General features: G+C 62.0%; 198 protein-coding genes and 5 pseudogenes (2 of these 203 only partly in view). 88 read left to right on the top strand and 115 right to left on the bottom strand.

Annotation, left to right across the window (positions count from 1 at the left end; genetic code table 11):
* A protein-coding gene (locus CIT37_RS24615; protein ID WP_240536299.1) for a hypothetical protein crosses the window boundary here: on the top strand, window positions 1–4 show its end. Its footprint begins 326 nt before the window's first position; 4 of the gene's 330 nt are visible here — the last part of the coding sequence; its start codon lies off the left edge, out of view; the stop codon is at window positions 2–4.
* Between the two features lie 36 nt (window positions 5–40).
* On the top strand, window positions 41–190 hold the full coding sequence (locus tag CIT37_RS24620) for a hypothetical protein (RefSeq protein ID WP_154694136.1): 150 nt from the start codon (window positions 41–43) through the stop codon (window positions 188–190).
* A 20-nt stretch (window positions 191–210) separates the two neighbouring features.
* On the opposite strand, the gene gor is transcribed toward CIT37_RS24620, so the two are convergent.
* The 3 genes from gor to rpiA are packed head-to-tail and all read right to left on the bottom strand — an operon-like array spanning window position 211 to window position 2,916.
* Window positions 211–1,599 (bottom strand): glutathione-disulfide reductase, encoded by a 1,389-nt coding sequence (gene gor, locus CIT37_RS24625; protein WP_095425860.1) that lies wholly within the window; start codon window positions 1,597–1,599, stop codon window positions 211–213.
* 46 nt (window positions 1,600–1,645) lie between these two features.
* On the bottom strand, window positions 1,646–2,188 hold the full coding sequence (locus CIT37_RS24630) for a DUF2059 domain-containing protein (protein WP_028145297.1): 543 nt from the start codon (window positions 2,186–2,188) through the stop codon (window positions 1,646–1,648).
* Between the two features lie 2 nt (window positions 2,189–2,190).
* Entirely contained in the window at window positions 2,191–2,916 is a 726-nt protein-coding gene (gene rpiA / locus CIT37_RS24635; protein WP_038946268.1) for a ribose-5-phosphate isomerase RpiA, read from the bottom strand.
* 169 nt (window positions 2,917–3,085) lie between these two features.
* Here rpiA and CIT37_RS24640 point away from each other — a divergent pair, with 169 nt between their 5' ends.
* From CIT37_RS24640 to CIT37_RS24665, 6 genes are all read left to right on the top strand, one after another.
* Window positions 3,086–3,757, top strand: coding sequence for an HAD family hydrolase (locus tag CIT37_RS24640; protein WP_095425859.1), 672 nt, complete (start codon window positions 3,086–3,088; stop codon window positions 3,755–3,757).
* Window positions 3,758–3,913: 156 nt separating this feature from the next.
* Window positions 3,914–4,408, top strand: coding sequence for a hypothetical protein (locus CIT37_RS24645; protein WP_095425858.1), 495 nt, complete (start codon window positions 3,914–3,916; stop codon window positions 4,406–4,408).
* Window positions 4,409–4,516: 108 nt separating this feature from the next.
* The gene (gene moaA, locus CIT37_RS24650; protein WP_018319985.1) at window positions 4,517–5,536 is read left to right on the top strand and encodes a GTP 3',8-cyclase MoaA; all 1,020 of its coding nucleotides are present in this window, start codon (window positions 4,517–4,519) and stop codon (window positions 5,534–5,536) included.
* Window positions 5,537–5,701: 165 nt separating this feature from the next.
* Window positions 5,702–6,283, top strand: coding sequence for a TRAP transporter small permease subunit (locus CIT37_RS24655; protein ID WP_028145301.1), 582 nt, complete (start codon window positions 5,702–5,704; stop codon window positions 6,281–6,283).
* A 26-nt stretch (window positions 6,284–6,309) separates the two neighbouring features.
* Window positions 6,310–7,965, top strand: a complete 1,656-nt coding sequence (locus tag CIT37_RS24660) for a TRAP transporter large permease (protein ID WP_028145302.1) — start codon at window positions 6,310–6,312, stop codon at window positions 7,963–7,965.
* A 119-nt stretch (window positions 7,966–8,084) separates the two neighbouring features.
* Entirely contained in the window at window positions 8,085–9,374 is a 1,290-nt protein-coding gene (locus CIT37_RS24665) for a M20/M25/M40 family metallo-hydrolase (RefSeq protein ID WP_038970998.1), read from the top strand.
* A gap of 358 nt (window positions 9,375–9,732) precedes the next feature.
* Here CIT37_RS24665 and CIT37_RS24670 read toward each other — a convergent pair whose 3' ends face one another.
* The 8 genes from CIT37_RS24670 to CIT37_RS24705 form a co-directional block, all read right to left on the bottom strand.
* Window positions 9,733–11,151 (bottom strand): sensor histidine kinase, encoded by a 1,419-nt coding sequence (locus tag CIT37_RS24670; RefSeq protein WP_095425857.1) that lies wholly within the window; start codon window positions 11,149–11,151, stop codon window positions 9,733–9,735.
* A gap of 1 nt (window position 11,152) precedes the next feature.
* Entirely contained in the window at window positions 11,153–11,827 is a 675-nt protein-coding gene (locus CIT37_RS24675) for a response regulator (protein ID WP_038946264.1), read from the bottom strand.
* Window positions 11,828–12,103: 276 nt separating this feature from the next.
* The gene (locus CIT37_RS24680) at window positions 12,104–12,667 is read right to left on the bottom strand and encodes a MarR family winged helix-turn-helix transcriptional regulator (RefSeq protein WP_038946263.1); all 564 of its coding nucleotides are present in this window, start codon (window positions 12,665–12,667) and stop codon (window positions 12,104–12,106) included.
* Between the two features lie 490 nt (window positions 12,668–13,157).
* Entirely contained in the window at window positions 13,158–13,508 is a 351-nt protein-coding gene (locus tag CIT37_RS24685) for a YunG family protein (protein ID WP_095425856.1), read from the bottom strand.
* Between the two features lie 163 nt (window positions 13,509–13,671).
* A complete protein-coding gene (locus CIT37_RS24690) occupies window positions 13,672–14,760 on the bottom strand; it encodes a TRAP transporter substrate-binding protein (RefSeq protein WP_028145308.1) in 1,089 nt (362 codons plus the stop codon).
* A gap of 169 nt (window positions 14,761–14,929) precedes the next feature.
* Window positions 14,930–16,018, bottom strand: coding sequence for a TRAP transporter substrate-binding protein (locus CIT37_RS24695; protein ID WP_028145309.1), 1,089 nt, complete (start codon window positions 16,016–16,018; stop codon window positions 14,930–14,932).
* Between the two features lie 220 nt (window positions 16,019–16,238).
* Entirely contained in the window at window positions 16,239–17,375 is a 1,137-nt protein-coding gene (locus CIT37_RS24700) for an Mrp/NBP35 family ATP-binding protein (protein WP_028145310.1), read from the bottom strand.
* Between the two features lie 129 nt (window positions 17,376–17,504).
* Complete coding sequence (locus CIT37_RS24705; protein ID WP_028145311.1) at window positions 17,505–17,942, bottom strand: VOC family protein; 438 nt, start codon at window positions 17,940–17,942, stop codon at window positions 17,505–17,507.
* Between the two features lie 197 nt (window positions 17,943–18,139).
* Here CIT37_RS24705 and CIT37_RS24710 point away from each other — a divergent pair, with 197 nt between their 5' ends.
* The 5 genes from CIT37_RS24710 to CIT37_RS24730 all read left to right on the top strand — a co-directional run bounded on the left by CIT37_RS24710 (window position 18,140) and on the right by CIT37_RS24730 (window position 22,975).
* Window positions 18,140–19,012, top strand: coding sequence for an NAD(P)-dependent oxidoreductase (locus tag CIT37_RS24710; protein ID WP_028145312.1), 873 nt, complete (start codon window positions 18,140–18,142; stop codon window positions 19,010–19,012).
* Between the two features lie 118 nt (window positions 19,013–19,130).
* Window positions 19,131–20,411 carry a sodium:proton antiporter NhaD gene (gene nhaD, locus CIT37_RS24715; RefSeq protein ID WP_028145313.1) on the top strand — a complete coding sequence of 427 codons (1,281 nt, stop codon included), beginning with the start codon at window positions 19,131–19,133 and terminating at the stop codon, window positions 20,409–20,411.
* A gap of 137 nt (window positions 20,412–20,548) precedes the next feature.
* Window positions 20,549–22,144: a sensor histidine kinase gene (locus CIT37_RS24720; RefSeq protein WP_028145314.1), complete on the top strand. Its 1,596-nt coding sequence runs from the start codon at window positions 20,549–20,551 to the stop codon at window positions 22,142–22,144.
* Between the two features lie 44 nt (window positions 22,145–22,188).
* Window positions 22,189–22,392, top strand: a complete 204-nt coding sequence (locus CIT37_RS24725) for a DUF1289 domain-containing protein (RefSeq protein ID WP_026202286.1) — start codon at window positions 22,189–22,191, stop codon at window positions 22,390–22,392.
* A gap of 28 nt (window positions 22,393–22,420) precedes the next feature.
* The gene (locus CIT37_RS24730; protein ID WP_028145315.1) at window positions 22,421–22,975 is read left to right on the top strand and encodes a TIGR02281 family clan AA aspartic protease; all 555 of its coding nucleotides are present in this window, start codon (window positions 22,421–22,423) and stop codon (window positions 22,973–22,975) included.
* 5 nt (window positions 22,976–22,980) lie between these two features.
* On the opposite strand, the gene dusA is transcribed toward CIT37_RS24730, so the two are convergent.
* Window positions 22,981–23,937, bottom strand: coding sequence for a tRNA dihydrouridine(20/20a) synthase DusA (dusA, locus tag CIT37_RS24735; protein ID WP_244611403.1), 957 nt, complete (start codon window positions 23,935–23,937; stop codon window positions 22,981–22,983).
* 169 nt (window positions 23,938–24,106) lie between these two features.
* Here dusA and CIT37_RS24740 point away from each other — a divergent pair, with 169 nt between their 5' ends.
* A complete protein-coding gene (locus tag CIT37_RS24740) occupies window positions 24,107–25,195 on the top strand; it encodes a site-specific integrase (protein ID WP_095425854.1) in 1,089 nt (362 codons plus the stop codon).
* A 161-nt stretch (window positions 25,196–25,356) separates the two neighbouring features.
* Here CIT37_RS24740 and CIT37_RS24745 read toward each other — a convergent pair whose 3' ends face one another.
* Window positions 25,357–25,824, bottom strand: a complete 468-nt coding sequence (locus CIT37_RS24745) for a recombinase family protein (protein WP_161966473.1) — start codon at window positions 25,822–25,824, stop codon at window positions 25,357–25,359.
* A 334-nt stretch (window positions 25,825–26,158) separates the two neighbouring features.
* Between CIT37_RS24745 and CIT37_RS24750 the strand changes: the two genes are divergently transcribed.
* Window positions 26,159–26,524: a helix-turn-helix domain-containing protein gene (locus CIT37_RS24750; protein WP_244611271.1), complete on the top strand. Its 366-nt coding sequence runs from the start codon at window positions 26,159–26,161 to the stop codon at window positions 26,522–26,524.
* A gap of 96 nt (window positions 26,525–26,620) precedes the next feature.
* Here CIT37_RS24750 and CIT37_RS24755 read toward each other — a convergent pair whose 3' ends face one another.
* From CIT37_RS24755 to CIT37_RS24765, 3 genes are all read right to left on the bottom strand, one after another.
* Complete coding sequence (locus tag CIT37_RS24755) at window positions 26,621–28,708, bottom strand: hypothetical protein (RefSeq protein WP_152036349.1); 2,088 nt, start codon at window positions 28,706–28,708, stop codon at window positions 26,621–26,623.
* Window positions 28,698–30,290, bottom strand: coding sequence for a VPA1262 family N-terminal domain-containing protein (locus tag CIT37_RS24760; RefSeq protein WP_152036350.1), 1,593 nt, complete (start codon window positions 30,288–30,290; stop codon window positions 28,698–28,700). Before CIT37_RS24760 ends, CIT37_RS24755 begins: the two co-directional genes overlap by 11 nt.
* Before the next feature lie 103 nt (window positions 30,291–30,393).
* Entirely contained in the window at window positions 30,394–30,762 is a 369-nt protein-coding gene (locus CIT37_RS24765; protein WP_152036351.1) for a hypothetical protein, read from the bottom strand.
* 522 nt (window positions 30,763–31,284) lie between these two features.
* Here CIT37_RS24765 and CIT37_RS24770 point away from each other — a divergent pair.
* The 12 genes and pseudogenes from CIT37_RS24770 to CIT37_RS24815 all read left to right on the top strand — a co-directional run bounded on the left by CIT37_RS24770 (window position 31,285) and on the right by CIT37_RS24815 (window position 38,043).
* Entirely contained in the window at window positions 31,285–31,548 is a 264-nt protein-coding gene (locus tag CIT37_RS24770) for a hypothetical protein (protein ID WP_152036352.1), read from the top strand.
* A gap of 81 nt (window positions 31,549–31,629) precedes the next feature.
* Window positions 31,630–32,211 (top strand): hypothetical protein, encoded by a 582-nt coding sequence (locus tag CIT37_RS24775; protein ID WP_095425849.1) that lies wholly within the window; start codon window positions 31,630–31,632, stop codon window positions 32,209–32,211.
* A 647-nt stretch (window positions 32,212–32,858) separates the two neighbouring features.
* The gene (locus CIT37_RS24780; protein ID WP_152036353.1) at window positions 32,859–33,212 is read left to right on the top strand and encodes a hypothetical protein; all 354 of its coding nucleotides are present in this window, start codon (window positions 32,859–32,861) and stop codon (window positions 33,210–33,212) included.
* A 5-nt stretch (window positions 33,213–33,217) separates the two neighbouring features.
* Window positions 33,218–33,400 (top strand): hypothetical protein, encoded by a 183-nt coding sequence (locus CIT37_RS24785; RefSeq protein WP_095425847.1) that lies wholly within the window; start codon window positions 33,218–33,220, stop codon window positions 33,398–33,400.
* A gap of 113 nt (window positions 33,401–33,513) precedes the next feature.
* The gene (locus tag CIT37_RS24790; RefSeq protein ID WP_095425846.1) at window positions 33,514–33,957 is read left to right on the top strand and encodes a hypothetical protein; all 444 of its coding nucleotides are present in this window, start codon (window positions 33,514–33,516) and stop codon (window positions 33,955–33,957) included.
* Window positions 33,954–35,867, top strand: a complete 1,914-nt coding sequence (locus tag CIT37_RS24795) for an LA2681 family HEPN domain-containing protein (protein WP_095425845.1) — start codon at window positions 33,954–33,956, stop codon at window positions 35,865–35,867. Before CIT37_RS24790 ends, CIT37_RS24795 begins: the two co-directional genes overlap by 4 nt.
* Window positions 35,864–36,649 (top strand): enoyl-CoA hydratase/isomerase family protein, encoded by a 786-nt coding sequence (locus CIT37_RS24800; RefSeq protein WP_095425844.1) that lies wholly within the window; start codon window positions 35,864–35,866, stop codon window positions 36,647–36,649. The genes CIT37_RS24795 and CIT37_RS24800 overlap by 4 nt, the downstream gene beginning before the upstream one ends.
* Window positions 36,650–36,653: 4 nt before the next feature.
* Window positions 36,654–36,863 carry a hypothetical protein gene (locus tag CIT37_RS24805; protein WP_095425843.1) on the top strand — a complete coding sequence of 70 codons (210 nt, stop codon included), beginning with the start codon at window positions 36,654–36,656 and terminating at the stop codon, window positions 36,861–36,863.
* 10 nt (window positions 36,864–36,873) lie between these two features.
* A pseudogene (locus tag CIT37_RS40210) lies at window positions 36,874–36,978 on the top strand (hypothetical protein); the annotation flags it as partial.
* A 149-nt stretch (window positions 36,979–37,127) separates the two neighbouring features.
* Window positions 37,128–37,292, top strand: a complete 165-nt coding sequence (locus CIT37_RS40215; protein ID WP_414645290.1) for an acyl-CoA dehydrogenase middle domain-containing protein — start codon at window positions 37,128–37,130, stop codon at window positions 37,290–37,292.
* A 305-nt stretch (window positions 37,293–37,597) separates the two neighbouring features.
* Entirely contained in the window at window positions 37,598–37,756 is a 159-nt protein-coding gene (locus CIT37_RS24810; RefSeq protein WP_210210275.1) for an acyl-CoA dehydrogenase family protein, read from the top strand.
* Window positions 37,732–38,043, top strand: a complete 312-nt coding sequence (locus CIT37_RS24815) for an acyl-CoA dehydrogenase family protein (protein ID WP_095425841.1) — start codon at window positions 37,732–37,734, stop codon at window positions 38,041–38,043. The genes CIT37_RS24810 and CIT37_RS24815 overlap by 25 nt, the downstream gene beginning before the upstream one ends.
* Before the next feature lie 39 nt (window positions 38,044–38,082).
* On the opposite strand, the gene CIT37_RS24820 is transcribed toward CIT37_RS24815, so the two are convergent.
* Window positions 38,083–38,982: a LysR substrate-binding domain-containing protein gene (locus CIT37_RS24820; protein WP_095425840.1), complete on the bottom strand. Its 900-nt coding sequence runs from the start codon at window positions 38,980–38,982 to the stop codon at window positions 38,083–38,085.
* Window positions 38,983–39,075: 93 nt separating this feature from the next.
* On the opposite strand from CIT37_RS24820, the gene CIT37_RS24825 reads away from it, so the two are divergent.
* The 5 genes from CIT37_RS24825 to CIT37_RS24845 all read left to right on the top strand — a co-directional run bounded on the left by CIT37_RS24825 (window position 39,076) and on the right by CIT37_RS24845 (window position 44,341).
* The gene (locus CIT37_RS24825) at window positions 39,076–39,792 is read left to right on the top strand and encodes an HD domain-containing protein (RefSeq protein ID WP_095425839.1); all 717 of its coding nucleotides are present in this window, start codon (window positions 39,076–39,078) and stop codon (window positions 39,790–39,792) included.
* A complete protein-coding gene (locus CIT37_RS24830; RefSeq protein WP_095425838.1) occupies window positions 39,758–40,741 on the top strand; it encodes a Bug family tripartite tricarboxylate transporter substrate binding protein in 984 nt (327 codons plus the stop codon). Before CIT37_RS24825 ends, CIT37_RS24830 begins: the two co-directional genes overlap by 35 nt.
* 151 nt (window positions 40,742–40,892) lie before the next feature.
* Entirely contained in the window at window positions 40,893–42,170 is a 1,278-nt protein-coding gene (locus tag CIT37_RS24835) for a lipase family protein (protein WP_095425837.1), read from the top strand.
* 3 nt (window positions 42,171–42,173) lie between these two features.
* Window positions 42,174–43,163: a Bug family tripartite tricarboxylate transporter substrate binding protein gene (locus CIT37_RS24840; protein WP_095425836.1), complete on the top strand. Its 990-nt coding sequence runs from the start codon at window positions 42,174–42,176 to the stop codon at window positions 43,161–43,163.
* A 32-nt stretch (window positions 43,164–43,195) separates the two neighbouring features.
* A complete protein-coding gene (locus tag CIT37_RS24845) occupies window positions 43,196–44,341 on the top strand; it encodes a mandelate racemase/muconate lactonizing enzyme family protein (protein WP_095425835.1) in 1,146 nt (381 codons plus the stop codon).
* Window positions 44,342–45,014: 673 nt separating this feature from the next.
* Here the strand turns inward: CIT37_RS24845 and CIT37_RS24850 are convergent.
* Complete coding sequence (locus tag CIT37_RS24850) at window positions 45,015–45,509, bottom strand: winged helix-turn-helix transcriptional regulator (protein ID WP_095425834.1); 495 nt, start codon at window positions 45,507–45,509, stop codon at window positions 45,015–45,017.
* 248 nt (window positions 45,510–45,757) lie between these two features.
* Here CIT37_RS24850 and CIT37_RS24855 point away from each other — a divergent pair, with 248 nt between their 5' ends.
* Window positions 45,758–46,732 carry a zinc-dependent alcohol dehydrogenase family protein gene (locus tag CIT37_RS24855; protein WP_095425833.1) on the top strand — a complete coding sequence of 325 codons (975 nt, stop codon included), beginning with the start codon at window positions 45,758–45,760 and terminating at the stop codon, window positions 46,730–46,732.
* Window positions 46,733–46,839: 107 nt separating this feature from the next.
* Window positions 46,840–47,559, top strand: a complete 720-nt coding sequence (locus CIT37_RS24860; RefSeq protein ID WP_095425832.1) for a hypothetical protein — start codon at window positions 46,840–46,842, stop codon at window positions 47,557–47,559.
* Between the two features lie 108 nt (window positions 47,560–47,667).
* On the opposite strand, the gene CIT37_RS24865 is transcribed toward CIT37_RS24860, so the two are convergent.
* A complete protein-coding gene (locus CIT37_RS24865; protein WP_152036355.1) occupies window positions 47,668–47,985 on the bottom strand; it encodes a hypothetical protein in 318 nt (105 codons plus the stop codon).
* Window positions 47,986–48,206: 221 nt separating this feature from the next.
* Here CIT37_RS24865 and CIT37_RS24870 point away from each other — a divergent pair, with 221 nt between their 5' ends.
* The 4 genes from CIT37_RS24870 (at window position 48,207) to CIT37_RS24885 (ending at window position 52,675) form a co-directional block, all read left to right on the top strand.
* On the top strand, window positions 48,207–48,923 hold the full coding sequence (locus CIT37_RS24870) for a hypothetical protein (RefSeq protein WP_095425951.1): 717 nt from the start codon (window positions 48,207–48,209) through the stop codon (window positions 48,921–48,923).
* Window positions 48,924–48,963: 40 nt separating this feature from the next.
* The gene (locus CIT37_RS24875) at window positions 48,964–49,455 is read left to right on the top strand and encodes a (2Fe-2S)-binding protein (protein WP_095425831.1); all 492 of its coding nucleotides are present in this window, start codon (window positions 48,964–48,966) and stop codon (window positions 49,453–49,455) included.
* 107 nt (window positions 49,456–49,562) lie between these two features.
* On the top strand, window positions 49,563–51,824 hold the full coding sequence (locus tag CIT37_RS24880) for a xanthine dehydrogenase family protein molybdopterin-binding subunit (protein WP_244611404.1): 2,262 nt from the start codon (window positions 49,563–49,565) through the stop codon (window positions 51,822–51,824).
* A complete protein-coding gene (locus tag CIT37_RS24885; protein WP_095425829.1) occupies window positions 51,821–52,675 on the top strand; it encodes an FAD binding domain-containing protein in 855 nt (284 codons plus the stop codon). The genes CIT37_RS24880 and CIT37_RS24885 overlap by 4 nt, the downstream gene beginning before the upstream one ends.
* Here CIT37_RS24885 and CIT37_RS24890 read toward each other — a convergent pair.
* The 13 genes and pseudogenes from CIT37_RS24890 to CIT37_RS24950 all read right to left on the bottom strand — a co-directional run bounded on the left by CIT37_RS24890 (window position 52,655) and on the right by CIT37_RS24950 (window position 65,880).
* Window positions 52,655–53,155, bottom strand: a complete 501-nt coding sequence (locus CIT37_RS24890) for a winged helix-turn-helix transcriptional regulator (RefSeq protein WP_095425828.1) — start codon at window positions 53,153–53,155, stop codon at window positions 52,655–52,657. The two genes, CIT37_RS24885 and CIT37_RS24890, sit on opposite strands and share 21 nt — an antisense overlap.
* Window positions 53,156–53,280: 125 nt before the next feature.
* The gene (locus CIT37_RS24895) at window positions 53,281–54,534 is read right to left on the bottom strand and encodes a CaiB/BaiF CoA transferase family protein (RefSeq protein WP_244611272.1); all 1,254 of its coding nucleotides are present in this window, start codon (window positions 54,532–54,534) and stop codon (window positions 53,281–53,283) included.
* 14 nt (window positions 54,535–54,548) lie between these two features.
* On the bottom strand, window positions 54,549–55,346 hold the full coding sequence (locus CIT37_RS24900) for an enoyl-CoA hydratase/isomerase family protein (RefSeq protein ID WP_244611273.1): 798 nt from the start codon (window positions 55,344–55,346) through the stop codon (window positions 54,549–54,551).
* A gap of 163 nt (window positions 55,347–55,509) precedes the next feature.
* A complete protein-coding gene (locus CIT37_RS24905; RefSeq protein ID WP_095425825.1) occupies window positions 55,510–56,124 on the bottom strand; it encodes a TetR/AcrR family transcriptional regulator in 615 nt (204 codons plus the stop codon).
* 116 nt (window positions 56,125–56,240) lie between these two features.
* Window positions 56,241–57,032 (bottom strand): SDR family oxidoreductase, encoded by a 792-nt coding sequence (locus CIT37_RS24910; RefSeq protein WP_095425824.1) that lies wholly within the window; start codon window positions 57,030–57,032, stop codon window positions 56,241–56,243.
* Between the two features lie 63 nt (window positions 57,033–57,095).
* On the bottom strand, window positions 57,096–57,887 hold the full coding sequence (locus tag CIT37_RS24915) for a crotonase/enoyl-CoA hydratase family protein (RefSeq protein ID WP_095425823.1): 792 nt from the start codon (window positions 57,885–57,887) through the stop codon (window positions 57,096–57,098).
* A 171-nt stretch (window positions 57,888–58,058) separates the two neighbouring features.
* Window positions 58,059–59,157 (bottom strand): annotated as a pseudogene (locus tag CIT37_RS24920) (NADH:flavin oxidoreductase).
* A gap of 70 nt (window positions 59,158–59,227) precedes the next feature.
* Window positions 59,228–60,427, bottom strand: coding sequence for an ABC transporter substrate-binding protein (locus tag CIT37_RS24925; RefSeq protein ID WP_167456574.1), 1,200 nt, complete (start codon window positions 60,425–60,427; stop codon window positions 59,228–59,230).
* A 96-nt stretch (window positions 60,428–60,523) separates the two neighbouring features.
* Window positions 60,524–62,116, bottom strand: coding sequence for a class I adenylate-forming enzyme family protein (locus tag CIT37_RS24930; protein WP_095425949.1), 1,593 nt, complete (start codon window positions 62,114–62,116; stop codon window positions 60,524–60,526).
* A gap of 497 nt (window positions 62,117–62,613) precedes the next feature.
* Complete coding sequence (locus CIT37_RS24935) at window positions 62,614–63,390, bottom strand: SDR family oxidoreductase (protein ID WP_095425822.1); 777 nt, start codon at window positions 63,388–63,390, stop codon at window positions 62,614–62,616.
* A 60-nt stretch (window positions 63,391–63,450) separates the two neighbouring features.
* Window positions 63,451–64,271: pseudogene (locus CIT37_RS24940) on the bottom strand (enoyl-CoA hydratase-related protein).
* An 89-nt stretch (window positions 64,272–64,360) separates the two neighbouring features.
* Window positions 64,361–65,065, bottom strand: a complete 705-nt coding sequence (locus CIT37_RS24945; protein WP_095425821.1) for an SDR family NAD(P)-dependent oxidoreductase — start codon at window positions 65,063–65,065, stop codon at window positions 64,361–64,363.
* A 191-nt stretch (window positions 65,066–65,256) separates the two neighbouring features.
* Entirely contained in the window at window positions 65,257–65,880 is a 624-nt protein-coding gene (locus CIT37_RS24950) for a TetR/AcrR family transcriptional regulator (RefSeq protein WP_095425948.1), read from the bottom strand.
* A gap of 168 nt (window positions 65,881–66,048) precedes the next feature.
* On the opposite strand from CIT37_RS24950, the gene CIT37_RS24955 reads away from it, so the two are divergent.
* Together CIT37_RS24955 and CIT37_RS24960 are read left to right on the top strand one after the other, a co-directional pair.
* Entirely contained in the window at window positions 66,049–67,248 is a 1,200-nt protein-coding gene (locus CIT37_RS24955) for an acetyl-CoA C-acyltransferase (protein WP_095425820.1), read from the top strand.
* A gap of 95 nt (window positions 67,249–67,343) precedes the next feature.
* The gene (locus tag CIT37_RS24960; RefSeq protein WP_095425819.1) at window positions 67,344–68,546 is read left to right on the top strand and encodes a multidrug effflux MFS transporter; all 1,203 of its coding nucleotides are present in this window, start codon (window positions 67,344–67,346) and stop codon (window positions 68,544–68,546) included.
* A 16-nt stretch (window positions 68,547–68,562) separates the two neighbouring features.
* Here CIT37_RS24960 and CIT37_RS24965 read toward each other — a convergent pair whose 3' ends face one another.
* The 7 genes from CIT37_RS24965 to CIT37_RS24995 all read right to left on the bottom strand — a co-directional run bounded on the left by CIT37_RS24965 (window position 68,563) and on the right by CIT37_RS24995 (window position 76,283).
* Entirely contained in the window at window positions 68,563–69,216 is a 654-nt protein-coding gene (locus CIT37_RS24965; RefSeq protein WP_095425947.1) for a flavin reductase family protein, read from the bottom strand.
* A 115-nt stretch (window positions 69,217–69,331) separates the two neighbouring features.
* Complete coding sequence (locus tag CIT37_RS24970; RefSeq protein WP_095425946.1) at window positions 69,332–70,345, bottom strand: NAD(P)H-dependent flavin oxidoreductase; 1,014 nt, start codon at window positions 70,343–70,345, stop codon at window positions 69,332–69,334.
* Between the two features lie 21 nt (window positions 70,346–70,366).
* On the bottom strand, window positions 70,367–71,554 hold the full coding sequence (locus CIT37_RS24975) for an acetyl-CoA C-acyltransferase (protein ID WP_095425818.1): 1,188 nt from the start codon (window positions 71,552–71,554) through the stop codon (window positions 70,367–70,369).
* A 15-nt stretch (window positions 71,555–71,569) separates the two neighbouring features.
* The gene (locus CIT37_RS24980; RefSeq protein ID WP_095425817.1) at window positions 71,570–72,700 is read right to left on the bottom strand and encodes an acyl-CoA dehydrogenase family protein; all 1,131 of its coding nucleotides are present in this window, start codon (window positions 72,698–72,700) and stop codon (window positions 71,570–71,572) included.
* 23 nt (window positions 72,701–72,723) lie between these two features.
* A complete protein-coding gene (locus CIT37_RS24985; protein ID WP_095425816.1) occupies window positions 72,724–73,905 on the bottom strand; it encodes an acyl-CoA dehydrogenase family protein in 1,182 nt (393 codons plus the stop codon).
* 12 nt (window positions 73,906–73,917) lie between these two features.
* Window positions 73,918–74,655, bottom strand: a complete 738-nt coding sequence (locus CIT37_RS24990) for an SDR family oxidoreductase (RefSeq protein ID WP_095425815.1) — start codon at window positions 74,653–74,655, stop codon at window positions 73,918–73,920.
* Window positions 74,656–74,669: 14 nt separating this feature from the next.
* Window positions 74,670–76,283: a class I adenylate-forming enzyme family protein gene (locus tag CIT37_RS24995; RefSeq protein ID WP_095425945.1), complete on the bottom strand. Its 1,614-nt coding sequence runs from the start codon at window positions 76,281–76,283 to the stop codon at window positions 74,670–74,672.
* A gap of 233 nt (window positions 76,284–76,516) precedes the next feature.
* Between CIT37_RS24995 and CIT37_RS25000 the strand changes: the two genes are divergently transcribed.
* Complete coding sequence (locus CIT37_RS25000; RefSeq protein ID WP_095425814.1) at window positions 76,517–77,254, top strand: SDR family NAD(P)-dependent oxidoreductase; 738 nt, start codon at window positions 76,517–76,519, stop codon at window positions 77,252–77,254.
* A 1-nt stretch (window position 77,255) separates the two neighbouring features.
* Window positions 77,256–77,933 carry a glutathione S-transferase family protein gene (locus CIT37_RS25005; protein ID WP_095425813.1) on the top strand — a complete coding sequence of 226 codons (678 nt, stop codon included), beginning with the start codon at window positions 77,256–77,258 and terminating at the stop codon, window positions 77,931–77,933.
* A 31-nt stretch (window positions 77,934–77,964) separates the two neighbouring features.
* Here the strand turns inward: CIT37_RS25005 and CIT37_RS25010 are convergent, their stop codons facing one another.
* On the bottom strand, window positions 77,965–79,164 hold the full coding sequence (locus CIT37_RS25010; protein ID WP_095425812.1) for a CaiB/BaiF CoA transferase family protein: 1,200 nt from the start codon (window positions 79,162–79,164) through the stop codon (window positions 77,965–77,967).
* A 98-nt stretch (window positions 79,165–79,262) separates the two neighbouring features.
* Complete coding sequence (locus tag CIT37_RS25015; RefSeq protein WP_095425811.1) at window positions 79,263–79,895, bottom strand: 2-hydroxychromene-2-carboxylate isomerase; 633 nt, start codon at window positions 79,893–79,895, stop codon at window positions 79,263–79,265.
* Between the two features lie 241 nt (window positions 79,896–80,136).
* On the opposite strand from CIT37_RS25015, the gene CIT37_RS25020 reads away from it, so the two are divergent.
* The gene (locus CIT37_RS25020) at window positions 80,137–80,649 is read left to right on the top strand and encodes a winged helix-turn-helix transcriptional regulator (protein ID WP_095425810.1); all 513 of its coding nucleotides are present in this window, start codon (window positions 80,137–80,139) and stop codon (window positions 80,647–80,649) included.
* Window positions 80,650–80,769: 120 nt separating this feature from the next.
* On the opposite strand, the gene CIT37_RS25025 is transcribed toward CIT37_RS25020, so the two are convergent.
* Together CIT37_RS25025 and CIT37_RS25030 are read right to left on the bottom strand one after the other, a co-directional pair.
* The gene (locus tag CIT37_RS25025; protein WP_095425809.1) at window positions 80,770–82,572 is read right to left on the bottom strand and encodes an AMP-binding protein; all 1,803 of its coding nucleotides are present in this window, start codon (window positions 82,570–82,572) and stop codon (window positions 80,770–80,772) included.
* A 146-nt stretch (window positions 82,573–82,718) separates the two neighbouring features.
* Complete coding sequence (locus CIT37_RS25030) at window positions 82,719–83,918, bottom strand: ABC transporter substrate-binding protein (protein WP_095425808.1); 1,200 nt, start codon at window positions 83,916–83,918, stop codon at window positions 82,719–82,721.
* Between the two features lie 335 nt (window positions 83,919–84,253).
* Between CIT37_RS25030 and CIT37_RS25035 the strand changes: the two genes are divergently transcribed.
* On the top strand, window positions 84,254–85,414 hold the full coding sequence (locus tag CIT37_RS25035; protein WP_095425807.1) for an iron-containing alcohol dehydrogenase: 1,161 nt from the start codon (window positions 84,254–84,256) through the stop codon (window positions 85,412–85,414).
* Between the two features lie 44 nt (window positions 85,415–85,458).
* A complete protein-coding gene (gene fabF / locus CIT37_RS25040) occupies window positions 85,459–86,721 on the top strand; it encodes a beta-ketoacyl-ACP synthase II (RefSeq protein ID WP_095425806.1) in 1,263 nt (420 codons plus the stop codon).
* A gap of 259 nt (window positions 86,722–86,980) precedes the next feature.
* Here fabF and CIT37_RS25045 read toward each other — a convergent pair whose 3' ends face one another.
* From CIT37_RS25045 to CIT37_RS25055, 3 genes and pseudogenes are all read right to left on the bottom strand, one after another.
* Window positions 86,981–87,754 carry an SDR family NAD(P)-dependent oxidoreductase gene (locus CIT37_RS25045; protein WP_095425805.1) on the bottom strand — a complete coding sequence of 258 codons (774 nt, stop codon included), beginning with the start codon at window positions 87,752–87,754 and terminating at the stop codon, window positions 86,981–86,983.
* Window positions 87,755–87,833: 79 nt separating this feature from the next.
* Window positions 87,834–88,130 carry a YciI family protein gene (locus CIT37_RS25050; protein ID WP_095425804.1) on the bottom strand — a complete coding sequence of 99 codons (297 nt, stop codon included), beginning with the start codon at window positions 88,128–88,130 and terminating at the stop codon, window positions 87,834–87,836.
* 60 nt (window positions 88,131–88,190) lie between these two features.
* Window positions 88,191–89,002 (bottom strand): annotated as a pseudogene (locus CIT37_RS25055) (oxidoreductase).
* 111 nt (window positions 89,003–89,113) lie between these two features.
* On the opposite strand from CIT37_RS25055, the gene CIT37_RS25060 reads away from it, so the two are divergent.
* Together CIT37_RS25060 and CIT37_RS25065 are read left to right on the top strand one after the other, a co-directional pair.
* On the top strand, window positions 89,114–89,764 hold the full coding sequence (locus CIT37_RS25060; protein WP_202975896.1) for a TetR/AcrR family transcriptional regulator: 651 nt from the start codon (window positions 89,114–89,116) through the stop codon (window positions 89,762–89,764).
* Between the two features lie 532 nt (window positions 89,765–90,296).
* On the top strand, window positions 90,297–91,937 hold the full coding sequence (locus CIT37_RS25065; RefSeq protein WP_095425803.1) for an AMP-binding protein: 1,641 nt from the start codon (window positions 90,297–90,299) through the stop codon (window positions 91,935–91,937).
* Here CIT37_RS25065 and CIT37_RS25070 read toward each other — a convergent pair.
* From CIT37_RS25070 to CIT37_RS25115, 10 genes are all read right to left on the bottom strand, one after another.
* Window positions 91,900–92,691: an aspartate/glutamate racemase family protein gene (locus tag CIT37_RS25070; RefSeq protein WP_161966474.1), complete on the bottom strand. Its 792-nt coding sequence runs from the start codon at window positions 92,689–92,691 to the stop codon at window positions 91,900–91,902. The two genes, CIT37_RS25065 and CIT37_RS25070, sit on opposite strands and share 38 nt — an antisense overlap.
* Window positions 92,692–92,706: 15 nt before the next feature.
* The gene (locus CIT37_RS25075; protein ID WP_095425801.1) at window positions 92,707–93,984 is read right to left on the bottom strand and encodes an NAD(P)/FAD-dependent oxidoreductase; all 1,278 of its coding nucleotides are present in this window, start codon (window positions 93,982–93,984) and stop codon (window positions 92,707–92,709) included.
* A 27-nt stretch (window positions 93,985–94,011) separates the two neighbouring features.
* Window positions 94,012–94,803, bottom strand: a complete 792-nt coding sequence (locus CIT37_RS25080; protein ID WP_095425943.1) for an amino acid ABC transporter ATP-binding protein — start codon at window positions 94,801–94,803, stop codon at window positions 94,012–94,014.
* A gap of 26 nt (window positions 94,804–94,829) precedes the next feature.
* Entirely contained in the window at window positions 94,830–95,489 is a 660-nt protein-coding gene (locus CIT37_RS25085) for an amino acid ABC transporter permease (RefSeq protein ID WP_095425800.1), read from the bottom strand.
* A 5-nt stretch (window positions 95,490–95,494) separates the two neighbouring features.
* Window positions 95,495–96,208 (bottom strand): aspartate/glutamate racemase family protein, encoded by a 714-nt coding sequence (locus CIT37_RS25090; protein WP_095425799.1) that lies wholly within the window; start codon window positions 96,206–96,208, stop codon window positions 95,495–95,497.
* Between the two features lie 83 nt (window positions 96,209–96,291).
* Window positions 96,292–97,146 carry a transporter substrate-binding domain-containing protein gene (locus CIT37_RS25095; RefSeq protein ID WP_095425798.1) on the bottom strand — a complete coding sequence of 285 codons (855 nt, stop codon included), beginning with the start codon at window positions 97,144–97,146 and terminating at the stop codon, window positions 96,292–96,294.
* 78 nt (window positions 97,147–97,224) lie between these two features.
* Window positions 97,225–98,355, bottom strand: a complete 1,131-nt coding sequence (locus CIT37_RS25100; RefSeq protein WP_095425797.1) for a saccharopine dehydrogenase family protein — start codon at window positions 98,353–98,355, stop codon at window positions 97,225–97,227.
* A gap of 11 nt (window positions 98,356–98,366) precedes the next feature.
* On the bottom strand, window positions 98,367–100,148 hold the full coding sequence (locus CIT37_RS25105; protein WP_095425796.1) for a thiamine pyrophosphate-binding protein: 1,782 nt from the start codon (window positions 100,146–100,148) through the stop codon (window positions 98,367–98,369).
* 190 nt (window positions 100,149–100,338) lie between these two features.
* Window positions 100,339–100,779 carry an Lrp/AsnC family transcriptional regulator gene (locus CIT37_RS25110; RefSeq protein WP_095425795.1) on the bottom strand — a complete coding sequence of 147 codons (441 nt, stop codon included), beginning with the start codon at window positions 100,777–100,779 and terminating at the stop codon, window positions 100,339–100,341.
* 77 nt (window positions 100,780–100,856) lie between these two features.
* Entirely contained in the window at window positions 100,857–101,765 is a 909-nt protein-coding gene (locus tag CIT37_RS25115; protein WP_095425794.1) for a LysR family transcriptional regulator, read from the bottom strand.
* Window positions 101,766–101,906: 141 nt separating this feature from the next.
* Here CIT37_RS25115 and hglS point away from each other — a divergent pair, with 141 nt between their 5' ends.
* From hglS to CIT37_RS25130, 3 genes are read left to right on the top strand one after another with little or no spacing between them, the layout of a single operon-like run.
* Window positions 101,907–103,304: a 2-oxoadipate dioxygenase/decarboxylase HglS gene (gene hglS, locus CIT37_RS25120; RefSeq protein ID WP_095425942.1), complete on the top strand. Its 1,398-nt coding sequence runs from the start codon at window positions 101,907–101,909 to the stop codon at window positions 103,302–103,304.
* A 36-nt stretch (window positions 103,305–103,340) separates the two neighbouring features.
* Window positions 103,341–104,903, top strand: coding sequence for an L-piperidine-6-carboxylate dehydrogenase (amaB, locus tag CIT37_RS25125; RefSeq protein WP_095425793.1), 1,563 nt, complete (start codon window positions 103,341–103,343; stop codon window positions 104,901–104,903).
* Window positions 104,904–104,914: 11 nt separating this feature from the next.
* Window positions 104,915–106,144 carry a pyridoxal phosphate-dependent aminotransferase gene (locus tag CIT37_RS25130; RefSeq protein WP_095425792.1) on the top strand — a complete coding sequence of 410 codons (1,230 nt, stop codon included), beginning with the start codon at window positions 104,915–104,917 and terminating at the stop codon, window positions 106,142–106,144.
* Window positions 106,145–106,215: 71 nt separating this feature from the next.
* On the opposite strand, the gene CIT37_RS25135 is transcribed toward CIT37_RS25130, so the two are convergent.
* The gene (locus CIT37_RS25135) at window positions 106,216–106,899 is read right to left on the bottom strand and encodes a GntR family transcriptional regulator (RefSeq protein ID WP_095425791.1); all 684 of its coding nucleotides are present in this window, start codon (window positions 106,897–106,899) and stop codon (window positions 106,216–106,218) included.
* Window positions 106,900–107,127: 228 nt separating this feature from the next.
* On the opposite strand from CIT37_RS25135, the gene CIT37_RS25140 reads away from it, so the two are divergent.
* Window positions 107,128–110,496, top strand: coding sequence for a molybdopterin-dependent oxidoreductase (locus CIT37_RS25140; protein ID WP_244611274.1), 3,369 nt, complete (start codon window positions 107,128–107,130; stop codon window positions 110,494–110,496).
* Between the two features lie 31 nt (window positions 110,497–110,527).
* Window positions 110,528–111,982: a short-chain fatty acid transporter gene (locus CIT37_RS25145; RefSeq protein WP_095425789.1), complete on the top strand. Its 1,455-nt coding sequence runs from the start codon at window positions 110,528–110,530 to the stop codon at window positions 111,980–111,982.
* 554 nt (window positions 111,983–112,536) lie between these two features.
* On the opposite strand, the gene CIT37_RS25150 is transcribed toward CIT37_RS25145, so the two are convergent.
* Window positions 112,537–112,716 carry a PepSY domain-containing protein gene (locus CIT37_RS25150; protein ID WP_161966475.1) on the bottom strand — a complete coding sequence of 60 codons (180 nt, stop codon included), beginning with the start codon at window positions 112,714–112,716 and terminating at the stop codon, window positions 112,537–112,539.
* Between the two features lie 95 nt (window positions 112,717–112,811).
* Between CIT37_RS25150 and CIT37_RS25155 the strand changes: the two genes are divergently transcribed.
* Together CIT37_RS25155 and CIT37_RS25160 are read left to right on the top strand one after the other, a co-directional pair.
* Complete coding sequence (locus CIT37_RS25155; RefSeq protein WP_275937767.1) at window positions 112,812–112,934, top strand: hypothetical protein; 123 nt, start codon at window positions 112,812–112,814, stop codon at window positions 112,932–112,934.
* 5 nt (window positions 112,935–112,939) lie between these two features.
* Window positions 112,940–113,185 carry a hypothetical protein gene (locus tag CIT37_RS25160; protein ID WP_095425787.1) on the top strand — a complete coding sequence of 82 codons (246 nt, stop codon included), beginning with the start codon at window positions 112,940–112,942 and terminating at the stop codon, window positions 113,183–113,185.
* Between the two features lie 275 nt (window positions 113,186–113,460).
* Here the strand turns inward: CIT37_RS25160 and CIT37_RS25165 are convergent, their stop codons facing one another.
* From CIT37_RS25165 to CIT37_RS25205, 9 genes are all read right to left on the bottom strand, one after another.
* Complete coding sequence (locus tag CIT37_RS25165; protein WP_095425786.1) at window positions 113,461–113,667, bottom strand: hypothetical protein; 207 nt, start codon at window positions 113,665–113,667, stop codon at window positions 113,461–113,463.
* 1,368 nt (window positions 113,668–115,035) lie between these two features.
* A complete protein-coding gene (locus tag CIT37_RS25170; RefSeq protein WP_095425783.1) occupies window positions 115,036–116,436 on the bottom strand; it encodes an FAD-binding oxidoreductase in 1,401 nt (466 codons plus the stop codon).
* Window positions 116,437–116,487: 51 nt separating this feature from the next.
* Window positions 116,488–117,093 (bottom strand): dihydroxyacetone kinase subunit L, encoded by a 606-nt coding sequence (locus tag CIT37_RS25175; RefSeq protein WP_095425782.1) that lies wholly within the window; start codon window positions 117,091–117,093, stop codon window positions 116,488–116,490.
* 1 nt (window position 117,094) lies between these two features.
* Window positions 117,095–118,081 carry a dihydroxyacetone kinase subunit DhaK gene (locus CIT37_RS25180; RefSeq protein WP_095425781.1) on the bottom strand — a complete coding sequence of 329 codons (987 nt, stop codon included), beginning with the start codon at window positions 118,079–118,081 and terminating at the stop codon, window positions 117,095–117,097.
* An 88-nt stretch (window positions 118,082–118,169) separates the two neighbouring features.
* The gene (locus CIT37_RS25185) at window positions 118,170–119,666 is read right to left on the bottom strand and encodes an ATP-binding cassette domain-containing protein (protein ID WP_095425780.1); all 1,497 of its coding nucleotides are present in this window, start codon (window positions 119,664–119,666) and stop codon (window positions 118,170–118,172) included.
* Window positions 119,650–120,648, bottom strand: a complete 999-nt coding sequence (locus CIT37_RS25190; protein ID WP_095425779.1) for a branched-chain amino acid ABC transporter permease — start codon at window positions 120,646–120,648, stop codon at window positions 119,650–119,652. Before CIT37_RS25190 ends, CIT37_RS25185 begins: the two co-directional genes overlap by 17 nt.
* The gene (locus tag CIT37_RS25195) at window positions 120,648–121,529 is read right to left on the bottom strand and encodes a branched-chain amino acid ABC transporter permease (RefSeq protein ID WP_161966476.1); all 882 of its coding nucleotides are present in this window, start codon (window positions 121,527–121,529) and stop codon (window positions 120,648–120,650) included. The genes CIT37_RS25190 and CIT37_RS25195 overlap by 1 nt, the downstream gene beginning before the upstream one ends.
* A 56-nt stretch (window positions 121,530–121,585) precedes the next feature.
* On the bottom strand, window positions 121,586–122,734 hold the full coding sequence (locus CIT37_RS25200) for an ABC transporter substrate-binding protein (protein WP_095425777.1): 1,149 nt from the start codon (window positions 122,732–122,734) through the stop codon (window positions 121,586–121,588).
* 70 nt (window positions 122,735–122,804) lie between these two features.
* The gene (locus CIT37_RS25205; protein WP_244611275.1) at window positions 122,805–124,145 is read right to left on the bottom strand and encodes an MFS transporter; all 1,341 of its coding nucleotides are present in this window, start codon (window positions 124,143–124,145) and stop codon (window positions 122,805–122,807) included.
* Window positions 124,146–124,377: 232 nt separating this feature from the next.
* Between CIT37_RS25205 and CIT37_RS25210 the strand changes: the two genes are divergently transcribed.
* The 3 genes from CIT37_RS25210 to CIT37_RS25220 all read left to right on the top strand — a co-directional run bounded on the left by CIT37_RS25210 (window position 124,378) and on the right by CIT37_RS25220 (window position 126,453).
* A complete protein-coding gene (locus CIT37_RS25210; RefSeq protein WP_095425776.1) occupies window positions 124,378–125,292 on the top strand; it encodes a dihydrodipicolinate synthase family protein in 915 nt (304 codons plus the stop codon).
* 109 nt (window positions 125,293–125,401) lie between these two features.
* A complete protein-coding gene (locus CIT37_RS25215) occupies window positions 125,402–126,289 on the top strand; it encodes an IclR family transcriptional regulator (protein WP_095425775.1) in 888 nt (295 codons plus the stop codon).
* A gap of 17 nt (window positions 126,290–126,306) precedes the next feature.
* Window positions 126,307–126,453 (top strand): hypothetical protein, encoded by a 147-nt coding sequence (locus CIT37_RS25220; RefSeq protein WP_174719463.1) that lies wholly within the window; start codon window positions 126,307–126,309, stop codon window positions 126,451–126,453.
* 641 nt (window positions 126,454–127,094) lie between these two features.
* Here the strand turns inward: CIT37_RS25220 and CIT37_RS25225 are convergent.
* Window positions 127,095–127,853 carry a GntR family transcriptional regulator gene (locus CIT37_RS25225; protein WP_095425940.1) on the bottom strand — a complete coding sequence of 253 codons (759 nt, stop codon included), beginning with the start codon at window positions 127,851–127,853 and terminating at the stop codon, window positions 127,095–127,097.
* Between the two features lie 77 nt (window positions 127,854–127,930).
* On the opposite strand from CIT37_RS25225, the gene CIT37_RS25230 reads away from it, so the two are divergent.
* The 8 genes from CIT37_RS25230 to CIT37_RS25265 all read left to right on the top strand — a co-directional run bounded on the left by CIT37_RS25230 (window position 127,931) and on the right by CIT37_RS25265 (window position 137,569).
* Window positions 127,931–129,247: a M20 family metallopeptidase gene (locus CIT37_RS25230; RefSeq protein ID WP_095425774.1), complete on the top strand. Its 1,317-nt coding sequence runs from the start codon at window positions 127,931–127,933 to the stop codon at window positions 129,245–129,247.
* 18 nt (window positions 129,248–129,265) lie between these two features.
* Window positions 129,266–130,813, top strand: a complete 1,548-nt coding sequence (locus tag CIT37_RS25235) for an ABC transporter substrate-binding protein (RefSeq protein ID WP_095425773.1) — start codon at window positions 129,266–129,268, stop codon at window positions 130,811–130,813.
* Between the two features lie 14 nt (window positions 130,814–130,827).
* Window positions 130,828–131,775: an ABC transporter permease gene (locus CIT37_RS25240; protein WP_095425772.1), complete on the top strand. Its 948-nt coding sequence runs from the start codon at window positions 130,828–130,830 to the stop codon at window positions 131,773–131,775.
* Entirely contained in the window at window positions 131,768–132,598 is an 831-nt protein-coding gene (locus CIT37_RS25245; RefSeq protein ID WP_095425771.1) for an ABC transporter permease, read from the top strand. Before CIT37_RS25240 ends, CIT37_RS25245 begins: the two co-directional genes overlap by 8 nt.
* Window positions 132,595–134,169, top strand: a complete 1,575-nt coding sequence (gene nikE / locus CIT37_RS25250) for a nickel ABC transporter ATP-binding protein NikE (protein WP_095425770.1) — start codon at window positions 132,595–132,597, stop codon at window positions 134,167–134,169. Before CIT37_RS25245 ends, nikE begins: the two co-directional genes overlap by 4 nt.
* A gap of 17 nt (window positions 134,170–134,186) precedes the next feature.
* Window positions 134,187–135,401: a M20 family metallopeptidase gene (locus CIT37_RS25255; protein WP_095425769.1), complete on the top strand. Its 1,215-nt coding sequence runs from the start codon at window positions 134,187–134,189 to the stop codon at window positions 135,399–135,401.
* Window positions 135,402–136,201: 800 nt separating this feature from the next.
* Window positions 136,202–136,624: a hypothetical protein gene (locus CIT37_RS25260; RefSeq protein WP_028145317.1), complete on the top strand. Its 423-nt coding sequence runs from the start codon at window positions 136,202–136,204 to the stop codon at window positions 136,622–136,624.
* A 21-nt stretch (window positions 136,625–136,645) separates the two neighbouring features.
* Window positions 136,646–137,569 (top strand): catalase, encoded by a 924-nt coding sequence (locus CIT37_RS25265; protein WP_028145318.1) that lies wholly within the window; start codon window positions 136,646–136,648, stop codon window positions 137,567–137,569.
* Window positions 137,570–137,577: 8 nt separating this feature from the next.
* Here the strand turns inward: CIT37_RS25265 and CIT37_RS25270 are convergent, their stop codons facing one another.
* Together CIT37_RS25270 and CIT37_RS25275 are read right to left on the bottom strand one after the other, a co-directional pair.
* A complete protein-coding gene (locus tag CIT37_RS25270; RefSeq protein WP_028145319.1) occupies window positions 137,578–138,507 on the bottom strand; it encodes a helix-turn-helix domain-containing protein in 930 nt (309 codons plus the stop codon).
* Between the two features lie 106 nt (window positions 138,508–138,613).
* Window positions 138,614–139,540, bottom strand: coding sequence for a helix-turn-helix domain-containing protein (locus tag CIT37_RS25275; RefSeq protein WP_028145320.1), 927 nt, complete (start codon window positions 139,538–139,540; stop codon window positions 138,614–138,616).
* Between the two features lie 442 nt (window positions 139,541–139,982).
* Between CIT37_RS25275 and CIT37_RS25280 the strand changes: the two genes are divergently transcribed.
* The 10 genes from CIT37_RS25280 to CIT37_RS25325 all read left to right on the top strand — a co-directional run bounded on the left by CIT37_RS25280 (window position 139,983) and on the right by CIT37_RS25325 (window position 151,235).
* Window positions 139,983–140,936, top strand: coding sequence for a helix-turn-helix transcriptional regulator (locus CIT37_RS25280; protein ID WP_028145321.1), 954 nt, complete (start codon window positions 139,983–139,985; stop codon window positions 140,934–140,936).
* Between the two features lie 18 nt (window positions 140,937–140,954).
* Window positions 140,955–141,905, top strand: coding sequence for a helix-turn-helix domain-containing protein (locus tag CIT37_RS25285; protein ID WP_095425768.1), 951 nt, complete (start codon window positions 140,955–140,957; stop codon window positions 141,903–141,905).
* 528 nt (window positions 141,906–142,433) lie between these two features.
* Window positions 142,434–143,651: an NAD(P)/FAD-dependent oxidoreductase gene (locus CIT37_RS25290; RefSeq protein ID WP_095425767.1), complete on the top strand. Its 1,218-nt coding sequence runs from the start codon at window positions 142,434–142,436 to the stop codon at window positions 143,649–143,651.
* A gap of 92 nt (window positions 143,652–143,743) precedes the next feature.
* Complete coding sequence (locus CIT37_RS25295; protein WP_095425766.1) at window positions 143,744–144,655, top strand: MBL fold metallo-hydrolase; 912 nt, start codon at window positions 143,744–143,746, stop codon at window positions 144,653–144,655.
* A 115-nt stretch (window positions 144,656–144,770) separates the two neighbouring features.
* Window positions 144,771–145,571, top strand: coding sequence for an acetoacetate decarboxylase (locus CIT37_RS25300; RefSeq protein ID WP_028145325.1), 801 nt, complete (start codon window positions 144,771–144,773; stop codon window positions 145,569–145,571).
* 32 nt (window positions 145,572–145,603) lie between these two features.
* Complete coding sequence (locus tag CIT37_RS25305) at window positions 145,604–146,779, top strand: DUF3734 domain-containing protein (RefSeq protein WP_038946253.1); 1,176 nt, start codon at window positions 145,604–145,606, stop codon at window positions 146,777–146,779.
* Window positions 146,780–146,814: 35 nt separating this feature from the next.
* Entirely contained in the window at window positions 146,815–147,963 is a 1,149-nt protein-coding gene (locus CIT37_RS25310; RefSeq protein WP_028145327.1) for an HlyD family secretion protein, read from the top strand.
* 42 nt (window positions 147,964–148,005) lie between these two features.
* Window positions 148,006–149,625 carry an MDR family MFS transporter gene (locus CIT37_RS25315; protein ID WP_038971010.1) on the top strand — a complete coding sequence of 540 codons (1,620 nt, stop codon included), beginning with the start codon at window positions 148,006–148,008 and terminating at the stop codon, window positions 149,623–149,625.
* A gap of 80 nt (window positions 149,626–149,705) precedes the next feature.
* A complete protein-coding gene (locus CIT37_RS25320; RefSeq protein ID WP_028145329.1) occupies window positions 149,706–150,488 on the top strand; it encodes a 3-hydroxybutyrate dehydrogenase in 783 nt (260 codons plus the stop codon).
* 15 nt (window positions 150,489–150,503) lie between these two features.
* Entirely contained in the window at window positions 150,504–151,235 is a 732-nt protein-coding gene (locus tag CIT37_RS25325) for a YoaK family protein (protein ID WP_028145330.1), read from the top strand.
* Between the two features lie 633 nt (window positions 151,236–151,868).
* Here CIT37_RS25325 and CIT37_RS25330 read toward each other — a convergent pair.
* The 14 genes from CIT37_RS25330 to aceE form a co-directional block, all read right to left on the bottom strand.
* Complete coding sequence (locus CIT37_RS25330; RefSeq protein ID WP_095425765.1) at window positions 151,869–153,584, bottom strand: PHA/PHB synthase family protein; 1,716 nt, start codon at window positions 153,582–153,584, stop codon at window positions 151,869–151,871.
* A gap of 117 nt (window positions 153,585–153,701) precedes the next feature.
* The gene (locus CIT37_RS25335) at window positions 153,702–155,078 is read right to left on the bottom strand and encodes a sigma-54-dependent transcriptional regulator (protein ID WP_038946247.1); all 1,377 of its coding nucleotides are present in this window, start codon (window positions 155,076–155,078) and stop codon (window positions 153,702–153,704) included.
* A complete protein-coding gene (locus tag CIT37_RS25340) occupies window positions 155,051–155,401 on the bottom strand; it encodes an ATP-binding protein (protein WP_244611276.1) in 351 nt (116 codons plus the stop codon). Before CIT37_RS25340 ends, CIT37_RS25335 begins: the two co-directional genes overlap by 28 nt.
* A complete protein-coding gene (locus CIT37_RS25345; RefSeq protein WP_244611277.1) occupies window positions 155,401–156,966 on the bottom strand; it encodes a sensor histidine kinase in 1,566 nt (521 codons plus the stop codon). The genes CIT37_RS25340 and CIT37_RS25345 overlap by 1 nt, the downstream gene beginning before the upstream one ends.
* Window positions 156,959–157,963 carry a cytochrome d ubiquinol oxidase subunit II gene (locus CIT37_RS25350; RefSeq protein WP_085967607.1) on the bottom strand — a complete coding sequence of 335 codons (1,005 nt, stop codon included), beginning with the start codon at window positions 157,961–157,963 and terminating at the stop codon, window positions 156,959–156,961. The genes CIT37_RS25345 and CIT37_RS25350 overlap by 8 nt, the downstream gene beginning before the upstream one ends.
* Entirely contained in the window at window positions 157,960–159,351 is a 1,392-nt protein-coding gene (locus CIT37_RS25355; RefSeq protein ID WP_244429063.1) for a cytochrome ubiquinol oxidase subunit I, read from the bottom strand. Before CIT37_RS25355 ends, CIT37_RS25350 begins: the two co-directional genes overlap by 4 nt.
* 76 nt (window positions 159,352–159,427) lie before the next feature.
* Window positions 159,428–160,750: an NAD(P)/FAD-dependent oxidoreductase gene (locus CIT37_RS25360; RefSeq protein ID WP_095425764.1), complete on the bottom strand. Its 1,323-nt coding sequence runs from the start codon at window positions 160,748–160,750 to the stop codon at window positions 159,428–159,430.
* A 50-nt stretch (window positions 160,751–160,800) separates the two neighbouring features.
* Window positions 160,801–163,077 (bottom strand): NADP-dependent malic enzyme, encoded by a 2,277-nt coding sequence (locus tag CIT37_RS25365; protein ID WP_028145336.1) that lies wholly within the window; start codon window positions 163,075–163,077, stop codon window positions 160,801–160,803.
* A gap of 42 nt (window positions 163,078–163,119) precedes the next feature.
* A complete protein-coding gene (phbB, locus tag CIT37_RS25370) occupies window positions 163,120–163,845 on the bottom strand; it encodes an acetoacetyl-CoA reductase (protein ID WP_028145337.1) in 726 nt (241 codons plus the stop codon).
* 122 nt (window positions 163,846–163,967) lie between these two features.
* A complete protein-coding gene (locus CIT37_RS25375; protein WP_085971591.1) occupies window positions 163,968–165,140 on the bottom strand; it encodes an acetyl-CoA C-acetyltransferase in 1,173 nt (390 codons plus the stop codon).
* Between the two features lie 46 nt (window positions 165,141–165,186).
* Window positions 165,187–166,530: a dicarboxylate/amino acid:cation symporter gene (locus CIT37_RS25380; RefSeq protein ID WP_028145339.1), complete on the bottom strand. Its 1,344-nt coding sequence runs from the start codon at window positions 166,528–166,530 to the stop codon at window positions 165,187–165,189.
* A 42-nt stretch (window positions 166,531–166,572) separates the two neighbouring features.
* Window positions 166,573–168,306 carry a dihydrolipoyl dehydrogenase gene (gene lpdA / locus CIT37_RS25385; RefSeq protein WP_095425763.1) on the bottom strand — a complete coding sequence of 578 codons (1,734 nt, stop codon included), beginning with the start codon at window positions 168,304–168,306 and terminating at the stop codon, window positions 166,573–166,575.
* A gap of 18 nt (window positions 168,307–168,324) precedes the next feature.
* Window positions 168,325–169,893 (bottom strand): dihydrolipoyllysine-residue acetyltransferase, encoded by a 1,569-nt coding sequence (locus CIT37_RS25390; RefSeq protein WP_095425762.1) that lies wholly within the window; start codon window positions 169,891–169,893, stop codon window positions 168,325–168,327.
* Between the two features lie 23 nt (window positions 169,894–169,916).
* Window positions 169,917–172,604, bottom strand: coding sequence for a pyruvate dehydrogenase (acetyl-transferring), homodimeric type (aceE, locus tag CIT37_RS25395; protein WP_095425939.1), 2,688 nt, complete (start codon window positions 172,602–172,604; stop codon window positions 169,917–169,919).
* Between the two features lie 632 nt (window positions 172,605–173,236).
* Between aceE and lipA the strand changes: the two genes are divergently transcribed.
* From lipA to CIT37_RS25430, 7 genes are all read left to right on the top strand, one after another.
* Window positions 173,237–174,205: a lipoyl synthase gene (gene lipA / locus CIT37_RS25400; RefSeq protein WP_028145343.1), complete on the top strand. Its 969-nt coding sequence runs from the start codon at window positions 173,237–173,239 to the stop codon at window positions 174,203–174,205.
* 873 nt (window positions 174,206–175,078) lie between these two features.
* Complete coding sequence (locus CIT37_RS25405) at window positions 175,079–175,903, top strand: metallophosphoesterase family protein (protein ID WP_028145344.1); 825 nt, start codon at window positions 175,079–175,081, stop codon at window positions 175,901–175,903.
* Between the two features lie 6 nt (window positions 175,904–175,909).
* A complete protein-coding gene (locus tag CIT37_RS25410) occupies window positions 175,910–177,076 on the top strand; it encodes an ABC transporter ATP-binding protein (protein WP_028145345.1) in 1,167 nt (388 codons plus the stop codon).
* The gene (locus tag CIT37_RS25415; RefSeq protein WP_028145346.1) at window positions 177,073–178,002 is read left to right on the top strand and encodes a carbohydrate ABC transporter permease; all 930 of its coding nucleotides are present in this window, start codon (window positions 177,073–177,075) and stop codon (window positions 178,000–178,002) included. The genes CIT37_RS25410 and CIT37_RS25415 overlap by 4 nt, the downstream gene beginning before the upstream one ends.
* Window positions 178,003–178,052: 50 nt before the next feature.
* Window positions 178,053–178,877: a carbohydrate ABC transporter permease gene (locus tag CIT37_RS25420; protein ID WP_028145347.1), complete on the top strand. Its 825-nt coding sequence runs from the start codon at window positions 178,053–178,055 to the stop codon at window positions 178,875–178,877.
* Window positions 178,878–178,905: 28 nt separating this feature from the next.
* Window positions 178,906–180,210 (top strand): ABC transporter substrate-binding protein, encoded by a 1,305-nt coding sequence (locus CIT37_RS25425; RefSeq protein WP_095425760.1) that lies wholly within the window; start codon window positions 178,906–178,908, stop codon window positions 180,208–180,210.
* A gap of 70 nt (window positions 180,211–180,280) precedes the next feature.
* Window positions 180,281–181,900, top strand: a complete 1,620-nt coding sequence (locus CIT37_RS25430; RefSeq protein ID WP_095425759.1) for an inositol monophosphatase family protein — start codon at window positions 180,281–180,283, stop codon at window positions 181,898–181,900.
* A 7-nt stretch (window positions 181,901–181,907) separates the two neighbouring features.
* On the opposite strand, the gene CIT37_RS25435 is transcribed toward CIT37_RS25430, so the two are convergent.
* From CIT37_RS25435 to CIT37_RS25505, 15 genes are all read right to left on the bottom strand, one after another.
* Complete coding sequence (locus CIT37_RS25435; RefSeq protein WP_038946233.1) at window positions 181,908–182,285, bottom strand: NUDIX hydrolase; 378 nt, start codon at window positions 182,283–182,285, stop codon at window positions 181,908–181,910.
* Window positions 182,286–182,326: 41 nt separating this feature from the next.
* Window positions 182,327–183,346: a zinc-dependent alcohol dehydrogenase gene (locus CIT37_RS25440; RefSeq protein WP_028145350.1), complete on the bottom strand. Its 1,020-nt coding sequence runs from the start codon at window positions 183,344–183,346 to the stop codon at window positions 182,327–182,329.
* Between the two features lie 149 nt (window positions 183,347–183,495).
* Window positions 183,496–184,443 carry a sugar-binding transcriptional regulator gene (locus CIT37_RS25445; RefSeq protein WP_197742265.1) on the bottom strand — a complete coding sequence of 316 codons (948 nt, stop codon included), beginning with the start codon at window positions 184,441–184,443 and terminating at the stop codon, window positions 183,496–183,498.
* Window positions 184,444–184,540: 97 nt separating this feature from the next.
* Entirely contained in the window at window positions 184,541–186,022 is a 1,482-nt protein-coding gene (locus tag CIT37_RS25450; RefSeq protein WP_202975897.1) for an alkaline phosphatase D family protein, read from the bottom strand.
* Window positions 186,023–186,066: 44 nt separating this feature from the next.
* Window positions 186,067–186,828, bottom strand: coding sequence for a glycerophosphodiester phosphodiesterase family protein (locus CIT37_RS25455; protein ID WP_095425758.1), 762 nt, complete (start codon window positions 186,826–186,828; stop codon window positions 186,067–186,069).
* 9 nt (window positions 186,829–186,837) lie between these two features.
* The gene (locus tag CIT37_RS25460) at window positions 186,838–187,758 is read right to left on the bottom strand and encodes an ABC transporter permease subunit (RefSeq protein WP_028145354.1); all 921 of its coding nucleotides are present in this window, start codon (window positions 187,756–187,758) and stop codon (window positions 186,838–186,840) included.
* 4 nt (window positions 187,759–187,762) lie between these two features.
* Window positions 187,763–188,716 carry an ABC transporter permease subunit gene (locus tag CIT37_RS25465; RefSeq protein ID WP_028145355.1) on the bottom strand — a complete coding sequence of 318 codons (954 nt, stop codon included), beginning with the start codon at window positions 188,714–188,716 and terminating at the stop codon, window positions 187,763–187,765.
* A gap of 80 nt (window positions 188,717–188,796) precedes the next feature.
* Entirely contained in the window at window positions 188,797–190,128 is a 1,332-nt protein-coding gene (locus tag CIT37_RS25470; RefSeq protein WP_063615352.1) for an extracellular solute-binding protein, read from the bottom strand.
* A 168-nt stretch (window positions 190,129–190,296) separates the two neighbouring features.
* Window positions 190,297–191,922 (bottom strand): FGGY-family carbohydrate kinase, encoded by a 1,626-nt coding sequence (locus tag CIT37_RS25475; RefSeq protein WP_095425938.1) that lies wholly within the window; start codon window positions 191,920–191,922, stop codon window positions 190,297–190,299.
* Between the two features lie 22 nt (window positions 191,923–191,944).
* On the bottom strand, window positions 191,945–192,673 hold the full coding sequence (locus CIT37_RS25480) for an SDR family oxidoreductase (protein WP_038946228.1): 729 nt from the start codon (window positions 192,671–192,673) through the stop codon (window positions 191,945–191,947).
* Window positions 192,674–192,700: 27 nt separating this feature from the next.
* Entirely contained in the window at window positions 192,701–193,957 is a 1,257-nt protein-coding gene (locus CIT37_RS25485) for a sugar ABC transporter permease (RefSeq protein ID WP_095425757.1), read from the bottom strand.
* A complete protein-coding gene (locus tag CIT37_RS25490; protein WP_038946225.1) occupies window positions 193,954–194,778 on the bottom strand; it encodes an ATP-binding cassette domain-containing protein in 825 nt (274 codons plus the stop codon). The genes CIT37_RS25485 and CIT37_RS25490 overlap by 4 nt, the downstream gene beginning before the upstream one ends.
* Before the next feature lie 60 nt (window positions 194,779–194,838).
* On the bottom strand, window positions 194,839–195,912 hold the full coding sequence (locus CIT37_RS25495) for an ABC transporter substrate-binding protein (RefSeq protein ID WP_028145361.1): 1,074 nt from the start codon (window positions 195,910–195,912) through the stop codon (window positions 194,839–194,841).
* 200 nt (window positions 195,913–196,112) lie between these two features.
* On the bottom strand, window positions 196,113–196,997 hold the full coding sequence (locus tag CIT37_RS25500) for an AraC family transcriptional regulator (protein WP_038946224.1): 885 nt from the start codon (window positions 196,995–196,997) through the stop codon (window positions 196,113–196,115).
* A gap of 969 nt (window positions 196,998–197,966) precedes the next feature.
* Window positions 197,967–202,424 carry a LuxR C-terminal-related transcriptional regulator gene (locus CIT37_RS25505; RefSeq protein ID WP_109866626.1) on the bottom strand — a complete coding sequence of 1,486 codons (4,458 nt, stop codon included), beginning with the start codon at window positions 202,422–202,424 and terminating at the stop codon, window positions 197,967–197,969.
* Window positions 202,425–203,250: 826 nt separating this feature from the next.
* On the opposite strand from CIT37_RS25505, the gene CIT37_RS25510 reads away from it, so the two are divergent.
* Window positions 203,251–204,042, top strand: a complete 792-nt coding sequence (locus CIT37_RS25510) for a Crp/Fnr family transcriptional regulator (RefSeq protein ID WP_038971042.1) — start codon at window positions 203,251–203,253, stop codon at window positions 204,040–204,042.
* Window positions 204,043–204,626: 584 nt separating this feature from the next.
* On the opposite strand, the pseudogene CIT37_RS25515 reads toward CIT37_RS25510, so the two are convergent.
* Together CIT37_RS25515 and CIT37_RS25520 are read right to left on the bottom strand one after the other, a co-directional pair.
* Window positions 204,627–204,911: pseudogene (locus tag CIT37_RS25515) on the bottom strand (hypothetical protein); the annotation flags it as partial.
* A 637-nt stretch (window positions 204,912–205,548) separates the two neighbouring features.
* Window positions 205,549–206,238: a LuxR C-terminal-related transcriptional regulator gene (locus CIT37_RS25520; RefSeq protein WP_049801681.1), complete on the bottom strand. Its 690-nt coding sequence runs from the start codon at window positions 206,236–206,238 to the stop codon at window positions 205,549–205,551.
* Window positions 206,239–207,195: 957 nt separating this feature from the next.
* Here CIT37_RS25520 and CIT37_RS25525 point away from each other — a divergent pair.
* Window positions 207,196–207,540: an H-NS histone family protein gene (locus CIT37_RS25525; RefSeq protein ID WP_095425754.1), complete on the top strand. Its 345-nt coding sequence runs from the start codon at window positions 207,196–207,198 to the stop codon at window positions 207,538–207,540.
* Between the two features lie 38 nt (window positions 207,541–207,578).
* Here CIT37_RS25525 and CIT37_RS25530 read toward each other — a convergent pair whose 3' ends face one another.
* Window positions 207,579–207,800 carry a hypothetical protein gene (locus CIT37_RS25530; RefSeq protein WP_028145369.1) on the bottom strand — a complete coding sequence of 74 codons (222 nt, stop codon included), beginning with the start codon at window positions 207,798–207,800 and terminating at the stop codon, window positions 207,579–207,581.
* 278 nt (window positions 207,801–208,078) lie between these two features.
* Between CIT37_RS25530 and CIT37_RS25535 the strand changes: the two genes are divergently transcribed.
* The 3 genes from CIT37_RS25535 (at window position 208,079) to CIT37_RS25545 (ending at window position 211,021) form a co-directional block, all read left to right on the top strand.
* Window positions 208,079–208,918, top strand: coding sequence for a 2OG-Fe(II) oxygenase (locus tag CIT37_RS25535; RefSeq protein ID WP_080670318.1), 840 nt, complete (start codon window positions 208,079–208,081; stop codon window positions 208,916–208,918).
* Between the two features lie 136 nt (window positions 208,919–209,054).
* Window positions 209,055–210,023 carry a hypothetical protein gene (locus CIT37_RS25540; RefSeq protein ID WP_049801686.1) on the top strand — a complete coding sequence of 323 codons (969 nt, stop codon included), beginning with the start codon at window positions 209,055–209,057 and terminating at the stop codon, window positions 210,021–210,023.
* Window positions 210,020–211,021 (top strand): methionyl-tRNA formyltransferase, encoded by a 1,002-nt coding sequence (locus CIT37_RS25545; protein WP_095425753.1) that lies wholly within the window; start codon window positions 210,020–210,022, stop codon window positions 211,019–211,021. The genes CIT37_RS25540 and CIT37_RS25545 overlap by 4 nt, the downstream gene beginning before the upstream one ends.
* A 48-nt stretch (window positions 211,022–211,069) precedes the next feature.
* Here CIT37_RS25545 and CIT37_RS25550 read toward each other — a convergent pair whose 3' ends face one another.
* From CIT37_RS25550 to CIT37_RS25595, 10 genes are all read right to left on the bottom strand, one after another.
* Window positions 211,070–211,645 carry a transglutaminase-like cysteine peptidase gene (locus CIT37_RS25550; RefSeq protein ID WP_167456576.1) on the bottom strand — a complete coding sequence of 192 codons (576 nt, stop codon included), beginning with the start codon at window positions 211,643–211,645 and terminating at the stop codon, window positions 211,070–211,072.
* Window positions 211,646–212,337: 692 nt separating this feature from the next.
* Window positions 212,338–213,654: an HlyD family type I secretion periplasmic adaptor subunit gene (locus CIT37_RS25555; RefSeq protein WP_028145374.1), complete on the bottom strand. Its 1,317-nt coding sequence runs from the start codon at window positions 213,652–213,654 to the stop codon at window positions 212,338–212,340.
* On the bottom strand, window positions 213,651–215,354 hold the full coding sequence (locus CIT37_RS25560; RefSeq protein WP_244611405.1) for a type I secretion system permease/ATPase: 1,704 nt from the start codon (window positions 215,352–215,354) through the stop codon (window positions 213,651–213,653). Before CIT37_RS25560 ends, CIT37_RS25555 begins: the two co-directional genes overlap by 4 nt.
* Window positions 215,355–215,679: 325 nt before the next feature.
* The gene (locus tag CIT37_RS25565) at window positions 215,680–218,184 is read right to left on the bottom strand and encodes an Ig-like domain-containing protein (protein WP_049801683.1); all 2,505 of its coding nucleotides are present in this window, start codon (window positions 218,182–218,184) and stop codon (window positions 215,680–215,682) included.
* A gap of 703 nt (window positions 218,185–218,887) precedes the next feature.
* On the bottom strand, window positions 218,888–219,655 hold the full coding sequence (locus CIT37_RS25570; RefSeq protein WP_095426586.1) for a class I SAM-dependent methyltransferase: 768 nt from the start codon (window positions 219,653–219,655) through the stop codon (window positions 218,888–218,890).
* Entirely contained in the window at window positions 219,642–220,937 is a 1,296-nt protein-coding gene (locus CIT37_RS25575; protein ID WP_095426585.1) for an O-antigen ligase family protein, read from the bottom strand. Before CIT37_RS25575 ends, CIT37_RS25570 begins: the two co-directional genes overlap by 14 nt.
* 79 nt (window positions 220,938–221,016) lie before the next feature.
* Window positions 221,017–221,997: a right-handed parallel beta-helix repeat-containing protein gene (locus CIT37_RS25580; protein ID WP_168772739.1), complete on the bottom strand. Its 981-nt coding sequence runs from the start codon at window positions 221,995–221,997 to the stop codon at window positions 221,017–221,019.
* 10 nt (window positions 221,998–222,007) lie between these two features.
* The gene (locus tag CIT37_RS25585) at window positions 222,008–223,012 is read right to left on the bottom strand and encodes a glycosyltransferase family 2 protein (protein WP_050995553.1); all 1,005 of its coding nucleotides are present in this window, start codon (window positions 223,010–223,012) and stop codon (window positions 222,008–222,010) included.
* Between the two features lie 83 nt (window positions 223,013–223,095).
* On the bottom strand, window positions 223,096–224,265 hold the full coding sequence (locus CIT37_RS25590) for an acyltransferase family protein (protein ID WP_095426584.1): 1,170 nt from the start codon (window positions 224,263–224,265) through the stop codon (window positions 223,096–223,098).
* An 85-nt stretch (window positions 224,266–224,350) separates the two neighbouring features.
* Window positions 224,351–225,895, bottom strand: a complete 1,545-nt coding sequence (locus CIT37_RS25595; protein WP_095426583.1) for a class I SAM-dependent methyltransferase — start codon at window positions 225,893–225,895, stop codon at window positions 224,351–224,353.
* Between the two features lie 185 nt (window positions 225,896–226,080).
* Between CIT37_RS25595 and CIT37_RS25600 the strand changes: the two genes are divergently transcribed.
* On the top strand, window positions 226,081–227,400 hold the full coding sequence (locus tag CIT37_RS25600) for a glycosyltransferase family 4 protein (protein ID WP_095426608.1): 1,320 nt from the start codon (window positions 226,081–226,083) through the stop codon (window positions 227,398–227,400).
* Here CIT37_RS25600 and CIT37_RS25605 read toward each other — a convergent pair.
* The 3 genes in view from CIT37_RS25605 to CIT37_RS25615 are tightly spaced (each overlapping or abutting the next) and all read right to left on the bottom strand, a layout consistent with a single transcriptional unit that may run on beyond the window.
* Complete coding sequence (locus tag CIT37_RS25605; RefSeq protein ID WP_095426582.1) at window positions 227,370–228,620, bottom strand: DegT/DnrJ/EryC1/StrS family aminotransferase; 1,251 nt, start codon at window positions 228,618–228,620, stop codon at window positions 227,370–227,372. The genes CIT37_RS25600 and CIT37_RS25605 overlap by 31 nt on opposite strands.
* Window positions 228,560–229,561 (bottom strand): NAD-dependent epimerase/dehydratase family protein, encoded by a 1,002-nt coding sequence (locus CIT37_RS25610; protein WP_028143648.1) that lies wholly within the window; start codon window positions 229,559–229,561, stop codon window positions 228,560–228,562. The genes CIT37_RS25605 and CIT37_RS25610 overlap by 61 nt, the downstream gene beginning before the upstream one ends.
* On the bottom strand, window positions 229,558–230,686 hold the 3' portion of the coding sequence (locus CIT37_RS25615; RefSeq protein ID WP_028143647.1) for a DegT/DnrJ/EryC1/StrS family aminotransferase. 50 nt of this gene lie beyond the right edge of the window; 1,129 of the gene's 1,179 nt are visible here — the last part of the coding sequence; its start codon lies beyond the right edge, outside the window — the gene reads right to left on this strand; the stop codon is at window positions 229,558–229,560. Before CIT37_RS25615 ends, CIT37_RS25610 begins: the two co-directional genes overlap by 4 nt.

A 230,686-nucleotide genomic window follows, 5' to 3' on the forward strand; every position in this document is an offset into this window, starting at 1 on the left:
TTGATCTGAGAATGTATGAAGCTGTCGGAAAGGAACGACCATGGCCCCGAAAATCAAAGAGCGGACCTGCCCGGCGTGCAGCGGAACGGGCTTTCCTCTGTCCATCAAGGCGGCTTCGCCGGGCCGCAAAGTCTACCCGGTCAAATGCGAGGCCTGCGAAGGCAAGGGAAAGATCACCGAAACCGAGTGAAGTGACTTCGTGAGTAAGGCCTACTCCGCGGCCTGGCGCACGTGGCGCGCGGTCGGGGTGCGCATGGTGACGAGCTCTTCGGCCGCCGTCGGATGCAGCGCGATCGTCGCGTCGAAATCGGCCTTGGTCGCCTTCATCTTCACCGCGATCGCGACGGCTTGCGTGATCTCGGCGGCCGCATCGCCGACGATGTGGCAGCCGAGCACGCGATCGGTCGAGCCGTCGACCACGAGCTTCATCAGCACGCGGGTGTCGCGGCCGGACATCGTCGCCTTGATCGGGCGGAACGAGGTCTTGTAGATGTCGACGTGACTGAACTGCGCGCGCGCTTCAGTCTCGGTGAGACCGACGGTGCCGACCTCCGGCTGCGAGAACACCGCGGTCGGGATGTTGGCGTGGTCGACCTTCACCTCGCGCTTGCCGAACACGGTGTCGGCGAAGGCGTGGCCCTCGCGGATCGCGACCGGCGTCAGGTTGAAGCGATGGGTGACGTCGCCGATCGCGTAGATGCTGTCGACCGAGCTCCTGGAGAAATGATCGACCGCGATGCCGCCATTGTTCGGGTTGATGGCGACGCCGGCATTCTCGAGGCCGAGATTGGCCACCGCCGGATGGCGGCCGATCGCGAACATCACCTGCTCCGAGGCGATGCTCGATCCGTTCGACAAATGCGTGGTGAACTCCTCGCCGTGGCGATCGACCTTGCTCACCGTGCAGCCGGTGAGAATGGTGATGCCCTGCTTCTCCATCTCGGCACGAACGTGGGTGCGAACATCCTCGTCAAACCCGCGAAGGATGTTGTCGCCGCGATAGATCACGGTGACGTCGGAGCCGAATCCGGCGAAGATGCCGGCGAATTCCAGCGCGATGTAGCCGCCGCCCTGGATCACGATCCGCTTCGGCAGCTTCTTCAGGTGGAACGCTTCGTTGGAGGAGATCACGTGCTCGATGCCGGGAATCGACGCGCCGTGGTTGGGCGCGCCGCCGGTGGCGATCAGGATGTATCTTGCGGTGATCTTGCGGTCGTTTTCGAGCAGGCGGACGGTGTGCTTGTCCTCGATCACCGCCCGGCTCTTGACGATCTGCGCGCCCGACTTCTCGACATTGGCGGTGTAGGCCGCCTCCAGCCGCGCGATCTCCTTGTCCTTGTTGGCGATCAGCGTCGGCCAGTCGAAGCTGGCGGGCGGAACGGTCCAGCCGAAACCTGCGGCGTCCTCGAGCTCTTGGCGAAAATGCGAGCCGATCACGAACAGCTTCTTCGGCACGCAGCCGCGGATCACGCAGGTCCCGCCCATGCGGTACTCCTCCGCGATCGTCACGCGGGCGCCGTAACCGGCCGCGATGCGGGCGGCACGCACGCCGCCCGAGCCGCCACCGATGACGAAGAGGTCGACGTCGAATTCAGCCATTGTCCACTCCGACCCCTGTCAGGAAGTCCTGATCAGATAGTGTCTGTCAGATCTCCTTGCCACGCTTGCGCATCTCGGCGCGGAAGGCTCCCATCACGGTCTCGGAGAAGTTCTGGGCCCAGGAGTTCATGAAGGCCATGGACAGGCCGATGGCGCGCGGCTCGGCGTCGATCAGCTTCTTGCCCAGCGGCGACTTGTAGAAGGTGACGAGATCCTTCAGCTCCTGCTCGGTGAACTCGCTGGCATAGATCTGCGCCATGCCGTCGCCAATCTCGTTCTGGCGGCCGTTGAGCTGCTGGGCGACGACGCCGGCAACCTCGTTGAGATCCTTCTGGTAGTTGAGATTCTGCTGGATCAGCGCGATCTTGGTCTTCTCGACCAGGCCCGGCACCGCGCCTTGATACATCGCGGTGGCATTCTTGATCTGCAGAATTTCCCTGGCCGCCGCGACCGCCGCCGGCGTGGCCTTCGGCTGGGCGGGTGCGGCGCCAGCCTTCGGCGCCGCCTGCTGCGCGGCGGCCGGGACGACCGAGAGGGCCAGTCCCACAGCGAGGGTCGCAGCCGGCAAAATCTTCAAAACGCTCTTCATTCCTAGTCTCCTTTCGGCTTACGCCGTTCAATCACGCGAATTCCCTCGCCGCCCGCCAGAACAGCCGAGCTGGCCAAGCCGATGAACAACCCATGCTCGACCACGCCGGGGATCGCGCTCAACGCGCTGGCGAGGCCGGCAGGATCCCCGATCTGTCCGAGCTGGGCATCGACGATCCAGTGGCCGCCGTCGGTGACGAAAACGTGGCCATCCTTGTCCCCGCCCTTGGCCTTGCGGACCGCCATTTGCCCGGAAACGCCGCACTCGGCAAATGCCTTCTCGATCGCACGGCGTGTTGCGCCAAGGCCGAACGGAATGACCTCGATCGGCAGCGGAAATTTGCCGAGCGTCGGCACCCATTTGGTGTCATCTGCAATCACGATCATGCGATCCGAGGCCGCTGCCACGATCTTCTCGCGCAGCAGCGCGCCGCCGCCGCCCTTGATCAGGTTGAGCGCGGGATCGATTTCGTCGGCGCCGTCGATGGTGATGTCGAGATGGTCGATCTCGTCGAGCGTGGTCAGCGGCACGCCGCACCGCGTCGCATCGAGGCGAGTCGCCTCGGAGGTCGGCACGCCGATCACCTTGAGCCCGGCGGCGACGCGCTCGCCGAGCAGCTCGACGAAATGCTTGGCGGTCGAGCCGGTGCCGAGCCCGAGCTGCATGCCGTCCCGCACCTCCTCGAGCGCGCGCGCCGCGGCCTGTCGCTTCAACTGGTCCATATTCACGTTTGCGCCTGCCTCTGAAGTCTCGAACGTGCCGCCGATCCCGGCCGCTTTCGGCGGCCTATGTAGCCTCGTTTTCCGCCGGAGAACAGTGTCTGGGGAACCAGGCTATAAGCTGATCTTATGGCGCCGCCCCTTGCACTGACCTTGCCGGGCCGGTAGCGCTTGGACCATGACCTCCCCTCACACCATCGTCTTCGATCTCGACGGCACGCTTGTGGATACGGCGCCCGACCTGATCACCGCGCTGAATCACGTGCTCGACCGCGAAGGGCTGCCGCCCGTGCCGATGGCCTCGGCCCGCAACATGATCGGCGCCGGCGCCCGCAAGCTGATCGAGCGGGGGCTGGAGGCCGAGGGCCGCACGGTCACCCCCGCCGACATGGACCGGATGACCGCGGATTTCATCGCCTATTACGCCGATCATATCGCGGTCGAATCCCGCCCCTTCGAGGGGCTCGAGGCCGCGCTTGACCATTTTTCAGCGCAGGGCCATCGCCTCGCCGTCTGCACCAACAAGCTGGAATGGCTGTCGAAGCGGTTGCTGGACCAGCTCGACCTCAGTCGCCGCTTCGCGGCGATCTGCGGCGCGGACACCTTTGGCGTCCAGAAGCCCGACCCGACCATCTTTCGTGAAACGGTGGCGCGCGCCGGCGGAGCGGTCAAAGCCAGCATCATGGTCGGCGATGCCGGAACCGATGTCGGGGTGGCCCGCCGGGCCGGAGTGCCGGTGATCGGGGTCAGTTTTGGCTACACCGTGCCGATCGCCGACCTGAAGCCGGACCGGCTGATCCATCACATGCGTGACCTGCCAGCCGCCGCCAGCAGCCTGATGACGGCATAGCTCTACCAAGCTATTGATATAGCGTCGTTATTCCGCGAAACACCCCTTAACCATTCATTATTTATGCGCAGCCCGCCGGTTGCCCTGCCCCAGACGACGCTCCTAAAGTCCGCGCGGGGTTATGTGGCGGTTCGTCGCAGTTGAAGTGGATGGGTCATGCGTCGTGTCATCGCGGTTGCGTTAGCCGGAGCGAGTCTATTGGGAGCGGCAAGTCTTGGGGGCTGCTCCTCGATGTCCTGGGACATGTTCAAATCGGCCCCGCCGACCGTCCAGGTCCGAATCGAATCCAACCCGCCAGGTGCCGACGCCACCACCTCGCTCGGGCCGGGCTGCAAGACACCCTGCTCCGTCTCGGTTCCCGCACCCGAGGCCCCGTTTACGGTCGCTTTCGCGCTGCCCAAGTACCAGCCGGCGAGCGTCCCGGTGAACGTGATCAAGAATCCCGGGGATTTCACCACCCCGGCCTCGGTGGTCACCGACCCGAATCCGGTGGTTGCGGAACTCCAGCCGGCCACCCCGCCGAAACCGATCCGCAAGCCGCACCGGCCCAGGAAGCCCAAACCGGCCGCCGCGGCGCCTGCTGCGGCACCGGCTGAGGCCGCAACGGCCACGGGCTCACCGTTCCCCGATCCGAACGCCGGCAGGCGCTGATCTACGTATACCACCCGATTGTCCTCGTCGCGTCCGATGCTTAGATTGGGTGCCGAGCACCGCCGAAGCCAAGGTGCGCCCGTCGCCGTCAGTGACAAGGCCTCTCGCATGAACGGATCCGCCGCGCTGTCCACCCCGATGACCGATCCGTTCGGGCGGACCATCAGCTATTTGCGCGTTTCGGTCACCGACCGCTGCGACCTCCGCTGCTTCTACTGCATGTCGGAAGACATGACGTTCCTGCCCAAGGCGAACCTGTTGACGCTGGAGGAGCTCGACCGGCTCTGCTCGGCCTTCATCGCCAAGGGCGTCAAGAAGCTGCGGCTCACCGGTGGCGAGCCGCTGGTCCGGCGCAACGTGATGACGCTGGTCCGTTCGCTGTCGCGGCATCTGTCGAGCGGCGCCCTGAACGAGCTGACGCTGACCACCAACGGCACCCAGCTTGCGAAACACGCAAGCGAGCTCGCCGATTGTGGCGTGCGCCGCATCAACGTCTCGCTCGATACGCTCGATCCCAAGAAGTTTCGCGAGATCACCCGCTGGGGCGAGATCGACAAGGTGCTGGAAGGCATCGAGGCCGCGCGCGCCGCAGGACTTGCCGTGAAGATCAACGCGGTGGCACTGAAGAACCTCAACGAGGACGAGCTTCCCGACCTGATGCGCTGGGCCCACGGCAAGGGCATGGGCCTGACGCTGATCGAGGTCATGCCGATGGGCGAGATCGGCTCGGGCCGCATCGACCAGTATCTGCCGCTCTCGCTGGTGCGCGCGCGCCTCGCCCAGCAATTCACGCTGACGGATTTGGCGGAGAGCACCGGAGGTCCGGCCCGCTATGTCAGCGTCACCGAGACCGGCGGCAAGCTCGGCTTCATCACGCCGATGACGCATAATTTCTGTGAATCCTGCAACCGGGTTCGCATTACCTGTACGGGAACGCTGCACACCTGCCTCGGCCACGAGGATGCCTCCGATTTGCGCAAACCTCTGCGTGCATCCGATGACGACATGCTGCTTGCGGATGCGATCGACCGCGCCATCGGCTTGAAACCCAAGGGCCACGATTTCATCATCGACCGCCGCCACGACCGTCCCAGCGTCTCCAGGCACATGAGCGTCACCGGCGGCTGACACCATCGGCTGCGGCCTTATTCCCCTTAACTCTCAACAAACTTCCAATTGACGGGCGGCATGGCCGCTGGTTTGGTGCGACAGCCTCATGCCTGCGCGGCGAGACAAGCCACGCGCCCGCTTCGGCAGTCAAGACGGCCGGGGCACGATCGGGAGGATCCGTCGTTGCAAGCGCTCCTGAAGCTGAGCCGAGGAATCGACGCGTTCACACGCTGGACGGGCAAACGCTTGGCGTGGCTGATCGTGGCCGCCGTCATCATCTCCGCGGTCAATGCGATCGTCCGCAAGACGTTCGACACGTCATCCAATTCATGGCTCGAGCTGCAATGGGTGCTGTTCAGCATCGTGTTCCTGCTGTGCTCGCCGTGGACGCTGCTCGACAACGAGCACATCCGCATCGACATCGTGAACAACGCGCTGCCGAAGCCGGTCCGCAACCTGATCGACGTGATCGGTCACCTGTTCTTCCTCATTCCGCTCTGCATCGTCATGATCATCACGGGCGTGCCGTTCTTCCAGCGCTCGTTCGAGATCAACGAGCAGTCCGGCAATGCCGGCGGTCTGCCGCAATGGCCCGCCAAATCCCTGATCATGATCGGATTCGCTTTCCTGCTCGTTCAAGGCATCTCCGAGCTGATCAAGCGCATCGCGGTCATGCGCGGGTTGATCCCGGACCCGCATGAATCCCAGGTGTCGGCGCTCGAGGCGGAAGTCGAGCATCTCGTCGGAGCGATCGAGAAGAAATAGCCGTTGGCGACGGTTTAGGGGAAGTCATGACCGCATTCATCATCGCCAATATGGCGCCCATCATGTTCGCGTCGCTGGTCGTCATGCTGCTGCTGGGCTATCCCGCGGCATTCTCGCTCGGCGCCGTCGGCCTGTTCTACGCCATCATCGGCGTCGAGCTCGGACAATTCCACCCGGACTTCCTCCAGGCCCTTCCCGAGCGCGTCTACGGGGTGATGAACAACGACACGCTGCTCGCCATCCCGTTCTTCACCTTCATGGGACTGGTGCTGGAGCGGTCAGGCATGGCCGAGGACCTGCTCGACACCATCGGCCAATTGTTCGGAACCATCCGCGGCGGCCTCGCCTACGCGGTGGTGTTCGTCGGCGCGCTGCTCGCCGCAACGACGGGCGTGGTCGCCGCTTCCGTGATCTCGATGGGACTGATTTCGCTGCCCATCATGCTGCGCTATGGCTACGACCGGCGCGTGGCGACGGGCATCATCGCCGCTTCGGGCACGCTCGCGCAGATCATTCCGCCCTCGCTCGTCCTGATCGTGATGGCAGACCAGCTCGGCAAGTCCGTCGGCGACATGTACGAGGGCGCCTTCATCCCGGGCCTCGTGCTCGCGGGCCTCTACGCCCTCTACGCCTTCCTCGTCAGCGTGATCTTCCCGAAGGCCGTCCCGGGCCTGCCAAAGGAGGCCATCGGCTTTCGCGAGGAGAGTGGCGATCGTGGCCTCCGCTCGCTCGGTGTGCTCTTCATCGCGAGCTGCGTGTTCGGCTGGTTCATGATGCGCCATTCGGAGACGCACGGCGCCGATTACGTCGTGCTCAGCATGTTCTACGGCATCATCTTCGCGTTCGCCGTCGCCGTGCTGAACTGGGTTATCGACAAGCTCACCGGCTTCCGTTTCCTGTCCAAGATGGCGCAGCAGACCACCTTCGTCATGGTGCCGCCGCTCTTCCTGATCTTCCTGGTGCTCGGCACGATCTTCATCGGCATCGCGACCCCGACCGAAGGCGGCGCGATGGGCGCCGCCGGCGCCCTCATCCTCGGTGCTGCGAAGCGGCGGCTGAGCTGGGACCTGATCCGGCAGGCCACGGAATCGACGGCCAAGCTGTCCGCTTTCGTCGTGTTCATCCTGGTCGGCGCCCGCGTCTTCTCGCTCACCTTCTACGGCGTCAACGGGCACGTCTGGGTCGAGCACCTGCTCACCTCGCTGCCCGGCGGCCAGGTCGGTTTCCTGATCTTCGTCAACGCGTTCGTGTTCGTGCTGGCCTTCTTCCTCGACTTCTTCGAACTGGCCTTCATCGTGATCCCGCTGCTCGGACCTGCCGCCGAGCATCTCGGCATCGACCTGATCTGGTTCGGCGTCATTCTCGGCGTCAACATGCAGACCTCGTTCATGCATCCGCCGTTCGGCTTCGCGCTGTTCTATCTCCGCTCGGTCGCCCCGAAGGACCGATACACCGACCGCGTCACCGGCAAGCGGATGGACCCTGTCACCACCGGCCAGATCTATTGGGGCGCGGTGCCATTCGTCGTCATCCAGATCATCATGGTCGCTCTGGTGATCGCGTTCCCGTCGATGGTGATGCACTACAAGGGCGTCCAGTCGACCATCGACCCCAGCACGATCAAGATCGAGGTGCCGCAGATCGAGTTGCCGCCGCTGGATCTCGGGCCGCCGCAAAAGTAGCGGGGACAACACGCGCCGTCGTGCTCCGCTCAAGCGGCGCACGACGCGCGACGGCGCGCGTGACAAGCACCGGAAACGGAGGCATACCGGGCCATCCTCAATCCCATGGATGGCCGCTCATGCCCCGATCGCACCCTGCCGCATCGCTCGTTGGCCCGTTGATCGCCTCACTCTGGCTGACATATGCCGCAACGTCGGTGCAGGCTGAGCCGATCGCCGATGTCCACATGCTGGCGCAAAAGGAGCAGCAGCCGCTGCTCGACACGCTGCGCGATCTCGTCGCCATCGAATCCGGCAGCAAGGACATCGAAGGCCTGAACCAGATCGCCGAGCGCGTCGCAGGCCAGCTCAAACAGCTCGGCGGCACGGTGGAGATCCTGCAACCCACCGACATCTATCGCCTCGACGACACGCCCGAGAAGATCGGACCGGCCGTGCACGCCACATTCAAGGGCACAGGCAGCAAGAAGATCATGCTGATCGCCCACATGGACACGGTGTACCTGAAGGGCATGCTGAAGGATCAACCGTTCCGCATCGACGGCGACAAGGCCTACGGCCTCGGCATCGCCGATGACAAGCAGGGCGTCGCACTCATTCTCCATACCGTGGCGTTGCTGCAGAAACTGAGCTTCAGGGATTACGGCACGCTCACGGTGCTCGCGAACGGCGACGAGGAGATCTCCTCCCCCGGCTGGCGCAGCACCATCACCAAATTTGCCTCTGATCAGGACGCGGTGTTCTCATTCGAAGGCGGCGGCACCGACGGCACGCTGCGCCTCGCCACCAGCGGCATCGGCTCGGCCTATCTCACCGTGCAGGGCAAGTCATCACATGCCGGCGCAAGGCCCGAGGGCGGCGTGAATGCGCTGTACGAGCTCTCGCACCAGGTGCTGCAGATGAAGGACCTGTCCAAGCCCGAGCAGGGCCTGAAGCTGAACTGGACGGTCTCCAAATCCGGCACCAACCGCAATGTGATCCCTGCCGACGCCACCGCCCAGGCCGATGCGCGCGCGCTCAAGGTGTCCGATTTCGACGAGTTGGAGAAGGCCCTCCAGGACAAGATCAAGGATCGCCTGCTGCCGGACTCCAAAGTCGATTTGAAGTTCGAGGTGCGGCGCCCGCCGTTAGAGGCCAACGAGGCCTCGCGCCGCGTGGCGGCCTACGGCAAGACGATCTATCAGGAGCTCGGAATGTCCCTCAAGGTCGACGAGAAGGCGACCGGGGGCGGCACAGACGCAGCGTTTGCCGCGCTGAAGACCAGTGGAGCCGTGGTGGAGGGCATGGGCCTGTCGGGCTTCGGTGCGCACTCCAACGACGCCGAATATGTGCAGATCAACAGCATCGTGCCGCGGTTGTATCTGGCCACACGCATGATCATGGATCTGTCCACGGGTAAACTGAAGTAGCGACGGCCTTTCTTCCTTCTCCCCTTCTTGTGCAGGGCAATCGCATATGGCAGCGATTTCGCCAGTAGCCATCCTTCGAGACGCCCGCCGTTGGCGGGCCGTCAGGATGAGGACCGGACGTTCGGCACTCGCTTCGACGAGCACCGATGCTGCTTAGCCTCATCCTGAGGAGACCGCGAAGCGGTCGTCTCGAAGGACGAGGCGCGCGCTCGGGTCTCTCAATGCGCCATATGCGATTACCCTGCCTTCTTGCGGGAGAAGGTGGCGCGAACGCGATTCGCGCCGGATGAGGGGTCTCTCTCCGCGCATTCAATTGAGAGTGAGACTAGCGGAGAGAGACCCCTCACCCGTCTCGCTGCTATCGCGGCGAGCCACCCTCTCCCACAAGGGGAGAGGGTGAAGCGGTGTTGCTGTCCGCCAGCCGAAACCGCAGCGTGAACTCGGCTCCACCCCCCGGAAGATTCTCCACCGCAATCGTCGCGGCGTGATCGTCCGCCACCGCCCGCACGATGGAAAGCCCAAGTCCCGCGCCGTCGCTGCGCCGGCGGTCGGCGCGCCAGAAGCGCTGAAAGATCAGCTCACGCTCGGCCTCCGCAATCCCCGGGCCGCTATCGCGCACGCGCACCGAACCGTCCTCGCGCACCTCGACGTCAACGGTCGTGTCTTTTGCCGTGAACTTGATGGCGTTTTCCGCCAGGTTGAAGACCGCGCGCTGCAGCATCTCCGCATTGCCGTGGATCGTGACCGGCGCATCGGTACCCCGGAGCGCAATGTCCTTGTGCTGCGCGATCGCGAACGGGGCGATCGAGGCGACCACTTCGGCGCAGACGGCGCGCAAATCCGCAGTCTCGCCGGGATCGAGCACCAGGGTGTCGAGCTCGGCGATCTCCAGAAGCTGGGCGACGAGGCGGCTCATGGTTTCGATGTCGGCATGCAGCGCATGCCGTGCCGCCCGATCGTCGAGCGTCTCGATCCGCGTGCGCAGGATCGCGAGCGGCGTGCGCAATTGATGCGCGGCATCCGCGGTGAACTGCCGCTGTACCCGAAAGCCGCCTTCGAGGCGGTCGAGCGCCTGGTTGACGGCGGTGACGAGCGGCAGGATCTCGCGCGGGATCTGCTCCGTCGGCAGGCGGATGTCGGTGCGCGCCGGACCGATATTGCTGGCCTCCTCGGAGGCCTTCCACAGCGGCGCGATCGCGCGGCGGAAGATGATGATGTCGGTGGCGAGCAGGACCAGCAGGATCGGGATGGTGATCCATCCCACGCGCCGGAAGAAATTCGACACGATGTCGTCGATGATGACGTCCCGGTGCGCGAGGTCCTCGGCGACCTGGATGCGCACCGTCTTGCCGTCGACGTCGCGGGTGACGGCGGCGCCGGAAATGCTCTCCGACGAGCGCGGTGCAGCGGTGGCGGCGGAGCGCCGATGGGAGGAGAACAGCAGCCGGCCATCGGCATCGCGAATGTCATACTGATAGCGGCCATACGCTTCCGAATAGAGACCCTTGAGACTGTCGGGCAGATTGAACGTCAGCAATCCGCCCGGCTGAACAACGATGCGCTCCGCCAGCACCTCGGCCTGGGCGCGCATGGCATCGCGATGCAGCTGGTCGATCTCGGAATTGAGCAGCCAGAACAGCACCAGCGGCAGGAAGATCGCGACCACCGCGACCGCCAGGATGTGCAGGAACACGATGCGCCAGATCAGCGATTTGAACGTCGGAGACCTGCCATAGGACCCGGCATAGGATCCGACGTTGGATCCGAGCTGGGTCACGCTATTTCTCCACGTCCATGAGATAGCCGACGCCGCGGATGGTATGGATCACGACCTTGGCGCCGTGTTCAGCGAGCTGCTTGCGCAGCCGCGAAACATAGACCTCGACCGCGTTGGAGGCGACCTCGCCGTCGAGCCCGAAGATGTGATCCTCGACGTTCTTCTTCGGCACCACCCGCCCCTGCCGGCGCAGCAAAATCTCCAGCACCGAGGTCTCGCGCGCGGAGATGATCCGCGGCTGGTCGTCGACGAAGATCTGGCGGCTCTCGGTGTCGTAGACGAGGTTGGCGAGACTGAGCGAGCGGCCGAGCAGCTGGCCCGGCCGGCGCAGGATCGCCTCCAGCCGCGCCACCAGTTCCTCCATCGCGAACGGCTTGGCGAGATAGTCGTCGGCGCCGCTGCGCAGGCCGCTGACGCGGTCCTGCAGACCGCCGCGGGCGGTCAGCACCAGCACGGGGAGCGGTTCCATCTTGAGGCGCAACTCGCGCAGCACCGACAGGCCGTCGCCGTCGGGCAGCCCGAGATCGAGGATCATCGCGGCATAGCTGACGCTGCTCACCGCCTCGCGCGCCTCGGCCGCGCTGCCGACGATGTCGCTCTGATAGCCAGCCGCCGCCAGCCCGCCAGCGACGAGGCGCGACAGCTCGGCATTGTCCTCGACGATCAGAAGGCGCATCGCATATCTGCCGGATACTCAGGTCACCGCACGCCTCGCGCGGCATCTTCGCTGTCTTCCATCATTCCGGACGCCTCGGCCAGCGAAAAAGCGTCCGGCCGAACCAGTCGTCTGTCAGGTTTGTGTAAGCCGACCAGGTGTGCCCCCCAAGAGGCGCAGGCCAATCGCATTTGGAAGCGACTTCCCTATGGCCATCCTTCGAGACGCCCGCCGTTGGCGGGCCCTCGGGATGACGACGCGGTGCGCGGCAGCAATCCTCACGTGCACCAGTGCCGCCTAGCCTCGTCCCTCGAAATAGGCGCAAAGCAGGGTCGTGTCCCTTGGAGCTATGGATTTCCGGAACAGCCTGCACTTGAAGTGACGATCCTTCCCCTCTCCGCTCTCGATCAGGAACATGCACCTGCCGCAGACGTCGGCGTTGTGACGGCGCTTGGCAACATCGAGCCCATCGAGGACGCGGCGAAGCGTATCGCGCAGCTGAGATCGATCGGGGAGCTCAAGTGTCACGAGCTGATCTCGAAGGACGTTAATTGGATCGCGCTCGAGGACCTTCTCGCCTTCGCTCGTGATGCAGAGCGCAATCGAGCGCTTGTCTTCTGCAGATGGCTTGCGAACCATCAACCCCTTGCTCTCGAGCACGGCGGCGATCTGCGATGCGACGCTGCGGGTCGTGCCCAGAAAGCTGGCGAGAGCCGTGGGCGTCCGCGAAAACCTGTTTGCGCGGGCGAGAAAGCGCAAGGCCATCCATTCCCGATCGCTCAGCCCCGCAAGGCTCCCTTCAAAAAGCCAGCTGTCGGCCGATTGGACCAGGAGTTGTAGAATTTCAATTGCCAGTCTCATTTGAGAAGTCCCACGGGAAACGGCGGCCCTGGCATCTCGATCAACGATCGAGAGCCGCCGTGTTCGGTGAATGCTGCATTCCCGTCGGGACTGGTTGAGTCCGGTATACCGTACCGTGAAGCGCGACCGGCGTGATGACACGCCGCAGCTTCAGCCCGATTGCCGGATTCCGATAACTCGACCGTTCCGTAAAAGGAACACCGAAAAACTACGCATCGCGTGGGCGTTGAATGACACGAACTCTCGCGCCTCCGGACGCGATGGTCTCTCCCGGCGCACCGCTGATGAGCGGCATCAAAGAAGGCCACGCTTGTCAGGTTTGTGTAAGCAATGGCGCTTCAGCATGCAGGGATGGAGAGAGCGCAGCGAAGAACCACCTTATGGATGGATCCGCTCCGAACAAACACCTTCCGCAAATCTCAACGGAGGGCAACGCATGCACATGGTCAGCTTCACACTCGCACTCGCATTCGCCTTCTGCCTGATGGCGCTAGCCTGACTTGGTATGGCTCTGCTGAAATGCTGCCCTTAGTTCGGCTAATTGATCGTTCGTTGCTCCCAGCAACGCGTCGGCCCCATCTGCAGGCAAGTCCGTATAAGCGATCGGCCGGTCGAACTGGCTCGCCGTGAAGTCGTACCTCTTGCCTTCGATCCGATTGTAAAAATGGTCGCCGGCCGGCAGTGGCGTCTTCAGCAGGTCGCCGCCGAAGAGTTCATGAACGAGCAGCGACGTGACGTTGCATTGTCCTGCGGCCGGATTGTCCGCCGTCCATTGGCTCGCGGTCGACCGCGACCACGCCTTGAGCAGCGCGCTTTGAACGGCCTCGGGATCGAAACTCATGTCACGTCCAAACGGCTGCCGACGAACCATATTCCGGATCATTGGATCCTAACATTCTGCTTTGCCCGACAAGTCAACTACTCCTGGTTTCAAAGAAGCAGGACGCACAAGAAACGCCCCGAAGCTTCCGCTCCGGGGCGTTGCATTCGGCGGCGTGACGCGATCAGCTCTGCGAGCGCCGCGCCATGAAGATGTCGTAGCCGACCTCGGCGACCTGGAACCAGGCGTAGCCGTCGCTCGTGAACTTGGCGAGGGAGTCGTGCACCTTCTTGAAATTGGCGTTGGTCGCGCCGACTTCGGCATGCAGCTCCTTGGCGGCCTTGTGGCAGGCATCCATGATCGACGGCGAGAAGGCGTGCAGCTTGGCGCCGCCCGCGAGCAGCTTCTTCAGCGCCAGCGGATTGGCGGTGTCGTAGCGCGCCATCATGTAGTTGTTGGCGTAGTGGCCGGCCTGCTCCAGCACGCTCTGGTAATATTTCGGCAGCGCGTTCCACTTGTCGAGGTTGACGAAGGCCAGCAGCATCGGCCCACCCTCCCACCAGCCGGGATAGTAGTAGTGCGGTGCGATCTTGTAGAAGCCGAGCTTTTCGTCGTCATAGGGGCCGACCCATTCGGCGGCATCGATGGTGCCCTTTTCCAGCGCGGGATAGATGTCGCCGCCGGCGAGTTGCTGCGGCACCACTCCGAGCTTCTGGAGCACGCGGCCGGCAAAGCCGCCGATGCGGAATTTCATGCCCTTGAGATCGTCGGGTGCGTTGACCTCTTTCCTGAACCAGCCGCCCATCTGGCAGCCGGTGTTGCCCGCGAGCAATGAGACGACGTTGTAGCTCTTGTAGAATTCGTTGAGCACGTCGCGCCCGCCGCCCTGCATGTACCAGGCCTGGTTGATGCGCATGTTGGGGCCGAACGGCACGGCCGAGCCGAAGGTGAAGGTCGGATCCTTGCCGAAATAATAGTAGGACGCGGTGTGGCCGATTTCGCAGGTGCCGTTCTGAACGGCGTCGAGCACCTGGAGGCCCGGCACGATCTCGCCGGCCGCGAAGATCTGGATCTGGAATTTGTTGTCGGTCGCCTCGGCGACCATCTTGCACATCATCTCGGCGCCACCAAACAGCGTGTCGAGCGATTTCGGCCAGCTCGTCGGCATGCGCCATTTGATTTCCGGCATCGACTGCGCGATCGCGGGAGCCGCGAGCGTGGCGGCGCCGGCCGCACCGAGTCCTGTGACCTTGATGAAGTCTCTTCTCTTCATGATTTCCTGCCCTGATGTACCAGTGATTGTGGGCCTTCTTGCCGAGGCTTTGCACCACCATGACGCAAGCCGCCGCCCAATTCCATCCCGATCGCACTGCGGCAAAGAAAAAGCCCGGCCTCCAATGGAGGCCGGGCTTTCCGGTCTTTGCGACTTTAGGCCTAGGCGATCAGCCGCGCGTGCGCGAGCGGATCATGAAGCTGTCGTAGGTATATTCGGCAACCTGCCACCACAGATATTCGTCGGAGCGGTAGGCCTGCATGGCGTCGATCGACTTCTTGAAGTCGGGGTTCTTGGCCGAGATCTCCGCCCACAGCTCGTTGGTCGCCTTGAGGCAGGCTTCCAGCACCTCGTTGGTGAAGGGACGAAGCTGGGTGCCGCCGGCAACCAGACGCTTCAGCGCCGCCGGGTTCTGCATGTCGTAGCGCGCCGCCATCCAGGTGTTGGCATTGGTCATCGCGTTGGTGAGGATCGCCTGGTAGTTCTTCGGCAGCGCATTCCACTTCTCCAGGTTGGCGAAGGCGTGGACGGTCGGACCGCCTTCCCAGAAGCCCGGATAGTAGTAGTACTTGGCGACCTTGGCGAAGCCGAGTTTCTCGTCATCGTAGGGGCCGACCCACTCGGCGGCGTCGATGGTGCCCTTTTCGAGCGCCGGATAGATGTCGCCGCCGGCGAGCTGCTGCGGCACCACGCCGACCTTCTGAAGCACCTGGCCGGCGATGCCGCCGATGCGCATCTTGAGGCCGGAGAGGTCGGCAACGGTCTTGATCTCCTTGCGGAACCAGCCGCCCATCTGGGTGCCGGTGTTGCCGCAGGGGAAGCCGATCACGTTCGACTTCTTGAAGAACTCGTTGCCGAGCTCCATGCCGCCGCCCTGATACCACCAGGAGTTCTGCTGGCGCGCATTGAGGCCGAACGGCACCGAGGCGTAGATCGCGAAGGTCGGGTCCTTGCCGACATAGTAGTACGAGACGGTATGGCACATCTCGACGGTGCCGTTGGAGGTCGCATCGAGCGCCTGGAGGGCCGGGACGATTTCACCGCCCGCGAACACCTGGATCTGGAATTTGTTGTCGGTCATCTCGGCGACGTACTTCGCCACCTGCTCGGCACCGCCATAGATGGTATCGAGCGACTTCGGGAAGCTCGAAGTCAAGCGCCACTTCACCTCGGGCGAGGACTGCGCGATCGCCGGCGAGGCTACCGCGGTTGCCGCCGCGCCTGCTGCCGACACTTTCAGAAAATCACGACGCTTCATCTTCAGGTCTCTCCTTGCTGGGGCGTTTCCCCTTAACTTCTCTTCTTGCCGCCGCTCATTCCGGCGACGCGTTAGGGCCGCGTCGAACCGAAGGGGCTTGACTGCCGTGGGCCTTTACCACGGAAGCCCCGCTTGCGGAACGCGACAATGGCATGACGGGGCTCTACGAAAGTCGCATGCCCCCCAAAAGGACGAGGAAGGCGTGCCCCGAGCGGCCGGCTCAGGCCGCCGCGATGACGCCCTTGAGCTGGTCGCGGACCTGCCCTGCAATGGCGCGGTAGATCGCCGCATGAGGACCGTCCGGCTCGCTGTCGACGACGGGATTGCCGGCATCCGAGGTAGCACGAATCGCCATGTGCAGCGGGATCTCGCCGAGGAAGGGGACTTCGAGCTTCTCCGCCTCGTGCCGCGCCCCGCCATGGCCGAAAATGTCCGACCGCGTGCCGCAATGCGGGCATTGGAAGTAGCTCATGTTCTCGACGATGCCGAGCACGGGCACGTTGACCTTCTTGAACATGGCAAGCCCCCGTCGCGCATCGATCAGGGACAGATCCTGCGGGGTCGAGACGATCACGGCGCCCTTCAGCGGCACGTTCTGCGCCAGCGTGAGCTGGGCATCGCCGGTGCCCGGCGGCATGTCGACGACCAGCACGTCGAGCTTGCCCCATTCGACGTCGCGCAGCATCTGCGTCACCGCCGACATCACCATGGGACCGCGCCAGATCATCGCGGTCTCTTCCTCGACCAGGAAGCCGATCGACATGATGGCCAGACCGAAGCGCCGAAGCGGAATCATTTTTCGCTCGTCGTTCAGCTCCGGCTTGTCGTGCAGGCCGGTCAGCCGCGGCACCGAGGGGCCGTAGATGTCGGCATCGAGCAGCCCGACCTTGAGGCCGAGGTCGCGCAGGCCCAGCGCCAGGTTCAGCGCGGTGGTCGACTTGCCGACGCCGCCCTTGCCGGAGGCGACCGCGATCACGGCGGCAACGCCGGGAATTTCCGACTGCCGCGCCATCGGCGACCCGCCGCCCTGCGGCGGCTTGTGGGCATGGACCGGTTGCACGCCGGGCGTGCCGCGGCTGGGTTGCGGGGGCGGCGGCGGCGCGGAGCCCGGCTTGCGCTCGGCGGTCAGCGCCACCATGACGGTGGTGACGCCGGGAATGGTGCGCACAGCGGCCTCGGCTTCGGCCCGGATTGGCTCCCAGGCCCTCGCCTCGGCGGCATCGACATTGATCGAGAAGAACACCTTGCCGTCGGACGCGCTGATCGCGCTCAGCACGTTGGCATTGGTGAGCGCGACCCCGCGGGGAGATTTGATCCTGGCGAGGCTGTCGAGAACCTGTTGCTGCGTCACGCTCAAAGCGCATCTCCTGAACGGAGCATGATCCGGAGCCGGAGGACGGCGCCAGCGCAAGGCGTGGCGCGGCTTTCCGGCAAGGTCATGCTCGAGACTCTAGGATGCCCCATTAGAGCGGAAACGCCCAAAAGGCTACTGCCTGCCGATATCGTCGGCCTTCTCGGCGGGCGCCGCCCCCTGCTCCCTGGCGGCCTCGAAATTCAGCTCGATCATGACCCCGTTGGGATCGTTGACGAAGATCTGCCAGAGGTCGCCGCCGGGCACCTGGCGGGACTCGAACTTCATGTCCTTGGACGCCAGCCGCCGCTTCATGCCGTCAAAGCCGCGACTGACGAAGGCGACATGATGGACAACGCCGGAATCCGGCTTTTGTGGCTCGGCGGTCGCAGAAATATCGACGAGATGCACCACCGCCTTGCCCTCGCTGTACATCCAGGCGCCGGGGAAGGCGAAATTCGGCCGGGCGCCTTTTTCCAGGCCGAGCACATCCTCGTAGAAGCGGACGGTCTCGGCCAGATTCCGGGTCCGGATGTTGAAATGATCGAGGACGCCAACGCTCACGCCGCCCATGCTTTCGCTCCCTTTTTTGAAGTCCTTAGGTCCGCCATCCTAGCACAGGGGGCCGCCAAACGAAGCCGTTGCCCTCCCGGCTTAACGGTTTATGGTGCGCCTCCGATCCGCCCTCGCGGCGGAACTTGGAGGACGCCGCCCTGGCGCCCTCGCCCGGCTGCAACCGTAAAACTCAAGCTACGGACAAGGTACCACACATGGCTAAAGTCGCTTTCCTCGGTCTCGGCGTCATGGGCTACCCCATGGCCGGACACCTCGTGAAAAAAGGGGGCCATGAGGTCACCGTCTACAACCGCACCGCGGCCAAGGCGAAGGAATGGGCGGACAAGTTCGGCGGCAAGACCGCACCGACCCCGAAGGCCGCCGCTGAAGGCCAGGATTTCGTGATGTGCTGCGTCGGCAACGACAACGATCTGCGCGCGGTCACGATCGGCCCCGACGGCGCGTTCGCCGGCATGAAGAAGGGTGCGACCTTCGTCGACCATACCACCGCCTCCGCCGAAGTCGCGCGTGAGCTGGACGCGGCCGCGACCAAGGCCGGCTTCAGGTTCATCGACGCGCCGGTCTCCGGCGGCCAGGCCGGCGCCGAGAACGGCGTGCTGACGGTGATGTGCGGCGGCGCGCAGGACGCCTATGCCGGCGCCGAGCCGATCATCACGGGCGCCTATGCGCGGATGTGCAAACTGCTCGGACCCGCCGGAAGCGGCCAGCTCACGAAGATGGTCAACCAGATCTGCATCGCCGGTCTGGTGCAGGGTCTCTCCGAGGGTATCCACTTCGCCAAGAAGAGCGGCCTCGACGTCGCCGCAGTGATCGAGACCATCTCCAAGGGCGCGGCGCAGTCCTGGCAGATGGAGAATCGCTACAAGACCATGAACGAGGACAAGTACGATTTCGGCTTCGCGGTCGAATGGATGCGCAAGGACCTCTCGATCTCGCTGGCTGAAGCTCGCCGCAACGGCGCCAACCTGCCGGTCACCGCGCTGGTCGATCAGTTCTATTCCGAGGTCGAGAAGATGGGCGGCAAGCGCTGGGATACGTCCAGCCTGCTCGCGCGCCTGCAGCGCTGAGGAGCGCATCGACGGTCGCTGCCGGGCAGCTGCGACCGTCCCCCCGGCCTTGACGCGGCGCCGCGTCGAGGTCTTGCAAGCGCATCGAGCCGAAGAACGAACACCGGGGGGACCGACTTTGCTGAGCGTGATAGCCGCCGTTTTCATCGTTGCGTATGCTGCCATCGCGCTCGAACATCCGCTCGGTGTCAACAAGAGCGCCTCGGCTCTCCTTGGAGCCGGCCTGCTCTGGACCATCTACGCGCTGTCCGTCGGCGACGCCTCGCTCGTCAACCATCAGCTCGACGAATCCGTCGCCTCGACCGCGCAGATCGTCTTCTTCCTGATCGGTGCCATGACGATCGTCGAGGTGATCGACGCCCACAACGGCTTCGAAGTCATCACCTCGATCATCCGCACCACGAAGCAAACCACGCTGATGTGGATCATCGGCTTCGTGACGTTCTTCCTGAGCGCGATCCTCGACAATCTCACCACCACCATCGTGATGATCTCGCTGATCCAGAAGCTGATCGGCAACAGGAGCGATCGCCTGCTGTTCGCCTCGATCATCGTCATCGCGGCCAATGCCGGCGGCGCCTGGACCGTGATCGGCGACGTCACGACCACGATGCTCTGGATCGGAGGGCAGATCACTCCCCTCAGCATCATGAAGTCGGTGTTCCTGCCCTCACTGCTCAACCTGCTGATACCGCTGCTCATCGTTGGCTATTCCATCAAGGGGAAGGAGATTGTCCCTCCGCTGCAAGACCAAGCACAGGCCCTCAGGGTCGAGGTGTTCGAGCGCAACTTGATGTTCTATCTCGGCCTTGGCACCCTGGTCGCCGTTCCGGTTTTCAAGGCCGTGACGCACCTTGCGCCTTTCATGGGTATTCTTTTCGGGCTTGGCATCCTCTGGCTGGTCGGCGAGGTCGTTCACCGCCACAAGGACGAGGATGCGCGCCGTCCCCTCACCCTCGTCCATGCGCTGACGCGCATCGACATGAGTTCCATCGTGTTCTTCGTCGGCATCCTCATGGCCGTCGCGTGCCTGGAGCATGCTCGCGTGCTGGAACTGTTGGCGAAATGGCTCGACGCCACGGTCGGGCGTCTCGACGTCATCGTCATCCTGCTCGGCCTGTTGAGTGCCATCATCGACAACGTGCCGCTCGTCGCGGCCACGATGGGCATGTACAATCTGGTGCAACATCCGCCCGACAGCTTCATCTGGGAGTTCATCGCCTATTGCGCCGGCACCGGCGGCTCGATCCTGATCATCGGCTCGGCCGCGGGCGTTGCCGCCATGGGACTCGAGAAGATCGAGTTCTTCTGGTACGCCCGCCGCATCGCAGGCCCCGCCCTGGTGGGGTATCTGGCGGGCGCGATGGTCTACATCGCCCAGTACGCAGCGCTGCATTGACGGCGCAGGCGAGATCCAAAATTAACGCCGGGTTAACGTAATTCTTTAGCTCCTTAAGTCACCTCTTAAGGATTTCTTGCCAGAGATAGACAATGCAGAAGGCCCGCGTCCGGCGTGGGCAGGAATCGTGTTGCTTGATGAGTAACCCCGCTGAAAAGCCTGAGGTTGTGGAGCTTCCGGCCGAGCCGGTGAGCGCTCCATCGGCGAGCAGCCGAAGGGCTGCGGCGCAGCGGGTGCGCGAGGCGCGGGACAAGTTAACGTCGACCAGTGGAACCCGGCCGGCCTTCGACGCCGAGATGCTGCGCCAATACGCCCAGACGCGGCTGTCGGCTTCCTATGTCGTGATGCTGCTGGTGGTCGCGACCGGCGTGCTGTTCGGCCTGTGGATGCAGCCGATCCCGGCCGCGGCCTGGACCGCCGGCATGCTCTGCATCCACAGCGCCATGACCCGCAGTTGCCGGCGCTTCCTGACCGAGCCCGCCTCGCCCGCGGCGACGCGCGCCTGGCGGACGCGCTTCGTCGTGCTCGACCTGCTCTATGGCCTGTGCTGGATGGCGATCCTGATCCATCCCGTGCTCGACATGGTCACGGAATCGCTGATGATGTTCCTGATGCTGCTGGTGATCGCAGTGTCGAGCATGCTCGCCGCGAACTTGCCGATCGCAGCCCTTGCCGCCACCGCGCCGGTCGCGGTCGCCATGGCGCTGAGCTTCGTGATGACCGGCTCGCTGGACAATTACATCCTGGCCGCGCTCGCGCTCGCCGCCGAAGGCTATTTCGTGCTGCTGGCGCACCGCCTGCACTCCTCCACCTTCGCCACGCTGGAAGCGCGCGCCGAGAAGGACGCGCTGATCGGCGAGCTCGAACAGGCCAAGGCGATCTCGGACGAGGCGCGCCACCGCGCCGAATCCGCCAACGTCGCCAAGTCGCGCTTCCTCGCGCAGATGAGTCACGAGCTGCGCACGCCGCTGAATGCCATCCTCGGCTTCTCCGAGGTGATGAAGAGCGAGATCTTTGGCGCGCATGCGGTACCGGTGTACAAGGAGTACTCGGCGGACATCCATAATTCCGGCGTGCACCTGCTCAACCTCATCAACGAGATCCTCGACTTGTCGCGGATCGAGGCCGGCCGCTACGAGCTCAACGAAGAAGCGGTGTCGCTGGTCGGCATCGTCGCCGACTGCCATCACCTGATGAAGCTGCGCGCCTCCAGCCGCGGCATCACCATCCACGAAGTGTTCGAGCAGGCCATGCCGCGGCTGTGGGCCGACGAGCGCGCGATCCGCCAGGTCGTGCTCAACCTGCTCTCCAACTCGATCAAGTTCACTCCGCAAGGCGGCGAGATCTGGCTCAAGGCCGGCTGGACCGCCTCGGGCGGACAATATCTCTCGGTGCGGGATTCCGGCTCCGGCATTCCCGAGGACGAGATCCCGGTCGTGCTCGCCTCGTTCGGCCAGGGCTCCAACTCGATCAAGTCCGCCGAACAGGGCGCCGGTCTCGGCCTGCCGATCGCCAAGAATCTGATCGACCTGCATGGCGGCACGTTCACGCTGAAATCGAAGCTGCGCATCGGCACCGAGGTGATCGTCACCTTCCCGCCGGAGCGCGTGATGAGCGCGCTGGCGCCGCTGTCGGATGATTCCCCGCCGCTCCAGCCGGAGAGTTCCGTACTGCCCGAGGAGAAGCGCCGGCCGCGCCACAAGCCGATCATGAGCGCAGGTACAGGCTCCTAACCAGATGCTTGCAGACATGCCCGACAATCCCCCACTATGTCCGAATGAGCAAAGAAACGCCGTGCGTCGCCGTCTGCATGATCGATCCCAGGACCAAGCTGTGCTTCGGCTGCGGCCGGACCTTGCCCGAGATCGCGCGCTGGCACGCCATGGAAAGCGCGGACCGGCTCGCGGTCATGGCGCTGTTGCCGGCACGCATGACGGAAGCTGGACTGGCGCCGATCGCGGCATCGCCGAAACGCACCTGACCGGCCTGCTCGCCTGCGGAGGCGCGCGATGATCCGCTTCCTGCTCGTTCTCGTCATGCTTGCAGGCACGGCAGGCGCGGTCGTCGCCTATGGCGACCCCGAGCAGATCGCGCGCGCCAGCCACAAGGTCTCCCACATTTTTCGCGCGCAGACGGCAACGCCCGCTCCCGCCGTGCAGATCCCACGCGGCCAGGGCGGCGAATTCGCGCTGCGCGCGAAGATCAACGGCATCGCCGCGCCGATGGTGATCGATACCGGCGCGACGTCGGTGGTGCTGACCTGGGAAACCGCGAAAGCCATCGGGCTGCCGCTCGAGATGCTCGAATACGATGTCGACCTCGAAACCGCGGGCGGACATACCAAGGCAGCCCGCCTCACCCTCGACCGTCTCTCCGTCGGCCATCTCGTCGAAAAATCGGTGCCGGCCCTCGTCGTCCAGCGCGGGCAGATGAAGACCAATTTGCTCGGCATGAGCTTCCTCGACCGCCTGGAGAGCTGGGGGGTGCGCGCCGACAAGCTGATGCTGACCGGCTATCCCGAGCTTCAGAGCAGCCATCGCCGCTCGCGCACGGCGATGGATTAGCCGCCTTACGCCGCCTCGGCCGGCGCACGCGCACCGACGCACGCGATCGCATCGCGCAGCACCTCGAGGCCGGCGCCCGCCTTAACCCCCTGCTCGGCCAGATGGCGGCGGAAGGCCCGCGCGCCGGGCACGGCATGGAATGCGCCGACGAAATGCCGCGTGATCGCGTGCAGCCGCGTGCCGCGCGCAAGCTGCTGCTCGATATAGGGCATCATCGCCTCCAGCGCGTCCTGCACGGTCGCGTGCGGGCTCGCCTCGCCGAAGATCTCCTGATCGACGCCGAGCAGCCGCCACGGGTCCTGATAGGCGGCGCGGCCGAGCATCACGCCGTCGACATGCTCGAGATGCGCTCTCGCTTCGTCGAGGCCTCGAATGCCGCCGTTGATGATGACAGGCACGTCAGGCATCGCGCGCTTGAGCCGATAGACGCGCTCATAGTCGAGCGGCGGGATGTCGCGGTTCTCCTTCGGAGACAACCCGTTGAGCCAGGCCTTGCGGGCATGCACGATCAGTGCGTCGCAGCCGGAGGCGACCACCGCGCGCGCAAGCGCATCAAGGGCCACTTCCGGATCCTGGTCGTCGATGCCGATACGGCACTTCACCGTGACGGGAACCGCGACAGCCCGCTTCATCGCATCGACGCACCGCGCCACCAGCTCTGGCTCCGCCATCAGGCAGGCGCCAAAGCGGCCATCCTTCACGCGGTCCGACGGGCAGCCGACATTGAGATTGATCTCGTCGTAGCCGAACGCCTCGCCGATCCGCGCAGCCTGCGCCAGCTCGCGCGGATCCGAGCCGCCAAGCTGAAGCGCCACGGGATGTTCGCTCACGTCGAACCCAAGCAGCCGCTCCCGGTCGCCATGAATGACGGCGCCCGTCGTCACCATCTCCGTGTAGAGCAGCGCCCGCCGCGTCAGGTGGCGGTGGAACACCCGGCAGTGCCGGTCGCTCCAATCCATCATGGGGGCTACGGAAAAGCGATAGTCTTGATATTTCAATCGTTTATCCTATCCTCTCAATGGGATGGAAGAAGAACGTGTGCACTCCAAACTAGCCGAAATTGCACACGTTTGTACCCGTTTTGACCTCCCGGTGCACACATAGTGCACACGAAAGCCGGAGTGCACACGCGTGGCGACCTTCACTCAATTGGGATCGGGAAACTGGCGCGTCCAAGTCCGCCGCAAGAACCGTTATGTGGCCGAGACTTTCCGGCGGCGCAAGGACGGCGAAGAATGGGCGCTCGAAATGGAGCGTAACATTGACCGTAATGGATCGCCCAAACCACGCGTTGTGCGGAACGTTCGCACATTTGGCGATCTGGTTGATCTACACGACGAAGACATGCACGAGGTTGGAAAGCCCCCTCGCCGGTCAAAGGCCGCCGTTATGGCATCGCTTAAGGCTGAGCTCGGCAGTGTGAAGCTGCCCGCTCTCAATCGAGAGCGTCTGATCGAGTTCGGAAGAAAGCGCGCCAAGCAAGGCGCGGGTCCAGCGACGTTGGCGATCGATATGTCTTTCATCCGTACGATCATAACGCACGCCGCCGCTGTGCATGGCATCGAGGTTTCAGCCGAGGAAGCCCGCCTCGCGCGCGTCGCGTTGAGCCACCTCAATTTGGTCGGAAAGAGCAAGGAGCGTGACCGACGGCCCACGCGAGACGAACTCGACGAGCTAATTGAATACTTTGAGACGAACCGTCGGCAGTTCATACCGATGGGGCGCATCGTCAGATTTGCCATCGCAACGACATTGCGCCAGGAAGAGATCTGCAAGCCCGAGTGGCCGCTGGTTGACATGAAAAAGAGGCTGGTGGTCATTCAGGATAGAAAGGACCCGAGGAATAAAGATGGAAATGACCAGAAAGTGCCTTTGCTCAATCTAACGGGCTATGATGCGTGGGAGGTCGTGCTGCAGCAGCGAATTGTTACTCGAGGCTATGGGCGGGTCTTTCCCCATAACCATAGATCCGTAAGTGCGGCATTCACCCGGGCATGCGATGAACTCAAGATCGAAGACCTGCACTTTCACGATCTGCGACACGAGGGAACGAGCCGTCTGTTCGAAGCGGGACTTCCAATCGAAAAGGTGGCACTGGTCACCGGCCACAAAGATTGGCGGCAGCTCCAGCGCTATACCAATCTCAAGGTTGAAGATCTTCTCAAGCTGCAATACGCACAGCAGCCGTCAATGGAAGAATTTATAAAGATGTTGGCGTAAGCTCCCTCAAATTGAGACGGAGCGACATTCGGCGATACTCAGATTGGAAGTCTTCGAATTTCCGGAGCGTCTTCAAGAGGCGTTCCGACAATTTGCAGCCTTTTTGCTTGCTGAGATCACTACAGAATTTGCGTTTGTCGGAATGATGTTCGAGTTGGCTGTCAACCGGCGGCAGCCACCAGGGCGCAGCCGCAATGCCCGCACTTTATCAGTCCAGTGAACGCAAACTCCCGCTTTGAGCCCCTCACTTTCGATGCGTTCCGATCATCCAACATTTCCTGAACGCGCGCCCCGAGCTCATGCGACACAAGCGGCGTATGCTTGCCCTTGTAGACGCGCTCTTTCCAAACGAAGTCGCCGCTATAGACGCGGTTTCGAAGAATATGGTGTATCCGGCTCTTTCCGACAGTAGAACCGCTGAGGCGATTGACGAGGCCAGCGCCGCGCGCCTTCACGGTCAATTCCTCAAGAGAGACGCCGCCAGCGGCATACCAGCCAAACAACTGCGCAACAATCGGTCCAAGGACAGGATCAGGCTCAATGGTCTTGCGGCCGTCAGGCCCTACAACGTTGCGGTAGCCAATAGCAGCCGACGAAGGCCATATGCCTTGTTCAGCCTTCTCCTGCATGCCCTTCCGGGCTTCCTCTTCGCCGAGAACGTTTGGCGTTTTGCGAGCGGCGATGCGTAGCCAACAGACCGAGAATATGCCGCGCTCGCAGCTTGAACAACTCGACAAGATGATCGGCGCGAACTTGCGAAGGCTGTGCCATGCGCGCCGCATGCGGACGCGAAGAAACCGAGTTCCTGCAGCGCTTCTGGCAGGCTTCCAATTTGGACCGGAGGCCTGATGACCGAGGCTGAACTGTTCAAAAGAGCTAAGAACCGCTTCAACGAACGCGACTTGCCGAGCTCGGGCGGAGGAACCACTTGCTTTCTTCGCGTGAACGCGCGGTACTGGGCACATGAAGCACCACGAAACTATGCGTCCTAAGACAGGAGCGATCGATAAAATCATTGGCGAGCGCATAAGAGCGCGCCGTATCGCCTTGAGCTGGACTCAGCAGAAACTCGGCGCACTCCTGGATCTCAGTTTCCAGCAGGTTCAAAAATATGAAAAGGGCGAGAACCCCGTTCCGCCTTCCACGCTGGCGCAGATCGCCCGCGCGATACGGACGGATATTCAGTGGTTTTTTGGTGCTACCGAGACCGGCGTTACCTCGCATTCGGAGCTTCGCGAGCCGATTGAGGTTACGTCCGCATTCAACCGACTTGGAAACGCAAAGCTGCGGCGAAGCGCGCTCGCGGTCGTGAAGATATTGGGTAACTAACCAATAAACTCGATGTCGCCGGTCGCCCTCGGCTGGCTGTCGGGCAGCGCGCATACGAGGCGCACGGTGTCGGCTGGCCGACCAATCGCATCAACTTTATGTCGCTCGATCATCGGTCCCTGCCGGACGATCAATAAGTCGACGGCAATAGGAATGGGCGAACGACGGATCCGCGCGCAACTGAGCGCGTTCCGGTCCGTCCGTCAAAACCGCTTTCCCAAGCATCTCGGCGATCGCGGCCCAACGCGGCGCGATCGGCTCCCAATCCTGGTATGCGCCCTTCCAAAGCGCAGCGATAACGCTTAGCAAATGCTCCCTTTCAGGGGACGCGCTGGAGGCGGTCGCCAGGTCAAGAAGGGAAAGCATCTGGCACATCTGGAGGGTTTGGCCCCTGCTCGACAAAGGCAACGTTGCCACGCGCCGAAACAATTCCGAGGCAAGTACTTCATGCTTGCTCACGAGCGGGGGCGAGGACCAAAGTGCAAGCGCGCGGGCGAAATCAGGCAAATCTTCCGCCAATCCCCAAGCTTCTCGCTTAGCGTCGGGAATGGGTAGATGGCCCATCTGCTGGACGGATTGGGCCGTCAAGGCGAAGTAAAGAGTATCGTTGGGAGTACTTCTCGCCGTGAGGAGGGTGAAAGCAAACGACAGCGCCAGTTCATTCAAGCCCGCGACCTTGTCCCGCTCTCCCTCGGGCATATTGTCAACAACGGTGAAGGCAAAGCGGCCAGCGCACGCGGCGCGCGCCATGATGGCTTGCCACGCCTGCGGCTTGCGCCCTGCAATGAAAGGCTGCACGACCAACGCAGTCGCGGCATCAGCAACCCCTTTCACGAGATCACTTGTGCGCTTCCCCGCGCCGCGCTTGTCATCTGCGTAAAGCAGGATGAGAGACCGCGCCGCCCACGTGGAAAGCGCATCGAATGTGCGTTCGTCCGGATCGAAGTGCTCGATCGAAATCTCGCCCGGCTCCATCTTGAGGCCTATGAATTCCTTCAACTGGTCGATGTTCTTCTTAAGCAGACTGTTGCGGCTTGCTTGATGGGAAAGCTTCTCAGCAAGGCGGTGACGCATTTCGGCCGTTCCGGCAAAAATGTTTTCCAGAGCCGCCATCTGGCCCTCAGAAAGACCTTCGCGAGGCCAAGCATGCGCGAGATCGGAGAGCATTTTTTCGATCTCGACGAGCACACTCTCATGCCGCTGCGCGCCATGCTCCGTTCTCGCCCGCAGCATACTCACTTCAGCATCTGCATTGTGAGGACCACCGACCGCCGCCTGGGGATTCTGCTCAACGTATCGCAGGCGTGCGACTTCTCCCTTGCCTCGATCCTCCAACCAGTTACGCTCGTGAACGGCGCGCTTGATCCACATCCCCGTCATCCAGACAGTATCACTCGCCTCGATGCCGCCTTCTCCCAGCCGTTGCATGCAATCCTGGAAGCTTGGTGGCTCCCGCAACCCCGGAGGAAACACGACGGCGGCGGCGCCAATACAACAAATCGCAGCATTCCTGCTCCGCAACAGCGGCGCAATCATCGCTTCGCCGTCGAACGGCAAAGCCATCCAAATCGCCGCGCTTCCAATCGCAGCCAAGCCAGGTTGATTAGGATGCGACTTGATCCAATGGTCAATAACGCGAGGATCAAGCGCCAAAACAATCCGGACCGAAAATGTCAGGCCGTAACGTCCATCGTGAAGACCGTCCCCGTGCTCCAGACGGTTGACCGCCTCATCGAACGTACCCCAACTAAAATCCGCGCGGGAAAGCCATTGGGCCATGGCAATCGTGTTGAACTGCACTGGATGACGGAGTTTCGCATCCCTTGCGAATGCCGCGCCAAGGATCTTTTCCAGAGCTACGCGCCTACCTAGCAAGCGCAGGGAACGGATCAGCGGCTCTTCGAGGGCGATATGCGATCGGGCCGCGATTTCACCCAAGCCATGTAGCACGTCACCAAGCTCATGCGGGTCCCTCGGCAGTCGCCTGAGTGCCATTTTGGCCAGCCGCGTGACCAACGCGCCGTCGGCCCTCCAGTGGCCACCGCGCTCTACGTGGATTAACCGGCATAGGCGCGCATGAATAAGGACCGTGCGATCAGTCGCGTTGCGGTTGGGTGAAAGTAACCACTTCAACGCCGATCGGACGCTTGGCAATTCCTGCAAAGTCGGCAGGTTAGCTGGCATTGGCTGGCCACCGGAAGCTTGTGGTAAGTGTCCTGTTCCTGGCTGTATCACGACCGTCGCAGAGCCCCTCGATGTAACGCTGAATCTCACGACCGACGTCAGGCGAGAAGAGGCTCATGGAAAATGGCCAATTTCCTGCGATCCTGTTGATGCTGTTCGACAGCAGGAACACCTTATCAGGCCCCTCGTGCGGGTAGAGGAGCAGATAACGGTCATGGAACGCCTGTTGCTTTCCATCGATGAGATTGACGATCGACAACCGCGGATTCAAGAACGGCTCGATTTGGCGAAGCGCGGCCTCGAGCTTCTCCGTTGGATCGCGTACTGGGTCGAGTGCGACATTGGTATCGGGGTCGACGGTGGCCCAGCTCGTGATGATTGAGAGATGAATGTCCTGGCTGCCGAGCCGAAGCGCAAAGCGCACGAGTGCATCCGCCCCGAACCAAGGATCAACAAGCACGGCCGCACGTATTCGGCCACCGTTGAGAAGGCTATTGAGATGCGCGATAGCCCCTACTTCCCCCTCGACCCCGCGCTCGAACCATCGATCTTCGCTAGGTTTCGGCAGCTGCGCCGCAACCAGGCTCGACATCTCGTCCGCAAAGTGTCGCCATGAGCCTTTGGCAGGGCCACCGACCATGGATCGATGGGAGGAATGCGAAATGACGGTAGAAGCCTTGGAAACCAATGCACGCCCCGCGCCAACGACACGCTGGGTGAGATCGTCCACGATCGTCATCTGTCGGCCGAGCGGCATCATGACGAAGCCCACGCGGTTCACAAAGTTGCCGCGCTCGAAATGGAGAAGAGTGTCTCCAGTCTCGTCGAACAGTCGGAACTCGATTTGGTCAAGCGGCTCTGAAGCAGGGACGGAAACGCGGCGTTTGTCTTCCGGTAAGGCGATCAGGCGGTCGAAAACGATGTCGCCAGCCGCGCGCCCGACCACATGGGCGCGGTGCGAAGTCTTGGCGAATTCCGGTGTCCGGCAGATGTCGATGGTTTGCGGGCCACCAAGATCTCTTGCGGTCTCGCGGGCGCTCTCGATCAAAAAGGGCGGTGAGCGCTCGAGCCAGGAGTTGAGTTCGAAGATCTCGAAATTGCCGAGACGCGCCGCATACTTGTCCTTGAATGGAAAATTGAATTCCTCATTCAGAATAGTGAGCACGGCTTCGAGTGCCCTCTCGGCATCGCCCAAAAGCGCCTTTAGGCTGGGAAGAGTATAGAAAAGACGGCCGCGAACGGCCGATTGGCCGAGTGCCTCTTGAATAACTAATCTTGTCGCGGCGACCTTAACCTGAAACGGGAGCTGTCCCAGTAGCGAGCCGAGATCGATGATGCCGGCGTGAAGCGCATCTTCAAAAAGCTGGAAGGTTCCGTTTCCTACCGTGCGCTGGGCTATGCGCACATGGCCGACGTCAGCGAGCGGAATCCCGTGATCGTTGCTCCATCCCGCCGGCCGAGAGACGCGCGCGGCACAGCCGTACACGAAGCCCCCTCCGCCTTCGCGCTCGAGCCAGCAAATCCATATCCACCATGAACCAGCCGGACGGGTGTCAGAGGTATTTGCTTCACTAATGGTCATTGTCTTTGCTTGAAAAGCGCCATGCGGGCTGATCCCGCTATTTCAGCACGCCCAACAGCAGCCCGATAGAGTAACCTTCCTCTGAAAAAGAGTTGACTACAGATCAAACGTCCGGCGAGGGGTCTTCAGCGATAGCCCTGCGGCCTCGATCCATGCACACAGCTCGCGCCAATCCCGCCCACGAAATCCTGGCGAGCGCAGCATGAACAGGGCGGCATCCTGCGGGCTGAACTCTTCCTTGCCGCAAGCCTTCGCCAGCGAGGTCCGCAGCCGAGGGGGGCAGATGCAGATAGTTTGGCTGTTGCGGCAAGCTGGCCGCTCGTCTTAGTTCCGCTTCACGCTGGAGGCGACCCTCTTCGCGGCGGATGATATCGCGCACCCGCGGCGTGGAGATGCCATAGGCCTTGCGGATCGCGGCATAGGTTTCATCGGATTTGCGACGTTGGAAAATATCGCGGTTGCGCGCGCTCATGTCCGTCATTGCCTTGGCGTGACATGACGGCAAGGCGCAAATGCGGCACCTTAAAAGACGATAACGCGCACGAGGCCGATCGATAACCTCGACCGCTCCCCGCATTGAGATTTGCACGCCTGACCTTCCAAGTCGGTGAATGCTGCAATCCACACGCCGGGATTGTAGCCGGTCGCAGAGCTGCTAAGCTGCCATCCTTGCTTAGGCGCTGTGGCATGGGGAGCAGCAGCTTTGGGTGTAATGGGCCTCGTTGAGGTGACAGCCAGTACTCTTGCTTCGTTGCTTGGCTTTTGGATATTGGGCGGCATTTTAGTGAGGGTTGTAGGTATTTTTGCGCCAATCGATGACTTATCCCCGGTGCCCCCCGGGACCGCGAACATCGCACATGGCTGGGAACGCCATCTCGGTCTCGTTTTTATGGGCGGCATGTCACCTGTCTCATCTATCTGTGGGGTCAGATCGGTACCCACTATTGTGGTTGGGCGGCGCAGCGCTTGCAGTGGCCGGCGTTGTGATCGCGGCTTGGACTGGATCATTCTTCGCGCGATTCATCGGAAATACCGGGACGCAGATAAAGAAATCGCGTTGCGGGCCGAGCGAATTGAAATGCTCGGCTTCACCCTGGTTACCATGGCCATGCTTTTTGTCTGGTGGCGTGCCTGGGCTATTCTTAATCAAGAATGGGGCGCGCATGACTGGGGCGAAAACCTGCGAAATGCCGCCATCGCGAATTTTGTTAGTGGACCGCTGTTTTTTGGTTCTACATCTTCAAGGGCAACACGCTAACGGAGTTCACAGCGCTCAAAGCCGAGGAAGGTAGAGTGCCAAGACGGCTTAAGCGTGAGAAACAGCCGGAGTAATCCACGCATGCCTGAGCTGGATCTCGTCAAGCTTGCAGAAGGCCGGAAGGCATTGGAGGCGTGGCAAACGCCGGAGCAATTCAAGGCCAAGATCGACGCGCTCGCCGATGCGGTCGACAGCGAAGCGCTGTTCAATCGCAATGAAACACAATTCCTTCGCGATGCCATGACCCTTGAGACGTTTACGCGCTACCGGGCAACCGAACAGGTTCGGCTCGCTTCCGCTAATGACCAATGGCCCGATGGCTTCATCGGGACGCCGAAAGAGCCGGTCAACATCGAAGTCACGGAAGTGATGGAGGAAGGGCGAAAGCGGGGAGACGAATACAAGGAAGGTGCGCAGCCCCTCGACGGCAATGCAGAAGACTGGAGACGCCGCGCCCTGGACATTCCGGTTCAGCTCGAGAAAGCCATCAAGCGCAAGAAGAACAAGGGTTATGGCAAGAAGTGCAAGCTTGTGATCTATCTCAACATGAGCAACTACGGCGTCCTCCAAAAAGAGACTGAGGCCAAGATCGCAGCCATCAAGGCAAAGTACGCAGCCGACTTCCAAGAAATCTGCGTGCTGTGGCAGCAGAAGCTTCTCTAGGCGCCCTACCCGAGCGCCGGCCTGGCAGTTCCGCGAACCGGCGATGGCCGGACCGATGCGGCGTAGTGGGGCCGCGTTCGCGACAGCGTGAGGCCGTTCTGTTCCCAGCCAGAGGGGCCGCTTCGCCGAGGCCACGGATGCGCTTGAACCACACGTCGTAGGACTCCCCCCGCAGGCGGCGAGACATTCGTTGGAAGTCCAGCACGATGTTGCACCAAAAGCCATTGTCCGTAACTCTTCATGATCCTCCAGCTCTGTTGCTGGGACCATTCTACGGCTTAACGCTGAAAGTAATGGGAGATGACCGCTTTAACCACGTAAGCGGTTCGTTTGCTGGACGGCTATTTGTAGGGACGTCCGGCCGGTCGCTTCACAGCGGCGGCAGACATCGGCGACGAGGCGACCAAGCGTACCGGACCGCCGCAGCCAACTCAGCAAGAAGCCGATAACGCGAGAAGTGACCCACTACAGCGGACATGGGCGAAAACCCCGACCAAAGAAACAAAGATAGAACTTCCTTAACGAAGCTGAAGTCAACCGCTCCGTTTTGATATTGAGTCCATTGATGAAATTTCCCTCGGAATGTGGTTTGACCGTGCCGATCTCTGGTTCCAAATTGCAAGCGGCACGTAAATCGAGGAGGCCACATGTCGGATGCAAGAGGAGCTTCAAAGGCCCTGAGGGGCGCGAGCAATCGCCTTGGGAAAAGGCTCGGGCAGGCCGTGAAGCACACGCGGAGCCCGCGTGCCGATTTTGACCAGTTGCTGAAAGACGTGCGCGATCCCCGCAAGCTCGCGCAGTCCTACTATCTGATGGGTTTGAAGCGCGGGCTCAACAAAGCGACCGACTACATGCTGGACGGCACGTTCACTTTCGACAAGCAAGGCGACCTTCGCTCGCCCAAGAAACTTAAAGTCGACGTTCGGCTCGGATTGCCTGGCCAGTCAGTGAAGCCGCGCTCATTCAAGATCAACGCCGACGACTTTGGTTTCGACGACTGAATATCATGTCCCCCCACAGCACCGAAGAGCATGACGAGTGGATGCGCGCCCCCTGGCACGAAGCGGGGGATCTGCAAAAGCCCCTGCCCGATGATCAGCTCGTCGACATTATGCGCGGCGCCGAAAAGGAAGATAACGCAGCTAGCTCAACGGTTTTGAAATGCGCTTTAGCAAATCAGAAATATTAGCGACTTTCGAGCGCGAAGAGCGCTCCTACCGGCTAGCATTACTATGCAGCCATTATATTCGCGATGTCGAACGCTATCAACCAAATGCCGCGGACCTCGCTTCGAAACTTTCGATGAAGGTCGAAGACCGTTACGTTAATTTCACTGATTTGTCGGGTCCGCTCTCCGACGCGCTCGGGCGCGAGCGCTTGTCATCGGAGGTGCTGGTAACGCATCTCCATACGCTCATTCGGGCACCCTACGAGCTTCTGGACGACTACTGCCAAGATTACCAGAACTCCATGCCGACGCGGCAGTTACGCGACGAGATGCGGTCCCAAGATTGGCACCCCATCGCGTCGATTATTCGCAACGCAGTCTCTCATAACTTCCGCTTGAAGCTCGACAGAGTTCGCAACAAACTACCGCTAACTTGGCGCACGATCACGATATCGGCGGACATGGACGGGCAGCCCCTTTCCTCGATGACCTTCTGGCACAAACCAGGTTACGAATTGTTCTTGGAAATGCAGGCGTTTGCAGAGGCCTTGCCGGAGCTACCCCCGAAGCAGCCATGACGCAGGGTCACAAAGTCTATCTCAGCAAGCTACTGGCAATCAAAGACATCACGGCCATTTCCATCGAAGAGGCCCTGCAACGAACCGCGCTTCTTGTCGATTTGTCGAGCCAACTGGATTGCCCTGAAGGCACCGAACTTGCTTTACAGTGGTGCGACAGTATTCAAGGCTGCCCGCTAACTCCGGGTCAACGTAGTTTGCTCGAGTTCTATCGGGCGAACGCGTGGGACGACGCCCGCAAACGAAAATACAACGCCGAGGATTACGCCTGGATTTGGGAACAACCCGAGCTGCGAAGCCAGCTTCTAAGCTTGCGCCGCGCTGCACAGGTCGAAGGCCTTACGGAACTTCAACCGGTCGAACGATCCCAGATATTCACCAACTTGGGCAATCAGCTTAACAGTGCTGGTCGTCTCGTCGAAGCAGGCGAATATTGGACGCGCGCCATCCACGCGCACCCGAAGTTTGCCATGGCGCTCGCGAACCGTGGCTACGCTTGGTACAATTATGCCCGCGCCCATTACGACCCCGGTCATCAGACTGTCTTCCTCTACCGAGCCCATCAAAGTCTATCCGCAGCGCTGGCAAGAGGAGCAGACTGGGGGAGCGCGCCCGACGGCGCGCGCGATTTTTTCGTCGATCTTCGCGCACGCATCGCCAAACTGATCGATGTGAAGCGCCTCGCAACAGATTTAAAGCTTGACGGCTATGGGCTCGGCCGGTCACGCAAGGAACGCGGCTATCGGCGTTGGGCTCTCGACCATATCTTATTCCTCAATCCCCTCAATGATCTGGGAAATAGCGATATAGCGGCAACGGACGCGCTCTCACTTCCATCCTATCGAACGCCGTTGGACGACGGCCCGACTTTGATTGCCTTCTTCAATCAAATGAAGCAGGAATTTGCATCAGCAAGATGGCTGCTCTTTGAGGGCATCACCGATGATGCCCCGCATTTTTCAGACAGGGACACCAAGCTCCACGACACCCTAGATGACCCTGGCTATTCACTTTCGATCGAGAAGACAAAGTTGGCATTCCGGTCGGCTTATTCGCTTCTCGACAAGGTCGCCTTTTTTCTCAACGACTATCTCAAACTAGGCATTCCCCTCGCTGCTGTTTCCTTCAGGTCGTTGTGGTTCGAAAAGAGAGGCAGCGCAACGCTAAGGCCGGATGGTCATGACCGATCCGCCGCTCACGCCGCCGCTCCAAGCCGCCCCGGTGGAAGGATGACGAGATCGCTTTCCGATGGTAGTTCGACGATGCCCTCGGGCAGCGGCAATCGGTGTGCGTTCAGCGTGATCGCGGTAGCGGACGAATCCATCGACGGTGCGACACTCGCGCGCTGGCGCACGGGCGGCATCGTTGGATTGCGCTTCACCGAAATGCGCACGCCGTCCGGCGAACGCTATCCCGGCAGCGTCGGCTTTGCGGCGCTTCATGCCCTCGCGCCGCGCATGCGCGAGATCGGCCTGAACGCCCAGCTCTGGGCCAACGCATCTCAGCTCGCGGAGCATCTGCCCGGATTGCTCCGGCTCGGCGTGCCGCTCGTGATCGACCACATGGGGTGCCCGGATCCGCGCGAAGGTCCGGACGAGCCGGCCTTTGCCGGGATTGTCGATCTGCTCGCGGACGGCGCGCTGTGGATGAAGCTGGTGATCTGCCGGCTCTCTGCCGGCGGATCGGACTACGCGCGCATCCGGCCCCTTCACGATCGCCTTGTCGAGCGCGCCCCGCACCGGCTCGTGTGGGGCTCCGACTGGCCCTATGTCCGCATCCAGCCCACGCCGGACGCCGGATATCTCGCCGACGTCGCTCAGGATTGGGTCCAAGACGACGAGCTCATCCGGCGCATCCTGGTCGCGAACCCGGCCAAACTCTACGACTTCAATGAGGAGGAAAAAGCATGAGAGGGTTAGAAGATATCGAGCGTTTTCGTATCGCGGTCGAGGCTCATGTTGCGACCGTCACGATCACCGCGCCACCGGTGAATGCGCAGGACCGTCGTTTCCGCGAGGAATGCATTCGCGTCTTTGACGTGCTCGGTGCTGACGTTGACGTCCGCGCAATCGTCCTGACGGGCGACGGCAAGACATTTTCCGCAGGTGCGGATCTTTCCGAGCGCCCCGGAATCCTGGCCGAGCCCGGCGGGTACTCGCGGCACAACCGGCTGGTTCGTGCGTCTTTTGATTGCGTGCTTGAATGTCCGAAGCCGGTGATTGCCGCGGTCAACGGCGCCGCGATCGGCGCGGGCTGCGTCCTTGCGCTCGTGTGCGACATCCTCGTCGTCGCCGAGGAGGCGTTCTTGTCCATGACCGAGGTCGACTACGGTCTTGCCGGCGGCGTCCGTCACGTGCTGCGCGCCTTCAGCCCTTCCGATGCACGCCTGATGATCTACACGGCCAAGCGCGTCTACGGACCGGAGCTGCTGCGAATGAACGCTGCATCCCTGTGCGCGCCGAGGGCGAAGCTGCTCGAAGAAGCCAGCTCCATTGCACGGACCATTGCCGACAAGGTTCCGCTCGCCGTGATTGCCGCGAAACGCTCGTTCGGCCTTACCGAGGAAATGCCGCTCCGCGACGGTTATCGTTATGAGCAGGGCCAGACCGCCGCTTTGGCGGAAACCGAGGACACCAAGGAGGCGCTGGCGGCGTTCCGCGAAAAGCGAAAGCCGGTCTTCAAGGGCCGGTGAGATCATGCCGCAGGATACGAAGGCGCGAGAGCTGGATCGCCTCGAAGCCCTGAGCGACGAGGCCTTCCGGCTCGAGCTGCGCGACTGGATCGAGGCCAATTATCCGCCCGGGATGGTCCGCTATCCCTCGCGGCGCCTGTTCTGGCGCGAGAACCGCGAATGGTTCATGCGGTTGTCGGCAAAGGGCTGGATTGGCGCCGAGTTGGCCACGTGAGCATGGCGGCATGGGGCTGTCGGGCACGCGCCAGCTCATCATGATCGAGGAAATGGAGCGTTTCGGCGCGGGGCGCGTCAACGATCAGGGTCTCGTCATACTTAGCCCGCTGCTGATCCAAAATGGGAGCGACGAACAGAAGAGGTTTTTCCTGCCGCGAATTCTGTCCGGAGAGCACGTCTGGGCGCAGGCATATTCCGAGCCGGCGCCGGATCGGATCTCGCCTCGTTGCGCCTCGCCGCCAGCGATCACTGGGACCATCGGGTGCTCAATGGGCAAAAGACCTGGATCACGCTGGGATCGGACGCGAACTGGGCTTTTGTGCTCGCGCGCACAGAGCGTCGCTCTACACGAGGAGCTCGGCCGGGGGCCCGTTCCCGAATCCCTGATCGCCGGGAGCCTGGCAGCTCAGGCGCTGGCTCTCACTAACGAACATCGGCTGCTGGAGCGAGTCACCGCAGGCGACACTTGCTGGCGCTCGCTTGGCAAGAAGTGCCGGACGGACCGGGGCTGAGCGACGGGATTGCACACTCCAGGCTATTCGCTCCTATGACCGGGGCCGCGGAGCTCTACCTCGTCCCGGTCGCCCAAAAAGGTGGTATTCATCTCCTGCTGTTCAATCCGAACGAACTGTCTATCCTTCCACACCTGCAACAGGACGGAACGACAGTTGCGGCTGTTCAAATTCCCGTGGGTCACGGCCGCGTGGTGTCAGGAACGTGAAGGACGGACTGATGCAGGCGCTTGATGAAGCTGCCCTGGCCACTGCCGCGTACCTGCTCGGGCTCGCACAGCGAGCCTTCGAGATCACCCTCGATTACCTCAAACAAAGGCAGCAGTCGGCCAGCCGCCTGCGGCGTACCAGGCCTTGCAGCATCGGGCAGCCGCCCTGATGATCCAACTTGCCCTGACCCGGGTCAGCATCGAGGGTGAGTCAATTGAAGCAAAGCGAAACTCCGACCCGATGACGCGCATCCTGGCGGTCTCGCGGGCCAAAGCAAGAGCAAGCGACACAGCCCTCCCAATGACGCGGGAAGCCTTGCAAATGCATGGGGCGATCGGCTGGGCCGACGAATGTGATATCGGTCTGTTCGTGCGCAAAGCGCTTGCGGTTGCAAACCAGTACGGGTCCGCCTTGGCTCACCGCACCCGCTTTGCGCGATTGGCCGCGTCAGTATAATGCGCCGCGGGTTCGATCAAGAACCGAGGATGCGAACGCTCATCTCAAACCGCTGTCAGCCGTAACCCTCTGCACCACGCCGGAAAACTCTTCCACGAGACGAGAAGCCGGCCGTTTTGTTCCTTTCAGCAACCGCGCGACACTTTGCAGGCTTGGCGCGAACGGACGCGTGACGAGATCATTGGTTCTGGCACCGAGCAGCCCGAGCCCGTCCAGGATCGCGATGCCAGCACCGGCACGGACCAGCTCGCAGGCGATATTCGACTGCGACGCCTCCACGGCGATGCGTAAGCGTAGATTCGCCTCGGCAAAGGCAATAACGATTGCAGCCCCGATCGACAAATGCGGACCAGGACAGATCACCGGCTCGTCCGCAAGATCGGGCGCACTCAATGCATCTTTAGCTGAAAGCCGGTGGCCGACCGGCAGCACGCAGCCGAGGTTCGTCGTGCAGAGAATAGTGCTCTCAAGGGACGGATCACCGATCGGGCCGACGGTCAGGCCGAGATCAGCTCGCCCTTGGGCGACGCGGGTGACGACCTCCGGCCCTGTCATCGTTTGAATGACAACCGAGACGTCCGGCCGTTCGGCGCGAAAGCGCCGGACCGCTTGCGGCACAATGGTGTGACCGAAGCCGGTCACGGTCGCAACCGTCAGGAGCCCCGCCCGACCGTCGCGAAGCTCAAGCGCCAGCCGTTGGGTGTGCTCGATCGCCGCGAACACGTTCATAACCTCTGCGAAAAGGCTCTGCGCCTCGCTCGTCGGTTTCAGTCGCTTCTTCTGGCGCACGAACAGCCTGAAACCGAGACGTTCCTCCGCCTGTTGCAGCATCCGGCTGACCGCCGGTTGCGAGATATTCAAGGCGATGGCGGCGCTGGTCACCGAGCCTGACTGCATCACGCATCGGAACACGTCCATCTCGCGTACGCTGATCGCCATATATAACCCCAGGGCATGAACTATGATCAAATCGGTATTTGAAACTATGTTATGAGCGGCGGCAACATGGATCGAGACGAATAATGGTTGTCCATGTATTTCCTTGATCGACGCCTGCCCCGGCCCATCACAGACGCGCTCCGCGCGACGGTGCTCGAGGATCTGCCCGAACTTGCGCACATCCGTGATGACGAACTGCGCCGCAAGGCCATCGAGGCCTGGGCCTATGCCCTGGCCGAAACGGATTTTCCGCGGCTCACCGCCATTCCCGGAGAGGCGACGCCCGGCGTCTTCGCACTGAAGCGGGGCAGCCAGGCGGTACACCTGCGCAGCGTGGCCCGAATCGCGATGGCGATCGCAGACGACTTCGCGCAAGAATTTCCCGAAACCACCGTCGACTGCGACATCGTTCTGGCGGGTGCACTGCTGCACGATGTCGGCAAGGCCTGGGAGTTCGATCCGGCCAACCGCAGACGATGGGACGCGGACAAGTCGCAGGCCGGCTCGCCCGCACTGCGCCATCCGGTCTACGGCGCTCACGTCTGCATTGCGGTGGGGCTGCCCGAGGAAATCGCGCACATCGCACTCGGCCATTCCTACGAGGGCGACCTGATGCACCGCAGCCTCGAATGCCTGATCGTCCATCGCGCCGACCACATGTGGTGGTCGATTGCAGGCGGCTTCGGCCTGCTCAAGCCGGAAACGGCAGGCATGCTGGAAAGCCGGAAAATATCGCCGCGCGCTTTGCGTCCGGCAAAAGCCCGGGAGAGACAGGATGACAGTGGCGAGAGCGCTGACGCGGCGGGCTAGCCTTGGCCTGCTCGGCGCGCTTGCAACTCCCTGGCTTGCCCGCGCGCAGAGCGATTATCCCAACCGGATCATCAAGCTGATCGTGCCCTACGCGGCCGGCGGGAGCAGCGATGTCGTCGCGCGTTTCATCGCAGAGCGCATGCGCGAACGGCTGGGGCAGTCGATCGTCATCGAGAACCGGCCGGGCGCGGGCGCGATCATTGGATCGCAATTCGTCGCAAAGTCTGCATCGGACGGCTACACGCTGCTGCTCGGTGGCGTATCCACCCACGCCGTGAATCCGCATCTGCGTAAGCTCGCCCCCTATGACGGGATCAACGACTTCAGTTCGCTGGGGTTGATCGGCACCGGACCTCTGGTGGTCTCCGTCAATCCCGGCGTGCCCGTCTACAGCCTGCAGGAACTGATCGCCTACGGCAAAGCCGACCCAGCCAAGCTCGCCTACGGGTCTGCGACCGGCGTCATCCTGCATCTCGCCGGCGAGTTGCTGAAGAACATGGCCGGCTTCGAGATGTTGCATGTTCCCTATAGCGGCAACGGACCGGCGCTGACAGATGTGCTCGGCGGAAGACTGCAGGTGATGATCGACGCTGTCGGCAACTCGTCGCCCTACATCGCCGAGGGAAAATTGCGACCCTTGGTCGTCCCATCGCAGCAGCGTACGCGGCTGCTGCCGGACGTGCCGAGTTCGGCCGAGGCAGGCTTGCCCAACTATCAAGTCGAAACATGGTTCGCGCTCTATGGTCCGGCAGCGATGTCGGACGAAACCATCGGCAAGATCAACACGGCACTCAATGCTGTGCTGCAGGAGCCCGACGCGGTGGCTCAGTTCGCGAAGGTCGGCCTCGAGCCGCGGGCTACGAGCCCGGATCAAGCGGCTGCGCTGCTGAGCGCGGAATCGGAGAAGTGGGGAGATGTCATCCGTCGGATCGGGCTGCAGGTTGAATAGGATTCTCGATTGGCTGCCATCGCGGCTTTCGAGTGCGGAAACACGCCTACCTCGCGACGTCGGCAGGACCGCGCCGTAGCAAATGAATGCGATGGGTCACAAACGAACGCTGCTTCGGGAGCTGCGCAAAAAAAACGTAGGAAGGAAAGCAATGAAGGCACTTGCAAGAATGAGCGTCGCCGTACTCGCTCTCTACGCCACGCCTTATGCGGGCGTGCTTCACGCCGCAGCGGAGTCGTTACCTCAGGGACCGCTCGTTGGTGACCAGGATCTGTCGCCGTTCTACCGCTGGAGCGGTGCTTTGCCGGAGAAGCCAGGTGTCATGCTACGCGAGGAGGGCATACCCGATCAGTCTGAGATCGTTGCGGCCGCAACGGCGAAGAGAATCCTGTACACCTCGACGGACGCAAGGTGGCGATCCGGCATCATTCCAGTTAGCGGCACGCTTTATCTTCCAAAGCGAGCCGCGCCACAGGGCGGATGGCCGCTTATTGCCTGGGCGCATGGCACGCTCGGCGCCTCCGACAGGTGTGCCCCGTCCTGGAGCAGGCATCGACCGAGGGACGGCGAGTACATCAACAATTGGCTGGAACAAGGGTTCGCCGTCGTTGCGACCGACTATCAAGGTCTCGGCGGACCCGGCCCGCATCCTTATCTGAACTGGGAGGCAGAAGGACGCTCGGTGCTCGATGCCTCAAGGGCCGCGCTCGAGCAAGGGAACGGTCAGATCGCCAACACCATCATCATCACGGGTCAGTCGCAGGGCTCCGGTGCCTCCCTCGGGGCAACGCGCCTCGCACCTTCATACGCGCCAGAGCTCCACATCAAGGCATCGATCGCAACCGGCATCGTTTCTCGGTTTCCCGCGGCAGACCAGAAGCCTTCAGGCGAGCCAAGTTTTGCACGTACCGTTCCGCCGCAACTCAGCCTTCTCATGATGATCGGCGGCGCTCTTAGGGACGATGCAAAGAAGCCGGACGACCTCGTGACTGAGCCGGGGAAGCCCCTGCTGCAAGCCGCCCGAGAGGGATGTAACGCGGAGCTTGCTCAGGTCGTTCGCAACAATGGCCTCACTCTGGCAAACAGCCTGAAGGATCCGGAGATCGCGGACCGTCTCAGCGCCGTGATAGACATGAGCCCGGTGCAAATGCCGGTACCGGTCTTTCTCGCGACAGGCCTGGCCGACAAGTCGATCTTACCACAGCGCCAATATGCTGCGGTTGTCGCACTCTGCGCTGCAAGGAGCCATGTGGTTTGGAAGACCTATGCCGGCGTGAGCCATAACGGAACGGTGCACGCAGCCTATGCTGACGAGCTTGCATTCGTTCAGGCCGCCCTGGCGGGGAAGCCGATGCAGTCCAATTGCGCTTCGATTGCCGATCCAGGGCCGGTCGGCGAGCCCTTGCCCGGTTTCAAATTCAACGATTGAGCCATGTCCTCATTGACGCGAAGAACGATCGTCGGGTCGGGGCTGGCAACCGCGCTTTCTGCTTCGCCGTTGCTGCGAGCAGCCAAGGCGCAGACTTACCCGCAACGACCCGTGAAAATCATCGTCCCCTATGCCGCGGGAGGTGCCTCGGACATCATCGCGCGGCTGATTTCATCGGAAATGGAACGTGCCCTGGGCCAGCCCTTCATTGTCGATAATCGCGGTGGCGGCGCCAGCATGGTCGGCACGCAGGCGGTCGCGACCGCCTCCCCCGACGGCCAGACGATCGGAATGATCGATAGCGCCTTTGTCATTAACCCCGGGCTGTTTCGCGCTAAGCTTCCCTACAACACCAAGAGCGACTTTGCGCCGATCTCGCTCCTGGCAGCTTCCCCACTCGTTCTCGTCGTACATCCCTCTGTGGCTGCCAATAGCCTGCAGGAGTTTGTCGCGCTCGCCAAAGCTCAGCCGGGCAAGATCAACTTCGCCTCGGCGGGGCTTGGAACCGCCATTCATTTGGCCGGAGAGCAACTGCGACAAGCCGCCGAGATCGATATTCTTCATGTGCCCTATCGAGGCGGAGCACCGGCCATTACCGATCTGATTGGCGGTCAGGTCCAAATGACGTTTGCCACCGTTGCAGCGATTGGACAGCAGGTCCGTCAGGGCGTGGTCCGTGCCCTGGCCGTTACAGGAGACGGCCGCGTCGCACAGTTGCCGGACGTCCCCACGATGGCCGAGGCCGGCTTGCCGGCCGTCGACGCCACGCCAATCTTCGGCCTGGTCGGACCGGCCGCGCTGCCGCCTGTCATCATCGACAAGCTTGCGGAGGTTGCCGGGAAGGCCTTCAAGGGTGAGGCATTGCGGCTCAGGATGACGGAACTCGGCTTTATTTCCGTTGGCAGCTCGCCGTCGGAATTTGCAGCACGCATCGATGACGAGATCACCAAATGGGCCCGTATCGTCGAGAACGGAAATATTCAGCCGGGCTGACCCCTGCCCTCGTTTGCACCCAGTGATCCGCTATGAAAATTATCGAAATTCATGGTTTCAATCTTAGCTTCCCGCTGGCCGAGCCCATGGGAAACGCACTCAACGTGTTCCGCAAGCGGGACGCGTTGCTTATCCAGATACGCACAGATAGCGGGCTTTCCGGCTGGGGAGAGGCAGGCAACTCCCCGCACGCCGCCGGCGCTTTTATCCGCGCCCGGCTGGCCGGACTCATACTCGGGAAATCGCCCGCCGAGTATGGCCGCCATTTTCAATCGATGTGCGGCTCGGTCGGGTATGATCGGCGCGGCGCGGCGATGATGGCGATATCGGCCATCGACATGGCGTTGCACGATCTTGCTGCGCAAATGCATGGAATCAGCGTGGCGGCGCTGATGGGCGGAGCGGTCCGCAACGAGGTGTTGGCCTACGCAAGCGGGCCCTTCGTGCGCATGCAGCCCGATCCCTACCGGGAGTATCAGCGCGAGGTCGATCAGTATCTTTCGCTCAACTTCAAAGCCATCAAGCCCCGAGGCGGCGTTGAGCCGCGAGCCGACGGCATCATGGCAAACGCGCTTCGCAAGCAGGTGGGCCCTGACGTCGGTATCATGGTCGATATCAACCAGAGCTATACCGCGGCCGCCGCCATCCGCGCGGCCAAGTTCATGGAAGATGCCGACCTGCTCTGGATTGAAGAACCAGTTCAGCCAGAGGACCTCCCGGGCTATCAATCCTTTGCGCGCGCCACCAGGGTCGCCACGGCAGGCGGAGAAGCACTCGGAAGCCTGCGTGCTTTTCGCGATTTCCTGGCCGCAGGCACCTTCGACATTCTTCAACCCGATCTTTCGATATGCGGAGGCTACAGCGGCTTTCGCCAAATTTGGGCGCTCGCTCAAGCCTATGACCTGCCCATCATGCCCCATGTGTTTGGCACGACTGTGAACTTCCATGCCTCGCTTCAAATGTTGGCGGTGCTTGAACCGCGCCGCGGCGGAGCCTGCGCCGCGTATCCATTCGTGGAGTGCGATATGATGGACAACCCGCTCCTGCGCCTTGCCGGCACACCGTCCGTCAGCCGGCATGGCATGCTCGCGATACCGGAAGCCTCTGGGACGGGGCTGGACTTGCAGCCCGAACGGCTCGAGCCATGGATCACTGACTCCTGGTCGGAGCATCTTTAGGAAAGATGCACGGCCTCTGGAGCGCTTATTCCGAACGCAATATGCTCTCCCCAGTCGCGTCACAACGATCTCCGGCCCGCCTCAACAGGCCGAATCAACGATGCGGAAGCGACGGCAATGACCCTCCGCTCGCCCGCACATCGGGCCCGAACAATCGATCAGGCCAGACAGCGCCCCTGAAAACGACTTTGACCGGCGGCAGTGAGGGAGCCCGAACTCGGCCTGCCAACCGCCGAAGCCCTCGCATCCAATCGCGTGTGGACATGCCCTGCTCGCCACTTGTGGCAGAGAACATCGACATCGGCCAGTCAGGTGACTTGCGCCGTCTACTCTATGATTGCCGCGCCAGAGCTCTTGTTACGTCGTCCCACTTTTCATTTTCATGGTTCATGAATAATCCGGAATCCGGACCGCACCGTGTACCTACTTCCGCTCCTGTCACTTTGAAGCTTTTTCGTACGCTCGGGCTCTACAGAACCCGCTCAATGTCAGCAGTCACTTTGGACAAGATATCGGTTGGCGTTTTCGCCGGTGCGAACACCCCGAACCAAGAAGTCGATCCTCGGGAAAGTCAATTCCAACTAGAATTGACCTCAGTTCCCGTCCTGAAGGCTGTAGCCCGGAAAGGCCCCCACATACATCGTCGCGCTTTTCCCATGCAGTGGGAAAGAAATCATCGTTGATCGAACTTGGTCAGTCGCCACCTCACCAGATCGTCGGCGCCCGGACCGGCCTGAGGCCGAACATCCCTCATGCGGACCACCTCCCCTGACTTCTCATCCACGAACGCCAGCTTCACCTTGCGTCCGCTGTTCTTGTTGATGAACTTGAGAGGGGGGCCGGCGTCCCCGGTAATTCCCCATTTGTCCCCGACCTGGGCAAGCGCCTGAACGACGAGGATGACGTCCCTGCCCTTTCGGGTCAGGAGGTACTCGTAACGATCGGGACCCGACTGATACTGCCGCCGCTCGATCAGTTCATTTTCCTCAAGGTGCTTGAGGCGGTCCGACAAGGTGGCATGGGTAACATCAGTCGACTTTCTCAAATCCTCGTATTTGCTCAAACCCAGCGACAGGTCGCGCAAGATCAGAACTGCCCAGCGATCGCCGACGGCATCGAGCACCCCGGCGGTCGAACAAGCCATTCCCTCAAAACTCTTCGAGCGCATCTGCGTGGACCTCCGAATAACTCTTATTACCAGAGTAAACTCGCCTGGCCCGCTATCCAAGGGCCCGACCAGGATTTCATGCAAGAATTCACTTGTGTTCCAGTCACTCTTATTATTAGAGTTGACGACCCAAGCACCATCATTTCCGTCAGTTCATTATACAAACTTAGCATGGTTTTGTGTCGAGCCGTCAGCAAACCCATGAGATCAATTGGCCGAATAAGCCATACGGCTCTCGCGGAGGAACAATGAAGTTTTTGCAAATGTCGAAGTTTGGCAATCCCACAGAGGTGGTTGAAGTTGTCGAAAGCGATCCACCCCCACCGCCCGCAGCAAATGAAGCCACGGTCGCAGTCGAATACTCAGCGATCGGTCCCGCTGAACTTCTGATGATCCGTGGCAGGTATGGGATCAGGCCACAGCCGCCGGCGCCGCTCGGTAACGAAGCTATTGGCCGCGTTATCGCCGTTGGAGACTCGGTTAAAAATGTAAAGACTGGCAATCGTGTCGCCATTCCGACCGGACTTCCCGTGTGGAGGCAGGCCATAACGGTCGCGGCCGCCGAACTCATCGTCTTGTCTGAGCAAGCCGATCCCCAACAGCTCTCAATGCTTCGGATCAATCCGCTGACTGCGGCATTGCTCTTAACCGAGTATGTCGAACTCGGCAAGGACGACTGGATCATCCAGAACGCCGGCAATTCCGGTGTGGGGCGCAGCGTCATTGCGTTTGCACGGGAGTTCGGACTGCGCTCGGTAAGCCTCGTGCGCAGATCCGAACTCGTGCATGAGCTCAAGTCAGCCGGAGCTGACATCGTCCTTGTCGATGGACCGGACGTTGCGAAGCAGGTCGCAGCGGCGACCGGCAAGGCTAAAATCAAGCTGGGCATCGACGGCGTGGGTGGCGACTCCTCGCACTCGGTTGCGTCTTGCCTAACGTCGAACGCCAAGATGGTCGCCTATGGCGGCATCAGCGGAAAGCCCGCGGCCATGAGTCCTCTGATCATTATTTTCAAGCAGGTGACCCTGGAAGGGTTTTGGCTGGGATATCCGCGCTTTCGAGATGCACACGAAAAGCTTGCGGCTCATACGCGGACAGCCGAGCGACTGATCGCCGAAGGCAAACTGCACGTTCCGGTCGCCGGCGTTTATTCGCTCGAGCAGGCAACTCAGGCCATGGCGCATGCGCAAAAAGGCGGGAAAGTCCTTCTGAAACCCAACTAATGGATAATCAACGGTCAGGTGCCCTGAACTCTAGGGCGCCTGAAACTGCGACTAGTCCGATATGGAAAGCAATGGTCCTAATTCTAATAGAGCCAACCGGAGGAAACATGACTGCTCTTTTAGATCTGGTGCTTGAGTCTCACGGAACTCTTGAACGATGGCGAAAATTCAACGCGATCGATGTGAACCTTTCAATGCATGGTTCGCACTGGACTAGAAAGGGATGGGACGGTGTCTTCAAAAATGTTCAATTGAAGGCGCAAACGAAAGAACAGCGAACTTGCTATGCGCACTTTACCGAACAAGGCGTGCAAAGTATCTACGAGCCGGATCGTGTTCGGCTAGAGACAATCGACGGGAAGCTTATTGAGGAGCGCGTACATCCAAGAAAAGCGTTTGAAGGACACACCCTTCAGACTACGTGGGATAGGCTCCATCTGGCTTACTTTACCGGGTATGCACTCTGGAATTATCTGAATACTCCATTTATGTTTGTCACTGAGAGTGCCAAAGCGGAAGAAATAGACCCGGTATCCAACCAAGGCAGGGTACGCCGGCGGTTGAAGATCACTTTTCCCGAGAAGGTTGGAACTCACTGTCCGGACCAGATATTCCACGTCGATGAAAACGGGCTCATCTCTCGTTTGGATTATACCACGCTCGTGGCAGGTGGTGCTCCAGCCGCGCACTACATGTCCGAGTACAAGGACATTCAAGGAATTATGATGCCAACCAAACGGCGTGCGTTCAGGAGAAACCCGGACGGAACTCTAAATACTGAATCTGTCCTCGTCGGTATTGATATCTCTGCAATAACCTTGACTTAAGAAAAGCATTGAGACGGCAGGAAGCACGCAAACAAATGGGCATCTCCGTTGTTGTGCAAGGGCAGCCTGCCTTAGCGATGCAAGAGCCGAGCCTGATGACCGGGACCGTCAGTGCCGGCGCATAGAGACCGTCACCTCAGCGGCACAGCGGATCAGCACGGCACGCTGGTCGATGTCGGATTTGTTGATGATCGTGACGTCGACATTGCCGAAGTTGCGGCATGCCGAGGGCCTTTGGTCGCTCGCCGGTCGCACGGCATCGAGGATGTCGGCTTTCTCCAAAAGTACGGAGTGCTTCGAAGCGTGGTGGAGATTGGGAAGTTGTTGGCTCCGACGCCGACAAACTTCGTACTTCCACTGAAGAACTTCCGTCTTCGATAAAGAATGGATGGATGCCAGCGCCGGAGGGATTTTCGCAACGTCCAATTGAGAACCCCGGGAAGACAAGTCATCACCTCATCACCGGACATTCTCTCAAAACTCTTCGAGCGCATCTGCGTGGACTTCCAATAACTCTTATTACCAGAGTAAACTCGCCCGGCCCGCTATCCAAGGCCAGACCGGGAATTTTTCATGCAATAATCCACTTGCCTTCCAGTAACTCTTATTATTAGAGTTTATCAATGCACGATGGGAGGACAATGGATATGAGCGTACTGCGCGACCTTGTCCTCGACGCTCACGGTGTCACACGCTGGAAATCGACCAGGACGATCGAAGGCTATGCGTCGATCACCGGAATGCAGTGGGCCAGAAAAGGTTGGCCCGATGCCCTGAAGCAGGTTCACGTTACAGCCGATACAGGCGCTCTGCGGGTCAGCAATCAGCGGTTCACTAATCCCGACTGGCGCAGCGTCTATCATCCCGAGGCCGTCGCCATCGAGACCTCGAATGGCAAGCCCATCAAGAGCAGGGCAAATCCACGCGCCGCCTTTGAAGGCCTCACGGTCGGGACCGCCTGGGATGATCTGCATCTCGTCTATTTTTCAGGTTACGCGATCCGGAACTATCTAAATTCGCCGTTCCTCTTCCAGTTGCCGGGATTCAAAACGGAAGAGATCGAGCCGGGGGACGAACCAAGCGGGAGGCGGTGGTGGCTGAAGGTGACGTTTCCGGGCGGAGTCGCGACGCATTGTCCCGAACAGATGTTTCACGTCGATGGTGACGGCCTGATCTCACGCGTCGACTACGGCGCGGTCGTCACCGGCAGGATTCCAATGGCGCACTACATGTCCGAGTATCGGGATTTTGACGGCGTCAGGATCGCGACCAAGCGGCGCGCTTATCATCAACGAGCCGACGGCACCGCTATCACCGAGGCTGTTGTGGCCGCAATCGATATTGCCGACATCCGGCTCTCATAAAGAAGTACGGCAGACAACGTGCCGTAATCAGGAGCACTGCATGCCCGAACCCGATAACCGTCACTTGGTGACCGTGGAGATCAACGGCGCGCGCAAGACCGTCGCCGTGGAAGCGCGAAAATTGTTGGTCCACCTGATCAGGGAGGACCTTGGCCTCACCGGAACGCATGTCGGTTGCGATACTTCACAGTGCGGCGCCTGCACCGTGGAGATCGAGGGGCAGGCAATCAAATCCTGCACCGTACTGGCCGTAATGGCGGACGGTGCGTCGATCACAACGATCGAGGGCCTGACCGAGATAGGGGCCAAACTCAGCCCGGTTCAAGCGGCGTTCCATGAGCATCACGCTCTGCAATGCGGCTTCTGCACGCCGGGCATGGTGATGAGCGTGCGCCAGCTATTGAGGGATCAGCCCAATCCGAGCGAGCATGATATCCGACACGGCCTCGCCGGTAACATCTGCCGCTGCACCGGCTATCACAACATCGTCCGCGCCGTCGAAAGCCTGGTATCGAAAGGCGACCAGCCATGAACGATACAACTGCGATCCGCCTTATCGGCCAGCCGCTCAGACGACAAGAGGATTTCAAATTTCTCGCCGGCAAGGGCCGGTACGTCGATGATGTCAGGTTGCCGGGCATGCTGCATATGGCAGTACTGCGATCGCCGCACGCCTACGCCAAGATCCGAAACGTCGATCTGTCAGCAGCCAAAATCGCACCTGGTGTTCGCCTTGTTTTGTCCGGCAAGGCGCTCGCCGGCAAGATCGGCCCGATCGTGCCGAACTGGATCATTCCCGGCAGCAACGTGCCGTTCCGTTCGGCGGTCGCGACCGATTGCGTCCGCTTTGTCGGCGAGTGCGTGGCGCTGGTCGTCGCGGAAACGCTGGCTGAAGCCTATGATGCCGTCGGGAGGATCGACGTCGAGTACGACGTGCTGCCCGCCGTGATCGATGAGGAAGTCGCGATCCGGGAGGGCGCACCGCAGCTCCATGACAACGTTCCGGGCAATATCACCACGATCTACAAAGTACGCGGCGGCGACTACCAGAACGCCGCCCGCGAGGCCGATCATGTCATCGGCCTGCGCGTCGTCAACAACCGCCTGATCCCCACCTGCATGGAAACGCGCGCGGTCGTTGCTTCGCCTGAGCCGGACGGCACCTTGACGGTTTATATCGGCAGTCAGGTTCCCCACATGCACCGACGCTGGATCGCCGAGACAGTCGGTATTCCCGAGCATCAATTGCGGGTGGTCGCACCTGATATCGGAGGCGGCTTCGGCGCCAAGATGCATCTATACCCGGAGGACCTGCTCTGCCCCTATCTCGCGCGCGAACTTGGCGCACCGGTCAAGTGGTGGGAGAGCCGCTCCGAGAGCCACCAATCGACCAGCCATGGTCGCGCCCATACGGAAAATATCGAGGTCGCGTTCAGGAACGACGGCAAGATTCTCGGCCTAAAGGTTGAGACCCTCGGCAACGTCGGCGCCTACCTGTCGAACATGGCGAGCGGCGGTCCGACCGTGAATACCATCAACTTTGGAACCGGCACCTACAAGATAGACAACTATGAGGCAATTTCCCGCGTCGTCATGACCAATACCGTGCCGGTTGATGCCTATCGCGGCTATGGGCGGCCCGAAGGCGCTTATATTGCCGAGCGCGCGATCGATGCGGTGGCACGCCACCTCAAGCTCGACCAGGTCGAAGTGCGGCGGAAGAATTTCGTTCAATCGACGGAATTTCCCTACCGGCCCTACGGCAGCACGGGCGTCATGTACGACAGCGGCAATTACCAGGGCTTGCTCGACAAGGCGCTCGCGGCCTTCGACTATGAAGGCCGCCGCAGCGAATGCCAAGCCTTGCGCGGAAGCGGCATCTATCGGGGCATTGGCGTCGCCGCCTATACGCATATGTGCGGGATGGCACCATCACGCCGGTTGGCTGTGAGCGGATTCGACCGGGGCGGCTGGGAGAGCGCGCGGGTCAGCATCGACTCCAGCGGACGAGCCACGATCTATTCGGGCTCGATGAGCCAGGGACAAGGCCATATCACGTCGTTGTCGCAGATCGCTGCCGATGTGTTGCAGATTCCGATTGAAGACATTGACATCGTACAGGGTGACACGCGCCAGGTACAGGCCGGCCACGGTACCTTCAATTCCCGTTCGATGGCGGTCGGCGGATCCAGCGTGCACGTGTCCTCGCAACGAATTGTCGCAAAGGCGAAGAAGATCGCGGCGGGCATGCTGGAAGTGGACGAGAAGGACGTTTCTTATTCGGCCGGCGCGTTCAGCGTGCCCGGTACCGATATCGCGCCGGTAACCTTCCCAAAGGTCGCCCGCATGGCCTATGTCGGGCATAAACTGCCGGATGGCGTCGCGCCCGGCCTTGATGAGACGGTGTTTTACGACCCGACCGGCATGGGTTCGCCGTCAGGCGTCCACCTCGCTTATGTCGAGGTCGATCCGGAGACCGGGATCGTCGATATCCTCGACTATGTCGCGATTGACGACGTCGGCACGCTGATCAATCCCCGTCTCGCGGCCGGCCAGATCCATGGCGGCGTCGTGCAGGGCATCGCACAAGCGCTCTATGAAGAGGTCAGCTACGATCCCGACAATGGGCAGCTTCTGACCGGCTCGCTGCTCGACTATGCCGTTCCGCGCGCCGAGCATGTGCCGAATATCCGATCGCTATTCCAGCAAACCCCCTCGCCAACCAACCCAATTGGCGTCAAGGGCATCGGCGAGAGTGGCTCGATTGCCGCCCCGCCCTGCATGGTTCACGCCGTGCTCGACGCCTTGTCGCCGTTCGGGATCAAACACCTGGACATGCCGCTGACGCCGCCACGAGTCTGGGCTGCGGTGCAGCAAGCACGCATGGGAGCGTCCCAATGATCCCCGCAGCCTTCGATTATGTTCGCGCATCTTCGCTTGCCCAGGCGATCGATCTGTTGCGCGACGATCCCGAGGGAACAAAGCTTCTGGCTGGCGGCCATACCTTGCTGCCGGCGTTGAAGCTGCGGTTGGCATCGCCCGAACTGCTGGTCGATATTGGCGGCATCTCCGAGCTCAAGGAAATCGAGATCAGCGAAACCGGCATCAGGATCGGAGCGCTGGCCACCCATGCCGAACTGTTGAATTCCGAGCCCCTATACAGGGACTTGCCGATCTTTCGCCAAGCTGCCAGCCTGATTGCTGATCCCCAGGTGCGCAACCGCGGCACAATCGGCGGCTCGCTCGCGAACGCCGATCCCGCGGCTGACTGGCCGGCGGTAGCGGTGGCGCTTCAGGCAGAGATCGAGATCGTGGGCCCGAATGGCCTCCGAAGGGTGGCGGCGCGGGACTTCTTTATCGATATCTTTTCGACTGTGCTGGAACCGGACGAAATTCTCGTAAGCGTCCATATCCCTCGGCCGAGGACTGGCATGCACTTCATCTATCGAAAGATCCGGCATCCCGCGAGCGGCTTTGCGGTCGTGGGAATCGCGGTCGGCGTGCGGTTGCAAGAGGGGGCGGTTGACGGGATTTCCATCGGCGTGACCGGTGCAGCGAACCACGCCTTCGCCGGCCAACGCGCTTCCGATTTCCTGATCGGCAAGACACTTTCGCGGGACAACATCGAACAGGCGGCAAAATTGTTGAGTGAGACCACCGAGTGCCTCTCCGACCGCTACGCTTCGGCGGAATACCGTGCGAATCTGATCCGGATCGAGACCCGGCGCGCATTATTTGCGCTTGCGTCGTGAAACCGGCGCCTTAGGGCCGGCCGCAGCACGATCGGCGGCATCGCCACCAAATCGCTTGCGGTTGAATGGAACAGCACCTGTGCCGGCAACGATCTCGACGTCCTCAAGCCGCAACGGCTTGCCGCCGCTCGTCCGCAATGCCGGATATTCGATCGGTCGTCCGGCGCGTTCGCGGAACACGACCTGCGGCCCTGCGGGCTCCGCCAACCAGTCGTCACCCCATTTCTTAAGCGCGAGATAGGCCGGAAAGAAATCGCGTCCTTTCTCGGTCAGAACGTATTCGTATCGCCCGGCGTGTTCAGCCAGCGGCACCCGCGTCATGACGCCGGCATCAATGAACTTCTTCAGCCGGGTGCTCAAGATATTGGGGGCGATCCCGATATAGTATTCAAACTCGTCGAAGCGTTTCACGCCGTAATAGGCCTCGCGCAGGATCAGGATGGACCAGCGGTCGCCGACGACTTCCATGGCGCGCGCCATGGAACATTCCTTGTTTGCAAGACGGCTCCGCTTCACACTGGACATAGCTCTTTCAACCCCGAACTCAGCTCATACCATATTGAGCGGGATTCGCGTATGTCCAGTGCGCCCTTCGGCGTTTCTAATCAGGCCGCCTGCCCCGGCTCGGCTTCCGGCTTGGCGACGATGTCTGACTCCAGCGCACGCCGATGCGAAACGAGCGCGCCCGCTTCGCTTAAGCGTTTCAATTCCACCTCGCTGACCCCCAGTTCGCTGAAGACCGCGAAATTATGCTCGCCCTGAAAGGCGGGCGTTCCAATCGGTGTCAACTCTTCTGCTGAAAAATGCCACGGCCGGCCCGGCAACCGATATTCGCCGCCGCTGCGATCAGGGACGCGTTGGACGGCGCCCCAGTAATCGCTCCACTCCGATGCCGTGAGCTCCTTGATGGAACGGATCTCGCCCATGGCGATCTTGGCCTCATCGAACTGTGCGTCGAGGGTCGCCATATCCGGAAAGGTCAGGATCCAAGACTGGATGATCTGGTGGAGCACGCCGAAATTCAAGCGGCGCGCGGCAGCGCTGGAGAACCGCGGATCTTCCATCAGATCGACGCGACGCATGGCGCGCAGCCACGACGGAAAGGTCCGGCTGCCGATAATGCTGGTCGCGACCGTGAAATGTTCGCCTTGCGGCCCTGTGAAGAACGAGCAGTCAGTGGCGCCGAGCACCGCAGGCTCGGCCCCAATGTCGTCATCGGAAAGATCGACATGCGCGCGTTCGTTGACCGCGAGCAGCGTCGCCGCCATTGCAATGTCGATATACTGGCCCTGCCCGGTCCTCTGGCGACTGTTGAGCGCCGCAAGTATCGCAATTACTGCCTGCAATCCGGCGTAGACGTCGGCATGCGATAGGCTATCGGTGCGCGGCTCCGTCAGCGCGCTGCCATAGTGTCGAACGCTGTTTTCGGTAAAGCCGGCTTCGGCCTGCACGGTTGGTGCATAGGCCATCCGGCTCCGCCAGGGCCCCCCTTGGCCATAGCCAGTGATCGACGCGTAGATCAGCCGGGGGTTGCGTTTCGACAGCGTAGTGTAATCCAGCCCGAAGAAACTCAGGGTGCCCGCGCGGAAATTTTCGACCACGATATCGGCGGTGTCGCAGAGTTTTAGCGTCAACTCATAAGCGCCGGGGATATTGAGATTGATGCTTACGTTGCGTTTGCCGGCATTTTGCTGAGCGTAGTAACCCGACATGCCGTCGGTCGATGGAAACGCAAAGCGGGAAACGTCCGGGCTTGGCGGTTCGATCTTGATGACCTCGGCGCCGAGGTCCTGCAAGGTCCGTGCGCACAGCGGACCAGCAAGCACGCGGGAGAAATCGACGACACGGATTCCACTCAAGGGGCCACTCATGTTCAGCGCCCCGCGAACTTTGCGAGACCTGGGCCATTCTTGCGGAATGACGCAAGACCGGTCTTGAGGTCCTCCGACGCCCATATCGGCGCCTGTACTCGTGCCATCGCCTCGTCCGCAGCCACCACGCCTTGGTTGACGGCGATATGCGCGAGTTCCTTGGTCGCGGCGTGCGCCACCGTCGGGCCCTGCGCAAACTCCTCTGCGATGGCCATCGTCGCCGTCTCCAACGACTCTTCCGGAACAGTGAGATTTATCAATCCCCACTTCTCCAGCGTTGGCGCATCGTAGCGCCGAGCCAGCATTGACATTTCCTTGGCGCGCTGCGCGCCGATACGCTGCACCTGACGCTGGATTCCTCCCAGTAAGGGATGCAGACCGAGTGTCGCCTCGACCGAACCGATCTTCGCCGAAGAAGCCGCGACAATGTAATCACACGATAGCGCAAGCTCGAGACCGCCACCCAGGCAAACGCCGTGAACGCTGGCGATCAACGGGATCGGCAGCAGCTCCATGAAACGCAGAAATTCGACGCCGTTCAGCCGCCGATTTTCACCGCCATGATCTGCGCTGCCTGCCTCTACCCGCTTCTCGAAGATATCCAGATCTGCACCAGCGGAGAAATGCCGCAGTCCGCTACGGACGACGATGGCGCGGCTGCCTGCTCTTTGCGCTGCCTCCACCTGCTCCACAATCGCGTTAAGGAGCTTGGGGCCGAGCAAGTTGTACGGCCGATAAACCATTGTCAAAACGGAAATATTGCCGCGCTGTTCGCACGTCACCAACGCATCCTCGGACAAAGCTGCCTCCTGTTTGCCGGCGGCTCTTGCGACCGCATCATTTGATTTGCGAAATGCAGGCTACACTACGACTTGCATTTTGCAAGTCGTCGTTTGCATCAAGTGGTTTGAAGCCCGATACGCCGAAGCTGCCGTGGAGTCCGATGGACCCGGAAGGAGAAACTCAGATTCGGTCCGCTGGAGAGGCTTCAGCAGTTGTGTTTCTGGTCTGATTGCGTACGGCCTGCCGACCGGCCTCCAAAAGGGCGTCAGACAGCCGCTTATCGCCGGCCGCACGTGCGAGCACGATCGAACCGACCATAGTGGCAATTGCGCCGGCGGCAGCCCGTCGCGCATCTGATGGCGATCTCTTCGGGATCAAGCCGGCGATGATATCGATCATTTTCTCCAGCCTCCCTGCAAACGTACGCCGCGCCTCGTGGCCTGAACGTCCGATATCCGCGGCTAGCGCCGGAAGTGCACAACCACAGGCCCGATTGTTGCGATGGCGAGGGCTCAGATAGGCCTCGACGACGGCGTCAAATCCTTTTTCGGCAGGCAATCCCTGCGTGAGATCCAGCCAATGGGCGACGGTTCGATCCATGGCCAAAGCGAGCGCCTCTACGACCAAGGCGTCGCGTGACTTGAAGTAGGTGTAGAAGCCGCCATGCGTCAGATCAGCGAGCTTCATCAGGTCGACCACACTCAAGCCGTCAGCACCGTTCTGACGCAGTCCATAGGAGGCACTTTCGACGATCCGTCTGGGCGTCTGCTGCCCGTGGTCTTTCGGGTAACGCATTGCCGGCTCCGGGGTAAGCTAAGATACAGGCCGCAGCTTAGGTGATTACCGTCATACAACAAATAAATTCCGCAAAAGGGCGCATATCCAAACCGAAAGCGGCACGAGAGAAAAGTTCATGAAGACGATATGACCGAAGTCAGACCGCCATCGACTGCAAGGATCTGACCTGTGATGTGCTTGCCGGCGTCGCTGGCGAAGAGAACCGCGGCGCCTTTCAGATCGTCCTCGTCGCCGATGCGGCTCAGCGGCGCGCCGGCGGCGAGCTTTTCGACCCCGACAGCTTCGATCGTGCCCTTCGTCATCCTCGACGGAAAGAAGCCGGGCGCCAGAGCATTGGCCGTAATTCCGTAGCGTCCCCAACTACCCGCCAGAGCCCGCGTGAAATTAACCACAGCGCCCTTGCTCGTATTGTAGGCGACCATCTGCATATCCCCCGAACTTCCGAACAGGCCCGCGATCGAAGCTAAGTTGATAATGCGGCCATATTTATTGGGGATCATCGAGTGCTTCGCAATCTGTTGGCTGAGCAGAAACAGCGAGCGGATGTTCAGATTCATCACCTTGTCCCACGCCTCGATCGGGTGATCCTCGGTCGGCGCGCCCCAGGTTGCGCCCGCGTTGTTCACCAGAATGTCCACCCGGCCGAGCTTCTTAATCGCTTCGTCAGTGAGCCGCTTGACGTCTTCGTCCCTGGAATTATCCGCAGCGATCCAGTCCGACTTAATGCCGAGACCGGCAAGGTGCGCTTGGGCTTTTTCCAGGTCTTGCGACTTGCGAGACGAAATCAAGACCCGAGCCCCTTGCTCGCCTAGCGCCTCCGCGATTTGCAGCCCAAGGCCACGGGAGCCGCCCGTGACGAGGGCATTCTTGCCGGTGAGATCGAATGCCTTCTTGATGCTTCCCATAGTCAAATCCTCAAGCTCGTGGGCAAAGTCCTGCTGCGCGGTTACGTCGCGATCCGCGGATCTCTACTTCCCGCGGAACACTGCCGAGCGACGCTCCACGAAAGACTGGATGCCTTCTTTCATGTCTTCGCTGCTGAAGACGCGATCCTTGATCTTGGGAATGTAATCGATCGCAGCTATCTCGCCCGCCTCAATATATTTCAATGCGGCTTCCTTCGTCACCTGAATGCCGATCGGAGCGTTCTTCGCGATGAGTTGTGCGATCTCCATCGCGCGGGCAACCTGTTGGCCGGGAGCCACGACTTCCTGAACAAGCCCGATTTTGTGCGCTCGGGCCGCATTGAACTCGTCGCACAGGAACAGATGATACATCGCATCTCCCCAGCCCGCCCGGGTCAGATAGCGAAAGTGGGCCCCTCCAAGCGGCGCGATCCCGCGCTTTGACTCCATCTGGCAGAACCGGGCGTCATCGGCCGCAACGACGATATCGCCGGCCAGCATCATTTCGATACCGATCGTGAAACAGATGCCCTGCACTGCCGTCACAATCGGCTTGCGGCAACGGCTTTTCAACGCAAACGCATCGATGTTTCCGGCCTTGATCTCGGTGTTCTCGGCCTTCGGTCCAAAGAATTTCGGCATATCCAGCCCGGCCGTAAAATCAGGGCCTTCGGCACAGAGTACCCCGACCCAGTAGTCGTCCGTTCGGTCGAGAAGCGTCATTGCATCCGAAATCTGCGCCATCATCTGCGGGCTGAAGGAGTTCTTCTTCGCCACATTGTCGATGATGATCTTGAACACATACCCGTGCACCTCGGTCCGGATCTGGCCAACCTGGGTCTTCGTGTCATTCATTTGCAAGTCTCCGAATGGCTTCAGGCGACTGTGCGACGACACGCAGGTTTTCCCCGTCGGCCGGGCTGCAGGCAGCAGCTTTGAACAGTCACCGAAACACTTAGCTACAAGACCTTTTGATAACCGCTATTGGTCGCGATCGCCCTGCCGTGAAACCCTTTCGTCGCGAGCTTAGTTCAGTTCAGAGAATGCGGATCGTTCGAATGCCATCAGTTCTTCCGTCCGGCCGTCACGCACCTTCAGGAGCCACTGCGGATCCTGAAGCAGCGCCCGCCCGACCGCGACCAGATCGAACTCCTCGCGATCGAGACGTCGGATCAGCTCGCCGAGGATGCGGGACGGGAGCTTTCTCCGCCATATGCCGCAATGAACTCGCCGGTCAGACCGACCGAGCCCACCGAAATCGTCGGCACTCCCGTCACCTTCTTCGCCCATCCGGCGAAATTCAAATCGGAGCCATCGAACTCCGGTTCCCAGAACCGCCGTTGCGAGCAATGCAGAACGTCGACACCCGCCTCGACCAGAGGTTTGAGCCAGGCCTCCAATGCGCGGGGCGTATCGGCCAGCTTCACTTCATAGTCTTGTTGTTTCCACTGGCTGATGCGGAGCAATATCGGAAAGTCCGCGCCGACGGACTTGCGCACCGCGTGAACGATATCAGCGGCAAACCGCGCCCGGCCCGGCAGGTCCCTGCCTCCGTAAGCATCCTCGCGCCGATTGGTGCCCTCCCAGAAGAACTGATCGATCAGATAGCCGTGCGCGCCATGCAATTCGACCGCATCGAACCCCAGCGCTTCGCCGCAAGCGCCGCATCGGCGAACGCGCGAATGGCGTCCGAGATGTCCTCCTCGCTCATCGGCTCGCCGAACTTCTTCTCGGGTCGCGACAGACCGGACGGGCTGTCATAGTCGCCGGGAGGAGACCAATTCTGAGCACGGGTGCGAACGGCGCCGACATGCCAAAGCTGCGGCGCCATCAGGCCACCCGCGGCGTGCACCTCGTCAACCACACGCCGCCACCCGGCCAGCTCCTTCTCTCCATGAAAGCGGGGAACGTTCGGATCGTTCAGGGAGGCCGGACGATCCACGCCCGTGCCTTCCGATATGATCAGCCCGACCGCGCCTTCGGCACGGCGCCGGTAATATTGCGCGACGTCTTCGGTTGGAATGCCGCCCGGAGAGAACGAGCGCGTCATCGGCGCCATCACGACACGGTTCGGCAGGTTCAGCCCTTTCAGCTTGAAAGGCCGGAAAAGAACGTCGCTGGACATCCGCACTCCATGATTCGGTTGATAAATTCGCGAGCCTACCGTTTTCGCAACATCGTGGAATGGCGCGAGCTCACTTTCCGTTGGCGCTAAGGACGTCGCCGAATTGCTCCCACGTGGTTCCATTCCAGCGCTGCAGCTGTAGCTGCGTGTAGGCCATGCTGCTCTCCGGACCCGTGTTGATGATAACACCCGGTATCAGCGTGGGAAGCGACAAGTTGCGTATGCTTCGCGACTGCTTGAGGATGTTGTCGCGCGAGAGATCGTTGCCGCACTGCTTGAGCACCTGCTCCAGGATCTGTCCCTGCTGGGTCCCGAACAGATAATTGTTATCGCCAATGTCCGCACCCGGCAGGTATTTCGCGAAATAATCGCGGTACCATTTGATGCCGGGATCGTCGTTCCACTTCTTGTCGTTCGGATCCTTGGTCATCGTCGCGGCGACGATGCCTACGGCCTTCTCCGGCCCCGCGGGGACGATGGTCGACGACACGGAGCTCGAAACGAAGTTGATCAGGAAGAGCGGCTTCCAGCCGATCTCGTCGGCCTTCTTGATCGCTTGTGCGGCGAATTTCGGCGTGCCCGCAACCAGAAACGCATCTGCGCCAGATGATTTCAGCGAGACGACGTGGGAGTCGATGGTCGGCTCGGTCACCTCGTAGGAGGACACGACGACCTTCTTGTCGAAATCGTCCTTGAGATAGCCCTTGAATGCATTGACGAAGTCCTTACCGAGGTCGTCGTTCTGATACAAAATGGCAATCTTCGCGTCCGGACGGGTCTGGGTGATGTATTTGGCATAGATCCGTCCCTCGGTGTCGTAGCTCGGCAACCCTGTCGTGGTCATGGGAAATTCGGCGAAATTCGTGAACTTCGTGACCCCGCTCACGACGAACAGATGCGGCACCTTCTTCGCGTTGGCGTATTTTATGGTGGCGCTGATGCCGGGCGTACCCAGCGGGCCGAACAGGAACGCCACCTCATCGCTTTCGATGAGTTTCCTGGTCTGCTCGACCGTCTTGGGCGGACTGTAAGCATCGTCGTAGGTGATGAGATTGATCTTGCGGCCATTGATGCCACCGCGCTCGTTGATCGAATTGATGTAGGCGGCCAGACCCTTCCCGGTATTGCTGAGCGGCGACGCGGGACCGCTAAACGGGAACGTCGCCCCCACTTTCACTTCGGCGCTTGTGACGCCGGGCGTTTCCGCACGCGCGTTCGCGCCGATAATCGTCGCGCCGATCGCGGCTGCCAGTATGGACTTCCTAAACATCGATACCTCCCTTGACCGACGACGGTTTTCATCACTCATCACGCGTCGGCGACCGGCTCCTGGTGCGGCTTCGCTCCATTCCTTGCAGCGCATCACTCAGACCGCGGTTGCGGCGTCGGACACCTTCCCGGCCCGCTCGATCGCGATCTCTCGCAGCTTGTGTTTGAGTATCTTGCCGGTGGAGGCTGCGGGCAGCGCATCGAGCACGATCAATTCAGTCGGGCGCTTGTAAGACGTGAGCTGTTGGGCCGAAAACGCCTTGAGGTCTTCGGCGCTAACGCTGGCGCCGCGGAGAAGCTGCACGAACGCGACGACCTCCTCGTTGCCATCAACTGGTCGTCCTACCACAGCTGATTGGACGACTTGGCCGTGTCCGTTCAGCACCGCCTCCACCTCGGCGGGATAAACGTTGAAGCCGGAGCGAATGATGAGTTCTTTGGTCCGGCCAGCAATGTAGAGATGCCCCTCGCTGTTCACCCGGGCGAGGTCCCCTGTGTTGAACCATCCCTGTTTATCGATCGCCGCGGCCGTCTGCCCGGGTGAACCATAGTAGCCAAGCATCACGTTGGGACCTCGGACGTGCAGTTCGCCCACTTCGCCGGTCGCCACCTTCTTGCCCTGCCTGTCCACAATCCGGTGCTCAATACCGGGAAGAAAGGGGCCGACCGAATCGTCCGAGACTGGGTGTTCGGAACGGACACCCGATAGGCCGGGCGAACATTCGGTTATGCCGTAATTGTTCAATAGCGGGATTCCGAACTCGTCCTCGATCCGCTTCTTCAGGTCGAGGTCGAGCGGCGCGCCGGCCACGGCTATGGTCCGCAGCTTGCCTCGCTCGAGTCGCTGGATGCCCTTGACCGCCTTGTGTTCGAGCAGACGCTGATATGTGGCGGGAACACCGAACAGGCTCGTAATCCCCTCCTCGGCGATGGCATGGGCCAGGGCGGCGGGATCGGCCTTCGCCACGACATACAATGTGCCGCCGTGCATCAGCGTGGCAATCAACAGGATCGTATACCCGACGATGTGGGACATCGGCAGCACGCCGTAGATGCGGTCCGTCGGGCCGCTATTGCGAAGAATTCCTGAAGTCCTTGCGGTAAATAGCAGATTGCGGTGGCTCAGCATGACCCCCTTCGGTGCACCGGTCGTGCCCGAGGTGTACAAGAGGCCTGCGACCTGGAGGGCGCCATCCTTCTCGACGGGCTCCGCTTGCGCATCCGCATTGAGAGGACCAATGCCGATTCCACCGAACTGTCCCACAGCGTCTATTTTGGCGCCGACGCGGCTGGCGTGATCGGCAGCTTCCTTGGAAAGTGCCGCGTTGAACAGCACGCGTCTAGCATCGCTGTGCGTCCCGATCAGATCGATCTCCCTGGCGGAGAGGCGCGGATTAACCGCAATGCCCCAAGCATCGAGCTTGCTCGCCGCGAAGAGCATCGCCCCCAGGGCCACGCTGTTCTCGCTTGCGATCATTACGCGATCGCCCGGCCCGATCCCCAAATCGGAAAGGTTCTTCGCCACGGCGTCGACAGCTTCCGAGAACTGCCGGTAGCTCCACGAACGCCCCCCTTCAACGAAGGCCGGATGATCCGGCATGTCCCGCACGAACGGCGCGTAGACCTCGTGTACCCTGGACGGCAGGCCGTCCAGCAGCTCGGCCGCCGTGATATCGTCCACGCTCCTCATGCCATCCTCCTCGCGCCTTGTTTTCGGGAGTGCTGCGCGGCCGCCTTCAAATCGGCGGGTTCGCTCCTTCACTTCCATCGGCCGGGCAAGTAAATAGTTCTAAAATAGAACTGTCAAGCCTGACAGATCGACCCTTGTGTTAGGCGCACGGATCTCCGAGCGTATACTACTAATTCCAATTTGGAATTTGTTGTTCTAGACGCAAATCGTTCGGAGAAATCAGTGGGATAAGACGCGCTTCAGAAAGCGCGCCCTGCTCGTTGAAACGCACAGTCGCGGCAATCAGCGCTCGTTAGAATCTGCCGGTCCTGCGTGAATGCTTGCTTTGCGCGCGCAGATTCTAGAGGCCCCTGTTGAGGCTTGGCGTACATTCGGCCGCCGCGTTCAGGCAAACCGCGAACGGCAGAGGCGGCGTAGTTCGTTAGCGGCTCGCAACAAGCGCGTCGTCGCTATACCAGTGCGGCATTAATCGCCACGGATACTGCTAGAGCTGGCAATCACCATTTCTCTACCCACGGTCGGAGCACGACTTCGAACGCCCAAGTCGACCGATGCTGCTGATGAAGCTGAAGATAGGTCTTCGCGATATGGACGGGGTCGGCCATGTTGTCGTCGACGGTCGTTCCCGCCAGCCGGTGCGCGCGGGTCCCGTCCTCCTGGGTCCAGCCGATCGCGGCGTCGATCGGCACATTCGCAACGTGGATCCCCTGCGGCATCAGCTCTCTTGCCATGCTTTGCGCCAGTCCTGACTTGGCCTGACATGCCATTGCAAAGGCGCCACTTGATGGGAAGCCTTTGAGCGCCGCGCTGGCGTTCGTGAAGATGATCGTTCCTCTCGCGCCGTTGGCGTCGGGTTCGTTTCCCAGCATGAGTCGAGCTGCCTGCTGACCGACCAGAAACGCGCTGAAGGCCGAGTTTCGAAGTGTTTCGAGCGCCAAGACTGGGTCGGCCTCGATAACGCCCTTGCGAAAAATGCCGGGAACGCGGCCATCGATGTTGTGCACGACGAGCCTCGGCGTTCCGACGTCTCGAACAACATTTCCGAACAGCTGCGCCACAGCTGCCGGTTCGCTGGCATCGCAGGCATATCGGCGCACGTCATGCGTCTTCTCGAGCGTCTCAAGGGCCGCCTTGTCGGGATTCCTGGCAGCGACGCAGACCCGCATGCCGTTTTCCGCGAAAAGCCGGGCGCAACTCGAGCTGATGCCCGGACCGCCGCCGACAACGAGTGCGACGTCCTGTAAAGGTTGGGTCTCGCGGTTGGATTGAGTCATGTTGCTTGCTCGCGTGCGTTTGGTGGCCGGCAATCTATTTCTTCAGTGACTCGATCAGCCTCACCTGAAATTAGGAGCGCGTTTCTCGATGAAGGCGCGCACCGCCTCGGTATGCTGCGCGGTCCTCGCCGCGAGGATCATCTTCTCGGCTCATGGTCCAATGACCTCAGGAAGTCAGCCGACAAAGCAAGGTCGAGATTATCCTTGATGGAGGCAAACGCACTCGCCGGACCATTCGCCAACGTTCTCGCGATCCCAAATGCTTCGCACTGCAGGTCGACATCAGGCACCACGCGATTTACCAACCCCAGTGCTTCGCAACGGCGCGCATCGATCCGTTCGGACAGGAACATAAGTTCGCGGGCACGCGCCGTCCCGGCGAGCCGGGTCAACAGTCACGAAATGCCGTAATCGCCGGTGAGCGCAATTCTGGCATAACCAGTCGTCATGATGGTGGATTCAGCCGCGATACGAATATCGCAGGCGAGCGCGATCGCAAGCCCAGCGCCAGCCGCCGGTCCCGGCAGGGCCGCGATGGTGGTTTTGCGCACAGAGACAAGTACGCCGGTCAGCGTTCGCTGACGCTCCTTCAGTCGCGCAACCTTGTCGCTGAATGACATAGCCGGTGCGGCCGAACTGCCGCCCATCCCCTTAACGTCGCCTCCGGAACAGAAAGCGCTGCCTGCACCGGTAATCAGCAGCGCGCCGACATCCGGATCGTCACCGCTCTGCTTGATCATCCGACGCAACGCCGGCGTGAGATGATCGGACAGCGAATTTCGCGCCTCGGGCCGGTTCAAGGTGATCACGGCAACGCGATCCCGGATCACGCACAGCAGTTCGTCCGTCCCTGTATCAACCGAGATTGACTCATCCGTCATGGTTCTGACCTTTCAGGTTCAGCATCTGCGGCGCTCTGAAATGATAAGCGCGTAATCCAGCCGCAACCGCGTTTCTCATCGGCCAGGTGTCACCAGTTTTCGCGGAATGGTCGCAGTTCCGTTAGAAATGACCACGCCGATCGGTCCTGGCCGTAGAGATGGTACAATTCGTCGGCGATGGCAGCAGGCTTGATGAAGAATTCATCCGGTTTGTCGCTCATGCGTGCGCGCATCCGGGGCGTGTCGATCACAGCGTCGATGAGAAGATAGGCCACGTGCACGCCGAGAGGCCCCATTTCCCGTGCGATCGACTCGGCCAATATGCGCTGAGCCGCCTTTGTCGGAGCGAAGCCGGCGAAATTGGCCTTACCCCGGATCGACGACGTGTTTCCGGTCACCAGGATGGCACCCTGACCGCGAGCAATCATGTCAGGAGCCACTTCGCGCGACAGATACAACAGGCCCATGACGTTGACCTCGAAGTTGCCCTTCAGCATCTTCGGATCGATCTCGCGAAAGCTCCCCAATCCCCCTCCGACCGCGTTGTGGATGAGAACTTCGGCCGCGCCAAAACGGCGCTTTGCGTCAGCGACCACCGTCCGCACCTGACTCTCGTCTGAGACGTCGCAGGTCACCGCATGCACGTCGGGAAGCTCTTGCGCAAGACGATTGATGAGATCGGTTGACCGAGCAAGCGCTATGATACGAAACCCGCCGGCAGAGAAGCGCTTGACGATGGCAGCTCCAGTGCCCGGCCCTACCCCGGTCACGATCGCGATCGGTTTCCCTGTCATTTGACGCTCCCTTCGAGCAATTGTCCCGCCGCTCTCATATGAATTCGCTCGGACTGCAACTGGTGGGAGGCAGCCTCATGCGCAGATACCAGGGCCAGACGAACCGCGACATTCTTGTGGTAAGGTGTTCCCGCAGTAGGTTGCAGGCTGTCTTGGCCATTTTCCGGCCGTCATGGTGACCTCCCTTACGTTTATGATTTTTCGCAGTGCGTCGCCCTCGTTGTTCTTCGTTGCGGCTTTCGAGTCCGGCCGCCTACGGTCTTGCGTCCGGCATCGAGGATGCGGTCGGAAAGTTTTCCCGCGCCGACGGCACGCGACAGCACGATCGATCCCACCAGGGTTGCGATAGCCCCTGTCGCGATCTGGCGGGCCTGTCCAGGTGGCTCACCGGGAAGCAACTCGACAAGGGCATCGATCATCTTCTCCAGTTTGGAAGCCAGGGCCTGCTGCTCGCTCGGACTCGACCGCGCGACATCGACGGCTAGGGTTGGAAGCGCGCAACCGTGTTTAGGATTGTCGCGATGCCTGAGACTAAGATAATCGGCGATCAAGGCCTCGAAGCGTTCCCTGCTGGTTTTCCCGGTCGCCAGTTTTTTCCATCGCTCAGTCGTTTGGTCCATGGCAAAGGCGATCGCCTCGCTGACAAGCGCGGCACGCGAATCGAAATGATTATAGAAACCGCCGTGCGTGAGACCCGCGAGCTTCATTAAGTCGACAACACTGAGCCCCTCCGCGCCCCTTTGGCGCAAACCGTAGGAGGCATTTTCAACGATTCGATCGCGAGTTTGACGCCTGTGGTCTTCTACGTATCGCATCGCCACTCCGTGCAAGGTCCTAAGGTGATCGGCTGCACAACCCGTCCCCATCCCCAAAGCAATTCTGGAACGCGCTTCCTTGAAGTTCGCGGCAACATTTCATTGCAATGCTGGCTATCTTATATGACTATCGTCATATAACAACACCTATCAACAGGAGAGATCGCCATGGCCACCGCTTCCGACCCCGTCGTCATCCTTTCCGCCGCTCGGACGCCACTCGGCCGCTTCATGGGCGAGTTGTCGCCTCTCAGCGCCCACAAGCTCGGCTCCCACGTGATCGGCGCGGCGCTGGAACGGGCCGAGCTGGCGCCCGAGCGGATCGATGAGGTCTTCATGGGCAACGTCTTGCCGGCCGGACAAGGCCAGGCGCCGGCGCGCCAAGCCGCCCGCGGCGCCAAACTGCCTGATGCCACCGGCGCCACAACCGTCAACAAGGTCTGCGGTTCCGGCATGAAGGCGACCATGCTGGCCCACGACATCATCAATGCGGGCTCAGCCTCGATCGTACTGTCGGGTGGCATGGAGAGCATGAGCAATGCGCCCTATCTGCTGGCTAAGGCACGCGGCGGTTACCGCGCCGGCCATGACCGGATCATCGATCACATGATGATGGACGGGCTGGAGGACGCCTATGAGACCGGCCGCTCGATGGGCGATTTCGGTGAGGCCACCGCGGAAGCCTATCAGTTCACCCGGACAGATCAGGACGCCTACGCGATGGAGACTTTGACCCGCGCCCGCAAGGCCGTGGAGGGTGGCGCATTCAAAGCCGAGATCGCGCCGATCACACTGACCGAAAAGGCCGGGCCGCGGATTATCGCCAATGACGAGCACCCGCTCAAGGTCGATCCCGCCAAGATCCCCGGGCTGAAAGCCGCGTTCCGCGCCAACGGCACCATCACGCCGGCCGCCTCCTCCGCCAATGCCGATGGCGCTGCGGCGCTCATTCTTGCAAAGCGCTCGCTCGCGGATCGCGACGGCCTCCCCGTACTGGCCGAGATCAAGGGCCACACCACCCATAGCCAGGAACCGCAATGGTTCACCACCGCCCCGATCCCGGCCATTCGCAAGCTGCTGGACAAGGTTGGCTGGAGCGTCGGCGATGTCGATCTGTTCGAGATCAACGAAGCCTTTGCCGTGGTGGCGATGGCCGCACAGAAGGATCTCGGCATCCCCAGGGAGAAGCTGAACGTCAATGGCGGCGCCTGCGCGCTCGGTCATCCAATCGGTGCCACCGGCGCGCGCCTGATGGTGACGCTGCTGCATGCGCTGGAGGCGCAGAACCTCAAACGCGGAGTTGCAGCCCTTTGCATCGGTGGCGGTGAAGCCACCGCCATCGCGATCGAGCGCGTCGTCCGCAGATAGCACAGCCGATCCGACCAGAAAGGGCTCGGCGAGCGGCGCGAACCGCGTCACTCGCCGCCTTGTGATCTGCCTATCCAATCAGCGCGAAAGTTCCCATGGCTGGCCAGTGCCAAACGACCAAAAGCGTGCCGAGGGACGTTCCCGTCTCCAGCGGCCTGGCGATCGCAGTTCTTTCCGTCCTGGCCGCGATGGGAACGCTCGCGACCAACATCTTGCTGCCGTCGCTGCCACAGATTGCGATCTCATTGAATGTCACCAGCGCGGCGGTCACATCCGCCATCACCGTCTTTCTTGCTGTGTTCGGCATAGGCCAACTCCTGGTCGGACCGATTTCGGATCGTTACGGGAGGCGCTGGCCAGTCTTGACTGGATTTGCCGTGTTCATCGGCGGCAGCGTCTGGTGCGGTTTGGCAAACGACCTGCCTAACCTTTTGGCCGGCCGCGTCGTGCAGGCTGCTGGCGCGTGCGCGACGTCCGTGCTGTCTCGCGCCATCGCCCGCGACATGTTCAGTGGGCCGGCGCTGGCACGCGCGATGGCTATCATCATGATCGCAATGTCAGCAGCCCCCGGATTCTCGCCGCTGCTGGGCGGCGCACTCGATCACAGTTTTGGCTGGCGCTCCGAATTCGCTTTTGTCGCGGCGTTTGCCGGAGCTGGCGCCATTGGCTACGGCATCGTCCTCGGCGAAACCCACAACTCCACCCGCACTCCGCTCAATCCGGTCGCCATCGCCAGGACCTATATTGGCCTGATTGGCGATCGTCGCTTCGCTATTCCAGCTGCGACGGCGAGCCTGATCATAGGCGGCTTGTTCTCGATGTTTTCGGCTGCACCGCGCTTATTCATCGAAGCGTTGCACTTCACGCCGATCCAGCTCGGCCTCTTCTTCGCCGGTACCGTCTTTATCGTATTCACCGCGGGCATGCTGGCGACGAAATTGGCACCACGCTACGGCCTCGATCGCCCGATCCGGGCAGGACTGTGGGCAACGGCCGCCAGCAGCGTTGCGGTACTGCTCATCTCAATGATCAGCCCGACTTTTCTGCCGTTTCTGGGCGCGATGTGCGTATTTCTCCTCGGCATGGGCGTCGTTAGTCCACTGGCCACCGCGCGGGCGCTCTCTCCATTTGGGGAGAAGGCCGGCGCAGCCTCGGCGCTGCTGGGTTTCTGGCAGATGATGAACGCCGCAATCGGCGTATGGCTTGCAGCCACGGTGTCGCATGAAGCAATGTTCGCGCTCGGCGTCGTGTTGAGCGCGTTTTCACTGCTCGCACTTGTCCTGTACGCGTGGGCCTGAGGTCACCTGTTCCACATTAGCTGCCATGGAACTCCGGTTTGCTACTGCCTGGCGGGCGCGGCATCTCGAACATGTTCTCCGTCTTGACCTCGAGGTAATCACCACCACGGCCGGCGCGCAGTATGGGACGCGCAAGTGCCGTGTTGTAGACGCCGTCCTCGATCAAAGACTTGTCGATGTATACTGCGACGACCTCGCCGAGTACGAACCATCCTTCGACCTTCTCACCGCGCGCATTCGCCAACTGAGAGACCTCGACGACCTTGCATTCCATAGCGGCCCTGCTCTCGCCTACCCGCGGCACCGCTACGTGGCGCCCGGGGATTGGCGTCAGCCCTGCCGTTTCGAACTCGCTTACACCGTGATCGAGGGGCGCGGCCGTCTTGTTCATGCGCTCGCCCAGATCCATCGTAACCAGATTCCAAACAAATTCGCGGGTCTCGCTGGCGTTCTTGACGGTGTCCTTCCAGGAAATTGAGGAAAATCCGATTATCGGAGGGTCGTAGAGGAACGCGTTGAAGAAGCTGTATGGAGCGAGGTTCAGTTGACCAGCCGCATTGCGTGACGAAATCCAACCAATCGGACGCGGCGCGACAATCGCATTGAATGGATTATGTCGGAGCCCGTGGCCCTTTGAAGGCTCGTAGTAGTGGAAGTCGGCCAGATCCATAAACTCCCCTCCCCCGAGACTGCCGAAGGCCATCCATTGCTGGTCAATCGAGCTTCGCCATAACAATCATCCCACGCACAACCGTGCGTGGGCATCGCCTCGTTAGAACACCTGGCTACGCGATCGCCCGGGCGGCAGCTGGCCTTTGCTCGGCGCCCTCAAGGAAACCAGTCAGGCGTTGACGGATGATTCGCTCGGCATCCGCCATGATACGTTCGATCAATTCCCTCACCGTCGGAATGTCGTTGATGAGTCCAACGACCATGCCGCAGCTCCAGGCGCCCGCGTCCATGTCGCCGTCGATCATCACTTTGGGATACACCCCAGCGACCTGCTCATGGATGTCATCAATCTTCAGGTTTGCGCCCTTCTCGCGCTCAATCTCGATTAGCTCGTCGACTCCCTTGTTCTTCAACACGCGCTCGGTGTTTCGTAGCGCGCGCATCACCAGCACGGTGTCGAGTTCGGTCGCCTTGACCAGCGCCTGCTTTACGTTGTCGTGGACCGGCGCTTCCTTGGTGGCGACGAAGCGGGTGCCCATGTTCATGCCGGCCGCGCCCATCGACAGAGCGGCGACTAGACTCCGCGCGTCCGCCATTCCGCCCGACGCAACGAAGGGGATCTTTAGCTCATCTGCGGCACGCGGCAGCAGGATCATGTTCGGGATGTCGTCTTCTCCGGGATGTCCGCCGCATTCAAAGCCATCAACGCTGACGGCGTCGCAGCCGATCTTCTCCGCTTTGAGTGAGTGCCGCACCGAGGTGCACTTGTGGATCACTTTGATGCCGGCCGCCTTCAACGCCGACATGTACTGCTCGGGGCTGCGGCCAGCGGTTTCCACCGCCTTTACGCCGCCTTCCTTAATCGCGGCGATGTATTCCGGGTAAGGCGGTGCGGTAAAGCTCGGAAGGAAAGTCAGGTTCACGCCGAACGGCTTGTCGGTCATGTCGCGGCAGCGTGCGATTTCCTTGGCCAACAGTTCCGGCGTCCTTTGCGTCAGGCCGGTGATGATCCCGAGTCCCCCGGCGTTGGACACCGCGGCGGCGAGCTCGGCGAAGCCGACATAATGCATGCCGCCCTGGATGATCGGATGCTTTATGCCGAACAGTTCAGTAATCGCTGTCTTCACGAGAATCTCCTGCGTTTCCAATCAATGGACGATTTCAAACAGACCCGCCGCGCCCATGCCGCCGCCGATGCACATTGTCACCACGCCGTATTTCGCTTTGCGCCGCCGGCCCTCGATCAGGAGGTGGCCCGTGAGCCGCGCCCCGGTCATGCCGTAGGGATGACCGATCGCGATCGAACCGCCATTGACGTTGAGCTTATTCGGATCAATGCCGAGCTTGTCGCGGCAATAGATCACCTGCACCGCGTAGGCTTCATTGAGCTCCCAGAGATCAATGTCGTCGATCTTCAGGTTATGGCGCTTGAGGAGCCGCGGGATCGCTGCGACCGGGCCTACGCCCATCTCGTCCGGCTCGACGCCGGCGGCAACGAACCCGCGGAAGATGCCGAGCGGCTTCAGGCCCTTCCTGGCCGCGATCTTGTCGCTCATGATCACGCAGGCCGAGGCGCCGTCGGACAGCTGGCTGGCATTGCCGGCGCTTATGGTCTTGCCCTCGAACACCGGCTTGATCTTGGCAAGACCCTCGGCGGTGGTTTCCGGGCGCGGGCCCTCGTCCCTTGTGAGCGTCACCTGTTCGTAGGTGACCTCCTTGGTATCCTTGTTCACGATCGCCATCCGGGTCGCGAACGGCACGATCTCGTCGTTGAACCGACCGGCCTGCAAGGCGGCGCCGACGCGGCGCTGGCATTCGAGGCTGTATTCGTCCTGCCGGTCGCGGCCGATCTTGTAGCGCTCGGCGACGACCTCGGCGGTGTCGAGCATCGACATGTACATTTCGGGCTTCATCGCCATCAGCTCATCATCGACGGCATGGAACTTGTTCATGTGCTCGTTCTGCACGAGGCTGATCGATTCGATACCGCCGCCGATCGCGACCTCGACCCCGTCAAGCATTACTGAACGCGCGGCCACCGCGATGGCCTGCAGGCCGGAGGCGCATTGCCGGTCGATGGTAGTGCCGGCGACGGTGACGGGCAGGCCGGCGCGGATCGCGCCCTTGCGCGCCACGTTCATCACCATGGTGCCCTGCTGCATCGCGCAGCCCATCACCACGTCCTCCACCTCGTCAGGCGCGATGCCGGCACGTTTCACCGCTTCGGCCATCACGTGGCCGGCCATGGTCGGACCGTCGGTGTTGTTGAGCGCGCCGCGATAGGCCTTGCCGACGGCCGTCCTTGCGGTGGAAACGATGACTGCTTCGATCGTCATGCTGGCCTCTTCTGGTTACGCGGCCGCATCCAGCTGCGCGTAACGCAGCACGTGGAACGCGGGATCGCCGAACTGGATGTTGATGGAGGAGATGCGCTTGAAATAGTGCCCGACGTTGAGCTCGTCGGTCATGCCCATGCCGCCATGAATCTGCACCGCCTGATCGGCGACCAACCGGCCGGCATAGCCGATCTTCGACTTGGCGCCGGAGGCGAGACGCGACAGGCCGGCATCACCGTTACTGAGGTTCAGATTGAGATGCTGCATCAGGGAGAGCGCTTCCTGATGGGCAATGAACATGTCGACCATGCGATGCTGCAGCACCTGGAAGGAACCGATGGTGGTGCCGAACTGCTTGCGGGTCTTCGAATAGTCCAGCGTCGCAGCATTCAGCTCGCCGATGGCGCCGACCGCCTCCGCGCAGAGCCCGCCGATGGTGCGGTCGCGGGCAGCTTCCAGCGCGGCGACGCCCTCGCCTTCCCGCCCGAGCAATTGCCCGCGGACATCGCGCAGGCCGATCTCGGCGGCGCGGCGGCCGTCGATGGTCTTGAAGCTCTGCAGGTCGATGCCGGCGGCGCGGCGATCGACCACGAAGAGGCTGACGCCGCCACGGTCACGCTCGCCGCCGGAGGTTCGCGCCGAGACGATCAGGTGATCGGCCCAGGGCGCGGCGATCACCATGGTCTTCGCGCCGCTCAGAACGTAGTCGTTGCCCTCGCGCCGAGCCGTCGTCGTGACATGGGCAAAGTCGAAGCGGGAGCCCTTCTCGGTCCAGGCCAGCGCCCAGATCTTGCTGCCGTCGATGATGCCGGGAATGAAGGCCTGCTGCTGCTCCGGCGTGCCCACGTGCTCGATCAGGCCGCCGGCCAGCACGACCGTCTCGACGAAAGGCTCGACCACGAGGTGGCGACCGAACTCGTGCATGATGATCATGGTCGACAACGGACCGCCGCCAAGTCCGCCGGCGTTCTCGGACAACGGCGCCGCGAGCAGGCCGAGCTCGGCGAAGGCGGCCCATTGTTGCCGGCTGAAGCCTTCCTCGCTCGCTACGATCTTGCGCCGCGCCTCGAAACCGTACTGGTCGCGCAGCAGGCGCTGCACGCTGGAGCGCAGCAACTCCTGCTCTTCCGTGAACTGGATATCCATCCGCTCCTCCCGATCCGCCGTGGCTAGAGCCCGAGCACGGCCTTGGCGATGATGTTTCGCTGGATTTCGTTCGATCCGCCGTAAATGCTGAGCTTGCGCGCGTTGAGGTATTTCTCCGACGCGGTGTGGCCGTAATCCGGGCCCGGCATGAAGCGGTTGGCGCTGACCGGATGCTCCCGAATGGCAAGGCCGTAATTGCCGATCGCCCGGTGGGTGAGTTCGGTGATGTTCTGAAATATCTCGGTGCCACGGATCTTGAACAGCGACGCTGCGGGACCCGGATCGATGCCGCGAACCATCTGGGCCACGACGCGCAGCTCGGTCGCCTCCAGCGCCAGTACGTCAAGTTCGATGCGGGCGATGTCGCGCAGGAATTCGAGATGCGCGGTATCGTCGGGCGGGATCTCGGCTTTCACGATCTGCTTCAGCTTGTTGATGTAGCGGGTGGAGCGGCCGATGCCGGCCATGCTGGTGCGCTCGTTGCCGAGCAGAAACTTGGCGTAAGTCCAGCCCTTGTTCTCCTCGCCGACCAGATTCTCGACCGGCACGCGGACATTTTCGAGGAAGACGTCGTTAACCTCATGGCTGCCGTCGATCGTGATGATCGGCCGCACCGTGACGCCGGGCGACTTCATGTCGATCAGCAGGAAGGAGATGCCGGACTGCGGCTTCGCGCTCGGATCGGTCCGCACCAGGCAGAAGATCCAGTCGGCATGCTGGGCCAGCGTGGTCCAGGTCTTGTGGCCGTTGACGATGTAGTGATCGCCGTCGCGCACCGCCTTGGTCCGGACGGTCGCCAGGTCCGAGCCGGAGCCCGGCTCCGAATAGCCTTGGCACCACCAATCCTCACCGGACAGGATCCGCGGCAGGAATTTCTTCTTCTGCGCCTCGTTGCCGAAGGTGTAGATGACGGGACCGACCATGGTGACGCTGAACGCCAGCGGCGGCAGCGTCCCCGCCCGGGAGGTCTCCTGCTCGAAGATGAAGCGCTGCGTGATCGACCAGCCGGGGCCGCCATATTCCTTGGGCCAAAGCGGGGCGAGCCAGCCCTTCTTGTGGAGAATGCGGTGCCAGCGTAGCGACTGCTCCTTGGTCAGATCGGTCTCCGGATTCGGAACGCGCATTTCCGCCGGATAATTCTCCGCAATGAAGGCACGCACTTCATCGCGGAACGCTGCGTCCTCGGGCGATAGCGCGAGCTCCATCGCTGGTCTCCCCTACCACTTCTCGCCGAACGGACGGATTTCCATCTCGAAGGTCCAGGCGCTCTTCGGCTGCTGATAGAGCTGCCAATAGGACGTCGCCACCGAGGCCGGCGGCATCAGCGCATCGGGATCGTCAAGCGCATTGGGCCCGAGCGCTTCCAGGCGCCGCTGGCGAACCCACTCGGTGTCCACACCCGAATCGATAATGAGGTGGGCGACATGGATATTCTTCGGGCCGAGTTCGCGCGCCATCGCTTGCGCTACGGCGCGCAGCCCGAATTTGGCGCTGGCGAAGGCGGCATAGCCGCTGCCGCCGCGCAAGGACGCTGTCGCACCGGTGAAGAAGATGTTGCCCTGGCCGCGCGGCAGCATCAGCCGGGCTGCCTCACGGCCGGCGAGGAAGCCGGAGTAGCAGGCCATCTCCCAGACCTTACGGAACACGCGCTCGGTCGTGTCGAGGATCGGGAAGTTGACATTGGCACCAATGTTGAAGATGCAGACATCCAAAGGCGCGCGCTTGTCAGCGTCACTCAGGAAGGAGATGATCTCCTCCTCTTTGCGCGCATCGAGCGAACGTGCATGGATCTCGCCGCCGGCGGCCTCGATCTCCTTGACCAACGGCGCCAGCTTGTCGCCGTTGCGGCGGCCGGCGAAGACAGTAAAGCCCTCGGAGGCAAACTTCTTGGCGATCTCGCCGCCGATGAAATCGCCGGCTCCGATCACGGCGACGGTTGCATTTCTTTTTTTCAAGGGTGTTCTCCCGGTCAGGTCAGATACATTGTCTGCGTAAAATCGGCCGTCAGCGCTGGAGGAACTCGGCTACCTTCGGCTTGCAGAGACTCCGCGAGCTTGTGCTTGAGTATCTTGCCCGTTGAGGTGGCTGGCAAGGCATCAAGGATGATGATCTTGGACGGCCGCTTATATGAGGTGAGCTGAAATCTGATGAAAGTCATCAAATTCTCCGGCGTCACCTGCGATCCCGGCAGCCGCTGCACAAAACCGACAATCTCTTCATTGCCGTCAATTACACGGCCGACCACGGCGCATTGCACGACGTCTTTGTGCGAACTGAGGACCGCTTCGACCTCGGCCGGATAGACGTTGAAGCCCGAGCGGATAATCATCTCCTTGGTGCGCCCGACAATGTACAGGCAATCGCCGTCGAAACGCGCTATATCGCCGGTATTGAACCAGCCCATACTGTCTATCACCTCGGCGGTAAGCTCGGGGGCACGATAGTAACCGAGCATCACGTTGCGGCCACGGACATGCAGCTCCCCAACTTCCCCTCTTGCCGTAGGAAAGCCGTCGAGTGTTCTGACCCGCGCCTCTACTCCCGGCAGCAGCGTGCCAACCGCCTGGTCCGACCGCGGGGCATCGAAGCGCACCCCCGATATTCCCGGCGAACATTCGGTGATGCCGTAGCCATTTAGCAGCGGAAGGCCGAACTCCTTTTCCACGCGCGACTTCAGGTTCAAATCGAGCGGCGCGCCGGCGACGGTCATCAAGCGTAACGCGCCTCGGGAGAGCCGCTTCACGCCTGACACGCTTTTGTATTCCAGGAGGCGTTGATAAGTAGCGGGTACCCCGTTGAGGATGGTAACACCCTCCTCTCCGATCGCCCTGGCGGTCGCCGCAGGATCAAATTTGCTGACCATCCGCACCGTGCCCCCGACCATCAATGTCATGATCAGGAGCGAGATGCCGACGATATGGGAGATCGGCAATACGAGATAAATATTGTCATTGTGATCCATCTTGCGGACGTGGGCGGTCGCCTTTGCGCTGATCAGCAGGCTTTCGTGGGACAGCATCACGCCTTTCGGCGTCCCCGTCGTTCCCGAAGTGTAGATCAGCACCGCCACTTGCTTCGCCGGCTCGGCCTCCACCGGCTCGACGGTAGCGCTTTCGCTTAGCGGGCCAACACCAATCTCCAGCAGCACCCCTATTTGTCGGTTCTGCGCGCCGTAGCGTGATGCGTGCGCCGCAGCCTCTCTCGAAACACCCGAGGCGAAGAACATCCGACGGGCACCGCTATGGTCGCGGATCTCGTCCAGTTCCCGTGCGGACAATCGGGGGTTGGCAACGATCGCCCAGGCGTCGAGCCGGCTTGTCGCGAACAGCAACGCGGCAAGCGCGATACAGTTTTCGCTGACAATGACCATCCGGTCGCCCGCTCGGATTCCCAGCGACGACAGGACGGCGGCGATCTCACTGACACGCTGATCCAGATCGCGGTAGCTCCAGGATGCCCCGTCTTCGACCAGCGCGATCCGGTCGGCGGCTTTGGCAACCTGCATTGCCGTGACGTCATGGATGCGGCGCGGCAAGCCGACCGCAATCTCGTCGAGATTGATCGCCTCCGAAAGCTCCGCCACGACCGACCTCCCGACCAAACCGTGCCACGTTGCAGCGCGACACGTTCGCCACCTACCTAACGTTCTTTTTTAGAACTCGTCAATCACTAATTCTTTCTTTCAGCCTCCATCGCCCAAACCGGCAACAGATCTGCCCTTTCGTCTGCCTTCCCCGTATGAAAACCGTCATTTACAACGCGTCGGCCAATCGTTACGATTAAAGTACTAAATAAGAACTGATCGGGAGGAGCGGAATGAATCGCGGCGTAGCGATACTTGTCGGTGCGGGCGACGCCATTGGTGCGGCCGTTGCACGGCGTTTTGCCAAGGGCGGCTATACGGTCTGCATCTGCAGGCGTGATGCGTCCAAGTCGCAGGGGCTGGTGGGTGAGCTGAGGGCTGCAGGACACGACATTCACGCGTTCAGCATCGATGCCCGTCAGGAGGCGGAGGTCCAAGGCATATTCGCACGGATCGAGAAGGAACTCGGGCCTATCGAGGTCTGCCTCTACAATGCTGGTTCGAACGTCAACAAGCCTCTGCTGGAGACCACGGAGAAGCTGTTCTTCAAGGCCTGGGAACTGGCCTGTTACGGCGGATTCCTGGTCGGACGAGAGGCTGCCCGCTTCATGCTGCCGCGCGGACGCGGCACCATCTTCTTTACGGGTGCGACCGCCAGCATACGCGGCGGCAAGGGGTTTGCGGCATTTTCATCCGCGAAGTTTGGGCTTCGTGCTGTGGCCCAAGCGATGGCGCGCGAACTGGGGCCGAAGAATATTCATGTCGTGCACCTGTTGATCGATGCTGGTGTGGATAGCGAAGCCATTCATCAGCGCATGAAAGCGGCAAAAGGAATCGAGGCAAGCGACATCCCCGCAGATAGCCTGACCAAGACGTCTTCCATTGCTGACGCCTATTGGTTCACTCATCAGCAGACCAGGGATGGCTGGACCCACGAGCTCGATCTCCGGCCGTCCGTGGAGAAGTGGTAATATGAGCGCGACACCAAACCTGACCTTGTGGGGTGTTGGGACAAGCCGCACCATTCGCCCGCACTGGGCAATGCACGAACTGGGCTTGGTCTACGAGACAAAGCCGATCGGACCGCGGACAGGCGAGACCAAGACCGCTGAGTACACCAAACTCAATCCACGCCAGAAAATACCGCTGCTCCAGGACGGCGACTTCTGCATCGGCGAGAGCGCCGCGATAGTTGCCTATCTGTCGCGAATGTACTCCACGACGGAACGCTCGCTGATTCCTGAAACCACCCGTGAGTATGCCGCGTGGCTGGAATGGTGTTTCTTTATCGTCGCGGAACTGGATTCAACGAGCCTTTACGTGATGCGCCGCCATCGCGCAGATGCGCTCGGTCCGATCTACGGTGTAGCGCCCGAGGTCGTCGCCCAGGCCGGCGAGTATTTCCGTCAGCAGTTGCGCCATGTCGAAGTCGCGCTCGCAGACGGCCGGCAATTCCTGATGGGCGACCGGTTTACCAGCGCCGACATCCTCCTCACGACCTGCCTTGAGTGGGCTATCGCCTATGGCGTCGGCATTTGCGACAACGCGCAGCCCTATCTCGAACGTATCAAGAAACGGGAGGCCTTCCAGCGAGCCGTCGCGGCAAATGCCCCGTTAGTACCGATCACGCCGGTGCCGGCCAAGGTTTAGAAACCGACTACCACTCGGGCGGGATTCGAGCTTAGATCGCCACGCGCACGCTACGCTCGGCGACCATCTTGTCGATGGCGCTATCGTCGTAACCCAGCTCCTGCAGCACGTCGCGCGAGTGCTCGCCGACCCGGGGAGCAGGCCCGCCGATCGCGGCCTTATTGATCTCAAAGCGGGCCGCCGGCTTCGGCTGCCGCACCCGACCGACCTTCGGCTGCTCGAACTCTGCGATGATGCCGCGCGCGATTACCTGTTCATTGTGAATGATCTCGCCTCGCCGCAGAATCGGAGCGCAAGGGACGTCGGCGGCATCAAGGCGCTCCAGCCATTCGGCAGTGGTGTGCTGTCCGATGTACTCCGCCATCTTGTTGATGCGTGCCGTGGCGTTGACCGAACGCGCCGATGGCGTCGCAAATCGAGGATCCTTGGCAAGCTCGGGATCGCCGGAGGCCCGGCAGAACCCCTCCCATTCGGAATCCGAGATGGTACCGGCCGTGATGTAGCCGTCGCTGGTCTTGAATACGAGATCCGGCCGATCGTTAGGATCGGCAGCGGCGGTCTCGGCTCCCACTACCGTGTACTGCATCATGCCTTCCGGCCACAGGTACGAAATCATCGCATCCAGCATTGCGACCTGAATATGATCGCCCTGCCCGGTCTTCTCGCGAGCGTAGAGTGCCGCTGCCACCGCCTGCGCGGTGAACACGGCGGTCGTCTTGTCGCATACGATGGTGCGGATCATCTGCGGACGGTTTGTGACCGGCTGCGACTGGATATCGGCAAAGCCCGAGAGCGCTTGAATGATCGGATCATAGACGCGCTTCTTCACATACGGGCCGGTCTCGCCGACCCCGCTGATCGAGACATAAATCAAGCGCGGATGGCGTTGGCGCAATTCATCGACGCCAAGGCCGAGGCGCTCCATGGTACCAGGCCGGAAATTCTGCACCAGGACGTCCGCCTGCGCGACCAGCTTGGCGAGGACCTCTCGGCCGGCCGCGCTCTTGACGTCGATCGATAGTGAGCGCTTCCCGCGGTTCGAAGAGATAAAAAGCGCGGAAAACTCTCCGTCTTTGTCAATGGTAGCGCGGCTGCGCCGCGTAATATCGCCACCAATCGGCTCGATCTTCAGAACGTCAGCACCCTGATCCGCCAGAAACATGGTCGCGTAGGGACCGGACACCACGCCTGTCAAATCCAGGACTCGAACACCGCTAAGAGGGCCAGGCATGGGCATTTTCCCTGAGGTTACTTTGTTGCTGGGCTGACTGAGGTTTCCTCATGCAAGCCCGGAACATCGGCCTTCTCTGCAGGCCTCAATTCTCAACCTTAGGCCGTTTTCGAAACCAGCTGACTGGTCTGTTCGACGATCGACTCCTCGACGTCACGGAGCTGGTCCTTGCCGAAGAACATTTCCTTTCCAACGAAGAAAGTCGGTGAGCCGAATGCTCCACGGCTAACCGCGTCGGTGGTCCGATCGATCAACCCCTTCTTGACGTCATCCTGCTGCGCACGTGCAATCAACCTGTCGATATCGATGCCTGAGGAGATGAATGCGTTCCGGAAAATTTCGAGATCATCCATCTTCTTCGGCTCTTCCCACATATGATGATAAGCGGCGCGGAAATAAGGCTCGAACATGCCTTCGAACTGAGCCGCGACGGCACCGCGCATCAACATCAGCGTGTTGACCGGAAAGAACGGATTCGGACGGAATTTCGTGATTCCGTGGCGACGGATAAACCGTTGAGTCTCGAGCGCCTGGTATTCCGGCTTGTTCTTGATTCCGCGAAGCGAATCGAAGGGAGACATGTTGCCCGTCGCCTTGTAGATGCCGCCAAGCAGAACCGGGACGTACTCGAATTTTACGCCGGTACGCCGCTCGATGCCCGGAATGGCTACTTCCGCCAGATATGCGTTCGGGCTGCCGAAATCGAACTGGAATTCAACTTTCAGGGGCATGTCAGCTTCTCCCGCGAGCGCATTGGATGTTCAGGCCTGGTATTCAGCAGCCGAAATACGACCATGACTCTCTTTATAGTTCTGAAAACGAACTGTCAATTATTCACGCTATTCTGCTGATTTTGCCATCTCCTTAGGGGATTGTTTGGAGCTGAGTACCTATCTAGAATGGGAGGTGAGCTGAGGTTCCCTTGGACGATTCGAGCGAATACAGCGTGCCGGATGGATTGGAGAGCAGGAAATGCGATGGGATGCCCTTGAAGAAGAGCCGTGTTCGATGGCCCGCACGATTGGCGTGATCGGCGACCGTTGGACCCTACTTATCCTGCGCGAATGCTTTCTGCGCACGCGCCGCTTCGAAGGATTTCAGTCCGCGCTTGGGATCACTCGTCATTTGCTCGCGGAGCGGCTGAAGAAACTGGTGCGGCAAGGCGTGCTGCGCCGCATTCCCTATCAGGAGGCGCCCAAACGGCATGAATACATCCTCACCCAAAAAGGGCTCGATCTTTATCCAATCATGATGGCAATCGTGCACTGGGGTGACACGCACATGGTCGACACCCGCGGGCGGCCGTTGCTGCATGAGCACCGCAAATGTGGCAAGAACTTCGATCCGGTTATGGTGTGCTCCGAATGCGGTGAGCCGCTTTCGGCCAAGGAGGTTCATACTCACCCTGGCCCCGGCGCGCGAAGCACCCCGGCAATACAGGCACCGGAGAAACCCAAAGCAAGGGCGCGCCGCAGCGCTGCTTAAGGTGGCCGCTCACGCTGGTATGCATCGAAGTTCTCGCTAAGCTTCAGCGCAAGCACCCCCGCCGCCACCAAATGGCGACACCAAGACGTCCGACTCCCCACAAAATAGCGGAACGCCACCTCAGACCCAAGTCACATCATGATTTGGGTCCTTCCAGTAGAGACGTTCTACTTGATCAGAGCGGTTCTTCAGCACAGCACGTTGATTGACATAGGCCTTGTCGGTGATTTCTCCTGCGGCCAATGATGGCGGATCTTTCAGCAGGGAGAACGAGTAGATCCTTTCGCTGCTTCCCACGGTTTCATTGTATTCCTTGAAACGATCCTTCAGAAATTGAGTCACGAGGGGGTCACAGGTCAAATCTGATGCTGATGTCTTCGAAATCCGTACCGCCTCGGTAGGATTCAACCAGCAGAGTAGCGCGCACGATTCGCGGTTTTCTCCCGCAATGACGATGTCCAGCAATACGCCGCGAGTTGCCGCCAAAATCGCCGCGCGCATATTCCCAATCGAGATCCATGTGCCGTTCGCGAGTTTAAAGTTCTCGGAAATTCTGCCCGTAAAGCGCAGCCCAAGCTCCGGCTTCTGAGGATCCAGGAACGAGACGGTATCGCCGATGCGATAGAACCCCTCCTCATCGAAGGCCTTTTCCGTCAAATCCGGCCTTCCGAGATAACCGGGCGTAACGTTGGGTCCCTTGACCCTAACCTCGAAAGTATCTGAAACAGGAATCAGCTTCAGTTGCAGCCCCGGCGCGGGAAGACCAATCTCGCCCGGCTGCTCGGTTGCCCAATGGGTCGTACTTATTGTCGGGGCCGTTTCGGTAGTGCCGTAGCCCGACATCACCGGAATGCGCCGGCCGGTGATCGACGATATCAGTCGATAGAGTTTTTCAAGCGTGGTTTCCGAAATTGCAGCCCCGGCGTAGCTCAATCTGTCCAACCGCTTGAACACGGCGGCGCCAAGGTCGCGATCGTTCTCGATCACGTCACACAGGAGATTATAGCCGGCAGGCACGTTGAACATCGCGGTCGGCGAAATCTCCTTGAGATTCGCGACTGTCTTGTGGAAGAGCTGAGGCAGCGGCCGGCCGTCGTCGATGTAAAGCGTCCCGCCATTCTTGAGAATCCCGTGAAGGATCACATTGCTGCCCATGGTATGATGCCAGGGCAACCACTCAACCTGCACCGGTGCGTCCGGAGGAGATACCAGCAGACTTCCCATTTGCAAGGAGCTCGCCATCATGCGATGGGTGTTGAGCACGCCTTTGGGGAAACCGGTCGAACCGGATGTGAAGAGAATCTTTGCAACGGCGTCGCAGGAAATTGCCCGCGAAGCATCCGCAAATCCTTCGTTCCCAGTTCGGGATGTCAGTGCGCCGAAAGGCACGGTGTCCGGCCCACCATCGACGCTGATCCAGGTCGCGGCCGCCAGTTCGGGAATGGAGCGCCCGGCGGAAAAGCCGCTCGCGCTCTGGACGAAAACGAAATTCGGGCGCAACGTTTCCGCGATATCCTTGAGACGAGCCAGGCCGCCGGGCATCAGCGTGTAGTTTGGCGATATCGGCGCCAGGATCACCCCTATCGACATCGCGGCAAACGAGATCAACGCGTTCTCGATGGAGTTTCCTGAAAGTATCGCCAGCTTGTCAGCCGGCTTTGCGCCCATATCGATCAGGCTTTGGCCGACCGCCTGAACCTGCGACCATGCTTCGCTATAGGTGATCTCGTCCCACCCCCCATTCGCATTGCGTTGCGCGAGAAAAATTCTATCCGGGACCGAACCTGCCCAGCTCGGAAGAAAATCGGTGATGCGCCAGTCACACTTCCCCAATTCGAGGGGCGAGCTCAACACGAGCGTTCCATCGGTTCGACGATCGATGGAAAGCTCCCTCGCCGCAAACGTCAGTGCCTTCGTCGACATCGAAAACGACCTCCTGAATTGCTGTGATGGTCCGATGAGCGCGCGAGACGAGGTTCAACCGGGTGCCCATCACTGCTGTGCCCGACCGGACCGGTCGGCAGTTCGCCCCCGCTAACTACCTCGCCCGTCGCTTCGCTAATGCGAGGTCACTCGGACCTGGCGTCCAGCACTTCTCCGAAGCCTTCCCAGCTTGCGCCCGTCCATCGCTGCAACCGCATCTGGGTCCAGATCATGTTCTCGGTGTCGCTTGTATTGACCTTGATGCCGGGCAGCGCCGTCGGAATGACGAAATCCTTCAGGTTCTTGGCCTGCGCCAGAATATTTTTGCGAGACAGGTCGTTGCCACACTGCTTCAGAAGCTGCTCGAGAAGGATGCCTTGCTGATAGCCGGTCAGATAGCTGCCATTGGTGACATCGACACCCGGCAAATACTTGTCCAGAAATGACCGGTAGGACTGCATGGCAGAGTCGTCTTTCCAGGTCGGATCCACAACGTCCTTGTTGGTCGTGCCGACGATCACGCCGACCGATTTATCAAGGCCCGCGGGCGTGAGCGTGCCTCCGACCGAGCTGGAAGGAAAATTGATGATCACGGTCGCCTTCCAGCCGATCAAAGAGGCTTGCCGGATGGCTTGCGCCGCGAACTTCGGCGTGCCGGCGATCACAAGAGCATCGGCACCGGAACTCTTCAGGTTGACGACCTGTGAATCAACCGTCGGTTCGGTGACCTCATAGGAAGCAGTCACGACCTTTCGGTCGAAATCCTTTCCGAGAAACGCCTTGAAGGCGCTGACATAGTCTTTACCGAGGTCGTCGTTCTGATAGAGGATTGCATACTTGGCGTTTGGCAGGGCCTTCGTCAGATACTTTGCATAGATTTTGCCCTCGGTGTCGTAACTGACAAGACCTGTCGTGGTCATCGGGTAATTGACGACGTCCGTGAACTTGGATGACCCGCTGATAATTGCGATGCTAGGCACCCCTTTCGACCGCAGGTATTTTGCAGTGGCCGAAATGCCGGGAGTGCCGAGCTGGCCGAACATGAACGACACTTCGTCGCTTTCAACGAGCTTGCGAACGTGCTCCACCGCCTTGGGAGGACTATATCCGTCGTCATAGGCGATGTAGTTGATCTTGCGTCCGTTGACGCCACCGCGGTCATTCAGGGCCTGAATGTAGGCCATGAGTCCCTTGCCCACGAGGCCGATGGATGACGCCGGTCCGCTGAAAGGAAAAACCCCGCCGACCTTGATCTCGGTAGCAGAGATTCCCGGCTCTTCGGCAGCGAACGCCGGCCCGCTCAAAAACAGAGCCAGAGCCGCAAGGATCTTCCATCTCACCAACATTGCTCGTCCTCCCAAACGTTGACCCTTTTCGGGTACCGGCTTTGTTTTGTTGCGCCGCGGCTACTCGTCGCTCGTCATTGCGAAGACGCATCGACTGACCGGTCCAGCCGCATCCGGCACATAGCGGCCGTTGCGTTCGGCCATCTTCTCGCTGGCAGCTTACAGTTCTTTTTTTGAACTCGTCAAGCGGCTAGACGATCGTTTTCGTTTCGCGAACGGCAGGCTGGCTCCAGCCAGCTTTGGAATTGCTGTGGTAGGTAGATCACTCCTTCGTTGCGCCCGCCCACTATTGGTACTATCTTCAATTCTATTTTAGAACTTAAAGGGAGCAAGAAATGCGCAAAGCAGGGATACACAATTTTCCGGCAATCGATCGTGTCGTTTACGGTAAGGCTGCTGCTGACGCTTTGAACGATGAAGCGGTGCGACTGGATGCCAGGCGCGTCTTCCTGACCGTCAGCCGAACCTTGAACACCAGGACCGACGAGATCGAGAAGATCCGGCGTGCGCTCGGCGGCAGGCACGTCGCGACCTTCGACGGAATTGCAGAGCACACTACGCGCAAGCAAGCTGCCGAGGTTGCCCGTCAAGCCAAGGACGCAAGAGCCGATCTGGTCGTCGCCGTGGGCGGGGGGTCGGCGATCGATCTCGCCAAGATCGTCATCATGGCGATGGAACATGACATCCGCGATGAAGCGGGCTTTGATCCCTTCCCCATGGGACCGGGCGTCACCGTCTCTCCGTTCCGGGCGCCCAAGGTCCGACAGATCGCGGTGCCATCCACGCTGAATGGCGGCGAATACAATGCAGCAGCGCTTGTCACGGACGAACGCAACAGGCTGAAGCAGATCTTCTTCCATCCCCAGATGATGCCGGTCTCGATCATTCTCGACCCTGCTCTCACCGTTCACACGCCTTCCAAGCTGTGGATGGGATCGGGAACGCGCTCGATGGACCACGGCACTGAAGCATTGTGCTCGCCCGCAGGCACGCCACTCGCCGACGAGGTCGTCCTGGCAGGCATCCGCACCCTGCGCGAGGGGATGCTCCGGACCTTGCAGCAACCTGATGATCTGGAGGCGCGTCGACTGTCTCAATACGGCGCGTGGCTCGCCGCTTTCGGCCTCCAGGCGCGGGTCCCGATGGGAGCCAGTCACGGTATCGGCCATGTGCTTGGCGGGACCTTCGGCGTTCCGCACTACTATTGCACACCGGTCATCATGCCGAGCCTGCTTCGCTACAACAAGCCGTTCACCGAGGATGCGCAGAAGCGTTTGGCGACGGCTCTTGGCGCCCCGGGAGGCGACGCCGCAGACGCCTTTGCAGCATTCACGAAATCGCTTGGACTACCTGTCCGACTCGCTGATGTCGGCATAGGCGAAGACAAATTCGATCTGATTAGCAAGATTGCAATCAATCATCGCTTCGTACAGGCCAATCCGAGGCCCTTCAAAAACGAAGCCGAGATCATTGATCTGCTGCGAATGGCAGCTTAGCTGCCATCGGGGACGATGGATCAAGATTGGAAGGTAATCTCATTATGCGTCGTGTCGTTGTTACAGGGTTGGGACTGGTATCCCCGCTGGGTTGCGGCAGTGAGTTGGCATGGTCGCGCCTGCGCGAGGCCCGTTCAGGGCTGGCTGCCCTTCCCGAATGGGCGGCTGCCCTTCCCGCGCGGGTCGCTGGAATCGTGCCGACAATGGCCGACGATCCGGATGGCGGCTTCGATCCCGGTCTGGTCGTTGCTCCCAAGGACCAGCGGAGGATGGATCGCTTCATCCTGTTCGCACTGGTCGCCGCGGCCGAGGCCATTGCACAAGCCGCATGGACTCCTTCCGACGCACACTCGCTCCAGCGCACGGCGACCGTGATCGCATCGGGCATCGGAGGCTTTCCGGCAATCGTCGAGGCGGTTCGCACCACCGATCAGCGCGGGGTCAGGCGCCTCTCACCCTTCACCGTGCCGTCCTTTCTCGCAAATCTCGCGGCCGGTCATATTTCCATCCGCTACGGCTTCAAGGGCCCCATCGGTACGCCCGTTACAGCTTGCGCCGCGAGCGTGCAGGCGATCGGCGATGCCGCACGCCTCATTCGAGGCGACGAAGCGGATGTTGCGATTTGCGGTGGCTCGGAAGCCTGCATCGATCTCGTTAGCCTCGGCGGCTTCGCCGCTGCCCGGGCCCTTTCAACGGGCTTCAACGAAACGCCAGCGCGCGCGTCCCGCCCCTTCGACCGCGACCGCGACGGCTTCGTCATGGGTGAAGGTGCCGGTATTCTCGTCGTCGAAGAGTTGGAACATGCGCTCCGCCGCGGCGCCCAACCGATCGCGGAAATCGCCGGCTATGGCACGACGGCTGACGCCTACCACATCACCTCAGGACCAGAAGATGGAGACGGCGCGCGTCGCGCGATGGAAGGCGCCTTGAGGCAGGCCGACCTCAAGCCCGGTGACATCCAGCATCTCAACGCCCATTCCACTTCGACGCCGGTTGGCGACATTTCCGAACTGGAAGCGATCAAATCCGTGTTCGGCCGCGACGGTAAAGTTGCCGTGAGCGCTACCAAATCGGCGACTGGTCATCTGCTCGGTGCAGCCGGGGGAGCGGAAGCGATCTTCACGATCCTCGCGTTACGCGACCAAGTCGCGCCGCCCACTCTCAATCTCGAAAATGGCGACGCGGCCGCGGAAGGCGTCGACCTCGTCTCTCGTGAGGCCAGGCGCATGACGATAGAGCATGCGATTTCGAATGGATTCGGCTTCGGAGGCGTCAACGCCAGCGTCATCTTTCGACGTTGGCAATGAAAAAGAATCGATAGCTCCGACGCCGAATAACACGTCCATGCTGATGAAAGCGATGGCCGATCGATCAGGCGGACATGGGGGCGCTACGATCAAGCGCAAGCAATCGTACAAAATCGTTGGTTGTCGTACAAAATCGGCTCGTGGTGGTGGGGGAAGCACTCGAGTTCCGGCGGCGCGCTCCGAAATGGTGACCACTCTGATTGCGCAGATGTCCGATTTGCTCGCGCCGATCAGCGAGCGACGACGACCAACTTCGCCGTCAGGCCCGATAACGCGCGGCTGGTTTGGAGTTGCCGAAGCCTGCCGCCAAAACGCCGCGCGCCTTCTCAAAGGCGTCCCACGCCGCCACATCGGGCACCGGTGGAATTGTCACCAATTCCTTGCGATCGAAGCCGACCAGGGCCGCATCCACGAGATCTTCAACCTCCATGACATTGGGCACCTTGCTGGCGTCGCCACCGGCTCGTTCGTAAATCTCGGTGCGCGTGGCCGCAGGCAACACGGCCTGCACATAGACGCCCTTCGACGCGACTTCGGCAGCAAGGCCTTGCGACAGCGTCATCAGGTATGACTTGGTCGCCGGGTAGATGCCCCGGGAATATTCGGGGAACAGAGCCAGCACCGACGCGATGTTGATGATCGCGCCGTTGCCGCGTTCAACCATGCGGCCGACGACGGCGGACGCGAGCAACGTCGGTGCGACCACGTTTAGCCGTAGCAGTTCGTCCATCTTGACTGGATCGGCGGTCGCGAAATCACCGAGCAACGCCGCGCCTGCATTGTTGACGAGGATGTCGATGGGCGGGTCGGAGCGGAGGCGCCGGAGAACCGGTTCGAGTTGGGAGCCGTCGACCAGGTCGGCCGTGATGACTTCGACCGCAATGCCATGCGCATTGCGCAGTTCGGTGGCAAGGGCGTTGAGCCTGTCAGTCGCGCGAGCGACGAGCACGAGATCGTGGCCGCGTGCGGCCAGACGGCGTGCGTAAACTGCGCCGATGCCACTCGAGGCGCCGGTAACGAGTGCGATCGTCATGGATGTTGTCCTGATTGAGTTTTGAGCATCGGGATGCTGTGCCGGGGATCGGTGGTGACAGATCGTCGGAGCGGCACGTTTAGCCGCGCGCCTTCAGATGAAGCATCGGATGATGCTCATAGTGACCGGCGCCGTTCTTCACGATGGGGTCTTGCGAGGTGATCGCCTTGATGTCTTGGTCATCGGCGATCTGATAGAGCGACACGCCATAACCGCCGCTCGGGTCCATGACAGGGCCGTGCGCGACGATCTGCCCCTTTGCGAGCAGATCATCCAGGAACGCGCCGTGCTGCTTCATCCATGCTTTCTCATCGGCGGTCAGGGTCGCCAGAAAATCAGCGCGCGGCGGAATGTACTTGCACAAATAGTACTTCATGGGTCGCTCCTCGGTGAAAGAGACATGTCTGCTTGCTGGGCGATCGCTCGAGTAGCGCGATCAATCGGTCACGCCCATCTGCTTGCGAAAACTCTTCTCGAAGGTCTTTTCAGGAACAAAGCGTCGCATCAGGCGGAGACGGCCCGCTACCTTTCCAGGCGTGTACCGGATGCTCGGCTGTTTTTCGGTGGCAGCCTGCACCACCTTGTCCGCCACGGCTTCAACGGGATCGCCGGCCGCGATGCCGTTGCGCCAGGTCGCGTTCATGGCCGCGCGTCCCTTGTCGTAGACGCTCAGGATCCTCTCTTCCAGCGCGGTTCGGGTGAAGACAGGCTCGACCAGTGAGACACGAATGCCGAATGTTCGCAGTTCGTGATCGAGCGATTCGGAATAGCCTTCAACGGCGTGCTTGGTGGCGTTGTAGAGCGCTGTATATGGTCCGGGCAGGAAGCCGGCCACCGAACTGATGTTGATGATCCGGCCCTGGCCCTGCTTGCGCATGATGGGCAGCACTTCGGTGGTGGTGCGAAAGATGCCGAAGACGTTGATGTCGAACAGGCTCCGGGCTTGATCGAGAGAAGATTCCTCGGCGGCGCCGATCAAGCTGCGGCCGGCATTGTTCACAAGCACGTCGATCCGGCCTGCAAGCCCGACGACGTCCTTGATCAGTTGTTTGACGGACACATCATCGGTGACGTCGCAGCGGAGCATATGAATGCCCTGCCGCACCTCATTGGGGCAGCCTGGCGGCTGGTGCCGAACACCCGATATCCCGCTCGGAGCAGGGCAACTCCGGCCGCAAGCCCGATGCCCCCGGAAGCGCCCGTGATCAGGGCGACCTTTTCCGCGGCGCGCGATTGTGCCTGTGCCATCTCGAATTCCTTTGTCAGCGCGAATTAATGATTATGCTCGTAATCATCGCACGTTTATGATTATGTATGTAATCATTGTCAAGGTGTTTTGGGACCACGGTGCGAGCCCCGATGAAAAGGTCGCGCCAGCGTTTTGTGGCGGCCATCGCCATCGGAAGGAACGGGATCGTGAAGGTCAGCAGGGAAACGGTCGAGCAGAATCGTGAGCGGGTCATCGCGACCGCCGCAAGGCTGTTCCGGGAACGTGGGATGGACGGTATTGGGCTTGTCGACTTGATGAGGGCTGCCGGGCTCACGCCCGGAGGCTTCTACCGCCAGTTCAAGTCAAAGGACGACCTCATCGTTCAGGCGGTCAAGCGGGCCTACAAGGATATGAGCGAGGATATCGCCGGCCGAATTGCAGCGAGCGATGATCCGCTCGAGACCCTCGTGCGTTTTTACGTGTCGGACAACCACCGCGACAATCCGGGGCAGGGCTGCGGCCTTGCAGCAATGGCTGCAGACGCGGCACGTCACGACGATCCGGCGCTGCGGGAGTGCTTCGGCAGCATCGTCAGCAACTATATCGGGCTTCTCACCAAGGTCGTTCCCCGAGGTAGTGCAAAAACGAAACGGAGTGCGGCAATAACGGCGCTTGCCGAGATGATCGGATCGGTTGTCCTCTCCCGCGTGGTGTCAGATCCCGCACTATCCGGTGAGATCATCGACACGGTCTCGAATGATCTGTTGAAACGCCATGCTAAATCTTCTCGAAGCGCTTGATCGCCGATCGGCGCCACCTCCGACCCGCCGACGCACCTTCTCGAGCCATCCGTTGAAATTGCGCTCGCTTGGACAACCCCTTTCACTGGCGTCTCAATGATGCCAATTTAGGTCACCACGGTGCTACACCGTCATTTTCCGGCGGTTCGAGAAATAATGATATTGAAGGACCTTTTCGCTGCCGAAAGTCGGTGGCGGAGAGGGAGTCCGTATGAGCTCGCATCGCCATGGTTCGCCGAAGTTCAGAAATGCCTGCTATTATTGAGTTGGGTTAGACCGGCTCAGGACTGGCGGCTGCTCTCTCTGTCTCGCCGTTGCTGCGGCGAGCCGAAGCGCAGACTTACCGCTGTCTCGGAGGCTTGCTCTTATCTCTTTGAGCTAAAGCCACAGTCCTGACGAAGGCGATCGGGCGCTGCAGCGACATGTTTCATCCCTTCATTTTGGCACGATTTGTGACCATATTGGCAACAAAGAAGCTTTGTCGCGCTGTAGCGCTACCGCCTCTTGCGAAAGCAGCCGGAGGGAGGAAGAAATGGCTCAAACCGAGGCTAACTCGTATGTCCGTGGTACAGCGGATGCGCCGCTCAGCAATCTCACGATCGCGGCGTTGCTCGCTGAGACCGTCGCTCGATTCCCCGACGGTCTCGCCGTTGTATTCCGCGAGCAGGGCGTCCGCTGGAGCTGGAAAGAGTTTGCGAACGAGATCGAGGCGTTTGCCGCCGGGCTGCAGGAGTTCGGCCTTCGCAAGGGTGACCGCGTCGGGATCTGGTCGCCCAACCGCGTCGAATGGCTGGTGACGCAATTCGCGACGGCACGGCTCGGCCTCGTCCTCGTCAATATCAATCCTGCCTATCGTCTTTCCGAGCTGGGTTACGCGCTTGGCGTATCGGGATGCCGGGCTGTCGTCTCCGCCCAGGAGATGAAGACTTCGAAGTACCTCGAGATGCTCGAGACGGTTCGTCCCCAATTGCCCGGGCTGGAATGGATTATTCGAATGGGCGAAGGCCGCACGCCGAACATGTTGAACTATACCGACGTTCTGGCGAAAGGGCGCAGCACCACAATTCGCGAGGAATCTCTCGACTGCCACGACCCGATCAACATCCAGTTCACAAGCGGAACCACCGGCAGCCCGAAGGGCGCCACGCTCACGCATCATAATGTGGTGAACAATGCGCGTTTTATCGCGCAAGCGCTGAATTTCAGCGAAGCCGATCGGCTCTGCATCCCGGTGCCGCTCTATCATTGCTTTGGAATGGTTCTGGCAGTTCTCGCATGCGTCAGCACGGGCGCGACCATGGTCTTTCCGGGCGAAGCGTTCGATCCAGCCGCGGTTCTGGCCGCGGTCGCGGAGGAGCGCTGCACGGCGCTCCATGGGGTGCCAACGATGTTCATCGCCGAACTTGCGCATCCCGATTTCAAGACCTTCGACCTGTCTTCGCTGCGGACGGGAATCATGGCTGGCTCTCCATGCCCGATCGAAACCATGCGGCAGGTGGTCTCCGAGATGAACATGAGCGAGGTGACCATCGCTTATGGCATGACGGAGACGTCGCCGGTATCATTCCAGAGCTCGACAACCGACCCGCTGGAAAGGCGGGTGGCAACGGTCGGGCGCATTCAGCCGTGTCTCGAAGCGAAGGTGATCGACAAGAACGGCCAGATTGTCCCGCGCGGAGAGACAGGTGAGTTGTGCGTGCGCGGTTATTCCGTCATGCGCGGCTATTGGGACGACCCGGCGCGGACGGCGGAAGTCATCAAGGATGGATGGATGCACTCCGGCGACCTCGCGATCATCGACGACGAGGGTTATTGCAACATCGTAGGGCGCGCCAAGGACATGCTGATCCGCGGCGGCGAGAACGTGTATCCGCGCGAGATCGAAGAATTCCTGTTTCGGCATCCCAAGGTGCAGTCCGCGCAGGTCTTTGGCGTTCCGGATCAAAAATACGGCGAAGAAATATGCGCCTGGATCGTGATCAAGCCGGGCCACGATTGCACTGAAGACGAGATCCGCGAGTTCTGTCGCGGTCAAATCGCCCACTACAAGGTGCCCAGATACATTCGTTTTGTCGAGGAAATGCCGATGACGGTGACGGGCAAGGCCCAGAAATTCCTGATGCGTGATTCGATGATCAAGGAACTTGGTTTGAGCGAAAGCCAGACTGCCTAAACGGTGTGTCCGACTTCACCCCACCCGATTGCAGAAACGGCACCTGATTGGCTGCGCGGTAGAAGAAGTTGATCATCGTGTTGATGTCAAAGACAGGCAGTCCCGATACGTTCGCAACGTCCTTGGCGAAGGGACACATATTAGTGCATTCGAACAGGATGGCGCCTGGATTCTTGCAAGATGCAATGAAGGCTTGCGTCATTTCGACCATCTCGGCTCGCAGCACATCGGTATCAAGCTCTTCCCGACCGAGAATGTAGGCCGCCGGAAACTGCGCATCAGGCTTCATGCCCTGGATCTGAACGGGGATATCGTCCCGCGACCAGCCGACGCCGCGAAAGTGACCGTCGTTCATGTGATGTCCGCGCTCGGTAAAAACGCCGATGATCTTGCCGGGCGGCGCCATGGCGTGGATCAGCGGCGCCTGAATCAGGCTGGAGGTGAAAACGGGAATGTTCACAGCCGCGGCGAGCTGCTTCTGGAACGGGGCGAGGAAGCCACAGCTGGTCGTGATCGCCTTGACGCCATCGGCTTCCAGCTCCTGCGCTGCCACCACAAAGGGCTCCAGAAGGCTCGCATCCGGATGATCGCCCATGATCTTGGTCGCGTGAGCACCGTGTACGATCTTGTAGCGCACTGGAAACTCGTAGGAGAGCGCATTTCCGATGTCGCCGCGCGGGCGTGGAAATTTTGTGTCCAGCATGAGAATGCCGATCGTCTCCCCATAGTTGGTGTAGCCGCCGCTCAGTTTCATGGTCGTCTTCAGGGATCAATGGCGAAAGCGTGACGCGCCAAACGGCGCGATATAGATGCCGACAGTCCTGCCGGCAATGAGATCAGCAACGATAGAGCCCGTGATCGGGCCCGACGCCAGGCCAACATGGCCATGTCCGAAGGCATGGACAATATCTGCCGATGCTTTTGCGACGCCGATGACGGGACGCCCGTCCGGCGTCGATGGCCGGTGCCCCATCCAGCGATCGATCGTCAGGCTGGCGCGTGATCCAAGGCCAGGATACGTCCGCAAGGCATGCGCGACGAGAATCTCGACCCGCGCCCAGTCCGGCTCGGCGTCGAGCCGCGCGAGCTCGACCTGTCCCGAAAGACGCAAGCCCGCTGGGGTCGGCGTGTTGGCCATTCGTCCGTCGCTCGGCATGATCGGAAGCTTCGGACCTGCCGCAGGCGAAGCAATGACGCCGTAATAGCCGCGCTCGCTCGCCAGAGGCACGCGATCACCCGCGGCCTCAGCAAGAGCCTTCGACCAGATACCCGCGCAGATCACGGCGCGATCGCATTCGATCGGACCCTGATCGGTGACGACAGATGCGAGACGGCCACTGGTGACAACAAATCCGGTTGCGCGCGCCTTGACCAACCGCGCGCCGCGCGCACGCGCGGCATCAACGATGGCCCGTACATAGCCACCCGGATCGGTGCAATGGGCCCCTTCGTGGACGAAGGCGCCGAACTGATAGCTGGGATTCAAATCCGGCTCCCGGCGGCGCAGCTCATCGGCATCGAGCTCGAGCCAATCGAGCCCATTGTCCTTGCGAAGCCGCCAGGCAAGCGCCTCGCCGTCAAAGGCTCTGCGATCGGGATAGGCATAGAGCAAGCCCATTTGGCGGATGTAATCCGGCTTCCCAATCTCCCGTGCGAGCACCGCGTGCCGCGCCGGACCGTCACGCAAGATTGAGGAAAGCACACGCGCGGTACGCTCGACCTTCGCAACGGTCCATCCGGCCGCGAGGAAGCGGAGGAGCCAGGGCACCAGCGCCGGCAACGCTGTCCAGCGCAGCACCAGTGGCCCATTGGGGTCGAAGAGATAGCCTGGCAATTTGCGCCACAGGCCGGGCATCGACATTGGGATGATCGAGGCAGGGCTGATCCAGGCACCATTGCCATAGCTTGCCGCTTGGGGCCCGCCCGGCTCTTCCGGCTCGATCAGAGTAACGTCGCGTCCGTCCTTGATGAGCTCCCATGCGGCCGCGGCGCCGACGATACCTGCGCCAATGACAGCGATGCGCAATGGCGTCCTATCCCGCTTCATCCTTCAACCCGATCGCAGACCGTCACGTCATCCGTTCGCCGCAGCAGTCGGCAGGCCGCTGCTGTGGAAGTGGCTCAGGAAGGACCGTGTTGCCGGCTGGCTTGGCGTGTCGATCACCTGCCGGGCCGGCCCCTCCTCCACGACGATACCGTCGCGCATTAAGACGACGCTATCGGCGACCTCGCGCGCAAACGCCATCTCATGGGTCACGAGCACCATGGTCATTCCTTCGGCCGCAAGCTGGCGGACCACCGCGAGGACCTCTCCGACGAGCTCGGGATCGAGCGCAGACGTCGCCTCGTCGAACAGCATCACTTGCGGCTTCATCGCCAGGGCGCGCGCGATCGCCACGCGCTGCTTCTGGCCGCCGGACAGCTTGTCGGGGGCGACGTCGGCCTTGTCCTTCAACCCGACCTTCTCCAGCAATCCAAGCGCCGTCTCGCGCGCCGCCTCCGGCTGGATCTTCAGAACCGTGACTGGTCCTTCCATCACGTTCTGAAGGGCCGACATGTGAGGGAAGAGATTGAAGTTCTGGAACACCATGCCGGTCCGCGCGCGGAACGCCGCCAGTTCCTTGTCACGAGGCAGCTTGTGCCCGTTGGTGAAATCCATGGTGCTTTCGCCAACGCGGATGGCGCCGCTGTCAGGGATGGTCAAGAGATTGAGGCATCGCAGCAGCGTCGACTTGCCCGATCCGCTGGGCCCGATCAGCGCGAGCACACCGCCGCGGGGGACGCGAAGCGATATGTCCTTCAGAACGCTGACGGCCCCGAAGGACTTTTTGACATGAACCAGTTCGATCATCGCGTTGTCCGACACAGAACCATTTCCCTCTTTGATCGACATTATCGTGCCAGCCGCGCTTCAAGCATGCTCGCAGCGCGCGTCATCGGGAACAGGATGAGGAAGTAGATCACCGCGATCATCGTGTATGTCTCCAATGGCCGGTAGGTCGCGGATGTGATGAGCTGCCCCTGGTAAAGCAGGTCCGGGACCGCCAGAACCGAGAGCAGCGAGGTGTTCTTCAGTTGCAGCACCGCCTGGTTGACGAGCGGCGGAATCATTCGCTTCAGAGCCTGCGGCATCACGATGCGCTTCATCAGGTCGAAGCGGCGCATGCCAAGCGCTCGGCCGGCGTCCCATTGCCCCATATCGATCGACACGATGCCGCCGCGGATGATTTCCGAATAGAACGCGCCGCCGTAAAAGCTCAGCGCGATGAACGCCGCGACGGCGGGAGAGAGCTCAACGCCGATCAGCACCGGAAGCGCGTAATAGATCCACACCAGCTGGACCAGCACCGGCGTACAGCGAAACACCTCGACCAACATCACGAGGGGCGCCGAGACGAACCTGATCTTGGACAGGCTGGCGATCGCGACCACACATCCGATCACAAATCCGCTCGCCGCGGTGAGGATGGTAAAGCCGATCGTATAAGCGGTGCCAACGCCGATCAACCTGCTGTATTGCAGGAGGAAACCAAAATTCCAGTCATAATGCATCGCAGCTATCCCATGCTCGGCGATTGCGAATGGGCGCTCTGGATCAGTCCCGAATAGAACCAGCGCCCGAGCGTGATGATGTCGTAGACCGGCAGTCCGAACTCGCGTGACACCTCCTCCGAAAACGGCGGAAGATTGGTGCATTCGAAGACGATCGCGCCAATGTCCGGATTGCGCGAAAGCAGCGCGCCGACGGCCGCGTGCACGTCGCGCCGCAGTTCGTCGCGATCATAGGGGCGGCCGTGTTCGATATGCGCGCGCAAGCTGCCGCCCGGCGGAAGGCCGACGCAAGGCGTGTCCGGATCGGCTCCGACTCCGGCAAAATGCCTGTCCGTCAGCGCCTCCGCATCGTAGGTGATAACCCCTGCGCGACGGCCGCACGGAAGGCAGCGCTCCACGATAGGCAATTGCAACAGGCTCGACGTCGCGAGCGGCAGCTTCATTCGCGCGGAAAGCTCGCGCTGACGCGATGCCAGAAAGCCGCACGACGTGGTCAGGCCGATCGCGCCCTCCGCACGCAGTTCGTCGCCGGCTGCGACGAATGCGTCCTGGAGGTCGGAATCGTCGCCGTTCACGATCTTGCGTGCCGTCGCGCCCGGGACAGTCCTGAAGACGACGTCGAAGGGCCAGCTTGAGGCGTGCCCCACATCTCCCGGCGGGCGCTCGATCGCGATGTCCAGCATGATGATGCCCAGCGGAGGATGGCGTCCATGTCGCATCGATCAGATGTTCCCTGTCCAAACTCAACGACGCTGCTGAAACGAAACTGCCCGCGTCATCTGAAGACGCGGGCAGCCTGAGATCAAAACTGAAGACCGGGAGGAATGTCCTGCTCCCCGATATTGACCAGAGACAGGCTCGAGAGAATCCACTCGCGCAGCGCACCAAGCGAGCGGCTGTATTCGAGCCAGTTATCGACATAGGTGCGGAAGCGGGTATCGACGTCCACGCGCACGCCGCAGCAGGTCGGTTGCGAGGCAACCGGAGTCGGGATGACGACCTTGCCCACCTTCGCATTCTTCTTGACCGTCACCAGCGAAAGCATCGCGACCTGGATCAGGCAATCCGCCCGCCCGGCCTGCACCGCCAGCACGGCCTCGTCAGGCGTCTTCAGTGCGACCAGCGTTGCCTTGGGCAGCGTTCGGCGCGCGTAGAGATCGTGGGTAGAGCCGATATCGACGGCAACCCGCACCTCCGGCTTGTTGAGATCTTCCCAGGTCTTCGGCTCAAAACCGGGCTTGGCGATGACCGTAAAGGTGTTGTTCATGATCGGGCGCGTGAATTCGACGATCAGGGCGCGCGAGGGCGTCGGGCTGAGGCCGAACATGATGTCGATCTTGTTGCTCTGAAGATCGAGGACCGAGTTGCCCCAGGTCGATTCGATGATCTCGACCTCGGCCTCGAGCGCCTTGGCGAGATCGGTCGCCATGCTCACGCAAAAGCCCGACCACTGCCCCGTGGCGATGTCCTTGTGATAATAGGGCTCCGTCCCGACAATTCCGGCGATGCGAAGCTTTTTCGTCCTGCGAATTTGAGCAAACGTGCTCTCGGCCGGCTGCGTCTGGGCGACGGCCTGGGACACGGCTGAGCCGGCCGCCATAGCCGCCGCGGCGGCGCCGAGCCCAACGAGCGATCCGATTTCACGACGATTGACCATATCAAGCTTCCCCTCTTCGGTTGAATTCCTCAAACCCTGATTATGACGCGAGATCCGGTCGATCAATCTCTGCGTTCCCTAGGCCGCTCTCTTGGTGGAGAAGCGTCCCGCAAAATCGTTCGTCTCGGAGCTGCGCGCCTCGCTGGCCAGCCGGCCGCCCTCGCGTGTCGCGAGAAAATCGGCAAGGCTCGCATCCTCCTGCCGCACGAATCCCCTTGCCGGAAGCTTGCCCGCAAGGAACAGCTCGACCATCGCAACGCAGCCGGCAGCCGTGGTAAGCTGGATCGCGCCGAGCTCCGGACGTCCGTCGTAGCGCAGCACGACGCTATCCTCTTCCATCCGCCCATTGCGTTCGCCAATACCGGTCACGAAGATCACGACGACGTCCTTTCGCGTGAACGGCGCTGCGCGGTTGAGGATGCGACGCATGGTTTCGCGATCGTCGGCAAGTCCCAATCCCTGGAGCAGGAGCTTCATGATCTCGGCATGGCCGGGATAGCGCAGCGTCTTGTAGCTCATGTCGCGGACCTTCCCGGCCAGCGTCTCCGTCAGCGTCCCGAGGCCGCCAGAGGTATTGAACGCCTCGTATGCGACGCCGTCGATCATCACGCTCTCGACGCCCTCGAGCGCGGGCACCGATATTGGCTTGCCATCGAAGACGATCTCGCAAGGATTGCAATATTCGTTGATCAGGCCGTCGACGGACCAGGTGACGTTGTAGCGCAGGGCATTGGTCGGATAGAGCGGCAGTGCGCCGACCCGCATCTTGATGGCTTTCACCGTTTCGAAACGGGCCGCTATATCGGCTCCGAGCACGCAGATGAACCCCGGCGCAAGCCCGCATTGCGGCGCCAGGATCACGTCGGCGGCTGCTGCGATCTCCTTGATGTAGGCCGTTGTCACCACGTCTTCGGTCAGGTCGAAATAGTGCGTTCCGGTCTCCACAGCTATCCGCGCGATACCCTGATTGAGAAAATACGGACAGGCGCTGACGACGATATCCTGATCCTTCAGGAAACCGCGCACCGCATGGAGATCTCCAGCGTCCACGATCTTGGTAGCGAAGGTTTGCCCGGCGCTCAAGCCGAGTTGCGCCTCTGAAGCGTCAGCCAGGGTAACTTTGTGTCCCTGGTCCGCCAGCATCCCGGCGATCACGGCGCCGATCTGCCCGGCCCCCAAAACTGCGATGCGTTGCGATGAATGAGCCATTTCGAACCTCCCTAGAGAGCAGCCTGGACGCCAATCGCCGCCGGGTCGGCGCCCACCTTCTTCAGCCACGAGAACACCGGCGGCAGGCGATCGGCGATGGATTCGACCGCGACGTCGACGAAAACCGGCTCGCTAAGCGCGAAAGCCTCACGCAAGGCCGTCTCCAGTTGCACCGGCGTCTCGACGCGGAAGCTTCGTATCCCGTAGACGGCGGCGAGCTTGCTCATGTCGTAACGGCCGAAATCGACGCTGAATGTCGGGTCGTTGACCGGTGCTGGCCTTCCGGCTCCGGAGGCCTTGCGGGCGTGGTCACGGTCGACGACCCGCTGGAGCGCCTTGATCCAGCCGAAACATGCGTTGTTGAAATGAACCAGCACCGCCGGGATCTGGAGCCGCGACAGCGTCTCCAGTTCACCCGCCGACATGCCGAGCGAACCGTCGCCGAACAAGCCAACGGGCCTCAGATGCGGCGCTGCGAAATAGGCCCCGATGACGGCGGGGATGGCATAGCCGAGCCCGCCGTAGAAGCGGGGAATCACGAGCCTGGACTGTGGATCGCGCAGGCGCAGGAAGCGCGTCGCGTAGGGTGTCGGCGTGCCGGCATCCGACACCACGTTGCAGGGCACGGGCATGCAACGGTTGAGGGTCTCGATGACCCGCTCGGGACGCAGGGGAATCGCGTCGCTCTCGAGATGCGGCGCCATCACGTCCCAGAACTCCGCGCGGCGGTGGTTGATGTCGCCGACCCATCGCGCCGTGGTGGGCGCATGATCCATGGGTATTTTGGCAAGCAGGGCATCGATCACGGCACGCGCGTCGCCGACGAGCGGATGGTCGATCGCGTAAGTATTGCCGATGACTTCCGGCTCGAGATCGATCTGGACGATCCGTGTCTCGCCATTCGGCACCGGCCATTGCCAGTTCATGGTGGCGACCGAGCCCATGCGGCAGCCGACATAGATCACGAGGTCGGCACGTCCGAGCGCCCACACTGCATGCGGATGGAAGCCGTTGTCGCCGATGATGCCAATGCCGAGCTTGTGGTCATCGCGAATGACGCCCTGCCCGGTGATCGTGGTGACGACGGGAATGCCGAGCCGTTCGCCAAACGCCGTGATGGCAGCCGCCGCGCCGGATCGATTGGCGCCACCGCCGGCGACGATCAGCGGACGCTCGGCTGCAAGAATGGCCTTGATTGCGGCATCGAGATCGCCATCGGGCGGCCTGCTTCGGTATGACGGCGCCGCTCGGCACTGCGGCTCGACGTGCAATGAAACGGTAGCCTGCGGAAGCTCCTGATAGAGAACGTCCTCAGGCAGCGCGAGGACAACGGCGCCCGGACGGCCGCCGGTCGCCTCGCGGAAGGCGCGGCGCACGAGCTCGGGCAATTTTCCGACATGACCGAGCGTCTCTGCGCGCTTGCTGACCGGCTTGAACAGCTCCTCGACGGGCAGCTCGGTGAGGGTGCCGCGGCCGACGCCGGGCTGGGGAATATCGTTCACGAGGAGGACCAGCGGCACCGACGACTTGTTCGCTTCGGCCACGCCCGGCAGACCGTAGAGCGCGCCCGCGCCGCTCGGCACCTCTGCCACACCGGGCTTTCCGGACAGGCGCGCATAGCAGTCCGCCATGAACACCGCAGAGCGCTCGTCGCGGCACAGGATATGACGCGGCGCATCCCTCGTCGTTCTCAAAGCCTCGTAGAAGGCGACGTTCGTATCGCCGGGGACGCCAAAAATGACCTCGACACCGTATCCGGACAGCATGCTCACGAGAGCGGACGCACCATTCATTTTCTAATGCTCCTTGTCCTTTCTTTTATTCAGGAGCATAGGCGCGACATAAATATCCAAACCGCCGGCTATAGGAACAATATAGTTACAATCCGTCGGGCTAAGTTCTATTTCGATGGGAAATGAGAAATTCTGCCAAGAAATGGAGCAGCGACAGCCGCTGTGAGGCAGTGTTTTGCCCATGCCTTGTTCATCTTTCGAATTTTCTGGCGAGAAGAATCGACGACGTTGTCCGGCGAACACCTTCCATCTCGGCGATCCAGTCGATGATCTCGTCGAGATGTGTTGACGTCGCGCAATTGATCTTCACGAAGAGATCGAACGGACCGCTCAGCGTGTAGCAGTGAACGACTTCGGCCTTTTTGCGCAGGGCGGCAATGACGTTGCCTTGCTGCTTGACTTCCAGCTCGATCAGGATGATCGCCGAGATCGCCGTGACATGATCCTGCTTACCGAGAACCGCCGTGTAGCCGGCGATCATTCCCTCCTTTTCCAGTCTCGCCATTCGCCCCTGCGCAGTCGCGCGGGACACGCCCAGTGCCTTGGCGATGTCGGAAATCGACGTCCGCGCATTTGCGATCAGGATGTTGAGAAGATCCTGGTCTTTCCTGGCATCCGCCGGACGCGCCATTTACAGCCCTCCAAAGTGACAGTTTCTGAACAAAACGAAGGGAAATTATTGCGCTCTGCCGGAGAAAGTCCAGCTCATCATGATGAACGGTCCGGCGCAGTCTCCGCGACCAGCCACTCCCGGAAAGCCGCGAGTGGCGGGTACTTAGCCCGTTCGGAGGGCCAAACCAGATAATAGCGCTCGGGACTTTCCATGGGCAGGTTGATGGCGCGAACCAGCTTGCGGCTCGCGAGTTCATCCTGGATGAGGAAGGTCGGCAGAAGCGCCACGCCGAGGCCGGCGATCGCCGCTTGGGCTGCGGTCGCGAACTGGTCGAACACCATACCCTGAGCCGTCCTGGCTGGCACATCGTGAACGGAAAACCACCGGTCCCACGCGTGAAAGCGGGTTGAGATGCTCAGCAGCGGGGCCTTCCGGAGATCGCCTGCAACTCGGAAGCCATATTGTCTCTTCAACCCAGGACTGCACGCAGGGACGACTTGTTCGGATCGCAGCAGCGCCATCTCGGCACCGGGCCACTCCGGTTGACCGAAGTGAATCGCCGCGTCCAGGGATTCGGACCGGAAATCGAAATAGGACAAGCGGGTCGTGAGATTGATCGTGATCCCGGAATTGGCAGCCAGAAACCTGGGCAGGCGCGGTGCGAGCCAGCGGGTGCCGAATGTCGGCAGGATAGCGAGATTGAGAGTCCCTCCGCTCGGGTTTGCATGGAGATTGAAGGAGGCGGTGCTGATCTTGTGGAGCGCATCACGAATTTCGCGCGCGTAGGACTCGCCGACAGAGGTCAGTCGAACGGTCTGACGCTCGCGGATGAAGAGTTCGACCTCGAGCTGTTCTTCCAGGATCTTCATCTGTCTGCTAACGGCGCTTTGGGTCAGTCGAAGCTCGCGCGCAGCGAGCGTCATGCTGCCGGTCCGCGCAGTGGCTTCGAACGCCGCCAGGACGGCGGTTGAGGGAAGAAAGCGACGAGGTGTTTGCGGATTCATCCCAACTCATTCAAATTCAGAATGACATTCTGAGCAAACATCGTTTGAATTGGCCGATTAGGCAAGGTCTATTCGCAAGCATCATAACTAAATTGCATGATCCCAACCCTGACGGCCGATCCGCCGTTGACGGAGATTTTGATGCCAGCGCTGCGCGCGGACGCAGACGAGATCCGCACTCTGTTTTCCCGCGCCATGTCGGACATGTACCGGGTCGAGGTGCCGCAATACGGCACACTGATGGAACTCGTCGACGACACCAATCGCGAAACGCTGCGGCAGCACGAGCAGCTTCGTGCGAGCCTCGAACGAAACGATGAACTCGAGCGGTTGAACGTCGAGCGTCACGGCGCCATTCGCCTGGGGCGCGCCGACGAACTGTTCAACATGCGTCGCATCTTTGCGGTGATGGGGATGCGTCCGGTCGGCTACTATGACCTGTCGGTGGCCGGCGTGCCCGTCCATGCGACGGCCTTTCGGCCGATCGACGATGCCGCGCTCCGGCGCAATCCATTCCGGGTATTCACCTCGCTGCTGCGCCTCGACCTGATCGAGGATGAGAGCCTTCGCGCCCAGGCGGAGCGAATCCTCGGCAAGCGCCGCATCTTTACGCCGCGCACGCTCGAGCTTGTGAGCATTTTCGAGACGGAGGGTCACTTGACCGTCGCGCAGGCGGAAGAGCTTGTGCGCGAAGCGCTCGACACCTTCCGTTGGCATAGCGAGGCGACGGTCAGCCTTGAGGACTACAAAAGACTGCATGACGCCCATCGGCTGATCGCCGACGTGGTGAGCTTCAAAGGCCCTCACATCAACCATCTGACGCCGCGCACGCTGGACATCGATGCCGTCCAGGCCGGGATGCCACAACGCGGCATTGCTCCGAAGGCGCTTATCGAAGGGCCGCCGCGCCGCGACTGCCCGATCCTGCTGCGCCAGACCAGCTTCAAGGCGCTCGAAGAACCGATCCTGTTCAGGCAGGCGAATGCCGCAAAGGTAGCCGGAACACATACGGCCCGCTTCGGCGAGATTGAGCAGCGCGGTGTTGCCCTCACGCCTAAGGGCCGCGAGCTTTACGACCGATTGCTAGCCTCCACGCGCCAGGCAGGTGCCACCGCACGCGACTACGGCAGCGAGCTGACCGAGCGTTTCCAGGCGTTCCCGGACGATTGGTCGGAGCTTCGATCGCAAGGGCTGGCCTTCTTTCGATATTCGGCGACGCCCGCAGGCATTGAGGCCTGCAAGAGCCATGCTCCGCCATCCAGCCTCGATGATTTGGTGTCTGCGGGCTTTCTGCGCTACGATCCGATCGTCTACGAGGATTTCCTCCCTGTCAGCGCGGCAGGAATCTTCCAGTCGAATCTCGGCACCGACCAGCAGCAGAACTACGCCGCGCACTCCAACCGGGCTGCGTTCGAAACCGCCCTCGGTGCTGAGGTACACGACGAAATAAAGCTGTACGCGCAGACGGAAAGGGATTCCCTAGAGCAAGCTCTGGTCCAGCTCGGGTCACCGCACCTCGCACGCCGGGCCATGGCCTGATCGAACCGCACTTCAACCGTTCAAGAGAAAACCGCCATGACGACCACAACCCAAATCGCAACACGCACCATCAAATCCCTGGCGGGCGAGGCAGACGCGCTCCTGAGCTCACTCGGCGTTAAGCGCAACCGGTACACCGGCGGCAAGCTGATTGCGCGATCGCCGATCACCGGCGAGATCACGGGCCATGTCAACGAAATCGGCGCCGCCGACGCGCAGGCGGCCATCGACAAGGCGCATGCGGCCTTCCTCGAATGGCGACTGGTGCCTGCGCCGAAGCGCGGCGAGCTCGTCCGACTTCTCGGCGAGGAGTTGCGCGCCAACAAGCAAGCGCTCGGCAGGCTCGTATCGATCGAAGCCGGCAAGATCGCGTCCGAGGGCCTCGGCGAGGTCCAGGAGATGATCGACATCTGCGACTTCGCGGTGGGCCTGTCGCGCCAGCTCTATGGCCTGACCATCGCAACCGAGCGCAGCGAGCACCGGATGATGGAAAGCTGGCATCCGCTCGGCGTCACCGGGATCATCTCGGCGTTCAACTTCCCCGTCGCGGTATGGTCGTGGAACGCGGCGCTGGCTCTGATTTGCGGCAACAGCATTGTCTGGAAACCGTCCGAGAAAACACTGCTGACCGCCCTTGCGACGGAAGCGCTGTTCGATCGCGCGCTGGAGCGCTTCAGAGCGGAAGGCGGCAAGGCGCCGGACGCGCTTTCCACCGTTCTCTTCGGCGGCCGCGATATCGGTGAAATCCTCGTCGATCACGCCAAGGTCCCGCTGGTGTCGGCGACCGGCTCGACGGCGATGGGTCGAATCGTCGGACCGCGCCTGGCAAAACGCTTTGCGCGCGCGATCCTGGAGCTCGGCGGCAACAACGCGGCAATTGTCGCGCCGAGCGCCGACCTCGACCTGACATTGCGTGGTGTCGCGTTTGCCGCCATGGGCACGGCAGGCCAGCGCTGCACGACGTTGCGGCGTCTCTTCGTTCACGACAGCGTCTACGACACATTCGTGCCGCGACTGAAGCGCGCCTATGAGTCCGTCACCATCGGCGACCCGCTCAAGGAGAGCACCCTGGTCGGTCCGCTGATCGACGCAGCAGCCTTCGCCTCGATGCAGAAAACGCTGGGCGAGGCCCGCGTCGCCGGCGGCTCGGTGTTCGGCGGTGAGCGAGTCCCCTACGACGGTGCTGATGAGGCCTACTATGTCCGCCCGGCGCTGGTCGAGGTCGCAGAACAGACTGGCCCCGTCGTGCACGAGACCTTCGCGCCCATTCTCTATGTGATCAAATATAGCGACTTCAACGCGGTGCTCGACCTGCACAACGCAGTCCCGCAAGGACTCTCCTCCTCGATCTTCACCAACGATTTGCGCGAGGCCGAAGCTTTCCTGTCGGTGCGCGGATCGGATTGCGGCATCGCCAACGTCAATATTGGCCCATCCGGCGCCGAGATCGGCGGCGCCTTCGGAGGCGAGAAGGAAACCGGCGGCGGACGCGAGTCAGGCTCGGACGCCTGGAAGGCTTACATGCGCCGCGCCACCAATACGGTCAATTTCGGCCGGACATTGCCGCTCGCCCAGGGCGTCAAGTTCGACGTGGAGTAGAGAGCCGATTGATGAACGCTCCCTTCCCTGGTTCGACGTCATTCAGCCCCTCCCACCGCCTCTCTGCGATTGGCGTGTCGGAGATCCTGAAGATCAGCGGGCTCGCTGCGGAGATGAAGCGCCAGGGCCGGGACGTCATCATCCTCGGCGCGGGCGAGCCTGACTTCGACACGCCTGATACAATCAAGGATGCAGCCGAGCGCGCGATGCGCGCCGGTGCAACCAAGTACACCGCATTGGACGGCGCGCCGGAGCTTAAGGCCGCCATTCGCGCCAAGTTCAAGCGCGATAACGGGCTCGAATTCGCGCAGGACGAGATCACCGTGTCGGCCGGCGCCAAGCAGGTGCTCTTCAACGCCATGATGGCCACCATCAACCCTGGCGACGAGGTCATCATCCCGACGCCGTTCTGGGTAACTTACGCCGACATCGTCGCGATCGTCGGCGGAACGCCGGTGCTGGTGCCATGTTCCGAGGCCAATGGCTTTCGGCTTTCGCCGGAAGATCTCGAGCGCGCCATCACGCCTCGAACGCGATGGGTCATGCTGAACTCGCCGTCAAATCCATCCGGCGCAGCCTATTCGGAAAGCGACTACCGACCGATCCTCGACGTGCTCCTCCAGTATCCGAATGTCTGGCTGATGGTGGACGATATCTACGAGCATATCGTCTATGACGGCTTTCGCTTCGCCACGCCGGCGGCAATCGAGCCGGCTCTGCGCAACCGGACGCTGACCGTCAACGGCGTTTCGAAGGCCTACGCGATGACCGGCTGGCGCATCGGCTATGGCGGCGGGCCAAGCGCTCTGATCCGGGCGATGGCCGTCGTCCAGAGCCAGTCGACCTCCTGCCCTTCTTCGGTCAGTCAGGCCGCAGCCGTCGAGGCGCTGAACGGCCCGCAGGATTTCGTCCGCGATTGCTGCCGGTCGTTTCAAGAACGGCGCGACCTCGTCGTCGGCGCATTGAACGGGATCGAAGGCATCGCCTGCCGCGTGCCTGAAGGCGCCTTCTATACGTTTGCGAGCTGCGCCGGCGTGATCGGAAAAATCACGCCTGAGGGGCGAACATTGGAGAGTGACAAGGACTTTGCTGAGCATCTGCTGCACGCGGCGGGCGTCGCAGTCGTTCCGGGTTCGGCGTTCGGCCTCTCACCCTATTTCAGGATTTCCTACGCGACCTCCGCTGTCGAGCTCGAAGATGCCTGCCGACGCATCGCACGCGCAACTGCGCAACTCTCGTGAACGCACGAAGAGAATGTTGAGAGGTCTCACCCGCACCACGTCATCGCGATACCCGATATGCTGGCCGGCAATTACCGGCCACGATCACGACCAGCGACGATCGGCTCGCGTGGGCTCGCCATCCGCGACAGCGCTTCGATGAAGACCGGTTCCCATGCCCGGATATGGCGCCTGAGAAGATTGGTCAGGGCTTCCTCCTTGCCGGCCATCGCAAGTTCGAGGATCTGATAATGCTCGGCTGCGGATTCATTCTGGCGGGCAAGACCCGCGCGCGACTTGATGCCGTAAAGCCGCATCTGATCGCGCAAACCCATCACCATTTCGGTGAGACGCGGATTGTCCGCCGCCTCCGTCAGCAATTGGTGAAAGTTTCGATCGGCCTCGAGATAGAGCCTGATGTCCTCCGCCTTGACCGCGCGCGCAACCTCATCGGCAAACGGAACGAGCTTCTTGAGATTCTTCTTTGGCTTGCGCGCAACGATCGCCGCAGCGTGAAGCTCCAGCACCTCGCGGAGGTCGAACAGATTGCGTAGCTCGGTCAAGGTCGGCTCGACCACTTTGAAGCCGCGGTTGCGCATAGGCTCGATCAGCCCGCTGCGGGCCAATTCGAGCAGCGCTTCCCTGACCGGGGTCGTCGACACACCAAGGCTGGCTGCGAGTGTCGGCACCGAATACATCGATCCTGGCATGCTCTGCCCGGAAATGATCTCCGCGCGCACCTGCTGCAGCACCTGCTCCCTTAGATTCTGATCCATCCCGCTCCCGCTTCGTCGGCTCCGGAATCAACCGGTTCGTCCGCGGCACAATAGTCAGGTTTGGTCACGGCACAATAAATAGGCTTGACGAAGAATACGCCACATATGAGGATATGTAACGCTTTACTGTAGCGCATTACTTATCCACCTTCGGACGGTCTGACACCTCATATGGCGCAGCGCGTACCCGGCTATTGCACGCTTTGCCGATCCCGATGCGGATCGACCATGGTCGTCGAAAATGGCCGACTGACTGCTGTCGAGACCCTGCCCGGACATCCGACCGGAGGAGCGCTATGCGCGAAGGGGCGGGCCGCGCCCGAAATGGTGCACAGTCCGCGCCGCCTCAGCAAACCGCTTCGCCGGACCGCGCCCCGAGACGCGGCGGATCCCGGCTGGATCGAAATTTCCTGGGATGAAGCGCTGGACGATATCGCCGGGAAGCTCGGCGACATCAGCAAGACATCCGGAGCCGAAGCGGTGGCCTTTGCCGTGACCACGCCGAGCGGCACGCCGATGGTCGACAGCTTCGAATGGGTCGAGCGCTTCATTCGCTGCTTCGGCAGCCCCAATCTGATCTACGCGGTCGAGATCTGCGGCTGGCACAAGGACTATGCCCATGCGCTGACTTTCGGACGCGGCATCGGCGCTCCCGACTATGACCGAGCCGACGCCATCGTGCTGTGGGGACATAATCCGGCCCGCACCTGGCTTACCCAGGCAACGCGCGTCGCCGACGCACGGCGGCGCGCCGCGCAGGTCGCTGTGGTCGATCCCAAACCAAACGGCTCCGGACAGCAGGCCGATATCTGGTTGCGTATCCGTCCCGGTGCGGATGGCGCGCTGGCGATGGGCGCAATCCGGCACCTCATCGCCACGAACTCCTACGACGCGGAGTTCGTGACGCGCTGGACCAACGGGCCGTTGCTGATCGACACCGACACGGGCCGCTTCGTTCGCGCGAGCGAACTCTGGGCCCAGCAATCAGACGGCAACTTCGTCGTGCTGGATCGGTCCGGAATGGCGCGTGCCTTGGATCCAAGCCTTGCGACCCTCGACTCCGCTTCCTGCGAGCTCGATGCTGGTGCAACACTTGCTGCGCTGGATGGGCGTACGATTACCGCCGCGACAGCCTTCCGTTTGCTGACCGCCGAGACCGCTCCCTACACTCTCGCGCGCGTGGCGGAATTGACCTGGCTCGACGAGAGCAAGATCGCGGATTTCTACCGACTGTTCGAGAACAGTCCACGGCTCGCTTATCATTCCTGGACCGGTGTCGGCCAGCACACCAATGCGACGATGATCGAGCGGGCGATCGCGACGCTCTATGCCCTCACTGGCGCCTGCGATCGGCCGGGCGGCAATGTCTGGCTGGCGCCTCCTCCGACACGCACCGTCAACGACTATTCCCTGTTGGCGCCGGACCAAAGAGCCAAGGCGCTCGGCCTCGACGAATTGCCGCTCGGGCCGCCGAGCAGGGGATGGATCACGGCAAGGGACTTCAGCCGCGCAGTCCTGACCGGCGAACCCTACCAGGTGCGGGCACTGATGAGCTTCGGCACCAATTTCATCGTCTCGCAGGGTCATTCGTCGCGCAACCGCGAAGCGCTACGCGCGCTCGACTTCCACGTCCACGTCGACATGTTCATGAACCCGACGGCCGAGAATGCCGACATCGTGCTGCCGGCCAACATGCCCTGGGAACGGGACGCCCTGAAGATCGGATTCGAGATCACACAAGAAGCCGTCGAGACGGTCCAACTCCGGCCGCAGATGTTACCTCAGCTAGGCGCTTGCAAAGCGGACTATGAAATCGCCATCGAACTTGCAGTCAGGCTGGGCCTGGCCGATCAGTTCTTCGGCGGCGACATCCGCGCCGGCTGGAATTATCAGCTTGCACCGCTCGGTGTGACGGTTGACGCGTTGCGCCGGCATCCCGAGGGCATGCGCTTCCCGCAGCCGCTTCATCACGAAAAATACGCTCTCGCACGACAGGACGGGACGGTCACCGGCTTTGCCACGCCCACGCGCCGCGTCGAGATCTATTCGGAACTGATGCTTGAACACGGCTACGCACCGCTGCCGGGCCACATCGAGCCTGCCGAAAGTCCGCTCGCTGACCACGCCGACAGCCGCTTTCCACTGGTGCTCACGACGGCCAAGAGCGGCTGGTTCGTCCACTCGTCGCATCGTCACGTCGCCTCGCTTCGCAAGAAAACGCCAGATCCGGCGATCGAGATCAACTCAACGCTGGCAGCCGCGCGTGACCTCAGGGATGGTGACTGGGCGATCGTCAAGACCCCCACCAGCGAAGTCCGGCTGCGCGTGCGGCTGAACGAGGCGCTCGACGACCGCGTCGCCGTCGCCGAGTTCGGCTGGTGGGAGGATTGTCCGCCGCTCGGACGTGGCGCGATCCAGCCTGAGGGATCGCCGACGTCGAACATGAACGATGCGCTCAGCGATGCGGCCCGCGATCCCGTGAGCGGCTCGGTGCCGTTGCGCGCCACGAGTTGCGACATCCGCAAGGATGAGACCGCGAGCCGCGGCCACTGGACCGGCAAACGCGACTTCGCGGTCTCAGCCATTCATCGCGAGACCGACGACGTCGTCGCACTGGAGCTCTTGCCGCAGGACGGTGGCGCGCTTCCCGCGTTCCGCCCGGGACAGCACGTCATGCTGAGCCTCCCGGGACTCGATGTTGCCCGCGCCTATTCGCTGACCGGCCATGGCGGCCGCGACGTTCTGTCGATCGCGGTCAGGAAACGCCGGTCCGGTGTTTTCGGAGCCGCAGACGATACCGTTCACCTGTCCGATCACGTTCATCGTCTGGCGGTCGGCGATCACGTTCGGATCGAGGCGCCCCGGGGCATTTTCACGCCGCCTCTGCACGGAAACCGGCCGCTGATTTTCCTCGCCGCTGGAATCGGCATCACGCCGTTTATCGGTCACCTCGAAGCGTTGGCTAGACTGAAGCCGGCCGAACGAGTCGCCCGGGTGCTGCTGCTCTATGGTTGCCGCAACCGCGGCGAACACGCATTTGCCGGCCGGTTGCGAGAACTCGCAGGCCTGCTGCCGGAGCTCGATCTCGTCACGGCGTATTCGGCGCCGCGCGCCCAGGATCGTCGTCCCGCGGACTACGACTATGCCGGACGGCTGGACCTGCTGGCGATCGATCCGCTGCTGCCACTGCGGCCGCTCGCCTATCTCTGCGGTTCACCGGACTTCACGGCATCGATGACGGCCCGACTGGTCGAGCGTGGCATTCCGCGCTTCGACATATTCACGGAAGCCTTTGCGTCTCCGCCGATCGTGCCGCGGACGCTGAGGGCGCAGACCGTCCACATCGCCGACAGCGACGATAGCTTCACCTGGACGCCGGAGCTTGGCACCCTTCTCGATGCGGCCCAGGCGGCCGGCGTCGCATTGCCGAGCGGCTGCCGCGTCGGCCAATGCGAGAGCTGCCGCATGCGCGTCGTCGAGGGCAAATTCGTACAGCTCGGCGGCGACGACGGCGCGACCGACCAGTGCCTGACCTGCCAATCCGTTCCGCTCTCGGAGCTCACGCTCGCACTTTGCTCGGAAAATGTCTTGAACTGAACGCAACACCAACGCGACTATGGGGGCCGCAATGACCGATACCACGGATAAAGCCATCTTCCTCGACGAAGCAGCGACACGAACGAACCCGCTTGCGAGATTCTCGCAGTACATGGTCCGCTTCGCCGAGCGCTGGTTCCCCGACGCATACGTCTTCGTTTTGATCGCCGTGGTCGTGATCGCGCTCGGCACCATCGTGCATGGTGGCTCACCACTTGCCGTCAGCCGTGCCTTTGGCGACGGCTTCTGGAATCTCATTCCGTTCACGATGCAATTGGCGCTTGCCGCGGTCGGCGGCTATGTCGTCGCGATGTCTCCCCCCGTTGCGGCATTGATGCGACGGCTGGCCGGCGTGCCCTCCACTGCGCGCGGTGCCGTGGTGTTCGTCGGCGTGCTCAGTATCCTGCTGTCATTGCTGAACTGGAGCCTGAGCCTGATCTTCTCCGGCCTCCTGGTGCGCGAAATCGCACGACGCAAGGACATCAAGCTCGACTATCGCGCCGCCGGTGCGGCTGGCTATCTCGGCCTTGGCTGCGGCTTCACGCTCGGCATCACCTCATCGGTCGCCCAGCTTCAGGCCAACGCGGCCAGCATTCCAGCCTCGCTGCTGCCGATCACCGGCGTCATCAGCTTCTCCGAGACGATCCTGACGTGGCAAAACCTGGTCACGATCCTGGTCGTGACCGCCCTATCGGCGGTGATCTGCCATCTGACGGCACCCAACGAGGCGCTGACGAGAACCGCGGAGGATCTCGGCGTCTCTCTTGATGACGACCGGATCGAGCCGAAGAAGCCGGCCCGGCCCGGCGACTTTCTCGAGTTCAGCCCCGTTCTGACCATCCTGATCGTGGCGCTGGCGTCGGGCTGGCTCTGGCAGACCTTTCAATCCGGCAATCCGCTGATCACCCTGTCAGGCCTGAACACCTATAATTTCGTGTTTTTGGTGCTCGGCATTCTCCTGCACTGGCGCCCCCGCAGCCTCCTCGATGCCTTTTCGAAGGGAACGCCGAGCATCTCGGGCCTGCTGTTGCAGTTTCCTTTCTATGCAGGAATCGCCCACATGCTGACCAAGGTACCAAACAGCAGCGGTCTGACGCTTTCCGATACCGTCGCCCACTGGTTCGCAACCGTCTCGGCCAACTCGACCGTCTTCTCGTTCCTGATCGGGTGCTATTCCGCGGCGCTGGGCTTCTTTATCCCGTCAGCCGGTGGCAAATGGTTCATTGAGGCGCCCTACATCATGAAGGCGGCCAACGAAATCGGAGCTCATCTGGGCTGGACCACCATGGTCTACAACATCGCGGAGACGCTGCCGAACTTCATCAATCCGTTCTGGATGCTGCCTCTGCTGGGCGTGCTCGGGCTGAAGTCGAAAGACCTCATCGGCTACACGTCCGTGCAATTCTTCGTACACTTTCCGATCGTCATGATCCTGGCCGCAATTTTGATGACGACCTTCACCTACCATCCACCAATTCTGCCTTGATCGAACGTCGGACCTGATCATGCGGGATGCCGGGACCTCACCGCCCGGCATCCCGAGGTGCGATATCAGATCGAATCGCCGCGAGCCGATTGCACGTTGCTGGTCCCTGTATAAAACTAGATGCAAGAGGGAGCGGCTCGCCACGACGTCAATTCTTCTTCACTGCAGTTCGCGTAACTCCATATCGAACATCAAGCTCTGCTCACAAGAAGACGTTCAGCGACGGCGCCTTTTCGCGAATGCCCTACGCGACGCTCTCGAAGCCGCCCAAGCGTCCACGTGCGTCACATCACGTTAAGGAACGATAGCTTCACACTTGCCTTCAATGGAATCGGGGTAACTAATTTCCGGGACGCCGTTGCCAGGCGATGGCTAGGCCAATCAGGCGTTGTCGCTCCGGTCCGTCGGCGGCCATGGCGAGCTTCATGGCCGCTTCCGCTTCGCGCCGAGGATCGTAATCGCTCTCCATCGAACGCAAATGTAGTCGCGGATCGTAAATGATCACACACAGGGGGACCGTAAGAATCCGGTCCCCCCTGTGCCGGCATCGACGCTCATCGAGAACCGGGAGCAGCCCGGAGCAACTCGCCGGTGACGGTATCGAACTTCGCCTTCACCGGGAGTCCGCTTTGACGGTCGAAGATGCGGGTCTTGAAGACGCCGTCGTCCAGCTCGAATCTGCCGAGATCGTAACCGAGGGCGTCGATCTGCCGTTTGAGCTGGTCCGCCGCCATCGCCCCGGTTCGCGAGGTCCGCCGCGCCCGCCGAGGGCGATCTCGAACTCGCCACCGACCAGGCCATCGAGGCCTGCGGCGGGGACGCCCGGGAGGTGGTGAAGGCGCTGCTCGTGGCCAATGGTTTTCTCGAGGCCGAGCTCGCCGAGATGCGGGCATCGGTCTCCACCGGCTATGCGCGAGGCCGGTTCGACCCGTTGCGCGATCGCAAGGAGTAATCGCGATGGACGTAACCTACTACGTCGCCCTGCCCTTCGTTGCCGCCGACGACGGAGTTGCCGCCGGCGAAGCAACCGAGTGCCTCTCGGCGAACGCAGCCGTGATGCGCGCCGAAGCGCTCTCGCGCGAGCCCGGCATCATGGGCGCGGTCGCCTTCTCGCGGACCGGAGATCTGTCCAGTGGCGACTTCGGCGATGCCAAGCTGATCCGGAAGTTCGGCGAGGTGCCGGAGGATCTGAGCGCGCTGTGACCGATCGATACGAGCTCGGATCACTCGTCGCTCGGACCGGCGGCATCTTCCGGCTCGAGCAAGCTCAGCGCGGTCTCGATGCTCGCCAGCAACGTCTCGATCCTCGCGCTCGTTTGGTCCAGGATCGCTCTAGTCGGTCCAGGAGCCGCTGCTTCTGCGCAAGCAGCTTTGCGACCGTCGACATCGCAGCTCCCCATGTTCGTTCACTCGCAGACGAGTTGGTGCGCCGGCGACGATCTTGCCAGTCTCGGCCTCCTATCGGTCGACGCCACGGATCACGCGGGACGCTGCAGGGATTGCCCGCTTCGGTCGCCCAGCAGCCTGCCGCTGATGCTGTTGACGAAGTGCACCGCCATGCAGGCCGGGCACCGCACGGACACATAGGTGTCGCCTGTTTCGGCGCGCTCCGGCCGGTCCTTGTCCAAGCGGTGCTGGACGTTCACGCCGGTGCGCGGACACTTGAAAAGGATCTGACGCTGCATGAGGCGACTTTGCGCCCGGACGCGCATCCACGAAATTGCGGTCGACTACTTAAGGACCCTTCCGGCGTTTGCGGTGTGTCAAGGCGGACGGCATGCCCGAGGCTATGCTTTCCAGGGTATCGGCGCGCTCGCGTTCCGATACCCCGGAAGCGGAGCTCGGACTCCCAGGCACTCCGGGCGCCGCTTCAGAAACGGGGTTCAGACGATCGCGACCAAGGGGTTGGCTCCAGAGAGCGACCCTGCCGGCATTTCGATGGAACGAAGCAGGCGACCCGCGGGTTGGACGAATTCGGATCCCGGAATGGAAGACAGATGGACAATCGGCCTCGGCGATCCTTCGGACGCCGGGGCTGATCTTTTTCTGGCGCTACTTGGCCGGCGGCCGCAGCGGGCTGTCCGCCCACCTTCTGGCCGTCGGGTCGTGCAGCGGGTCATCGTCGCAGTTGGTGCAGACGTACCGCTGTCGCCCTTCGGCAACATCGTCGGGCACGACAACCATCGGCCGGCCGCACGTCGGGCACGCCTTCCTGACCGGATAGCGTACTGCCATCTAACTTCCCCTGCATTTCCAATCTAGTTTCCCTGACTTCGCCGACTCAAGCGGATCGCGAAAAATTGTCGGGGACGAACGCCCAACGCGCATCTGCTCGCGACGCCTTGACCTCGTCCAGCGCGATGTAATCAACTGTCGCCACCTGATGTTGTGGGGAAGTGGCGTCACGGAGCATGAGTTCTATAGGGGTCTCGCGCAGCGGGTGCGTGGCATCGCCGAGCTGGCCGAGCCGTTCATCAGGCGGCGCCTCCTGAAGCTCGCAGAGTGGTACGACGCCAAAGGGCCATCCGCCATAAATAGTCACTGCATTGCCGCGCTTAAGCTTCGTGCCAATCCCAGCAGAAGGACAGCATACAATAGTTCCCAAACGGCAGGTGAACGGCGAATGGGATCGTCGCGCTACCGGCTCAACATGTTCACTGCGAAAGGTGCGCCGATTTCTGCAGAGCAGCGGCAAACATCTGCTGCATCGCGTTAGAGATGTCGCTGGCGCTGTCGGCCTGGAAGAAGAAGCTCGGTGATGCGCAGGACTTTAGCGTGGACGCGATATTGCTAGCGATAGAAGAGCCCTATCCTATGCGAGGTCAGGTTGGCCCACGCTCACAACGGTTTGGTTGCAGGTTCGAATCCTACCGGGCCAACCAACGAAATAAGTCGCGCTCAACAAGCCTCGTTTCGCGTGCCCGCGCCAGAATGCCCTCTTTGTCCGCCATCCGAGTTCAGCAGGCACTTTGTACCCCGTGGCAGACCAGTTCTGCCGCCCTGCGATCGTAGATTCGGCGGATGGCTCGCACGAATTGGCCTGACCAGGCAGCTCAAGGGTAGATCTTTCCCGGATTCATGATCCCATTGGGATCGAGTGCGTTCTTCACGGCCTTCATCAGCGCAACGCCTTCGCCATGTTCCGTTTGCATGTGCACGATCTTGTGGAGCCCTATGCCGTGTTCGCCCGAGCAAGTGCCACCCATGGCAATGGCGCGGCGCGCGGTGCGGAAGGCGAGCGCCTCGGCGCGTTCAGTCTCTAGCGCGTCCCCGGGATCAAATAGGATCCCGAGATGGAAATTGCCGTCGCCGACATGGCCGACGATCGGCGCGGTTAGACCGGAGGCAACGATATCAGCCTTGGTCTCCAAGAGGCAGGCCGGCAAAGCAGAGATCGGCACGCAGGCATCGGTGCCCATATTGTTCTTGCCGGGGCTTAGCGCCATCACCGCTTGATAGGAACTGTGGCGCGCCTTCCAGAGGCGATTGCGGTCCTCGGGGCGTTCCGCAAACTGGAATTCACCGCCGCCGTGGTCCGCGGTGATCGCCCGCATCATCTCGACCTCTTCCTGCACGCCGGCCGGGGTGCCGTGGAATTCGAGGAACAGCGTTGGCGTCTCGACATAGTCGAGCTTCGAATAGCTGATCGCGGCGCGCATCTGCACCTCGTCGAGCAGCTCGATGCGGGCCATCTTCAGATTGGACTGGAGCGCCGCCACGACGGCGGCGACCGCGCCTTCGAGCGAGGCGAATTGGCAGACGGCGGCGACGATCGTCTCCGGCAGCCCGTAGAGCTTGAGCTGGATCTCGGTGATGACGCCGAGCGTGCCTTCGCTGCCGACATAAAGGTGAGTGAGATCGAGACCGGCGGAGGATTTCCGCGCCCGGCTGCCGGTGCGCACGATGCGGCCATCGGGCGCGACGACGGTGAGGCCGAGAATGTTCTCGCGCATCGTGCCATAGCGCACAGCATTGGTGCCGGAGGCGCGCGTCGAGGCCATGCCACCGATCGAGGCGTTGGCGCCGGGGTCGACCGGAAAGAACAGGCCGGTGTCGCGGATTTCGGCATGGAGGGCTTCGCGCGTGACGCCGGCTTGGACGCGGCAATCGAGGGAGTCCGGCGAGACGTCGAGGATCTTGTCGAAGCGGCTCATGTCCAAAGACACGCCGCCGGCCAGCGCGGCGAGCTGTCCCTCGAGCGAGGACCCCGCGCCAAACGGCGTTACCGGGACGCGACGCTCGTTGCAGAGCGCGAGGACGAAGGCGACCTCTTCGCTGGTCTCGGGAAAGAGCACGAGATCGGGCGTGCCGACCGCCGGCAGGCCCTCGCCATGGCTGTGCTGGTCGAGCACCGCCTGCGTGGCCGTGACCCGCGCGCCGAGGCGCTCGGCGAGCCGCGTCTTGACCTCGGCGATAATCCCGGGCGCCGGGCGCGGCAGGGCGTGGGCGTTCATGTCGGCCTCCTTCTTGTCCCCGCCTCCATCTGCACCAGCGCCCCGCGGCTTTCAAGCCGCGACGGCATTCAGCAGGCGCGAAAAGGCGAGCATGCCGGGATCATCGAGCCCGATGGTGCGCTCGCCGAACATGCGGGCGCGTCCGAGCTTGTTCGGTCGGTCGCGGAATGCCGCGAGCGTTTCGCGGGCGGCATGCTGCGCGGCTTCAGAGGCCTCATCGCGCGTCTTGCACGCGTCGAGCGCAATTGTGACCGCGTCGATCATGTCGATCACGGTCTTGTCGCCGAGCTTCGCCCCGCCACGCGCCATCATCTGATCGCGGACGGATGCGAGGAGGCCACCCAGCTCGTCCCAGCCGATCTCGCTGCGTCCCTTGGTCGCCTTCGCAAGCGTCATCATCGCGACCGTCACCAGCGTTCCCAGGCTGGACCCCGTGCCGCTGGCGCAAGCCTTGGCGCAGGCCTGGAAGACGCTGCCTATGTCCGTCTCCTGATCGGGAATGGCAGCGGCAATGGCCTCGAACAGCCGGCGCAGCATCACGCCGGTGTCGCCGTCGCCGATCTTGCCGTCGGCGGCGTTGAGGTCGTCCTGCGCGAGTGCTGCCGCCTCCCTTGCGCAAGCGGCCGCATGGCGCAGTGTATTGGTCGTGATCGCCACGTCACACCCTCCAGAACGGACAGGCGCAGGGCGCGGCCAGAAGCTGTTCGCGCTCGGCATCGAGGTGGATCATGCTGATCGACAGCCCCGCCATCTCCATCGAGGTCACGTAATGCCCGACCAGCGGGCGCACGATGGTCAGACCCTCCTTCTTCAGGAGCGCCGCGACGCGGCGATAGACGATGAACAATTCCTCCAGCGGCGTCGCGCCGAGGCTGTTGACCAGCACGGACACGCGTTCCGACTTGTGAGCCACGGGATCGGCGAGCAGGCGCCGCACCATTTCGTCGGCGACCTCGTCCGCCGGCCGCAGCTTGTCGCGCCAGATGCCGGGCTCGCCATGGATGCCCATGCCCATCTCGATCTCGTCCGCGCCAAGCTCGAAGGTCGGCTTGGCCGCACCCGGGATCTGGCAGGGCGAGAGCGCCACCCCGATGGTGCGGCAGGCGTCGACGGCAGCCTGCGCGGTGGCTGTCACGTCCGCGAGACCCGCGCCGGTGTCGGCCTTCGCGCCTGCGATCTTGTAGGCATAGATGATGCCCGCGACGCCGCGGCGCTTGGCGTTGTCCTGCGGTGCTGCCGAGGCGATGTCGTCGGTGCCGCGCACGGTCGTGGTCTCGATGCCATCCATCTCGACCATCTCGCCGGCGAGATCGAAATTCATGCGGTCGCCGCCATAATTGCCGTAGAGCCGCAGCACGCCAGCGCCGCCATCGGCGGCGCGGATTGCCTGGATGCAGGAATCGACCGAAGGCCCCGCGAACACGTCGCCGATGGCGCAAGTGTCGAGCAGGCCGTCGCCGACATAACCGGTGAACAGCGGCAGATGGCCGGAGCCGCCGCCGGAGACGATGCCGACCTTGCCCTTTTTCGCAACCCCGGCGCGGCGGACGACGCGTCCCTCCTGCACCAGCGACGGATGGGCGGCAATGAGGCCCGCGAGCATCTCGTCGACGAAGGCGTCGGGTGAATTCATCAGTTTCTTCATTGCACAACTCCCGTGACTGAAATCGGCACGCAGATAGCGTGCCTGCCCGCGACATCGTTTGCGATCATGAGCATCGAATTCGATCCGGCTATTCGGCGGCCTCGCCATGGCCGAGATAGGCGCCCATCAGGCGGGGATCGCGCGCAACCTCGGCGGCGCTGCCCTCGGCGACGATGCGGCCCGAGCTCAGCACGTAGCCGCGATGCGCGACCGACAGCGCCATGCGCGCGTTCTGCTCCACAAGCAGGATCGCCGTTCCCTGCCGGTTGACCTCGACGAGCTTGCTGAAGACCTGCTCGACCAGCAACGGCGCCAGGCCCAGCGACGGTTCGTCGAGCAGCAACAGCCGTGGGCGGCTCATCAGCGCGCGCGCGATCGCCAGCATCTGCTGCTCGCCGCCGGAGAGCGAGAAGGCGAGCGAGGCTGACAGGCGCTTCAGGTTGGGGAAGAGCTCGATCATGTCCTCGATCTGCCGCGTCAGTTCAGCATGCGGCCGGCCATAGGCGCCGATCTTGAGATTCTCGATCACGGTCAGGCCACCGAACAGGCGGCGGCGTTCGGGCACGAGCGCGAGGCCCATGCCGACGAGGCGTTCGGTCGGCTCCTTCGTCAATTCGTGGCCAGCCAAACGCACCGAGCCGGACGCCTGCGCAAGACGTGCGATCGCCTTCAACGTCGAGGACTTGCCGGCGCCGTTGTTGCCGAGCAGCGCCACGAACTCGCCGGTGCCGACATTGAGCGAGACCTTCCGCACGGCCTCGATGTCGCCGTAGCGGACGGTGAGATCGGCGACTTCGAGCAGCGGCGCGCCGGTGCCCTCGGCCGCGCGGCCGACTTGCGTATGAAGCTCCGCTTCGCGGTCGGTGCGGCCGAGATAGGCCTCGATGACGGCCTCGTTGCTCTGGATCTCCGCCGGCGAACCCTCGGCGAGCACCTTGCCGAAATTGAGCACGGTGATGCGGTCGGCGAGCGTCATCACCACCTCCATCTCGTGCTCGATCAGGAGGATCGTCATCCCTCGCGCGTGCATCTGGCGGATCACTTCGATCAGCCGCGCGGTCTCGGCGTGGTTGAGGCCGCCATGCGGCTCGTCGAGCAGCACCAGGCGCGGCTCGAGCGCCAGCGCCTTGGCGATTTCGAGCAGGCGCCGCTGGCCCTGCGGCAACGATGCGGCATTGGTATCGGCCACGTCGGCCAGTCCTACGAACTGGATGATCTCCTCGACCCGCCGCGCATTGTCCTGGTCGAAACGCCAGGGATGCGCCCGCCCGTGCCGCGCCGCGAGCACGTTCTGACGCACGGTCATCGAGGCGAACAGGCGGGTGTTTTGGAACGTGCGCGCGAGCCCCATTGCCGCGAGTTGATGAAGCGGCTTCGACGTCACCGCCGCGCCGGCGAAGCGGACCTCGCCTTCTGTCGGCGTATAGATGCCGCTGATGATGTTGAACAGCGTGGTCTTGCCGGAACCGTTGGGCCCGATCACCGCATGGATCGATCCTTGCGCGACCGAGAGCGAGACGCCTTCGAGCGCGGTCAGGCCGCCGAAGCGTTTGGTGACGCCGGAGAGTTCAAGCAGCGCGTTCATGTTGCGTCACATCCGATCGTGCAAAGGGTTTCTCGCGGCGGCGCAGGCTGCGGACGGCGGAAAGGACCATCCCCGACAGACCTGCGGGGAAGAAGGTGATGACGAGAATCACCATCACGCCGAACACGGCGAAGTAATATTCCTGCATGAAGCGCAGGAGCTCCGGTACGAAAGTGTAGAGGATCGCGCCCAGCACGGCCCCAAGCGGGCTGCCGAGACCACCCACGACCGCCATGGCGAGATAGGAAAAGGTCGACTGCCAGGAGAAGACGTCGGGGCTGATATAGCCGCGCAGCAGCACGTAGCAGATGCCGGCGAGCCCGCCATAGGCCGCCGAGATCACGAACAGCATGATCTTCAGCCGCGAGATGTCGACGCCGACGGCTTGTGCCGCAAGCGGATCGTCGCGCAGCGCGCGGATGCGCAGGCCGAGCGGACCGTTGGCGATCCAGACTTGGAGCAGATAGGCGATCGCGACCACGGCGAGCAGCACCCACAGCATCTTGTCGTTTTCGCCGGCAAGCCCGATGCCGGGGATCGCGGTGATGCCGTTGGCGCCATTGGTGAGACCTTCCCAGTTCACCAGCAGGCGTTCGACGATCAGCGCGAAGGCGAGCGTGCACAGCGCGAGATAATGGCCCTTGAGGCGAAGGGTCGGCCAGCCCAGCGCCATACCGACCGCGGCAGAGAGCGCGATCGCGCCGACCGCGGCGACCGGCACCGGCATGCCGGCAGCCTGGAGCAGCGTGAAGGCGTAGGCTCCGATGCCGAAAAACGCGCATTGCGCCAGCGACATCTGGCCACCGAAGCCAAGGATGAAATTGAGCCCGAGCACCAGCAGAATGTTGATCAGGGTGACGTCGGCGACCTGGAGATAATAGACCGACAGAAACCGCGGCAGCAGCAGCCCGCAGAGGATCGCGGTTGCGATCACCAGGGTCGCGAGCGTGCGCATCGTCAATGAGTTTTCTTCAGCGGACATCAGGGACGCTCCAGCTCGAGTTCGCCAAAGATGCCCTGCGGACGGAACATCAGGACCGCGATCAGCACGCCGAACGCGATGACGTCGATATATTCCGACGATATGTAGAAGGATCCGGCCGACTCGATCACGCCGAAGGCAAGGCCGCCGACCAGCGCGCCGGGGATCGAGCCGAAACCGCCGAGAATGGTCGCGGCGAAGGCGCGCAGCGACAGGTTGACGCCCATGTCCGACGAGACATAGGAGAGCGGCGCGATCAGCCAGCCTGCGAGCGCCGCAAGCATCGTCGCATAGGCGAAGATGAAGGCGATGATGCGCGCGGTGGGGATGCCCATCAGGCGTGCGGCTTCAGCGTCCTGCGCGGTGGCGCGCATCGCGCGCCCGAGTGCGGTGTGCTGGAACAGCATATGCTGGATCGCCATCATGGCCGCCAGCGCCGCCAGGATGACGAGATATTGCGCGTAGATCGTCGAACCGAACAAATGCACCGAGGTCGTGCCGAGGGGGCCTGCGAAATTGAGCGGCTGCGGTCCCCAGATGATCACGGCGATGTTCTGCAGCGCCATGGACAGGCCGAGCGTCGCCACGATCGCCGACAATTGCGGCGCATTGCGCAAGGGGTGATAGATGCCCCAGGCAAGCCCGGCGCCGAAGAAGCCGAGGATCACAAGCATGGTCACGAGGTTCAGCCACAGCGGCATGCCGAGCCGGTTGGCAAGCCAGCCGACCGAGACGAAGGCACCTAACATCACGAGGTCGCCTTGGGCAAAATTGACCAGGGAGACCGCGTTCCAGATCAGCGTGTAGCCGAGCGCGACCAGCGAATAGGCGGCGCCGACCGCCAATCCCACCAGCACGATTTGAATGAACGTCTGCAACATCGCATGATCCCATCGCGGTCGTCGGCCGCCGGACGTCCGGCGGCGCGACAGCCGCATTAGCTGGTGATGACCTTGACGATCTCCGGCTTGCCGCCGGCGACCTTGGTGATGATGCCGGAATGGGTCATGTCGCCGTTATCGGTCCAGCCGTAACGGGTTACGATTCCCTGGAAGTCGCGGATTCCGGTGAGCGCCTGCTGGATCGCTTCGCCCGAGACGGTCTCGGCGCGCTCCATCGCCGCGATGATCAGCTTGGCCGCGTCGTGATAGACCGTGGCGTAGAGCTCCGGCTCGTCGCCGGGATAGGTCGCCGCATAGAGCTTCTTCCAGGCCTGTACGCGCTCGTCGGGATTGTCCTTGACGAATTCTCCGATCGCCATGCAGCCGTCAGCGCCTTCGCCAGCGAGGCCGAGGAAGATCGGCTGCGAGAACGCGGTGTTGCCGGCGATGCCGAATTTCACGCCGAGCGTTTTGCTCTGCTTGGCGATCAGGCCGGCCGGCTGATCGTCGGTCCAGACGATGACGCCGTCGACATTGGCCTGCTGGAAGGCGAGGATCTGCGACGTGAAATCCTTGGTCGCATCGGTATGCGCCTGCACCAGCACCGGCTCGACATTGCGTTTGGTCAAGGACGCCTTGACCACGGCAATGCCGGATTGGCCAAACGCCGTGTTGACGTAGCCGAGCCCGATCTTCTTCCATTGCAGTTCTTCGGTGACGTATTTGACCAGGAGATCCGCACCGATCGCATCGTTGAGACGCACGCGAAACACCCAGGGACTGCCCTGCTGGGTGACGACCGGACCGGTCGCGCCGGTCAGGGCCGGGATCTTGTATTTCCCGAGCAAAGGAATGTTCGGCAGAATCCCGGGCGTGTAGTGCGGGCCGACCAGCGCCACGACCTCGTCTTGCGTCGCGAGCTTGGTGACGGCATTTGCCGCAGCAGTCGGATTCGGACCCAGATCGTCGGCGATCCGCACATCGATCATGCGGCCCTTGATGCCACCCTTGTCGTTGACCTGCTTCACCGCAATGGCAACGCCGTTCTTCATCCATTGGCCGTTCTGGGCGAACTGGCCCGTCATCGGCCCGGAGATACCGATGCGGATGGGATCGGCTGCGTGGGCGCGGCCTAGGATGGCCGGCGTTGCGAGCGGCGCAAGCGCAAGCGCCTTGATCAGACTGCGTCGAGAGACGTGCACCATGGATGTCCTCCGATATTTTAGTGAGCTCCCGCCTCGATCGGGCGGTCGTTTTCGAAGACGGGACGCGGGCTTAGGCGCCTGTACGAACCGGGCGGAGGCCGAAAGTGCAGGCGGCTGACAGCAGCGCCATCGCGGCCATATAGCCGGCAACCCACGAGGGCGAGCCGTATGCGGCGAGCAGCGCAGTCGCGATCAGCGGAGACAAGCCACCACCAAGGATCGGACCGAGCTGCTGCACCAGCGATAAGCCGCTGTAGCGGATTCGCGCTGGGAACAGCTCAGAGAAATAGGCGCCTTGCGCGCCATAGACCGAGCCATGGCCGAGCGCGAGACCGAGCGCAATCGCGAGCCAGATCATGCCGGTGTGTCCGGTGTTCAGCATCTGGAAGAACACGAGCGCTAGTGCGACCTGGAACAGCATGCCGCCGACATAGACCGTGCGGCGGCCGATCTGGTCCGACAGCGCGCCGAAGAAGGGCAGCGTCAGGCATTCCAGCGCGCAGCCGACCAGAACCCCATTGAGGATGGTCTGGCTGGGCAGGCCGAGCTTGGTCTTGCAATAGGTGATCACGAACACGGCGTAGATGTTGAACAGCCCGCTCTCGGCGATCTTGGCGCCGATGCCGAACAGGATGTTGCCCGTATGATTGCGCACGGCTTCGACCACCGGAACGCTGGCGGCGCCCTCCTCGTTCAGCACGCGCTTGAACGCCGGCGTCTCGGAGATGCGGAAGCGGATGAAGATGCCGATGCCGACGAGAACGATCGAGAACAGGAACGGAATCCGCCAGCCCCAGGCCAGGAAATCGCCCTCGCTCATCGAGGTCGACAGCAGTCCGAGCAGCGCGATCGGGATCAGGAAGCCCGCGGGCACGCCGACATGGACCAGCGAAGAGAAGAAGCCGCGGCGATCGGCCGGCGCATGCTCGACGGTCATCGTCATGCCGCCGCCGTACTCACCGCCGATGCCGATGCCCTGAAGCAGACGCAGTCCGATCAGGCAGATCGGCGCGAGCACGCCGACCTGCTCATAGGTCGGCATAAAGCCGATCAGGAACGTGCCCAAACCCATGATCAGGATGGTGAGGAGCAGCGCGGTCTTGCGACCGACGCGATCGCCGAAATGGCCGAACAGCACGCCGCCGAGCGGCCGTGCGCAATAGCCGACGAAGAAAGTTGCAAACGCAAGCAGCGAGCCGACCAGCGGATCGGTGCTCGGGAAAAAGATCTTGTTGAACACGAGCGCGGTCGCGGTCGCGTAGAGGGTGAAGTCGTAATACTCGATCATGTTGCCGATAGCGCTCGCCACCGCAACCTTGCGGATATCGCTCGACTCTCGCGCCGTGATCGCGGCGGAGGATTGCTGATCCGCAACCCCGCCGGACCCGATCGACCCAACCATTTCGCTCATGACGTTACCTCCGGCTGCGGCAGGGAAACACCCCCGCTCGGACTTTTGTCCGTATTTCGGACATCATGAGCAATGACTCATCCCACATGTCAAGAGGATTTTTCGGCCGGGGTCGCGATCTATTCTAACTCTAAGAGCTAAAATTCTACCGCATAGCTGCCCATGCTTGACGCCTTGCGATCATTTATCGTATTCACTTGTCCGCATTACGAACAATCAAAAGGAGGATAACGTGCCAGCAAAGATCACCGGAATCATTCCGCCGCTCACCACACCGTTCGACCAGAACGGCGACATCGACGAGAAAGCATTTCGCCGCCAGGTGAAGTTCCTGCTCGAGAAGGGCGTGCATGGTGTCTGCGTCGGTGGCAGCACCGGCGAGGGTCACACGCTGACCGCCGAAGAATTCCGCCGCCTGATCGAGGCATGCGCGGAAGAGCTGAACGGCAAGGTGCCGCTCGTCGCCGGCATCATCGCCAACTCGACCCGCGAAGCCATTGCGCGTGCCCGCGCCATCGAGCACGTCAACGTCGCCGCACTGCAGATCACGCCAGTGCACTATCTCTTCAAGCCGGACGAGGACGCGACCGTCGGCCACTTCAAGACGCTGTCGGAAGGGGTCAAGCAGCCGGTCATCATCTATAACGTCGTGCCCTGGAACTATCTGAGCCCCGCGCTGCTCCTGCGCATCATGAACGAGCTGCCGGGCGTGATCGGCGTTAAGCAGAGCGCCGGCGACCTCAAACTGATGGCCGATTTGCTGCTAGACGTGCCCGCGGGCAAGGTGGTGCTGACCGCGGTCGACGCGCTGCTCTATCCGTCCTTTGCGCTCGGCGCGCACGGCACGATCGCGGCCAATCCGGCTGCCGTCCCCGGCGCCTGCGTCGCGCTGTGGAATGCCGTCCAGCGTGGCGACCACACCACCGCGCTCGAGATTCACAAGCGCCTGCTGCGGTTCTGGAACACGATCGTCGGTGACAATCTGCCGGCCTGCGTGAAGCACGCGCTCACCCTCCAGGGTTCGCCGGGCGGTCTGCCGCGGCAGCCGATGCCGGCGCCGACCAACCGGCAGAAGGAATCCATCGCGGCAGCGCTTAAGCCGCTGATGGAGCTCGATGGCGGTGTGAGGCTGGCCGCGGCCGAGTGAGCATTCAACAACGGGCGCGGCCGCATTGCCGCCGCGCCCGATTCCGTCTAAGCCGGGGCTGGATCGCGGCTTGCGCTTCGCAAGGTCGCGTCGCCCGGAAGGTCCTGACATGACGAGCGCCGACGGCGGTCGACAAAGCGTGAAGTCGCTCTTCAAGATGCTGGAAGTGCTCGAGGCCTTCTCCTCGAGCGACCCGGAGCTGAGCGTCGTCGAGATCGCGCGGCGCACCAGCCTGCCCCGCACCACCGTCCATCGCATCGTCGACAGCCTGCGCAGCGTCGGGTTCCTGGAACAAGACGCCAGCCGCGACCGCTACCGGCTCGGGCTCAAACTGTTCGAGCTCGGCGGCAACGCGCTGATGAACCTGCCGCTCTATCGGGAGGCGCCGCCCTTCGTCGACACACTCGCCAAGCTCAGCGGCGAGGACGTGCATCTGTGCATCTTCGACGGCGCGCAGATGGTCTTCGTCAACCGCCGCAACCAGGTGGCACGGCCGCACAACACCGTCATCACGATGGAGGCCTCGCCCTGCCATTCGACCGGGGTCGGCAAGGCGGCGCTCGCCTTCCAGGGCGAGGCCGTGATCGAGCGTGTGATCCGCGCCGGCCTCGCCCGCTTCACACCGAACACGATCGTCGAGCCGAAGCGGCTCAAGGCCGAGCTCGCGGCGATCAGGGCGCGCGGCTATTCGATCGACGATTGCGAGCATGAGCCGGAGCTGCGCTGCGTCGGCGCGCCGATCCGCAACAGTGCCGGCAGAGTCTTCGCTGCAATCAGCGCAAGCGGGCCAAGCCGGCGCGTCACGCCCGAACGTGTGCCCGAGCTGGCGCGGGCCGTGATGACGCATGCAGAGCTTCTCTCGATACGTCTTGGCTATGAGCCAAGTTCGCAAAAGCCGGGGGCAGGTTTTTCAGGCAAACACGCCGGCTTAGATGATGAGGCGAGGCACCCGAGCTCAGAAACAAAGACGCCTGCCGAATGGACTATCAAGTCATAGCTGGGTGCCTTACTTCCATGACGGTACCCGCCTGTGAGATTCCCCGCCACGAGATGAGCCAGCCGGGCGACATCGCCGGCCTGGTGGAAACCGCACTCATGCTGTCGAACAATGCGTCGGTCTCCGAAATGCTCGTGCATTGCCAGTACGAGCCGATGCTGTAAGGCCCGGCCGAAAGTGATACTTCACGGCAGAGACTTGCACTGACGGCGACCCAAAAACTGCGACAAGCTGCGCTGCGCCTTCGTTCGACTTTCGCCATCTAAACGCAGCGGATGCGCGGAGCTGTCGTGGGCCACCTCGCCCAGCCCCACGTAGTTGAAGCCTGCTCGTATGTTCGCAGATCGGATGCACCCCCACTTCCGGGACCTGCCTAGATTGGCCGAGGCAGGATTTTTCTTGATCTCCCGGTGCACACGTCATGCACACGCCGCCTTCTAACTAACTCATAAACTTGAACTCTCGCTCCAATCCATCATGGGCCAATTTGAGCTAACGTAAGGAAGCGTCGTCGGAGGAAGTCAAATAAACGCACGCGTTTGAGCGGCGGGAGAAAACGGCAAATTCGTTCAGTTCGGGGAGGCACAGCCACCGATACCGACATTCGCTGTATATCAATATTTGAGATGGGATTGGCACAAGCGGATGCCATCTCTAGTCCGTACGTCATAATCCACAACGGTCGATCGGCCTCTGTTCTCGATGTTCGACACGACCCAGCGGAACGTCGCGCGGATTGCTTGATGATCTCAGCATGGCGGCCGTGTCAAATCTGCCGCTCCGCGTGGCAACGGCTCGAAACAGGTTAGCGGATCTCGTTCACGTAGTGATGATGCGCAGTCGTGGCGCGGTGCTCGCTCAAGATCGCAAGCGCACCGGCCTGATCGTACGCTTCCTCGCGGATCACTAGCACGGCGTTCGGCGAAGCCAGCGCCAGGAGACGCCGGTCCTCCTTGTCGGCGAGCTCTGCCATGAGCTTCTCGCGTATCGCCGCGATGCGAATGCCATAGGTGTCGAGCAGATGGAGGTAGAGCAGCGCCGGCGCGCTCGCCGCCTTGCGCGGGAACTCAGGCACGCGGCGCGCGACGAGCCGTATTCGCGAATGCATCACCGGCACGCGGCCGACACGTCGGACGCGGTGAAGACAGAGCAGCGGCTCACCAACGACTTCCGCGAAGAGGATGGCCTCCTCTGCATCAGCCGGCCGCAGCGTCACGGACAGGACTTCGGGCACGGAACGCTGGAGGCCGCCGTCTTCGCCATGAAGTCGGAAATACTGGAAGAAAAAGCGCAGACTATGTTGCGGCGCGCGGCCGGTCACGACCGTCCCGGTCTTACGCCGACGCACCAGCATGCCGTCGGCCGTCAGGTCCGCGAGCGCCCGGCGGATGGTGCCGACCGCAACTCCGTATCGCGCGGCAAGCGCAACTTCACCGGGAAGCACCGTGCCCGGAGCCAGCTCGCCGACCAGGATCGCCTCGGCGATCTGCCGCTTGACGTGCTCGTACAGCGGAACCGGTAGGCTGGATAGACTCGCCGCTGCTTTTGCCTGTTTACCGGTCACGCCTGCCTCATTCTTCGGAATTGACAGCAATCGGCTTTGCCTATTTCTTTATAGAATATAGAAATGAGCTGCCGCAAATGGTTTCTCCATCGAAAGGCCCTGCACAGGCCGGCCCGGCGCTTGCCGACGGTTTCGCCGAGATTGAGCGCACGGTCGAACGTGCGATCGACGATCTTGTGCGGATGGTGGCGATCGACACGACTTTCCCGCCCGGCGCAGGATACGAAGCGTTTGCCGGATTAATGGAGAGCACCGTTGCAACGCTCGGCCTGGACTACCAACGCGTCGATGTCCCCGAACATTTGTGGCGTGTGGCGGGCGGCCCGGCGCAAGGGCGCCGAACCAATCTCATCGCGCGCCGCCGCTCGGACAAACCGGTGCTTGGGCTGTATTTTCATGTCGACACCGTACCGGCAGCGCCCGGGTGGACCACCAATCCATTCGAGTTGACGCGCGACGACGATCGCCTGATCGGCCTCGGCGCCGCCGACATGAAAGGCACCATCGCGGCCGTGCTGCTCGCACTGCGCGCCGCCGGCACGATCGGCCTTCCACTCAGCTACGACCCGATGCTGCTGCTTTGCACCGACGAAGAAGCAGGACTCTATCCCGGCGTGCGTTATCTGGCGGAGCAGGGTTTACTCGAAGGCCATATTCTGAACTTCAACGGTACTCCGGCGCCGCGCATCTGGGCCGGCTGCTTTGGTCTCTTCACCCTGCTGGTGCGCGTGCGCGGCAAGACGGTTCACGCCAGCGAAGCCAGAGCCGCCGGCTCAAACGCCAACGCGATCGAGGCCGCACTGCCGATCCTCAATGCGCTCGCAGCATTGAAACCAGACATCGCCGCGCGAACGTCCGCCCTGCCCGCGCCGCCGCACGCGACGCATCCGCTCGCCGCCCAGCTTGATATTTCCGCAGCCCATGGCGGCCAATGCGGCGGCCAGACTCCATCGCTCTTTGAAATTCTCGTCTGTCGGCGTTATGCGCCGGAAGAAGACTTTCAGGCCGCGCGTGCCACAATCGAGAACGCCATCTTTGCGGCGGCCCCCGGGGCCGACGTCGATGTCGTTCTCACCGGCCACCTCATGCCGACATCAGATCCGACTGGCCCGCACTGGCCGCGCTGGCAGGAGGCGCTGTCGGCCGGGTTCGGATACGCACCGGACGATTTCGCCAAATGGGGTGCGACGGGCTGCTCTGATTTCGGCTGGGTACAACGGACCGGAATGCAAGAGATCCTGCTGACCGGCCTCGGCCGGCCGGAAAGCCGCATTCACGCGCCCGGCGAATTTACCACGCGCGCCGACATCGTCGCGCTGGCGAAATCGGTCCTTGCCTATCTGTCAGCCGAATTCCGTTCCGATCTGTCTCCCGAAACACTCGCCGCTCGCTAGCTCAAGGAGCACGCATCTATGCTGTCCCTCACTCGCCGTCTCTTTCTTGCAGGAACCGCGATCAGCCTCGCCGGTCTGCCCAAGATCGCTCTCGCCGAAGCCCCAAAGCGCGGCGGCGTGCTCCGGATGTCTGTCGACCAGGCCGCATCTGTCATCCATCCGATGCTGGCGCGCGTGAACCCGGAGTATCTCGTCACCGAACTGCTCTACTCCAACCTCACCCGGCTGAAGCCGGACATGACCGTCGAGCCGGATCTCGCGATGTCCTGGGAACCCAACGCGACGCTGACCGAGTGGACCTTCAAGCTGCGCCCGGGTGTGACGTTTCATGACGGTTCGCCGCTGACCGCCGACGATGTCGTCGCCACCATCAATGCCATCCTCGATCCGAGGACCGCTTCGCCAGGCCGCACCAATGTCGGTCCTATCAAGGAGGTCGCCGCGGTCGATCCGCTGACCGTCAAGTTCACGCTTACAGGCGCCTATGCCGACCTGCCAGTGGCACTCACCTATCTCAACGCGCGCATCGTTCCGGCCAAGGTCATCGCCGGCGACCTCGCGAGCCTTTCGACGACCGCGAACGGCACCGGCCCATTCAAGCTGGCGTCGTACGAGCCCGACCGCCGGATCGTCGTCGAACGCAACCCCGCTTATTATGATCCGGCGCGGCCCTACCTCGACCGGATCGAGCTGCTGGTCTATCCGGACCGCACCGCCGAAGCGTCCGCAATGATCTCCGGTGAAATCGATCTGTTGCTCACGACCACGCCGGGCGACTATGAGCGCCTCGCCAAGGCCGGTGGCGTCAAGGCGCTGCGCACCCCATCCGGCCAGTTCCTGAACATCAACCTCGGATGCGACCAGAAGCCGTTCAACGATTTGCGCGTCCGCCAGGCCCTGGCCTTGGTAGTGGATCGCGAGGCAACCGTGGGCTTCGTCGCCGGCGGCTACGGCACGCCGGGCAACGACACGCCGTTGAGCTCCGCCTACCACTTCTACAAGAACATTCCGCTGAAGAAGCCCGACATCGCCAAGGCGAAGCAGCTACTGGCCGACGCGGGCTATCCCAACGGCCTCGATTTGACGCTGGTCGCGTCCGACAGGCCGTCAACCCGCACGCAGCTCGGCGTCGCCGTCCGCGAGATGGCGGCCGCGGCAGGCTTCCGCATCAACGTGCAGACCATGCCGCATGCCACCTATCTCGACCAGGTCTGGAAGAAAGGCAATTTCTACGTCGGCTTCTACAACATGCAGCCGACCGCCGACGCCGTCTTCAAGCTGCTCTACACATCCGATGCGGCCTGGAACGAGACCCACTGGAACAACGCGGATTTCGACGCGGTCATCAATGCAGCCCGCGTCGAGACCGATGAAGCGAAGCGCACGGCACTCTACGCCAAGGCTCAGGACATGATGAACACCGAGGTCCCCTCGGTGATTTCGGCATTCTTCGACCTGCTCGCGGCACAACGGTCCTACGTCGAAGGATACGCTCTCCATCCACGCGGCTCGGTGTTCCGCCTCGACATGGTCTCGCTCGGCGCCGGCGCGCCGAAGCGCGCCTGACGCCGGAGACGCCTGTGTCGCTGGCCTGGTTTGCGCGCCGTCTGATGCTGATGTTCTACACCGTCATCGTGGTCTCGATGCTGGTGTTCGCCATCACGCAGATTTTGCCGGCGGATGCGGCCCAGTCGCTGCTCGGGGAAAATGCGACGCCCGAAGTGCTCGCCGCGCTCCGGGCCAAGCTCGGGCTCGGCGATCCGGCCTGGCTGCAATATGCCCGCTGGGCCCGCCACGTCTTCACCGGCGATTTCGGCATCTCGATGCGCACGAGCCTGCCGGTCGGCCCGGAAATGCTGGCGGCGCTGTCGCGCTCGCTGCTGCTTGCCGTCTCGGCCATCCTGGTCACACTGGCCGTGGCCGTGCCGCTCGGCGTGGTCGCGGCGCTGCGGCAAGGCAGGCTCACCGATACGGGCGTCAGCCTCATTGCCTATCTCGGGGTCTCGCTTCCGGAATTCGTCACCGCGACGCTGCTGGCCCTGCTGCTGGCCGATACATGGCATTGGCTGCCGGCGACCGGCTACGTCTCTCCACTGGAGGATTTCGGCGACGGCATCCGTCACCTGGCGCTGCCGGTGCTCACTGTCTCGTTGATCCTCGTCGCGCATGTCATGCGCATGATGCGCTCCGAGACGCTCGACGTGCTGAAATCGGACTATGTCCGCGCCGCGCGCCTGAAGGGCCTGCCGGAGCGCACCGTGCTGTTTCGCCACACCCTGCGCAACGCCCTGTTGCCCGTCGTCACCATCATCGCGCTCGACGTCGGCTATTTGCTCGGCGGCATCATCGTGATCGAGGAGATCTTCGCCATTCCCGGCATCGGGCGCGCGCTGATGGTCGCCATCACCACGCGCGACCTGCCCTCGATCCAGGCCGGCGCGTTGATCATGGCCGCGACCTATGCCGTCACCAACACCTTGGCCGACATGGCCTATGCGTTTCTCGACCCGCGGATCCGCTATGACTGAGCTGTTCGGCCGCCTGATACGGAAACCGCAGGGTTTTGTCGGACTCGTGCTGCTGGCGCTGATCGCAGCCGCCTGCCTGTTCGGGCCCGCATTGGCGCCCTATGCGCCGGAGAAGATCGATTTTCTCGGCCGGTTTCGCGCACCCGGCTGGCAGAACTGGCTTGGCGCCGATCAATTCGGCCGCGACATCCTGAGCCGCCTCATGGTCGGCGCGCGTTCGACCGTGCCGCTCGCTTTCATCGCCACCTTCGTCGGTAGCGCAGCCGGAGCGATCATCGGCGTTGGCTCGGCCTATCTCGGCGGACGAACCGACGAGGCCATCATGCGCACGATCGACGCCGTCATGGCGATCCCGGGCCTTCTGATGGCGCTGTTGCTGGTCTCAACGCTCGGCAACGGCGCCGGCAATGCCGTCATTGCCATCGCGGTCGCCTTTGCGCCGGGCATGGCGCGGGTGACCCGCTCGGCCGCGCTCAACGTACGCAATCAGGACTACATCAAGGCCGCCATCGCGCGTGGCGAGGGAGCGCCCTGGATCATCTTCCGCGAGATGTTGCCGAACGTCATGGCGCCGATCGTGATCGAGTCCACCATCCGCGTGTCCTTCGCCGTCATGCTGTTCGCGACGCTGAGCTTTCTCGGCGTCGGCGCCCAGCCGCCCGCATCCGAATGGGGGCTCATGGTGGCGGACGCACGCCAATACATGCATCAGGCACCGTGGGGACTGATCGCGCCCTCGGCCGCGATCGCACTCACCGCGATTGCCTTCAACCTGGTCGGCGATGGTCTTCGCGACGCCCTCAATCCAAAGGACGAGCGGTGACCTCCGTACTTTCGATCCAGAATTATACACTCGACTACGTCTCGTCCACTGGACCGGTACGTGTGCTGCACGACATTTCGCTGGAGATCCGACTAGGCGAGGTGCTGGGCCTGGTCGGAGAGTCCGGCTCCGGCAAGAGCTCGCTCGCCTGGGCGCTGATGCGTCATTTGCCGGAAAATGCCCGCGAGATTGCCGGCTCGTTGCGTCTCGGCGACATCGACCTGCAACGATTGAGCCCACGCGAACTCACTCGGATACGCGGCCGCCGGCTCGGCATGGTGTTTCAGGATCCCTCAGCCTCACTCAACCCGACGCTCACCATCGGCCGACAAATCACGGAAGCCCTGATCCAGCACCGCAGCCTCAAGCCGCGCGACGCTGACGCGCTCGCCATCGATCTGCTTGGCCACGTCGATCTTAACAATCCCGCCGCAATCATGCGGCGCTACCCTCACGAGATCTCCGGCGGGGAAAAGCAGCGCGTCATCATTGCCACCGCGTTCGGCTGCCGTCCCGACGTCATCCTGTTCGACGAGCCGACCACGGCACTCGACGTCATCACGGGCGCGCGCATCCTCGAACTGTTCGCGCGACTGCGCCAGGAGACGGGCGTCGCCGCGCTCTATATTTCCCACGATCTTGCGCTTGTGACGCGCGTCGCGGACCGGGTCGCGGTCCTGGAGCGCGGCCGCCTGGTCGAGCAGGCGCCAGCGGCCGACATCTTCCGTGCGCCGCGCCATGCCAACACGCGCGCCCTTGTGGACGCCGTGCCGAGGCCGGAACGCCGTCTTGTCCATGACAAGCCGCCTGACCAGGTCCTTCTCGCGGCCTCCGACATCGAAGTCCAATATGGCAGCGGCGGACTGTTTCGCGACCCGCCGCCGCCGGCGACGAAAAAGATCGGGCTCGAGGTTCGCAGCGGCGAGATCCTCGGTCTCGTCGGCGAGTCCGGTTCGGGCAAGTCTTCGATGGCGCGTGCGCTGACCGGGCTTGCACGCTTCTCGGGCAAGATCACCTTCGACGCGCACGAGATCTACGGCATGCGCGACATGAACGCCGCTTACCGCCGCGACGTGCAGATCATCTTCCAGCATCCCGATGCCTCGCTCAATCCGCGTCACAGGATCGACGAGATCCTGTCGCGTCCTCTCAAGCTCTACGGCGGCAATCTTGCGGATATTCCTCGCCTGCTCGACCAGGTGCGCCTGCCCGCATCCTACGCCAACCGCTGGCCCCATCAGCTTTCGGGCGGCGAGAAGCAGCGCATCGCCATCGCGCGTGCCTTCGCCGCGCGGCCGAAACTCGTGATCTGCGACGAGATCACCGCGCCGCTGGACGTCTCCGTGCAGGCGCAGATCATCGAACTGCTGCTGGCGCTGCGCGCCGCGACCGGCACCGCCTTTCTGTTCATCACCCACGATCTCAACCTCATCCGTCAAATCGCCCACCGCATCGCCGTGATGCGCCGAGGCGAGATGGTCGACCTGCTGCCGATCGAGGATTTCGACGTAGACCACGTTCATCCCTATACAAGCGAACTGATGGCCGCCTCGCCCGTACCGGTCGGCTGACGACAAGGACTTCCCCCATGGATCACAACGAACTTCTCGCCCGGGTCAATGTGCCCGCCGCCCTTGATCTCCTGTCACGCATGGTGCAGCACAAGAGCTACTCCAAATCAGACGGCGAGAAGCAGCTCGCAGCCTTCATGGCCGGCCGCATGCGTGAGATCGGCATCGAGACCGAGCTCACGCCCTTCGGCAACGAGGGCCGGGTCAACGCCGTCGGCCGCTGGAAGGGTGCGGGCGGCGGCAAGAGCCTGATGTTCAACGGCCATCTCGACACCAACCCGGTGACCGAGGGCTGGACCGTCGATCCCTGGGCAGGCAAGGTCGACGACGCCTTCATCTACGGCATCGGCGTTTCCAACATGAAGGCCGGCGATGCCGCTTACTTCTGCGCGGTCAAGACGCTGATTGACGCCGGCGTCAAACTCAGGGGCGACGTCATCCTCACCTATGTGGTGGGCGAGCTGCAAGGCGGCGTCGGCACCTACTCGCTGGTCGAGCAGGGACTTCGCGCCAACTACTTCATCAATTCGGAGCCGACCGACCTGAAGGCGATGACAATGCACGCCGCGGCCTTCATGTTCATCATCGAGCTGACCGGCAATACCCGTCATCTGTCCAAGCGCGAAGAGGCGGTCGATGCGATCACGGCCGCATGCGACCTCATTCCGCGCCTCAATGCGATGAAATTCTCGGGCGCGCTCTCGCCGGAACATAAACGGATCAATCGCGTCCATGTCGGCGTCGTGCACGGCGCGCTCGGCCGCGAGCTGCACGAATGGCGCACGCCCCAGGTCGCGGATTTCGTGCGGATCAAGGGCTCGGGCCGCTATGCACCAGGCCAGACCGAGGCCGGCGCGATGGCCGACATGCGTCGCGAGCTCGACGCGCTCGAAGCACGGTTTCCCGGCCTCAAGGCCGAGATCATGTCGGAGGACCGCGCCGGTGTACCAACCATGCCGCCATTCGAAGTGGCACGCACGAGCCCGATAGTCGAGGCCGTCAACCGCGCTTATCGCGCAGTACGCGGAGAACAGCAGCCGACGGGCGCCGTTGCCCCGAGCTGCTTCTACGGAACCGATGCCGGCCATCTGCACTATTTCGGCGGAATGGAAGGCATCGTCTGCGGCCCCGGCGGTCGCTACAATACGATGCCCGATGAGCGGGTCGATATCGTCGACTTCATCGACATGATCCGCATCTACATGCTGGCCATTCTGGAGATCTGCGGATAGCGGGCGCTGAAACGTGCGCATCCGATCCTACGAAGGATAAATGACAATTTGTGGCGCGCGCTAAGCGCGTGCGCGCCGATGGCCGCCCGCGAGCTCGACGTCCTCATCATCGACCAGAGCTGGTTCCTCGCCTACATCACCGGCTTCTTGATCTCGGAGAACATGTACCGAGCCTGCCTCCTCCCGCGATGACGAGCCAATCATGATACTTCGAGCAATCGAACAAATCATAGGCCGAGAGTACTCGTTGGCACTCGCCGGCCTCCTCCCCTCGAAAATGCAGATCCGATCCATGCGCGCCTGCTCACGCTGGCTGCGGTGAGATTTTTCTTGATCTCCCGGTGCACACGTCGTGCACACGCCGCCCTTTAACTAGTTGAAAGACTTGCACTCTCGCTCCAATCCATCATGGGGGCCACGGAAAAGCGATAATTTAGTGATTTCAATAGATTACCACATTTTCTTGCCGTTGCCTTCCGTTATACTATTTTCGCGAGAATAGTATAGCTGCCGATCCCATGTGATCGCCAAGCCGCCCGTAACCACGGCAATATATGCGATGTTGGACATTGCCCTCACTCCCAATCCATCCACGCCAGCGCGATGTGCCTGCGAGGCATCACTGCGACGCGTTGCCGTCATTGTGGGGCAATGGCTGCCGAAACAGCAGTGTCGATCAGTAGTGAATCGGATTTCGACACCCTATCGGCAACTGAAGAAACCGAACTCTCGCTCGGATCCATCGAGAGCCATTTGAGCTAGCGCGCGTCCAGCAGCGGCTATTTCGGCAAACTCCAGGAATGACCGGCAACGCTCGCGCAGCGCGGTTCCCGACCGCCAGCAACTGCCAGCAATCGCTCTACAATTGGGTCAATCGCTCTGGGGCAGCGGCGAGCCATTTCCCTACCATCACTGCGTCGACGTCAACCACGAAGGGACGCGTGATGATCTGGAAAAACCTCGTCAACCAATCTGCGACCCTTGCATCACGGCCGAAAGTCCTCACCGCCACCTTCATGTGCGCCCTGTCAGCGACGGTACGCTTCGCTTCCACGGCAGATGAAGCAACGAAGATTCCGCCGCAACCGGCGCACGCGCAAAATCCCCTGGCCTCGATCATGACCCGGGACGGCGTTCCGATCTTCTGCATGGGCTGGAGACCGAAGCCCACGCAGCCGCTGGTCTTTCAGCGCCCGCGAGGCTGCCGTGCCTGGCCGCTTTAGCAGGATGTCGGAGATATCGTCATGATCCGGGTCCCAACCGGTGGCGCCACGCCCGCGTCCATCGTCGACACGCTGAAAGCGATGGCCGGCGCCTCTCCAAAGGCACGTGCCAGATTCGCCAAAGGCCGCTGCGTCCGGGGCACCTATATTCCGTCGGACCGGGCTGAAGAAATTACGAAGTCCCGGAGCTTCACGGGCGCGTCGCGCGTGGTGGCGCGCTTCGCGGTAGACGGCAATTCGCGCATGCCGGATACGGACAATCCCGTGCTGCGCGGCTTCAGCTTCAGGCTTGGGGATGTCGACCATCGTTCCGACATCCTCACACAGAGCGCTCCCGTTCACTATGCGAGGACACTTGCACAAATGCTGGCGTACCTGAAGGTGCGCGTTCCCACCCCAGACGGACGGCCCGATCCGGATAAATTCGAGGCGTTCTCCACTGCCAATCCCGAGACCCTGCATCAGGCAAGCTACATGGCCGCCCATCCGCTTCCCGCAAGTTTTGCCGACACCACCTACTGGGCCGTCCACTCCTTTCCGGCGACAAACGGGCGTGACGAGACACAGTTCATCAAGTTCAAGATCGTCCCGGTCGGCAACCGGGCTGCGCCGACCGAAGACGTAGCCGAAACAAAGCCTGGAGCCTTCCTGCACGATGATCTGCAAAGCAGGATCGCAGCACGCGATATCCGCTTCAGCCTGATGGCGGTGCTCGGCCGTCCCGGCGACCCGATCCTGGACGTCACGACTCGATGGCCGGATGAGGACCAAAGGGAGACGGTGCGCCTCGGCACGATCGTGATCACCGCAATCGAAGCGAACGAAGTGTGCGACGCATTGGCCTTCGATCCGGCAGCCCTCGCTGAAGGCATCGGTTATCCACCCGATGAGATCTTCGCGGCACGCCGCGCCGCCTACGCGACGTCGTTGGCGCAACGCCGGTGATCGAATGATCAGCTTTCGCTATCCTCGGTGCCCTGCACTTCACGGCGCCATGCCGCTGGACTGGCGCCGACCTGGGCCGAAAACACTTTTGTAAGGTGGCTTTGATTGGCGAACCCAGCCGAAATCGCAATTTCGGACAGCGACAGATCTCGCGCGGTCATCAACTGCTTGGCCGCTTCGACACGCCGGCGAAGCAGCCATTGGTGCGGCGGCAGGCCGGTCGAAATTCGAAACGCGCGCGAGAAATGACTGACCGAGAGGCCAAACTCGGCAGCGATCAGTTGCAATGGAAGCATCCCGCCGAGGTCCGAGTCGAGCCTTTCGCAGGCGCGCTGTACCTGCCAAGGAGCAAGACCGCTCCGGGGCACCCGAGCGCGCCATCGCAACCCGCCAAAGGCCTGCGCAGCGTGTGTGGTAAAAGCGAGCATAATGTAGTCTATGAAGAGCTGGTTGGTCTCAGTTGGCCGGCGCAACGCTTGCAGTAGCGTCCCGCCAATATGACGCATGACTTGGTCGTCGTGGCCGACGCCGAGCTGAGAAGGCAGATCACCCACGCGCGGTGCGCCGGACTGTTCAGCGATACCGTCGAGCGCAAAGCGCGGAAGATAAAAATGGAGCGAGTGGAACGGTTTGTTGATGATGAAACGCGGATCCTTCTTCATGTCGTACAGATAGGTCGCGCCCGCACGAATATCGGCCTTGACGGCGTTGCCATGCTCCCAAATCTCGCAGTTCGGGTAGTCGTTGAGCTTTAGGCTTACAACATACGCATCCTGAAGACCCATCTCGCCGGAGGGGCGTGGCACGGGCGCATCAACACGAGTCTCAGTGACGGCGATCTCGGCGTTGCGCAGCGAACGCGTGATCAACGAAACCGGTTCTTGCTCCAGGTGCAAGAACCGCTTCACGGTCTGACCGTAGAAACCTGACGATTTCATATGCACCGCCTCCTTGAGTGGAGTTGCACGGAACACCTGATCGGGATCGACCAAAGGTCATGACCATTGCGATGAGTACGAAACAGCCGTCTGGGGCTGTCCGTGATCACATATCATCTTCGGAGCCGCCAGCGGCCTCGCGACGCCATGCCGCCGGACTGATGCCGACCTGCACCGAAAACACTTTCGTAAAGTGACTTTGATTAGCGAACCCGGCTGAGATCGCAATTTCGGACAGCGACAGGTCTCGTGCGGTCATCAACTGCTTGGCCGCGTTCACCCGCTGACGCAGCAGCCATTGGTGCGGCGGCAGGCCGGTCGAGATTCGGAACGCGCGCGAGAAATGACTGACCGAGAGTCCGAACTCGGCCGCGATCAATTGCAATGATAGCCTCCCACCAAGGTCTGAGTCGAGCCGTTCGCAGGCTCGCTTTACCTGCCACGGGGCAAGACCCCCGCGAGCGGGTCCGGCAGTGCTTTGCAGCCCGCCATAGGCCTGCGCGATGTGCGCGGTGAACGCCAGCATCATGTGATCGATGAAAAGCTGGTTGGCCTCTGCCGGCCGACTCAGTGCTTCCAACAGCACTGCCCCAATATGACGCATGACCTGGTCGTCATGGCCGAAGCCAAACTGACAGGCGAGGTCACCGCGCGGGACACGGGATTCTCTGGCGATGCCGTCGAGCGCTGAACGCGGAAGATAGAAGTGCAGGGAATGAAACGGCTTGTCGATGATATAGCCCGGATCGCTCCGGAGATCGTACAGATACGTGGTACCGGCTTTGACATCCGTCTTCATGACGCACTTGCCATGATCCCAGAGTTCGCAGTCCGGATAATCCTGAAGCTTCAGACTGACGAAATAGGCCTCATCCGCCGCTGAACCGGAACGGCCTGGCACGGGATTATCATTCCGGGTTTCGGTGGCCGCGAGTTCGATGCCGCGCAGCGAACGCGTGATCAGCGAGGGCGGCGTATCCGTCAGGTGTAACTGCTGTCTGACCCTCTGTCCGAAGGTGCTCGCCTGTGCCATTTCGACCGGCCCGTCCGAAGTTGACCAGGCAGCTCGTCTCACCGCCACCCGTCATGTCGGCACGCATTATCCGGTATCGGAGTGCGGAGGTCTAGGTCGCGGTGAACGTCGACCGTGATTGTGATCGTCGGCCGCCTTAATTGTCACAAAGTAATTTTTCGAAGTGATTTCAATACCCATCGCGTTCGATGGCAACCTTGCCATTGGCGTCAATCGGAACTCCAGCCGATCACGAAATGCGGCGCGGAGCGCTTTGAGCAGAATCAGACAAATCGCGGCCGCTTTGGGAAAGACCCCGTAATACCACGCGCCTAGATCGCGCAGCGAGAGTTCGCGGCGCCTCGCGGATCAATTCGGGCATACGGAAGCAATGGCTTCACACCGGCCCGCAAGTCGCCCCAGGCGACGCCAGCGCAAGTCCCCCTCCGAAGGGAGCACCCCAATGAGCGAGCCGATCTCGCACGATTCCGCGCATGAGAATCCTTCGGCCGCGTCCGGCGAGCGTCAGGGCCGATCGACGAGCGCCGAACAGCGTTCCGCCGACGCGGAGATGGCGCGCGTCCTCCACACCGAACCGATCCGCATGGCGTTGGACCCCTCTGGAGCCGCAATTGCGCACTGGAAGCATGATCCGTTGCACGATGTCGTCGAGCCCATGAGCGACCACGTCATCATGGCTTACAATGGCAGGGTGCAGCACGTGGAGCGGCGCTCGGGAAAATCGCTTTCGAAGGGAACGTTCCGTCCCGGAGCCGTGATCATCATTCCGGAAGGATCGAGTTCGCGGTGGGATATTCCGAAACCCGTGGATGTCGTTCAGCTCTACCTCCCGACCACAACGCTCGCGCGCGTGGCCCGCGAAGCCGACGCGACCACTGTGGTCGATCTCCGGGAGCGAACCGGGCATCCCGACCCCGTTACATCCCGACTACTCCTGAGTGCGGCCGACGGGCTGGAGGGCAACTCCGCTCTCGATACGCTGTTCAGGCATCAGCTCATCGACCTGCTCGCGACGCGCCTGCTGGCCGCGCACACCGCTTCGCCCACCGCGTTCCAGCCGATCATCGGCGGGCTTTCGCCGAATGTCCTGCTTCGCGCCATCGAACGCTTGCGTTCGGATAGCGACGCCGACGTCTCGCTTGCAGCTCTCGCTTCGGATGCCGGCCTGTCGCGCTCGCACTTCTGTCGCGCCTTCAAGGAAAGTACCGGGCTCTCTCCTCACGCATGGCTGCGGCAATATCGCCTCGAGCAAGCCATGAACATGCTGCGCGACACCGACACATCCATCGTGTCGGTGGCGGCCGAGCTTGGCTATGCCTCGCAGACGGCATTCGCGGCCGCCTTCAGGCGGTTGACCGGAGAAACTCCGACCGATTGGCGACGAGGCGCGCGGTAGCAACGCAAGGATAGTTTCATGAAGAAACCGATCGTGAACGATCCCCTGGAGGCTCTGCTTGGCGCAGCCGGTGCGCACCAGGACGGTTGGCCGGCCGCCCAGCGGCGCGCTGCCGAAGTCGAGATGGCGCGTGTGCTCAAGACGGCGCCGGTACAGATGGCTTCAGACCCTGCCAACGGCGCCATCGCGCATTGGAAGCACGGGGCGTTGCACGACGTGGTCGAGCCCATGGCCGACCATGTCATCATGGCTTACCCCACGGGCGTTCAGCGTCTGGAGCGGCGCAGCGGGAAATCGCTGGCAACTGGAACGGCGCGTCCCGGAGTCGTGACGATCATTCCGGCGGGTTCAAGCTCGAAATGGGATATTCCCGGCCCCGTCGATGTCATCCAGCTCTATCTTCCGCGCACCACGCTCGAACGCGTAGCCCGCGAAGCCGACGCATCTGCTCCCGGCGAACTGCTGGAACGGACGGGGCATCCCGACGCCATCACATCCAGCTTGCTGATGAGCGCGGCGGATGTACTCGACGGCAATTCGTCCCTTGATGCCCTGTTCAGGCAGCAGCTGACGGATCTGCTGGCCACGCGTCTGCTGGCTGCGCATGCCGGCACAGCCGTCACGTTCGAGCCGGCCGTGGGTGGGCTGTCGCCCCATGCGCTCCGCCGAACGATCGAACGCCTGCGCTCGGGCAACGATGCTGACGTTTCGCTGGCGGCGCTCGCATCGGATGCCGGCCTGTCGCGCTTCCACTTCTGTCGCGCCTTCAAGGATAGCACCGGGCTTTCACCGCACGCCTGGCTGCGCCAGCAGCGACTCGAGCGGGCCATGAACATGCTGCGCGATACCGACGCATCGATCGAGCTGGTGGCCGCAGAGCTCGGTTATGCTTCGCAAACTGCTTTCACGGCAGCGTTCAAGAAGCTGACGGGTAATACCCCGAGCGATTGGCGCCGGCGCATCCGGTAACAGCAATCTCTCTGCAACCGCGTCAATCGCGCTGGCGCGGTCACAACTCCGATCCCGTAGATTTGCGGTATCGAACATCGACAACGGACGGAGACGAACAATGGCCTGGAAGCACTGTGTCGCCCTCCTTGCAATCGTACCGCGACGGACGGTCGTTGCGACCGCGCTGGTGTACGGACTGTCACTCAGCGTGCGCTTCACTTCAGCTACGGGCGAGGAAGTTGAAATTCCGACACTGCCCGCAACGTCGATCGTAACCAGAGATGGCGCCCCTGTTTTGCGCGACGGCTGGCCGTTGAGGGCCAGCGAACCGATCACCCTTCAGCTCGCCCGGGCGTCGCGCGGCTGTCAGGCTTCCTGCGAACGTCCAACGATACTAGCGCCGGACTGCAGCGCTCCGTAAGCGCCCGACAATTTTCGTTTCACGTATTCGCGTCGTCACCGATCGCTACGAGCCATCCCCGGATGCGGGAGCGGCAACGGTGACGCGCGCGTAGGTTCGAGAAGTCAAACCAGAGGAGTAACGACATGCGACTTGTCATCATTGGCGCCGGCTTCGCCGGCATGTACGCCGCACTTTCCGCCGCCCGCCTGCGCGACATCCAGGGCGTTTCGCCCGAACAGCTCGAGATCGCGCTGGTTTCGCCCGAGCCGACGCTCGTGGTCCGCCCGCGGCTCTACGAATCGAAGCCCGAGACCTTGACCGCGCCGCTGCTGGGTGTGCTCAAGGCCATCGACGTCGTCTATGTGCAAGGCAGCGCAGAGACGATCGACACCCAGTCGCGCGTGGTGGGAATCGTCGCCGCCGAGGGTGTGAAGAAGAGCCTGTCCTATGACCGGCTGGTGGTGGCGACCGGCAGTCGGCTGGCGCGTCCTGATATTCCGGGCCTTGCCGAACATGGTTTCAGCGTCGACCAGCTCGACGACGCGATTGCCCTCGACCGGCATCTGCATGGCCTGGCTGACCGGCCGGCATTGAACGGGCGCGACACCGTCGTCGTGGCCGGCGGCGGGTTCACCGGCATCGAGGCGGCAACCGAGTTGCCGACGCGGCTTCGCGCTATTTTCGGCAAGGGCGTCAAGCCGCGCGTCATCATCGTCGACCGAAACAGCGCTATCGCTCCCGCCATGGGTGAACGCCCCCGCCCCGTCATTGAGGACTCCCTGCACAAGCGCGGCGTGGAGACCCGGCTCGGCGTCGGTGTCGCCTCGCTCGATAAATCGGGCGTTACGCTGACCTCAGGCGAACACATCGAGACCGAGACCGTGATCTGGGCGGCCGGCATTCGCGCAGCTCCGTTGACCGCACAAGTCCCCGCCGAGCGCGACAATTCCGGCCGGCTGCTGGTCGACCGTGATTTGCGCGTGTCGTCGGTACCCGGCGTCTTTGCCACCGGCGATGCCGCCCGCGCCGCCTGCGACGATGACGGTAATTTCGCGCTGATGTCGTGCCAGCACGCCACGCGAATGGGCGCCTTTGCCGGCCACAACGCCGCCGCAGAACTGCTCGGCGTTCCGACCAAACGCTACCACCAGGAGAAATACGTTACCTGCCTCGACCTCGGCGAAGCCGACGCGGTGTTCACCCGCGGCTGGGAGCGCGAGGTGACGATGGTCGGCGATACCGCCAAGAAAACCAAGCAGGAGATCAACACCGTCTGGATCTATCCGCCGAAGGCCGAACGCGCCGCCGCCCTCGCCTCGGCCGATCCGGAGCGTGTGGGCGATGTAAGCGGCTTCTTCTAGCCCGCGACGTGAAGCAGGCCGCGCTCCGCGCTGGCTGCGCGGCCTGCCCAAACAAGACCTGCCAGCACCCAGCCACTTAACAGGAGAGAAACATGAACCTGCACGATCCCTCATACACCGGCAACAAGGTGCCCGATGAATTGGTCCCGTCGCGCTACGCGCTGCGGATCGGCGAGATTGACGTGATGGTGGTCAGCGACGGCGTGCTGACGCTGCCGGGCGCGATGTTGGCCCACAACGCTGCGCCGGCCGTCCGCGAGGCCTGGCTGAAAGAAAATTTTCTGCCACCGGACGCTTTCGATTGGGCACTCAACGTGGTCGTGGTGCGGAGCGGCGGCCGGACCATCCTCATCGACGCCGGCATGGGGGCGGAATTTCCGCTGCCCCGGGCCGGGCAATTGATCCATCGGCTGGAGGCCGCCGGTATCGATCTCGCCTCCGTGACCGACGTAGTGCTCACCCACATGCACATGGACCATGTCGGCGGGCTGCTTGTCGACGGCGTGAAGCAGCAACTGCGTCCGGACCTGCAGATCCACGTCGCGGCCGCCGAGGTCAAGTTCTGGCAGTCGCCCGATTTCTCCCACGTCTCGATGCCGGACGGCTTCCCGGATGCGCTTCGCGCCACGGCCAAACGGTTCACGAAAGAATACCGCAGCCAGCTTCGGCTCTTCGAGGATGAGCACGAAGTGGCGCCGGGCGTGGTCATCCACCGCACCGGCGGTCACACCCCCGGGCACAGCATCGTTCGCCTGACGTCCGGCGGCGACCGGCTGACATTCGCCGGCGACCTCGTGTTCGCGGTCGGGTTCGAACACCCCGACTGGCACAACGGCTTCGAACACTACCCCGAGGAAGCCGCCCGTGCGCGTACCAGCCTTTTGCGAGAGCTGGCGGAGACCGGCGGACTGCTGGTCGCCACGCACATGCCGTTCCCGTCCGTCGGCCATGTGGCCACAGCGGGCGATGCGTTTCGTTGGGTGCCGGCCTTCTGGGATTACTGATCGCTTGTCGGGTTAGTGCCGGCAAGCGCGCAGCAAGCGCTCATCCGATACGGGCCGCGTCTTCCGCGCCAGAGCGCGGCCCGCTCAACATCGATCAACCTGGAGCTCGACCGCGATGAAACATGAGACCGTGCGAACGAAGGCCTTCGCCATGCCGCTGACGAACCCGGCTTTTCCACCCGGCCCCTACCGCTTCGTCAACCGCGAGTACTTCATCATCCAGTATCAGACCGATCCCGAGGCGCTGCGCCGGATCGTGCCCGAGCCGCTCGAACTCACCGAGCCGGTGGTGAATTACGAATTCATCCGCATGCCCGACTCGACCGGCTTCGGCGACTACACCGAAAGCGGTCAGGTCATCCCGGTGTCCTACCGGGGTGAGACCGGCAGCTTCACCCATCAGATGTTTCTCAACGATCATCCGCCGATCGCCGGCGGACGCGAATTGTGGGGCTTTCCCAAGAAGCTGGCGCAACCAAAGCTCGCGGTCGAGATCGACACGCTGGTCGGCACCTTGAACTATGGCTCGGTGCGGATCGCGACCGGCACCATGGGCTACAAACACCGCGCGCTCGACACCGCGATCGAAGCCGGCAAGCTCGCCGCACCCAATTTCCTGCTCAAGATCATCCCGCATGTCGAGGGCACCCCGCGCATCTGCGAGCTGGTCCGCTACCACCTCGAAGACATCACGGTAAAGGGCGCATGGACCGGACCCGCGGCACTGGACCTGTATTCGCATGCCTTGGCTCCCGTCGCCGAGTTGCCGGTTCTCCAGGTGCTGTCGGCCAAGCACATCGTTGCCGACCTGACGCTTGGGCTAGGCACGGTGGTCCACGACTACCTGGCATCTGGCGCTGCCGCACGTCGACGCGGGAGCGGGTCCGAAATCCTGATCGAAGCGAATGCCGGGTGATCGGGTCAACCGCAATGCAGGGAGTATTGGCCATGTTGAACGTGATACGCGAGCAGATCAGTCCGGCGACGCAGCAAACCAGACCGCTGCCCTACGATGTCGTAGCTCTCGTGCTGCAAGGCGGCGGCGCGCTCGGGGCCTACCAGGCCGGAGTCTATGAGGGTCTGCACGAGGCTGGCATCCGGCCGAACTGGCTGGCCGGCATCTCAATCGGCGCCCTCAACGCCGCCGTCATCGCCGGCTCGCCCGAAGGCGAACGGGTGCAGCGGCTGCGCGAATTCTGGGAGACCATCTGCGCCTTCTCGATCGAGTGGCCCGCCGGCGAAGGGCTCGCCAATGCCTTGCCCTTTGCGTTCGACATCAGCTCGGTGCGCAACGCGCTGGCGGCAACGCGGGCGCTGGTGCAAGGCCAGCCCGGCTTCTACAAGCCGCGGTTCCCGTCGCCGCTCTGGTCCCCGTTCTCAGGCGATGCGGCGACTAGCTTCTACGACACCGCACCGTTGCAGCAGACGCTGGAGCGACTGGTCGACTTCGACCGCCTGAACTCGGGTGAAACGCGCGTCAGCGTCGGCGCGGTCAATGTCCGCACCGGCAACCTGACTTATTTCGACACCGCCGAACGCCGGCTGGGAGCGAAGCATTTCATGGCTTCCGGCGCACTTCCTCCGGGATTCCCCGCCGTTGAAATCGACGGCGAGCACTACTGGGACGGTGGCGTCGTTTCCAACACACCCCTCTCCCGCGTGCTGTCCGGCGAGCCGCGCGACACGCTGACATTCCAGATCGATCTCTGGTCGGCGATGGGTCGCGTTCCCCACGACATGATGGAAGTGTCGAGCCGGCAGAAAGACATTCAATATTCCAGCCGGACGCGCGCCATTACCGATCACATGACGCGGATGCAGAAAATGCGTCAGGCGCTGCAACGGACGATGGAGAAATTGCCGGCCAGCGCAAAGGACGATCCGGAAATCCGGGCGATTGCCGATCTGGCCCGTCATCGCTCCTACAACATCATCCACCTGATCTACCAGTCCAAGATCTACGAGGGACATTCCAGGGACTACGAGTTCGGGTTGAGTGCGATGCGCACGCATTGGCAGAGCGGGCTGGATGACATCCGCCGCACGCTGGCCGAGCCGCAACGCCTCGACCGGCCGGCCCACGAACTCGGCATGGTCACCCACGACGTCCATCGCCGCGACTGAGCTTCAACGCCCTCCAGCAGATTTGGGAGAACGCCATGTCCACACTTGCCTATACCGAGGAACAAAAAGCCAAAATCAGCCTTCGCCCCTCACGGCAGGCGATCAAACGTGCCGCCCTGGCGCTGGCGGCGGCGCTCGGGGTCGCAGCCGGAGCCGATTTCGGCCACTACTACCTCACCACCGGCCGCTATCTGGAAACCACCGACGACGCCTATGTCAAAGCCGACTCGACCATCATCGCGCCGAAGGTCTCCGGCTACATCGCGCAGGTGCTGGTAAGCGATAACCAGCCGGTGACGGCCGGCCAGTTGCTGGCGAAAATCGACGATCGCGATTTTCGCGCGGCGCTCCGCCAGGCCGACGCCGACGTTGCGGCGGGCGAAGCCGCCGTCCGCAATCTCGATGCACAGCTCGCCCTGCAGCAGCCAATCATCGAACAAGGTATCGCCGATATCGCCGCCGCTGAAGCCAACCTGAAGTTCGCACAGGAAGAGCAGGCGCGCTACGACGGCTTGATGAAGACCGGCTCCGGCACGGTGCAGCGCGCCCAGCAAACCGATGCGGCGCTGCGTGCCAGCAACGCGCAATGGCAGCACGCGAAGTCCGGCCTGCTGGCAGCCGAACGCAGGGTCGATGTCCTCACCACCCAGCGGGCGCAGGCGATCGCGCAGCGCGACCGCGCGGCTGCGATGGAGCAGCAGGCGGCGCTAAATCTTTCCTACACCGCCGTCACCGCGCCGGTCGACGGCACAGTCGGCGCGCGCTCGCTGCGGGTCGGTCAATTCGTGCAGGCCGGCACACAGTTGATGGCGGTGGTGCCGCTCGACGCCGTGTATGTCGTCGCCAATTTCAAGGAGACCCAGCTCACCCATGTGCGCAACGGCCAGCCGGTGGAGCTCAAAATCGACAGCTTCCACTCGACCCGGCTCAAGGGCCATGTCGATAGCCTCTCGCCGGCCAGCGGCCTCGAGTTCGCACTGCTGCCACCCGACAACGCCACCGGCAACTTCACCAAGATCGTGCAGCGCGTGCCGGTGAAGATCGTGCTCGACGATCACAACCTGAAGGGCCTGCTGCGGCCGGGCATGTCGGCCGAGCCGACCGTCGACACCAAGGCAACGGTCGTCACCGAGCGTGAAGCCGGCAAGCGCCTCGCCTCGCGGGCCGCCGGGCCCCGCAGTTGAACGGCGCCGATCGCCCGCCCCTCGCATCCGACGAGAACCATCATGACCACATTGCAAACCGCCAATAACGGCGTTCCCGCCAGCGATCCCCGGCTCGCCGCCGAAGCCCCGAAGGCTCCTGCCGTCTCCGCAAAAACCTGGATCGCAGTGGGCGGCGCCACGCTCGGCGCCTTCATGGCGGTACTGAACATCCAGATCGTCAACGCCTCACTCGCCGACATCCAGGGCGCGATCGGTGCTGGAACCGACGACGGCGGCTGGATCTCGACCTCGTATCTGATCGCCGAGATCGTGGTAATCCCGCTCTCCGGCTGGCTTGCCCAGGTGTTCTCGATCCGGGTGTATCTTCTCACCAACGCGGTCCTGTTTCTGCTGTTCTCGGCGGCCTGCGCACTGGCGCAAAACCTGCCGCAGATGATTGTGCTGCGTTCCGTGCAGGGGTTTACCGGCGGCGTGCTGATCCCGATGGCGTTCACGCTCATCATCACGCTGCTGCCAAAGGCGAAGCAGCCGATCGGGCTCGCGTTGTTTGCGATCTCAGCGACATTCGCCCCCGCGATCGGCCCCACGATCGGCGGGTATCTCACCGAGAACTGGGGCTGGGAATATATTTTCTACGTCAACCTGGTGCCCGGCGCGGCGATGATTGCGATGCTGTGGTTCTCCCTGGAGCCAGCACCGATGAATCTGTCGCTGCTTCGCGAAGGCGACTGGCCGGGCATCGTTACCATGTCGATCGGCCTGTCCGCGCTTCAGACGGTGCTGGAAGAGGGCAACAAGGACGACTGGTTGGGCTCGCCCTTCATCGTCAAGATGTCGGTTATCGCCACGGTTGCGCTGTCAGCCTTCCTATGGATCGAGCTGACCGCCAGCAAGCCGCTGTTGAATCTGCGCCTGCTGGCTCGTCGCAACTTCGGCTTCGGTATCCTCGCCAACTTCCTGCTCGGCATCGCGCTGTACGGTTCGGTGTTTATCCTGCCGGTCTATCTGTCGCGTATCCAGGGCTACAACGCCGAGCAGATCGGCATGGTGCTGGCATGGACCGGCTTGCCGCAATTGCTGTTCATCCCGCTGGTGCCGCAACTGATGCGGCGCTTCGACGCCCGAATCATCATCGGTGCCGGCTTCGCGCTGTTCGCGGTTTCCAATTTCATGAACATCCACATGACCAATGACTACGCCACCGACCAGTTGTTCTGGCCCAACGTCGTTCGTGCCGTAGGTCAGGCCTTCGTGTTCGCGCCGCTATCGGCGGTCGCTACTGCGGGCATCGAGGCAGAGAACGCCGGCTCGGCCTCGGGCCTATTCAACATGATACGTAACCTCGGCGGCGCCGTCGGCATCGCCCTGTTGCAGACATTGCTCACCAAGCGCGAACAGTATCACTCCAACGTGTTGATGCAGTCGGTTTCCATGCTCGAGCAGGCGACTCAGGCAAGAGTTGAGAAGCTGACACAGTATTTCATCAGCCACGGCGTGATCGATCGCAGCGATGCCGCGCACCGCGCCTATGTCGCGATCGGCAAGATCGTGCAGAAGCAGGCGTTCATCCTCGCCTTCAGCGACATGTTTTTCCTGCTCGGTGCCGCGCTCGTCGTAGCACTCGCAGCTTCCATGATGCTGAAGAAGCCCGGCCAGCTCAGTGCCGGCGGCGCCCACTGATCATTCGTTCCAACCGCACCCAAGGGAGCACGACCATGAACCCCCGCATCAACTTCGACCAGGCGACCAAAGGAATTCCCATGTTAAAGGACAAGGTGGCCATCGTCACCGGTTCGACCAGCGGCATCGGGCTGGGAATCGCGAAGGAGCTGGCCCGGCTCGGCGCCAACCTGGTGTTGAATGGCTTCGGCGACGCAAGCGAGATCGAGACGATCCGCCAAGGGATCGAAGGCGAACACGGTGTCCGGGCCGTCTATGACGGCGCCGACATGTCGAAAGCCGAAGCCGTACGCGGATTGATCACCGCGACGATCGAGAAATTCGGTCGCCTCGACATACTCGTGAACAATGCCGGCATCCAGTTCACCGCTCCGGTTGATGAGTTCCCAATTGCCAAGTGGGATGCGATCCTCGGAATCAATCTGTCGGCGGCGTTCCACGGCATTGCGACAGCAGTACCTCAGATGAAAAAGCAGCGTTGGGGACGGATCGTCAACATCGCCTCCACCCACGGCCTCGTCGCTTCGACCCACAAGGCCGCCTACGTCGCCGCCAAGCACGGGCTGGTCGGCCTGACCAAGGTGGTCGGGCTTGAGACGGCCGGAAGCGGCGTTACCTGCAATGCGGTCTGCCCCGGCTGGGTGCGTACGCCGCTGGTCGAAAAGCAGATCGGCGACATGGCCGCGCAACGCGGCATCAGTCAACAGCAAGCCGTCGAGGAGTTGCTGTCGGAAAAGCAACCGTCTCTCGATTTTGCGTCCCCGGAGCAACTCGGAGGCACCGTCGCCTTTCTGTGTTCGCCGGCGGCAGACCAGATCACGGGAACAACGATCTCCGTCGATGGCGGCTGGACCGCGCAATAGCCGGAGCGGCCAAAGATGTCCATGCTCGCGAGCGACTCCCGCACCTTCGCAAGGACACCGGATTCGGCGGATGACGCAGCGGAGCTGTCGCGCCTGGAGGCGCGGCTGCCGCTGTTGCTCAGCATGATCGCCGGAATGGTCGATGCCACCGGCTTCTTCACCCTGGGTCATGTCTTCACGGCGCATGTGACCGGCAATATCGTGCTGGCCGCCGGCGTCGCCGTGGAGGGCGGCTCGTTTCACTGGGCGCAGTTGTTGGCCATTCCTGTCTTCATGCTGGCGTTGGGGAGCGTCTGGCTGGTCGCGCAGGCTTCGCGCCGGCGCGGTCCGAGCCTGGCGCGACTGTTGCTCCTGGTTCAATTCCTGCTTCTGGTCGCACTCCTGATCTTTTGCGTCATCACCAAGGCATCGGCCGATCCGGTGGGATTGCTGGCCGGCACGGCCGCCATGATCGCGGTGTCGGCCATGGCCTGCCAGTACGCCCTGCTCCGCCTGGCGGTGCCCGGCGCGATCTCGACCGCGGTGATGACCGGCAATCTGGCCAACGCGGTCCTGTCAGCGATGGACTTGCTGACAGACCGACATCCGCTACTGCCGCACGATTCAACCCCGCTGAATCGTTCGCTGGGTCGCTTGTTCGGGTTCCTGCTCGGATGTGTCGTCGCCGCGGCAGCAGCTTCATTGGCGGCAGACTGGGCCTGGTCCCTTCCGGCAGCACTGGCTGCTGTTGCGATAGCTGTACGGTAAGCCAGTTAGCTCCTTCCGGGTGACTGTTACTAAGCGCGGAAGCACCTGCGCCGGGAGACTTGAAGGGCCGCGCTCAAATGGCGCCGCGGTCGCGCAATGCCAGCCGTGCGCCAAGCTCAGCACCGAAGCCGCTCACGCTAGTCGTCGCTAGATTTTCTTTGATCTTCCGGTGCACACGTCGTGCACACAGCGCCTTCTAACCGTTTGAAAAACATGAGCTCTCGCTCCAGTCCATCATGGGGGCTACGGCGAATTTTCGTTCTAAGCTATTCATCTTATTGAGGTATTTTAACTTCGATCAGCCCTTTGTGTAATTGGACCGACTGAGAATTCTCATTTGACGAGGCTTCCGTAACTTGGCTCTTCTAGGACGATATTTGCATGAATTGGAAGCAGAAATCGCTTCTTCGGATTCTCAATGCACACGTCAGACGGAGGCCGAGGTGTGCATGTGCAGTCAAAGCGCTTCGCTCGCACTTTTCTGTGGCAGCCCTCAACAACTTATCGATGTCGCCAAACGGTACGAAGAGCAATCCATCATTGCTTCTAATGATGAGGTCGCCTCGCTCAGCGATTGCTCGAACTGCCAGCTCTTCCGAAATCTCCCAATCGTTCCATGACCGTTCAGCGAAGTCAGTTTGCCTTCGCTTTCACATATCGGCCTGGTGCCACTTCCCCCGGAGGATAGAGGTTGCTGCCGAGTTGCGTCCGGGCGGGCACCTGATCTTCAGCCCACGGCTTGAGCCACGCGATCCAATCGTTCCACCAACTGCCTGGCTTTTCGTCAGCGCTCGCAAGCCACGCCGCCGGGTCTTCGCATCGCTTGTCCGACAGCCAATAGCTTCGCTTGTTCTTCGACGCAGGGTTGATCACGCCGGCAATGTGCCCACTCGCTCCGAGCACGAAGCGGGTGTTGCCACTGAACAGGCCCGTGGTGCGATAGGCCGATCGCCACGGCACGATGTGATCTTCAACGGTCGCCAAGACATAGGCAGGCAGGTCGACTCGCCCCAGATCGACGGACGTGCCGCACATCGTCAACCGGTTCGGCTCCCGAAGTCTGTTCTCCAGATACATGTTCCTGATGTACCAGCAATACATCGGCCCCGGCAGGTTGGTCACGTCGGCGTTCCAGAACAGAAGATCGAAACGCTCAGGCGATTTTCCCTTCAGATAGTTGTTGATCACGTTCGGCCAAATCAGCTCCTTGGAACGCAGGGTTTGGAAGACGAACCCGAGCTCCGAGCCGCGGTAAATGCCGCCGTTGCCGATGGTCTGCTCGCGCTGCCGCACACCCTCCTCGTCTACGAACACGCCGAGATCCCCCGGTTCACGGAAGTCGAGCATCGTGGTCAGCAACGTCACACTGGCGACCGACTCGTCGCCGCGCGTCCGCAGGATCGCCAGCGCAGATGACAGAATGGTTCCTCCGACGCACCAGCCGACCACGTTGACCTTGTCGGCACCCGAGATCGAGCGGGCCACCTCGATAGCGCGCATGGCGCCCTGCCCGACGTAATCGTCCCAGCCAAAGTGCCCGCACGAGGCATCCGGATTGCGCCAGGAGACCATAACGACGGTCAGGCCGTGCTCGACCGCAAAGCGGACGAAGGAGTTGGCCGGTTGCAGGTCGAGGATGTAAAACTTGTTGATGCATGGCGGCACGATCAGCAGCGGCCGGGCCGACACCTGCTCGGTCGCGGGTTCATACTGAATGAGCTGAAACAGCTCGTTCTCGAACACGACCGCGCCCCTGGATGCGGCGACGTCTTTTCCGACCTCGAACGCCTCCTCGTCCGTGATCGTCAGGCTGCCTCGGCCGAGATCAGCCATGAGATTGTCCAAGCCGGCCTTGAGGCTCTGCCCCTCGCTGTCCGTCGCAAGCTTTATGACGTCAGGATTGGTGGCGAGAAAATTAGTCGGGCTCATCGCCTCGACCAGCTGGCGCGTGAAGAAGCGCAGCCGATGCTTTTCCTTCTCGTCGAGATCGAGTGCTTCGACGAAGTCGACGCAATAGCGCGCATTGAGTAGATAGCATTGCTTGAGCAGGCTATAGGTGGCATTGTCCCGCCATTCCGTCGCGTTGAACCTGCGATCGCCGCGCGCGGGCTCGATGCCTGCTTCGCTCTGGACGCCGGCGGCCGATTTGAGGACATGCTCGGTGAGCTTGTACAGCCGCATCATGTGGTCCGCCTGCAATTGAGCGAGGCCTGACGAATTCAGAGCCGGGCCGGGATCGGCCCCGTTACGATCGCCCTTTGGCGCCCATCCGAGCGAGCGCCACAGGCTTTCACCCGCCTTCATGAAGCCCTCGACAAATTCGTCAGGCATGTTGAATGGCCGATTCATGGCGTTCCTCGCTTGGCAAAATTGATTGGTTCGTTGACGTCCGGTTTTCGGGCCGCTTCTGCCTGGCGCCCTTTGCCCCGCTTGCACCGAGAGCTTGCCGTCTCATCCGCCGCGGTCTCAGGATCCGGAGCGGACGGTCGCGCCCTCCCTGATTCCGTCGACATTGACGCAGAGGCGCTTGATCTTGTCGTACAGCGTCTGCTTCGGAATGCTCAGAAGGGCAGCCGTTGCCTGGACATCGCCTTGCCTGCGCCGCAGCGCATCCTCGATGATCGATCGCTCGATGTTCTCCAGTTGCCGCGGCAATGACATATCGGACGCGCCGAAGCCCGACTTGTTGATCGACTTGCCGTCGAGGACACCGAGCACGAAACGGTCGGCGACGTTGCGAAGCTCGCGCACGTTGCCCGGCCACGAATAGGCCAGGAGGTGAGACATGGTCGGGTCATCCAGGATCGGGGCGTCGCGCTCGAAACGCCTGGCGGCATCCAGAGTGAAGTGCTCGAACAGCAGCGGGATGTCCTCCCGCCGTTCGCGCAGCGGCGGCAGCTCGATGAAAGCGACGCCGAGGCGATAGTAAAGATCGGCACGAAACAGCCGCTTTTCGCTGAGCTCCAGCAGATTCACCTTGCTCGCGGCCACGACACGGCAATCTACAGCGATCGGCTTGTTGGTGCCGACGCGCTCGATCGAGCGATCCTGCAGCGACCTCAGCAACTTGACCTGCACGCTGAGCGGCATGCTTTCGATCTCGTCGAGGAACAGCGTTCCGCCGCTGGCGTATTCGATCTTTCCGATCCGCTGACGCGTGGCGCCGGTGAACGCGCCGACCTCGTGGCCGAACAGCTCGCTCTCGACCAGCGATTCCGGCAGGCCGCCGCAGTTCACCGCAACGTAGTTGCCGCCGCGGCGGCCGCTATGATTGTGCAGGCAGCGCGCCACCACATCCTTGCCCGTCCCGGTCTCACCATAGATCGTGACGTCGACATTGGTCGCAGCCAAGGTGGAGACCAACCGGCGCACCTCCTGGATCTGCGGCGACCGACCGAGCAGGCTGGCCTCGATTCCCTGGCGGTCCGCCAAGGCGGATCGCAACGATCGCACCTCGAGCGTCAGCCGCCGCTTCTCCGCCGCCCGGCGCACCACCGAGATCAGCTGCTCCGAGGAGCAGGGTTTCTCGATGAAGTCATAGGCGCCGGTCCGCATTGCCTGCACGGCCATCGAAATATCGCCGTGACCGGTGATCAGGATCACCGGCAGATCCTGATCCAGCCGACGCAGATCAGACAGCCAATCGAGGCCGCTGCGCCCGCGCAGGCGCACGTCGCAGACCACGACAAAGGGCATGTCGGCGCGCACGGAGCTGTGGGCGGTCTCGACCGAGGCAAAGCCCGAAACGGAAAATCCCGCAAGCTCAAGCGCCTGGACCCCGCCGATCCGGACGTCGTCATCATCCTCGACATAGATCACGCCGATCGATTGGTCATCGCCCATGCGGGAGCCGCCTCTGTAATCTCAGCCAATGGAAGGGTCACAACAAATTCGGCGCCGCTCGGCGCCAGGTTTCGCGCATGCAGCTCGCCACCGAACGAGCGTGCAATGTGGTTGGACAGCATCAGGCCCAGCCCAAGCCCCTTGCCCGCGGGCTTGGTCGTCACGAACGGCTCGAACATGCGCTGCAGGACGTCGGGGGCGATCGCGGGCCCGCTGTTGCTGATCGCAATGCGGCAGCGCGCGCTCTGCGCCTCCTCCCTGCCCGCCCGGATCAGGATCGACTTCGGCTCGACATTCTCCACCGCATCCAGCGCATTCGCCACTATGTTAACAACAGCTGCTCGAGCCGCGTCTGATCGGCGATGACGCAGAGTTTTGCGTCAATGTCCGTCGCGACGGCAACCCCGCCCTCCTTGACTCGCCCGGATAATATTTTGAGCGATTCAGCCACGGCCTGCTCAACGGAAACCGCGCCAAGCGGGCTGCTCGACTTGTATGCGAACACCCGCAACTGGCCGGTCAGGCGTCCGAGCCGCCGCACCAGCTCGCCAATGCGGGTGAGATTTCCACGGGCATCTCCGATTGATCCGCGGTCGACCAGCAAAACGGCATTGTCGGCGGCGGTCTGCAAGGCTGCCAACGGCTGGTTCAGTTCATGAACGATGCCCGCCGACATCTGGCCGAGCGCGGCCAGCTTGCCGGCATGAACGAGTTCATCCTGCGTAGCGCGCAATTCGGCTGTGCGCTCCTGCACCCTGGTTTCGAGCATGTCGTTCGCCGCCTGCAACGCGGCCTGGCTCGCCAACCGCTGCTTGATCTCTCTGCGGCGTTGCTCCACAAGTCCAAGCGCCAACAGCGCGACGAGGGCGGCTAATCCCGATATGACCCCGATGACGAGCGCAGTCTGCCGTATGGGCGCCTCGTCGTCGAGAAGCACGAGTTTCCACAGCCCGCGGTTGATCGGAAGCTCGCTGACGGTATAGGCGGTGCCGTTCTCCGCGGTGATCCGTGCCGTGCCGTTCTCGGACTGGGCGACGAAGGTCCATCCGAGCGGCGCAAGATCGTGGTTTCCGTAGGGCTTGGATCGCGCGATGTCATCGCGCGTTTGAACCGACAGCGGCTCCATCGGGCGATAGCGCCACTCGTCGCGAGAGGCGAGTATCGTGACCTTGCGCTCGTCGACCAGTAGAATGTCGTTGTCGATGTTGCGCCACGCCCGCTCGAACGAATCCAGATTGACCTTGACGGTCGCGATCCCCTTGGTCGTCCCGCTGTCCTTCAGGGCATAGGACAGATAATAACCGGCGCGCGCGGTGGTGATACCGACACCGAAGAATGCACCGCGACCGTTCGCAAGCGCTTCGCTCACATAGGGACGATACGACAGGTTTTCGCCGAAGGGTGTTCCGGGCTGGTCGAAATCGGCCGCGGCCAGCGTCGCGCCGGTGACACCGAGGACGTAGAGGTTGTCGGCCCCCGCCAGCAGGTTGATCGATTTCAGATAGAGGCTGACGGCTTGCTGCAACGCGGGATCGCCGGGCGCCTCCAGCAGCCGGAACACGCCGGGGGACGTCTCCAGGAGAGACGGGAGATACTCAAATCTCGAAAGATGGCCGTCGAGTCTGGCCGCCTCGACGGCCAGCCGCTGCTGGGCCACGGCGTGCAGATGGTCCAGTCCCCGGCGGAACGTGACCGCATATCCGAGCCACGCCGCGGCGGCGACCAACGCAAGGGCAAATGCACCGCGAATGAACCAACGCGCGGAAGCAGGCGCCACCGAACCAACCTTGGCAGGCTCCTTGACGTTCACCAGGGATGAAAGCTCCGCCATCTTGTGAACCAGCACAAACCCGGGAGCGCCGGCAATTGCGGCAGGCCACTCACGCATAGTCTAACTCTATGGTCTTGCCCCGGAATACGCGATAGGAAAATCCGGTGTAGGCGATGATGACCGGCAGCGTCACGCAGACCCCGATCAGTATGACTCGGAGCGACTCCGGACTGCTGGCGGCCTGCCAGACCGTGAGCCGGTCGATCACGACATAGGGGTAGATGCTATAGCTGAGACCAAGGAAGCTCAGGAGGAACACGAGCACCAATAGCGCGAAAGGCAGCCAGCAAAGCGCGCCGCGCACGGCCGGTGCACCCAGCAGAAGGCGGACCGTCAGCAGCGCAACGCTGGACGTGATCGGGATCGAGGCCACCGCGATCATCGCCGGCAAGGTGAACCACCTGATGCGGACCGTCTCGCTGATCCACGGCGTTGCCATCGAGATCAGGATCAGACCGAGAACCATGGGTGCGAAGGCGATCTTGCTCCACTCGATCGCCTTCTCCTGCAGCTCGCCATGCGTCTTCATCACAAGCCACGTCGCGCCGAGCAGTGCATAGGCCATCGGCAACGCAATCGCGATTGCGCCGGCGAAGATCGGATAATTCCAGCCTTCGCCGAACCCGCTGATGTAGCGGCCGAGCATCCAGCCCTGGCATACCGACGCCAGCATCGACCCGGCGATGAACATGCGATCCCACATCGCCTTCCGGTCGGCCTTGGCCTTGACCCGGAAATCGAAAGCTGCACCGCGCAGGATCAGGCCGACCAGCATGAGCGCGGTCGGCAGGTACAATTCCGACAGGACCAGTCCATGCGCCTTTGGGAAGGCGACGAGGAGAAGGCCGACGCCGAGGACAAGCCAGGTCTCATTCGCATCCCAGAACGGGCCGATCGAGGCGACCATGGTATCCCGCTCGTCCGGCGTCGCCCGATGCATCAGCATGCCGACCCCGAGATCGTAGCCGTCGCTCACGACATAGACGAGCAGCGATACGCCCATCAGTCCGATGAAGATCAGTGGCAGAAGCTCGTCGAAGGACATCGACATCATGCGAACTCTCCGCGGCTCTGATAGCGAAGCGGATCCTGTGCAAGGTCCTCCGACGTGACCGCCGCCAAACGCTTTTCCGGCTTCTCCGACATATATTTCAGCACGCCGACATAGGCCACCAGCAAGCCCACATAGAGGGTCACGTAGATGACCAGGGTCAGCGCGATGCTCGCCGATGGAACGCGCGAAGCGACCTCGCTCGTTCGGATCAGGCCTGACACGATGAACGGTTGCCGTCCAATCTCCGTGACGTACCATCCGGCGATGGTTGCCACCCATCCGGCAAAGGTCATTCCTGCGAACAACCTGAGCAATGGCCGCGGCATCAGGGAAAACTCCCAACCGTCGCGCCAATGCCTCCAGAGGCCGACCCAGCTGACGAGCAACATCAGGATGCCCGTTCCCACCATGATCCGGAACGACCAGAACAGCGGCAGCACCGGCGGATGCGCCGATGGAAACTCGTTCAACCCCTTGAGCTCCCCGTCAGGATCGTGACGGAGGATAAGGCTCGCGAGTTTCGGCACGGCCAGTTCGAAATGGTTCGACCGGGTCGCATCGTCGGGAATCGCGAACAGAAGCAGCGGCGCGCCGCGCGTGGTTTCCCAGATGCCTTCAACCGCCGCGATTTTCTGCGGCTGATACTTGAGCGTATTGAGCCCGTGAAAATCGCCCGCCACCATCTGCGCCGGCGCGGCCAGGGCCGCGAACACGAGCCCGGTTCGCAGCACCCGCGAGGCGCTCGCCGTCGCGACGCCCTTGAGGAGCTGCCAGGCGCTGATCCCGATCAGCAGGAACGCGCACGTCAGCGACGACGCAAGCACCATGTGGACGAAACGATAGGGAAAGGACGGATTGAAAACGATCTCCAGCCAATTCCGTGCATGGAACTGGCCGTCGACAATTTCGTATCCCGCCGGTGTCTGCATCCAGGAATTGAGGGCGAGGATCCAGAACGCACTCATCAGAGTGCCCAGCGCCACCAGAAAGGTCGCCCCAAGGTGAATTGCTTCGCCGACGCGGCGGTGGCCGAACAGCATCACGCCAAGAAAGCCCGCCTCGAGAAAAAAAGCGGTCAGCACCTCATAGCTCAGCAACGGGCCCGCGATATTGCCGACCCGCTCCATATAGCCCGGCCAGTTGGTGCCGAACTGGAAGCTCATGGTGACGCCACTGACGACCCCGAGCGCAAATGTCAGGGCGAATACCTTGGTCCACAGCCGATAGGCGCGAAGCCAGTCCAGCTTCTGCTGTGGGTCGGTTGCGCGCAGATGCTTCAGGCGGAAGAACAGCAGCACCCAGCCCAGGGCGATCGAGATCGATGGAAATAGAATATGAAACGTGATGTTCGCGGCGAACTGGATACGCGCAAGGAGCACAGCGTCCATCAGCATCCCCTCCGGGCTCGAGCCGGCGCCGGGTGCGCAACGGCCGGCACGACATCCATCTCCTTCGCGACCGCAATCAATGAAGCTTGACGTGCGGCTCGGTCCGCCGGGTGATCAGGCGGGCCAGCGTGTCGAGCGCCACCTTGGCCGGACCATGCAGGGCGTATTCGTGCATCTTGTAGAGCGACAGGTACATCATCCGCGCGAACAGCCCCTCGAAGACCAGGCTGCCGCCCACCAGTGCCCCCATCATCGAGCCGACCGTGCTGAACTCGCCGAGCGAGACCAGGGATCCGAAGTCCCTGTAGCGGTAGTCCTTCAGCGCTTCGCCCCGCAGATGCCGCGGGAACTGGGAATAGAGATGCGAGGCCTGCTGATGGGCTGCCTGTGCACGCGGCGGCACATTGCCCCGCTCGCCCCATGAGCAGGCCGAGCAGTCGCCGATGGCGAAGATGTTGTCGTCGCGTGTGGTCTGCAACGTGGGCCGCACCACCAGCTGGTTGATGCGGTTGGTTTCGAGCCCGGCAATGTCCCTCAGGAAATCGGGCGCCTTGACGCCCGCGGCCCAGACGATCAGTTCGGCGGGAATGGTCCGCCCGTCCGACAGGCTGACGCGGTCGGACCCGACTACGGACACCTTGGCGCCGACCAGCAGATTGACACCCAGCCTGAGCAGCAGTTTCTCCGTCTCCTTCGAGACGCGTTCCGGCAATGCGGGAAGCACCCGATCCGCCGCTTCAATCAGCGTGATCCTGATGTCCTTCTGCGGATCGACCTGATCGAGGCCGTATGCCACCACTTCGCGCGTCGTCCGGTGCAATTCCGCCGCAAGCTCGACACCGGTCGCACCGGCGCCGATGATCGCGACCTTCAACTGATGTTCGCCGAGCGGTGACGATTGGGCATGGGCGCGGATGCAGGCATTGACCATGCGTTCGTGGAACCGCTTGGCATCGACCTGCGTTTCGAGCTTGATCGCGTGGTCCACGACGCCCGGCGTGCCAAAATCGTTGTTCTGGCTGCCAATAGCCATGACGAGGATATCGTAGTCGAAGCTCCGCTTCGGCGTCACCTCGCGCCCTTCGCCATCGAGATAGGGCGCCACCAGCACTTGACGCCGCTCCCGGTCGATCCCGATCATCTCGCCGATCCGGTAACGAAACCCGTGCCAGTAGGATTGCGCGAGATAGTCGACCTCGTGGGCAGCGATATCCATGCTGCCGGCCGCGATCTCGTGCAGCTTCGGCTTCCAGACATGCGTCCGGTTGCGCTCGATCAGCGTGACGTCGAGCTTGCCCTTGCGGCCATATTTGTCGCCGAGGCGGGTCGCGAGTTCCAATCCTCCCGCCCCGCCTCCGACGATCACGATCCGGAGCTTTCCCGATTGCGCCTCACTCATGATGGCCTCGCCCGATCGCGTTCACAGTCCGCCCAATCGTGTCCTTCCGATCAGGCTCTCTCCGACACCGCATCCGCGGCTGCGACGGCAGCCATGTTCACGATGCGGCGGACGGTCGAGGATGGCGTGAGAATGTGGGCGGGCTTGGCCGCGCCGAGCAAAATGCCGCCGACCGTCAGCCCCTGCCCCGCAGCCATCCGCAAAAGATTGTACGAGATGTTGGCCGCGTCCAGATTGGGCATCACCAGCACGTTCGCCGGACCTACGAAACCGGAATCGGGAAACTCGTGGTCACGCACCGACTGCGACAGCGCCGCGTCGCCCCGCATCTCGCCTTCCACGGCCAGATCGGGCGAGCGCGCGCGGATGATCGTGCGCGCCTCCCGCATCTTGTGCGCCTCCGGCACCGCCGAGCTGCCGAAGCTCGAATGCGACAACAGCGCCACTCGAGGCGTGATGCCGAATCGCCTGACTTCGGCGGCCGCCAGCAGCGCGATGTCGGCAACCTGCTCGGCAGTCGGATTGAGATTGCAATGCGTGTCGCAGATGAACAGCTGATGCTGCGGGAGAATGAGCATTTGCATTACGGCGAGCGTCCGCACGTCGTCCCGCGTTCCGATCACGTTCTTGATCGCCGCCAGGTGATCGGCGGTTCGCCCGATCACTCCGCAAAGCATCGCATCGCCGATCCCTCGCTCGAGCAGGATCGACGCCAGCACCGTCGCATTGCTCCGCGTCTCCGACAGCGCGAGGGCCGCCGATACGCCATCGCGCCTCCTGCGCGCATGATACACGTCAGCGCATTTGGAATAGACCTGCGCATCGTGCGGATCGATGATCTCGCAGTCCTGGCCGGGCCTGAGCCGGAGACCGAAAGCCTTGATCTGCTGTTCGATGGTGGCAGGCCGGCCGAGCAACAACGGCTTCGCGATCCGCTCGTCAGCGATGACCTGTGCTGCCCGCAGCACGCGCTCATCCTCGCCTTCGGCCAGAACGAGGGATTTTCCGCTCCCCTTCGCCACCGAAAACACCGGCTGCATCGCATTGCCGGACTGGTAGACAAAACGGCTCAGCTTCTGCCGATAAGCGTCCATATCGGCGATCGGACGCCTTGCAACACCGGTATCGGCGGCCGCCTTTGCCACCGCCGGCGCAATCATCTCGATGAGACGTGGATCGAACGGCTTTGGAATGAGATAGTTGCGCCCGAAGCGAAGGTCCTCGCCCTTGTAGGCGGTTGCGACCACCTCAGGAACCTCGGCCAGGGCGAGGTCTGCGAGTGCGCGGACCGTCGCAAGCTTCATCTCCTCGTTGATGGTGGTCGCACCGCAATCGAGCGCGCCACGGAAGATGAACGGGAAGCACAGGACGTTGTTGATCTGGTTGGGATAGTCCGAACGCCCCGTGCCGATGATCGCATCGGGACGAACCGCCAGCGCGTCTTCCGGCATGATCTCCGGAACCGGATTGGCCATCGCGAAGATCAGGGGATCGCGGGCCATCCTCCTGACCAGGTCTGATGTCAGCACCTTGCCGGCCGACAGTCCGAGGAAGATGTCCGCATCCTGGATGATGTCGTCCAGCTTCCGCGCATCCGTCTTCACGGCATAGCGCGCCTTGTTGTCGTCCATGCTTTCGGTACGGCCGGCATACACGACACCCTTGGCGTCGGTCACGATGATGCGCTCGCGGCGCAATCCAAGGCTCACGATGAGATCGAGGCAGGCGAGCGCCGCAGCACCCGCGCCGGAGCAGACCAGCTTGACCTCGGCGATGTCCTTCTTGACCAGCTTCAGCCCGTTGAGGATCGCGGCTGCAGCGATGATCGCGGTGCCATGCTGATCATCGTGGAAGACGGGTATCTTCATCCGTTCGCGGAGCTTCTTCTCGATGTAGAAGCACTCCGGCGCCTTGATGTCCTCGAGGTTGATGCCGCCGAAGGTCGGCTCCATCCGCGCGATCGTCTCGATCAGCGCGTCGGGATTCTCCTCGGCGAGTTCGATGTCGAACACGTCGATGCCTGCGAACTTCTTGAACAGGCACGCCTTGCCCTCCATGACCGGTTTTCCGGCCAGCGCGCCGATATTGCCGAGGCCGAGCACGGCGGTGCCGTTGGTGACGACGGCGACGAGGTTGCTGCGGGCCGTCAACACGTCCGCTTGCAACGGATCCTCGGCGATGACCAGGCAGGGCTCGGCCACACCAGGTGAATACGCCAGCGCCAGATCGCGCTGGGTGGCCATCGCCTTGGTCGGCACCACGGAGATCTTCCCCGGCGTCGGCAGGCGATGATATTCGAGTGCGGCTTCCCTGAGATCCTGGTCCATCGTGTTCCTCGATTCTTCGGTTCGGGAGGCCGGCATGCGGCCTCAGATCATGTGCTGGCCGCCATTCGCCGATATCGTCGATCCCGTGATGAAGCCGGCATCGTCGGAGGCGAGAAACACCACCGCGCGCGCGATCTCGTGCGGTTCACCCAGACGGCCGACCGGAATCTGGGGCAGAATGTTCTTGGCCACGATCTCCGGACTGATCGCCTTGACCATCTCGGTGGCGATATAGCCGGGGCAGATCGTGTTGACGGTGATGCCGGCGCGGGCGCCCTCCTGGGCCAACGCCTTCACGAAGCCGATGTCGCCGGCCTTGGCAGCGGAGTAGTTGACCTGGCCCATCTGGCCCTTCTGGCCGTTAATCGAGGAGATGCAGATCACGCGACCGAACTTGCGCTCGCGCATGCCTTCCCACACCGGCCGCGTCATGTTGAACAGCGAGTTCAGATTGGTGTTGATGACCGCGTACCATTGCTCTGGCGTCATCTTGTGGAACATGCCGTCCTTGGTGATGCCGGCGTTGTTGACCAGCACATCGACCGGCCCCAGGTCGGCCTCGACCTGTTTCAAGCCGGCGACGCAGGCCTCGTAGTTCGAGACGTCCCATTTGTAGACGTTGATGCCGGTCTGGCTCTTGAACTTCGCAGCTGCCTCGTCGTTACCGGCATAACTCGCCGCCACCTTGTAGCCGGCCGCCTTGAGTGCGACCGAGATCGCCTCGCCGATGCCGCGCGTTCCGCCGGTCACCACCGCAACTCTGGACATGATTTCCTCCTGATCCTGATCGGTTATTCTTCTGCCGGCGCACGGCCAGCCGCTGTCGTTCGCGGATGGTGTGGTGCCGTCCGCGTTCATTCTGCTCCGGCGCTTATGGCCGGTGTTCTCTGCTACCGTTCGACCGTCAGGGCGACGCCCATGCCACCCCCGATGCACAACGTTGCAAGCCCCTTCTTCGCACCCCGCTTCTGCATCTCGAACAGCAGCGTCGTCAGCACGCGGGCGCCAGACGCACCGATCGGATGACCGATGGCGATGGCACCGCCGTTCACGTTCACGATCGAGGGATCCCAACCCATGTCCTTGTTGACGGCGATGGCCTGGGCCGCGAAGGCCTCGTTGGCTTCGACGAGATCGAGATCCCCGACCTTCCAGCCGGCCTTTTCCAGTGCCTTGCGCGAGGCCGGGATTGGCCCCGAACCCATTACCGCCGGGTCGACGCCGGCGGTCGCCCAAGAGACGATTTTTGCGAGCGGCGTCAGGCCGCGCCTGCTGGCTTCCTCCGCGCTCATCAACACCAGCGCGGCCGCGCCGTCGTTGAGGCCCGAGGCGTTGCCCGCAGTCACCGAGCCTTCCTTGTTGAAGGCGGGCTTAAGTTTGGCGAGAGCATCCTGCGTCGTGCCGGCACGGATATACTCGTCCTGGTCGACGACAACGTCGCCCTTCCTGGTCTTGACGGTGACGGGAACGATCTCGTCCCTGAACCGGCCGCCCTTTTGCGCGTCCTCGGCCTTGTTCTGCGAGCGGGTGGCGAAAGCGTCCTGCTCCTCGCGGGTGATCTGCCATTTGGCGGCGATGTTCTCCGCCGTGACGCCCATGTGGTAGCCGTGGAAGGCGTCCATCAGGCCGTCCTTCAGCATGGAATCGACGAATTTGACGTCACCCATCTTGGTGCCGACACGCATATGCGACAGATGCGGCGCCATCGACATCGACTCCATGCCGCCGGCAACGATGACCTTTGCGTCGCCATTGGCGATCTGCTGCAGCCCGAGCGCCACCGACCGCAGACCCGAGCCGCAGAGCTGGTTCATGCCCCACGCCGTCTTCTCCTGCGGAATGCCGGCCGCCATGGCGGCCTGCCGCGCCGGATTCTGCCCCTCACCGCCGGACAGCACCTGGCCCAGGATGACCTCGTCGACATCTTCAGGCGAGACCTTGGCGCGTTCGAGGGCCCCCTTGATCGCGACGGCTCCGAGCTCGTGCGCGGTCAGCGATCCAAGTGCACCGTTGAAGGAGCCGACCGGCGTTCGCGCGGCGGACACAATCACCACATCAGTCATGACCATTTCCTCTTGTCTGTCTGTTAAATCTCTCGCAATCCAATCGCTAGATGCCCCTGCCCTCTGCCACGGCGGTCTCGAAGTCTGTCGGATCGATGTCGCGCTCGAGACCGACACGAAGCTTCTCGCGATCGAGTTCGCCCTCCCACCAGGCCACCACCACGCAGGCAACACCGTTGCCGCAGAGATTGGTCAGCGCGCGGCATTCGCTCATGAACTTGTCGATACCGAGCACGATCGCCATGCCGGGAAGCAGCTCCGGCCTGACGGCGGCGAGCGTGCCGGCCAGCGTAATGAAGCCGGCACCCGTGATCCCCGATGCGCCCTTCGAGGTGAGCATGGCAACGACGAGAATCGTCAACTGCTCGCCGAAACTGAGCTGCACGTTCATCGCCTGGGCGATGAACAGCGTCGCCAGCGTCATGTAGATGTTGGTGCCGTCCAGATTGAAGGAGTAGCCGGTCGGCACGACGAGGCCAACGACCGGCTTGGAGCAGCCGAGGCGCTCGAGCTTCTCCATCATCTGCGGAAGCGCGCTCTCCGAGGACGACGTGCCAAGCACGATCAGCAATTCATCCTTCAGATATCTGAGGAACTTGAAGATCGAGAATCCGGCGAAGCGGGCGATCAGACCAAGGACCACAAAGACGAACAGGAGCGCAGTGACATAGAAGGTTGCGATAAGCCCAGCGAGATTGCCCAATGCCTGCGGACCATACCGGCCGATCGTATAGGCCATCGCACCGAACGCACCGATCGGGGCCGCCTTAACAATGATCGAGATGACGCCGAACATCGCGTGAGCCACGTCATCGATGAACGCCCGCACGGTATGGGCGCGCTCGCCGAGCCCCATCAGCGCAAAGCCGAACAGGATTGCAAACAGCAGGACCTGCAGGATTTCTCCCTGCGCAAACGCTCCCACGACCGTGTCCGGGATGACGTGCAGGACGAAATCGATCGACCTCATTTCGCTCGCCTGCTTGGCGTAACCCGCGACAGCAGCGGCGTTGGATTGACCCTGAAAGCCTGCTCCAGGCTGCACCACATTGCCGACGATCAAGCCGAGTGCCAGTGCAAGCGTCGACACGATCTCGAAATAGATCAGCGCCTTGATCGCGACCCGACCGACCTTCTTGACTTCGGAGATATGGGCGATGCCGGAGACGACGGTACAGAAGATGATGGGCGCAATCACCATCTTGATGAGCTTGACGAAGCCGTCGCCCATCGCCTTGATCCACTCGTTCTTGCCGAGTTCGGGCGAGACCCAACCGACGATAATGCCGAGCACGATAGCTGCGAGCACCTGAACGTAGAGCACCCGGTAAAATGGCTTCTTCTGCGTCACGGCCTTCTTATCGACCGTCGCACTGGTCGCTCCAGACATTATGTCTCCTCCCTCATTTCGCTGCGTTCCGCGCGGGCAGTCCTACTTTTTCTTCTGCGGCGGCAGATCGGTACAGTGGCCCTCAAAGACCTCCGCCGCCATGCCGATGGACTCGCCGAGCGTCGGATGCGGATGAATGGTCTTGCCGATATCCGCGGGCTCGCAGCCCATCTCGATCGCGAGACAGACCTCGCTGATCAGATCGCCCGCATGTGTGCCGACGATGCCGCCGCCGATGACGCGTTGCGTCGCCGTGTCGAACAGAAGCTTTGTGAAACCCTCGTCACGACCGTTGGCGATGGCACGGCCGGAGGCTGCCCAGGGAAAAACCGCCTTGCCGAACTTGATGCCTTCGGCCTTGCACTGATCCTCCGTCTTGCCGGCCCAGGCGACTTCGGGATCAGTGTAGGCCACGGACGGAATCTGCCGCGCGTCGAAATAGGATTTTTCGCCATGGGCGACTTCCGCGGCCACATGACCTTCATGCACGGCTTTATGGGCCAGCATCGGCTGCCCGACGATGTCGCCGATCGCGAGGATATGCGCCACGTTGGTCCGCATCTGCCTGTCGACGTCGATGAATCCGCGATCGGTCACCGCGACACCCGCCTTCTCGGCGCCGATCTTCTTGCCGTTCGGGCTGCGGCCGACCGCGACCAGAACCAGGTCATAGAGTTTCGGCGCCGACGGCGCCTGCTCGCCCTCGAAGGAGACCTCAATCCCGGCCTCGGTGGCCTTCCCACCGACCGTCCTGGTCTTCAGCATCACCTTGTCGAAGCGACGCGCGTTCATCTTGTCCCAGACCTTGACCAGGTCGCGGTCAGCGCCCTGCATCAGGCCGTCGAGCATCTCGACCACGTCGATGCGTGCGCCGAGTGTCGAATAGACCGTCGCCATCTCCAGCCCGATGATGCCGCCGCCGATCACCAGCATGCGCTTCGGGATCGATGTCAGCAGCAGGGCGCCGGTCGAGTCGACGATGCGCGGATCCTCGGGCAGGAACGGCAGCTTCACGGCCTGGCTGCCGGCGGCGATGATGGCCTTGGCGAACTTGATCGTCTTCTTGCCGCCTGCCGAGGTAACCTCGAGATGGTGCGGGTCGAGGAAGGCGCCGACGCCGGTCACGACCTCGACCTTGCGGGCCTTTGCCATTCCGGCAAGGCCGCCGGTCAGCTTCTTGATCACGCCGTCCTTAAACGCACGCAGCTTGCCGAGATCGATCTGCGGCGCGCCAAAGGAGATTCCGTGGTCCGGGAGGTGCTTGACCTCGTCGACGACGGACGCCGTATGCAGCAGCGCCTTGCTCGGAATGCACCCAACATTGAGGCAGACGCCGCCGAGTGTGTCGTAACGCTCGACCAACACGGTCTTCATGCCGAGATCGGCGGCTCGGAATGCGGCGGAGTAGCCGCCGGGACCGGCGCCGAGCACCAGCATGTCGCATTCCATATCCGCCTTGCCGGAATGGAATGCTGCGACAGGAGTCGCTGCCGGTGCCGCGGCGGCGGGGGCAGGCGGCGGCGTGGCCGCGGCGCCCGCGGCTTCCAGCATGAGGATGACGGCCCCTTCGCTGACCTTGTCGCCGACCTTGACCCTGACCTCCCTGACAACGCCGGCATGCGAGGACGGAATCTCCATCGACGCCTTGTCGGACTCGACCATGATCAGGCTGGTGTCGACCGCGACGGTCTCGCCGGGCTTGACCATGACTTCTATCACCGCGACGTCCTTGAAGTCGCCGATATCAGGCACCTTCACTTCGACCTGCTGAGCCATGCTGCCCTACTCCCGATCTCAGAACAGCACGCGCCGCAAATCGGCGAGCACGCTGGCGAAATAGACGTTGAAACGTGCGGCCGCCGCACCGTCGATGACGCGGTGGTCCCACGACAGCGACAGCGGCAAGGTCAGGCGTGACGTCCAGGTCTTGCCGTCAGGCGAATGCTGCTTCCAGTATCCCTTGCACACGCCCATGATCGCGACTTCCGGCGCGTTGATGATCGGCGTGAAATAGATGCCGCCGATGCCGCCGAGCGAGGAGATCGAGAAGGTGCCGCCCTGCATCTGGTCTGGCTTGATCTTGCCTTCGCGCGCAAGCTTGGCGAGCGCGTTCATCTCATTGGCGATGTCAGGCACCGATTTCTTGTCGGCATCGCGGATGACGGGCACCATCAGGCCGTTCGGCGTGTCGGCGGCAAAGCCGATGTGCCAGTAGTTCTTGTAGACCAACGTGTCGCCGTCGAGGCTGGCATTGAACTCCGGAAACTTCTTCAGCGCCGCGACGGCTGCCTTCACCATGAACGGCAGCAGGGAGAGCTTCACGCCGCTCTTCTCCAGCTCCTTGTTCATCTTGACCCGGAACTGCTCGAGCTCGGTGATGTCGGCCTCGTCATGGGTCGTGACATGCGGGATGACGACCCAGTTGCGATGCAGATTGGCTGCCGAAATCTTCTTGATGCGACCGAGCTCCTTGCGCTCGACCGGGCCAAATTTTGCGAAATCGATCTTGGGCCAGGGCAGCAGATCGATGCCGCCGACACCGCCCCCGCTTGCGGGCGCCGCCTGCGGCTTGGCGGCGGACGCCCCGCCCTTGGCAACGGCCTCGACGTCTTCGCGAACGATACGGCCGTGACTACCGGAGCCTTTGACCTTGCCGAGATCGACACCCATCTCGCGCGCCAGCTTGCGCACGGCCGGTCCGGCATAGGCGAGCGCGAAGGCCTTTTCGTCGACCCCGCCGACTTGCGCCACGGGAGCCGCTGTGGGCGCCGACGACACTGCTGCAGGCGCAGGCGCCGCAGAGGCGGCCGTCGTGGACGCATCGCTGGTCGCGAGCACGAGAATGATCGCGCCCTCGCTGACCTTGTCGCCGGTCTTGACCTTGATCTCGCGCACGGTCCCCGAGAGGGGCGCCGGCACTTCCATCGTCGCCTTGTCGGATTCCAGCGCGATCAGCGGATCCTCAGCCTTGACGCTGTCGCCGGGCTTGACGAAGATTTCAATGACCGGAACGTCCTTGAAGTCGCCGATATCCGGAACGCGCACCTCGGCGACACCGGCCGGCGCGCTAACCGACGACGGCGGTGCGCTGACGACGGGGCGAGTCTCGACCTGCTCGGCGCCCGCGCCCTCGAACTGCACGATCACCACGCCTTCGCTGACCTCGTCGCCAACCTTGACGACCACGGCCTTCACCACGCCATCGCGCGGCGACGGCACTTCCATGGTTGCCTTGTCGGATTCCAGCGCAACCAGCGGGTCCTCCGCCTTCACCTTGTCGCCCGGCTTGACGAATACTTCGATCACCGGGACGTTCTTGAAGTCGCCGATATCGGGAACTTTGATGTCGATCAGACCACTCATCGCTCTGCCCTCGGCTCCCTGGCTCAAACAGTCCAAGGCGCAGCGCGCCCGGCATCGATTTGATATTTGGCGATGGCCTCGGCCACGATTGCGGGCTTGATCGTCCCCTCATCGGCGAGCGCCTTGAGCGCCGCGACCGCGACGTAGTGCCGGTCGACCTCGAAGAAATTTCTAAGCTTCACGCGGTAGTCGCTGCGGCCGAACCCGTCGGTGCCGAGCACGACGTAGCGACGCCCGGCCGCCTGGACATATTCCCGGATCTGGTCGGGGTAGTTGCGCATGTAGTCGGTGGAGGCCACGACCGGCCCTGGATGTCCCTTGAGCTGCGATTCCACCCAGCTCTCGCAACGCGGCTCGGTCGGATGCAGCAGGTTCCAGCGCTCCGCCGCCATGCCATCGCGGCGTAGCTCGTTGAAGCTGGTTGCGCTCCAGACGTCAGCGGTCACGCCGAAGTCTGCCTTGAGCAAATCGGCGGCCGCGATCACCTCGCGCAGGATCGTGCCCGACCCGACAAGCTGGACGCGGAGGCCCTTCTTCGCGGTCTCGCCTCCGTTCTTCAGGAGATAGAGTCCCTTGAGGATCCCCTCCTCCGCCCCTTCGCCTGCATCGGCAAGCGCGGGATGCGGATAGTTCTCGTTCATCAGGGTGAGGTAGTAGTAGACGTCCTCCTGCGCCTCGTACATCCGGCGCATGCCTTCGCGGACGATCGTCACGACCTCATAGGCGAAGGTCGGATCGTAGGAGATGCAGTTCGGGATGGTCGCGGCGAGCACGTGGCTGTGGCCGTCCTCGTGCTGCAATCCCTCGCCGTTCAGCGTAGTCCGGCCGGCGGTGCCGCCGAGCAGGAAGCCGCGGGCCCGCATGTCGCCCGCAAGCCAGGCGAGATCGCCGACGCGCTGCAAGCCGAACATCGAGTAGTAGATGTAGAACGGGATCATCGGCACGTTGTTCGTCGAGTAGGACGTCGCCGCAACGATCCAGCTCGACATCGCGCCGCCCTCGTTGATTCCCTCCTGGAAGACCTGTCCGCTCTTGTCTTCGCGGTAGTACATCAGCTGATCGGCGTCCTGCGGCCTGTAAAGCTGGCCGACCGACGAGTAGATGCCGAGTTGCCGGAACATGCCTTCCATGCCGAAGGTGCGGGATTCGTCCGGTACGATTGGCACGATGTGCCTGCCGATCACCTTGTCGCGCACGAGCGCACCGAGCAACTGCACGAAGGCCATCGTCGTCGAGATCTCGCGCTCGCCGGTGTTTTCGAGCAGCCGCTGGAACGTCGAGAGCGGCGGAATTTGCAAGGACGCGGATTTCCGCCGGCGTTGTGGTAGGTAGCCGCCGAGCTTTTCGCGCTGCGCCCGGAAATACTTCATCTCCGGACCATCTTCCGGCAGCCGGAGGAAGGGCACCTTGGCCAGGTCCGCGTCGGCGACCGGCACCTGGAAACGGTCACGAAAGCCGCGCAGCGCGTCCTGCGTCATCTTCTTCGCCTGATGGGCGATCATCTGGCCCTCGCCGGACTCGCCCATGCCGTAGCCCTTGACGGTCTTCGGCAGAATGACCGTGGGCTGGCCCTTGTGGTTCACGGCCGCGGTGTAGGCGGCAAAAACCTTCTCGGGATCGTGGCCGCCGCGCGCAAGCTGCCAGATCTCGTCGTCGCTCATGTCAGAGACGAGTTGCTTGGTTTCCTCGTACTTGCCAAAGAAGTGTTCGCGAATGTAGGCGCCGCTCTTGCTCTTGAAGTCCTGGTATTCGCCGTCGACGCATTCTTCCATGAGCCTTAGCAGCAGCCCACTCTTGTCCTTCTCCAGCAGGCGGTCCCAACCCGAGCCCCATAGCACCTTGATGACGTTCCAGCCCGCACCGCGGAAGACACTTTCGAGCTCTTGCACGATCTTGCCGTTGCCGCGGACGGGCCCGTCGAGCCGCTGGAGATTGCAGTTGATGACGAAGATCAAATTGTCGAGGTTCTCGCGGCCGGCGAGCGAGATCGCGCCGAGCGATTCCGGCTCGTCGGTTTCGCCGTCGCCCATGAACGCCCAGACCTTCCGGTTGGACGTCTCGGCCAGCTTGCGGTTCTCGAGATACTTCAAGAACCGCGCCTGATAAATCGCCATCAACGGCCCCAGCCCCATCGACACCGTCGGGAACTGCCAGAAGTCCGGCATCAGCCAGGGATGCGGATAGCTCGACAAACCCTTGCCGCTGGTCTCCTGCCTGAAGCTGAGGAGCTGCTCCTCGCTCAGTCGCCCCTCAAGGAAGGCGCGCGCATAGATGCCGGGGGAACAGTGCCCCTGCACGAAGATCAGGTCGCCGCCATGGGTCTCGGTCGGTGCGTGCCAGAAATGGCCGAAACCGATGTCGTAGAGCGTGGCGGCAGACTGGAAGCTGGCGATGTGGCCACCGAGCTCCGAGCTCTCCTTGTTGGCGCGCAGAATTATCGCCAGCGCATTCCAGCGGATGATGGAGCGAAGCTTGTGCTCGATCGCGCGGTCGCCCGGCAGCGCCGGCTGCTGCTCCAGCGGGATCGTGTTGCAATAGGGTGTCGTCAGCGACTGCTCGATCTGAAGGCCACCGCGTCGCGCGGCGTCGAGCATCGCATTGACGACGAACTCTGCGCGTTCGTTGCCGCGGTGGCCCCGGACCGCCGACAGGGCATCGAGCCATTCCCGGGTTTCCTGCGGGTCCTGATCGTGAGCGTCCGCGATCGTCATTACCTTCTCCATTGCATGCCAAGCCGCAGTCGCGTGCCAACGTTCATTGCGGTCCGCATTCATGCAGACACGCGCAATGCCGATCGGGTGATGTCCCGGTCGTTTCAGGTGATGGGTTGTGCGTTGGCTGGCATCTGAACGTCCCCTCGCGCTGCATGTTCTGAAGCTGTCGCTTCTTTTGGCAGATGCTTAAGCAGCATTCATGCCAGACAGCGAAAAGAACGGCATTCGCTTCGATGTCGTTCAACTTGCTCGGTTTTACCGGGCGGGTCGGAGCCCCCGCCCATGCATCCGGGCTCGATCCGTCTGAAGCTCCGGAAAACCGGCTAGAGCATCGCCCGAAATCTCGGATCAGCAGATGGAGGGTTCCGAATGCCGCGCGCAATGCCGGTAACCGGCCTTGCACGTCGGGAACGAAAGCGCCCGCGTAAGGCAGCGCGCCCGGTCACCGCGTGAATCAACGCGGGACTACAAATCATGTTGACGTGCTTCACCGTGATAGCTGAATGTCGGCGACCGCGCGCGGGACGGCGTTGTTGTCACGCCACGGCTCGCGCAAGACGGAACGTGTCGCACAATCTGAGCGGAGCCGCCGCCATGTTCGGCTCTCGCACATCGCAAGGGGTGGGCGCATGACGGTGCTACTTGATTTCCTCAACGACGATCCGCGAACGAAGCTGCGGACCGATCGGCCGCGCCATCCCGAAAAGGTCAACCGCCCGGACACGCCGCTACAAAAAAAGCCCGCATGGATCCGCGTGAAAGCCCCCGGCTCCGCCCAATGGACCGAGACGCGACGTATCGTGCGCGAAAACAAGCTCGTGACCGTCTGCGAGGAAGCCGGCTGTCCCAACATCGGCGAGTGCTGGGCGAAGAGGCACGCGACCTTCATGATTATGGGTGACACCTGCACGCGCGCCTGCGCGTTCTGCAACGTGCGCACCGGCCTGCCCGACCCACTCGATGCCGACGAGCCCGGCAAGGTCGCCGACGCCGTCGCCAAGCTTGGGCTCGAGCATGTGGTCGTGACCTCGGTCGATCGCGACGACCTCGCCGACGGCGGGGCCGCCCATTTCGCAGCCACAATTGCGGCGATCCGCGCAATGAGCCCGGCGACCTCAATCGAAATCCTCACGCCTGATTTCCTGCGCAAGCACGGCGCACTCGAGACGGTCGTTGCCGCAAGGCCAGATGTGCTCAATCACAATCTGGAAACGGTGCCGTCAAAATATCTCGCGGTGCGCCCAGGTGCGCGCTATTTCCATTCGGTCCGACTCCTGCAACGCGTGAAGGAGCTCGACCCGCGCATCTTCACCAAATCGGGAATCATGGTCGGCCTCGGCGAGGACCGCAGCGAGGTGCTGCAGTTGATGGACGATCTGCGTTCCGCCGACGTCGATTTCCTGACCATCGGCCAGTATCTCCAGCCGACGCGCAAGCACCATGCCGTGATGCGCTTCGTGCCCCCTGATGAATTCGAGGCCTATCGGAAGACCGCCTATGCCAAGGGATTTCTCATGGTCTCGGCCACGCCACTGACGCGATCCTCACACCACGCCGGTGACGACTTCCGCAAGCTGCGCGAGCGCCGAAGCATTTAGCTATCTATGCGGCTCGATCGCGCTTCTTCACAAACCAACACCTAGCGCAAACCGACGCTCAGATTCACAGCCGTAGCTCAGGCTGAGCGGATTGGCAGGCAATATACGCTCGTCGTGCTCTCAAACGGATGGAGTCCGTTGGCGCTCTCGAGATTTTCTTTGATCTCCCGGTGCACACGTCGTGCACACGCCGCTTCCTAACCGATTGAAAAACTAGAACTCTCGCTCCAATCCATCATCGGGGTCATGGAAAACTTCCGATCTAACCCGTTAATTTTACTAAGATATTCCGCCTCTGCCCGACCCTTGATGTGATTGGAACGATTAAGAAATCTGGTGTGACGAGGCTTCCGCAACCTGGCTCTTCTAGAACCACATATGCACGAATTGGAAGTGGAAATCGCGTCTTCGGAGTCCCGGTGAACGCGTCACGCAAACGCTCAGCGAGAGGGCACACGCCACTCATAGGACACGCATCAAAGGCCCTCGAGCACTCAGCTTGGAGATATCGGCTTCGATCATGTCGGTCGGTCATGTGAATCCAGGTTGCGCAGACGCTGCGCCATTCAATCGCGACCGCGCAGACCGAAGTTTCCGTCCCTGGTCAGACGACACACCCGGTTGCTCACATCCGCGCATGATCCGCTTGTCTTGTGTGAATTACATTTGTCACAATGACAGATCATATGTATAGTTGATTGAGATGACACAAGCGGCTTAAGCGGCATCGTCAGCCAGGGAGGGCGCCGGAAGCTTCAGATCTCACGACTACAATGACCACTCCGCGCGGCGCGGGGCAGCGCATTCGATTCGAGCGACAGACCGCTGCGCGCCCAACGCACGGCATGACACGCGACCCAAAGCAGAGGCGTCATGGTCCGAGTTATTCAGATTTCCGATACGCATCTCAGCCCGAGCAAGCAGCACTTCGACGCGAACTGGGCGCCACTTGCCCGTTGGATCGCGCAGCATAAGCCAGATCTCGTCATACATACCGGCGACGTGACGGTCGATGCAGCCGATCAGGAAACCGACGCAGCATATTGCGCGACCCAACTGGCCTCGCTCGGCGTCCCTGTCGTGGCGGTTCCGGGAAATCATGACGTCGGCGAGGTCGGCAATCCGCATCAGCCGGTAAATGGCGAGCGGCTCGATCGCTTTCGCCGCCACTTCGGCGACGACCGCTGGCTACGCGATGTGGACGGTTGGCGCCTGATCGGCCTCAATTCGATGATCTTCGGCGGCGGCCCCGAAGAGGCGCAGCAGACCGAATGGCTCGAGGCCGCGATGGCCGATGCTGCGGGGCGTCGCCTTGCCTGGTTCACCCACCGGCCGCTGTTCATCGAATTACCGACCGAGGCCGACACCGGTTACTGGTCGGTCAAGCCGGAGCCGCGCCGCGCCCTTCTCGATCTGCTGCAACGCTACCAGGTGGAGATCGTGGCCAGTGGACATCTGCATCGCTGGCACGAAATCCGGCTGAACGGCACGCACTACATTTGGGGGCCGGCGGCCGGCTTTCTGGTCGGTGAGAAACTGGCGCCGCCGATGGGCGGCGCTGCACGGCTTGGGGCGGTGGTCTACGACATCGACGGCGAAAATATCGACGTGAGCATTCGTCCGGTGCCCGGCCTCACCGATTACTGGATCGACGACGTCGTGCACGAAGTCTATCCACCGCGCGATGCTGAGGCGTGATCTGCGATGGCCGGCCTCACATTGCGCGGCATCCATAAGGCTTTCGGCGACACGGCCGTCCTCAACGACATCGACCTCGATATTGCGGACGGCGAGTTTCTGACGCTGGTCGGCCCCTCCGGCTGCGGCAAGTCGACGCTCCTGCGCATCATCGCCGGGCTCGAATCGCAGGACCGCGGCTCGGTCTCGATCGGCGGGACTTCGGTCGACCATTTGCGGCCTCACGAGCGCAGAATCGCCATGGTGTTCCAGAATTACGCGCTCTATCCCCACATGTCGGTGTTCGACAACATCGCGCTACCCCTCACCATGACGCGCCTCAACCTGTTCGAGCGCCTGCCCTTGATGCGTCAACTGTCGCCTCGCCGCAGGCGCGTCATGGACGGGATCGCGCGTGAGGTGCGGGCCGTCGCGGAGCAGCTTCGCATCGAATCCTTCTTTCACCGCCGCCCCGGACAGCTTTCGGGCGGGCAACGGCAGCGCGTCGCGCTCGGCCGCGCAATGGTGCGTCATCCGCAGGCTTTCCTGATGGACGAGCCATTGTCGAACCTCGACGCCAAGCTGCGTGTGCACATGCGTGGCGAGCTGACCGAGCTGCACGCGCGTCTCGGCGCTACGATGATCTACGTGACACACGACCAGATCGAAGCGATGACGATGTCCGATCGCCTTGCCGTGATGGATCACGGCAACATACTCCAGCTCGGCACCCCCGCCGAGGTCTACGAACGGCCCGCCACGACTGCGGTCGCGCAGTTCATTGGCAGTCCGGCGATCAATCTATTTCCGGCCCATGTGGGCCCCGGCGGCCAGGTCGAGCTGCTCGGCCGGACGCTGCCGATCGATGTCCGCAACGCGCCGACGCCGGAACTGACGGTCGGCGTGCGTCCGGAAGCAATGCGGATCGGAGGCGGACCGTGCGCCGTCACGTGCAGGTTCCGGCGCCGCGAAAATCTCGGCTCGGAAAGCATCCTTCAATTCGATCTCGCGGCCTCCCCGGAAGTGGCGGTGCTCTGCCGGGTCGACAACAGCATCCCCATCCCCGAGGGCGAAGTCCCGCTGGCCTTCGAGCCACGGGATTGCCACGTCTTCGACAACAACGGCCGCCGCCTCGAGGTGGAAAGCCGCAATGCAGCCGGCCGCGATGTGCGCCGCGCGAGCGAGGCCCGATGACCACGGTCGCTGCTCAAGTCACTCCGCTCGACGCGGCGCCGCCAGCCGGCCGCCAGCGATGGGTCGAGCGGTTCGCGGGCTTGGGCTTTGCCGCGCCGGCCTTCATCCTGCTGGTCCTGACGAATCTGGCGCCGCTGGCTGCTCTCGCCTTCCTGAGCTTCACCAACTACGAGCTGGGTGCGCTCGACTTCTCGTTCGTCGGTTTCAAGAACTTCGGCGCGGCGCTACAGGATCCCGTGATTCGACGCTCGGTTACCAATACCCTGCTCTACGTGGCGATTGTCGTGCCCGGCGGCGTCCTGATCTCGCTGCTGGTCGCAATCCTGATCCACCAGCGCAAGCGCACGCGCAGCCTCTATGAGGTTATCTATTTTCTCCCCGTCACCTCGACGCTCATCGCAATGGCCACGATGTGGCAGTTCCTGCTGCACCCGACCCTGGGGCTCATCAATCAGGCGCTCAAGGGACTGGGGTTCGCGGAGACAGCTTTCCTGAGCGAGCCGCGCCTCGTCATCCCGACGCTCGCCGCGATCGGCATCTGGCAGCTCGTCGGCTTCAACATGGTGCTGTTTCTCGCCGGCCTCTCGGCTATTCCCCGCGATCTCTACGAAGCCGTCGATATCGATGGCGCGAGCCACCCCATTGACCGCTTCCTGAAAGTGACGTGGCCGATGCTCGGTCCGACGACGATGTTCGTGACCGTGACGACCTTCATCACCGCCTTCAAGATCTTCGACACGGTTGCGGTGATGACGCGTGGAGGCCCCGGAGGCGCATCCGAGGTGCTGCTGTATGCCATCTATCTGGAGGGGTTTCAGTACTTCCACATGAGCTATGCGGCGACGCTCACGCTGGTCTTCCTGGCGTTCACCCTCGTGTTCTCGGTGCTGCAGACCTTCATCCTCGACCGACGGGTGCACTATTGATGCGCACATCGGCCACGATCACTCGCCCGCCGACGCCGGTGGCGATCCGGATGCGGCGCCTCGTGTCGCTTGCGCTCGTCCATGCGGTGCTGATCGGCGGCGCCGTCTTCATGCTGCTGCCGTTCGTTTTCATGCTGACGAGCGCGATCAAGCCGCCGGGCGAGATCTTCGAGGCGACGTTCCGGCTCTGGCCGCGCCAGTTCTACGGATGGCAGAATTTCGAATCTGCCCTGAGCACCGCGCCACTGCTGCGTTTTCTGCTCAACGGACTCATCGTCTGCGGCGGAATCCTCGTCGTCCAGCTGCTGGTCGCAATTCCCTGCGCCTATGCGCTCGCCAAGCTGAAGTTTCCGGGACGGCCGATCCTGTTTTCGCTGGTCCTGCTCGGACTCTGCATTCCGGTCCAGGCGCCCTCGCTCCCGCTCTACATCGCGTTCGCCGAACTCGGCATCCTCAACACCTACCTCTCGATGATGATGCCCTTCTTCCTGTCGGTGTTCGCGATTTTCCTGTTCCGCCAGTTCTTCAAGTCCTATCCGGATGAGATCATCCAGGCCGCGCGGCTCGACGGCGTCGGTGAGTTCGAAATCGTGTGGCGCATCGTCGTGCCGAGCGCATGGCCGGCGATCGCGGCGTTTTCGATCTTCTCTGTCGTGGCGCACTGGAACGACCTGTATTGGCCGCTCATCGTCGTCTCCGACACCAAGCTCGCGACGCCGCCGCTCGGCATGATGTATTTCGCCGATTCCGAGTTGGGCTCGAATTACGGGGCGCTCGCCGCCGGCGCCACCATCATCACGGCGCCGCTGGTCATCGCGTTCCTGATCGCGCGGCGGCATTTCCTTGCCGGCATCACGATGACCGGAATCAAATGACTTCAACAACCGCTAGGGAGACACCGTCATGCTGCATCGCCGAGACCTCCTGAAAAGCGCCGCGGCCGTTGGGACGACCGCGCTTTCAAGCCCGCTCCTGACGCGATCGGCCCACGCGCAGGACGTTACGCTGGATGTCCTTTATGCCTTTCCTGCCTTCGCGAAATTCCATGAGCCGATCGCCCAGGAGTTCACGAAGCGGCAGTCGGGCATCAAGATCCAGTTCCGGGCACCGGCGGCGAGCTATGACGAAGGTCATCAGACTATGCTGCGGCAGGCCGTCACCAACCAGCTGCCCGACGTCTACTATTCGGGTTATCACCTCCTCGCCGAGCTTGTGCGCACGCTGGTGAAACGCAACCAGATCACCGAGGTCGCCTCGCTGCTGCAGAAGGAGGACGCCGCCTGGCGCAAGGCCAACTATTCCGACGGAATCCTGGCCCTCGGGGCGGTCGACGGCAAGATCTACGGCCTCGCATTCAATGCGTCGCTGCCGGTCATCTATTTCAACACGCAGCTCGTGAAGGAGGCGGGCGGCGATCCGGACAGGATGCCCGACAACTGGACGGACATGATCGCGCTCGCCGTCAACATCAAGAGCAAGGGACCCGATGTCGCCGGCATAGCCTATAACATCCATGACTGGCCCGACGACTGGCTGTTCCGTTCCCTGATCCTGCAAGGTGGCGGGCAGATGCTCGACGCGTCGGAAACCACTGCCGGTTTCGGCAAGGATGCCGGGCTGAAGGCTCTGGTCCACTGCCGGCGGTTCGTGGCCGATGCCAAGATGCCGCTGATCGATTGGGACTCCTCGCGCCAGCAGTTCATCGCCGGGAAAATCGGCATCTTCGCCGACACGCCGGCCCGGTTGCGCCAGGTCACGGATCTGATCGGCGACAAGTTCACCTTGCGCACCTGCACCTTCCCGATCGACGACAAGCAGAAAGGTGGGCTGCCCACCGGCGGCAACGCGGCAATCATCACGGCGAAAGATCCGGCGAAGCAGCGGGCCGCCTGGGAGTTCCTGAAATTCGTGAGCGGACCTGAAGCGCAGAAAATCGTGGTGGAGACCACGGGCTACATGCCGACCAATTTGCGCGCCTCGGGGCCCGACTTCCTGGCTCCGTTTTACGACAAGAACCCGAATTTCCGCACCGTGTCGCAGCAGATCGAGCGCGCGAAGCCATGGCAGGGCTATCCGGGCGGACAGTCCGTGAAGATCTGGCGCACGCAGCGCGAGATCATCCATGCCGTCATGCGCGGCGAGACGACCGCCGAGGCCGGGCTCGATCGCATGGTCAAGGAAAGCAACGCCTTGATGAAGAGTTCGTAAGCAACGGACAGCCGCCCACAGCAGGTGACCAAGCGCTGTTAAAGGCCCTTCTCCCCGGAACAGGACTCCCGTGTTCATCATTGCCCAGCTGAGCGACTTCCATGTGCGTCCGCATGGCAGGAAAGCTTACGGCGACATCGATACCAACGCGATGTTTCACGACGCGATCGACGCCGTGCTGAACCTCGGTCCGCAACCCGACTGCGTCGTGGTCAGCGGCGATCTGACCGACTGCGGGCTCGAGGAGGAATACGAGATTGTCGCCGCCGGCCTGGCAAGGCTGCCGATGCCGGTATTCGTCATTCCCGGCAACCACGACCGGCGCGAGCAGTTCATACGGTCGCTGCGATCACGCCACCGCTATCTTCCGTCCGACGGCTTCATCAACTTTGTCGTGGATGAGTTCCCGGTCCGGCTGATTTTCCTCGACAGCGTCGAGGTCGGACAGATCCACGGGACCTTCTGCGCGGCGCGGCAACAATGGCTGCGCGAAGTGCTCGCGGAAGGCCCCAGCAAGCCGACGGTCATTATCATTCATCATCCGCCGTTCCTCGTCGGAGCCGACGGAATGGACGAGCTCGGTATCAGCAACGCTACAGCGCTCAACGCAATCATCAAGGACCATCCGGACACCGAACGTGTGCTGTGCGGTCACTATCACCGCTCGATCACGGTGCGCTACGCGGGGACCGTGGGCTATGTGGCGCCGAGCACGGCGCACCAGGTCGCGCTCGACCTGCGGCCAGGTCGCGGTAACCGCTTCATCAAGGAGCCGCCGGGATTTGCCTTGCACTGTTGGCGGCCAGACATGGGCATCAGCAGCCATCTCGTCCCGATCGGAGACTTTGGTCGTCCGTTCGACATCGCGCCCGATCGGGACGATCCAGGAACCGAGGAGCGCAAGAGCCTTCCGACGCTGCTATGGCGCGCAGAGGCCGTCGTTGCTGAGGCTGCAGCCAGGCTGGTCGCGATGCAATCCACGCCGCTACGCACAGAGCGCAAGGACGGGCTCGATATCGTCACCGAGGCGGATCTTGCCTCCGAGGCGATCGTCGTCGCGGGCTTGAAGGCGCTGACGCCGGGTGCCGGCATCCTGGCCGAGGAGAGCGGCGCGAGCCAAGGGGACAATGCGGCGCGCTGGATCATCGATCCGCTCGACGGCACGATCAACTACGCGCAGGGACTGCCGTGGTTTTCCGTGACGGTCGCCTACGAGGTCGACGGTGAGACGAAACTTGGCCTGATCAACGCTCCCAAGATCGGACTGACTGCGCGCTATCTCGCGGGGGAAGGCGCAACGATCGATGGCGTGCCCGCCCGCGTCTCCACGACGCGTTCGCTGTCAGATGCGGTCGTCTCGGTGATTCTGACCTCGCATTTCTCGCCCGACGAAGTCCAGCGGACGACGCGTGTAATCGAACTGCTCGGCAAAGTGGCGCGCGGCGTGCGTATCGTCGTCTCGGGCGCCTTCGAGACGACGATGGTGGCCTCGGGTCGCCTGGACGGCTTTGTCTCATTGAAAGCCGACATCGTTTCGCACGCTGCCGCGTTGCCGATGGTATGGGCCGGCGGCGGGAAGGTCACGACACTGACGGGGCGTCCGTGCAGCAACGACGATCTCGACAAGATCGCCTCCAACGGATTGATCCATGAGGAACTGCTGACTCTCCTGCGCCAGGCGCTGCGATGACGGAGTTTTATCTCGGAAACAGCTTATCGCGGATGTAGCGCGACGTCGGGGTCAGTCTGGCGCCGCGCGGCTTGCGCCAAACCGCTCGATCGATCTCCTTCTTGTCGCCGACCTTCAGGCGCCCCGACACCTTCTTGGCCAGGAAGATCGCATCACTCATCCGCCGGCCGGTTCGGCTCTTTCTCGCCTTCACTTCCTTCCATAGTTTCAACGGCCCGAGCTTCAGCTTGGGAAGCTCCTCCTTGATCTCGCGACGAAGGCATCTCCTGTCGCTCTCGCCTGCTCGCCTTCGGCCGCCGGGAAACATCCAGAGCCCGTCGCGCCTGCGTCTGACCATCAGGACGCGTCCCTTTCTTGCGACGACCAGCTTCGACGATTTCGCCATTGGCACCAGTCCTGCCGAGCACTTGCGAGAGAGCGCTCAATCTACGGGCAGATGATCGCCTTGATGATGCCGTCGCGCCGCGCGACCTGCTGCTCGAACGCGGCAGGCGTCTGGTCGAGCGAGAAACGATGCGTGGCCAGCGGCGCCAGCTTGACCTGCCCGCCTTGCGCAAGCGCGATGGCGCGCGGATAAACTTCCGGCATGCGCCGTGAAAACTTGATCGACAGGCCCTTTCGACGCGACTCCGCGCCGCTGAGGACGTACTGATTATTCTCCGGGATGCCGACGAGGACGACCCGGCCACCGATGCGGGCGCAGCGGGCCGCATGCTCGAAGCCGTGCGATGAGTCGGTTGCCTCGATCACCAGATCGACGCCGCGGCCTTCGGTGGCGTCCCCGACCTCGGCGTAGCTGCGGCACGCCACGTCAGCCCCGAGGTCGCAGGCCAGTGCAGTACGCTGCTCGACGGGGTCGATCGCGATGATCTTTCCGCTACCTGCAAGCCGCGCCAGTTGCACGAGCAGCAATCCCACCGGCCCGCAGCCGAGCACCGCCACGCTTTCCAGAAGCCGCGGGCGCGCCAGATCCATCGCATGGATCGCGACGCCAAGCGTCTCCAGGATCGCCGCGCCGGCCGGGTCGATGCTGTCAGGCACCAGATGCACGGCGGATCGGGGCACACAGACGAATTCGGCCATGGCGCCGTTGTGAGGCGCGTAGCCCAGGAATTTCACGTTGGGGCAGAGATTGGTGTGACCGCGGTGACACCATTCGCAACGGCCGCAGGGAATGGAAGGATCGACCGCCACCAACGCGTCGGCCGAGAACCCCGCTTTTCGCGCCGAGTCCGGCGTGAGGACACCCGAGAACTCATGGCCCAGGACGAACGGCCTGACTTGGGTCGGGCCAGTTGTTCCGCCCTCGAGATAGGAATGCAAATCGCTGCCGCAAACGCCGACAGCCTTGACGCGGATGATGAGTTCGTCCTCCGCGAGCGGCTTCGGCTCGGGGATATCGAGGACTCGGATGTCACGAATGTCCTGGAGCACCGCAGCGCGCATGTCGACGCCATCCTTCTGAGCAGTTGTCTCCCTCATATTACATATGTAATCCTTCAGTGACAAATGCTTTTGCGCGCCGTTCGGCGCGCACGGGGCCTCGCGCCCTCGGTGCCGAAGGCGTGGATCCCCTCTTCGTTGTGAGAAAGCGGCTATTTCTGCTTGTCGATCAGTTTCAGCGCGGCGACGGCGGTGTTCTCGTCCGTCACCAACACCTTGCCGATCCGCCCGCGCAGCACCGCGGCGATGATCGGCGCCTTGTTGAGCCCCCCGGCGATCAGCATCGACGTCGGCACGCGCGCCAGCTTCTCGAGCGGCAGCGCAATGGCGCGGCTGTTGATGCCGTGATCTATGGGCCGGCCGGTCTTGTCGAGAAATTGCGCCAGGACGTCGCCGACGGCGCCGGCCGCCCGCAGGTGCTCGGCACGAACGTCCGGCGGCAGCCCATGCCGCATCAGCAGCGAGCGCGGCGTCAGATCTCCCATGCTCAACAGCGCTAGATCGATCTTCTCAACGCTGTTCAGCACCTCCTGATAGACCTCCTGGGCCAGGAAGGTGTCGCGCGAGCGCCGGCTGCTGACAAAGATCGGGGCGGCCAGATAGCTGCACTGGGCGTGCAGCCGGTGCGCGAGCTCACCCGCAATCTCGAAGGTGTTGAGCTCGAGTCCACGCGACAGGCCCCCCATCATGGAGACGATGGAGAGCTCGGGATAGTCCGCCGGCGTGACGTAACGGATGGTCTCACGCAAGGTCGCGCCCCATCCGATACCGATGATGCGCGGCCGCTTCTGTTCGAGGAATTTCGATAAATACGCGCCCGCCGCCATCCCGATCAGGCTGCCGACCTGCTCGGGATTCTCCGGGCTCGGGATGACGACCGCGTCCTCCAGACCGCATTCCCGGCGCAGGCGGTGCTCCAGCTCCGTGCAGCTCGCAAAGGCGGAGTTGAGGCGGATGTTGACGATACCGGTCTGCCGGGCATCCGACAGCATGCGATTGACGCGGGCGCGGGTCAGCCCCAGCCGCTCGCCGATCTCGGCCTGGGTCAGGTTCTCCATGTAGTAGAGCCAAGCGACCCGCAGGATGGTTTGATCAGTCACGGCGCAGCCCCCCGCAGCGGCCCCAAGGCACAGTCAGACGTCGGAGCATTTGAGGCGATCTTTCGTTGGTCGTCAAATCTCTGCGATGCGGATTTCGTCATGCGGCCTTCGCGCCCGGCACGCCATCCTCGACCACAAAGCTCGTCAGCCGGCGCACCGCGCTCGCGGCATCCTTGACGTCGTCGAGCGCCTCGAATCCCACAGTGCAATGCCGGGCGTCGAGCTCCACGGTCGCATAGCCGCGCTTGTCGCCTCGCGCGTAGACCAGATGCGGATTCTCCGCCAGCGCCTTGCGCACGCTGGCTTCGCTCGGACCGTCTGAGGTGATCGACGTGCCGACGAACTCGGTCGCAATGGTCGGTCGATCTGGCCGGGCGAAATCATGCTTCAGATCGGCGGCAAAGAAGGCGTGACGGTCGCCGCCGATCACAATCGGATTGCGTCGGCGTTGCGCCACGAGCGAATCGAGGAGACGGCGGCGGGCGTTGGGATAGCCGTCCCAGCCGTCCATCCAGAAGTGAGCACCATCGTCCCCTTCCCGCTTGTCCTGCGCCATCAATGTCTGCTGCGCGACGATCGTCCAACGGCCGCGACAGTCGCGCAGGCGGGCATCGAGCCACTGTTCCTGTTGTTCGCCGAGCATTGTCCGCGCTTCATCCGTCCGGCTCGCACAGTCAGCCACCCAGGTCGGACGCCCGCTTCCGACGCAGGCCGATGCCGAGCGATATTGCCGGTCGTCGAGCAGCAGCACGTCGAGCATCTCGCCGAAGCGATAGTGTTCATAGATCGTGGCGTCGGCGCCGCGCGGGCGCGCCGAGGGAGGCAGCGGCATGTGCTCGTAATAGGCCTGATAGGCTGCCGCACGGATCTTGAGGAACTGAGCAGCATCGCGCGCCGTATAGGAGCGATCATTGGCATAATCGTCCATCACCTCGTGGTCGTCCCAGACCGAAAGCCAGGGAAAGGCAGCGTGCGCGGCTTGCAGGTCGGGATCGCTCTTGTAGAGCGCGTAGCGGTTGCGGAATTCCTCGAGCGTCGTCGGAATTCCGACGCCATGCTGGCGGACGTGGCGCGATCCCCAGGATTTCTCGTAGATATAGTCGCCCAGATGTACGACGAGGTCGAGATCACGCGCGGCCATGTCGCGGTAGGCGGTAAAATAGCCTTGCTCGTATTGCTGGCAGGATGCGAAAGCAAAACGTAAAGGCCGCGCCGCCCTGGCGGGCGCGGTTCGGGTGCGTCCGACCGGGCTGAGCGCCGGGCCGGCGCGGAAGCGATACAGGTAGACGCGGTCCGGCAGCAGCCCCGTCGCCTCGGCATGCACGGAATGCGCAAGCTCCGCGGTCGTCCGCACGACGCCGCGGGAGGCGATGCGCGAGAAGGCCTCGTCCTCCGCAACCTGCCATTCGACGTCCACTGCCGCGTCCCGCATGCCGCCGCCCTCGAGCGGCTGCGGAGCAAGGCGGGTCCACAGGATGACGCGATCCTCCCGCGGGCATCCGGACGCAACACCGAGCGTGAACGGATCCGCGCTGAACGAAACCGGCGCTCCCCGCACGAACCCGGCGGGTGCAGCCAAGGCGGCGCTCGCCAGCGATCCCACGAGAAAGCGGCGGCGGGGAATCATGGGCGCGCCGGCATCGTTTCGAGCCTGCGGCGAATGCTCACGGCGATATCCGGCCGATCGGTCGTGATCTGCCGCACCGGTTGCGAGAGCCAATAGGCGATATCCTCCGGCTCGTTAGTCACCCATGCGCCAAGACGCTCGGATCCGAGCACCTTGAGGGCGAGTGGCAACGCCAGCCCAAGGAGGGTTTTTTCGACCGCGACAATGCAGCCGGGAATGGCGGCCAATTGCGTCAGCGCAGGCTCAATTCCGCCCATCATCTCCGCCGAACGACGGTCGAGCGAAACGAGCACCCGCGCCTCCGGCCACAGCCGGAGCACGGTCTCGATCACGCCGGGCACGAAGCAGGTGATGATTGCACGCCGTTCCAGGCCCCGGCGCTTGATCTGGTCGATCAGCCTCGCTTCGAGGCCCGAATAGGAATTGCCAAGCGCATCCGTCTTGATCTCGATGTGGAGCTCAAGCGTGGTTTCGCTGAACACGTCGAGCACCTCGTCCAAGGTCGGAATGCACTCATCGCCCGCATCACGAAGACGCATTGCCGTCAAGCGTTGCAGGCTGCGCTCGCCCACCGGTCCGCTCTCGAATGTGGTGCGGTCGAGCAGCGGATCATGGATCACGACGACACCGCCATCCGTGCTCTGATGGACGTCGAACTCGACTGCGTCGACCCCTTCCCTGCACAGGTTGCGGAAGCCCGTCAGGCTGTTCTCTGGCCAAAGATTGCGTCCGCCGCGATGCCCGGCGATGAAAACCATGATCAGTCCCTATTTGCTGCTGTCGACAAGACCCTTGATGAACCAGCGTTGCAACAGCAGGACGACCAACACCGGCGGCAACATCGTGAGGAGCGCACCACTCATGGCGATGTTCCAGGCTGGCTCGCTGTCGGAGCGGGGAATCAGGCCCTTCAACGCAATGACCGCCGTTGCCATCTCCTTATCGGTCGTGAACAGCAAAGGCCAGAGATATTGATTCCAGCCGAACAGGAACAGGATGATGGCGAGCGCCACCATGTTCGGCACGGATAGCGGCAGCAGGATGCTCCAGAAGAAGTGCAGCGGCGAGGCGCCATCCAGCCTCGCCGCCTCGCACAGCTCCTCCGGGATCGTCAGGAAGAATTGGCGAAACAGGAACGTGGCGGTGGCCGAGGCGATCAGCGGAAGGATCAGCCCCGGATAGGTGTTGACCATGTTCCATTCGAGCGCGATCGCGACCTCGTGCCCGCTGATCCAGCGCCAGAGATCGGCGACACGCAGCGTATCCAAGAGCCATTGCAGCGGCAGCGCGGCATTTGCCACGGCTTCGAAGGTCGGCACGATCCGGACCTCGATCGGCAGCATCAGCGACATGAAGATCAGCCAGAATGCGAGCATTCGATAGCGGAATCGGAAGTAGGTGATGGCGAAGGCCGAGAGCAGCGATACCGCGATCTTGCCGGCCGTGATGCCGAGCGCCACGATAATCGAATTCGTGAAGGTGCGGCTGAAATTGCCCTTGCTCCAGGCCAGCTGCAGATTGTCGAAGAACTGGCCTCCCGGCAGCCATGGCAACGGCACCTTCTGCACCTCGGCCACCGTGAGCGAGCCGGCCACGAACGCGAAATACAGGGGTATGCAGACCGTCAGTGCGCCCGCGATCAGGATCGCGTGGCAGAGCATGTTAAGGACGGGTGAGCGTTCCACCATGCGGCTAGACCCCGTAATTGACCTTGCGGTCGAAGTAGCGGAATTGCAGCAGCGTGCAGATCAGCGCAAAGCTCATCAAGAGAACCGACTGTGCAGCCGAAGAGCCGAGATCGAGATTGACGAAGCCGTCGACGAAGACCTTGTAGACCAGAATGTTGGTTGCACCGGCCGGGCCGCCTTTGGTTACGGCATCGATGATGGCGAAGGTTTCGAAGAAGCCATAGATGAAATTCATCACCGTGAGGAAGAAGATGGTGGGCCCGAGCATCGGCAGCGCGATCGAGACGAAGCGGCGGATCGGTCCCGCGCCATCCACGGCGGCAGCCTCCATCAGCGACACCGGCACCGCGAGCAGCCCCACGACCAGAAAGATATAATCGTAGCAGATGTGCTTCCATGACGCGGCCAGTGTCACCAGGATCAGCGCATCGGTCGGATTGAGGTTGGGGTCCCATGCAATACCGAGCCCGTGCAGCACCTGCGCGAGCGGGCCGACCGCCGGATTGAACAGGAAGGCCCACAGGATGCCGGCGATCGCGGGCGCAATGGCATATGGCAGCAGGATGATCGTGCGATAGGCCGAACGGCCACGCACGATCCTGTCGGTGGCAAAGGCCAGCACGAGCGCGCTGCCCAATGTGAGCACGTTCTGCGCCACCGTGAACCAGAACGTCACCGCGATCGACTGGCGGTAGTCGCCGCTCGCAAGCAGCGTCTTGAAATTGTCGAACCACACGAACTGAACGTTGGTCCCGAACGGATCGCTGAGCAGAACGGACTGCATCAGCGCCCGCAGCGACGGAATGAAGAAGAAGAACAGCAGGATCAGCAATTGCGGCAGCAAGAGCAAAGTCGGCAGGCCCGGACTGTCGCCGAAATTGGCGCGCTTCAGTCCGGCCTCCTCACGCGGCCGCCTTCTGCCCGACCGACGCGAGCTGCCGGCGACTGCCGCCGGCACGGCCTTGAACCCACCACCCCCGCGCCTTCCATGAAGCACGGGTGCGCGTGCCTCGCGCCATGGGATGGACAGGCGCAACGTCATGGACGCTCGGTTTCCGGAGTCTTTCCGGCATTCAGCTTTTCGAACTGCCGCAGGATCTCGTTACCCCGCTTGACTGCGTCATCCATGGCCTGCTGCGGCTGCTTCTGACCGGCGAACACCGCCTCGACCTCCTGGCGCTGGGCCAGCATCGTCTGCACGAAGTTGCCGAAGCGAAAGCCGCGGGAGTTCTCGTTCGGCGTGCCGCGCGAGAGCTGCAGCACCGCGATCTCCCTGGTCGGATGATCCTTGTAGTAGCCCCGCTCCCGCGCGACCGCATAGGCGCGATTGGTGGCGGGAACATAGCCGGTTGCGCCATGCCACCAGACCTGGGTTTCCGGCTGCGCGACGAAATCCAGAAAGGCTGCGACGGCCTCGTATCGCTCCGGCGTGTGGCCCTTCATGACCCAGATGGCCCCACCCCCGATCGTGCTGTTGAGAGGCGGATTGATGTCGCTCTCGTGCGGCAGGAAGGTGGCGCTCCAATTGATGGTCGCATTGCGCTCGATGTTGCCGTGCGAGGCGGTCGAATTGACGAAGGTCGAGCACCGCCCCGACGTGAACAATTGTTCCGGACTGAAGCCCTGACCCGCGATCTGCATCACGCCGTCATCGAGCCATTTCTTGAGCCGCGCGACTTGCGACACCACCTTCGTCTTGTTGTAGACGAACTCGGTGCCGAGCCCGTCGAAGCCGTTCGCTAGCGTACCGTAGGGCTGATTGTTGATGGCGCTGTAGTTCTCGAGCAGGCTCCAGTAGAAATCGCCTGGCAGGACCGTGCCGCACTCGCTGATCCCCTTGGACTTGATGGTGTAGAGCTGCTTCTCCAGCTCCTGCCAGGTGTCGGCCGGCTTGTCGAAGCCGGCCTTCTGGAAGTGATCCTTGTTGTACCAGAAGATCGGCGTCGACGAGTTGAAGGGCATCGCCGACATCCGGCCCTTGTAGCTCCAGAAGCTTGCGACGGGCTTGATGAAGTCCGAGAAGTCGATCTTGTAACCTTTCTGCTCCACCAAATCCTGCACGGGGACAATGGCCCCTGAAAGCAGCATCGTCATGTAACCGCGCTCGGCGATCTGCACCATCTCCGGCGGCCGCTTGGCGCGATAGGCGGCGATCACCCCGTTGGTCACCTCGTCATAGTTCCCCTTGGCGACCGCGACGATCGTGTACTTGTCCTGCGACTTGTTGAACTTCTCGACCAGCTCATTGAGCCGATCGCCGAGGACGCCACTCATGGCGTGCCACCACTGGACCTCGACCCGCGCCTGCGCCGGACCCACCAATGCCAACGCGCCGAACAAGGCCGCAATGAATGCGACTTTCCTACCCATGGGCAGCCCTCCCTTCGCCGGACAAAAATGCCCGTCATATACATTTGTATTCTTACAATGACATATGTGTCGAGATGATGAAAGAGGGGCGAATGCCCTTTCCTACGCAGGCAGCGCCGACGTGGATGCAAGCCGTGCCTGGATACGCCCGGTCCAGCTGGCAATGGGCTACGAAGCGCTTCTGATTGCCCGACCGACCTTCTGCAGGGCCTCGAAAGCTCGAAAGCGCCGATCGGCCCAGTCTGCGAGAGCGGCCTGGGGTCGAGAGATGTCTCCCAGAACCGACATCGCCTCCATCGCCTCGCCGAGATTGTCATGGTCGCCCGATGCAACTGATCCAAGCATGGCGGAGCCGAGCAGGACGGCCTCCGGGGATGCCGACGCAGCCACCGTCAAACCCGTCATATCGGCGAGGACCTGCCGCACAAGGCGGCTCTTTGCGGCGCCCCCGCTCACCACGATCGTATCGACCGCGATGCCCTTGTCCTGCTGGGCGCGAACGATCTGCCTGGCCCCGCAACCGAGACCGCACAGGCCGGCAAGATAAAGCGCCAGCAAGCTCTCCAGATCCGAGCGCATATCGAGCCCGGCAATCAGCGCACGCGCTTCGGGGTCCGCGAACGGCGCGCGATTGCCGAGGAACTCGGGGACGACATGAACCTCGCCGACCAATTGCGGAATCATTCCGTCACCGCCGCGCGATTCGGTTTCCGAAGCGAGCCAATCGGCAAGCGTCTGCTGCTTCTGGCGTGCCGCCTGCGTCGCTTGCGCGGAATGCGGATGCATCTGCAACAGATGCTCGATGGCAGCGCCGGCGGCCGACTGCCCGCCTTCATTGAGCCAAAGCCCGGGCACCATGGCGGAGAAATAGGGTCCCCACACGCCGGGGACGAAGGACGGATCCGGCGTGGTCGTCATGGTACAGGCGGACGTTCCGAACACATAGGCCATGCGCGTCAGCACCGTGCCCGCCGTGCCGCGCGCGCCCACCGTACCAACACCGCCGGCATGTGCATCGATGAGGCCGGCAGCGACCGGCGTACCCGTCGCAAGTCCGAGATCGGCCGCAGCCTCCGCCGTCAGGCCCGCCGCAAGCCTCGTTCCGCCGGGCACGATCTCGGTGCCGATCCTCCGGAACTGCTCGTCCGCTAGCACGCCGAGGCCGACCCTGCGGAAGAATTGATCGTCCCAACGGTTTTCGTGGCCCAGATAGGTCCACTTGCACGTCACGGTACAGATGGAGCGAGACAGGCTCCCCGTCGCACGCCAGGTGAGAAAATCGGTCAAGTCCATGAATTGCCACGCACGGGAAAACGTATCGGGCATGTTTTCGGCGAGCCACAACAGTTTCGGCGTCTCCATCTCGGGGGAGATCGTTCCGCCGACATAGTCGAGAACCGTCTCGCCCGTCTGGTTGATCCGGCGAGCCTGATCGGCGGCGCGGTGATCCATCCATACGATGACATTGCGAGCAGGATCGCCGGACGGCCCGACGGGCAGCGGCGCGCCCCCTTCGCCCAGCACCACCAGCGAGCAGGTCGCGTCGAAGCCGATGCCGGCGATGCAGTCCGGCGCGATGCCGGCCTGCGCCACCGCGCCGCGCACGCTGCGGCATACGGCACGCCAGATGTCCTCGCTCGAGTGCTCGACGATGTCGCCTGGCTCCCGCCAAAGTGCGATGGGAGCGTTGTCACTCGCAAGGAGCTTGCCCGAGCGATCGAACACGCCGGCCCGCGCGCTGCCGGTGCCGACATCGATGCCAAGAAAATGTTGGTCATCGGATTGTTTGGTCATCTGGATCGCCAATCGGAGAGAGCTACAGATCGTTGCTCTGCGGCAGAATGACGAGGTCGCGGATGGTGACGTTCCTCGGACGCGTCAACATGAAAAGCACCGCCTCTGCGACCTCCACCGGCTGCATCAAGCCACCTGCCGCCATTTCTTCCTCGATCTTCTCTTTGGGCCAGTCTTTGATGAGCGCGGTCACGACCGGACCGGGTGCAACGGCGCCGACGCGCAAACCGTGTTTGGCGACCTGGCGGCGCAGCGTATGCACGAAAGCCTGCACTGCGTGCTTGGAGGCGGTATAGATCGGCTCCCAGACGACGGGGACGAGACCTGCGATCGAACTGGTGACGATGATGTCGCCGCTTTTGCGTTCGACCATATGCGGCAGCACCGCATGGATCGACCGGAACAGCGCATTGATGTTCAAATTGAGCATGCGGTCCCAGGCGTCGGGATCGCCGCCAAGCACCTCACCGCCGACATAGGCACCTGCATTCGCATGGAAGATGTCCAGCTGGCCCGCCTTCTCCAGCACCTGCGGCATCACGGCTCGCATGCTCTCGGGATCGGTGAGGTCGATGCGTAACGGAATCGCCTGATCGCCCAGCTCCACGCAGGCTTTGCTCAGCGCCTCCTCCGCCCGATCGATCAGCACCACCCGCGCGCCCGCGCCGATCAAAGCTCTGGCGCATTCGAGACCGATGCCCGATGCGGCTCCGGTGATCGCGGCAACTTTTCCTGCAAGTTCCTGGGCCAAGGCTTGTCCTTTTCTTGTTCGAGTTATTCAAGCTCGGCCATGGGAGAGACGCGAGCGCCGTGCCAGCGAATCGACAATGACCGCAATGGCAAGGACCGCCCCCGTAATCATGTACCGTAGCGACGAGGAGAGATCGAGCAGCGTCAGGCCGCTCGCGATGGACTGGATGACGATCACGCCGAGCAGAGCGGAATAGGCGGTCCCTCGACCGCCGAACAGGCTCGTGCCACCGATGACCGCGGCGGCGATCGCGTTGAGGTTCACATCCCCGGTCCCGGCCTGCTGGCTGGAAGACGCCAGCCGCGCCGCGGCAAGAATGCCGCCGGCCGCCGCCAGCGTGGAGCAAAGCACGAACGCGGTCAGATAGACCCGGCGAACGTTGATGCCGGCCCGGCGGGCCGCCTCGCGATTGCCGCCGACGGCAGACATCGAGCGGCCCCATTTGGTCCGCGTCAACGCGTAGTTCATGACCACGCACAGGCCGACAAACAGACCGAACATCCACGGAATGCCGCGGCCGAGATTGAGATAATAGACGACGAATTCGAGCATGACGGTGACCAGCAGCGCCTTCAGCACCATGCGGCCGAGCGAACTGGCCGATAGCCCCGCCTGCCGCCGGCGCATCGCTGTGCGATAGCTGGTCACGAACATCACAAGGCTCGCAACCGCCGCCAGCACGTAGGACACGATTGGCGGCATGACGAGCATCTGCCCGAAATTGACCAGTGGCGATCCGTACGGAAGGTTGATCGAGCCCGAGGTGCCGAGCAGATACAGCTGCAGGCCGAGCCAACCCAGCAGGCCCGCCAGGGTCGAGACGAAGCTCGGCATCCCCAGGCGATTGAACAGGAATGCGTAGAGCGCGCCGATGGCAGCGCCCAGCACCAACGCCGTGACGATCGCCACAGCGACGGGCCAATCCTGACCGACCCAAAGCACGCCGACGAGCGCTGAAGCGAACCCGCTCACCGAACCGACCGAGAGGTCGATCTCGCCGACCATCAGGATACAGACGATGCCCAGGGAGATCACCCCCACCGTCGAACAATCGAACAGCAAATTGACCAGATTGTTAGGCGCCAGAAAAACAGGATTGAGACTCTCGAACGCCGTGCAGATGACAATGAGCCCGACGACCACCGGCAGCGAACCGAGGTCGCCCGACCGCACGCGGTCCACAAAGGCGCTGACCGTATTGCCGAGCGTGTCCGCGTGCCTGACCCGCTCGTCGCTGCGGTCGAGCAGGCGCGCGGTCGAAATCTGTTGCGTGTCGTCGGTCATCGCCCAAGCTCCGGCGACTGATGGGCCCGGCGCCGGCTGGCGCGGCGCGAGACCGAGTTTTCGTCCGCACCGGTGATCGCGGTGACGAGATCCTGGTTGGAAGCGTCGGGCTCGAACTCGCCGTTGTTGCGGCCGAGGCGCAGCACCACGATCCGGTCCGCGACCGCGCGGACGTCCTCCATGTTGTGGCTGATCATGATGACGCCGAGGCCGCGGGCGCGGACGCGCTCGACGAGGTCGAGCACCTCGGCGGTTTGAGCGACGCCGAGCGCGGCGGTGGGCTCGTCGAGCAGGATGAGCTTCGGCTCGGTCAGCAGTGAACGCGCGATCGCCACGGTCTGGCGCTGTCCGCCGGAGAGCGAAGCAACCGGCTCACGCACGCTCGGGATCCGCGCCGACAATTCGTTGAGCAGCGTCCAGGCGCGGAGCTCCATGGAGACCTCGTCGAGCCGCATCGGATTGAGCTCGCGGCCGAGGAAGATATTTGCGACCACATCAAGATTCTCGCAGAGCGCAAGGTCCTGGAACACGGTGGCGATACCAAGACCGAGCGCCGCGGCGGGATCGGATAGGGTGACAGGCTCGCCGCCGAAGGCGATCGATCCAGAGCTGGGCTGGTGCACGCCGGCAAGGATCTTCACCAGCGTGGATTTTCCAGCACCGTTGTCGCCCACGAGCGCCACGACCTCGCCGGCATGCACGTCGAGATCGACGTTGGTCAGGGCGGACACGGCGCCGAAATGCTTGGAAATTCCGCGAAGACTCAAGACCGGCTTGCGCGGTCCACCCTGCGCGTGATCGACATCCGAGATCGTGGTCATGTGCCAGTCCGTCCTCTCGTCGTTCGTCCCGGCCGCCGCGAGCGGCCGGGACGGACGCAGTTACTGCGTGATGCCGAGCTTCTTGCAGCCGGCGGCATAGCGGCCCGTGCAAAGTTGATCGGCCGTCTGGATCTTCTTGTCGATGATCTCCGCCTTCAGGTTCTCCTGAGTGACGACCGCCGGCACGAACAGCTTCGACGGCGCATTGAAGAGCGTGGTTTCCGCCTTGGGTGTCTCGCCGGAGAGGAACTTCACCGCGGCCTGGGCCGCCGCGGCGGCCACGATCTCACTGGGCTTGGAGATCGTGTTGTACTGATCGCCGGCGATGACGAGCTGAAGCGCGGCGATCGTCGCATCGTTGCCCGTCACCGGCGGCACTGGATCGACGCCAGCGGCCTTGAAGGCGGCAATTGCGCCGCCGCCGGTGCCGTCATTGGCCGCCACGACGCCGAGAATCTTCTTGCCAAAGCGAGTGACCTGGCCGCTCGCCCATTGCTGCGCCTTCGGCGGCGCCCAGTCCGGCGTGTCGTATTCGGCGAGAATTGGATAGCCGCTCTTGTCGAGACCGGCGTGAATGCCCTTCTTGATGAGCCCCGCGGCGGCATCGGTCGGCGATCCATTGATCTCAAGCACGCCCTCACCTTCCTTCGCCGTGACGTTGGCGGCCTTCAGATGCTTGATGAGCGATTCGGAGATGGCCTTGCCGATGGCTTCGTTATCGAAGGAGACGTAGAAATCGACCTTGGCGTCCGGGACCGGCCGGTCATAGGCAATGACCTTGATGCCCTGCGACTGTGCCATCTTGACCAGGGAGGCGGCGGCGGTCGAGTCGACGGGGTCGAGCACAATCACCTTGGCGCCCTGCGAGATGACCGAGTTGAACTGCTGTTGCTGCCGTGTGGCATCAGCACTGGCGTTCTGATAGATCACCTTGCAACTTGCGCAGAGCTTCTTCATCTCCGCAGCGAAGCCCGGATAGTCATGTTGTTCGTAGCGGGTGGACGCCTGATCCGGCATCAGGAAGGCAACGGTCGCGTCCTTCACCTCTGCGGCCTGCGAGAACATGGCTGTTGTGCCAAGCAGCGACAGGGCCAGGGCCAGTGTGCCCGTATGTTTCGGGGAGAACCTTTTCATTCGGACTTTCCTTTCCAGAACTAGAGTGCTGTGGTTGATCCTTGAAGACGGGCCTTCGCGGCTCCCGTCACCGGCGGCGATGAGTGCCGGTGCTCCGAAGCCGCGCAGAATTCCTGGACAAGCGATTCCTGTCGCGGGCTGCCATCGGCATGCCCGCGTCATTCTTCCCGTGGTGGTCTCCTCCTTTGCTTTTTCGCCGGCTAGGCCGCGCGTGCCGCATTGATGTTCTGCGCGAGCAATCGCCTGAAGCGCGAAGGCGGCATGCCTTTCTCGGCCAAAAACTGCCGGTTGAAATTGGAGAGATTGTTGAAGCCGACCTCGAAGCAGATGTCGGTGATCGACGCCTGCTCGTCGCTCATCAGGATCTGGCAGGCGAGATTGATGCGCAGCCGCTTGACGTATTGCACCAGCGACATGCCCGTGTGCCGGCGGAAGGAGCGCGAAAACGCGCTCTGCGATTGGCCGGCGATGGCCGCAAGCTCGGCTTCACCGAAAGGCTGCGTCAGGTTCTGCCGGATGAAGGCGAGCGCCTTGTTCATCCCCGCGGACATGTATCCCGAGGGGTCAGGCAAATAGTTCGGGCTCGAGAGCGGCCGCGCGCTTCGGGCGCGGGAGAGCGTTCCCAGGATCATCAGGAACAGCTCGATCCGGCGCACACCGTTCGCCGTCGCGATCTCCTCCATGAGTGGGGCGACCGCTTCGCTTGTGCTGCGGGTGAAAAGCGCGCCGCGGCGGGAGAATTCCAGCAGCGAGGCAAGGCCCGAAAGCTCAGGCATGACCTTTATCAGGTCGCCGATGAATTCTTCGCTGAACTGGAGGACGCGTCCTCGCAGCGGAATGGTGGTCTCCGCCGGCAGATCGCTCACCCAATTGTGCGGCAGGTTGGGGCCGGTAAGAACGAGATTGCCCGGTTCGAATTCGCCGATGAAGTCGCCGACGAAATACCGACCGCTGGTCGCCACGACCTGGTGCAGCTCGTATTCTGGATGGAAATGCCAGCGGACCGTGTGGAATGGGTAGCCGTGCGACCACGCCTTGAACGACTCGCCGCGCCGTATCTGGACAACTTCCAGGTCCGGTTCCATATCCGCTCCCTTCGGGCCGGTGCGGTTTTTGACGATCCGCCCCTGTTCCCTTGTCGGCTGAATTTGCTCAGCGCTTCCTCTCGTTAGGGATCGTAGCGACCGGTATCCGGGCCCGCCACCACGATTTCAATGTGCAACTGATACTTTTTTGATGTGCAGCTCACAGCGGCCCCGTAACCGGGTCCGGCGCCTCACAACACCGGCTCGACCGAAAGTGCGGTCTCGCACACGCGCGGCGGTTGCGCACAGCAGGTCACGATTGCGCGGAAGGCTTTACGGTGATTGAGCCTAACTGTTGTCGCATTCACCCCACGGAATGAGCTGCGACAACCGCGGCCGTGCTCTTCAAAACGTACGCTCACCCAAATGATCATGACTGGATTTTTATGGATCTCTCGGTGCACACGCCACGCGCACGCAGTCGTCTAACCAATTGAAAAACTTGAATTCTCGGCCCGATCCATCATGGGGGCCACGGAAAACAAAGACCCCTAAGATTCAACGGCTTCGCCCCAGGTATCCGATGGAGTGAGCATAAAAAGCGGCCTCTCTCAGCTATCCGGCTAAAGATAAACATCCATCGCCCAAGCAGAACGGTCCGTTCAACCATTGATCCGAGAACTCAATGACTGTGAACCGACGGGCTCAAATTTGGACACGCTACATCGATCAATAGATCTGTCTGAGTCGCTCCATAGGGGGTAACGGCGCGTAAGAATTGACGTCAGAAGGTCGCGCCGCCTTCCGGCTCGTGCGTTGCAAGGGAGCTCACCGCCATCTTCGCGGACGATGCGATAGCCGATCCAGGCCAAACCCCGTGCTGCCCTCGCCGATCTGCTTGGTCGTAAAGAACGGCTCGAAGAAGCCGCTGATGTGATACCTATCGATTCCCGGGCCGTTACTCGAAATTCGCGGAGCCGCAAGGACGGTGGATGCGGAGGGCTCCCACATCTGTAACGATGGGACGCTTCAAATCAGCAAGTCATGAGGCGCGGGTACAACGGCGTGATGCGGAACGTTATGAACGGGGGCGACCGCGTGTTCGTCCAGTGCATCAGGGATCGATTTGCCGATGGTGTGGAGGTCCACTTCCTGACCGGGCGGAACGTGCCGACCTGGCGGGCCATCAAGCTCAACTACCGCGCCGAATGTGGGAGGAGTCGCATAGCTATCGAAGCGAAACGCCAATTCCGCACCCCCAATCTCGAAGGCAACTTTAGCCGGCTGTACGGGGTCCAACGCGGTTGCAGCAGGTTGCGCAGCCTGCGGCCAGTTTCCGGAGTCACCGCCATTTGCGACGCTCGGTTTGACCATCTCAGCTGCTTCGGGTGCGTCTTTAGAGCCATGTAAATCGTGCTCGGAGTTGCCATGTTCCACGACGGTCGGTTCTTCCCCGGCTGACGCTCCCGCAACATCCAAGACCGGAGCTTGATGCTCGGCGCCATTTCCCGGCGCGAAGCCAGCCTCAGTCAACTCTGTGGCTGCCGCCTTTGCAGGCCCGTGCTGTGAGTCACCGCGGCCCTCGCTACCGGCCGTTGCGACGCTTGGCTCATCGAGCTCAGCTGCTTCAGGTGCGTCTGAAAAACTTGAGTGCCCCGAATTTCCGCGTTCCACACCATCTGCGTCTGCCGTCTTCGCCGAACCTGGCGAAGCATCCGAAGCCGGGAAATGATGCTCGTTGTCGTTACCGAAGCTGTGTCCTTGCACAGAAGCAGATTCAGTCAGCTCTGTGGCTGCCGCCTTTGCAGGCCCGTGCTGTGAGTCACCGCGGCCCTCGCTACCGGCCGTCGCGACGCTTGGCTCATCGAGCTCAGCTGCTTCAGGTGCGTCTGCAAGAGTTGAGTGCCCCGAATGGCCGCGTTCCACACCATCGGCGTCTGCCGTCTTCGCCGAACCCGGCGAAGCATCCGAAGGCGGAAAATGATGCTCGTTGTCGTTACCGAGACTGTGCCCTTGCGTAGAACCAGCTTCAGTCAACTCTGTGACTGCCGCCTTTGCAGACCCTGGCTCTGAATTGTGCTGTGAATTATCGCGGCCCGCGCTACCGAGGCCAGGCTCAGGGTCGGCTGCTTCCGGTGGTTTTGCAGAGGTTGAGTGCCCCGAATTGCCGCGTTCCACGCCATCTGCGTCTGCCGTCTTCGCTGAACCCGGCGAAGCCTCCGAAGCGGGGGAATGATGCTCGTTGTCATTGCCGGCGCCATTTCCCCGTATGAAGCCAGCTTCAGTCAATTCCGGTGGCTTCGAAGCGTGCTGGGAGTTACCGCCCGCGCTACCGGCCTTTGCGACGCCTGGCTCACCGGGGTCGGCTGCTTCCGGTGGCTTTGCAGAGGTTGAGTGCCCCGAATTACCGTGTTCCACGCCATCGGCTTCTGCCGTCTTCGCTGCCCCTCGCGAAGCCTCCGAAGCGGGGGAATGATGCTCGTTGTCATTGCCGGCGCCATTTCCCCGTATGAAGCCAGCTTCAGTCAATTCCGGTGGCTTCGAAGCGTGCTGGGAGTTACCGCCCGCGCTACCGGCCTTTGCGACGCCTGGTTCACCGGGGTCGGCTACTTCCGGTGGCTTTGCAGAGGTTGAGTGCCCCGAATTACCGTGTTCCACGCCATCGGCTTCTGCCGTCTTCGCTGCCCCTCGCGAAACCTCCGAAGCGGGGGGATGATGCTCGTTGTCATTGCCGACGCCATTTCCCCGTATGAAGCCAGCTTCAGTCGGCTCCGGGGGCTTCGAAGCGTGCTGGGAGTTACCGCCCGCGCTACCGGCCTTTGCGACGCCTGGCTCGCCGGGGTCGGCTGCTTCCGGTGGCTTTGCAGAGGTTGAGTGCCCCGAATTACCGTGTTCCACGCCATCGGCTTCTGCCGTCTTCGCTGCCCCTCGCGAAACCTCCGAAGCGGGGGGATGATGCTCGTTGTCATTGCCGACGCCATTCCCCCGTATGAAGCCAGCTTCAGTCGACTCCGGGGGCTTCGAAGCGTGCTGGGAGTTACCGCCCGCGCTACCGGCCTTTGCGACGCCTGGCTCACCGGGGTCGGCTGCTTCCGGTGGCTTTCCAGAGGTTGAGTGCCCCGAATTGCCGTGTTCCACACCATCGGCTTCTGCTGACTTCGCTGCCCCTCGCGAAGCCCCCGAAGCGGCGGGATGATTCTCGTTGTCATTGCCGACGCCATTCCCCTGCATGAAGCCGGCTTCAGTCGATTCCGCTGCCGCCTTTGCAGACCCTGGCTCCGAAGCGTGCTGTGAGTTATCGCCCGCTGCGCTGCTAGAGGCAGCCCCCCCATTGATCGGCTCATTCTTCGATGTGAGATTTTCAACTGCCGTGACCGTCGCGCTATGAGCAAGCGCGATCGGTGATACATGAGCCGACCCGCCGGACCCACCATCGCTCTCATCCGTTGTAGCCACCGAATCGCTAGTGAAGGTTCTGGACCTTGTCGCTCCCCCCGAGCCGGTCCGAGCCTGCCCGAATCCGAACGTCAAGCCGTTGTCGGTCAGAGTGCTCCAAACTGCCGCGCTCCCGAGCGCGCTCTCGCTCGTCCCGATAACTGTATGGGCACTATCCGCACTCAGAACAGCTTCGGTTGCGGTCGCCGATGTCAGCGCTTCGAGCTGATCCAGGGTGATCGCGACAGCCGCGCCTTCCGGCTGGCCGACGAAATCCGACTCCGCAATGGAGACAATCCCCTGCAGATGGATTTCCAGCAGGCCCCGGTCTCCGACATCGAGACTCCGATCGGTCGGATTCACGTACACGATCGTTTCGTTGGTTGCGGGATTGTAGATCCAGGCGAGGGTATGCGGCGGTATGGACTTGCTTGCTGCTGTCATATGGAGCCAGGCAAGCGCTCCGAAAGCCGCAAGATTGATCCGGCTCGATCCAGATGCGAAATCGAAGCCAGAGTGGGAAGAGGTCGAATTGGAATCGATCGGGGAGCGATAAACAACGTTTTCGCCAACGTCGCCGCCCATCCGTTGATCGCGGCCATCTCCGCCAATACCGGCATCGCGACCCGAGCCCGGTGAGCCATGGGGTTCTTGCAGGTTGTGGTCCGCAGCACCATGACTCATTTGGTTCGAAGCGCCTTCGCCCGCGACGCGTTCGTTGCCGGTGGTCACAAGCGCGGCAGGCAGGCGCAAATCGTGCAAAGGGAAAGCCGGGGGAAAGCCGTCTACATCATTGGTATCGGCATCGGTTATCGAGGCCAGTTTTGTAGTCGCATTCTCGCCGGTGACCACCACGAAGCTGTCGATCGGCGCTTTGCCCGGGTCATGCGATTGCACGGCAAGATGGGGGTCGTTCAGTGCGTAGATCAACGCACCGGTTAGAGTGGCGAAGGTGCCATACCCTCCGTGAATCGACGTCGGAGTGGAAGCAAGCCGCGGGAATTGATGTTCAGAGGTCGGGTCTCCAACGATCTGTGTGTCGCTGGTGCCCCGCAGTAATGGCGTAGGAAGATTGGGCGTGCTCGATCCAACCGGGCCGTGGTCCTTCCACGTTTTCGAGCCTGCGGATTGCTCTGCCGGGCTCAGCGCTCCTAGTGCCTCCGCCGGGTTCGTGACCAGGCTCGCCTTGGCAAGGAAGTCCCTCTGGGTTGACGTCTCGCCGGATTCCCAGGCCACGAGGTGTCGGAGAATAGCTCTCTTCCAGGGCTCATATTCGGCATGCTCTCCCGCGCGACCGACGCTGTCGTCGTCCGGATCCACGTCGTTCGCTTCCGACGCCTTGAGTTCGTCCGCAATTGCGAACGCCAGAAACGCCAGCGCAAGCAGGCCGAAGCCAGACGGTCGCTGCAACAACGCGAGGGTAGCGAGCACAGTTCTGTTGGTAATTTCAAGCTTCTGAAATATGTTGTATAGGTGTACTTTGACTGTCCCTGGGGAAACGTTTAGCTGGCGCGCAATCTCTTTGTTTGACATTCCTTCTGAGACTAGTCGTACAATTTGAAGTTCCCGGTGCGTCAACAGCTCCAGCATCGTTTCCACTTTGCCGCCGCCGTCAGCTGCCTGGCCGGCTGGCAAGAGATCGGATTGCTCGCGCGACACGCTGCGCTCTGTCATCAGGCGCAGTAGTCGCAGCATAGTGTCCGAGGAAGCATGCTTCGAGATTACGCTGGAGGCGCCAGCAGCAATAGCGGCGGCTAGATCGTGATCTGCTTCGGATTCGGTAAACAACACCAAGCGCGTGGAGAGATTCTCAGCTTTCGCAATCGCGAGGATCTCGGGGACCGTCAGATCTGGCAGGTTGTCAGCAACAAGCGTGACGTCGGGTGTCAGATTCCGAATTGCTTCGAGACACCTTGTCCCATCGCTGCACGATGCGACAACGTCGAAGTCCTGCTGTGCCCCGAGTACCGACTTCAGCCCCTGTAGAACGATCGGTTGTCGATCTACGATCAGAAGCCGGATCCGTCTCTGCTTCACAGATACGTCTAACATGGACTGTGCCTCGGCCCGGCCATCTATGTACTTCGGCATATGGCCGAGGCCAAGCGGGATTATTAAAATACAATTAATAGAATAGGGAAAGAGGCTTAGCTGGCTAAAAATGACTTAAAATCGCAAGCTTTTAAGGCATTTAGGTGATAAATATATCATTTGACCCGATGGCCAGTGCGATTTACCGCGCGGGCGACATCGCGGCGATCGTGGAAATGTATGCCGAAGGTGCCGTGGTTCGCTGCGGCTGCGGGGGCGTCAAGACCATTACCGGCAACGAGGCACTTCGTGCCTATCGGATTGATCGCCTCCGAGAATATCCGGCGGGCGCGTTGGACGATCTCAATCCCTGGCACGAGGGGGTCATTATCTCGTACGACCCTGGCGCGATCCAAGCCCGCGTTGGGTCACGTGTTGGCCTTGCGGGGCAAGGCCGGCGTTCCCGCGGACGCGTCGTTGCGTGCCACTCGTTAGCGAAAGCATGTCGAAGGACGATACGCCTCCAGCAGAGTGAGACTGCCAACTCGTCGATGTTAAGGAGGCTTCCCAGCTTACTGCACCGCCAATGCGGCGCGAGCGCGTGAAGGCGCTGGAGACTCGGCTTCAGCTTGAAGCGATGCCGCCCCAACTCGTCTTCAACACGGATACTAGCGGCCATATACCTACGACGCGGCATGCGATTGTCGGGCCACCCCCGTACTCGCCATTGATCATGGGAACCATGTCTGTGGTGGTCGGTTGGCTTGCTGTTGAGCTGGAACGCCGCAGAGCAGCTCGACACATCGGCATGAGTTCTAGTGCCGAGTATCCGTCGGGAGCCAATCCCATGATGGACCATGCGACTAGAATTGAAAATCGTTTGTTAGCAGCGTTGCCGCCAGCGGATTTTGCTTTGCTCGCGCCTCATCTCCGGAAAGTCGCGATCGAACGCAATTCCGTGCTCATCCGATCGGGCGATCGGATCGAACATCTTCTCTTCCCCCTCAGCGGCGCCATCGCCGCGATCACGGAGCTGCCGAACGGGCAAACAGTTGCCACGGCGATCATCGGGCGCGAGGGCGCCGTGGGTTTGACGTCAGCGTTTGGCGCATCCGCCGCGCCTGCGACCGCGGTCGCCCGCCTATCCGGGGCCGCGCTGCAGATCTCACCTGCGCAATTCCTGGCAGCCCAACATCGCAGCCCCGCAATCGCATCCATGGTGCAGGTCTTCACGATGTCGTTGTTGACGCAACTCCAGCACGTGGCGGCCTGCAATGCACTGCATTCCGTCGAAGCGCGCTTAGCGCGCTGGCTCCTCCACATCCATGATCGTGCGAATGAAGGTGACCTGCTCCCGCTGACGCAAGAAACATTGTCGGAGTTGCTCGGCGTTCGCCGCACCACGGTCACGCATGTCGTGTGCACAATGCGCGCGTCAAGAGCGCTGAAATCCAGTCGGCGCGGCCAGCTCGAGATTGATCGGCCGCGGCTCGAAGCCGTGGCATGCGAGTGCTACAAGGTCATGAGCCGCAGAATCGATCGGATAGTCTCGCACGGCGCGGTCGGGCTCATCCCTGGGGCTCCAGCGCGCCCCCCCTCCCGCTCGCCCGGTAGCCGAATAGCCAAGACAGGCTCGTAGGCCGGTTCGCTTTCGCGAACCATCCGCACGCCCCCTTTCGGTCGTCCATTCGCTTTGGGACGCTCGTTACACCGCGATTTATTGCAACCGAGCGGCACGGGCATGGGCTTCGCCTGTGCGAAGCTGGAACGACCGCCCGCGGTCTGAGCTCGGGCATGGGGGACTGACCGCCTTGCGCAGCTTGCGCTGACGATTCTCTTCTCGACCTACCCGGTCTCTGAGCTTCTCGAGTTCTGCGAGCCGGGCGACAAGCGCTTCGAGACGCTCTCGAAGAAGGGCCGCAGGACTCTCCGCTCGAATGCGGGTATTCATGACACGCCTCCTGATCGAGCCTCCGGGGAGGCCGCTCGGCTGGCCAGATATGCCTTCGGCCTCGCGTTTGGCCTGTCGGAGCACAAGGCCCAGCCTGGCTTGGCCGCACGGCAGCCCATAGGTCTCCTTCATGGGCTGAGAAGATCTTACGGGCTGGATTGGGTTGCGCTGGAAATCCGAGTACTAGCTCCAGGGCAATCGGCCTTGCGCTTTTCCTCGTTCTCTTCGTCTGCGCAATCGACCCCACCATTTGCACTTGGAATTCCAGAGCCGCCGCCGGTTGCGAAGGGCCCTTTTGCATTGCCTCCGCCAGCACCGGCCCCGCCGCTACCGCCAGCCCCGCCGGATGCCCCTCCGGCATGAGAAGATCCGGCAGAGCGACCACCAGGTGTTCCCCCACCCCCTGATGATCCGCCGCTGGAACTCCCCGGCCCTGCCGCGGACGAGCGATCATTGTCAAAGAACGACTGCCCGCTGTCGCTTTGCTTCGCCCCGTGCAGGCCGCCCGAACGTGCAATGGCTTTTGAGGTCAGGGAGGTGGACAGAAGCAGCGTCATGACGGGGGGCGTCACGGCTGCAAATCTTCCGCAGGTCTTCAAAAACGCCCGCCGGTCGTCATCTTCGTTGCCGTCCCGGGTCACGATGCGTCCTCCTCGATTTAAAACGACATTTACAGTATTATATATTAAATATAGATTTTCAACCAAGAATTTTCTTTGTCCGGTGAGAGGTTACTGAACGTGCGCGACCCGGACGGAAAGCCGGCGATTTCCCGTGTTACTCCCGGTTTTTTGCGGCGCACCGTCTCGGGGCATCAATTTGAGTTGCGCCGAGCATTTAATTTAGTTAACTTGAATTTAACTAACGGGCGCGGGCTCGGCTACAATGGATCATTGCGATGCCACTGCAATTCTATCGGTCCGTCCGGGACATGGAGATCTGGAGTGCGAGCAGCCACGGCTTCTCGTTCGTGATCAGTTTCGGAAGCCCGGGAGGTCCAGGCTTTCACGGCCGCTCCGGCTACCTGGCGAGTTGGCGTCCGCTCCACAATAACCAAGCCGCAATCAAGATTGGCGGCTCGCCCTTTCGAACGTTGGCCGAGGCCGAGGGGGCCTGCCTCAACATGATTGAGCATCTGGCACCGCGATAGGCCGCCCCTCGCGCATACTGCCGAAGACGCGCCAGACGTACCCCTCAGTTCGCGCTGGCTGGATCCTGACGCAACAGACCAAGGGAATCCGGCTCATCTGGCGCTGCATGCAGCTCGCTTCGCGAGATCGCCAATGCCGCGAGAACCGTACGATTGCTGATTTCCAGCTTCTGGAAGATATGATGAAGGTGGACCTTGATCGTACCGTCGGCGAGATTCAACCGACGCCCAATCTCCTTGTTCGATAGCCCCTCCGATACGAGCCGCATGATCTGCCGCTCCCGGTCAGTTAGCTGTGTCAAAGGCTTCACACTGGCCAGGGGGGCCTCGCTGACGTGCCCGTTGTTCGGCGAAGCCGCAGCTTGGCCCTGGGCAGCTTTCCGCAGGGTTGCGACCAGCATCTCCGCATCCGAATCCTTCGAGAGGACGATGCAGGCGCCGTTCAAGGCCGACCTTTGTAACTCACTGTCGGCCGTAATACCGGTGAAGAAGATAATCGGAGCACGTGGGCCGACGGCGTTCGCACGAGCGAGCATCTGCTGTCGACTGAAGTCGGGCAGTGCAGCATCGACAAGCGCTACGTCCGGCGCAAGAAATCGAATTGCCTCGATACAGCTCGCGCCATCGCTGCAGGAAGCAACGACGACAAAATCACGCTGCGTCGCAAGAACGCTCCTAATCCCTTGCAAGACGATCGGGTGTCGATCAGCGATGACAATTCTGATGCGGCGCATGCTTCCCTTGCCTGTTGCTAACAACCCCTCTTGCAGCCGTTTAATCCACCCTCCTTCTGAGACGCGGGAGTTATATCCAGTCAGCTCCGTCAATAACGTCGCAGGGTCCTAGTCTGAGACGGCACCTTGCGGCAACGCTCGATGGCTTACACTATCGTAACTCGCCCAGAGAATGCGTGCAGCACCGTAAGAATGCGGTGCTCAACGCAAAATTCGAAACTGCGGTTTTTGCGAGGATAACGACATTCTATCTACAATTTTTGATGGCTTCGGACTGAAAATTCACGCCAAGAATGTCATCGGCGCACTGATCGGGCGGGTGTGCTATGATGGTCAACATCCAATTAACTTAGTTAGAGCCGGATATTACCAACGATATATAGGGACATTCACGATTCAAATCTAACATTCGACGAAGTTTCACTGAAGCGAGGCCGTTCATGAAGCCTAGCTCCGGGAAGGGAGGAGGGAAAGTATTACTATTCATCAAAGCAACGGCTGGTAATCAAGGACAGAACAAGGCTGCGGTTGATCGTAGCCCGTGTAGCACCGACGGAAGTCCCAGTACCGCGCTTGAGGCCGGATTTCGTTAATTCAGCAATTTTTCAATTATTGGCACGGATTCGTCGTCGGCAATGAGTAGGTGGTCACATGTATTCTTCGGCAGTTTTGCGTCAAACACATAAAGCCCTCATCGTTCAATTCACAGAATTGCAGAACTTACGTAATCGCGTGTTGAAAGCAGAGGAGCGATTGCTCGCGCCCAAGCGACGGGCCCACGGACGGAGGGCGCTCAGGAGGCGACCGCCCGGTCGGAGATACAGTCTTAACCGCTAGCACCAAGTACTGCGCTGCACACAAGCGCCGCCGCGCGCCCGGATCGCGCTTGCCCAACCCTGCCATGACCTGATAATGCCCCCTCCTGTTTCGGTTCGGAAGTAGCTGGGGACGGCTTCCATGGGGAAAAGTGACTGGGTCGACTTGACCACAGCCGAGCTGTGGGGGCTTTACGATGAGGTGACGACCGTTCTCAGTCGCAGGATGACCGCGGAAAAGGTCAAGCTTGAAGAGCGGCTGCGCAAGATTGAGGGGACCGCCGTTTCGTCCCCGAACGGGGAACGTCCGCGCCGCCCCTACCCGCCGGTGCTGCCGAAATACCAGAACCCGAAAGACCCGTCCGAAACCTGGTCCGGCCGCGGCAAACAGCCCCGCTGGCTGAAAGCGCAGCTGCGCGCCGGCAAGAAGCTGACCGATCTCCTGATCGACCGCTCGTCCGCACAAAGACGCCGCCGGACCGGCTGAGCCCAGCCGCACCGCGACGGCCCATTGGACCGCAGAATTTACCGATTGTCGTCCTGTTTCCCGTTGGGGGTGCCGTCACCGCCGCCATTGCCGAAGCCATTGTTGCCACGCACAATACGGCCGCCTGAACTGGCTATTGCGGCCGAGGTCAGAGAGGTGGAGAGCAACAGGGTCACTGTCGGAGGGGTAACAGCGGCGAATTTTCCGCAGGTCTTCAAGAACTCACGACGATCATCGCCTTCCGCGTCGAATTGGGTCATCGGCTCGTCCTGCTGTATTCCAGCCCAATCCTCAAGGTAGACCCAAAATCGTCGACCCTCAAATTAAATAAGTTAATCGCTGATTTGAATTCCGCGACTGGAGATCACGATTGCGTTGCCGGCGGTGCCCGGAGATTGAACTCTCCGGTGCAACAGAGCCCAACATTCAGCTCACGGTTTATTTTGACATTTAATCCAAAGCCAATTAATAATAACATTTAATTTGCAGGCGGACTTGGGGGCCCTGACTCCAAGCGCTGCAGCCGGAGTCTGCGGAATTGCATGTTGATTTCCAGCTTCACTCGTTGAGCGGCCTCCTTGCGCGAGCCAGCTCCCTGCGCGCCGAATACGCAGCTGCAAGACCTTGGCCGCACGTTGTCCTCAACGATGCCTTTCCCGAGAAGCTGTTGGACATGGTCGCGGCCGAATGCGCCGCCCTCCCGGAAGCCCGCCTGATTACCACGACTACCGATCGCCTGGTCAAGCAGGAGGTATCGGACGGACTGGGGCCGGCCACTCAGCATCTGCTGAGCCTAGTGGACAGTGCCGGCTTTCGAGCATTCATTTCGGCAGTCACCGGCGTTCGAGATCTTCATTCCGATCCGACGCACAAATTTGCGGGAGTTCATCGAACGCCCCCAGGAGGCTTCACGAAGATTCACCGCGATTTCGAGGTTCACCCGACGACCGGGCTGTTCCACCGGGTCAATCTGCTCATCTATCTCAATCGGGATTGGCCCGAAGCTTACGGCGGCAGCCTCGAATTGTGGCCTGCGGACATGTCGGCGCTCGGATGCCGCATCTTTCCCCGGTTCAACACCGTGATCCTCTGGGAGACGCACGGTGCCACTCTCCACGGCCTTCCGGATCCGGTCTCCTGTCCCCCCGGTCGAATGCGCCTTTCCGTCGCATCCTATTACTACACGACGACGCGCCGTGTCGTCGCATCGGGCGAACGCCGCGTGCGGTATTGGGCAGCGCGACCCGGCGAAGATCCGGGGATCGAGCAAATGAGCTGGCAGGATCACGTGCGCGCGCTCCTACCCGATCCGCTCCACAACGTGCTCCGGGCGGCACGCGATTGGATATCCAGAGCGCACCGGTCGAGAACACCATGAAGCCGGCGTCTTCCAGCGGCAACAGCGGGACCCATCAATGACCGCGACCGGAACCTCAGTCGCGCAATTGCGATCTGATGCGGATAAGAGAGCACTTCGCAGGCCAGGCTTTTCACCTGTTCGACTGCGAATGCTGATGAAACGCGCCCTCGCTGAAACGGGACTGGACATGTCGGGAATGACTGTGCTGACCGAAGCCGCGACTGGCGCTTATGCCGTCACCCCAGTCTTGGCTGCAATGGCCGGAGCCAAGCAGGTCTACGCATTCACGAAACCTGGCCGCCATGGGACTGTGACAGATGCCAAACGAGAGACGTTCGAGATCGCAGCCACCCTAGACGTCGCTGACCGCATCGAGATTCTGGAAAAGATCAGCCCCGAGGTGCTTCACAGCGTCGACATCGTGACCAACAGTGGCCACCTCCGTCCGCTTACAGCTGCGCTGATCGACCAGCTGCGCGGCGACGCCGTGATTGCCTTGATGTTCGAGGCCTGGGAGTTTCGTCGCGAGGACTTGGATATCGAAGCGTGCGCGCGACGCAAAATCCGGGTGGTCGGCGTCAACGAGCGACACCCCGCCATCGACGTCTTCTCATTCCTTGGCCCGCTCGCCGTGAAGCAGTTGCACGATTGCGGGCTGGCGGTTCTCGGTAACAAAATCGCCCTGCTCTGCGACAACGACTTCCTTGCCCCCCTGCTCACCGGGCTGACGAACCTGGGGGCGAACGTCGAGACGTTCGACAGTGTTGCGGCAGTCCATCCTGGCGCATGGGAGGCCTTCGTGGTCGCGTTGCAGCCAACGGACTCGCCGCGCATCGGCCGGGCGGAGGCTGCGCATCTGGCCGCGTGCGCGCCCGACGGCGCCGTTGTGGTGCAGTTCTGGGGCGACGTCGATCGAGCCGTGCTAGCCGCCAATGGTCTTGCGGTCTGGCCCCCACAATCAGTCGGACAGGGCCATATGGGCATTCTGCTGTCGGAGATCGGCCCCGAGCCGATCATACGATTGCAGACCGGCGGCTTGCGCGCGGCCGAGTGGGTCCGCCGGGGCGGTGCCGTCACAGAGGACGGTTTCGCCCAGCTCGTGCCATGGCCGGAGGTGACATGACGGAGCAGCCGCAGCCCGATGTCGTACTCCTCGCGGACGGACCGACGGGCTTCGCAGCGCTTCGCTCGTTGGCTGCGCACTGCCGCGTGGTCCAGATATTCCGGAGACCGGACCAGCCCGACGCGAGCGCGTTGAAGGCATTTGCCAACAACCGCGGCATCCCGGTCGCGGCAATGCAGGACCTGAACCAGCTTCAGAAAATGATCGCAGAGCTGCGCCCGGCGGCCGTTGTGATCTCTTCGTTCGATCGGATCATCCCGCCGCAGATTCTCGCATTGTGTCGCTTCGTCAACGTGCACTATTCGCTTCTGCCGCATTATCGCGGCCGCGCCAACGTCAATTGGGCAATCATCAACGGCGAGACGACCGCCGGGATCAGCATTCACCTCGTCATCCCGGAACTTGATGGCGGCAATCTGCTGTTTCAGCAGGCCATTCCGATCGGCGCGAATGACACGGTCACCTCGCTCTACGAGCGCCTCAACGCGATTCAGGAACGTGAGCTCGGCGGGGTCGTCGTACGAGCGATCACCGGCTACCAAGGCACTTCTCAAGATACCGACAATGCCTCCTATGGCTGCGCCCGTGTTCCGGAAGATGGAGAGATCGACTGGTGCCAGCCTACCGACACTATCGATCGGCTGATCCGCGGCCTGACACCGCCATTTCCAGGTGCCTTCAGCCACCTTGACGGGCAGCGGCTCATCATCACCAACGCGTCGCCGCGGCTTGATGCTCCCTGCTATATTGGCCGCGTACCAGGCCGGATCGTGGGACGGTCACCTTCCGAGGGCTGGGTGGATGTGCTGACAGGCGACGGCGTCCTGCGCATGTTCAGCGTCCTTCCTCCCAACTCCGAGCGACCATGTGCTGCCGCTTCTGCCATCGGATCGACGCGCGCCACCCTGGGGCTGTCGCGCCTCGATCTTCTTCGCCGGATCGTCGCGCTTGAAGACAGGCTCGCTACGCTCGAGCGGCTCAAATGCGCTCACGAGTAAACGCAAACGCTCTGGCCAAGGAAGGCTCAGGGCTTTCGCGCCAGTGCCTCATACCCCCTCTCGTCCAATCGTGACCCACAGCCCGTCACGGCCCGGGCTTTGCACGCGAACCCAGCGATAGGGCGTCCGCGACCAGGGCTTAACCTGCAGCGTGAGATTGTCGAGGACGAGATCGCCGCTCCTGGTACGCATGAGGAGCACCAGATGATGTTCACCGGAACTGACGACGACTTCGCTCAATAGCAGGACACGCGCCGGCCAGCCGCGCCGAAGCAACTCGTGGCGCTTGCTCACCGCGTAATCGTTGCAATCGCCACGTGCGGGATTAATGGTCCACGCCTCGCCCGCAAGGCCGAGCTCGTTGCGGGCGGGCTCAATCGCCAGATTGACCGCGCGATTGACCTCCCGCAACTCCGCCCATCGCTTCTCGGTCAACCGGATCGGCCCGCCGCGGAAGAAGCGCCGCGGGCGGCATTCGGCCTGATAGCGCAGGCAAAACGCGGTGTAAGTGAGGGGGGGAAGAGCCGGACGCCCCAGCTCGATGCGCGCAGGGTCCGCTTGGGGGGCCCTCGGCACGGCCGGCAATGCCGCACCCGCCCATTGAACGCCCCCGATGATGATCATGATGGCTGTCGCGATGATCGAGCCTGAGGTTCGTTGCACCTGCCGCTCTCCTGCAAATGCCAAATCGACGCGGGCCGCGGCACGACCCAGCCGAACGCTGCAGGCCGCAATCCGTTGTTATTTAAATTATATATTATAATTTAATTTGCAAGATTAAATAGAATTAATATCTGCATTTAAACCGCGACGGACACGACCAGGGCCGGCGACGCTTGCAAGCGAGGAACTCGGATGGATGGAGAAGCCCCGATCAGACAGGCCCTCTTCATCCGGGCCACGCGAAGTGCAATCACAGGCGACAGGCGTGGCCGCCCCAGAGCGAGACGGACGGATTCGGACCGAACATTATTTTATTGATTTAATTGGTCGCCATGCTCAAATCGCAAGAACAGCCCTCGCAGGCCGGACCGATTTCATATGCCAATTGAGCTGCTCGTCATTGTGGGAGCCGAAGCTTCAATACTCGGCTTCGTCGTCGCGATGGCCCTGCGCGCCAAGCGGATGGACGTGCTGAGCGGGCGATCGCTTGAACAACCCGTGATCTCAGCGCGGCACGACAGGCACGCGCCCCCGCCGATCGGTCGGCGAGCGCGCGATCTACTGCGGGGGTGGGCGCAGCGACGCTGACGCCCATGTGTAGGGCGCCAGCCCGCGTGCGTTTCGCTAAGCGCTGCCCACGGCTTGCACCGAGCTCAGCGCTCCTTGAATGCACGCTCCGCCTGATCGTGCAGCGGCTTGAGCAGATAGGACAGCGCGGTCCGACCAGCCGTCTTGATGAAGACCTCGACCGGCATTCCTGGCAGCAGCTTGGCGGAGCCGAGCTTCGCCAGCTCCTCGGGCTTCAGCAGGATACGGCCCGTGTAATAACTCGTGCCGGCGCGCTGATCCTGCGTGATATCTGCCGAGACCATGCTGACCTCGCCGTCGATTTCGGGCGTGGTCTTCTGGTTGAACGCTGCAAAGCGCATCGTCGCGGTCTGCCCCACATAAACTTGGTCGATATCCTTCGGTGGGATCTTGACCTCGATCGCAAGCGAGTCCGCATCAGGAACGATCAGCATGATTTGCTCGCCGGGAGAGATCACGCCTCCGACCGTGTGGACGCTGAGTTCATGGACGCGGCCGGACTGTGGCGCCCTGATATCGATCCGATGCAATTGATCGACCGCCGCAGTCTTGCGCTCGCCCAGTTCGGAGAGTTTTGAGCGCGTTTCAATCAGGTCCTTGCCGACTTCCGTCCGCAGGTCCTGGTCGATCTGAATGCTCTGGAGGCCGATTTCGGAGATCTTGCCTTTCGATTGCGCAATCATGCCGGCCAACTGGCTGCGCTCGCCTTCGATGCGTGCGGAGTCGCGCTCGAGGGAATTGAGCCGCGTGATCGGCACCAGATTCTTTTGCCAGAGGCTACGCACGCCCTCCAGTTCCTGGCGGATAAATTCGACTTCCTTCTGCTTGGCCTCGGTCTGCCCCGTATAGCCCTTGATCTCGTTCTCCAGCTGCGCGCTTTTTTCCTGCAACTGCGCTTTTTGGCCGCTCCTTGCCTGACGGCGGAGGTCGAACAGCTTCCGCTCCGCAGCGATTGCACGGCTCGCCTCAGAATTGTTCTCCTTGGCTCGGTCGAGCAGCACCTTGGGAAACACGACCTGCTCGGCACCATCGCGCTCGGCCTCGAGCCGGGACTGGCGCGCGAGCAGCTCATCGATGCTGTTCGTGACGATCGTCGCATTGGCGAGCGTCTGAGTCTCGTCGAGGCGGATCAAAACGTCGCCTGCATTGACCCGATCGCCCTGGCGCACGCGCAACTCACCCACGATCCCACCCGTGGAGTGCTGAACCTTCTTGACGCTCGAATCCACGACGACGACACCCTGGGCGATCACCGCGCCCGACAATTGGCTCGTTGTCGCCCAACCGCCGATTCCAAAAGTCACCAGACCCAACATGATCATACCGACGATCATGTAACGCTGGATGGATTGCATCGCCGGCGCTACCAGCTGGCCGTTCATCGGTTGCCTCCTTGAGCTTCCGCGACCACCTTGAGCGGCACGGGATTTCGCAAGACCTTCTTGAGGACCTCCTCCCTCTTGCCGAAGGACTGAACCCTGCCTTCCCCGAGGCACAAGACATGATCGACGGCTTCAAGCGCCTTCGGACGATGGGCGATCACGACGGCGATCCCGCCGCGACGGCGCACGTTCAGGATCGCCTCGGTCAGCGCCTCCTCGCCCTCGGCGTCGAGATTGGAGGAGGGTTCATCCAGCACCACGAGGAATGGTTTGCCGTAGAAGGCGCGGGCGAGCCCGATGCGCTGCCGCTGCCCCGCCGACAGTGCCAATCCCCCCTCGCCGATCTTCGTGCCGTAGCCGTCCGGAAACGAGAGGATGAGATCGTGCGCGCCCGCGGCATGCGCGGCCTCCAGAACAGCGGCGGCGGTCGCCTGCGGATCGAACCGCGCGATGTTCATCGCAACGCTGCCGTCGAACAATTCCACGTCCTGAGGCATGTACCCGATGTGCTTGCCGAGGGCGTCAGAAGACCAGTGGTCGAGTGCGGCGTTGTCCAGCCGTATCCGGCCTCGAATGCCCGGCCATACCCCAACCAGCGCACGTGCCAGCGTCGATTTGCCGGATCCGCTCGGCCCAATGATTCCAACCGCCTGCCCGCGCCGCAATTGGAACGACACGTCATTGACGGTAGGCCGCTCCGAGTTCGGAGCGCCGATAAAGAGATTCTCGACCGAGAGAGCGTCAACAGGAGGAGGCAATTCCAGCCGTTCTTCCTCGCTGGGGAGAAGCTTCAGCAAAGCATTAAGCCGTTGTCCCGACTGCCGCGCAGCGACGAACCCTTTCCAGTTCGCAATGGCCAGTTCGACGGGCGCCAACGCCCGCGCGCTGAGGATCGATCCGGCGATGATGATGCCGGCCGTCGATTCCTGGTTGATGACAAGGACTGCGCCAACGGCAAGAACCAGCGACTGCAGGATTGCCCTGAAGATCTTGGAGGCGCCTCCGAGGCTGTTGGCTACATCGCTGGCCCGCTCATGAGCCGCGAGGTACTTCGCGTTGACATCGCGCCACCGCAACGCCGCCTGCTGCCGCATGCCCATGGCCTGCAGAACCTCTGCATTTCGTCGACCCTCGAGCGCGAGTGCCGTTCGCGAGACCGCGAGGCGCGAGGACGCCTTTGCCGGCCCGCGCGTCCTAGTTTCCGTGAGCATGGTAATGCCGATCAACACCAACGCGCCGGCCAGCGCAGTGACGCCAATCCAGAAGTGAAAGAGGAAGCAAACGCCGAGATAGATCGGCATCCAGGGTAGATCGAAGAGCGCCGTCGGCCCGCCGCTCGAAAGAAAGCTGCGGACCTGATCAAGATCCCGCACCGGCTGCAAGCCGTCGCCATCGGCCCTGGTCTTCAAGGGCAAGCGGACAAGCGCGTCGAAAATGCGAATGCCGAGCCGTTCATCAAAGTACCGGCCGACCCGCGCGCTGATCCTGCTTCTGACGAAGTCGAGCCCACCTTGAAACAGGTAGAGGACCGCGGCCAGGACCAGCAAGGCAATCAGCGTCGGTATGCTGCGCCCGGGCAGCACCCGATCATAGACTTGCAGCATGAAGAATGAGCCGGTGAGCATGAGGAGATTGCTCATCCCGCTAAAGGCCGCGAGCGCCCAGAATATCCGGCCGCACGACCGCAGAAATGCCGACATCTCTGAGTGCGGCTCCTCGTAGTCCTCCGCCGACCGGAAACGGCCGACGAATATCCGTTGCCGAAGGGCTTCAACCACGCGCCTTGCCCAGCCGACGAGCCGCGATGTCGGCGCTTCGGCCTCGTCCGCCAGCCGGCGCCCGGCCGACCATAGGCCTGACAAATGCATAATGGGGATTCGATAAAGATTCGCAGGCGGGGGAAACACCCCCCGCCGTCCAACGTCAGTCATGACACCTGCCCTTTAATGATGCCTTTGTCGGGGGATCCCCAAGCGATCCCCCGAGGCAGTTGTTGAGTATCAGCTTGTGCGGCTGACCCGTATCCTACGCGAAGTGGAAGTCGTGGCTGTTCAGCTTGTCGAGCTGCGTGTTCTTCAGCGTGAGGGTGTCACTCCCCGTCGCGATCACGACGTCGTGGCCTGACTGGGCCGCGTGGGAGAGAACGCTCGCAAAGCTGTCGAACACGCTCTTGCTGAACTCGATCGTGTCGTGAGCAGGTCCGCGGGCCGCGAAGTCCTTGATGACGTCCTGGCCGAAGTTGGACGCAAACTGGAACGTATCCGCACCCGCCTTGCCCACCATGACGTCGTTGCCGGTGGTGCCGGTCAGCGTATCGCTGCGGCCCGAGCCGACCATCGCCGCGCCCGAGCTGGTGCCGACCACGTGACCTGTGGTGTCGACCTGTTCCGCGGTGAAGGCATGAGACTTGCCCGACAGGTCGGAGGTCTGGAAGCTCCACTTGCCGTCGGCTCCCGTGGTCACCGAACCGACCGAGGTCGTGCCGTCCGACAGCTTGATCTCGCTGTTGGGATCGGCCGTGCCCTTGATCGTTGCCGTGTGATCCCAGTGCTGGCGCACATTGGTGACTTCGACGGTCGCAGCGTCCTTGGTGCCGCCATGACCAATCGGCGGATCGATCGGCTGCGACAAGGCGCTGGTGTTGCCGGCGGCATCGGTTGCCGTCGCGGTGAAGGTGTGGGACCCGTGCTTGAGATTCGGGGTCGTCACGCTCCAGTCGCCATCACTCGCGACGGTCGCGGTGCCAAGCAGGGTCGTGCCCTCATAGAGCTTGATCGAGCTCCCCGCTTCCGCCGTACCGGATACCGTTGCGCGGTTATGCGTGGTGGGATCGCTCAACAGGATCGGAGCATCGGGGGCAGCGCTATCCACCGTGACATCCAGCGCAGCCGATGCCTTGCTGGTGGCGCCGGAGACCGTGTCGGTCGCGGTGAAGCTGTGCTTGCCGTCAGGCAGTGCGACGGTGGTGTAGTGCCATGCTCCGTTCGCATCCGCCGTGACGGTGCCGAGCTGGGTCGTGCCGTCGAGCACCTTGACCGTGCTGTTGGCAACCGCAGTCCCCGCCAGGGTCACCGTTTTGTCGCTCGTGATGTGATCACCGGCGGTGCCGGTATCGTTGGAGAACGAGGCGATCTTCGGCGCGGCCGGCGCAGTGGTGCCGGTGCCTGATGTGCCCGTGCCGGTGGTACCCGTACCCGAGGTACCCGAACCGGACGTGCCCGAACCGGTGGAGCCCGTCGTCGTTCCAGAACCGACGACCGCATCCACAGCAGCCGACGCAGCACTGACGTTGCCGGCAACGTCGGTCGCCTTTGCCGTCAGGGCGTGCGAACCGGCCGACAGTGCGGACGTCGTGACGCTCCACGCACCGCTCGCGTTGGTCGTCGCGGTGCCGACCTGGGTCGTTCCGTCGAACACCTTGATCGCGCTGTTCACTTCAGCGGTCCCCGACATCACGACCTGATTGGCAGTGTTGACGGTGTCACTCGCGATCGCCGGTGCAGCTGGCGCCTTGGTATCGACGGTGACCGCCACCGCAGTCGATGCCACGCTGGTTTGCCCCGACGAGTTGGTCGCGGTCGCCGTCAGCGTATGCTTCGCATCGGTCAAGACCTTGGTGATGTAGTCCCAGCTTCCGGTCGAAGTCGCGGTCGCCGTGCCGATCTGCGTCGAACCGTCATAGACTTTCACGGTGCTGCCAGCCGCGGCGGTACCGTGCAGGGTGATCTGACTGGCGTCAGTGATGCCATCGCCAGTCTTGCCCGTATCGGGTGACCAGGATGCGATGCTCGGCGCTGCCGGGACTTCGGGCGTTGCGGGGGGCATCGTCGGTGAGGTCGTCGTCGTACCGCTGTTTGCCGACGTATTGAGCGCCGACGCCAGCGCCGCGCCGTCAGTGTAGTTGCCCGAGAACACCGAGTTATTCCCGCGGATCAACGCGTCACCATACTGCGCGCCGCCAATGTGATTGTTGGTGAACGACACGCCGGTAATCGAAGCGGTGCCCAGGTTGGAATCCGCGTATACGGTGTAGGCGCCACCAGTCAGCAGGTTATTGGTGACGGTGACATTCGAGACCGGCCCGAAGTCGTTGTCGATCATGACCGCGGAGGTCCATCCCCACTGATTGATGATCGAATTGCCGGTGATCTGAATGTTGGAGAGGCCACCGTCGATCTGGATGCCGTCATAGTGAGGCGATCCGCCCGCTTGGAGATCGTGGATGTAGTTGCCCTGGATGACGGAGTTGCTGCCGGGAACGATGCCGTTCTCCACGTTGTAGATGTTGTTCCCGATGAACGTGCCGCTTCCCATGATGCCCTGATTGCCAGTGCCATCCGGCGCACGGCCGGTACCATCGATGGTGCAATTCTGGACCACCGCGCCCGTAGCTCCGGAATCAATGGTCACCCCAGCCCAACCGCCGGACGTGATCTTGCAGTTCTCAAGCGTCACATTGTCCGCCTTGATGTAGACGCTGCCGGTGATGTTGAGTCCGGAGACCACCGCTCCCGCCTGCGTGATGACCACATCTCCAGAAGGAGTCAGCGTTACCCCCGCCGGCACCCCGGTGTTCGTCGCGTCAGGCCATGCATTCGTTGTCGTTGCCAAAACAGTTTCTCCGTCTTCTCTGTATTATCCCCGTTAACTGACACCAGTGCTTATTGCGAGTTTGCGCCCTCGATTTAATTGGTGATCGAGATACGCCAGGTGCCGTGCTTGTGCGGCGTTAATGGTCGTCTGCAGACGGCCTTTTTTTGACAAGACCACGGCTCCGCCAAGGTCATTTCGCCACAAGCGCCGCCAGATTCCTGTTTCCGGAAATACAGCGCGGAAATCTACGTTACGGAAATTAAAAGCGATTTCGTTTTAGCCGCGATCAAACGACCGCAAAACATGCGCGCGCCACACTTCACAGAAAAATTCTTTCGTGCTGGCTCGTTGCAACGGGTCGAGCGACTCCGAGATCGGCCCCGTTCAACGTCGACGCACATTAAATAAACCATCGAATGTATAAATAGCCAACGACGCGCATTATTAAATACGACGCGCGAATGTCCTCTGCAGCAGATAGCGGCAAGACATCAGCTCGAATTTTGCCGTGCTGCTCCGTTGGCTGAGATGCGCGCCTACCGGCGAAGCCAGAGGCGATGCAGGATGACTTCGTAAATGGGCTTAGGTGACAAAGCGGTGCGGCCCGATTTCGCCGGGCAACGTCAAAGCACTGCCTGGCCTAAGTCTTCCGGCACAAAAATACTTTTTCGCCGCGGATCAGACCATATTGCGCAACTTGAGGCTCGACCGCCGTATACTCGTCGACGACGAAGCCCGCTCGTTCGAGCCGGCGTCGGAAATCACGACCGAAGAAGCGGACGTGATCATGCTGGTTGAAATACAGTATCCGATCTTCTTCTGTTTTCTGCCTCGATCGATCCTCGAACGTTTCTTGCCATCCCTCAATGAGAGGGATCATCGCGATCAGCGTCCCGCCCTTACGCAAGATCCGAAAGAGTTCGGGGATGGCCAAGCGATCGTTGACGTGCTCGAGGATATGGCAGCAGATGATCCGATCGAACCTGTCACTTTCGAGGTCAATCTTTTCGATATTGATGTCGAAATCAGCGCCCTTCCCTCCGAACTCGCAGGTGACGTAACTTCGCGGCTTTCTCGCCTTGATATACTCCGTGAGCCCCTTTTCGGGCGCGAAGTGGAGGATATCCTTGCCCTTAAACAGGCCTTGCTCGGCGTCGCAAAGCACCAACAGACGGTGTCGCTCGTGCGACAGACAATTCGGACAGAGCGAGTCGAAGTTGATTCCCAATGCCAGCGGATTTGCGTACGCGAAAAATCTGCCTCGATACTCACATACCGGACAGGTCCTCTCAAATCGTCCGAACAGGAAACGGATCGTCCGAAGCCCGCTGCGTAATGACCAGACATAAGGTCGCAAACGTCCCTTGATGCCGCCAATCGGCGATGATGCCACGTCAAAATCGCTCATCTTGCGCTCCCAACATCTGCCATTCCCTAAGCGAAGCACGCACACCGATGCAAACGCCCCAAAACGTCCACATGTAGTTCCAGAAATGCACCGTCAAACCCGTGAACAGGAACACCATGCAAGCGATCGTAAACCCCGTCTGAATCCCGCTTGGGCGGCGCCCGGGCACAGGCAATACCGCCGAGAGATTCAAAACGATCAGCAGGATGGTGACCGGTACGCCGTAATGAAGGCTCGTGACCAGCCACACGCTGTCGACTGTGCGATCGAGTAGATAATAGCCGAACGTCACGAATCCGGCTCCCGTCAGAGGCGACTGCCACACCTGCGCCGAGACGGCGTCCCAGATCATGAGGCGATAGAATCCCGTTTGAGGCTCGAGTGTCGCGTGGGACAGCAGCCAGCTGAGAGGGTTATTCGTCACAGCGGTGACGGCCAGCAGGAACATGCCCGCTCCCGTCCAAAGCAGAGGCCATCGCCACGGGCAGCGGCGCAACAACCGCTCGTAGGCGTAGCTTGACATTACGACGACCATCCCCAAGACAGCGGCCGAAGATAACGACAGCAATCCGCCGAATAGGCACAGACACGCCCACGACAGACGCTTGATGGCACTTGTCGCCGAGAACAGCACGATGGCCGCAGTCAGCGAACAGAATACGCCATAGAGAATAGGATGATCGAACGTCGATATTGCGCGTCGCAGACCTGCTCGTACTCCATCTGCGCTCGACGTGCCGTCGTCCACGAACGCCTCAGGCTGCGGCATGAGTGTGGCCATGATCTCGCGGACGATCCAATGCCCCGTCAACACGTCCACTAGCGCAACGCATATCGCAATCGCCGTGAATGCCTTGATGAGACGAATGAACTGCTGGACCGCCGACGGCTCCAGAACGAAGGCTCGCGCAACAAAGTATGCTCCGACAAAGTCGAGAGCCTCTGCAACAGCAGAAAACGCCGATTGAGGTCCGGCGGCGTAACCAGCCGCCGCCACCATGGCGAGCGCAAGCGTCCCCGCGAGCCCGTCCGACAGCAGGAGCCGACGGCTCGGCTGCAATAGCCGCGCAACCGCCGGCAGCAGCAGGACCAGAAGGCATATCCTGGTCGGCGTTAGCTTTGCCCCGGCGATCAGCACCTGGAGCCCCGACGGCAATACGATGCCCATCAGAAGGAGCGGGACGGCCAGACTGCCCCGTTGGAGAATGGTCGAATGGAATCCGGCCGCCGTCGCGCGGATACGCGGCTGCCCCGCGAGGAGAGCATAGCCAGGATAGCTCATGAGGCTGTCTCCCTGGACAGGCCGGACCAAGCCATTAGATCCGACAAGCGCTTGAGTTGGTGCGGAGCACGCCGGCGCTTCATCTGATGGCCTCCTGCGCCGCGACGCTGCCAAAGTCCAGATTGCGCACCAGGCGCCAGCCGTCGGTCGCATTTCTGAGATAGGTGGGCCGGTTTCGCCGAAACAGGGTCGGCCCATACTGCCCCGAGCCGATGTGATTGTCGGTGATCGAAACACCCGAGATCGGATTGTCGTTGAACTTCGCGTCCGAGTAGACCGTATAGCTGCCGCCAGCGAGAAGATTGCCTTCGATGACGATGTTGGAGACCGGGCCAAACTCGTTGTCGATCATGATAGCGCCGGCAGCGCCGTGAGAATTGATGATCGTGTTTTGCCGGATGACCGTGTCCGAGATGCCGCCATCGATCTGGATACCATCGTAATGTGGCGCCCCGCCGGCATTGAGATCGTGAATAAAATTGTGTTCGATCAGATTGTCCCTGCCGGTCAGGACGATGCCGTTTTCGACGTTCGAGATGTTGTTGCGCTGGAACGTACCCTGTCCCATGATTCCCTGGTTGCCATTGCCATCGGGACCAGCACCCTGGCCGTCGATCGTGCAATCCCTGACGACAACTCCTGTCCGATGCGGATCGATCTTGATAACGGCCCAAGCGCTAGCCGAGATGCGGGACATCTCGATGGTCACGTTATCGGCGTTGACGACGACGCCGCCCTGAATGTCCAGTCCTGAAATCGTCGTGCCGGAAACGGCAATCGTGAGGGGACCGGACGGCTTCAGCACGAGATCACGAGGCGGCCCCGTGTTGCTTGCGTCCGGCCATTGGGAGGCGAATGCCAGCTTGGATGCGCCGTTCGGCTCGGCTGCCACAGCAGCCGCCGGAATCTGGAGCGCTGCGACCGCAACCGCTACACGGGCAGCTTCGAGCACAATCCCGCCCCAGCGCATATGGCCAAGCGCGAGCCCCCTGGCTCCTCGCCAACTCCGTCGCTGTCCTTCTAGGCTATCTGATCTCATCGCTCTTCTCGCCGGAAACAACCCGACGCTCTCATGCCGGCTCGACCCTCGGTGCCTCGTAACCGCCAACCCACTCTCGCCGACGCCTCCAGACGGCTTCCCAATAAACAGCGTTCTTTTGCCATTCCGCATTCCGCGCCAGGGCGGCTGCCATGCCGTAACCGTACCGGCGTGTAAGCGGCACGATCAGGTGCAAAGCCTGCCCGATCGTCCGTGCCGGCCAGCCGAAATGCCGATTGATCAGGGTGATTCTCCCCTTGAAAACCTTCACCCTCTTGTCGACAGGCACGACGTCGGATGCCCCGCCATAGTGGACGATGGTCGCTTCAGGCGTGACCGCGGGCCGCGCACCGAGCGACCGCGCGCGATGACAGAGGTCTGCTTCTTCTCCGTACATGAAGAATGTGGGGTCGAACCCGCCGAGCCTCTCCCACACCAGCCGGTCGATCAGCAGAAAGCAACCTGTAACGATGTCGACGTGCCGCGCGGTATCTCGGTCCCATCCGCCATAGGCCTCGGAATTGAAAATCGGACTGCGACGACCGAAATAGGTGAACCCCAGCGCGAAGCAGAACAAATTCCACAAACTGATTCTTCGAAAGCACGAGGTGCGATTGAGACTGCCGTCCGGAAACAGGGTGCGTCCGCCCCAGACGTGAAATGACGGATTGGCCTCGGCGAACTCAAAAAGAACATCGATCGCGCAGTCGAGAATAATGGTGTCTGGATTGAGCAGAAGCAATCGTCGGCCGCGCGCCTGTTTTGCAGCCAGATTGTTGGCGCGTGCAAAGCCGATGTTGTCGTTTAGGGCAATCAGCCTGATGTCAGGGAATTGACGGGCAATTGCGGCAGCTGACTGGTCGGACGAATTATTGTCGACGACGATGACCTCATACCTCGTACCCATTGTCTCAGCGGCGATCGACGCCAGACAGTCGAGCGTCATGTCGCGGGTATTGTAGCTTACGACAATGATGGAGAGGTCCAGCTGCCGATCCGAGTCCGGACCTTCGTCATCATGGTACGCGCTGCTCATAGCGACTCTGCTCCTTTCAAAGAAACCGCGGCCCGCTCGTCGCGCTATCACCCTCGAACCTGAGCTCAGGTGCGGGTTTGGTCTCACTCCGCCGCACCGGCCTCGATTGTTCCTGTCAGATTGTTGCCGGGCTCATCACGGCGCACCGCGGCCTCAGTCCCAACGCCTCGTCGGCTGCCTAGCCCTGCAATGTGCGACGACAGCCAACGCGAAACCCACACCTTTTGCTTCAGCGCCGGCGCTTCGACAAATCGCCAGGAGGCATACGCCAGAACGAGAGTCACGGATGCCGACAGCAAGGCCAACGGCCAGCCGGCTGCGAGATCGAACAGCGTCAGGAGCGCCAATATGACCGGTGAATGGATCAGGTATACGCCGTAGGACAGATCGTGCTTGAGTGGCACGCGACTGGCGACCTCGGAGAGCCCGAGACAGATCACGACGTAGGGTATACACAGCGGCATCGCCACCGCGCCCAACCCGCTCGCAAGACCGATCAGCGCGCCTCCCACGGCGACCGCGGCCCCGATTCCGGAGAACGGGATACTTTCACGGTAGAGGTAGAGGGTCGTGCCGGCGATGAAGTAGACGAAGAGACCGATGAAATCCAAGAGCCGCTGCGGACAGGCCGCGTGCAGGGATGGCGAAAGCGCCAGCCCAACATAGATGAAGTATACCAGGGCGAAAGTGATCATCGTCAGCGCCCGTCGGCGGAGAAAGCCCGCCACGCTCATCGCCGCCAGCACCGCATAGGACCAAACCTCGATATTGAGCGTCCATAGCGGTCCGTTGACCTGCACTTCGTGTCCATGCCGCACCACGCCGGGCAGGTAGTGGGACATCAGGGTAACGGCGTTCTTCAGATACAGGTAAAGCTCGGCGCTGCCGAAATAGTCGGCTAGCGAATAGGTCGTCAGGGCTGGACCCAGCACGAACATCGACGCGATGACCACGACGAAGAGTGCGGGCAGGATACGCAACGACCTGTTTACGGCGAACCGGACGAGATCGCCAGATCGGGCCAGGCCAGGCGCCAGCAGGAAGCCGCTGACGCAGAAGAAAATAACGACTGCAAACAGGCCGAACTGGATGAACCCGCCGCTGAACCGGTAGAGGATGTCGTTTGTTCCCCACCAAGCATGGTGAGCAACCACCGTGAGTGCGGCCACAAGTCGTATCTGATCAAAACCGGGGCCTCTGGCCGAAAGGACGGCAAGCCGATCGCCGATCGTCGTTGCCCCGAGTGAAATCATCGATTTCTCACGCGAAATGATCTTTCTGCCGCTTCATGATTATATAACATTTAATATAGAACCGCAATTAAATGAGGCGCCCATTTTAACCGGACCGGACCTCGCCGGCCGGGCGATTTGACTGAGACGAGGCCGTGAATTCGGTTACCCCGTCAGTGCCTGGCCTTCCTCCGGAGACGGTCACGATGATCGAAGCCGCAAGCCCGAGCGAGACAAACCTCGGCGCGAACTCGCCCAGCCGGGAGGTCATGCCAAACAATCCATCACCACGATCCGCCGGAACTCCGAACATCGCTTCGATTCGCAGGCCTGAATCGACGCACCAACTCGCCAGCTTGCGCCCCGAAGCGAAATGAGCACCCACTGCCTCGTAGCCGCTGGAGCGCCCGGACCGGAGACTCGCCCCGAGATAAGACCGAATGCCCCTTGGGGACATCGTGTTGGGCATCTGGATCACTGCGAGCGATTGCTCGTGCATGAACGATCGCAGCCTCAGAAGCAGCTTTTGCGGATCCGGAGCGAGGTGCAACAGATTGAGACATAAAACGCAGTCGTAGGTGTCGCGATTGGAGTCGATACTGTCCAGATCGGCGTAGATCATCTCGATCCCGTCCCCGGCGGGGCCGGCTGCGATCACTGGATCGAGCGGAATCGCGGTGACGTGCAGTCCTCGCGCCTGCAGCCGCTTTTCCGTCTTGCCAGACCCACAACCGATCGAAAGTACGCTGCGCGCCGATGCCGGCACGAGCGCGATCGTCGCCTCGGATTCAGGTTCATAATAGTCCTTGGAAAAGCTAGCGCGGCGAAGGCGCGTTTCCGTCGGGAGCAACGAGTAGGGCGAGCGGCGGCCGTCCGCGATTTGCAGCAAAATTGCCTTCTGCCTGCCAATTTCTTCTTCCCCGATCCCCATCCGGCCGACGTACCGGTTGGTGAGGTGATGAACGGTGAAATCCTCCAGGTGTGAGATTGGCACCAGTTTCCGCAAACCACATTGGGTGTATGGATCCGTCGCGGCCGTACAGGCCAGATCGTACTTTCCCTGATGCGGAGCTACATCGAAGCCGCCCGAATGTAGGACGTTGCCTAGCTGCTCCCGGGTAAGGACAAAGCAGGCGGCGTGCTCGTTGGTAAAATGCGCGAGAATATAGTCGCCGCGCCGCCTGACCGATGAGGAATCCCAGTGAAAGTGCGCGTGAATATCAGGATAGTTACGCTGGCCGTCTTCGCCGAATTCAACCCGCAGAAACCCGGCAACTTCTTCTGGAGATAGAAACGACGTTGCATCCAGCCAGGCGCGGATGTTCCTCTCGGTGATCAGAATGTCGTCTTCCGAGTAGATGAACAGATCGTACTGGTCACGACGTTCCGCAAACAGCTTCTTGTGCGCGAACGGCAGGGACCACGGGTTTCTGTCGGGTAGGCCAACAATGCATTCCACCCCCGTTCTCGCGCGCTTATCGATGTTCGACAGCACGACGATATCAACGACGAGGGACATCGACCGGTATTCCCGGATGACCCGCTCGAGATAGCGGTCATTCGAGGTTCCATGGCTTGCAATCGCGACCAGTACGCGAGGCAGGTGACGGCCGTCTTGGCGCGCCACGTGCCGAGCTGCATGCTCGTTCATCGGATTGGGGTCCCGGTGAGGGTCAAAAGCGGGTCTCGCGTTTAAATCCACGCATATTATATAACCAAATCCGGACCGGTCGACATTTATTATGATTTAAATTTAGATTATATCGCGATATGGTTCTCAGCAATGTCAGGTTGGTCTCTCAGCGCTTTGGCGCGACACCCGGAGAATCCCATCGCATGAAGGTGCTGGTCTATCCCCATTCCATGGAACTGGGAGGGTCACAGCTCAACGCAGTCCAGCTCGCCGAGGCGGTTCGAGACCTCGGTCATGAGGTCACCGTGGCGGCAGAGACTGGCCCTCTTCTGGACAGAATAAGGGAGACCGGCCTCAGACATATTGAAATTCCTCGCCATCGGGCCCGCCCCTCGCCTCGTGTTGGCCAGATGCTCCGCAGCATCGTCAACGAACGCACCGTAGACGTGGTGCACGGTCATGAATGGCCCCCTATTGTTGAGGCTTTTCTGAGCGTTGGACTATCGACGAGGGCTGCCGTGGTGGGAACGGTCATGTCGATGTCCGTCCCCTCCTTCCTGCCGCGCAGCGTTCCCCTGACCGTGGGCACGGAGATGATCCGTCGCGCTGCGATCACTGCAGGACATCAGGATGTTACCTTGCTCGAGCCGCCAGTCGATACGAAGTCCGACCACCCCCTCGTCGATGGCACGGGCTTTCGCGCGGCTCACAATATTGGTCCGGACGAGGTCGTCATAGCGATGGTCTGTCGACTTGTGCCGAACCTTAAACTGGAGGGCCTGCTATCTGCGTGCGATGCTGTCGGCGAAATCGCGCTCGACGGCCTGCCAGTGCGGTTGCTGATCATTGGTAATGGACCGGCGCGACCGAACGTCGAAGCGCGTGCGGCCAGAATTAACTCGCTAGTCGGCCGGAACGCCGTCGTACTGGTGGGCGAGATGTCCGATCCGCGCCCTGGCTATGCTGCCGCGGACGTCATCATTGGCCAGGGTGGCTCGGCGCTGCGCGGAATGGCCTTTGGAAAGCCGCTGGTGGTCGTTGGTGAAGACGGGTTCAGCGAGTTGTTGACACCCGAGAGTGCGCCGACCTTCCTGCAACAAGGCTGGTACGGATTGGGCAAGGGCTCGCGTGGCGCCGGCGCCAGCGCACTTCGATCGGCTCTCGAGACCATTCTCGCCTCCGCGTCGCTCCGTCGGGAGCTTGGCGGATTCGGCCGGCGGCTGGTGGAGCACCGCTTCAGCCTCGCGCAGGCGGCGAAAACGATAGAGCAAACCTATCTACATGCCCTACGCAGCAAGCCCTCAACCAGCCAGCGATTGGCAGACGCCGGGCGATGCTCGGCCAGCCTTGCCAACTATAAAGTGCAGCGAAAATACCGGCGCTGGATGGGCTTGGCTTCCGCCGAAGACGACAACGATCGGGCACGAATCTCTGCGGTGCTATCCGCAAAGTCGGCGGCCCCTCGATCAGACAGGGCCGCGCCAGATCCGACTCATAAGATATCCCGGCAGACCGATACATGACCCGCCACGGTGGCAGCGCGGTTTGAGCGGGCAAGTTCAGCCTTCACCGCATCTACGATACGATCCTGGTCCGCGCAGTCCATCTGCGCATAAAGTGGAAGCAGGATCGCGTGATCCTGAGCTAGCTCGGATTGCCGCAGATCATCGCGCGACCCAGCGCCGGCATAGGGCGCCTCGCGATGGCAGCACATGATGCCCCTGCGCGTAGCGATGCCCTGATCGAGCAGCGATTGCATCGTCGCCCGCTGATCCAATCGATCGGGCAAGCGTACGCAGTAGCTCTGCCAGTTCGATCGTGCCCACGCCGGCTCGAACGGCAACCGCAGCCCCTCAATATTTCCAAGCAGTTCGGCGTAGCGGGATGCCAGCGCCCGCCGCCGCGCAATCAGCTGCGGAAGTCGCTCGAGCTGTTTGCGCCCGATCGCAGCCTGCATATCCGTCATTCTGTAATTGTAGCCGACGAGGACGTACTCCTCGAAAATGACACGCTGCGAACCATGACGCACGATATCCGGAACGCTCATCCCGTGTTGACGCAGAAGCCTGAACTTGCGATCGAGTTCGGCATCGGCGGTGGTGAGCATTCCCCCCTCACCAGTCGTGATCACCTTTCGCGGATGAAATGAAAAGCAGGCAATGTCTCCATGCGGCTTGCCGATCGCCTCCCATTGCCCGTTCATGCAGATCTGCGATCCGGCGGCACAAGCCGCATCTTCGATCACAGCGATCCCGTGACGACGCGCCACGGCCATGAGCGTTGCCATGTCGCATGGCATGCCCATCTGGTGCACTGCGATGATCGCGCGTGTGCGCTCGGTGATGGCTTCAGCCAGCCGAGCGCAATCCAAATTGTACGTCTCGGGCTCGATGTCGACGAAAACTGGAGTGGCGCCCTGATATCGGATCACGTTCGCCGTTGCGATGAAAGAATGGCTGACCGTGATCACCTCGTCGCCGCTGCCGATACCCAGCGCGGCCAAGGCAAGTTGCAGGGCTGTCGTGCAATTCGCGACGGCACAGGCGTGCGGAGCGCCGACAAGTGCGGCGAACTCCTCTTCGAACGCAGCCACCTGCGGACCTTGCGATACCCAGCCCGACAGCACCACGGCGCGCGCAGCGTCAGCTTCTTCGTCCGCAAGCAACGGAACTGCGATCGGGATCACGATGCCGCCACCTGCCGCTGGCGATCCGAAGGGAGTTCGCGTTCTGATCGCCACCATTTCACGAGGTCGGCGAGCCCCTGCTCGAGCGAAACCGTGGTGCGGAACCCCAGCAGACGATCGGCCTTTCCTGTCGATGCCAGCCGTCTCGGCACCGGATTGACCGAGCGCTCAGGCGCAAATTCGGGAGTCAGACCGCGGCGTCCCATCACCGAGGCAAGCACCGTAGCCAGTTGCGTCAGGCTGGTCTCAGTACCGCTCCCGACGTTGAAAACCTCGTCGGTAATCTTCGCCCTGGCCGCAAGGATGTTGGCGCGCGCGACGTCACGGACGTGAACGAAATCCATCGTCTGACGGCCATCACCAAAGATAACGGGAGGTAACCCGGCCTCAAGCCGCTCCATCCAGCGGATCAGGACCTCGGTGTACCGTCCGTGGATGTCCATGCGGCTGCCATAGACGTTGAAATATCGGAATGCCACGTAGTCGAGGCCGCATGTGTCGTTGAAGGCCCGCAGCAGCCCTTCGTTGAACGCCTTGGCCGCTCCGTATAGCGTCCGGTTGTTGTACGGATTTTGCCGCTCGGTCGTCGGAAACTCCTCGGCCAGGCCGTATACGGACGCCGAGGAGGCTGCGATGACCTTCTCGATATCGTGCTTGATGCACAGCTCGAGGAGGTCGTAGGTGGCGTCCACCATGACCTCCTTGGCCAGGCGCGGCTCCGCCGCGCAATGAGTGATGCGGAGTGCGGCCTGGTGAAACACGATGTCGGCAGCCTTCACCAAGGCTTCCATCAGCTTGCGATCGCGTATGTCGCCGTGAACCAGTCTCACCGGTCCACGACCGAGCGCACGCCGGAGATTTTCGGGGCGGCCTCTGACCATGTTGTCGAGCGCAACGATCTCGATGCAACCCTCATCGCAGAGCTGATCGACGATGTGGGAGCCGATGAACCCTGCCCCGCCAGTGATCAGAACGCGCTTTCCCTTGAGCTCAATCAAGACGCCCTCCTGTTGCAGGACCTTGTTGTGAAGCTTTGTGATTGCTGCGCCCGGTTGCCGGCGGCTTCGCTGGGGCGCAATGCTCCGGCGTTCCTCAACGTGGAGACAATTTCGGTCGCCCGGTCCGGCAGCAGCTCCGGATAAATGGGAAGGGAGAGAAAGTCGTTCGCAAGCATCTCGGTTACCGGCAGATCACCGGCCCGATAGCCGAGTTCGGCATAGGCCTTCTGCAGGTGCACCGGAATGGGATAGTGAATCCCTGCACCTATGCCTGCCTCCCGCAACAATGTGAGCGCGTCGTCGCGACGCTGCAATCTGATCGAATAGACATGATAGACGTGGCGGGAGTACGAGGGCGGTCGCGGACGCGCGAATGGGAGCTCGGAAAGTAGCTCGTTGTATCGTTCTGCGATCGATCGGCGGGCCTCGGTCCAGCCTTCGATGTAGTCCAGCTTGACATTCAGTACCGCACTCTGGATCTCGTCCATGCGATAATTGTATCCGGGAATGACGTGGTCGTATTTTGTCTCCTGCCCCCAGTCCCGCAGCAGCGACACGCGGTGCGCAAATTCAGGCCGATCGGTTACGACGGCCCCACCCTCGCCGAACGCCCCCAGATTTTTGCCTGGGTAAAAGCTGAAGCACCCCAGATCTCCGATCGAACCTGCGCGGCGTCCTCGGTATTCCGCGCCGTGCGCCTGCGCGGCGTCCTCAATGACGACCAGACCGTAACGTTGCGCAATCGACATGATGGGATCCATGTCGGCCATCAATCCATGGAGATGAACCGGCACAATGGCTCTGGTTCGAGGTGTGATTGCAGCCTCGATCAGACCGGGATCCATCGTCCACGTGACCGGGTCAACGTCGACAAAAACCGGCTTGGCGCCGCTGTAGAGTATCGCCGCGGTTGTCGCCACGAAGGTCATGGACACGGTGATGACTTCATCGCCCGGCCCGACGCCCGCCGCCAACAGCGCAAGGTGGAGCGCAGAGGTTCCACTATTCACGGTGAGGCAACGCGCAGTCCGGCAATATTCCGCAAAACGTCCCTCGAACGCCGCCACCTCCGGCCCGAGCACAAAATGCCCGCTGCTGACGACCCGTGCCACGGCGGCGTCGACT

Source organism: Bradyrhizobium ottawaense (assembly GCF_002278135.3).
GTDB lineage: Bacteria > Pseudomonadota > Alphaproteobacteria > Rhizobiales > Xanthobacteraceae > Bradyrhizobium > Bradyrhizobium ottawaense.

Coding starts and splice junctions, on each gene's coding strand:
- CIT37_RS24620 (WP_154694136.1), top strand. CDS start 41: ATGGCCCCGAAAATCAAAGAGCGGACCTGCCCGGCGTGCAGCGGAACG.
- gor (WP_095425860.1), bottom strand. CDS start 1,599: ATGGCTGAATTCGACGTCGACCTCTTCGTCATCGGTGGCGGCTCGGGC.
- CIT37_RS24630 (WP_028145297.1), bottom strand. CDS start 2,188: ATGAAGAGCGTTTTGAAGATTTTGCCGGCTGCGACCCTCGCTGTGGGA.
- CIT37_RS24640 (WP_095425859.1), top strand. CDS start 3,086: ATGACCTCCCCTCACACCATCGTCTTCGATCTCGACGGCACGCTTGTG.
- CIT37_RS24645 (WP_095425858.1), top strand. CDS start 3,914: ATGCGTCGTGTCATCGCGGTTGCGTTAGCCGGAGCGAGTCTATTGGGA.
- moaA (WP_018319985.1), top strand. CDS start 4,517: ATGAACGGATCCGCCGCGCTGTCCACCCCGATGACCGATCCGTTCGGG.
- CIT37_RS24660 (WP_028145302.1), top strand. CDS start 6,310: ATGACCGCATTCATCATCGCCAATATGGCGCCCATCATGTTCGCGTCG.
- CIT37_RS24665 (WP_038970998.1), top strand. CDS start 8,085: ATGCCCCGATCGCACCCTGCCGCATCGCTCGTTGGCCCGTTGATCGCC.
- CIT37_RS24675 (WP_038946264.1), bottom strand. CDS start 11,827: ATGCGCCTTCTGATCGTCGAGGACAATGCCGAGCTGTCGCGCCTCGTC.
- CIT37_RS24680 (WP_038946263.1), bottom strand. CDS start 12,667: ATGAGACTGGCAATTGAAATTCTACAACTCCTGGTCCAATCGGCCGAC.
- CIT37_RS24685 (WP_095425856.1), bottom strand. CDS start 13,508: ATGAGTTTCGATCCCGAGGCCGTTCAAAGCGCGCTGCTCAAGGCGTGG.
- CIT37_RS24690 (WP_028145308.1), bottom strand. CDS start 14,760: ATGAAGAGAAGAGACTTCATCAAGGTCACAGGACTCGGTGCGGCCGGC.
- CIT37_RS24695 (WP_028145309.1), bottom strand. CDS start 16,018: ATGAAGCGTCGTGATTTTCTGAAAGTGTCGGCAGCAGGCGCGGCGGCA.
- CIT37_RS24705 (WP_028145311.1), bottom strand. CDS start 17,942: ATGGGCGGCGTGAGCGTTGGCGTCCTCGATCATTTCAACATCCGGACC.
- CIT37_RS24710 (WP_028145312.1), top strand. CDS start 18,140: ATGGCTAAAGTCGCTTTCCTCGGTCTCGGCGTCATGGGCTACCCCATG.
- CIT37_RS24720 (WP_028145314.1), top strand. CDS start 20,549: ATGAGTAACCCCGCTGAAAAGCCTGAGGTTGTGGAGCTTCCGGCCGAG.
- CIT37_RS24725 (WP_026202286.1), top strand. CDS start 22,189: ATGAGCAAAGAAACGCCGTGCGTCGCCGTCTGCATGATCGATCCCAGG.
- CIT37_RS24730 (WP_028145315.1), top strand. CDS start 22,421: ATGATCCGCTTCCTGCTCGTTCTCGTCATGCTTGCAGGCACGGCAGGC.
- dusA (WP_244611403.1), bottom strand. CDS start 23,937: ATGATGGATTGGAGCGACCGGCACTGCCGGGTGTTCCACCGCCACCTG.
- CIT37_RS24745 (WP_161966473.1), bottom strand. CDS start 25,824: ATGCAGGAGAAGGCTGAACAAGGCATATGGCCTTCGTCGGCTGCTATT.
- CIT37_RS24750 (WP_244611271.1), top strand. CDS start 26,159: ATGAAGCACCACGAAACTATGCGTCCTAAGACAGGAGCGATCGATAAA.
- CIT37_RS24755 (WP_152036349.1), bottom strand. CDS start 28,708: ATGCCAGCTAACCTGCCGACTTTGCAGGAATTGCCAAGCGTCCGATCG.
- CIT37_RS24760 (WP_152036350.1), bottom strand. CDS start 30,290: ATGACCATTAGTGAAGCAAATACCTCTGACACCCGTCCGGCTGGTTCA.
- CIT37_RS24765 (WP_152036351.1), bottom strand. CDS start 30,762: ATGAGCGCGCGCAACCGCGATATTTTCCAACGTCGCAAATCCGATGAA.
- CIT37_RS24775 (WP_095425849.1), top strand. CDS start 31,630: ATGCCTGAGCTGGATCTCGTCAAGCTTGCAGAAGGCCGGAAGGCATTG.
- CIT37_RS24780 (WP_152036353.1), top strand. CDS start 32,859: ATGTCGGATGCAAGAGGAGCTTCAAAGGCCCTGAGGGGCGCGAGCAAT.
- CIT37_RS24785 (WP_095425847.1), top strand. CDS start 33,218: ATGTCCCCCCACAGCACCGAAGAGCATGACGAGTGGATGCGCGCCCCC.
- CIT37_RS24790 (WP_095425846.1), top strand. CDS start 33,514: ATGAAGGTCGAAGACCGTTACGTTAATTTCACTGATTTGTCGGGTCCG.
- CIT37_RS24795 (WP_095425845.1), top strand. CDS start 33,954: ATGACGCAGGGTCACAAAGTCTATCTCAGCAAGCTACTGGCAATCAAA.
- CIT37_RS24800 (WP_095425844.1), top strand. CDS start 35,864: ATGAGAGGGTTAGAAGATATCGAGCGTTTTCGTATCGCGGTCGAGGCT.
- CIT37_RS24805 (WP_095425843.1), top strand. CDS start 36,654: ATGCCGCAGGATACGAAGGCGCGAGAGCTGGATCGCCTCGAAGCCCTG.
- CIT37_RS24810 (WP_210210275.1), top strand. CDS start 37,598: ATGCAGGCGCTTGATGAAGCTGCCCTGGCCACTGCCGCGTACCTGCTC.
- CIT37_RS24820 (WP_095425840.1), bottom strand. CDS start 38,982: ATGGCGATCAGCGTACGCGAGATGGACGTGTTCCGATGCGTGATGCAG.
- CIT37_RS24825 (WP_095425839.1), top strand. CDS start 39,076: ATGTATTTCCTTGATCGACGCCTGCCCCGGCCCATCACAGACGCGCTC.
- CIT37_RS24830 (WP_095425838.1), top strand. CDS start 39,758: ATGACAGTGGCGAGAGCGCTGACGCGGCGGGCTAGCCTTGGCCTGCTC.
- CIT37_RS24835 (WP_095425837.1), top strand. CDS start 40,893: ATGAAGGCACTTGCAAGAATGAGCGTCGCCGTACTCGCTCTCTACGCC.
- CIT37_RS24840 (WP_095425836.1), top strand. CDS start 42,174: ATGTCCTCATTGACGCGAAGAACGATCGTCGGGTCGGGGCTGGCAACC.
- CIT37_RS24845 (WP_095425835.1), top strand. CDS start 43,196: ATGAAAATTATCGAAATTCATGGTTTCAATCTTAGCTTCCCGCTGGCC.
- CIT37_RS24850 (WP_095425834.1), bottom strand. CDS start 45,509: ATGCGCTCGAAGAGTTTTGAGGGAATGGCTTGTTCGACCGCCGGGGTG.
- CIT37_RS24855 (WP_095425833.1), top strand. CDS start 45,758: ATGAAGTTTTTGCAAATGTCGAAGTTTGGCAATCCCACAGAGGTGGTT.
- CIT37_RS24860 (WP_095425832.1), top strand. CDS start 46,840: ATGACTGCTCTTTTAGATCTGGTGCTTGAGTCTCACGGAACTCTTGAA.
- CIT37_RS24870 (WP_095425951.1), top strand. CDS start 48,207: ATGAGCGTACTGCGCGACCTTGTCCTCGACGCTCACGGTGTCACACGC.
- CIT37_RS24875 (WP_095425831.1), top strand. CDS start 48,964: ATGCCCGAACCCGATAACCGTCACTTGGTGACCGTGGAGATCAACGGC.
- CIT37_RS24880 (WP_244611404.1), top strand. CDS start 49,563: ATGCTGCATATGGCAGTACTGCGATCGCCGCACGCCTACGCCAAGATC.
- CIT37_RS24885 (WP_095425829.1), top strand. CDS start 51,821: ATGATCCCCGCAGCCTTCGATTATGTTCGCGCATCTTCGCTTGCCCAG.
- CIT37_RS24890 (WP_095425828.1), bottom strand. CDS start 53,155: ATGGCGCGCGCCATGGAAGTCGTCGGCGACCGCTGGTCCATCCTGATC.
- CIT37_RS24905 (WP_095425825.1), bottom strand. CDS start 56,124: ATGCGTTACCCGAAAGACCACGGGCAGCAGACGCCCAGACGGATCGTC.
- CIT37_RS24910 (WP_095425824.1), bottom strand. CDS start 57,032: ATGGGAAGCATCAAGAAGGCATTCGATCTCACCGGCAAGAATGCCCTC.
- CIT37_RS24915 (WP_095425823.1), bottom strand. CDS start 57,887: ATGAATGACACGAAGACCCAGGTTGGCCAGATCCGGACCGAGGTGCAC.
- CIT37_RS24925 (WP_167456574.1), bottom strand. CDS start 60,427: ATGTTTAGGAAGTCCATACTGGCAGCCGCGATCGGCGCGACGATTATC.
- CIT37_RS24930 (WP_095425949.1), bottom strand. CDS start 62,116: ATGAGGAGCGTGGACGATATCACGGCGGCCGAGCTGCTGGACGGCCTG.
- CIT37_RS24935 (WP_095425822.1), bottom strand. CDS start 63,390: ATGACTCAATCCAACCGCGAGACCCAACCTTTACAGGACGTCGCACTC.
- CIT37_RS24945 (WP_095425821.1), bottom strand. CDS start 65,065: ATGACAGGGAAACCGATCGCGATCGTGACCGGGGTAGGGCCGGGCACT.
- CIT37_RS24950 (WP_095425948.1), bottom strand. CDS start 65,880: ATGCGATACGTAGAAGACCACAGGCGTCAAACTCGCGATCGAATCGTT.
- CIT37_RS24955 (WP_095425820.1), top strand. CDS start 66,049: ATGGCCACCGCTTCCGACCCCGTCGTCATCCTTTCCGCCGCTCGGACG.
- CIT37_RS24960 (WP_095425819.1), top strand. CDS start 67,344: ATGGCTGGCCAGTGCCAAACGACCAAAAGCGTGCCGAGGGACGTTCCC.
- CIT37_RS24965 (WP_095425947.1), bottom strand. CDS start 69,216: ATGGATCTGGCCGACTTCCACTACTACGAGCCTTCAAAGGGCCACGGG.
- CIT37_RS24975 (WP_095425818.1), bottom strand. CDS start 71,554: ATGACGATCGAAGCAGTCATCGTTTCCACCGCAAGGACGGCCGTCGGC.
- CIT37_RS24980 (WP_095425817.1), bottom strand. CDS start 72,700: ATGGATATCCAGTTCACGGAAGAGCAGGAGTTGCTGCGCTCCAGCGTG.
- CIT37_RS24985 (WP_095425816.1), bottom strand. CDS start 73,905: ATGGAGCTCGCGCTATCGCCCGAGGACGCAGCGTTCCGCGATGAAGTG.
- CIT37_RS25000 (WP_095425814.1), top strand. CDS start 76,517: ATGAATCGCGGCGTAGCGATACTTGTCGGTGCGGGCGACGCCATTGGT.
- CIT37_RS25005 (WP_095425813.1), top strand. CDS start 77,256: ATGAGCGCGACACCAAACCTGACCTTGTGGGGTGTTGGGACAAGCCGC.
- CIT37_RS25010 (WP_095425812.1), bottom strand. CDS start 79,164: ATGCCTGGCCCTCTTAGCGGTGTTCGAGTCCTGGATTTGACAGGCGTG.
- CIT37_RS25015 (WP_095425811.1), bottom strand. CDS start 79,895: ATGCCCCTGAAAGTTGAATTCCAGTTCGATTTCGGCAGCCCGAACGCA.
- CIT37_RS25020 (WP_095425810.1), top strand. CDS start 80,137: ATGCGATGGGATGCCCTTGAAGAAGAGCCGTGTTCGATGGCCCGCACG.
- CIT37_RS25025 (WP_095425809.1), bottom strand. CDS start 82,572: ATGTCGACGAAGGCACTGACGTTTGCGGCGAGGGAGCTTTCCATCGAT.
- CIT37_RS25030 (WP_095425808.1), bottom strand. CDS start 83,918: ATGTTGGTGAGATGGAAGATCCTTGCGGCTCTGGCTCTGTTTTTGAGC.
- CIT37_RS25035 (WP_095425807.1), top strand. CDS start 84,254: ATGCGCAAAGCAGGGATACACAATTTTCCGGCAATCGATCGTGTCGTT.
- fabF (WP_095425806.1), top strand. CDS start 85,459: ATGCGTCGTGTCGTTGTTACAGGGTTGGGACTGGTATCCCCGCTGGGT.
- CIT37_RS25045 (WP_095425805.1), bottom strand. CDS start 87,754: ATGACGATCGCACTCGTTACCGGCGCCTCGAGTGGCATCGGCGCAGTT.
- CIT37_RS25050 (WP_095425804.1), bottom strand. CDS start 88,130: ATGAAGTACTATTTGTGCAAGTACATTCCGCCGCGCGCTGATTTTCTG.
- CIT37_RS25060 (WP_202975896.1), top strand. CDS start 89,114: ATGAAAAGGTCGCGCCAGCGTTTTGTGGCGGCCATCGCCATCGGAAGG.
- CIT37_RS25065 (WP_095425803.1), top strand. CDS start 90,297: ATGGCTCAAACCGAGGCTAACTCGTATGTCCGTGGTACAGCGGATGCG.
- CIT37_RS25070 (WP_161966474.1), bottom strand. CDS start 92,691: ATGAAACTGAGCGGCGGCTACACCAACTATGGGGAGACGATCGGCATT.
- CIT37_RS25075 (WP_095425801.1), bottom strand. CDS start 93,984: ATGAAGCGGGATAGGACGCCATTGCGCATCGCTGTCATTGGCGCAGGT.
- CIT37_RS25085 (WP_095425800.1), bottom strand. CDS start 95,489: ATGCATTATGACTGGAATTTTGGTTTCCTCCTGCAATACAGCAGGTTG.
- CIT37_RS25090 (WP_095425799.1), bottom strand. CDS start 96,208: ATGCGACATGGACGCCATCCTCCGCTGGGCATCATCATGCTGGACATC.
- CIT37_RS25095 (WP_095425798.1), bottom strand. CDS start 97,146: ATGGTCAATCGTCGTGAAATCGGATCGCTCGTTGGGCTCGGCGCCGCC.
- CIT37_RS25100 (WP_095425797.1), bottom strand. CDS start 98,355: ATGGCTCATTCATCGCAACGCATCGCAGTTTTGGGGGCCGGGCAGATC.
- CIT37_RS25105 (WP_095425796.1), bottom strand. CDS start 100,148: ATGAATGGTGCGTCCGCTCTCGTGAGCATGCTGTCCGGATACGGTGTC.
- CIT37_RS25110 (WP_095425795.1), bottom strand. CDS start 100,779: ATGGCGCGTCCGGCGGATGCCAGGAAAGACCAGGATCTTCTCAACATC.
- CIT37_RS25115 (WP_095425794.1), bottom strand. CDS start 101,765: ATGAATCCGCAAACACCTCGTCGCTTTCTTCCCTCAACCGCCGTCCTG.
- hglS (WP_095425942.1), top strand. CDS start 101,907: ATGCCAGCGCTGCGCGCGGACGCAGACGAGATCCGCACTCTGTTTTCC.
- amaB (WP_095425793.1), top strand. CDS start 103,341: ATGACGACCACAACCCAAATCGCAACACGCACCATCAAATCCCTGGCG.
- CIT37_RS25130 (WP_095425792.1), top strand. CDS start 104,915: ATGAACGCTCCCTTCCCTGGTTCGACGTCATTCAGCCCCTCCCACCGC.
- CIT37_RS25135 (WP_095425791.1), bottom strand. CDS start 106,899: ATGGATCAGAATCTAAGGGAGCAGGTGCTGCAGCAGGTGCGCGCGGAG.
- CIT37_RS25140 (WP_244611274.1), top strand. CDS start 107,128: ATGGTCGTCGAAAATGGCCGACTGACTGCTGTCGAGACCCTGCCCGGA.
- CIT37_RS25145 (WP_095425789.1), top strand. CDS start 110,528: ATGACCGATACCACGGATAAAGCCATCTTCCTCGACGAAGCAGCGACA.
- CIT37_RS25150 (WP_161966475.1), bottom strand. CDS start 112,716: ATGGCGGCGGACCAGCTCAAACGGCAGATCGACGCCCTCGGTTACGAT.
- CIT37_RS25160 (WP_095425787.1), top strand. CDS start 112,940: ATGGACGTAACCTACTACGTCGCCCTGCCCTTCGTTGCCGCCGACGAC.
- CIT37_RS25165 (WP_095425786.1), bottom strand. CDS start 113,667: ATGCAGCGTCAGATCCTTTTCAAGTGTCCGCGCACCGGCGTGAACGTC.
- CIT37_RS25170 (WP_095425783.1), bottom strand. CDS start 116,436: ATGAACGCCCACGCCCTGCCGCGCCCGGCGCCCGGGATTATCGCCGAG.
- CIT37_RS25180 (WP_095425781.1), bottom strand. CDS start 118,081: ATGAAGAAACTGATGAATTCACCCGACGCCTTCGTCGACGAGATGCTC.
- CIT37_RS25185 (WP_095425780.1), bottom strand. CDS start 119,666: ATGAACGCGCTGCTTGAACTCTCCGGCGTCACCAAACGCTTCGGCGGC.
- CIT37_RS25190 (WP_095425779.1), bottom strand. CDS start 120,648: ATGTCCGCTGAAGAAAACTCATTGACGATGCGCACGCTCGCGACCCTG.
- CIT37_RS25195 (WP_161966476.1), bottom strand. CDS start 121,529: ATGTTGCAGACGTTCATTCAAATCGTGCTGGTGGGATTGGCGGTCGGC.
- CIT37_RS25200 (WP_095425777.1), bottom strand. CDS start 122,734: ATGGTGCACGTCTCTCGACGCAGTCTGATCAAGGCGCTTGCGCTTGCG.
- CIT37_RS25205 (WP_244611275.1), bottom strand. CDS start 124,145: ATGAGCGAAATGGTTGGGTCGATCGGGTCCGGCGGGGTTGCGGATCAG.
- CIT37_RS25215 (WP_095425775.1), top strand. CDS start 125,402: ATGACGAGCGCCGACGGCGGTCGACAAAGCGTGAAGTCGCTCTTCAAG.
- CIT37_RS25220 (WP_174719463.1), top strand. CDS start 126,307: ATGACGGTACCCGCCTGTGAGATTCCCCGCCACGAGATGAGCCAGCCG.
- CIT37_RS25230 (WP_095425774.1), top strand. CDS start 127,931: ATGGTTTCTCCATCGAAAGGCCCTGCACAGGCCGGCCCGGCGCTTGCC.
- CIT37_RS25235 (WP_095425773.1), top strand. CDS start 129,266: ATGCTGTCCCTCACTCGCCGTCTCTTTCTTGCAGGAACCGCGATCAGC.
- CIT37_RS25245 (WP_095425771.1), top strand. CDS start 131,768: ATGACTGAGCTGTTCGGCCGCCTGATACGGAAACCGCAGGGTTTTGTC.
- CIT37_RS25255 (WP_095425769.1), top strand. CDS start 134,187: ATGGATCACAACGAACTTCTCGCCCGGGTCAATGTGCCCGCCGCCCTT.
- CIT37_RS25260 (WP_028145317.1), top strand. CDS start 136,202: ATGACCGGCAACGCTCGCGCAGCGCGGTTCCCGACCGCCAGCAACTGC.
- CIT37_RS25265 (WP_028145318.1), top strand. CDS start 136,646: ATGATCCGGGTCCCAACCGGTGGCGCCACGCCCGCGTCCATCGTCGAC.
- CIT37_RS25270 (WP_028145319.1), bottom strand. CDS start 138,507: ATGAAATCGTCAGGTTTCTACGGTCAGACCGTGAAGCGGTTCTTGCAC.
- CIT37_RS25275 (WP_028145320.1), bottom strand. CDS start 139,540: ATGGCACAGGCGAGCACCTTCGGACAGAGGGTCAGACAGCAGTTACAC.
- CIT37_RS25280 (WP_028145321.1), top strand. CDS start 139,983: ATGAGCGAGCCGATCTCGCACGATTCCGCGCATGAGAATCCTTCGGCC.
- CIT37_RS25285 (WP_095425768.1), top strand. CDS start 140,955: ATGAAGAAACCGATCGTGAACGATCCCCTGGAGGCTCTGCTTGGCGCA.
- CIT37_RS25290 (WP_095425767.1), top strand. CDS start 142,434: ATGCGACTTGTCATCATTGGCGCCGGCTTCGCCGGCATGTACGCCGCA.
- CIT37_RS25295 (WP_095425766.1), top strand. CDS start 143,744: ATGAACCTGCACGATCCCTCATACACCGGCAACAAGGTGCCCGATGAA.
- CIT37_RS25300 (WP_028145325.1), top strand. CDS start 144,771: ATGAAACATGAGACCGTGCGAACGAAGGCCTTCGCCATGCCGCTGACG.
- CIT37_RS25305 (WP_038946253.1), top strand. CDS start 145,604: ATGTTGAACGTGATACGCGAGCAGATCAGTCCGGCGACGCAGCAAACC.
- CIT37_RS25310 (WP_028145327.1), top strand. CDS start 146,815: ATGTCCACACTTGCCTATACCGAGGAACAAAAAGCCAAAATCAGCCTT.
- CIT37_RS25315 (WP_038971010.1), top strand. CDS start 148,006: ATGACCACATTGCAAACCGCCAATAACGGCGTTCCCGCCAGCGATCCC.
- CIT37_RS25320 (WP_028145329.1), top strand. CDS start 149,706: ATGTTAAAGGACAAGGTGGCCATCGTCACCGGTTCGACCAGCGGCATC.
- CIT37_RS25325 (WP_028145330.1), top strand. CDS start 150,504: ATGTCCATGCTCGCGAGCGACTCCCGCACCTTCGCAAGGACACCGGAT.
- CIT37_RS25330 (WP_095425765.1), bottom strand. CDS start 153,584: ATGAATCGGCCATTCAACATGCCTGACGAATTTGTCGAGGGCTTCATG.
- CIT37_RS25335 (WP_038946247.1), bottom strand. CDS start 155,078: ATGGGCGATGACCAATCGATCGGCGTGATCTATGTCGAGGATGATGAC.
- CIT37_RS25345 (WP_244611277.1), bottom strand. CDS start 156,966: ATGCGTGAGTGGCCTGCCGCAATTGCCGGCGCTCCCGGGTTTGTGCTG.
- CIT37_RS25350 (WP_085967607.1), bottom strand. CDS start 157,963: ATGATGTCGATGTCCTTCGACGAGCTTCTGCCACTGATCTTCATCGGA.
- CIT37_RS25355 (WP_244429063.1), bottom strand. CDS start 159,351: ATGGACGCTGTGCTCCTTGCGCGTATCCAGTTCGCCGCGAACATCACG.
- CIT37_RS25360 (WP_095425764.1), bottom strand. CDS start 160,750: ATGAGTGAGGCGCAATCGGGAAAGCTCCGGATCGTGATCGTCGGAGGC.
- CIT37_RS25365 (WP_028145336.1), bottom strand. CDS start 163,077: ATGGACCAGGATCTCAGGGAAGCCGCACTCGAATATCATCGCCTGCCG.
- phbB (WP_028145337.1), bottom strand. CDS start 163,845: ATGTCCAGAGTTGCGGTGGTGACCGGCGGAACGCGCGGCATCGGCGAG.
- CIT37_RS25375 (WP_085971591.1), bottom strand. CDS start 165,140: ATGACTGATGTGGTGATTGTGTCCGCCGCGCGAACGCCGGTCGGCTCC.
- CIT37_RS25380 (WP_028145339.1), bottom strand. CDS start 166,530: ATGTCTGGAGCGACCAGTGCGACGGTCGATAAGAAGGCCGTGACGCAG.
- lpdA (WP_095425763.1), bottom strand. CDS start 168,306: ATGGCTCAGCAGGTCGAAGTGAAGGTGCCTGATATCGGCGACTTCAAG.
- CIT37_RS25390 (WP_095425762.1), bottom strand. CDS start 169,893: ATGAGTGGTCTGATCGACATCAAAGTTCCCGATATCGGCGACTTCAAG.
- aceE (WP_095425939.1), bottom strand. CDS start 172,604: ATGACGATCGCGGACGCTCACGATCAGGACCCGCAGGAAACCCGGGAA.
- lipA (WP_028145343.1), top strand. CDS start 173,237: ATGACGGTGCTACTTGATTTCCTCAACGACGATCCGCGAACGAAGCTG.
- CIT37_RS25405 (WP_028145344.1), top strand. CDS start 175,079: ATGGTCCGAGTTATTCAGATTTCCGATACGCATCTCAGCCCGAGCAAG.
- CIT37_RS25410 (WP_028145345.1), top strand. CDS start 175,910: ATGGCCGGCCTCACATTGCGCGGCATCCATAAGGCTTTCGGCGACACG.
- CIT37_RS25415 (WP_028145346.1), top strand. CDS start 177,073: ATGACCACGGTCGCTGCTCAAGTCACTCCGCTCGACGCGGCGCCGCCA.
- CIT37_RS25420 (WP_028145347.1), top strand. CDS start 178,053: ATGCGGCGCCTCGTGTCGCTTGCGCTCGTCCATGCGGTGCTGATCGGC.
- CIT37_RS25425 (WP_095425760.1), top strand. CDS start 178,906: ATGCTGCATCGCCGAGACCTCCTGAAAAGCGCCGCGGCCGTTGGGACG.
- CIT37_RS25435 (WP_038946233.1), bottom strand. CDS start 182,285: ATGGCGAAATCGTCGAAGCTGGTCGTCGCAAGAAAGGGACGCGTCCTG.
- CIT37_RS25440 (WP_028145350.1), bottom strand. CDS start 183,346: ATGCGCGCTGCGGTGCTCCAGGACATTCGTGACATCCGAGTCCTCGAT.
- CIT37_RS25455 (WP_095425758.1), bottom strand. CDS start 186,828: ATGGTTTTCATCGCCGGGCATCGCGGCGGACGCAATCTTTGGCCAGAG.
- CIT37_RS25460 (WP_028145354.1), bottom strand. CDS start 187,758: ATGGTGGAACGCTCACCCGTCCTTAACATGCTCTGCCACGCGATCCTG.
- CIT37_RS25470 (WP_063615352.1), bottom strand. CDS start 190,128: ATGGGTAGGAAAGTCGCATTCATTGCGGCCTTGTTCGGCGCGTTGGCA.
- CIT37_RS25475 (WP_095425938.1), bottom strand. CDS start 191,922: ATGACCAAACAATCCGATGACCAACATTTTCTTGGCATCGATGTCGGC.
- CIT37_RS25485 (WP_095425757.1), bottom strand. CDS start 193,957: ATGACCGACGACACGCAACAGATTTCGACCGCGCGCCTGCTCGACCGC.
- CIT37_RS25490 (WP_038946225.1), bottom strand. CDS start 194,778: ATGACCACGATCTCGGATGTCGATCACGCGCAGGGTGGACCGCGCAAG.
- CIT37_RS25495 (WP_028145361.1), bottom strand. CDS start 195,912: ATGAAAAGGTTCTCCCCGAAACATACGGGCACACTGGCCCTGGCCCTG.
- CIT37_RS25500 (WP_038946224.1), bottom strand. CDS start 196,997: ATGGAACCGGACCTGGAAGTTGTCCAGATACGGCGCGGCGAGTCGTTC.
- CIT37_RS25505 (WP_109866626.1), bottom strand. CDS start 202,424: ATGTTAGACGTATCTGTGAAGCAGAGACGGATCCGGCTTCTGATCGTA.
- CIT37_RS25510 (WP_038971042.1), top strand. CDS start 203,251: ATGATGGACCATGCGACTAGAATTGAAAATCGTTTGTTAGCAGCGTTG.
- CIT37_RS25520 (WP_049801681.1), bottom strand. CDS start 206,238: ATGCGCCGCATCAGAATTGTCATCGCTGATCGACACCCGATCGTCTTG.
- CIT37_RS25525 (WP_095425754.1), top strand. CDS start 207,196: ATGGGGAAAAGTGACTGGGTCGACTTGACCACAGCCGAGCTGTGGGGG.
- CIT37_RS25530 (WP_028145369.1), bottom strand. CDS start 207,800: ATGACCCAATTCGACGCGGAAGGCGATGATCGTCGTGAGTTCTTGAAG.
- CIT37_RS25540 (WP_049801686.1), top strand. CDS start 209,055: ATGAAACGCGCCCTCGCTGAAACGGGACTGGACATGTCGGGAATGACT.
- CIT37_RS25545 (WP_095425753.1), top strand. CDS start 210,020: ATGACGGAGCAGCCGCAGCCCGATGTCGTACTCCTCGCGGACGGACCG.
- CIT37_RS25550 (WP_167456576.1), bottom strand. CDS start 211,645: ATGATCATCATCGGGGGCGTTCAATGGGCGGGTGCGGCATTGCCGGCC.
- CIT37_RS25555 (WP_028145374.1), bottom strand. CDS start 213,654: ATGAACGGCCAGCTGGTAGCGCCGGCGATGCAATCCATCCAGCGTTAC.
- CIT37_RS25560 (WP_244611405.1), bottom strand. CDS start 215,354: ATGTCGGCATTTCTGCGGTCGTGCGGCCGGATATTCTGGGCGCTCGCG.
- CIT37_RS25570 (WP_095426586.1), bottom strand. CDS start 219,655: ATGAGCGATTTTGACGTGGCATCATCGCCGATTGGCGGCATCAAGGGA.
- CIT37_RS25575 (WP_095426585.1), bottom strand. CDS start 220,937: ATGAGCTATCCTGGCTATGCTCTCCTCGCGGGGCAGCCGCGTATCCGC.
- CIT37_RS25585 (WP_050995553.1), bottom strand. CDS start 223,012: ATGAGCAGCGCGTACCATGATGACGAAGGTCCGGACTCGGATCGGCAG.
- CIT37_RS25590 (WP_095426584.1), bottom strand. CDS start 224,265: ATGATTTCACTCGGGGCAACGACGATCGGCGATCGGCTTGCCGTCCTT.
- CIT37_RS25595 (WP_095426583.1), bottom strand. CDS start 225,895: ATGAACGAGCATGCAGCTCGGCACGTGGCGCGCCAAGACGGCCGTCAC.
- CIT37_RS25600 (WP_095426608.1), top strand. CDS start 226,081: ATGAAGGTGCTGGTCTATCCCCATTCCATGGAACTGGGAGGGTCACAG.
- CIT37_RS25605 (WP_095426582.1), bottom strand. CDS start 228,620: ATGGTGGCGATCAGAACGCGAACTCCCTTCGGATCGCCAGCGGCAGGT.